The 224,937-nt window shown below is 63.5% G+C and carries 222 protein-coding genes, 1 tRNA gene and 4 pseudogenes (2 of these 227 cut by a window edge); 93 read left to right on the forward strand and 134 right to left on the reverse strand.

Annotated elements, in window-relative coordinates:
- Positions 1 to 193, forward strand: the 3' portion of a protein-coding gene (locus LCM4577_RS22720; RefSeq protein ID WP_071073549.1) for a PepSY domain-containing protein. The gene continues 65 nt to the left of window position 1, outside the view; the window shows 193 of its 258 coding nt (coding positions 66-258); its start codon lies off the left edge, out of view; it ends in the stop codon at positions 191 to 193.
- A gap of 186 nt (positions 194 to 379) precedes the next feature.
- Entirely contained in the window at positions 380 to 859 is a 480-nt protein-coding gene (locus LCM4577_RS22725; protein WP_371410066.1) for a hypothetical protein, read from the forward strand.
- A gap of 61 nt (positions 860 to 920) precedes the next feature.
- Here the strand turns inward: LCM4577_RS22725 and LCM4577_RS22730 are convergent, their stop codons facing one another.
- Together LCM4577_RS22730 and LCM4577_RS22735 are read right to left on the reverse strand one after the other, a co-directional pair.
- Positions 921 to 2,807 (reverse strand): murein L,D-transpeptidase, encoded by a 1,887-nt coding sequence (locus tag LCM4577_RS22730; RefSeq protein ID WP_071073551.1) that lies wholly within the window; start codon positions 2,805 to 2,807, stop codon positions 921 to 923.
- A 219-nt stretch (positions 2,808 to 3,026) separates the two neighbouring features.
- A complete protein-coding gene (locus tag LCM4577_RS22735) occupies positions 3,027 to 3,773 on the reverse strand; it encodes a 3-oxoacyl-ACP reductase family protein (RefSeq protein WP_071073552.1) in 747 nt (248 codons plus the stop codon).
- A 112-nt stretch (positions 3,774 to 3,885) separates the two neighbouring features.
- Between LCM4577_RS22735 and LCM4577_RS22740 the strand changes: the two genes are divergently transcribed.
- The 3 genes from LCM4577_RS22740 (at position 3,886) to plsY (LCM4577_RS22750) (ending at position 5,688) form a co-directional block, all read left to right on the forward strand.
- Positions 3,886 to 4,497, forward strand: a complete 612-nt coding sequence (locus tag LCM4577_RS22740; RefSeq protein ID WP_041011715.1) for a TetR/AcrR family transcriptional regulator — start codon at positions 3,886 to 3,888, stop codon at positions 4,495 to 4,497.
- A gap of 72 nt (positions 4,498 to 4,569) precedes the next feature.
- Positions 4,570 to 4,971, forward strand: coding sequence for a rhodanese-like domain-containing protein (locus LCM4577_RS22745; protein ID WP_040982805.1), 402 nt, complete (start codon positions 4,570 to 4,572; stop codon positions 4,969 to 4,971).
- A gap of 33 nt (positions 4,972 to 5,004) precedes the next feature.
- Positions 5,005 to 5,688, forward strand: coding sequence for a glycerol-3-phosphate 1-O-acyltransferase PlsY (gene plsY, locus LCM4577_RS22750; RefSeq protein ID WP_071073554.1), 684 nt, complete (start codon positions 5,005 to 5,007; stop codon positions 5,686 to 5,688).
- On the opposite strand, the gene LCM4577_RS22755 is transcribed toward plsY (LCM4577_RS22750), so the two are convergent.
- The gene (locus LCM4577_RS22755) at positions 5,685 to 6,593 is read right to left on the reverse strand and encodes an alpha/beta hydrolase (protein WP_041011717.1); all 909 of its coding nucleotides are present in this window, start codon (positions 6,591 to 6,593) and stop codon (positions 5,685 to 5,687) included. The two genes, plsY (LCM4577_RS22750) and LCM4577_RS22755, sit on opposite strands and share 4 nt — an antisense overlap.
- Positions 6,594 to 6,640: 47 nt before the next feature.
- Here LCM4577_RS22755 and LCM4577_RS22760 point away from each other — a divergent pair, with 47 nt between their 5' ends.
- A complete protein-coding gene (locus LCM4577_RS22760) occupies positions 6,641 to 7,093 on the forward strand; it encodes a MarR family winged helix-turn-helix transcriptional regulator (RefSeq protein WP_040982799.1) in 453 nt (150 codons plus the stop codon).
- Between the two features lie 12 nt (positions 7,094 to 7,105).
- Here LCM4577_RS22760 and LCM4577_RS22765 read toward each other — a convergent pair whose 3' ends face one another.
- Entirely contained in the window at positions 7,106 to 7,717 is a 612-nt protein-coding gene (locus tag LCM4577_RS22765; RefSeq protein ID WP_071073556.1) for a pyridoxamine 5'-phosphate oxidase family protein, read from the reverse strand.
- 84 nt (positions 7,718 to 7,801) lie between these two features.
- A complete protein-coding gene (locus LCM4577_RS22770; protein ID WP_071073558.1) occupies positions 7,802 to 8,155 on the reverse strand; it encodes a gamma-butyrobetaine hydroxylase-like domain-containing protein in 354 nt (117 codons plus the stop codon).
- 252 nt (positions 8,156 to 8,407) lie between these two features.
- On the opposite strand from LCM4577_RS22770, the gene moaA reads away from it, so the two are divergent.
- The 10 genes from moaA (at position 8,408) to LCM4577_RS22820 (ending at position 16,135) form a co-directional block, all read left to right on the forward strand.
- On the forward strand, positions 8,408 to 9,403 hold the full coding sequence (gene moaA, locus LCM4577_RS22775; protein ID WP_071073560.1) for a GTP 3',8-cyclase MoaA: 996 nt from the start codon (positions 8,408 to 8,410) through the stop codon (positions 9,401 to 9,403).
- Between the two features lie 53 nt (positions 9,404 to 9,456).
- Positions 9,457 to 9,963 carry a hypothetical protein gene (locus LCM4577_RS22780; RefSeq protein WP_071029885.1) on the forward strand — a complete coding sequence of 169 codons (507 nt, stop codon included), beginning with the start codon at positions 9,457 to 9,459 and terminating at the stop codon, positions 9,961 to 9,963.
- 87 nt (positions 9,964 to 10,050) lie between these two features.
- Positions 10,051 to 10,407, forward strand: a complete 357-nt coding sequence (locus LCM4577_RS22785) for a hypothetical protein (RefSeq protein WP_041006631.1) — start codon at positions 10,051 to 10,053, stop codon at positions 10,405 to 10,407.
- Positions 10,408 to 10,530: 123 nt separating this feature from the next.
- Positions 10,531 to 11,451, forward strand: coding sequence for a DMT family transporter (locus tag LCM4577_RS22790; protein WP_071073561.1), 921 nt, complete (start codon positions 10,531 to 10,533; stop codon positions 11,449 to 11,451).
- A gap of 4 nt (positions 11,452 to 11,455) precedes the next feature.
- On the forward strand, positions 11,456 to 12,088 hold the full coding sequence (gene mobA / locus LCM4577_RS22795) for a molybdenum cofactor guanylyltransferase MobA (RefSeq protein WP_071029878.1): 633 nt from the start codon (positions 11,456 to 11,458) through the stop codon (positions 12,086 to 12,088).
- Positions 12,085 to 12,600, forward strand: a complete 516-nt coding sequence (gene mobB, locus LCM4577_RS22800; RefSeq protein WP_040982783.1) for a molybdopterin-guanine dinucleotide biosynthesis protein B — start codon at positions 12,085 to 12,087, stop codon at positions 12,598 to 12,600. The genes mobA and mobB overlap by 4 nt, the downstream gene beginning before the upstream one ends.
- A 151-nt stretch (positions 12,601 to 12,751) precedes the next feature.
- The gene (locus LCM4577_RS22805; protein ID WP_071073563.1) at positions 12,752 to 13,537 is read left to right on the forward strand and encodes an ABC transporter substrate-binding protein; all 786 of its coding nucleotides are present in this window, start codon (positions 12,752 to 12,754) and stop codon (positions 13,535 to 13,537) included.
- A gap of 77 nt (positions 13,538 to 13,614) precedes the next feature.
- Positions 13,615 to 14,331, forward strand: a complete 717-nt coding sequence (locus LCM4577_RS22810) for an ABC transporter permease (RefSeq protein ID WP_040982779.1) — start codon at positions 13,615 to 13,617, stop codon at positions 14,329 to 14,331.
- Positions 14,328 to 15,152, forward strand: a complete 825-nt coding sequence (locus tag LCM4577_RS22815) for an ABC transporter permease (protein ID WP_071073565.1) — start codon at positions 14,328 to 14,330, stop codon at positions 15,150 to 15,152. Before LCM4577_RS22810 ends, LCM4577_RS22815 begins: the two co-directional genes overlap by 4 nt.
- Before the next feature lie 113 nt (positions 15,153 to 15,265).
- Positions 15,266 to 16,135, forward strand: coding sequence for an NAD(P)-dependent oxidoreductase (locus LCM4577_RS22820; protein WP_071029872.1), 870 nt, complete (start codon positions 15,266 to 15,268; stop codon positions 16,133 to 16,135).
- On the opposite strand, the gene LCM4577_RS22825 is transcribed toward LCM4577_RS22820, so the two are convergent.
- Positions 16,132 to 16,317 carry a hypothetical protein gene (locus tag LCM4577_RS22825; RefSeq protein WP_244508415.1) on the reverse strand — a complete coding sequence of 62 codons (186 nt, stop codon included), beginning with the start codon at positions 16,315 to 16,317 and terminating at the stop codon, positions 16,132 to 16,134. The genes LCM4577_RS22820 and LCM4577_RS22825 overlap by 4 nt on opposite strands.
- Here LCM4577_RS22825 and LCM4577_RS22830 point away from each other — a divergent pair.
- The 3 genes and pseudogenes from LCM4577_RS22830 to LCM4577_RS22840 all read left to right on the forward strand — a co-directional run bounded on the left by LCM4577_RS22830 (position 16,228) and on the right by LCM4577_RS22840 (position 18,021).
- Positions 16,228 to 16,846 (forward strand): annotated as a pseudogene (locus tag LCM4577_RS22830) (DNA alkylation repair protein). The gene LCM4577_RS22825 and the pseudogene LCM4577_RS22830 overlap by 90 nt on opposite strands.
- The gene (locus LCM4577_RS22835; RefSeq protein WP_083354814.1) at positions 16,806 to 17,384 is read left to right on the forward strand and encodes a GNAT family N-acetyltransferase; all 579 of its coding nucleotides are present in this window, start codon (positions 16,806 to 16,808) and stop codon (positions 17,382 to 17,384) included. Before LCM4577_RS22830 ends, LCM4577_RS22835 begins: the two are co-directional and overlap by 41 nt.
- A 64-nt stretch (positions 17,385 to 17,448) precedes the next feature.
- Positions 17,449 to 18,021, forward strand: coding sequence for a DUF3299 domain-containing protein (locus LCM4577_RS22840; protein ID WP_071073567.1), 573 nt, complete (start codon positions 17,449 to 17,451; stop codon positions 18,019 to 18,021).
- 21 nt (positions 18,022 to 18,042) lie between these two features.
- Here the strand turns inward: LCM4577_RS22840 and LCM4577_RS22845 are convergent, their stop codons facing one another.
- The 4 genes from LCM4577_RS22845 to LCM4577_RS22860 form a co-directional block, all read right to left on the reverse strand.
- Positions 18,043 to 18,534 (reverse strand): Lrp/AsnC family transcriptional regulator, encoded by a 492-nt coding sequence (locus LCM4577_RS22845; RefSeq protein WP_006205209.1) that lies wholly within the window; start codon positions 18,532 to 18,534, stop codon positions 18,043 to 18,045.
- A gap of 107 nt (positions 18,535 to 18,641) precedes the next feature.
- Entirely contained in the window at positions 18,642 to 19,259 is a 618-nt protein-coding gene (locus tag LCM4577_RS22850; RefSeq protein ID WP_071073568.1) for a uracil-DNA glycosylase family protein, read from the reverse strand.
- A gap of 28 nt (positions 19,260 to 19,287) precedes the next feature.
- Positions 19,288 to 19,899: a glutathione S-transferase gene (locus LCM4577_RS22855; protein ID WP_071030125.1), complete on the reverse strand. Its 612-nt coding sequence runs from the start codon at positions 19,897 to 19,899 to the stop codon at positions 19,288 to 19,290.
- Positions 19,900 to 19,946: 47 nt separating this feature from the next.
- On the reverse strand, positions 19,947 to 20,570 hold the full coding sequence (locus LCM4577_RS22860) for a thermonuclease family protein (protein ID WP_071029864.1): 624 nt from the start codon (positions 20,568 to 20,570) through the stop codon (positions 19,947 to 19,949).
- 76 nt (positions 20,571 to 20,646) lie between these two features.
- On the opposite strand from LCM4577_RS22860, the gene LCM4577_RS22865 reads away from it, so the two are divergent.
- Complete coding sequence (locus LCM4577_RS22865) at positions 20,647 to 22,173, forward strand: HAMP domain-containing sensor histidine kinase (RefSeq protein ID WP_071073571.1); 1,527 nt, start codon at positions 20,647 to 20,649, stop codon at positions 22,171 to 22,173.
- Positions 22,174 to 22,251: 78 nt separating this feature from the next.
- On the opposite strand, the gene LCM4577_RS22870 is transcribed toward LCM4577_RS22865, so the two are convergent.
- Complete coding sequence (locus LCM4577_RS22870) at positions 22,252 to 23,247, reverse strand: nicotinate-nucleotide--dimethylbenzimidazole phosphoribosyltransferase (protein ID WP_071073572.1); 996 nt, start codon at positions 23,245 to 23,247, stop codon at positions 22,252 to 22,254.
- A gap of 165 nt (positions 23,248 to 23,412) precedes the next feature.
- On the opposite strand from LCM4577_RS22870, the gene LCM4577_RS22875 reads away from it, so the two are divergent.
- The gene (locus LCM4577_RS22875; RefSeq protein ID WP_071029858.1) at positions 23,413 to 23,643 is read left to right on the forward strand and encodes a DUF1289 domain-containing protein; all 231 of its coding nucleotides are present in this window, start codon (positions 23,413 to 23,415) and stop codon (positions 23,641 to 23,643) included.
- Between the two features lie 10 nt (positions 23,644 to 23,653).
- Positions 23,654 to 24,358, forward strand: a complete 705-nt coding sequence (locus LCM4577_RS22880) for a TIGR02281 family clan AA aspartic protease (RefSeq protein WP_071073573.1) — start codon at positions 23,654 to 23,656, stop codon at positions 24,356 to 24,358.
- 9 nt (positions 24,359 to 24,367) lie between these two features.
- Here the strand turns inward: LCM4577_RS22880 and dusA are convergent, their stop codons facing one another.
- From dusA to LCM4577_RS22905, 5 genes are all read right to left on the reverse strand, one after another.
- Positions 24,368 to 25,366 carry a tRNA dihydrouridine(20/20a) synthase DusA gene (dusA, locus tag LCM4577_RS22885; RefSeq protein WP_071073574.1) on the reverse strand — a complete coding sequence of 333 codons (999 nt, stop codon included), beginning with the start codon at positions 25,364 to 25,366 and terminating at the stop codon, positions 24,368 to 24,370.
- A 189-nt stretch (positions 25,367 to 25,555) separates the two neighbouring features.
- The gene (locus LCM4577_RS22890; RefSeq protein ID WP_071073575.1) at positions 25,556 to 26,761 is read right to left on the reverse strand and encodes a pilus assembly protein TadG-related protein; all 1,206 of its coding nucleotides are present in this window, start codon (positions 26,759 to 26,761) and stop codon (positions 25,556 to 25,558) included.
- Between the two features lie 52 nt (positions 26,762 to 26,813).
- Positions 26,814 to 27,239, reverse strand: coding sequence for a hypothetical protein (locus tag LCM4577_RS22895; RefSeq protein WP_131803203.1), 426 nt, complete (start codon positions 27,237 to 27,239; stop codon positions 26,814 to 26,816).
- Between the two features lie 669 nt (positions 27,240 to 27,908).
- The gene (locus LCM4577_RS22900; RefSeq protein WP_131803202.1) at positions 27,909 to 29,033 is read right to left on the reverse strand and encodes a hypothetical protein; all 1,125 of its coding nucleotides are present in this window, start codon (positions 29,031 to 29,033) and stop codon (positions 27,909 to 27,911) included.
- 8 nt (positions 29,034 to 29,041) lie between these two features.
- Positions 29,042 to 31,216 (reverse strand): acetate--CoA ligase family protein, encoded by a 2,175-nt coding sequence (locus tag LCM4577_RS22905; protein ID WP_131803503.1) that lies wholly within the window; start codon positions 31,214 to 31,216, stop codon positions 29,042 to 29,044.
- Positions 31,217 to 31,723: 507 nt separating this feature from the next.
- Between LCM4577_RS22905 and LCM4577_RS22910 the strand changes: the two genes are divergently transcribed.
- The 3 genes from LCM4577_RS22910 to LCM4577_RS22920 all read left to right on the forward strand — a co-directional run bounded on the left by LCM4577_RS22910 (position 31,724) and on the right by LCM4577_RS22920 (position 36,265).
- On the forward strand, positions 31,724 to 33,238 hold the full coding sequence (locus LCM4577_RS22910; RefSeq protein WP_131803200.1) for a hypothetical protein: 1,515 nt from the start codon (positions 31,724 to 31,726) through the stop codon (positions 33,236 to 33,238).
- A gap of 91 nt (positions 33,239 to 33,329) precedes the next feature.
- Positions 33,330 to 34,937 (forward strand): type I secretion system permease/ATPase, encoded by a 1,608-nt coding sequence (locus tag LCM4577_RS22915; RefSeq protein WP_157900494.1) that lies wholly within the window; start codon positions 33,330 to 33,332, stop codon positions 34,935 to 34,937.
- The gene (locus LCM4577_RS22920; RefSeq protein WP_083354816.1) at positions 34,934 to 36,265 is read left to right on the forward strand and encodes an HlyD family type I secretion periplasmic adaptor subunit; all 1,332 of its coding nucleotides are present in this window, start codon (positions 34,934 to 34,936) and stop codon (positions 36,263 to 36,265) included. The genes LCM4577_RS22915 and LCM4577_RS22920 overlap by 4 nt, the downstream gene beginning before the upstream one ends.
- Before the next feature lie 165 nt (positions 36,266 to 36,430).
- Here the strand turns inward: LCM4577_RS22920 and LCM4577_RS22925 are convergent, their stop codons facing one another.
- Positions 36,431 to 36,733, reverse strand: a complete 303-nt coding sequence (locus LCM4577_RS22925; protein WP_040987705.1) for a DUF982 domain-containing protein — start codon at positions 36,731 to 36,733, stop codon at positions 36,431 to 36,433.
- A 302-nt stretch (positions 36,734 to 37,035) separates the two neighbouring features.
- On the opposite strand from LCM4577_RS22925, the gene LCM4577_RS22930 reads away from it, so the two are divergent.
- On the forward strand, positions 37,036 to 38,493 hold the full coding sequence (locus LCM4577_RS22930) for an NCS1 family nucleobase:cation symporter-1 (protein ID WP_071029836.1): 1,458 nt from the start codon (positions 37,036 to 37,038) through the stop codon (positions 38,491 to 38,493).
- Positions 38,494 to 38,558: 65 nt separating this feature from the next.
- On the opposite strand, the gene LCM4577_RS22935 is transcribed toward LCM4577_RS22930, so the two are convergent.
- The 5 genes from LCM4577_RS22935 to tpiA all read right to left on the reverse strand — a co-directional run bounded on the left by LCM4577_RS22935 (position 38,559) and on the right by tpiA (position 43,775).
- Positions 38,559 to 39,104 (reverse strand): DUF1697 domain-containing protein, encoded by a 546-nt coding sequence (locus LCM4577_RS22935; RefSeq protein WP_071073581.1) that lies wholly within the window; start codon positions 39,102 to 39,104, stop codon positions 38,559 to 38,561.
- Entirely contained in the window at positions 39,104 to 40,741 is a 1,638-nt protein-coding gene (locus LCM4577_RS22940; RefSeq protein ID WP_116390137.1) for a CTP synthase, read from the reverse strand. Before LCM4577_RS22940 ends, LCM4577_RS22935 begins: the two co-directional genes overlap by 1 nt.
- A gap of 150 nt (positions 40,742 to 40,891) precedes the next feature.
- Positions 40,892 to 42,019, reverse strand: a complete 1,128-nt coding sequence (locus LCM4577_RS22945) for a L,D-transpeptidase (protein ID WP_041000817.1) — start codon at positions 42,017 to 42,019, stop codon at positions 40,892 to 40,894.
- 213 nt (positions 42,020 to 42,232) lie between these two features.
- Entirely contained in the window at positions 42,233 to 42,742 is a 510-nt protein-coding gene (gene secG / locus LCM4577_RS22950; protein ID WP_071073584.1) for a preprotein translocase subunit SecG, read from the reverse strand.
- Between the two features lie 265 nt (positions 42,743 to 43,007).
- Positions 43,008 to 43,775 (reverse strand): triose-phosphate isomerase, encoded by a 768-nt coding sequence (gene tpiA / locus LCM4577_RS22955; RefSeq protein ID WP_040987288.1) that lies wholly within the window; start codon positions 43,773 to 43,775, stop codon positions 43,008 to 43,010.
- Positions 43,776 to 43,918: 143 nt separating this feature from the next.
- On the opposite strand from tpiA, the gene LCM4577_RS22960 reads away from it, so the two are divergent.
- From LCM4577_RS22960 to lexA, 6 genes are all read left to right on the forward strand, one after another.
- Complete coding sequence (locus LCM4577_RS22960; RefSeq protein ID WP_071073586.1) at positions 43,919 to 45,814, forward strand: peptidyl-prolyl cis-trans isomerase; 1,896 nt, start codon at positions 43,919 to 43,921, stop codon at positions 45,812 to 45,814.
- Positions 45,811 to 46,821 (forward strand): anthranilate phosphoribosyltransferase, encoded by a 1,011-nt coding sequence (gene trpD, locus LCM4577_RS22965; RefSeq protein ID WP_071073588.1) that lies wholly within the window; start codon positions 45,811 to 45,813, stop codon positions 46,819 to 46,821. The genes LCM4577_RS22960 and trpD overlap by 4 nt, the downstream gene beginning before the upstream one ends.
- A gap of 4 nt (positions 46,822 to 46,825) precedes the next feature.
- Positions 46,826 to 47,638: an indole-3-glycerol phosphate synthase TrpC gene (gene trpC / locus LCM4577_RS22970; protein WP_071029823.1), complete on the forward strand. Its 813-nt coding sequence runs from the start codon at positions 46,826 to 46,828 to the stop codon at positions 47,636 to 47,638.
- A gap of 1 nt (position 47,639) precedes the next feature.
- Positions 47,640 to 48,116 carry a cyclic pyranopterin monophosphate synthase MoaC gene (moaC, locus tag LCM4577_RS22975; RefSeq protein WP_040987280.1) on the forward strand — a complete coding sequence of 159 codons (477 nt, stop codon included), beginning with the start codon at positions 47,640 to 47,642 and terminating at the stop codon, positions 48,114 to 48,116.
- Entirely contained in the window at positions 48,116 to 49,321 is a 1,206-nt protein-coding gene (gene glp / locus LCM4577_RS22980) for a gephyrin-like molybdotransferase Glp (protein WP_071029821.1), read from the forward strand. Before moaC ends, glp begins: the two co-directional genes overlap by 1 nt.
- Positions 49,322 to 49,437: 116 nt before the next feature.
- The gene (gene lexA, locus LCM4577_RS22985; RefSeq protein ID WP_041000542.1) at positions 49,438 to 50,178 is read left to right on the forward strand and encodes a transcriptional repressor LexA; all 741 of its coding nucleotides are present in this window, start codon (positions 49,438 to 49,440) and stop codon (positions 50,176 to 50,178) included.
- On the opposite strand, the gene LCM4577_RS22990 is transcribed toward lexA, so the two are convergent.
- The gene (locus LCM4577_RS22990; protein ID WP_071073590.1) at positions 50,172 to 52,631 is read right to left on the reverse strand and encodes a ComEC/Rec2 family competence protein; all 2,460 of its coding nucleotides are present in this window, start codon (positions 52,629 to 52,631) and stop codon (positions 50,172 to 50,174) included. The two genes, lexA and LCM4577_RS22990, sit on opposite strands and share 7 nt — an antisense overlap.
- 102 nt (positions 52,632 to 52,733) lie before the next feature.
- Here LCM4577_RS22990 and gltX (LCM4577_RS22995) point away from each other — a divergent pair, with 102 nt between their 5' ends.
- Both gltX (LCM4577_RS22995) and gltA read left to right on the forward strand, forming a co-directional pair.
- Positions 52,734 to 54,158 (forward strand): glutamate--tRNA ligase, encoded by a 1,425-nt coding sequence (gene gltX, locus LCM4577_RS22995; protein ID WP_071029817.1) that lies wholly within the window; start codon positions 52,734 to 52,736, stop codon positions 54,156 to 54,158.
- Positions 54,159 to 54,341: 183 nt separating this feature from the next.
- Positions 54,342 to 55,670, forward strand: a complete 1,329-nt coding sequence (gltA, locus tag LCM4577_RS23000; protein WP_071073592.1) for a citrate synthase — start codon at positions 54,342 to 54,344, stop codon at positions 55,668 to 55,670.
- 61 nt (positions 55,671 to 55,731) lie between these two features.
- On the opposite strand, the gene lpxB is transcribed toward gltA, so the two are convergent.
- The 13 genes from lpxB to LCM4577_RS23065 all read right to left on the reverse strand — a co-directional run bounded on the left by lpxB (position 55,732) and on the right by LCM4577_RS23065 (position 68,892).
- The gene (lpxB, locus tag LCM4577_RS23005; RefSeq protein WP_071073594.1) at positions 55,732 to 56,913 is read right to left on the reverse strand and encodes a lipid-A-disaccharide synthase; all 1,182 of its coding nucleotides are present in this window, start codon (positions 56,911 to 56,913) and stop codon (positions 55,732 to 55,734) included.
- Positions 56,903 to 57,826, reverse strand: a complete 924-nt coding sequence (locus LCM4577_RS23010; RefSeq protein ID WP_371410070.1) for an LpxI family protein — start codon at positions 57,824 to 57,826, stop codon at positions 56,903 to 56,905. The genes lpxB and LCM4577_RS23010 overlap by 11 nt, the downstream gene beginning before the upstream one ends.
- Positions 57,807 to 58,649, reverse strand: a complete 843-nt coding sequence (gene lpxA / locus LCM4577_RS23015; protein WP_071073596.1) for an acyl-ACP--UDP-N-acetylglucosamine O-acyltransferase — start codon at positions 58,647 to 58,649, stop codon at positions 57,807 to 57,809. The genes LCM4577_RS23010 and lpxA overlap by 20 nt, the downstream gene beginning before the upstream one ends.
- A gap of 15 nt (positions 58,650 to 58,664) precedes the next feature.
- The gene (fabZ, locus tag LCM4577_RS23020; protein WP_040987270.1) at positions 58,665 to 59,126 is read right to left on the reverse strand and encodes a 3-hydroxyacyl-ACP dehydratase FabZ; all 462 of its coding nucleotides are present in this window, start codon (positions 59,124 to 59,126) and stop codon (positions 58,665 to 58,667) included.
- Entirely contained in the window at positions 59,119 to 60,174 is a 1,056-nt protein-coding gene (gene lpxD, locus LCM4577_RS23025) for a UDP-3-O-(3-hydroxymyristoyl)glucosamine N-acyltransferase (RefSeq protein ID WP_071029809.1), read from the reverse strand. Before lpxD ends, fabZ begins: the two co-directional genes overlap by 8 nt.
- Positions 60,175 to 60,252: 78 nt before the next feature.
- The gene (gene bamA, locus LCM4577_RS23030; protein WP_071029807.1) at positions 60,253 to 62,622 is read right to left on the reverse strand and encodes an outer membrane protein assembly factor BamA; all 2,370 of its coding nucleotides are present in this window, start codon (positions 62,620 to 62,622) and stop codon (positions 60,253 to 60,255) included.
- A 218-nt stretch (positions 62,623 to 62,840) separates the two neighbouring features.
- On the reverse strand, positions 62,841 to 63,983 hold the full coding sequence (gene rseP, locus LCM4577_RS23035; RefSeq protein ID WP_071029805.1) for an RIP metalloprotease RseP: 1,143 nt from the start codon (positions 63,981 to 63,983) through the stop codon (positions 62,841 to 62,843).
- Between the two features lie 104 nt (positions 63,984 to 64,087).
- Positions 64,088 to 64,903 (reverse strand): phosphatidate cytidylyltransferase, encoded by an 816-nt coding sequence (locus tag LCM4577_RS23040; RefSeq protein WP_071029803.1) that lies wholly within the window; start codon positions 64,901 to 64,903, stop codon positions 64,088 to 64,090.
- Positions 64,904 to 64,915: 12 nt separating this feature from the next.
- Positions 64,916 to 65,635, reverse strand: a complete 720-nt coding sequence (locus tag LCM4577_RS23045; protein WP_083354817.1) for an isoprenyl transferase — start codon at positions 65,633 to 65,635, stop codon at positions 64,916 to 64,918.
- A gap of 30 nt (positions 65,636 to 65,665) precedes the next feature.
- Positions 65,666 to 66,220 (reverse strand): ribosome recycling factor, encoded by a 555-nt coding sequence (gene frr, locus LCM4577_RS23050; RefSeq protein ID WP_082048627.1) that lies wholly within the window; start codon positions 66,218 to 66,220, stop codon positions 65,666 to 65,668.
- 91 nt (positions 66,221 to 66,311) lie between these two features.
- Positions 66,312 to 67,034: a UMP kinase gene (gene pyrH, locus LCM4577_RS23055; RefSeq protein ID WP_040987265.1), complete on the reverse strand. Its 723-nt coding sequence runs from the start codon at positions 67,032 to 67,034 to the stop codon at positions 66,312 to 66,314.
- A 185-nt stretch (positions 67,035 to 67,219) separates the two neighbouring features.
- A complete protein-coding gene (locus LCM4577_RS23060) occupies positions 67,220 to 68,329 on the reverse strand; it encodes an aldo/keto reductase (RefSeq protein WP_071073598.1) in 1,110 nt (369 codons plus the stop codon).
- Between the two features lie 35 nt (positions 68,330 to 68,364).
- On the reverse strand, positions 68,365 to 68,892 hold the full coding sequence (locus LCM4577_RS23065) for a nuclear transport factor 2 family protein (RefSeq protein ID WP_071029801.1): 528 nt from the start codon (positions 68,890 to 68,892) through the stop codon (positions 68,365 to 68,367).
- Positions 68,893 to 69,006: 114 nt separating this feature from the next.
- Between LCM4577_RS23065 and LCM4577_RS23070 the strand changes: the two genes are divergently transcribed.
- Positions 69,007 to 69,933, forward strand: coding sequence for a LysR family transcriptional regulator (locus tag LCM4577_RS23070; protein ID WP_071073600.1), 927 nt, complete (start codon positions 69,007 to 69,009; stop codon positions 69,931 to 69,933).
- A 53-nt stretch (positions 69,934 to 69,986) separates the two neighbouring features.
- Here LCM4577_RS23070 and tsf read toward each other — a convergent pair whose 3' ends face one another.
- The 4 genes from tsf to LCM4577_RS23090 all read right to left on the reverse strand — a co-directional run bounded on the left by tsf (position 69,987) and on the right by LCM4577_RS23090 (position 73,200).
- Positions 69,987 to 70,907: a translation elongation factor Ts gene (gene tsf / locus LCM4577_RS23075; protein ID WP_041000561.1), complete on the reverse strand. Its 921-nt coding sequence runs from the start codon at positions 70,905 to 70,907 to the stop codon at positions 69,987 to 69,989.
- Between the two features lie 119 nt (positions 70,908 to 71,026).
- A complete protein-coding gene (gene rpsB, locus LCM4577_RS23080; RefSeq protein WP_041000562.1) occupies positions 71,027 to 71,806 on the reverse strand; it encodes a 30S ribosomal protein S2 in 780 nt (259 codons plus the stop codon).
- A 202-nt stretch (positions 71,807 to 72,008) separates the two neighbouring features.
- Positions 72,009 to 72,287, reverse strand: a complete 279-nt coding sequence (locus LCM4577_RS23085; RefSeq protein WP_040987257.1) for a DUF4031 domain-containing protein — start codon at positions 72,285 to 72,287, stop codon at positions 72,009 to 72,011.
- An 82-nt stretch (positions 72,288 to 72,369) separates the two neighbouring features.
- Positions 72,370 to 73,200, reverse strand: coding sequence for a cell envelope integrity EipB family protein (locus LCM4577_RS23090; RefSeq protein ID WP_071029793.1), 831 nt, complete (start codon positions 73,198 to 73,200; stop codon positions 72,370 to 72,372).
- Between the two features lie 139 nt (positions 73,201 to 73,339).
- Here LCM4577_RS23090 and LCM4577_RS23095 point away from each other — a divergent pair, with 139 nt between their 5' ends.
- Genes LCM4577_RS23095 through LCM4577_RS23105 form a run of 3 tightly spaced genes read left to right on the forward strand, consistent with a single transcriptional unit; the run spans position 73,340 to position 75,809 of the window.
- Positions 73,340 to 73,804: a RidA family protein gene (locus LCM4577_RS23095; RefSeq protein ID WP_071073602.1), complete on the forward strand. Its 465-nt coding sequence runs from the start codon at positions 73,340 to 73,342 to the stop codon at positions 73,802 to 73,804.
- Between the two features lie 8 nt (positions 73,805 to 73,812).
- On the forward strand, positions 73,813 to 74,541 hold the full coding sequence (locus LCM4577_RS23100; protein ID WP_071073604.1) for a glycerophosphodiester phosphodiesterase: 729 nt from the start codon (positions 73,813 to 73,815) through the stop codon (positions 74,539 to 74,541).
- A gap of 53 nt (positions 74,542 to 74,594) precedes the next feature.
- Positions 74,595 to 75,809: a GNAT family N-acetyltransferase gene (locus tag LCM4577_RS23105; RefSeq protein WP_071029785.1), complete on the forward strand. Its 1,215-nt coding sequence runs from the start codon at positions 74,595 to 74,597 to the stop codon at positions 75,807 to 75,809.
- 22 nt (positions 75,810 to 75,831) lie between these two features.
- On the opposite strand, the gene LCM4577_RS23110 is transcribed toward LCM4577_RS23105, so the two are convergent.
- On the reverse strand, positions 75,832 to 75,996 hold the full coding sequence (locus tag LCM4577_RS23110) for a cytochrome oxidase subunit III (RefSeq protein WP_116390151.1): 165 nt from the start codon (positions 75,994 to 75,996) through the stop codon (positions 75,832 to 75,834).
- Positions 75,997 to 76,288: 292 nt separating this feature from the next.
- Between LCM4577_RS23110 and LCM4577_RS23115 the strand changes: the two genes are divergently transcribed.
- The gene (locus LCM4577_RS23115) at positions 76,289 to 77,962 is read left to right on the forward strand and encodes a sulfatase-like hydrolase/transferase (protein ID WP_083354818.1); all 1,674 of its coding nucleotides are present in this window, start codon (positions 76,289 to 76,291) and stop codon (positions 77,960 to 77,962) included.
- 64 nt (positions 77,963 to 78,026) lie between these two features.
- A complete protein-coding gene (locus LCM4577_RS23120) occupies positions 78,027 to 78,455 on the forward strand; it encodes an HIT family protein (RefSeq protein ID WP_071029780.1) in 429 nt (142 codons plus the stop codon).
- Between the two features lie 24 nt (positions 78,456 to 78,479).
- Here LCM4577_RS23120 and LCM4577_RS23125 read toward each other — a convergent pair whose 3' ends face one another.
- From LCM4577_RS23125 to LCM4577_RS23140, 4 genes are all read right to left on the reverse strand, one after another.
- A complete protein-coding gene (locus LCM4577_RS23125; protein WP_071029778.1) occupies positions 78,480 to 79,097 on the reverse strand; it encodes a chloramphenicol phosphotransferase CPT family protein in 618 nt (205 codons plus the stop codon).
- Positions 79,098 to 79,159: 62 nt separating this feature from the next.
- Entirely contained in the window at positions 79,160 to 81,625 is a 2,466-nt protein-coding gene (gene clpA / locus LCM4577_RS23130) for an ATP-dependent Clp protease ATP-binding subunit ClpA (RefSeq protein WP_040987241.1), read from the reverse strand.
- A gap of 6 nt (positions 81,626 to 81,631) precedes the next feature.
- Complete coding sequence (clpS, locus tag LCM4577_RS23135) at positions 81,632 to 81,958, reverse strand: ATP-dependent Clp protease adapter ClpS (RefSeq protein ID WP_041000825.1); 327 nt, start codon at positions 81,956 to 81,958, stop codon at positions 81,632 to 81,634.
- A 277-nt stretch (positions 81,959 to 82,235) separates the two neighbouring features.
- Positions 82,236 to 82,565 carry a phasin family protein gene (locus LCM4577_RS23140; RefSeq protein WP_040972326.1) on the reverse strand — a complete coding sequence of 110 codons (330 nt, stop codon included), beginning with the start codon at positions 82,563 to 82,565 and terminating at the stop codon, positions 82,236 to 82,238.
- Between the two features lie 288 nt (positions 82,566 to 82,853).
- On the opposite strand from LCM4577_RS23140, the gene LCM4577_RS23145 reads away from it, so the two are divergent.
- Positions 82,854 to 84,269: a D-alanyl-D-alanine carboxypeptidase family protein gene (locus LCM4577_RS23145; protein WP_071073610.1), complete on the forward strand. Its 1,416-nt coding sequence runs from the start codon at positions 82,854 to 82,856 to the stop codon at positions 84,267 to 84,269.
- A gap of 43 nt (positions 84,270 to 84,312) precedes the next feature.
- Here the strand turns inward: LCM4577_RS23145 and LCM4577_RS23150 are convergent, their stop codons facing one another.
- The 3 genes from LCM4577_RS23150 to LCM4577_RS23160 form a co-directional block, all read right to left on the reverse strand.
- Positions 84,313 to 85,011 (reverse strand): molecular chaperone DnaJ, encoded by a 699-nt coding sequence (locus LCM4577_RS23150; RefSeq protein WP_040987237.1) that lies wholly within the window; start codon positions 85,009 to 85,011, stop codon positions 84,313 to 84,315.
- Between the two features lie 217 nt (positions 85,012 to 85,228).
- Entirely contained in the window at positions 85,229 to 85,666 is a 438-nt protein-coding gene (locus LCM4577_RS23155; protein ID WP_040987235.1) for a DUF1489 family protein, read from the reverse strand.
- 84 nt (positions 85,667 to 85,750) lie between these two features.
- Positions 85,751 to 87,154 carry an L-serine ammonia-lyase gene (locus LCM4577_RS23160; protein WP_041000578.1) on the reverse strand — a complete coding sequence of 468 codons (1,404 nt, stop codon included), beginning with the start codon at positions 87,152 to 87,154 and terminating at the stop codon, positions 85,751 to 85,753.
- Between the two features lie 180 nt (positions 87,155 to 87,334).
- Between LCM4577_RS23160 and LCM4577_RS23165 the strand changes: the two genes are divergently transcribed.
- The gene (locus LCM4577_RS23165) at positions 87,335 to 88,054 is read left to right on the forward strand and encodes a DUF599 domain-containing protein (RefSeq protein WP_041007072.1); all 720 of its coding nucleotides are present in this window, start codon (positions 87,335 to 87,337) and stop codon (positions 88,052 to 88,054) included.
- On the opposite strand, the gene LCM4577_RS23170 is transcribed toward LCM4577_RS23165, so the two are convergent.
- From LCM4577_RS23170 to LCM4577_RS23190, 5 genes are all read right to left on the reverse strand, one after another.
- Positions 88,027 to 88,824 (reverse strand): YdcF family protein, encoded by a 798-nt coding sequence (locus tag LCM4577_RS23170; protein ID WP_071073612.1) that lies wholly within the window; start codon positions 88,822 to 88,824, stop codon positions 88,027 to 88,029. The two genes, LCM4577_RS23165 and LCM4577_RS23170, sit on opposite strands and share 28 nt — an antisense overlap.
- Positions 88,825 to 88,854: 30 nt before the next feature.
- Positions 88,855 to 90,420: an amidase gene (locus LCM4577_RS23175; protein WP_071029762.1), complete on the reverse strand. Its 1,566-nt coding sequence runs from the start codon at positions 90,418 to 90,420 to the stop codon at positions 88,855 to 88,857.
- On the reverse strand, positions 90,420 to 90,878 hold the full coding sequence (locus LCM4577_RS23180; RefSeq protein WP_040987225.1) for a GNAT family N-acetyltransferase: 459 nt from the start codon (positions 90,876 to 90,878) through the stop codon (positions 90,420 to 90,422). The genes LCM4577_RS23175 and LCM4577_RS23180 overlap by 1 nt, the downstream gene beginning before the upstream one ends.
- A 3-nt stretch (positions 90,879 to 90,881) precedes the next feature.
- Positions 90,882 to 91,169 (reverse strand): Asp-tRNA(Asn)/Glu-tRNA(Gln) amidotransferase subunit GatC, encoded by a 288-nt coding sequence (gene gatC, locus LCM4577_RS23185; RefSeq protein WP_040987223.1) that lies wholly within the window; start codon positions 91,167 to 91,169, stop codon positions 90,882 to 90,884.
- Positions 91,170 to 91,281: 112 nt separating this feature from the next.
- The gene (locus tag LCM4577_RS23190) at positions 91,282 to 91,989 is read right to left on the reverse strand and encodes a metal-dependent hydrolase (RefSeq protein ID WP_071029758.1); all 708 of its coding nucleotides are present in this window, start codon (positions 91,987 to 91,989) and stop codon (positions 91,282 to 91,284) included.
- Positions 91,990 to 92,108: 119 nt separating this feature from the next.
- Between LCM4577_RS23190 and ruvX the strand changes: the two genes are divergently transcribed.
- Positions 92,109 to 92,591, forward strand: a complete 483-nt coding sequence (ruvX, locus tag LCM4577_RS23195) for a Holliday junction resolvase RuvX (RefSeq protein WP_071029756.1) — start codon at positions 92,109 to 92,111, stop codon at positions 92,589 to 92,591.
- On the opposite strand, the gene LCM4577_RS23200 is transcribed toward ruvX, so the two are convergent.
- The 3 genes from LCM4577_RS23200 to LCM4577_RS23210 form a co-directional block, all read right to left on the reverse strand.
- A complete protein-coding gene (locus LCM4577_RS23200; protein ID WP_071029754.1) occupies positions 92,533 to 92,874 on the reverse strand; it encodes a DUF6105 family protein in 342 nt (113 codons plus the stop codon). The two genes, ruvX and LCM4577_RS23200, sit on opposite strands and share 59 nt — an antisense overlap.
- Entirely contained in the window at positions 92,874 to 93,422 is a 549-nt protein-coding gene (locus tag LCM4577_RS23205) for a hypothetical protein (protein WP_371410067.1), read from the reverse strand. The genes LCM4577_RS23200 and LCM4577_RS23205 overlap by 1 nt, the downstream gene beginning before the upstream one ends.
- 213 nt (positions 93,423 to 93,635) lie before the next feature.
- The gene (locus tag LCM4577_RS23210) at positions 93,636 to 95,264 is read right to left on the reverse strand and encodes a DNA alkylation response protein (RefSeq protein ID WP_041000828.1); all 1,629 of its coding nucleotides are present in this window, start codon (positions 95,262 to 95,264) and stop codon (positions 93,636 to 93,638) included.
- A 218-nt stretch (positions 95,265 to 95,482) separates the two neighbouring features.
- On the opposite strand from LCM4577_RS23210, the gene LCM4577_RS23215 reads away from it, so the two are divergent.
- The 4 genes from LCM4577_RS23215 (at position 95,483) to dprA (ending at position 99,638) form a co-directional block, all read left to right on the forward strand.
- On the forward strand, positions 95,483 to 96,463 hold the full coding sequence (locus LCM4577_RS23215) for an aspartate carbamoyltransferase catalytic subunit (RefSeq protein ID WP_071073615.1): 981 nt from the start codon (positions 95,483 to 95,485) through the stop codon (positions 96,461 to 96,463).
- Complete coding sequence (locus LCM4577_RS23220; RefSeq protein ID WP_071073617.1) at positions 96,460 to 97,746, forward strand: dihydroorotase; 1,287 nt, start codon at positions 96,460 to 96,462, stop codon at positions 97,744 to 97,746. The genes LCM4577_RS23215 and LCM4577_RS23220 overlap by 4 nt, the downstream gene beginning before the upstream one ends.
- A gap of 186 nt (positions 97,747 to 97,932) precedes the next feature.
- Positions 97,933 to 98,514 carry a glycerol-3-phosphate 1-O-acyltransferase PlsY gene (gene plsY / locus LCM4577_RS23225; RefSeq protein ID WP_116390138.1) on the forward strand — a complete coding sequence of 194 codons (582 nt, stop codon included), beginning with the start codon at positions 97,933 to 97,935 and terminating at the stop codon, positions 98,512 to 98,514.
- Complete coding sequence (gene dprA / locus LCM4577_RS23230) at positions 98,511 to 99,638, forward strand: DNA-processing protein DprA (protein ID WP_071073620.1); 1,128 nt, start codon at positions 98,511 to 98,513, stop codon at positions 99,636 to 99,638. Before plsY (LCM4577_RS23225) ends, dprA begins: the two co-directional genes overlap by 4 nt.
- Positions 99,639 to 99,670: 32 nt before the next feature.
- On the opposite strand, the gene LCM4577_RS23235 is transcribed toward dprA, so the two are convergent.
- From LCM4577_RS23235 to LCM4577_RS23245, 3 genes are all read right to left on the reverse strand, one after another.
- Positions 99,671 to 100,813 carry a hypothetical protein gene (locus tag LCM4577_RS23235; protein ID WP_071029744.1) on the reverse strand — a complete coding sequence of 381 codons (1,143 nt, stop codon included), beginning with the start codon at positions 100,811 to 100,813 and terminating at the stop codon, positions 99,671 to 99,673.
- A gap of 412 nt (positions 100,814 to 101,225) precedes the next feature.
- Positions 101,226 to 102,137, reverse strand: a complete 912-nt coding sequence (locus tag LCM4577_RS23240) for a DUF535 family protein (protein ID WP_071073622.1) — start codon at positions 102,135 to 102,137, stop codon at positions 101,226 to 101,228.
- A gap of 276 nt (positions 102,138 to 102,413) precedes the next feature.
- Positions 102,414 to 102,489, reverse strand: a tRNA-Lys gene (locus LCM4577_RS23245).
- 303 nt (positions 102,490 to 102,792) lie between these two features.
- Here LCM4577_RS23245 and LCM4577_RS23250 point away from each other — a divergent pair.
- Positions 102,793 to 103,245: a BA14K family protein gene (locus tag LCM4577_RS23250; RefSeq protein WP_071073624.1), complete on the forward strand. Its 453-nt coding sequence runs from the start codon at positions 102,793 to 102,795 to the stop codon at positions 103,243 to 103,245.
- A gap of 91 nt (positions 103,246 to 103,336) precedes the next feature.
- On the opposite strand, the gene LCM4577_RS23255 is transcribed toward LCM4577_RS23250, so the two are convergent.
- The 17 genes from LCM4577_RS23255 to LCM4577_RS23335 all read right to left on the reverse strand — a co-directional run bounded on the left by LCM4577_RS23255 (position 103,337) and on the right by LCM4577_RS23335 (position 120,476).
- Positions 103,337 to 103,813: a DUF6882 domain-containing protein gene (locus LCM4577_RS23255; protein WP_041000603.1), complete on the reverse strand. Its 477-nt coding sequence runs from the start codon at positions 103,811 to 103,813 to the stop codon at positions 103,337 to 103,339.
- Positions 103,814 to 103,839: 26 nt separating this feature from the next.
- Positions 103,840 to 105,333 carry a glycerol kinase GlpK gene (gene glpK, locus LCM4577_RS23260; protein WP_071073626.1) on the reverse strand — a complete coding sequence of 498 codons (1,494 nt, stop codon included), beginning with the start codon at positions 105,331 to 105,333 and terminating at the stop codon, positions 103,840 to 103,842.
- Between the two features lie 90 nt (positions 105,334 to 105,423).
- A complete protein-coding gene (locus LCM4577_RS23265) occupies positions 105,424 to 107,151 on the reverse strand; it encodes an ABC transporter substrate-binding protein (RefSeq protein ID WP_040987198.1) in 1,728 nt (575 codons plus the stop codon).
- 77 nt (positions 107,152 to 107,228) lie between these two features.
- Complete coding sequence (locus LCM4577_RS23270; protein WP_040987196.1) at positions 107,229 to 107,516, reverse strand: DUF2160 domain-containing protein; 288 nt, start codon at positions 107,514 to 107,516, stop codon at positions 107,229 to 107,231.
- Between the two features lie 2 nt (positions 107,517 to 107,518).
- A complete protein-coding gene (locus LCM4577_RS23275) occupies positions 107,519 to 108,427 on the reverse strand; it encodes a carbohydrate ABC transporter permease (protein ID WP_116390139.1) in 909 nt (302 codons plus the stop codon).
- 1 nt (position 108,428) lies between these two features.
- Positions 108,429 to 109,295 carry a carbohydrate ABC transporter permease gene (locus LCM4577_RS23280; RefSeq protein WP_040987194.1) on the reverse strand — a complete coding sequence of 289 codons (867 nt, stop codon included), beginning with the start codon at positions 109,293 to 109,295 and terminating at the stop codon, positions 108,429 to 108,431.
- Positions 109,296 to 110,363 (reverse strand): ABC transporter ATP-binding protein, encoded by a 1,068-nt coding sequence (locus tag LCM4577_RS23285; protein WP_071073628.1) that lies wholly within the window; start codon positions 110,361 to 110,363, stop codon positions 109,296 to 109,298.
- Between the two features lie 10 nt (positions 110,364 to 110,373).
- Positions 110,374 to 111,453: an ABC transporter ATP-binding protein gene (locus LCM4577_RS23290; RefSeq protein ID WP_071073630.1), complete on the reverse strand. Its 1,080-nt coding sequence runs from the start codon at positions 111,451 to 111,453 to the stop codon at positions 110,374 to 110,376.
- Between the two features lie 39 nt (positions 111,454 to 111,492).
- Complete coding sequence (glpD, locus tag LCM4577_RS23295; RefSeq protein WP_071073632.1) at positions 111,493 to 113,019, reverse strand: glycerol-3-phosphate dehydrogenase; 1,527 nt, start codon at positions 113,017 to 113,019, stop codon at positions 111,493 to 111,495.
- 126 nt (positions 113,020 to 113,145) lie between these two features.
- A complete protein-coding gene (locus LCM4577_RS23300; RefSeq protein WP_040987185.1) occupies positions 113,146 to 113,913 on the reverse strand; it encodes a DeoR/GlpR family DNA-binding transcription regulator in 768 nt (255 codons plus the stop codon).
- Positions 113,914 to 114,038: 125 nt separating this feature from the next.
- The gene (locus LCM4577_RS23305) at positions 114,039 to 115,451 is read right to left on the reverse strand and encodes an aspartate aminotransferase family protein (RefSeq protein ID WP_071073634.1); all 1,413 of its coding nucleotides are present in this window, start codon (positions 115,449 to 115,451) and stop codon (positions 114,039 to 114,041) included.
- Positions 115,452 to 115,544: 93 nt separating this feature from the next.
- Positions 115,545 to 116,276 carry a peptidase gene (locus tag LCM4577_RS23310; protein WP_071073636.1) on the reverse strand — a complete coding sequence of 244 codons (732 nt, stop codon included), beginning with the start codon at positions 116,274 to 116,276 and terminating at the stop codon, positions 115,545 to 115,547.
- A gap of 134 nt (positions 116,277 to 116,410) precedes the next feature.
- Positions 116,411 to 117,205: a transglutaminase family protein gene (locus tag LCM4577_RS23315; protein ID WP_041000617.1), complete on the reverse strand. Its 795-nt coding sequence runs from the start codon at positions 117,203 to 117,205 to the stop codon at positions 116,411 to 116,413.
- Between the two features lie 21 nt (positions 117,206 to 117,226).
- Positions 117,227 to 118,168: an alpha-E domain-containing protein gene (locus LCM4577_RS23320; RefSeq protein ID WP_040987177.1), complete on the reverse strand. Its 942-nt coding sequence runs from the start codon at positions 118,166 to 118,168 to the stop codon at positions 117,227 to 117,229.
- A 123-nt stretch (positions 118,169 to 118,291) separates the two neighbouring features.
- The gene (locus LCM4577_RS23325; protein WP_338012045.1) at positions 118,292 to 118,627 is read right to left on the reverse strand and encodes a four helix bundle protein; all 336 of its coding nucleotides are present in this window, start codon (positions 118,625 to 118,627) and stop codon (positions 118,292 to 118,294) included.
- 29 nt (positions 118,628 to 118,656) lie between these two features.
- Entirely contained in the window at positions 118,657 to 120,069 is a 1,413-nt protein-coding gene (locus LCM4577_RS23330) for a circularly permuted type 2 ATP-grasp protein (RefSeq protein WP_041000621.1), read from the reverse strand.
- Between the two features lie 170 nt (positions 120,070 to 120,239).
- A complete protein-coding gene (locus LCM4577_RS23335) occupies positions 120,240 to 120,476 on the reverse strand; it encodes an Lrp/AsnC family transcriptional regulator (RefSeq protein ID WP_027166286.1) in 237 nt (78 codons plus the stop codon).
- 320 nt (positions 120,477 to 120,796) lie between these two features.
- Here LCM4577_RS23335 and LCM4577_RS23340 point away from each other — a divergent pair, with 320 nt between their 5' ends.
- Complete coding sequence (locus tag LCM4577_RS23340; RefSeq protein ID WP_041000623.1) at positions 120,797 to 121,216, forward strand: DUF4864 domain-containing protein; 420 nt, start codon at positions 120,797 to 120,799, stop codon at positions 121,214 to 121,216.
- A 49-nt stretch (positions 121,217 to 121,265) separates the two neighbouring features.
- Here the strand turns inward: LCM4577_RS23340 and LCM4577_RS23345 are convergent, their stop codons facing one another.
- The 8 genes from LCM4577_RS23345 to coaD form a co-directional block, all read right to left on the reverse strand.
- Positions 121,266 to 122,636, reverse strand: a complete 1,371-nt coding sequence (locus LCM4577_RS23345) for a hypothetical protein (protein ID WP_071073638.1) — start codon at positions 122,634 to 122,636, stop codon at positions 121,266 to 121,268.
- 199 nt (positions 122,637 to 122,835) lie between these two features.
- Positions 122,836 to 123,966 carry a tRNA guanosine(34) transglycosylase Tgt gene (tgt, locus tag LCM4577_RS23350; protein ID WP_071073640.1) on the reverse strand — a complete coding sequence of 377 codons (1,131 nt, stop codon included), beginning with the start codon at positions 123,964 to 123,966 and terminating at the stop codon, positions 122,836 to 122,838.
- Positions 123,959 to 124,228 carry a hypothetical protein gene (locus LCM4577_RS23355; RefSeq protein WP_071073641.1) on the reverse strand — a complete coding sequence of 90 codons (270 nt, stop codon included), beginning with the start codon at positions 124,226 to 124,228 and terminating at the stop codon, positions 123,959 to 123,961. Before LCM4577_RS23355 ends, tgt begins: the two co-directional genes overlap by 8 nt.
- Entirely contained in the window at positions 124,218 to 125,306 is a 1,089-nt protein-coding gene (gene queA / locus LCM4577_RS23360) for a tRNA preQ1(34) S-adenosylmethionine ribosyltransferase-isomerase QueA (protein WP_071073643.1), read from the reverse strand. Before queA ends, LCM4577_RS23355 begins: the two co-directional genes overlap by 11 nt.
- A complete protein-coding gene (locus LCM4577_RS23365) occupies positions 125,306 to 125,755 on the reverse strand; it encodes a DMT family transporter (protein WP_071073645.1) in 450 nt (149 codons plus the stop codon). Before LCM4577_RS23365 ends, queA begins: the two co-directional genes overlap by 1 nt.
- 10 nt (positions 125,756 to 125,765) lie before the next feature.
- The gene (locus tag LCM4577_RS23370) at positions 125,766 to 126,278 is read right to left on the reverse strand and encodes a peptidylprolyl isomerase (RefSeq protein ID WP_040987166.1); all 513 of its coding nucleotides are present in this window, start codon (positions 126,276 to 126,278) and stop codon (positions 125,766 to 125,768) included.
- A gap of 30 nt (positions 126,279 to 126,308) precedes the next feature.
- Positions 126,309 to 126,914 carry a peptidylprolyl isomerase gene (locus LCM4577_RS23375; protein ID WP_071073647.1) on the reverse strand — a complete coding sequence of 202 codons (606 nt, stop codon included), beginning with the start codon at positions 126,912 to 126,914 and terminating at the stop codon, positions 126,309 to 126,311.
- A gap of 18 nt (positions 126,915 to 126,932) precedes the next feature.
- On the reverse strand, positions 126,933 to 127,433 hold the full coding sequence (gene coaD / locus LCM4577_RS23380; RefSeq protein ID WP_071073648.1) for a pantetheine-phosphate adenylyltransferase: 501 nt from the start codon (positions 127,431 to 127,433) through the stop codon (positions 126,933 to 126,935).
- Positions 127,434 to 127,641: 208 nt separating this feature from the next.
- Between coaD and LCM4577_RS23385 the strand changes: the two genes are divergently transcribed.
- Complete coding sequence (locus tag LCM4577_RS23385; protein ID WP_095765297.1) at positions 127,642 to 127,794, forward strand: hypothetical protein; 153 nt, start codon at positions 127,642 to 127,644, stop codon at positions 127,792 to 127,794.
- A 50-nt stretch (positions 127,795 to 127,844) separates the two neighbouring features.
- On the opposite strand, the gene gyrA is transcribed toward LCM4577_RS23385, so the two are convergent.
- The gene (gyrA, locus tag LCM4577_RS23390) at positions 127,845 to 130,631 is read right to left on the reverse strand and encodes a DNA gyrase subunit A (protein ID WP_071073650.1); all 2,787 of its coding nucleotides are present in this window, start codon (positions 130,629 to 130,631) and stop codon (positions 127,845 to 127,847) included.
- Between the two features lie 224 nt (positions 130,632 to 130,855).
- Between gyrA and LCM4577_RS23395 the strand changes: the two genes are divergently transcribed.
- Both LCM4577_RS23395 and LCM4577_RS23400 read left to right on the forward strand, forming a co-directional pair.
- Entirely contained in the window at positions 130,856 to 132,532 is a 1,677-nt protein-coding gene (locus LCM4577_RS23395; RefSeq protein ID WP_371410068.1) for a SulP family inorganic anion transporter, read from the forward strand.
- Positions 132,529 to 133,152 (forward strand): ParB-like protein, encoded by a 624-nt coding sequence (locus tag LCM4577_RS23400; protein WP_040987161.1) that lies wholly within the window; start codon positions 132,529 to 132,531, stop codon positions 133,150 to 133,152. Before LCM4577_RS23395 ends, LCM4577_RS23400 begins: the two co-directional genes overlap by 4 nt.
- Before the next feature lie 8 nt (positions 133,153 to 133,160).
- Here the strand turns inward: LCM4577_RS23400 and LCM4577_RS23405 are convergent, their stop codons facing one another.
- Positions 133,161 to 133,991 (reverse strand): AraC family transcriptional regulator, encoded by an 831-nt coding sequence (locus LCM4577_RS23405; protein WP_071073653.1) that lies wholly within the window; start codon positions 133,989 to 133,991, stop codon positions 133,161 to 133,163.
- 84 nt (positions 133,992 to 134,075) lie between these two features.
- Between LCM4577_RS23405 and LCM4577_RS23410 the strand changes: the two genes are divergently transcribed.
- The 3 genes from LCM4577_RS23410 to LCM4577_RS23420 all read left to right on the forward strand — a co-directional run bounded on the left by LCM4577_RS23410 (position 134,076) and on the right by LCM4577_RS23420 (position 135,739).
- Positions 134,076 to 134,606, forward strand: a complete 531-nt coding sequence (locus LCM4577_RS23410; RefSeq protein WP_071073655.1) for a hypothetical protein — start codon at positions 134,076 to 134,078, stop codon at positions 134,604 to 134,606.
- 32 nt (positions 134,607 to 134,638) lie between these two features.
- Positions 134,639 to 135,016: a VOC family protein gene (locus tag LCM4577_RS23415; RefSeq protein WP_041000639.1), complete on the forward strand. Its 378-nt coding sequence runs from the start codon at positions 134,639 to 134,641 to the stop codon at positions 135,014 to 135,016.
- Between the two features lie 93 nt (positions 135,017 to 135,109).
- The gene (locus LCM4577_RS23420; protein WP_071073657.1) at positions 135,110 to 135,739 is read left to right on the forward strand and encodes a MarC family protein; all 630 of its coding nucleotides are present in this window, start codon (positions 135,110 to 135,112) and stop codon (positions 135,737 to 135,739) included.
- 37 nt (positions 135,740 to 135,776) lie between these two features.
- Here the strand turns inward: LCM4577_RS23420 and LCM4577_RS23425 are convergent, their stop codons facing one another.
- The 3 genes from LCM4577_RS23425 to LCM4577_RS23435 are packed head-to-tail and all read right to left on the reverse strand — an operon-like array spanning position 135,777 to position 137,188.
- Positions 135,777 to 136,202 carry an OsmC family protein gene (locus LCM4577_RS23425; protein ID WP_071073659.1) on the reverse strand — a complete coding sequence of 142 codons (426 nt, stop codon included), beginning with the start codon at positions 136,200 to 136,202 and terminating at the stop codon, positions 135,777 to 135,779.
- Between the two features lie 32 nt (positions 136,203 to 136,234).
- Positions 136,235 to 136,633: a DUF2306 domain-containing protein gene (locus tag LCM4577_RS23430; RefSeq protein ID WP_071030110.1), complete on the reverse strand. Its 399-nt coding sequence runs from the start codon at positions 136,631 to 136,633 to the stop codon at positions 136,235 to 136,237.
- Positions 136,634 to 136,666: 33 nt separating this feature from the next.
- Positions 136,667 to 137,188 carry a single-stranded DNA-binding protein gene (locus LCM4577_RS23435; protein ID WP_071073661.1) on the reverse strand — a complete coding sequence of 174 codons (522 nt, stop codon included), beginning with the start codon at positions 137,186 to 137,188 and terminating at the stop codon, positions 136,667 to 136,669.
- A gap of 237 nt (positions 137,189 to 137,425) precedes the next feature.
- Here LCM4577_RS23435 and LCM4577_RS23440 point away from each other — a divergent pair, with 237 nt between their 5' ends.
- The 9 genes from LCM4577_RS23440 (at position 137,426) to LCM4577_RS23480 (ending at position 146,142) form a co-directional block, all read left to right on the forward strand.
- Complete coding sequence (locus LCM4577_RS23440) at positions 137,426 to 137,740, forward strand: helix-turn-helix transcriptional regulator (protein ID WP_040987153.1); 315 nt, start codon at positions 137,426 to 137,428, stop codon at positions 137,738 to 137,740.
- On the forward strand, positions 137,737 to 138,213 hold the full coding sequence (locus LCM4577_RS23445; protein WP_071073663.1) for an SRPBCC domain-containing protein: 477 nt from the start codon (positions 137,737 to 137,739) through the stop codon (positions 138,211 to 138,213). Before LCM4577_RS23440 ends, LCM4577_RS23445 begins: the two co-directional genes overlap by 4 nt.
- A 25-nt stretch (positions 138,214 to 138,238) precedes the next feature.
- On the forward strand, positions 138,239 to 138,841 hold the full coding sequence (locus tag LCM4577_RS23450; RefSeq protein WP_040987151.1) for an ATP-dependent Clp protease proteolytic subunit: 603 nt from the start codon (positions 138,239 to 138,241) through the stop codon (positions 138,839 to 138,841).
- Positions 138,842 to 138,917: 76 nt separating this feature from the next.
- Positions 138,918 to 139,199, forward strand: coding sequence for a hypothetical protein (locus LCM4577_RS23455; protein WP_083354825.1), 282 nt, complete (start codon positions 138,918 to 138,920; stop codon positions 139,197 to 139,199).
- Between the two features lie 1,072 nt (positions 139,200 to 140,271).
- Entirely contained in the window at positions 140,272 to 143,193 is a 2,922-nt protein-coding gene (gene uvrA, locus LCM4577_RS23460; RefSeq protein WP_040987149.1) for an excinuclease ABC subunit UvrA, read from the forward strand.
- A complete protein-coding gene (locus LCM4577_RS23465) occupies positions 143,193 to 143,603 on the forward strand; it encodes a DUF302 domain-containing protein (protein ID WP_198540185.1) in 411 nt (136 codons plus the stop codon). Before uvrA ends, LCM4577_RS23465 begins: the two co-directional genes overlap by 1 nt.
- Positions 143,600 to 144,061: a GNAT family N-acetyltransferase gene (locus LCM4577_RS23470; RefSeq protein ID WP_071029678.1), complete on the forward strand. Its 462-nt coding sequence runs from the start codon at positions 143,600 to 143,602 to the stop codon at positions 144,059 to 144,061. Before LCM4577_RS23465 ends, LCM4577_RS23470 begins: the two co-directional genes overlap by 4 nt.
- 16 nt (positions 144,062 to 144,077) lie before the next feature.
- Positions 144,078 to 144,884, forward strand: a complete 807-nt coding sequence (locus LCM4577_RS23475) for a DUF72 domain-containing protein (protein ID WP_071073665.1) — start codon at positions 144,078 to 144,080, stop codon at positions 144,882 to 144,884.
- A 112-nt stretch (positions 144,885 to 144,996) separates the two neighbouring features.
- Positions 144,997 to 146,142 carry a diguanylate cyclase gene (locus LCM4577_RS23480; protein WP_071073767.1) on the forward strand — a complete coding sequence of 382 codons (1,146 nt, stop codon included), beginning with the start codon at positions 144,997 to 144,999 and terminating at the stop codon, positions 146,140 to 146,142.
- 23 nt (positions 146,143 to 146,165) lie between these two features.
- Here the strand turns inward: LCM4577_RS23480 and LCM4577_RS23485 are convergent, their stop codons facing one another.
- The 6 genes from LCM4577_RS23485 to urtA form a co-directional block, all read right to left on the reverse strand.
- Complete coding sequence (locus tag LCM4577_RS23485) at positions 146,166 to 146,342, reverse strand: hypothetical protein (protein WP_164772243.1); 177 nt, start codon at positions 146,340 to 146,342, stop codon at positions 146,166 to 146,168.
- Between the two features lie 312 nt (positions 146,343 to 146,654).
- The gene (urtE, locus tag LCM4577_RS23490; protein ID WP_041000655.1) at positions 146,655 to 147,350 is read right to left on the reverse strand and encodes an urea ABC transporter ATP-binding subunit UrtE; all 696 of its coding nucleotides are present in this window, start codon (positions 147,348 to 147,350) and stop codon (positions 146,655 to 146,657) included.
- A gap of 71 nt (positions 147,351 to 147,421) precedes the next feature.
- Positions 147,422 to 148,168: an urea ABC transporter ATP-binding protein UrtD gene (gene urtD / locus LCM4577_RS23495; protein WP_041000657.1), complete on the reverse strand. Its 747-nt coding sequence runs from the start codon at positions 148,166 to 148,168 to the stop codon at positions 147,422 to 147,424.
- Positions 148,169 to 148,174: 6 nt separating this feature from the next.
- Complete coding sequence (gene urtC / locus LCM4577_RS23500) at positions 148,175 to 149,398, reverse strand: urea ABC transporter permease subunit UrtC (RefSeq protein WP_071073667.1); 1,224 nt, start codon at positions 149,396 to 149,398, stop codon at positions 148,175 to 148,177.
- Entirely contained in the window at positions 149,395 to 151,011 is a 1,617-nt protein-coding gene (urtB, locus tag LCM4577_RS23505; RefSeq protein WP_071073669.1) for an urea ABC transporter permease subunit UrtB, read from the reverse strand. Before urtB ends, urtC begins: the two co-directional genes overlap by 4 nt.
- Positions 151,012 to 151,206: 195 nt before the next feature.
- Positions 151,207 to 152,517, reverse strand: coding sequence for an urea ABC transporter substrate-binding protein (urtA, locus tag LCM4577_RS23510; RefSeq protein ID WP_071073671.1), 1,311 nt, complete (start codon positions 152,515 to 152,517; stop codon positions 151,207 to 151,209).
- A 307-nt stretch (positions 152,518 to 152,824) separates the two neighbouring features.
- Between urtA and LCM4577_RS23515 the strand changes: the two genes are divergently transcribed.
- Positions 152,825 to 153,214 (forward strand): hypothetical protein, encoded by a 390-nt coding sequence (locus tag LCM4577_RS23515; RefSeq protein ID WP_071030104.1) that lies wholly within the window; start codon positions 152,825 to 152,827, stop codon positions 153,212 to 153,214.
- A 66-nt stretch (positions 153,215 to 153,280) separates the two neighbouring features.
- Here the strand turns inward: LCM4577_RS23515 and LCM4577_RS23520 are convergent, their stop codons facing one another.
- The 3 genes from LCM4577_RS23520 to LCM4577_RS23530 all read right to left on the reverse strand — a co-directional run bounded on the left by LCM4577_RS23520 (position 153,281) and on the right by LCM4577_RS23530 (position 155,982).
- Positions 153,281 to 154,852 carry a GMC family oxidoreductase gene (locus LCM4577_RS23520; RefSeq protein ID WP_071073674.1) on the reverse strand — a complete coding sequence of 524 codons (1,572 nt, stop codon included), beginning with the start codon at positions 154,850 to 154,852 and terminating at the stop codon, positions 153,281 to 153,283.
- Positions 154,853 to 154,959: 107 nt separating this feature from the next.
- A complete protein-coding gene (locus LCM4577_RS23525; RefSeq protein ID WP_041000668.1) occupies positions 154,960 to 155,508 on the reverse strand; it encodes a twin-arginine translocation pathway signal in 549 nt (182 codons plus the stop codon).
- Positions 155,509 to 155,586: 78 nt separating this feature from the next.
- The gene (locus LCM4577_RS23530) at positions 155,587 to 155,982 is read right to left on the reverse strand and encodes a VOC family protein (protein WP_040987135.1); all 396 of its coding nucleotides are present in this window, start codon (positions 155,980 to 155,982) and stop codon (positions 155,587 to 155,589) included.
- Between LCM4577_RS23530 and LCM4577_RS23535 the strand changes: the two genes are divergently transcribed.
- Both LCM4577_RS23535 and LCM4577_RS23540 read left to right on the forward strand, forming a co-directional pair.
- Positions 155,960 to 156,163 (forward strand): hypothetical protein, encoded by a 204-nt coding sequence (locus LCM4577_RS23535; RefSeq protein WP_041000670.1) that lies wholly within the window; start codon positions 155,960 to 155,962, stop codon positions 156,161 to 156,163. The genes LCM4577_RS23530 and LCM4577_RS23535 overlap by 23 nt on opposite strands.
- Before the next feature lie 57 nt (positions 156,164 to 156,220).
- Positions 156,221 to 156,526 (forward strand): ribbon-helix-helix domain-containing protein, encoded by a 306-nt coding sequence (locus LCM4577_RS23540; protein WP_040987133.1) that lies wholly within the window; start codon positions 156,221 to 156,223, stop codon positions 156,524 to 156,526.
- Here LCM4577_RS23540 and LCM4577_RS23545 read toward each other — a convergent pair.
- Positions 156,523 to 157,233, reverse strand: coding sequence for a purine-nucleoside phosphorylase (locus LCM4577_RS23545; protein WP_071073676.1), 711 nt, complete (start codon positions 157,231 to 157,233; stop codon positions 156,523 to 156,525). The two genes, LCM4577_RS23540 and LCM4577_RS23545, sit on opposite strands and share 4 nt — an antisense overlap.
- A gap of 107 nt (positions 157,234 to 157,340) precedes the next feature.
- Complete coding sequence (gene cckA, locus LCM4577_RS23550; protein ID WP_071073677.1) at positions 157,341 to 159,923, reverse strand: cell cycle histidine kinase CckA; 2,583 nt, start codon at positions 159,921 to 159,923, stop codon at positions 157,341 to 157,343.
- 208 nt (positions 159,924 to 160,131) lie between these two features.
- On the opposite strand from cckA, the gene LCM4577_RS23555 reads away from it, so the two are divergent.
- Positions 160,132 to 160,857 carry a flagellar biosynthetic protein FliO gene (locus LCM4577_RS23555; RefSeq protein WP_071029656.1) on the forward strand — a complete coding sequence of 242 codons (726 nt, stop codon included), beginning with the start codon at positions 160,132 to 160,134 and terminating at the stop codon, positions 160,855 to 160,857.
- 107 nt (positions 160,858 to 160,964) lie between these two features.
- Here the strand turns inward: LCM4577_RS23555 and dksA are convergent, their stop codons facing one another.
- Positions 160,965 to 161,381, reverse strand: a complete 417-nt coding sequence (gene dksA / locus LCM4577_RS23560; RefSeq protein WP_040972254.1) for an RNA polymerase-binding protein DksA — start codon at positions 161,379 to 161,381, stop codon at positions 160,965 to 160,967.
- Positions 161,382 to 161,627: 246 nt separating this feature from the next.
- Between dksA and LCM4577_RS23565 the strand changes: the two genes are divergently transcribed.
- The 4 genes from LCM4577_RS23565 to LCM4577_RS23580 all read left to right on the forward strand — a co-directional run bounded on the left by LCM4577_RS23565 (position 161,628) and on the right by LCM4577_RS23580 (position 165,514).
- The gene (locus LCM4577_RS23565) at positions 161,628 to 162,131 is read left to right on the forward strand and encodes a histidine phosphatase family protein (protein WP_040981125.1); all 504 of its coding nucleotides are present in this window, start codon (positions 161,628 to 161,630) and stop codon (positions 162,129 to 162,131) included.
- 63 nt (positions 162,132 to 162,194) lie between these two features.
- The gene (locus tag LCM4577_RS23570) at positions 162,195 to 163,667 is read left to right on the forward strand and encodes a YcjX family protein (RefSeq protein WP_071073679.1); all 1,473 of its coding nucleotides are present in this window, start codon (positions 162,195 to 162,197) and stop codon (positions 163,665 to 163,667) included.
- Positions 163,664 to 164,746 carry a YcjF family protein gene (locus LCM4577_RS23575; protein ID WP_071029647.1) on the forward strand — a complete coding sequence of 361 codons (1,083 nt, stop codon included), beginning with the start codon at positions 163,664 to 163,666 and terminating at the stop codon, positions 164,744 to 164,746. Before LCM4577_RS23570 ends, LCM4577_RS23575 begins: the two co-directional genes overlap by 4 nt.
- Before the next feature lie 213 nt (positions 164,747 to 164,959).
- Positions 164,960 to 165,514 carry a hypothetical protein gene (locus LCM4577_RS23580; protein ID WP_071073681.1) on the forward strand — a complete coding sequence of 185 codons (555 nt, stop codon included), beginning with the start codon at positions 164,960 to 164,962 and terminating at the stop codon, positions 165,512 to 165,514.
- Between the two features lie 46 nt (positions 165,515 to 165,560).
- Here the strand turns inward: LCM4577_RS23580 and LCM4577_RS23585 are convergent, their stop codons facing one another.
- The 7 genes from LCM4577_RS23585 to LCM4577_RS23615 form a co-directional block, all read right to left on the reverse strand.
- Entirely contained in the window at positions 165,561 to 166,550 is a 990-nt protein-coding gene (locus tag LCM4577_RS23585) for an ABC transporter ATP-binding protein (protein ID WP_071073769.1), read from the reverse strand.
- Between the two features lie 8 nt (positions 166,551 to 166,558).
- Positions 166,559 to 167,518, reverse strand: coding sequence for an ABC transporter ATP-binding protein (locus LCM4577_RS23590; protein WP_071073683.1), 960 nt, complete (start codon positions 167,516 to 167,518; stop codon positions 166,559 to 166,561).
- Complete coding sequence (locus LCM4577_RS23595) at positions 167,515 to 168,486, reverse strand: ABC transporter permease (protein ID WP_040981135.1); 972 nt, start codon at positions 168,484 to 168,486, stop codon at positions 167,515 to 167,517. Before LCM4577_RS23595 ends, LCM4577_RS23590 begins: the two co-directional genes overlap by 4 nt.
- Complete coding sequence (locus tag LCM4577_RS23600) at positions 168,486 to 169,481, reverse strand: ABC transporter permease (RefSeq protein ID WP_071073771.1); 996 nt, start codon at positions 169,479 to 169,481, stop codon at positions 168,486 to 168,488. Before LCM4577_RS23600 ends, LCM4577_RS23595 begins: the two co-directional genes overlap by 1 nt.
- Before the next feature lie 76 nt (positions 169,482 to 169,557).
- Positions 169,558 to 171,219, reverse strand: a complete 1,662-nt coding sequence (locus LCM4577_RS23605; RefSeq protein ID WP_071073685.1) for an ABC transporter substrate-binding protein — start codon at positions 171,217 to 171,219, stop codon at positions 169,558 to 169,560.
- A gap of 15 nt (positions 171,220 to 171,234) precedes the next feature.
- Positions 171,235 to 172,140 (reverse strand): proline iminopeptidase-family hydrolase, encoded by a 906-nt coding sequence (locus tag LCM4577_RS23610; RefSeq protein WP_071073687.1) that lies wholly within the window; start codon positions 172,138 to 172,140, stop codon positions 171,235 to 171,237.
- 39 nt (positions 172,141 to 172,179) lie between these two features.
- Positions 172,180 to 173,694 carry a leucyl aminopeptidase gene (locus LCM4577_RS23615; RefSeq protein ID WP_071073689.1) on the reverse strand — a complete coding sequence of 505 codons (1,515 nt, stop codon included), beginning with the start codon at positions 173,692 to 173,694 and terminating at the stop codon, positions 172,180 to 172,182.
- Positions 173,695 to 173,954: 260 nt separating this feature from the next.
- Here LCM4577_RS23615 and LCM4577_RS23620 point away from each other — a divergent pair, with 260 nt between their 5' ends.
- Positions 173,955 to 174,857, forward strand: coding sequence for a LysR substrate-binding domain-containing protein (locus LCM4577_RS23620; protein WP_071073691.1), 903 nt, complete (start codon positions 173,955 to 173,957; stop codon positions 174,855 to 174,857).
- A gap of 93 nt (positions 174,858 to 174,950) precedes the next feature.
- Here LCM4577_RS23620 and LCM4577_RS23625 read toward each other — a convergent pair whose 3' ends face one another.
- Positions 174,951 to 175,217, reverse strand: a complete 267-nt coding sequence (locus LCM4577_RS23625) for a hypothetical protein (RefSeq protein ID WP_040982305.1) — start codon at positions 175,215 to 175,217, stop codon at positions 174,951 to 174,953.
- A 276-nt stretch (positions 175,218 to 175,493) separates the two neighbouring features.
- On the opposite strand from LCM4577_RS23625, the gene LCM4577_RS23630 reads away from it, so the two are divergent.
- Both LCM4577_RS23630 and LCM4577_RS23635 read left to right on the forward strand, forming a co-directional pair.
- Positions 175,494 to 177,329 carry a monovalent cation:proton antiporter-2 (CPA2) family protein gene (locus LCM4577_RS23630; RefSeq protein WP_071073694.1) on the forward strand — a complete coding sequence of 612 codons (1,836 nt, stop codon included), beginning with the start codon at positions 175,494 to 175,496 and terminating at the stop codon, positions 177,327 to 177,329.
- A gap of 10 nt (positions 177,330 to 177,339) precedes the next feature.
- Positions 177,340 to 177,888 carry a DUF924 family protein gene (locus tag LCM4577_RS23635; RefSeq protein WP_071029630.1) on the forward strand — a complete coding sequence of 183 codons (549 nt, stop codon included), beginning with the start codon at positions 177,340 to 177,342 and terminating at the stop codon, positions 177,886 to 177,888.
- Positions 177,889 to 177,957: 69 nt separating this feature from the next.
- Here LCM4577_RS23635 and folK read toward each other — a convergent pair whose 3' ends face one another.
- From folK to folP, 3 genes are read right to left on the reverse strand one after another with little or no spacing between them, the layout of a single operon-like run.
- Positions 177,958 to 178,470, reverse strand: a complete 513-nt coding sequence (folK, locus tag LCM4577_RS23640) for a 2-amino-4-hydroxy-6-hydroxymethyldihydropteridine diphosphokinase (RefSeq protein WP_040981149.1) — start codon at positions 178,468 to 178,470, stop codon at positions 177,958 to 177,960.
- The gene (gene folB / locus LCM4577_RS23645; RefSeq protein WP_040981151.1) at positions 178,454 to 178,813 is read right to left on the reverse strand and encodes a dihydroneopterin aldolase; all 360 of its coding nucleotides are present in this window, start codon (positions 178,811 to 178,813) and stop codon (positions 178,454 to 178,456) included. The genes folK and folB overlap by 17 nt, the downstream gene beginning before the upstream one ends.
- A gap of 2 nt (positions 178,814 to 178,815) precedes the next feature.
- Positions 178,816 to 179,670, reverse strand: a complete 855-nt coding sequence (gene folP / locus LCM4577_RS23650) for a dihydropteroate synthase (RefSeq protein WP_071073696.1) — start codon at positions 179,668 to 179,670, stop codon at positions 178,816 to 178,818.
- 84 nt (positions 179,671 to 179,754) lie between these two features.
- On the opposite strand from folP, the gene LCM4577_RS23655 reads away from it, so the two are divergent.
- On the forward strand, positions 179,755 to 180,375 hold the full coding sequence (locus tag LCM4577_RS23655; RefSeq protein WP_083354824.1) for a DUF922 domain-containing Zn-dependent protease: 621 nt from the start codon (positions 179,755 to 179,757) through the stop codon (positions 180,373 to 180,375).
- Between the two features lie 205 nt (positions 180,376 to 180,580).
- A complete protein-coding gene (locus LCM4577_RS23660; protein WP_071073698.1) occupies positions 180,581 to 182,065 on the forward strand; it encodes an MDR family MFS transporter in 1,485 nt (494 codons plus the stop codon).
- Positions 182,066 to 182,070: 5 nt separating this feature from the next.
- Here the strand turns inward: LCM4577_RS23660 and LCM4577_RS23665 are convergent, their stop codons facing one another.
- The 3 genes from LCM4577_RS23665 to LCM4577_RS23675 form a co-directional block, all read right to left on the reverse strand.
- Positions 182,071 to 183,102, reverse strand: a complete 1,032-nt coding sequence (locus LCM4577_RS23665; protein WP_071073699.1) for an NAD(P)/FAD-dependent oxidoreductase — start codon at positions 183,100 to 183,102, stop codon at positions 182,071 to 182,073.
- A gap of 91 nt (positions 183,103 to 183,193) precedes the next feature.
- On the reverse strand, positions 183,194 to 183,514 hold the full coding sequence (locus tag LCM4577_RS23670; protein WP_041006959.1) for a 2Fe-2S iron-sulfur cluster-binding protein: 321 nt from the start codon (positions 183,512 to 183,514) through the stop codon (positions 183,194 to 183,196).
- Positions 183,515 to 183,614: 100 nt separating this feature from the next.
- Positions 183,615 to 183,911 carry an Hpt domain-containing protein gene (locus tag LCM4577_RS23675; RefSeq protein WP_371410069.1) on the reverse strand — a complete coding sequence of 99 codons (297 nt, stop codon included), beginning with the start codon at positions 183,909 to 183,911 and terminating at the stop codon, positions 183,615 to 183,617.
- Between the two features lie 373 nt (positions 183,912 to 184,284).
- Here LCM4577_RS23675 and LCM4577_RS23680 point away from each other — a divergent pair, with 373 nt between their 5' ends.
- Positions 184,285 to 190,692: a kinesin gene (locus LCM4577_RS23680; protein WP_071073703.1), complete on the forward strand. Its 6,408-nt coding sequence runs from the start codon at positions 184,285 to 184,287 to the stop codon at positions 190,690 to 190,692.
- A gap of 87 nt (positions 190,693 to 190,779) precedes the next feature.
- On the opposite strand, the gene LCM4577_RS23685 is transcribed toward LCM4577_RS23680, so the two are convergent.
- The 4 genes from LCM4577_RS23685 to LCM4577_RS23700 are packed head-to-tail and all read right to left on the reverse strand — an operon-like array spanning position 190,780 to position 194,860.
- A complete protein-coding gene (locus LCM4577_RS23685) occupies positions 190,780 to 191,433 on the reverse strand; it encodes an ABC-type transport auxiliary lipoprotein family protein (RefSeq protein ID WP_244508410.1) in 654 nt (217 codons plus the stop codon).
- 37 nt (positions 191,434 to 191,470) lie between these two features.
- On the reverse strand, positions 191,471 to 192,844 hold the full coding sequence (locus tag LCM4577_RS23690; RefSeq protein WP_040981169.1) for an MlaD family protein: 1,374 nt from the start codon (positions 192,842 to 192,844) through the stop codon (positions 191,471 to 191,473).
- 14 nt (positions 192,845 to 192,858) lie between these two features.
- Positions 192,859 to 193,671 carry an ABC transporter ATP-binding protein gene (locus tag LCM4577_RS23695; protein WP_071029606.1) on the reverse strand — a complete coding sequence of 271 codons (813 nt, stop codon included), beginning with the start codon at positions 193,669 to 193,671 and terminating at the stop codon, positions 192,859 to 192,861.
- A 1-nt stretch (position 193,672) separates the two neighbouring features.
- Positions 193,673 to 194,860 carry an ABC transporter permease gene (locus tag LCM4577_RS23700; RefSeq protein WP_071073707.1) on the reverse strand — a complete coding sequence of 396 codons (1,188 nt, stop codon included), beginning with the start codon at positions 194,858 to 194,860 and terminating at the stop codon, positions 193,673 to 193,675.
- A gap of 77 nt (positions 194,861 to 194,937) precedes the next feature.
- Between LCM4577_RS23700 and dgcA the strand changes: the two genes are divergently transcribed.
- Positions 194,938 to 195,921, forward strand: a complete 984-nt coding sequence (dgcA, locus tag LCM4577_RS23705; protein ID WP_071029602.1) for an N-acetyl-D-Glu racemase DgcA — start codon at positions 194,938 to 194,940, stop codon at positions 195,919 to 195,921.
- Here dgcA and LCM4577_RS23710 read toward each other — a convergent pair.
- Both LCM4577_RS23710 and LCM4577_RS23715 read right to left on the reverse strand, forming a co-directional pair.
- Positions 195,892 to 197,106, reverse strand: a complete 1,215-nt coding sequence (locus LCM4577_RS23710; protein ID WP_071073775.1) for an MFS transporter — start codon at positions 197,104 to 197,106, stop codon at positions 195,892 to 195,894. The two genes, dgcA and LCM4577_RS23710, sit on opposite strands and share 30 nt — an antisense overlap.
- A 188-nt stretch (positions 197,107 to 197,294) precedes the next feature.
- On the reverse strand, positions 197,295 to 198,125 hold the full coding sequence (locus tag LCM4577_RS23715) for a UDP-2,3-diacylglucosamine diphosphatase (protein ID WP_116390141.1): 831 nt from the start codon (positions 198,123 to 198,125) through the stop codon (positions 197,295 to 197,297).
- 122 nt (positions 198,126 to 198,247) lie between these two features.
- On the opposite strand from LCM4577_RS23715, the gene LCM4577_RS23720 reads away from it, so the two are divergent.
- The 3 genes from LCM4577_RS23720 (at position 198,248) to LCM4577_RS23730 (ending at position 202,821) form a co-directional block, all read left to right on the forward strand.
- Positions 198,248 to 199,027 (forward strand): SDR family oxidoreductase, encoded by a 780-nt coding sequence (locus LCM4577_RS23720; protein ID WP_071029598.1) that lies wholly within the window; start codon positions 198,248 to 198,250, stop codon positions 199,025 to 199,027.
- Positions 199,028 to 199,177: 150 nt separating this feature from the next.
- Positions 199,178 to 201,502 carry an NADP-dependent malic enzyme gene (locus LCM4577_RS23725; RefSeq protein ID WP_071073709.1) on the forward strand — a complete coding sequence of 775 codons (2,325 nt, stop codon included), beginning with the start codon at positions 199,178 to 199,180 and terminating at the stop codon, positions 201,500 to 201,502.
- Between the two features lie 89 nt (positions 201,503 to 201,591).
- Positions 201,592 to 202,821, forward strand: a complete 1,230-nt coding sequence (locus LCM4577_RS23730; protein ID WP_071073711.1) for a DUF2865 domain-containing protein — start codon at positions 201,592 to 201,594, stop codon at positions 202,819 to 202,821.
- Here the strand turns inward: LCM4577_RS23730 and gltX (LCM4577_RS23735) are convergent.
- Positions 202,739 to 204,112, reverse strand: coding sequence for a glutamate--tRNA ligase (gltX, locus tag LCM4577_RS23735; RefSeq protein WP_071073712.1), 1,374 nt, complete (start codon positions 204,110 to 204,112; stop codon positions 202,739 to 202,741). The genes LCM4577_RS23730 and gltX (LCM4577_RS23735) overlap by 83 nt on opposite strands.
- Positions 204,113 to 204,823: 711 nt before the next feature.
- Here gltX (LCM4577_RS23735) and LCM4577_RS23740 point away from each other — a divergent pair.
- From LCM4577_RS23740 to LCM4577_RS23755, 4 genes and pseudogenes are all read left to right on the forward strand, one after another.
- On the forward strand, positions 204,824 to 208,600 hold the full coding sequence (locus LCM4577_RS23740) for a vitamin B12-dependent ribonucleotide reductase (protein ID WP_071073714.1): 3,777 nt from the start codon (positions 204,824 to 204,826) through the stop codon (positions 208,598 to 208,600).
- A 90-nt stretch (positions 208,601 to 208,690) separates the two neighbouring features.
- Complete coding sequence (locus LCM4577_RS23745) at positions 208,691 to 208,900, forward strand: helix-turn-helix domain-containing protein (protein WP_371410071.1); 210 nt, start codon at positions 208,691 to 208,693, stop codon at positions 208,898 to 208,900.
- A gap of 2 nt (positions 208,901 to 208,902) precedes the next feature.
- Positions 208,903 to 209,631: an ImmA/IrrE family metallo-endopeptidase gene (locus LCM4577_RS23750; RefSeq protein ID WP_131803506.1), complete on the forward strand. Its 729-nt coding sequence runs from the start codon at positions 208,903 to 208,905 to the stop codon at positions 209,629 to 209,631.
- Between the two features lie 44 nt (positions 209,632 to 209,675).
- A pseudogene (locus tag LCM4577_RS23755) lies at positions 209,676 to 210,048 on the forward strand (VOC family protein).
- Between the two features lie 231 nt (positions 210,049 to 210,279).
- Here the strand turns inward: LCM4577_RS23755 and LCM4577_RS23760 are convergent.
- The 4 genes and pseudogenes from LCM4577_RS23760 to LCM4577_RS23775 all read right to left on the reverse strand — a co-directional run.
- Positions 210,280 to 211,143 (reverse strand): annotated as a pseudogene (locus LCM4577_RS23760) (GH25 family lysozyme); the annotation flags it as partial.
- Positions 211,144 to 211,262: 119 nt separating this feature from the next.
- Positions 211,263 to 211,401: pseudogene (locus LCM4577_RS23765) on the reverse strand (muramidase); the annotation flags it as partial.
- A gap of 149 nt (positions 211,402 to 211,550) precedes the next feature.
- The gene (locus tag LCM4577_RS23770) at positions 211,551 to 212,336 is read right to left on the reverse strand and encodes a phosphodiester glycosidase family protein (protein ID WP_071073720.1); all 786 of its coding nucleotides are present in this window, start codon (positions 212,334 to 212,336) and stop codon (positions 211,551 to 211,553) included.
- A 190-nt stretch (positions 212,337 to 212,526) separates the two neighbouring features.
- On the reverse strand, positions 212,527 to 213,399 hold the full coding sequence (locus tag LCM4577_RS23775; protein ID WP_040981195.1) for an undecaprenyl-diphosphate phosphatase: 873 nt from the start codon (positions 213,397 to 213,399) through the stop codon (positions 212,527 to 212,529).
- 204 nt (positions 213,400 to 213,603) lie between these two features.
- Between LCM4577_RS23775 and LCM4577_RS23780 the strand changes: the two genes are divergently transcribed.
- Positions 213,604 to 214,533, forward strand: coding sequence for a hypothetical protein (locus LCM4577_RS23780; RefSeq protein WP_071073722.1), 930 nt, complete (start codon positions 213,604 to 213,606; stop codon positions 214,531 to 214,533).
- Between the two features lie 57 nt (positions 214,534 to 214,590).
- Here LCM4577_RS23780 and LCM4577_RS23785 read toward each other — a convergent pair whose 3' ends face one another.
- The 3 genes from LCM4577_RS23785 to LCM4577_RS23795 form a co-directional block, all read right to left on the reverse strand.
- A complete protein-coding gene (locus LCM4577_RS23785; RefSeq protein WP_041008661.1) occupies positions 214,591 to 214,803 on the reverse strand; it encodes a hypothetical protein in 213 nt (70 codons plus the stop codon).
- A gap of 127 nt (positions 214,804 to 214,930) precedes the next feature.
- Positions 214,931 to 215,326 (reverse strand): GFA family protein, encoded by a 396-nt coding sequence (locus tag LCM4577_RS23790; RefSeq protein WP_040981201.1) that lies wholly within the window; start codon positions 215,324 to 215,326, stop codon positions 214,931 to 214,933.
- Between the two features lie 118 nt (positions 215,327 to 215,444).
- The gene (locus LCM4577_RS23795) at positions 215,445 to 215,693 is read right to left on the reverse strand and encodes a ParB N-terminal domain-containing protein (RefSeq protein WP_071073724.1); all 249 of its coding nucleotides are present in this window, start codon (positions 215,691 to 215,693) and stop codon (positions 215,445 to 215,447) included.
- A 144-nt stretch (positions 215,694 to 215,837) separates the two neighbouring features.
- Here LCM4577_RS23795 and LCM4577_RS23800 point away from each other — a divergent pair, with 144 nt between their 5' ends.
- The 4 genes from LCM4577_RS23800 to LCM4577_RS23815 are packed head-to-tail and all read left to right on the forward strand — an operon-like array spanning position 215,838 to position 220,402.
- The gene (locus LCM4577_RS23800; protein WP_041000751.1) at positions 215,838 to 217,478 is read left to right on the forward strand and encodes a N,N-dimethylformamidase beta subunit family domain-containing protein; all 1,641 of its coding nucleotides are present in this window, start codon (positions 215,838 to 215,840) and stop codon (positions 217,476 to 217,478) included.
- A 2-nt stretch (positions 217,479 to 217,480) separates the two neighbouring features.
- Positions 217,481 to 218,863 carry an aspartate aminotransferase family protein gene (locus tag LCM4577_RS23805; RefSeq protein WP_071073726.1) on the forward strand — a complete coding sequence of 461 codons (1,383 nt, stop codon included), beginning with the start codon at positions 217,481 to 217,483 and terminating at the stop codon, positions 218,861 to 218,863.
- A gap of 13 nt (positions 218,864 to 218,876) precedes the next feature.
- Positions 218,877 to 219,371 carry a GNAT family N-acetyltransferase gene (locus LCM4577_RS23810; protein WP_071036091.1) on the forward strand — a complete coding sequence of 165 codons (495 nt, stop codon included), beginning with the start codon at positions 218,877 to 218,879 and terminating at the stop codon, positions 219,369 to 219,371.
- 2 nt (positions 219,372 to 219,373) lie between these two features.
- Complete coding sequence (locus LCM4577_RS23815) at positions 219,374 to 220,402, forward strand: histone deacetylase family protein (RefSeq protein ID WP_071036092.1); 1,029 nt, start codon at positions 219,374 to 219,376, stop codon at positions 220,400 to 220,402.
- Here LCM4577_RS23815 and LCM4577_RS23820 read toward each other — a convergent pair.
- The 4 genes from LCM4577_RS23820 to LCM4577_RS23835 form a co-directional block, all read right to left on the reverse strand.
- A complete protein-coding gene (locus tag LCM4577_RS23820) occupies positions 220,399 to 221,664 on the reverse strand; it encodes a cysteine desulfurase-like protein (RefSeq protein ID WP_071073728.1) in 1,266 nt (421 codons plus the stop codon). The genes LCM4577_RS23815 and LCM4577_RS23820 overlap by 4 nt on opposite strands.
- A 35-nt stretch (positions 221,665 to 221,699) precedes the next feature.
- Entirely contained in the window at positions 221,700 to 222,767 is a 1,068-nt protein-coding gene (locus LCM4577_RS23825; RefSeq protein ID WP_071073730.1) for an aldo/keto reductase, read from the reverse strand.
- Positions 222,768 to 222,886: 119 nt separating this feature from the next.
- Positions 222,887 to 223,345, reverse strand: a complete 459-nt coding sequence (locus LCM4577_RS23830) for a hypothetical protein (protein ID WP_082037062.1) — start codon at positions 223,343 to 223,345, stop codon at positions 222,887 to 222,889.
- A 91-nt stretch (positions 223,346 to 223,436) separates the two neighbouring features.
- Complete coding sequence (locus LCM4577_RS23835) at positions 223,437 to 223,655, reverse strand: hypothetical protein (RefSeq protein ID WP_131803326.1); 219 nt, start codon at positions 223,653 to 223,655, stop codon at positions 223,437 to 223,439.
- A gap of 76 nt (positions 223,656 to 223,731) precedes the next feature.
- On the opposite strand from LCM4577_RS23835, the gene LCM4577_RS23840 reads away from it, so the two are divergent.
- The gene (locus LCM4577_RS23840; RefSeq protein ID WP_082037063.1) at positions 223,732 to 223,896 is read left to right on the forward strand and encodes a DUF1127 domain-containing protein; all 165 of its coding nucleotides are present in this window, start codon (positions 223,732 to 223,734) and stop codon (positions 223,894 to 223,896) included.
- A 60-nt stretch (positions 223,897 to 223,956) separates the two neighbouring features.
- Here the strand turns inward: LCM4577_RS23840 and LCM4577_RS23845 are convergent, their stop codons facing one another.
- Positions 223,957 to 224,463: a DUF1993 family protein gene (locus tag LCM4577_RS23845; protein WP_071073732.1), complete on the reverse strand. Its 507-nt coding sequence runs from the start codon at positions 224,461 to 224,463 to the stop codon at positions 223,957 to 223,959.
- A 142-nt stretch (positions 224,464 to 224,605) separates the two neighbouring features.
- Between LCM4577_RS23845 and LCM4577_RS23850 the strand changes: the two genes are divergently transcribed.
- A protein-coding gene (locus LCM4577_RS23850; protein WP_071073734.1) for a DUF1176 domain-containing protein crosses the window boundary here: on the forward strand, positions 224,606 to 224,937 show its 5' portion. 718 nt of this gene lie beyond the right edge of the window; the window shows 332 of its 1,050 coding nt (coding positions 1-332); the start codon lies at positions 224,606 to 224,608; the stop codon falls past the right edge of the window.

The following is a 224,937-nucleotide window of genomic DNA, read 5'->3' on the forward strand; positions in this document are numbered from 1 at the left end:
GGACGACAAGGCACTACCCCCGCAGAATGCCAAGAAACTCTCGGAGATCGTCGCCAAGGTCGAGCGCCGCACCGACTTCCGCTATGTGAAGGAGGTCGATTGGGATAGCGATGGCTACACCATCACCTACTACACCACGGACAAGGCCAAGGTCCAAATCACCTACGACCCCGTGACCGGCGAACCAAAATAGGCTGCCTCGCCGTCCGCCAAGCCTGCCAAAGCATTTAAGCCGTTGCCCGCCGGTGTCCCACCTCCGTGCTTTGGCGCTTAACACTCCTTTGCCGCACGAAAACCCGGCGCGACCGACCACACTTGCATCGATAAAACTTTGGTGGCTGACTGCCCGCCGTGATTGCGGGCACGGGGGTGCATGGCAATGATCGGCTACGTCCTGAAACGCATCCTGATGGTGCTTGTCGGCTATCTGGTCGCTGTGCTCGTCGGATTGATCGCCGTGGTGGTGATCTACGCCATACTGAGTTCGCTACCCAACGCGCCAGCTTATTTCGGGCTTATGGAATTCACGCCGGTCGCCGTGCTGGTGGTGCCGCCGCTCGGTATGTTCGTCTATTTCCTGACGATCATCCTGACGGGTATGCAGACGCTGGTCTTTGCCTTGATCGCCGAGTTCTTCTCGCTGCGAAGTTTCTGGCTGCATATGGTCTTCGGCGCCGGCGCCGCGGCTGCCGGTTTCATGCTGATCTGGCCCGATGCCGCCGATGACCCGGAACGCTGGGCCGACATGGGCATCGTCGCCGGCGCCGGCCTGGTGGCCGGCCTGATCTACTGGCTGATCGCCGGGCGCGACGCCGGCTTCCGCCGGCCGTTGATCAAAGCAATTCCAGGAAAAGTGTGAAGCGGTCAGGCTCGGCGTTTTCGCCGTGGCCGCCCGTCCGGAATTGCTTGAGAGTAAAAGCTCAGCTTGACGGCGTACGCACCGCTTCGGTCGCGTCCAGCGCCTGCATCAGCTTGGAATCGCGGTCATAGACATCGTCGAAATACTCGACCTTGCCCGACATGTCCGGCCATGCGGTGAAATAGGCGACATAGACCGGGATGACCCGCGTGACATTCTCGGTCGAATGGCCATGCTTCAGCTTCTCGGCGATGTCGTCGACCGTGGTGCCGAGCACAGCGGCGGCCATGCCGCGCGGATCCTGCAACCGGACGCAGCCATGGCTGAGCGCGCGCATGTCGCGCGCGAAGAACGACTTCTGCGGCGTGTCGTGCATGTAGATGGCATGCTTGTTGGGGAAGAGAATCTTCAATTCGCCCAAGGCATTGGCCTCGCTCGGCTGCTGACGCACGCTGAACGGAATGTTAGCGCCATAGGCACCCCAATCGACCGCCGCCGACGGGATGCGCTTGCCGCGCGAATCCGTCACTTCATAGCCGGCGCGATCGAGATAGCCCGGATCGCTGCGCAGCCTTGGCAGCATCTCATTGACGATGATCGACTGCGGCACGCCCCAATAGGGATGGAAGTCGACCTGCTTGATCTGGTTGTAGAAGAAGGCGGTCTGGTTGGTGACCCGGCCGATGACCGCGCGGGTCTTCAGCTTCTCCTCGCCATTGTCGATATAACTGGCGGTGAAGGCGGGCTGGTTGATGAAGACGCGCGGGCTGCCGAGATCCGACGGCATCCAGCGCAGTTCCTCGAGCGCCACCTTGACCTTCTCGATCTTGTCGGCCTTCGACGTGCCGGCCAGCGAAGCCACCGTGCGCGGGCCGATGACGCCATCGCCCTTCATGCCGGCGCGCTGCTGCACGGCCTTGATCACCGGCACCAGCTCGGGATCGTAGAACTCGCTCTTGCCCAGCCTGACGAGCACCTCGCCGTAATTGCCACCCATCTCATCGTCGAGATTGCGCGAAATCAGCGTCAACAACTTCGGCAATTCGGGGCTGCTCTCGCCAGGCTTAAGCAGCAACTTCGGATCGACGACAATCTCGTTTTCCTCGCTGGCCTCGAGCGCCTCCAACTCGACTCGCAGCGCCTGGTATTCGGCATTCTGCGGATGCCGCGATTCCAGATAGGTGCGGACTTCCTGAGTATGCGCCAGCGTCTTCAGCGCGCCTTCCAGATCGAAGGACTTGGCCGGGAAGTCGTAGTAACCGGTCATCCGGTTGGGATCGACGCGGCCGCTCTGGGCGTCTTGCGCATAGCGCAGCACGCGCGCCGACAGCGCCATCTCGAAGCGCACCAGTTCCTTGGTCCGCTCTTCCGGTGTGGCGGAAGTCGCGGCCGCTGGAACGTCGACCGAATAGTCGGCCGGCGTCAGGCCGTAGCTTGCCGCCTCGCCCAGGACGCGCACCGCATCCTGCGCCCGGCTGTTAGGGGCATTGTCGCTCACCCAGATGAAATCCGGATTGGCCGAATAATAAGCGACCAGCGCCTTGGCGATATCCGGCTCGGCAAACAGCTCGTAGTCGCTCAAGCCTGCGACGGCATCACGGAAGCTGTTGCTCGTCACCGAAGGGACAAAGGCGGCGTCCTGCGCGGTCGCCGGTTGCGGCGCCGGCAGCAGCGATTTGAAATCGACCCGCACGAGCTTGTCGGCCCGGTAGGTGTTATAGCTCGGGCTGCTGATTCTGACGCCGCCACCGCCCTCTCCGGCGGGCGCTGCTGGCCGTATCTTGCGTGGCTTCGGCGGCGGCGGAAATTCGCCTTGCGGGTTGTGCCGGATGCCGCCGCCGAACAGCATGTCGAACAGCCCTTGCGCACTTGCCGGCTGCTGCCCGAGGGCAAGCGTCGCCGCGACCGCGATCGGCAGGACGGCTTTTTTGTTCCCGAGGATTTTCATGCTTCACCCGCACCGGTTGAAACCGGTTCCCGTTCTGCGCCGCTAGACGGTCCCGCCCTCCGCATGGCGGATGTATGACGCGACTATACCGATTCATACTGATTTCGTTAAGCTTCCATAAATTTCCGGAACCGTGTTGCAGAACGGTTTCACATCATCGTGAGACCCAGAGCGGCGATTGCTCCAGGCCCCACGTGTTCACAAAGCTGTCGAAAACAATCAGGCGTTGGCGCCGCCATCGATGGTCAGCGATGCCCCCGTGACGAAGCGTCCTTCAGGGCTCGCCAACCAGGCCACCATTCCCGCGATCTCCTCGGCCTCGCCGAAGCGCGGCGTCGCCATCTTCCGGCGCTGGTGCTCCGCATGTGGCCCGTTGGCGGGATTCATGTCGGTGTCGGTGGAGCCCGGATGAACAATGTTGGCGGTGATGCCGCGCGAACCGAGGTCGCGCGCCAAAGCCTTCGTCAGTCCGATCAGCGCCGCCTTGCTGGTCGAATAGGCGCTGAGGCCCGTATCCGTCACGCGCTCGGCCAGATTGCTGCCGATCGAGATGATCCTGCCGCCATCCGCCATATGCCGCGCGGCGACCTTGGAGGCGACGAAAGGCGCTCTCAGGTTGACCTCCATGCTCTCGTCGAAATCGGCGAGCGACAAGACGTCGATCGGCGCGGCGCGCCAGATGCCGGCGCTGTTGACCAGGATGTCGAGTCGCCCGAACGCATCCATCGCCCGATCGACGGCGCTTTCGATCGCCTGGGCATCGCGCCCGTCGGCCTTGATGGCGATAGCGCGCCCACCGGCCGCCTCGATCTCGTCGACCACGATACGTGCCTGCGCCTCGCCGTTCACATAGGTCAAGGCGACGCTCGCGCCGTCACGTGCGAGTCTTTTCGCGATGGCCGCGCCGATGCCTCGGCTGCCGCCCGTTACCAATGCGGCCTTGCCGCGCAACTGGTTTGAAGGCATCGATTTCTCCTTTATGTAATGATCGATACATAAATAGCTGCCAAGCTTGCCGGATGCCGTCAAGCGAATTATGTATCGATCAACACAGAAAAGATTCCAACAGAAAGACACCATGTCGGAAAGAGGCCGCCCGCGCAGCTTTGATCGAGCGTCCGCCTTGCGTCGGGCCATGGAGGTTTTCTGGGCCAAGGGCTATGAGGGCGCATCGCTCAGCGACCTGACCGCGGCGATGGGGATCAATTCGCCCAGCCTGTACGCCGCCTTCGGCAGCAAGGAAGCGCTTTTCCTCGAGGCGACCGATCTCTACACGCGCAGCGAAGGCACCGATATCTGGTCGACGCTGGAAGAAGCCCCGACCGCGCGGCTCGCGATCGAGGGTTTCTTAACCCAGACCGCCCGGGCCTATTCACAGACCGACCGACCGCAAGGTTGCCTCATCGCGCTCGGAGCCCTGCATCAGGATTCGACGCAAGGGCTGATCTGCCAGGATCTGCGCCGCCGCCGGGCCGAAAATCAGACCGCGCTTGAGAGACGTCTGGAGCGGGCGGCGGCTGAAGGCGAGCTGCCTGCCGACTTCGACTGCCAGGCCGCGGCCACCTTCTTCGCCACTGTACAGCATGGCATGTCGATCCAGGCGCGAGACGGCGCAACCCATGCCGCCCTCATGGCGACCGTTGCCGGAGCCATGGCGGCGTGGACGACGATGGCCGGGGCCAACACCTGACCCCGTGACAAACGCCAGGCTTTGTGATCGAAATTTCGGCGGCCGCCGCAAGCGCGGCCGGGAGGATTTGCCGTGAAGAAAGGTTATCGCCAGCTTCTCGACGAGGCGAATGCCGAGATCGAGGTCGTGTCGCCGGAGGAGGCCGCGGGGCTGCTGGAGGATGACGCGACGATCTTCGTCGATCTGCGCGATCCGCGCGAGGTCGAGCGCGACGGCAAGATTCCCGGTGCCAAGCATGTGACGCGCGGCATGCTGGAATTCTGGATCGATCCCGAAAGCCCCTATCACAAGCCGTTCTTCGCCAGCGGCAAGACCTTCGTCTTCTTCTGCGCCGGCGGCTGGCGCTCGGCTTTAGCCACCAAGACGGCGCAGGACATGGGCCTGACGCCGGTCAAGCACATTCTCGGCGGTTACACCGCCTGGAAGGCGGCCGGCCTGCCCGTGGAGCCGGGGCAGAAAAAGAAGGCTGACTGATTACAGTCTTCCGCAACACTTGGAATCGACCCGATGGTTTTCTGGATAGCGAGCGCAGTTGGATTGGCGGTCGCCTATCTCCTCGGTTCGACGCCCTCCGGCTATCTGGCCGGCAGACTGCTCAAGGGCATCGACATACGCGAGCATGGCTCTAGATCGACCGGCGCGACCAATGTGCTCAGAACCTTGGGCAAATGGCCTGCGCTGGCGGTGCTGCTGGTCGATGTGCTGAAAGGCGCGGCGGCGATCGTCTTTGTTCGCTGGTTTTATCCGTGGTTTTACGCGATATCGTCCGCCACGCCGCCGACGGCGCTTGAACTGCAAATCTGGGTGCCTTGGGCCGTATGCCTGGCCGGACTTGCCGTATTGCTCGGGCATGGCCGGTCGATCTGGCTAAATTTCACGGGCGGAAAATCCGCAGCGACAGGATTGGGCGTGCTGCTGGCAATGTCCTGGCCTGTAGGACTGGGCGCTGCGGCTACATTTGTGGCCTCGCTCGCTCTTTTCCGGATCGTTTCCCTCAGCTCGATGCTGGCGGCACTGAYGGCTGTCGCGCTGGTCTGCGGGCTGGAGCAGCCATTGCCCTATCGCTTGCTGGTGATCGCGGGCAGCCTCTATGTGATCCTGCGCCATCGCGCCAACATCCAGCGGCTGCTGGCCGGAACGGAGCCCCGCCTAGGTCATGGCAGCCCGGGACAGGGCGCGGCACGGCCCTAGTGCAAGGTCGCTTCCTGCTGCTCCGCCACGAACCCCACCGCGCGCGCGACGACATCCCTGTCGGCGAGGATGCGGCGGTGGCCAAGCCCGTCGGCCCAGTGCAGGTGGACATGCTTGCCGGCGCCCGCGTAACGCTTCGCATGGTCGGCATGAACTTCGCGATCGTCCGGCGCGTGAATGATCAGCGTCGGCACCGGCGCCTCCGCAAGCTGGCGATCGCCGGTGAACTCGCTGAGCGGCCGCCCGGAAAGGTGCTTCACCCTGTCCGCCATGGCGACGCGGGAACGCGGCCCGACATTCATCATGTCGCTGAAATCGTCGAAGATCGCAGGCAGGGAACTCGGCGCGGCAATCAGCACGAGCTTCTGCGCCTTGAGCGGCGGCATGCCCTTGACCGACGCCGCAACCGCATTGGCGGCGATCGCGCCGCCGAAGGAGTGGCCGACTATCGCCGCAAAGGGACCGAACCATTCGCCTGCGACGCGCGCCGCGTCCACCGCGTTCACCATGTTGAGGTGGCGGCCGAGCGAGTGGCCATGTCCGGGCAGGTCGAGCGAGACGACCTTGTAGCCGGCGCCGCGAAACCCTTCGATCAAGGCACGCATATATTCGGTGCGCGAGCGCCAGCCATGGATGACGAGCACGGTGCCGCGCGCCTCCCTGCCCGGCTCCGGGCGGAATTCGTGCACGGCGACACAGTCCGTCCTGGTCTTCAGCCGGTGATGGCGCGCCTCGGCCATGAAAGCTGAGGCCCGCTCGACAGCCCGCCGTTCGCCGTCGCTCAAGGCCTTGACGCTTGGTGTGCGGCAAAACAATTCGAACGCGGCGCGGCCGCTAAGACGCGGCGCAACATGCTCGGCCGCGCCGAAAACGCCCCGGATGACCTTCATTCCAAATGATGCCATATTGGCAGTCCATCCATTCGTTCAAGCATGAACATAATAGTTCAAACATGAACATTAAGCAAGAGCTGCCCTGGGATAATCCGCGCTTTCGCAACTGGGTTGCGGTGGCGCGCGCCTGCCATGTGCTGGAGCGCACGCTGGCGGTGAAGCTCGCCCCGCTCGACCTCAAGCCGGCGCAGCTCGACGTGCTGATGAACCTCTACCGCCACCCCGGCATGTCGCAGCACGACCTCGCCCGCAAGCTCCTGGTCGGCCGCTCCAACGTCACCATGCTGTTGCCGCAGCTCGAGACGCGCGGGCTGGTGCGGCGCGAGGGCGACGAGAAGGACAAGCGGGTGCTGCGGCTCAACCTCACCGAGGCGGGCGAGGCCCTGCTGATGAAGGCGCTGAAGGTTCACATGGCGCTGATCGAGAAGGCGATGAGCCAGTCGACGCCGGAACAATGCGACATGATCGGCGAGCAGATGCGCAAGATCGCCGACGTGCTGAAGGAAGCCTGAGCCGGCTTCCAATCACCACATCGTCTTCTTCGCTCTCTCCGGCCATTCCTGGTCGTACTTCTGGCCGTCGATATTCTTGCGGCTGGTGACCTCGAGGATCTGGCCGGGCGTCGGCAGCGACTTCGGGTCGACATGCCTGGCCGGGTTCCAGAGGTCCGAGCGCACGATGGCGCGGGCGCACTGGAAATAGACCGTGTCGACATCGATGACAGTGACCGAGCGGGCCGGCTTGCCGTCAACCATGAAGGACGCGCAAAGCCCGGCATCGGTCGTGATATGCGCGCGGCCGTTGATGCGCAGCGTGGTGCCGGAGCCCGGCACCAGGAACAGCATCCCGACGCGCGGATCGCGAATGATGTTCTTCAGCGAATCGGCGCGGTTGTTGCCGCGCCTGTCCGGCATCATCAGCGTCTTGTCGTCGACGATGCGCACGAAGCCGGCGAGATCGCCGCGCGGCGAGCAGTCGAGCCCCTCGGGCCCGCTTGTCGCCAGYGCCACGAAGGGCGAGGCCTCGATGAAGGCGGCATATTCGGGAATCACATGGTCGAGTTCCTTGACGACCGAAGCTTCGCCCGGCAGCCCGTAGAGGGCCTCGAGCTGTTCGACGGATGTGATGCGCGACATCTTCTTCGCCTCCTGACTTTTTGCCGGCGCTACGCCATGTCCATGACGCCTTGACGACAGCTGACATTGGATTGCGATGCCAGGCTAACGGTCCCGGCTCAGCCCCTTCTCGGCCAACTCGGCAAGATAGGCGTTCCAACGCTCGTCCTTTTCGTGGCCGAGCGTATGCAGATAGTTCCAGGTGAAGATGCCGGTGTCGTGGAAATCGTCGAAGGTGATGCGCACCGCATAATTGCCGATCGGCTCGATCTTGAGGATCGCGACATTGCGCTTGCCGGGGACCGTCACCCGCTGCTCCGGCGAATGGCCCTGCACCTCCGCCGATGGCGAGGCAACACGCAGGAGCTCCGCCGGCAATTCGAAGGGTTGGTGGCCGGGAAAGGTCACGGTCAAGAGCTTGCGGTCCTTCGAGACCCTTAGTTCCTTCGGCGCGGTCATGGCTGGTCCTGTCTAGAGACGGAGCATGATGTCGTCCGAAAACCGCTTCACACTTTTCGGCATCATGCTCTGGTTGCGCCCTTCCCTACGCCGCTTCACGCGATCCGAAAAGGATCATTAGGAAGCAGCCGACACGCGATGTCGGTAGGGGAATGTTACCAAAGATCAAGACCTTCTATCTTGAATGCGGCACTGGATCGTATCACATAGCCGTATATAACGACGCCGCTCAGGCCACGGGAAACGCTTGCAATGGACATGATCGACCCCTTCGGTCGCACCGTCAGCTATCTGCGCGTATCGGTCACCGACCGCTGCGACTTTCGCTGCACCTATTGCATGGCCGAGGACATGACCTTCCTGCCGAAGAAGGATCTGCTGTCGCTGGAAGAGCTTGACCGGCTCTGCACCGTTTTCATCGAGAAGGGCGTGAAGAAGCTCAGGCTGACCGGCGGGGAGCCGCTGGTGCGCAAGAACATCATGCATCTGGTGCGCCAGCTGTCGCGGCATCTGGCGAGCGGCGCGCTGGACGAATTGACGCTGACCACCAAYGGCTCGCAGCTGTCACGCTTTGCCGCCGAGCTCGCCGATTGCGGCGTCAAACGCATCAATGTCTCGCTCGATACGTTGGATGCCGAAAAATTCCACCAGATCACGCGCTGGGGCAATCTCGGCAAGGTTATGGAAGGCATCGACGCCGCGCAGAAGGCGGGGCTGAAGATCAAGCTCAATGCGGTCGCGCTGCGCGACTTCAACGACGCCGAGGTCCCCGAGATGATGCGCTGGGCGCATGGCCGCGGCATGGACCTCACCCTCATCGAGACCATGCCGATGGGCGAGATCGACGCCGATCGCACCGACCAGTATCTGCCGTTGTCGCTGCTGCGCGCCTCGCTTGAGCGCCAGTTCACGCTCTCCGACATCCCTTACAAGACCGGCGGCCCTGCCCGTTATGTCCATGTCTCGGAGACCGGCGGCCGGCTCGGCTTCATCACGCCGATGACGCATAATTTCTGCGAAAGCTGCAACCGCGTGCGGCTGACCTGCACCGGCACGCTCTATATGTGCCTCGGCCAGGAGGACGCCGCGGATCTCAGGGCACCGTTGCGCGCCTCCGAAGGCAACGAGCTGCTCGACGCGGCCATCGACGAGGCCATCGGCCGCAAGCCCAAGGGCCATGATTTCATCATCGACCGCCGCACCAGCCGTCCTTCGGTGTCGCGGCATATGAGCGTCACCGGCGGCTGATTTTTTCCACGATTTGGTGCAGGATCACCTTTGGTCATCGACCGGGGGGTATCATGCAGCATCTTCGTCGCATCGGCTTGTTTTCCGCACTCCTGTTCTTTCCGACGAACTTGACGACAACGGCGCTGGCCAAGCCGTTCACCTATGTCAACGCGCGGTTCGGCACCGTGTGCACTTTCCCGGACCAGATTTTCAGTAAGCGCATGCCCGAGCCGGAAAACGGCGACGGCCTTGAATGGCAAAGCGCCGACGGCGCCAGTGTGGCCTGTTACGGCGGCTACAATGCACTCGACGACACGCCCAAGAGCCTCGTCGAGAACGAAAAAGCCAGCCCGGGGCCAGGGGAAAAAGTCACTTACTCCAAGACCGGTAAGAACTGGGCGGTCCTGTCGGGTACGAAGGGCGACAAGATCTTCTACCGGCGGTCCGTGTTCGGCAAGGAGGACGTCATCCACAGCGTCTCCATCGAGTATCCCGCGGCGCTCAAGGCGAAATACGACCCGCTGGTCGGCGCCATTGCCGGCAGCCTGCACGAGGCCTCCGGGGCACACTCGAAATAAACCCTCCACGCCATCCTCCGCTCGATTTACCGCCGGCCTTTTCCGGCCTAGCCTTCGAGCGCGATTTTCGCTCTAGGGGGAGTGCACATGCGCACATTCATGCTTTCACTCGCAATGCTTGGGATTGCTTCCATGCCGGCCGCGGCTCAGTCGATCGGCGGCACCTACACCGTCGCCGGCACCAATTTCGACGGCTCCAAATATGGCGGCGAGGCAACGATCACGCTGACCAGCGACACGACCTGCACGATCCACTGGGAGACCGGCGGCTCGACCTCGGACGGCATCTGCATGCGTAACGACAATGCGTTTTCCGCCGGCTACGCGATGGGCAAGGAAGTCGGCCTCGTCGTCTACAAGATCGAGAAGGACGGCTCCCTGCACGGGCTATGGACCATCGCCGGCCAGAACGGCAACGGCACCGAAGTGCTGACGCCGAAGTAAGTCTTCGGGACTTCGGCAAATCGATCTCATGGGCCGCGCGGAAATTCGTGGCCCATTTCTTTTGGCGTTGCTGTTTCCGCCGGCCTGCTACAGGTTCGGTCCAAATAGAATCCGGAAACGCCTTTGCCCCTCTCGCCAAATCTGCGCGGCGCGCTGTTCATGATCGTGGCCATGGTCGGCTTCACCTTGAACGACGCGATCACCAAACTCTCCTCCGAGTCGATGAACATGGCGCAGGTCATGCTGGTGCGCGGCGTCTTTGCGACCCTCTTCGTCGGCCTGCTCGCCTGGCGGCGCGGCGCGCTTGCCAATCCGGCCGCGATGCTGCAGCCGATGGTGGCCATGCGTGTCGCCGGCGAGGCCGGCGCCACGGTGTCGTTCCTGATCGCGCTTGCGCATCTGCCGATCGGCAATGTCTCCGCCGTCATGCAGGCGCTGCCGCTGGCGGTTACCATGGGCGCGGCCCTGGTGTTCGACGAAGGAGTCGGCTGGCGACGCTGGACCGCGATTGCCGCCGGCTTCGTCGGCGTGTTGATCATCGTACGGCCGGGTTTCGAAGGGTTCAGCGTCTATTCACTGGTTGCACTGGCCAGCGTCGCCTGCTGCGCGGTGCGCGACCTCTCCACCAAGCGCATTCCGGAATCGATCCCGACGCTTCTGGTGTCGACGGCGACCGCGCTCGCCATGACCGTGCTGGGCGCGCTGCTCTTGTCGCCGATGGGCGGTTGGACGCCGATGAGCGGCCGGGCGACCGCGCTTCTGGCGCTCGCGGCGGTGCTGGTGCTCATCGGCTATCAGTTCATCATCATGGCGATGCGCTCGGGCGACATCTCCTTCATCGCGCCTTTCCGCTACACCGCCCTGCTCTGGTCGATCCTGCTCGGCCTCGTCATTTTCGGCGACGTCCCCGACCCGCCCATGATCGCCGGCGCCGCCATCATCATCGGCTCGGGCCTCTATGCGCTCTACCGCGAGCGCGTCGTCGGCAGACAGCAACCTGCCGCTGAAAGCGCTGGACCCGGCATGGCGCCGGATGGCATATAGGCCGATGGACCGAAATGTCGCGGGGATCATTCTGGCGGGAGGCCAGTCGCGCCGGATGGGCGGCGGCGACAAGCCATTGCTTCCATTGGGCAAAGCCAGGCTGATCGATCATGTCGCGGCGCGATTGAAGCCACAGATCGCGACCGTGGCGCTCAATGCGAACGGCGATCCGGCGCGATTTGCCGCCATGGGCCTGCCGGTGATCGAAGACACGGTCCCCGGCCATGCCGGACCACTGGCAGGCGTCCTCGCCGGCCTCGAATGGGCGGCGAAGCAACCAGGCTGTCTTTGGCTGATGAGCGCCGCCGGCGACACGCCGTTCTTCCCCGACGACCTCGTCGAGCGCCTCGCCGCCGCAGCCCGCGATCGGCCTGGCGCGATCGCCGTCGCCAGTTCGGACGGCAGATGGCATCCGACCTTCGCGCTCTGGCCGCTCGGCCTGCGCGACGCCTTGCGTCATTTCCTGGTCGACGAGGACAACCGGCGGGTTTCGGCCTTCATGGAGCGCCAGGGCCATGTCGAGGTGGAGTTCCCCATGATCGCGGCCGGCAACCAGAAGATCGACCCGTTCTTCAACGTCAACACACCGGACGACCTTGCGGCGGCGGAACGTCTGTTGCAAATCCTCAGGCTATGAGACGCGTATTCGGCATCACCGGCTGGAAGAACTCCGGCAAGACGACCCTGACGGAAAAGCTCGTCACCGAGCTGGTGGCGCGCGGCTGGACGGTTTCGACGGTGAAGCACGCCCACCATGACTTCGACATCGACAAGCCGGGCGCCGACTCTTTCCGCCATCGGCAGGCGGGCGCCACGGAGGTTGCCATCGTTTCCGGCCGGCGCTGGGCGCTGATGCACGAATTGCGGAGCGAGGACGAACCGACGCTGGACGACATCCTGGCGCGGCTGTCGCCCTCGGACATCGTGCTGGTCGAAGGCTACAAGCGCGAAGCGCACAAGAAGATCGAGGCAAGGCGGCTCGAAGCCAAGGATCGGACGCCGCTGTCGGCGAACGATCCCAACATCGTCGCGGTCGCCGCCGACTTTACAGTCGAAGGCGAAGACCTGCCGGTTTTCGACCTCGACGACACCAAATCGATAGCCGACTTTGTCGAGCGCAGCACAGGTCTCGTTGCTCGAACCAAGTAACGCAACGGCACATCCTGATTGTCGTTTGCCGTTGATTTGCAGTTGCTTTTTTCTTGGAAAGAGTGGGAGTATCCGCCCCAGCGGGCGGTAAAGAAGCTCCGCCCACAAGAGCCGCACGGGACAGCGGCCATGACAATATGAGAGGATTATCATGCGTATTGCACTGCGTATCGCGCTTGCCGCTTCGGCCGCGCTGCTGACACTTGGCGTCGCCCAGGCTCAGGAAAAGACCCTGAGGATCGGCACCGAAGGCGCGTACCCGCCCTTCAACAACCTGACCTCGGACGGCCAACTGGTCGGCTTCGACATCGATATCGCCAAGGCTCTTTGCGACGAGATGAAGGTGAAGTGCACCTTTGTCGCGCAGGACTGGGACGGCATCATCCCGGCGCTCCAAGCCGGCAAGTTCGACGCCATCGTCGCCTCGATGTCGATCACGCCCGAGCGCCAGGAAAAGGTCGACTTCACCCACAAATATTACAACACCCCCTCGGCCATCGCCGTGCCGAAGGATTCGCCGCTCAAGGGCGTGACCAAGGAAGACCTCGCCGGCAAGAACATCGGCGTCGCCACCACGACCACGCACTACAACTACGCTTCCAAGACCTACACGGACAGCACCATCAAGGGCTATCCGAGCAGCCCAGAGGAGCAAGCCGACCTCGCCAATGGCCGTCTCGATGCCATCGAGGACGACATCGTCGTGCTGCAGCAATGGCTGGATTCGCCGGACGGCGCCTGCTGCAAGATCCTCGGCCAGCCCTCGCCGCAGCCGGTCGAAATCTTCGGACCGGGCGCCGGCATTGCCGTGCGCAAGGGCGAGACCGATCTGGTCAACAAGCTGAATGCCGCGATCGACGCCATCCGCAAGAACGGAAAATACAAGGAAATCAACGACAAGTACTTCAAGTTCGACGTCTACGGCGCCGAATCCTGATAAGTTAGCCAGGGCGGTGAGGCATCCCTCGCCGCCCTTCTCTTCTCCCGGGATCGCCACGGAGACACGACCCGTCAATGCCGGCCCAAAGCATTTGGACGCTTCTCAGCTGGGGACCGGACGGCTGGAGTGACGACATTGCGTCTGGCGTTCTGGTCACCATTGCACTGGCGCTCGCCACATTGCCGATCGGCCTGGTGATCGGGTTCTTCGTCGCTTTCGCCAAGCAGCACGAAGAGCCGTCGCTCAGGCTCGCCGGCAACATCTACACCACGGTCTTTCGCGGCCTGCCCGAACTGGTGACGCTGTTCCTGTTTTTTTTCGGCATGCCGCTTCTGTTGCAGTATGTCGTGCGGCTGTTCAATCCGGATGCCACCATCGACGTCAACAGCTTCGTCGCCGGCATGATCGTGCTGGCGCTGATCTTCTCCTCCTACGCCAGCGAGGTCTTCCTCTCCGCGTTCCGCGCCATTCCGAAAGGCCAATATGAGGGAGGCTACGCCATTGGCCTGTCGAAATGGCAGACGATGCGGCTGGTGATCCTGCCGCAGCTGATACGCATCGCTTTTCCGGGTCTCGAGAATTGCTGGCTGAGCCTGCTCAAGGACACTTCGCTGGTCTCAGTGGTCAACCTCGCCGAGACATTGCGCCAGTCCGGCGTCGCGGCGCGCGTCACCAAGCATTCCTTCCTGTTCTACAGCGTCGCGGCGCTGATCTTCCTGGCGCTGGCCGTCCTGTCGTCGATCGCCACGAGCTACATCCTGCGCTACCTCGGGCGGAGGGAAGCGCGATGAGCGTCAGCCAGGCTATCGCCATCGACAAGCCGCCGCCGCAAGCGCGCGGCTGGCCGCGAGCCCGCATCCTCGGCTATGCGCTGGTCGGCATCTGGATTCTCTTCGGCGCCGGCATCGTGGCCTACCTGGTCTACGCCTGGAATCCCGAGTTCTTCGCCAGATACGCGCCGGCCTATCTTCAAGGCTTGGGAACCACCCTGTCGCTGGTGGCGATCTCCATGGTCCTCGGCGCCATCCTGTCGCTTCCGGTCGCCTATGGCCGCATGTCCAAGGACCCGATCCTGTCCGGGCTTGCCTATTGCTACGTCTATTTCTTCCGCGGCACGCCGCTGCTCGTGCAGACCTACCTGGTCTATTACGGCATCGGCTCGTTCCGGCCGGAGCTTGAGACGGTCGGGCTGTGGTGGTTTTTCCGTGAAGCCTTCTATTGCGGCGTCTTTGCTTTTTCGCTCAACACCGCCGCCTACCAGGCGGAAATCCTGCGCGGCGCCATCGAAAGTGTGCCGCGCGGCCAATGGGAAGGTGCGGCCTCGCTCGGCCTGCACAAATTGCAGACGTTGCGCAAGGTGGTGCTGCCGCAGGCGATCATCGTCGCGCTCAGGCCCTACGGCAACGAGCTCATCCTGATGATCAAGGCCTCGGCGATCGTCGCCATCATCACCGTCTACGATCTGATGGGCAACGCCAAGCTCGCCTACGCGAAATCCTTCGACATCCAGGCCTATATCTGGGTGGCGATCGTCTATCTGGTGATGGYCGAGATCCTGCGCCACGGCGTCGAATGGATCGAGCGCCGGATCACCGTCCATTTGCATCGCTAGATCAAACCGTTCAGGCCTGCACCAGTCGATGCGGCGCTGCGTGCCTTGACGAATTTTTCGCATGGCCTAGACCTTCGGCCACTGGAAACCGTGTTTTGTTGGAAGGCAGGCTTATGGCATCGGTTGCATTTCTCGGTCTTGGCGTCATGGGCTATCCGATGGCCGGGCACCTCAGGAACAAGGGCGGGCATGACGTCACCGTCTATAACCGCACCAAGGCAAAGGCCGAGCAGTGGGTGGCCCAGCATGGCGGCAAACTGGCGCTGACGCCGGCAGAGGCTGCCGAGGGCAAGGACTTCGTCTTCTCCTGCGTCGGCAATGACGATGATCTGCGTTCGGTGACGACCGGCCCGAACGGCGCCTTCGCGGCCATGAAGAAGGGTTCCGTCTTCATCGACAACACCACCGCCTCGGCCGAGGTGGCGCGCGAGCTTGACGAAGCGGCGCGCCAGGCGGGCTTCTCCTTTCTCGACGCGCCGGTGTCCGGCGGCCAGGCCGGCGCCGAGAACGGCGTGCTGACCGTCATGGTCGGCGGCGATGAGGCCGCCTTTGACAAGGCGCGGCCCGTCATTGACGCCTACGCCCGCATGATCGGCCTGATGGGCTCGACCGGCGCCGGCCAGCTGACGAAAATGATCAACCAGATCGCCATTGCCGGCCTCGTCCAGGGACTGGCCGAGGGCATTCATTTCGGCAAGAAGGCAGGCCTCGATATCGAGAAGGTGGTCGAGGTGATCTCGAAGGGGGCAGCCGGCTCCTGGCAGATGGAAAACCGCCACAAAACGATGAATGCCGGCAAATATGATTTCGGCTTCGCCGTCGACTGGATGCGCAAGGACCTCGGCATCTGCCTGGCGGAGGCCAACCGCAACGGCGCCAAGCTGCCGGTGACCGCGCTGATCGACCAGTTCTACAAGGATGTGCAGGACATGGGCGGCAAGCGCTGGGACACGTCCTCGCTGCTGGCGCGCCTGGAGCGCTAGGCGTCGCAATGCCCCTGCCCGATCCGACCTGGAGCGCCGACGACATCGTCGCTCATCTGCGCTCGATCGGTGTGGCGGAAAACCTGACCGGCATGGCGCGCTTCGGCATCAACACCGCGACCGCGCTTGGCATCGGCAATTCCGAATTGCGGCCGCTGGCGCGCAAGGTCAGGAAGAACCATGAACGCGCTGCTGCTGTGGAAGAGCGGCATTCGCGAGGCGCGGCTGATGGCCGCCTTCACGGGCGAGCCGAAGAAGCTCGACATCGGTCAATGCCGGCGCTGGGCCGCCGATTTCGACAGCTGGGAGATCGTCGACACTGTCGCCGACCTGTTCGCCGAAACGCCGTTCTGGCGCGAACTGGTCGACGAGTTCGCCGAAGACGACCGCGAATTCGTCCGCCGCACCGCCTTTGCCATGCTTGCCTGGAGCGCGGTGCATCTCAAGAAGGAACCGGACGCGACCTTCCTTGCCTATCTGCTGCTGATCGAGAAACATGCCGGCGACCCGCGTAATTTCGTCCGCAAGGCGGTGAATTGGGCGCTGCGGCAGATCGGCAAGCGGTCGATGAGCCTGCACGCCCCTGCCCTTGCGCTGGCGGAAAAACTGGCGGCATCGTCGGACAGGACGGCGCGCTGGATCGGCAAGGATGCGGTGAAGGAACTGACGGATGCCAAACAGCTCGCAAGGCTCGCAGCCGCAAAAACCTGACCTTTCCGGCCTCCGTTTTGTCGAGGTGACGCAAGAAACGCGCGGTCGTTTCGAATCGCTGTTCGAGCAGCCCGGCGCTCCGAAATATTGCTGGTGCATGGCCTGGCGCCATTCCAGCCGCGAGCACATTGAGAACGACGAGAAGAAACGCATGATGATGGCGCTGATCGATGCCGACACTCCCGTGGGCATCCTCGCCGAGTTGGACGGGGGACCGGTCGGCTGGTGCTCGGTCGCGCCGCGCGAAACCTACCGAAGACTTTCAAAGCAGCAGGACGACTCCGAGACCGGCATCTGGTCGATCGTCTGCTTCTACGTGCCGAGGGCCTTGCGCGGCGGCGGGCTGGCTTCCGCCTTGCTCGATGCGGCGATCGACCATGCCTTCGCCAAAGGCGCGCACATCGTCGAGGCCTATCCCGTCCACGAGGCAGCACCCAGCTATCGCTTCATGGGTTTTCGCGACATGTTCGTCGCGCGAGGCTTCCAAGAGACCGGAACCGCCGGCACGCGCCGGCATGTCATGCGGCTGAACCGTTGAGCCCTGACCGGTCACGATGCTTTTACTCGATTCCGCAAATCCACTCGCGGAGGATGGAGCGACCATGAACAAGCGTTTCAGATCATGCGCGACGTTGGCGGCGGTGCTCCTGCTCGTTGCCTCGGGAACCCATGCCTCGGCCGATGTCGCGCATATCTTCTGGAAGGATCTCCGTCCGGCCACGCAAGCGATAGCCGAGGACGCGAACCTGCCGATGATCGCGGCAAAACTGCCCGACCACGGCGAGACCTTGTCGTTCGATCTGCGGGACAAGACGATACAACTAGCCGGCTATGCACTGCCGGTCGACCGCGAGGGTGACCTCGTCTACCAATTCCTGCTGGTGCCGTGGACCGGCGCCTGCAGCCATATGCCGACGCCGCCGCCGAACCAGATCGTGCTGGTGACGCCGGCGCATCCCTACAAGATGAAAGAGGCTTATGAGCCGGTCGCCGCCACCGGCGTGCTGCAGCCCGGCATGGAGAAAAGCCAGCTCTTCATCCTCGACGGCGTCTCGATCGTCCAGTCCGGATACACCGTGCGCAAGGCCGAGGTGACGAGCGTCGACAGCGTGCCGGACGCGGTCACGCTGCCGGTCAACTCGCCGTGGAATTTCCTCAACAAAAAGAAGAATTAAGGCCGGTCGGCGCAACCAGTGTCATGCCGCGTTCGCGCCCGATTCCTTGTCCAGCACCATGTAGTCGAGCGGGATTTCCGTCGTGTACTTGATCTGCTCCATGGCGAAGGACGACGAGACGTCGCGGATCTCGATCTTGGCGATCAGCCGCTTATAGAATGCATCGTAGGCGGCGATATCGGGCACCACCACGCGCAGCAGGTAATCGACGTCGCCGCTCATGCGGTAGAACTCGACCACCTCAGGGAATTCCTGGATCACCTCGGAGAAGCGCCGCAGCCATTCATGGCTGTGCGAATTGGTGCGGATCGACACGAAGACGGTGACGCGCACATTGACCTTCTCATGGTCGAGGATGGCGACGCGCCGCTTGATGACCCCCTCCTCCTCGAGCTTTTGGATGCGCCGCCAGCACGGCGTGGTCGACAAGCCGACTTTCTTGGCGACATCGGCGACCGCGAGCGTCGCGTCCTCCTGCAGGAGGCGGAGAATTTTTCTGTCGAGGCGATCCATGGGAAGCTCCAGGGGAATAGTTTCGCCATAATCCCTTTTATCGAGGCCTTTAACAAGAAAGAAATTCTGCCAAAGGCACGAAAAGCGAGTGATATCTTGCAGAATGCCTAATCGATGCGATAGCGGATTTCCGATCTCAGGAAGGGCAGCAAATCCATTTCAAACCAGGGATTCTTCTTCAGCCAGCCGGTGTTTCGCCATGACGGATGCGGCAGCGGCAGCACTCTCGGAATGGACGGTCCATCCCATATGGCGCGCCAGTTCCTGACCGTCTCGGTCAGCGACGGCAGGCGTGTCGTGCCCATATGCCATGCCTGCGCATAACCACCGATGGTCAGCACCAGGTCGATCTGGGGCATCAGCGCCATCAGGTCCGAGCGCCAGGCGGGCGCGCATTCGCGGCGCGGCGGCAGGTCGCCGCCCTTGGCGTCCTGGCCGGGAAAGCAAAAGCCCATCGGCACGATGGCGAACTTTTCCGTGTCGTAGAATTCCTGCGCGCTGACGCCGAGCCAGTTTCTCAGCCGGTCCCCCGAGGCATCGGTGAACGGCATGCCCGACAGATGCACCTTGGTGCCCGGCGCCTGGCCGGCAAGCAGGATCCGCGCCGTCGAGGACGGCTGCAGCACCGGCCGCGGCTCATGCGGCAAAGGCTGGCCACGGGGCTCATCGATGCAAATACGACAGGCCCGCACCCTTTCGGTAAGGCGCTCCAGCGCTTGGCTCATATCGGGCGGATTATCCAATTTCGGTCGCTCAGGCCGTCGCGCTCGGCCGGCTTGTAAGCGCCGCGTACCAGCGCAGCACGTTCGTGCATTCCTCCGGCACCTTGATGCGGGCCGGTTTCATGAAATCGATGGCGATCATGCCGGTGATGTCGGCGACCGAATAGGCGTCGCCGGCGGCGAATTCGCGCTCCGCCAATTCATGGTCGAGCAGATGCAGGAATTCGATCGCTTTCGGCTTGTTGGCCTCGCCCCATTCCGGAATTTGCGGCACCTCCCATTCCTTCATCGCCGGATGGATATGCCGGAACGCCGCGGCGACGCTGGCCATCAGGTTCAGTTCCATGCGCCTTTGCCACATCTCGACTTTTGCCCTGCCGAGCGCGCCCGTGCCGAACAGCGCGGGCTCGGGATGGAGCTCCTCGAAATAGCGGCAGATGGCGATCGATTCGGTGATGATGGTGCCGTCGTCGAGCTCGAGCACCGGCAGGCGCCGCAGCGGATTGCGCCCAGCCACCTCTTCGCCGCGATGTTCCAGCGCGCCCATGTCGACGGGCACCAGCGGCACCGTCAGCCCCTTCTCGGCAAGGAAGACGCGCACGCGTCGGGGATTGGGCGCGCGGCCACCGTCGAACAGCTTCATTCGAACCTCCAGCTTCTCCACCGGATCATAGGGCGCGGGTCCGCCCATCACCAGAAGCGAACAAATTCGCGCAACGCATCGCCGAACGAGGCCAGCATGCCATGCTTTCTCTCGACCGGCGCGTCATGATGGCTGTCGCGCCATTGCTGCGGCTCCTCGAAAGCGCCTGCCCAGATGCCAACCTTGGCCGCTCTCGCCACCGCTTCCTCGGTTTCGAAGCCGCCGAAGGCAACCGCCCATCCGGCCTGCACCTGGGCCTTGTTCAGGTCGGTGTCGCCCGCCCTGCAATCTCCGAGCAGGCGGCCGTAGCGGTCGCGCTGCCAGCCGCTGCAGGAAACCGGCCTGCCGGCGATCAGGCGCACCAGCGACTGCCGCGCCAGCTTGCCGCAGGGATAGTCAGCGCCGGCCTTCTGGCAGGTCTGCTGATATTCCGGAGCGTCGATGCCGCGCATGCGGATGCGTTCGCTCCCGAGCGTGATCGAATCGCCGTCATTGACGATTGCCGTACCTTGCTCCTTGCGTGTCTCGAAGCGATCGAGCCGCGCCGCCACCAGGATGAGCAACCCGAGCAAGAGGAAGGCCAGCCCATAGTCCAGCAGCTTGCGCCCGAGGCTGCGCGGCGGGCTCGCCGCGTAGCGTCGGCGCGGTCCTCGCGGCCCGAAACAGCTCATATGGCAAACAGTCTCTTAATCATTCGAACGTAGCTTAACGAACTGACAGTCGCTGCGCGCAGAAATTGAAGTCTGTATGCCTTTGCAACGCTCGAACACAGCGGATAAATTTATTGTGGACCGCCGTAAACCGCACCGCAACAGCGATGTGGCGCGCGCGGTGCGCAAGACGCGCGACCGCCTTTCGCAGCAGGCGGGCAGCCTCGACTTCGACCGTGAACTGCTGAAGCTGCATGCGCGCACCATGGTGGTCAGCGCGATCGCGATTCCCCTGCTCGTGCTCGCGGTGGCGGCGACAGGCCGGCTGGCGGGCATGGACGGCCCAATCACCATCTGGGCATTGTCGACGCTGCTTTGCTACACGATCGTCGCTTTCATGGCGCGTCGTGTGGAGCGGACCGAAGCGGCCGAACTCGACCCGGTGCAGACGCGCCGCGACTTCCTGATCGGCCATTTCCTGTGCGGCCTTGGCTGGGCATGGTTTGCCTGGATCGGTTGCGACACATGCCAGATCGACCAGTTCCATGTGGCCAAGGCCATGGTGATCCTGGTCGCGATGGCGATGACGGCTGTCTTGGCCTCCTCGCTTGGTGGCGCCCTGTTCGCGACTTTCGCCATTCCCGTTGCCGTTTATGTCTACACCATCATGCGTCTGTGGACGCCGATCGAAGCCACGATGGCGGCACTGCTCATCGCGGCGCTTCCGTTCTTCGGTTACGTCGCGCGCCACCTCAACCGGGCGTCGCTGATGGTGCTGTCCTTCCGTTCGGAGAAGGACGCGCTGATCGCCGAAGTCGAGACGGCGAAATCAATGTCGGACGAGGCAAGGCGGCGCGCCGAGGACGCCAATCTGGCGAAATCGCGTTTTCTCGCCTCGATGAGCCACGAGCTCAGGACGCCGCTCAACGCCATCCTTGGCTTCTCCGAAGTGATGGCCAATGAAGTGCTGGGTCCGATGAACAATCCGACCTATCGCGATTATGCCCATGACGTGCACGAGTCCGGACAGCACCTGCTCGACCTGATCAACGAGATCCTCGACCTGTCGCGCATCGAGGCCGGCCGCTACCAGCTCAACGAGGAACCGGTCATGCTGGTGACCATCGTCGAAGATTGCTGTCACATGATGGAGCTGCGCGCCCGTAACAAGGACATCCGCATCATCCAGGAGTTCGAGGAGACCTTGCCGCGCCTCTTCGCCGACGAGCGCGCCGTCCGGCAGATTACCCTCAACCTTCTGTCCAATTCGATCAAGTTCACCCCATCCGGCGGCGAAGTGCGCGTGCGCGTCGGCTGGACCGCCGGCGGCGGCCAGTACATTGCAGTCAAGGACAACGGCCCGGGCATACCGGAGGAGGAAATCCCGGTGGTGCTTTCCGCTTTCGGCCAAGGCTCGATCGCCATCAAGAGCGCCGAACAGGGCACCGGCCTCGGCCTGCCGATCGTGCAGGGGCTGCTCGCCATGCATGGCGGCACGTTCGAGCTTCATTCCAAGCTACGCGAAGGCACCGAGGCGATCGCCATCTTCCCGCTGAGCCGGGTGATGGAGGAATTGCCGGCCTTGCCGACCAAGGCTGTCGCGGCGACACGTGGACGCCGGTAGGGCAATTCCAGGAGAAGTGTGAGCTGTTTCCGTCCGGAATTGCGTAAAAACAAAGAGATAGTGCGGCTCTTGGAACCTTTAACGGCGGATAGCCACCGCCATGCCCGAACTCGTCAACGCCGCGGCCTTGACGATACCGGCGGCCAGAGCGRCCCCTACCCCTTCGCCATGGCCGATGCCGAAATCGAGCAGCGGCCGCAATCCGAGCTGTTCGGCCACCTTGGCATGGCCGGGCTCGGGCGAGAGGCTGGCGAGCAGGCAGTGATCGAGCGTGCCTGGGTTGGCCGCATGCAGGGCAGCGGCCGCCGCCGTCGCTACGAATCCGTCGAGCAGCACGGGAATCTTTTCCATGCGTGCCGCGAGAATGGCGCCGCAGATCGCCGCGAACTCGCGTCCGCCGACCCGGCGCAAGGCCTCGAGCGGATCGCTCAGACCCGGGCCATGGAATGCCAGCGCCCGATCGACGACCTCGGCCTTGCGCGCGATCATCATTGCATCGGCGCCCGCTCCGGGGCCGACCCAGTCGGCCCCCTCGCCGCCGAACAGCGCTGCGCAAAGCGCGGCGGCGATCGTCGAATTGCCGACTCCGAGATCGCCCAGGCACAGAAGATCGGCGCCGCCCGCGACCGCCTCCATGCCGAAGGCCATGGTCGCGGCGCAGCCGCGTTCATCGAGCGCATCCTCCTCGGTGATGTCGCCCGTGGGAATATCCAACGCGAGGTCGAAGACCTTCAGGCCGAGATCGTTGGCGATGCAGACCTGGTTGATCGCAGCCCCGCCGGCAGCGCAGAGCTCGACCTCGTTGGCGGTCGCCGCCACCGGCCGCGGCGAGATGCCGTGCCTGACCGCGCCGTGATTGCCGGCGAAGATCGCCATCAGCGGCCGATTGATCGCCGGCGGTGCGCGCCCGCTCCAGGTGGCAGTCCAGGCCGCGATGTCCTCGATTCGTCCCAGCGATCCTTTCGGCTTGTCCGCCTTGGCGAACAGTGCCCGGACGCGGCCGCCCGCCGCGTCATCGGCCAGCGGCAGCGCCGCGAGGAGGCTTCGGAAATCGTCGAAGGGCTGAGCAGGCATTTATGTCGGTCGCGGTTGGTTGCGAAAATCGCAAGCGGCATAGCCGCCTTCTCCCGCCGGCACAACCGCCTGACGATGCCGCGAACGCGTCGCCTTGCGACGCATCGCGGAGGGCTTGCATTGCTCCGGCGGTTGCACCATGTGGAATAAAGCCAAGAGAACAGCATGACCGCCATCGAATCCCCCTGCATCCTGGTCTGTTCGATCGATATGAAAACCGGGTTCTGCTTCGGTTGCGGCCGCACGCGCGACGAGATTTCCGGCTGGCTGACGATGACCCCCGAAACGCGCCGGGCGGTGATGGCCGAACTGCCGGCACGGCTCGACACGGTCGAGCGGCGGCCGCGCCGCGAGACAAGGCGTGCCCGCATGGCGCGCGAGCGCGGCGTTTTGTGAGAAGAAACCGATGAATCGGCTGTTCTGGATTGTCATGGCGGTGATCGGCGCCGGGGTCGTGCTGCTCATGCTCAACAATTCGGCCGGCCACACCTTCGGCATGAACAACAACGATTTCAGCCGGCTGATCTGGGTCGGCGTGCTGGTGATGGTGATCGGCGCGAGCCTGCTCCGCTCGGGCCGGCCGCTGGGCGACATGGCGCGCAATATCGGCGTCTGGGCCGCGCTGATCCTCGTGCTGATCGCCGGCTACCAGTATCGCTACGAGTTGCAGGACGTCGCAAGCCGCGTGACCGCCGGCCTTGTCCCGGGCAGTCCGCTGGCGCTCGGCGTGGAGAATGGCCGCCCGACCGTCACGCTCGACAAGGCCGACAACGGCCATTTCGAGGCCCGCATCCTGGTCAACGGCACCCCGGTGCGGGCCGTGGTCGACACCGGCGCGACCAGCACGGTGCTGACGTCCGAAGATGCCCAGGCCGCGGGGTTCAACCCGGCGGCGCTCAGCTACAGCGTGGATGTCTCCACCGCCAACGGCATGGCGCGCGCGGCGACGGTCAGGACCGACGAGGTGGCCATCGGCGGCATCGTGCGCAAGGACATGTCTGTGATGGTCGCCGCGCCCGGCATGCTGGACCAGAGCCTGCTCGGCATGAACTTCATCGGCTCCTTGTCGGGTTTCGACGTGCGCGGCGACCGCATGATTTTGCGGGATTAATCGATCGAGTCAGGCTGCCTCGGCCTCCGCCGCCGCAAAATCGATCGCAGTGAACGCAGTCCTCAAAACCTCAGGCCCGGCACCTGGTTTGTTCGCGTCGGTGGAAAGAATCTGCCGGAAGCGGCGCGCGCCGGGGAGACCGTGGAACAGTCCGACCATATGGCGGGTGATGTGGCCGAGCCGTCCCCCCTTCTCGATATGGCGCGCGGCATAGCCGGCCATGGCGTCGATCAGCGCCGGATAGTCGAAGGCGGCGGCCGCCTCGCCGTAGAAAGCGGCATCGACCCCGGTGAGGATCCCCGGCGTATGGTAGGCGGCGCGGCCGAGCATCACGCCGTCGACATGGGAAAGATGCACCGACGCCTCGCCGAGTGATTGGATACCGCCATTGATGCCGATGAATTCATTCGGCTTCCTGGCCTTCAGCCGGTAGACGCGCGGATAGTCGAGCGGTGGGATGTCGCGATTCTCCTTGGGGCTCAGCCCCTCCAGCCAAGCCTTGCGGGCATGCACCCAGAGCGCATCGGCGCCGGCGGCGAGCACGCCGTCGGCGAGCGTGTCGAGGGCGGGCTCCGGGTCCTGATCGTCGACGCCGATGCGGCATTTGACCGTGACGGGGATCTTCACGGAAGCCTTCATCGCCGCGACGCATTCGGCGACCAGAGCCGGCGTCTTCATCAGGCAGGCGCCGAACGTCCCCGACTGGACGCGGTCGGACGGGCAGCCGACATTGAGGTTGATCTCGTCGTAACCGAAGGCCTCGCCGATCCGCGCCGCCTCGGCAAGTTTTGCCGGATCCGATCCGCCAAGCTGCAATGCCACCGGATGCTCGACATTGTCGAATCCGAGCAGTCGCTCGCGCGCGCCATGGATGACCGCATCCGCCACCACCATCTCGGTGTAGAGCAGAGCCCGACGCGTCAACTGGCGATGGAAGAACCGGCAATGCCGGTCTGTCCAATCCATCATAGGTGCTATGGCGATTCTAAGGTTCGGGTATTTCTTCATTCTTTTGTAGCTGAACGGTTGGATCCCGTGCGTCTCGGTTTTTCGTCACGACACAATGCTCATGGAGCACATACGCACGATCCTACCCTATCAGTTAAATTTGGCGTTTCGATAGCCTTGTTCAGCGCCGGACCAAGCACCCAAGACACGTAAGAAGACGTTTGGCGGGCAATCCTGTTTGGCCTACGGTTATCGAAGCAGTACCACGGCCGCATTCGGGAAACCCTTGGCGGCAAAAGGTCGGTCGGCATCTATGCTCAGGCTGGAATCGCCGCTGTAGAGTATTTGCCACGCGACAACCCATCCAGATTTTACGATCGTCTTTAGATCATGCGTTCCCTTCATCCGAAGGCGATGATGCGGCAGGTAAATAGTTCCGTTTACCGAATAATTCTTATTCCCTGAGAACGATATGGTCGCAATCCTATCCGACTTTTCGCGAGAACCGAATATCGCAAGCCCTGAATAGACCCCGTCCTTAGGCGCGGAAAGTCGCACTGAACCGTTCCCTGGCGATTGAATGATGCTGGAGCCCGCATCGAGGAAGAGGGTAACACCATTCCCCTTCAAATTCGCGTCGCTGCCGATGCCGACGACCGCGTTGTGGAAGTAGTAAATTCCTGGGGAAAAGGTTGCGTTTCCGTCAAAGCTGATACTCCCGCAGAAGGTGCGGCCGGCGGGCATTGAAACATCGGCAAGCGCCTCATTGTTGTAGTCACAACCGGTCGGAAGAACTGGCTCCGGTATTTCGATAAGCGGATCTGCGAGTTGGGGCTGGTTCGGAATTGGCTTAACGCTGTAGCCACCCCCCTGATAGCCGCCCGCGACCGAGATCTTGCTTGCGGCAATTTTTCCCCCGCCAACGTGCCTCAGCGCGGTCGTGCTGGAAGAGTTCACTTGAATGCCGCAGTTTTGAGCCGATACTCCACCGGCCCCTGTCACCGTCAAAGCTCCGCTGGATTCTGGGTCAAGGGCATAGACACAATAATCCGGAGCGGTTTTTCGCGCCATCGCTTTGACGTGAAGGTCTATTGTCTGAATCCCAGCGAGACCCATAAAAAACGTCGGCATTCTGGCCGAGATCTCAACGTTCGCCTCTCTCAGAGCACTATCAGTCTTTGTGATATCGGCATCGACGATGAGGTTGGTCGCAAAGTCCCCGTTAGCAAGCGCCCAGTCCTTCGCTGACTTGACGGCGTCTTCGTTTTCCCGGTCGGATTCAACAGCAGTAAGCGCTGCCGTGTCGGCTATCTCCTGCAATCTGGATTTCCAGAAAATGGCGTTGGTGAGGTCGACGCTCAACCCCAAGACCAACCCGAGTGGCACCGCCAACAGTGCGGCCGCTACTGCTAAATTTCCGCGTTCATTACGCAATAGCTTGGCAAGCCTGCGCATCGAAATCACTTTCTCGGGATAACAATTAGCACGCCTAGCTTTAAGTAGGGCGCTACTTTAACCCGAAAGCTTGGTCGACCTGGTCCGATTGCAGCATATCGATGGACGAATGTCCCACACCGGGAAGAATCAATAACCGCCAGTTCAAGGGCCAGCCATTAGCCGTCGCGACGGCTTGCGCTAGCTCAAACGTGAATTCCCCCCGCTCCAAGCGCGTGGCGCCCTGACGCAATGCGGCCGCGCTTACACCTAGGTCAGTTTCGCCCGTATCCTCTTCTCCGAGATAAATTGTCAGAGGGAGCGCCAGATAGGCTTTCAACTCTTGTGTGGCCTGATCCGTAGTGTACACGCAACCTGAGGGCAGACATCCCAACCCGTATGCGACCGCTTCCGACAGGGAGGGCAATACGTACGTGGATGGATTGGCTACCACAATCCTTTTGGCATCCGCCAAGGCAAATGCCGCGACGCGAGACATGAATTGTGCACCGGCCGAGTGTCCGAAAAGGTAATATCTCGCCGTCGGCAATCCTTCTCGCTTCCGCGCCCACGCCACGAGGCCCTTAATATACCAGACTGTCCATCGGTCCCGAGGTTGAATGGAGCCGTCGTGCACAATGCCACCTAGCTGGTAGCTCCAGGTGGGAAATCGCTCCTGGTCAAAAAGCGGCGCCATTACAATCATACAATTTCGGTCAGCTAACGGCTCTGCATAGTCTCTATATGACGAGGCCGTCCTATTGAGGCCATGAAAAACAAATAAAATTGACGGGTTGCTGCAGTATTTCGGATGGTATGTATATATAGTGAACTTTGTTCCATTGATGGTTACCGATGTCGAGCCRTCGCCGACTTTCCAAGCACTGGCCGAACTCGAATACACTAGACCGCAAGCCAAAATGGCTGCAGCTGCGAGACGCATCGGGAAACGCATCAGCCGCTCCTAAAGCTAAAGCTACATGAAAGATATAAGACATTAGCTAATGCTAAACAAATCGAATCCGCTGGTGCGGTAAAGAGTTGGTTTCGCATGGACCCCTGGGACCGAGCCGACGCCCCTCCTTGGTCGGCGCCGGTTCAATTACCTTGATTGATGCGCCCGGGCGACGGCACAAATCACGCCAGATCTCAGACGCTTTGAGATCGGTCAGGCCACGGCAGTGGTTCCGTTGGGTCGGGCGTCCGCATTGCCAAGGCGGCCAGCCTCGAAGCCCATTCTTCTGGCGCAACTCTCCGCGATGAGCCGGCATACGTTGACGGGTCGGCCATACATCGGGAAGAGATGCAGTCCAAGATCAGGGAGGGTATTGGCCTCAATCACGATGTAATTTTGAGGATCTGCTTTGCTGGTGTGGTCCCGAGATAATATGTCGACGCCGCCGACATGAAGGCCGGGAATAGCGCGCGCAACTCGCTCCGCGATACGTTTCATGCTAGGGTGAACTAGGTCGGTGATCCCCCTTGTTTCACCGCCGGTTGACGCATTGCTCTTCCAGTCGATCACGACAGTTTGCCCTTTAGCAGGGATAGAATCCAAGTCAAACCCTTGCGAAGCGAGTATAAGTCTCCTGTAGTCATCTACGAAAATTGGCCGCTTCCCTAGATGCGGGTTGTTCGCGCGAAGTTCGTTCTTAGCATCGATGAGCTGCCTTACGGTCCCCTTTCCATTGCCAAGCACTGTGGGTGGAACACGCATAGCAACAGCAATGCACTGGGAGTCGACGACCAGATACCGTGCCTCGTCTCCCTGAGCAAAATACTTCTCCACGAGGATACGTCGACCGGTGCGCCGCAACGCAGCGTCCCATGCTGCTTCAAAGGTCGCGGGGGTCACATTGACGGAAACACCGCTACCTTTTCTCCCATCGAACGGCTTCAAAACCGCATTTCCGAATTCGGAGACTTTTTCGCGTGCAGCTTCCTTGTTGGATATTTTGAAGGTTCTGCCTTCGGCAAAGCTGACTCCAGCCCGCCTGAATATCGCTCGTGACAGCCTTTTGTCTTTCAGCATGTGATACGCCGTAACAGCAGTAAAGCTGGTGTCGCCTTCGCGAAGGATGCATTTCTCGCCCTCTGCAGAGACGATTAGCAGCGGCCCTAACGTCTTAGTGCGAAACCCAAGCTTTATAAATTCGGAAGACATAAGTTTTCTACTGTTGAATTCCTCGGCATTCTCGTAGTTGTTGAGGACGTTTACACGATTCAGCATCGCTTCAATCTCCGGCAAAAGTATTGCATTTTTACCGCTTTGATGTTGGCTTCCACTAGCCAACAGCCTCTCTAGCTATTGGCTAGATCTGCCCCCATTTCTTGCTGGCTTGGAGCCGGCGCCGCCCGCACATCCATATCGCCAAACCAGCCATTTCTTTCGGCCAAACACGACACCGCCATTGCATGCATCTCAGCCCTAATCAGTGGCGGACGCGCAAGGCACCTGGACGGAATCGATTCCGTCGCCAGTTCTTCCGAGGCCGAAGCAAGAAACATCCTTGCTCCTGACCCATCGGAGCTCCATCTCATGAACAGCGCCAGCCCGCCGCCTTGAAGATGCCTGCGCAGATCAGGATCGAGATCGGTGCCGGCGCTGACTAGTATCAGCTTAGGAGGCGGCAGTGCCGACAGGGCTCGACGAGATACGATATCTTCCCTGTCAACGATGAAATATCCCCGGCTGACTCGTTGCAGCACCTTGCCAAAGAGATCGTCAAGTATCTCGCCATTCTCCGCGCTCGATGGTGTCACGGAAACCGCATGGCAAACGCCCAGCCCGAGACCTTTTGCCCAAATTCGTTCCGGCGAGGCAGCGTAAATCAGAGCCTCCAAGAACGGATCTCTAGCCAGCATTGGCGGAGTGGGTCGCTGGCCGAGTTCCTGGGGGACACCATCGATGTATGCTCCTCTCTTGGAGAGGAGGCCGGTTCTTCGCCCTTCGGCCTGAAGGCGCCGGTTGATAGCTTGCGCCACCATGCTCGTGTGAAGATCGCCCACAACGAGCAATGTTGCGACTGCCGATGATTCCGGAGCCTTGTACAAGTTTGCAAGAATCAGCTCGCTAACGTCTCTCGACGAGCCGCCTCGCGGCGAAAGATGAAATTCGATGCCCGGGCGTGCATTCACCTCAAGTACGGCGCATCCAACCTCCTTATGGGAGATCGCAATATCGGGCATGATCAGGTCGATCCCGGCGATGCTAAGGCCAAACGCCCTGGCAATGCGTTCACACAGCTGCTGATTTTCCGGGTGAACTTCGTCCGTAACGTCTACGGGCACACCTCCCCGGGCCAAGTGACCGGTGGGACGTAGGATCACGCGCTTTCCGTCAGCGGGGACAGACTCCAATGAGAGCCGGTGCTGCCGGATGTGCCGCAGAAGCTCATCGTCTATCTCCACGCGAGACAGCTGTCGGCCGTCACGGTCGGGTTCCCCGTTCAACTCTTCTATAAGGTTGCGTAAGGTTTTTTCGCCGTCGCCAATTACTTCGGGCGGGCGACATATGACCGCCGCGACAAGGCGATAATCGACGACCGTTGCACGATACTCCGATCCCGCCACATATTGCTCCACCAGCACTCCACTATTTTCCGTGTGCTTTCTATTTCGCAGCGCGTATGCCCTCTCAAACGCCTCTTCGACCGCAAGCCGTCCCCGTAGCTTGACCGACACGCCTCGCCCTTGATTTGCCTGGGCCGGTTTAACTACTACGCTCTTGCCTAGCTGCTTGGCCGCCGAAACCGCCTCGGCCTTTGTGCGAACCGTTATCTGCCGGGGAACTGTCATCCCGGCTTGAGCCAGTAATCTGTTGCTCAGCCTCTTGTCCAAAGCCGTCTTCGCTGAAGCGAACGAGGTCGAACCGGAGATCGTCGAGAATAATTGCTTCTGGTGCTTGCCGTGCCCAAGGCGAAGATGGTTGCGGGCGACGAACTCGAACGGAATGCACTTTCTCTTGGCCGCAGCCACCAACACTGCGGTGGAATTTGAAAGCCGCCGCTTCTTGGCTCTTTCCAGGTTCGTATTTTGTGCAAGGGTATAGTTCTCAGTAGGATTCCCTCCTCGGGCGGCCTCGCTGATCGCGTCAACGACGGCCAATGCGGCCGCGCGCGACATTTGGGGATCGTCCGTCTCCCACACGACAGAAAAGGACAGCGGGGCTGCATCACCCACCACGGCCGCTGTAGGGGATGAATAGAAGTTCATCTCCCGGCACAGTTCCCGATCGGCGAATTGAATCGCGTCCGCGATGTATTGCGCAACTGGCGTGTCCTGCGGGCACTTGGGAAACAGACTGGAGAGTGCCGAGCGCGCCTCCGGAATGAAATCGCAAACGCGAGCCTTCACAGACGGCGATATCTCCAACGCAAGCTTAATCACCGTATTTACGCTGTAGACGTTTGTCCCCAACAACGTTCGGAGCCCGACCACCGCGATCGGATTCGGTTTTTGAAGAAGAGTTTCCACGACGCCGTTGCCCCCAACGCTAAGTACTCGATACTCAAACGAGATCCGCCAACCGTGCGGCTGAGCTTTCCCCTTTCTTCGCACCGCACCAATATATATTTTTCGTTCTCAGAACGAAGATGACTCTCGTCACGGTCGATTCTGACTTCCGACAGGTATCTCGCCTCCCCTTGATATTATTATCAAATCGCTAATTTAAGAGGCGAAACATGGGACTAAGGTCCGATTCTAAAGTCCCCTGCAGGTCCCATTGCATGCAATTACCGGTTATATTATGGTTATCTAATGGTAAAAAGCACAAAAGAAAGGGGAAGTCAAAGGGAACGTCATAAATAAAAAACAGATAAAAACTTAAATATCTAAGTGTAACTGAGTTCAGTTGGGGGAGTTGTTATGCCGATTTCAAGGATACAACGCGGGCGCATGAAAAGGGCCAAGCGCGCTTTTTCCACGCGCAGAGTCGCGGCGTCGCACATGCGGACGCTGATTACAGGCCCAATACAGCCCATGGCAGGCGATCTCGTGCTGGCGCGTGTCGATGAGCTTGGCAATCACAGCAGATTGGAGCTTATCGGCGGAAGAAAGGCCATTATGTTTCCCGGCGACGAGATCATTGTCTGCTACGGAAACAGATATGCCCCCGACCAATTCGAAGCAGTGATCGGTCCGGATTTAGGCCCGTGCGACCTAGTGGCTGGAGGGGGGATCGCGGCGCAGGAGCTTTCGAGACATGATCGAATGGCGCCGCCGACAAAGATTACGCCAATCGGGCTGGTCGGGGACAAGTTTGGTCGCCGGCTGAATGTCTGGGATTATAAGGTAAGCTCAGACGATCTCCGTCCTTCGCTACCCATTGTTCTGTCGCTCGGCACATCGATGAACGCCGGGAAAACCCTGACGGCGACATCGTTGGTCAGAGGCTTCAAGAAAGCGGGGCTGAAGGTTGCGGCGATGAAGATTACCGGTACCGGGTCCGGCGGCGACATGTGGATCGTCCGGGACGCCGGGGCGGACATGGTTCTGGATTTCACCGACGCGGGTTTTGCAACGACTTATCTGGCTTCAGTGGAGTTGATCGAGAAAGGCGCCTTCCGCCTGTTGAACCATGCAACCGAAAACGGATGTGATGTTGCGGTCATCGAGATCGCCGACGGATTGCAGCAAAGGGAAACATCGGAACTCATCTGGGCCGAGTCGCTGCGGAGTATGGCTCTTGGGACGATCTTCGCGTCGTACGATGCCATGGGAGCAAAATGCGGCGTCGATAGCCTTCGCGCCGCCGGCCACAACGTGCTTGCCATCAGCGGACGAATTGGTCGATCTCCGCTCGCTGTGAGAGAAGCGGAGGAAGCCACCGGACTGCACGTCTACTCTCCATGGGAGATCCAGGAAGGAGCGCTCAACCCCGTCATGAGGGCTCGCGCTTCTGCGAAGCTCGCCAATGGCCAGAGCAACAATCCCTTTTTCCGCCGCATCGCAGAATCCGCGGATGGATTGGCCCCGGACAATCACAGTGCACAGGCCTCCCAATTGCGCATTGAATTTTTAGGGAAGGTTGCGCAAGGGCTCGTTGCGGCTGAGTTTGCTATGCTCACCCAGGCCTCTGCCGATGGCAATAGGTTTGCCTCGTGGCCAACTCCCTACGGGAACATCACCCTCACGCTACCTAAGCTGTCATCACGGATCGCCATCCCCGTCTTTATCTCGGCTCACGCTCCCGTGGAGATGGTAGAGGCCGCGGTGCTGGCCAAAACCCGCGCCGCGCTAAAGTCGTCTTTGTCCAACCTTGTTCAAGCGCTCGGTTGCTCTGCTCTGGCCGACGACCAAATGGAAGCGCTTGTAAAGGACATTTGGCCGATGCTTGAGAGGGATCGCAGGAGCGAACCCGGAAATCAGAAATTGCCCAACGCCATGGGGCAACCGATCTCAGCCGACGCGCCGGATGAGCCGGACGCCGCAATCATGAACTTCTCAGGAGCTTTCAGCGACACTGAACACCGCAACGTAATCGGGCGAGCATAACCAGCGGTGATCGATGAGCATACGAAGTAAGAGATTCAGTCCTCCTCTGAGCGAGATGTGGCGACGGTCAAGGGCGGGCCTCGCTGCTGTCGTGATTTTCGGTATCTTTATCAATCTGCTCCGTTTCTCAGGCCCACTGTATCTCATACAGATCTTCGATCGTGTCATTTCGAGCCGCAGCATCGAAACCCTTGTTGTCCTAACTGCCGCGGCTTTGTTCGCGCTTGTCACGGGCGCTGCGCTTGAAACTGTCCGTCGACGGATGCTCTCGCGATGGAGTGTTTGGATAGAGCATCAGTTGACCACTCAATCCGTGAGAGCCGGATTGACTGCCGGTGTCGCTAACCCGCCGGTTCTGGCGAACATCGAGAAGGTGTCCAGCTTCGTCGAGCGCGGACTTGCGCCCTGGATGGATGTGGTCTGGGCCCCGATTTTCCTATTGTGTGTATACTTCATCCATCCGGTTCTCTGCATGATCGCTTCGGCTGGCATTGCCTTGCTGATAGGCCTGAGCGTGCTCAAGGACAAGCTGACGCGAGAACCCCGTCAGGCGGAACGTGATGCTGCCAGGCAGGCCAAGGAAGTCCTGGCGTCAGCAGATAGGCACAAGGACGTGGTTGGCGCCTTTGCGATGGCTGACGCAATCGCCGGTCGCTGGGGTAAAAACAAGATAGACGGCTTTCTCCAGCGGGATCGGCTGAACGCTAGGGGGGTGAGCATCGACTCCGCCATCCGCGTTTTGGGCCGCGCCTTTTACATCGTGCTCCTGGCGTCCGGCATCTGGTTGTTTCTGAACAACCATGCCACGCTCGGGGGGTTGTTCGCAGGCCGCCTTGTTGCCAACTTTGCCTATAAGATGGTCGACAAGGCGGTTCGGGAATTCAGAAGCCTGCGAGAGGCGCGCGAGGGKTACTCGAAGATCAAGGCGGAGCTTGCCAAGCCGGCGAGTGAAATACCGAACCTGCTCCCTGGGACACCTGATGGCGCTTTGACTCTCGACGAAGTCTCGTTCAAGCACGGCGGCGCGCGTGGAGACTTGTTCCGGAAGCTGTCACTCTCCCTGGCACCAGGAGAGTTGCTGTTGGTGATGGGGCGAGCCGCAACCGGCAAGACGACGCTTTCGCGTCTTTTGATCGGGCTGCTCAGGCCGCGAACCGGACAAATCCGGTTGGGCGACATGAACGTCACGCGACTTCCAGATTACGTTAGGGCTGAGGTCATCGGCTATCTGCCCCAGCACATCGAACTGTTCGAAGGAACCGTTGCGCAGAACATTGCCCGGTTTCAGCAGACCAGCATGGATGACGTGGTTTCCGCAGCGAAGATAGCGGGCATTCACGAATCCATTCTCCGGTTAAGCCAAGGGTATGACACCCTTCTTGACGACTCCGTCGGGCTATCCGGTAGCGAAAGGAAGCGACTAGCCCTTGCGAGAGCTTTCTTTCGTTCGCCGAGATTGATCGTGCTTGATGAGCCTTTCGCGAATTTGGACAGCTCTTCTAGGAGAAACCTTGAAGCGGCCGTGAAGTTTATGAAGGACTCCGGATGCTCGATAGTTGTCACCATGTCCGGGCGTTCCAAGCGATTTATCGGAATGATCGACAAATCGCTAATCTTAGGCGGCCAGAAGCCGGAGTTCACCGATCACAGCGAAAGGCCGGTGCGCCCCAGCAAACCTGAGTTACGGAGCGTCAAGTGAAAGGATCGCTGGACCTCCGTAACAAAGACTCGGATATTCCGCCAACAGAGGATCCTGGGCCGTTCGGCAAACGCTTGGTTACCTCGGGTTTTGCAATAATCGCAGCCTTCTCCGCCGTCGCAGGGACGTGGCTGGTTGCGGCGCCAATCCAAGGCGCAGTCTTGGCACCTGGTGTGGTGGATGTGGCGTCGAACGTGAAAACCATTCAGCACCTTGAGGGAGGGATCATTTCCGAAATCTTGGTCAAAGAGGGCGACCGGGTATCGGCAGGTCAAGCTTTGATAAGATTGCAGGGCACCGCTTCGACGGCCGCAGCGAACGAAATCAGCGCCCAATGGTATGAGGCCAAGGCTACCGAGGCGCGGCTGGTCGCGGAAAGAGATGGAAAAGACACCATCGAAATCCCGCCGGACCTAAAGCAGGCCGGCAAACAGGCAGCGGATGCAATCACCGGACAAGAGAGTATTTTTCGCTCTCGGCAGGCCCTTTTGCGCGAAAGTCTCTCGGTGCTGCAGCAGATAATTGTCAGCCTGCAGAAGGAAATGGAGGGTTACGAAGGTCAAGTAGCCGCTGCGACCCAGAAGCTCAAAGTCATCGAGGACCAGCTTAGCGATGTCCGGGCGCTGTACGAGAAGAAGCTGATTGTAAGGACGCGCCTCACAGATTTGGAGACAGAGCAGGCGGATGTAAGCGGAGCCCTCAGCGGTTATGTTGCATCAATCGGCGTCGCCAAACAAAAGATGGAGGAGACAAAATTTAAGATCGCTGAACTTAAAGCGTCTACAGCAACCGATATCGTCGAACAGCTCGGGCTGACTCGCGCCAAGATATACGAATCGGCTCAAAAGATGGCGGCTGCCAATGACGTGCTGACCCGGACCGAAATCCGAGCACCCATTGGTGGAACCGTGGTAGGACTGAAGGTGCATACCATTGGTGGGGTGATAGCCGCTGGCGATCCACTGATGGATATCGTTCCTTTGAATGATAGTTTTGTTGTGCTGGCAAACGTCGATCCGTTGGATGTCGACCAAGTGACTGCGGGCTTGCACGCTACAATTTGGCTTAGCGCCGTGAGCAAGCGCTATCAGCAGCCGATGAGCGGCGATATCCAAACCCTCTCAGCCGACCGGCTGATAGATTCTCGGACGGGGCAAGCTTACTATTCGGCTCGAATTGTCCTGACACCAGAGTCCTTGAAGGCGATGCCTGTGGCGTTGCAAGCCGGGATGAGCACACAGGTAATGATCAACACTGGCACAAGATCAGCCTGGGAGTACCTCAGCGCTCCCGTCTATGCTGCGATGGGTCGTGCCCTTCGTGAATGACGGTGTGGAAGGGACGGAGCATCGAGCACCACGTAGTGTCCATAAGCAAGCGAGCAAGCAACGCGAAGCCTCTCCAGCGAAGGCAAAGGAGTGCAGGCGCGACTGTGGACCGCGCCGATCGTGCGCTTCTGGCGGTAGCAATCGGGAAGCCGCCCGATTGCTATGCTACCGCCTCAAGGCGTAGACATTGTCCATCGGCGCGCCACCCAGCGGCAGCGCCATGTCGTCGTCAAGGAGTCGGGTGATGCGGGCAAAGCCGACAAAGGCTTTCCGCGCTTCCTCGGCCGACATCTTGCCCGACATAGCCGCCGCGCAGCAATTCAGCGCGCATTGGTAAACCGGGCCGCGCCGTCCCGTAGGCCATTTCCGCAGGAACACCATCGCCTCGGAGACGCTATCGACTTCCTCCACAGGGTATCCCTGCCCACGCGCAATTCGCACTGGGGTAAAGAAATGCAAGCGATCCATGATTATCCTCCCGGTCGGCCGCAGAGCGGTCGAACCCCACTAAACGCACGTCTCGCCGGTCGGTTCCAAACAAATTTGATTGCCGATGGAAAAAATCTGGAACCGTCAGGCTGCGGCATGCGGGAAAACATCTGACGACTCGGGCTCGCAGCAGGCCTGAGCCATCGGATAACGGCGATTCTCGTTGAATATCTTTAAGGCGAAAGCCGGCAAATGGATTGCTTGCCGGTTCCCCGGCGTCAGGCTTAACCTCTCCGATCAAACGCGTGAGGGCGCGTTTTGCAAAAAGGGGAATACTCGCAATGACCATTCAAGGCGCCTCGCCCGACCTCTACAACGAGGATCTGGCTCCCGCAACGGTCAGGAACTGGGGACCGTTTTCGATCTTCAACGTCTGGACCTCGGACGTCCACAGCCTCTGGGGCTACTACCTGGCGGCCAGCCTGTTTCTGTTCTGCGGCGGCTTCGTCAACTTCATCATCGCTATCGGCATCGGCTCGCTGATCATCTACGGCCTGATGAACCTGGTCGGCTATGCCGGCGTGAAGACCGGCGTGCCCTACCCGGTGCTTGCCCGCGCTTCCTTCGGCATCTGGGGCGCCAACGTCCCGGCTCTGGTGCGTGCCGTCGTCGCCTGCTTCTGGTACGGCGCCCAGACGGCCGCCGCATCAGGCGCGATCGTCGCGCTGCTGACGCGCCTGCAATGGTTCGACGAGTTCAACAAGAGCTCGCATATGCTTGGCCATTCCACCCTGGAGGTGATCTGCTTCGTCGTCATCTGGGCGCTGCAGCTGCTGATCATCCAGAAGGGCATGGAAACCGTGCGCCGCTTCCAGGATTGGGCCGGCCCGGCCGTCTGGATCATGATGCTGATCCTGGCCATCTATCTTTGCGTGAAGTCCGGCACTTTCGCCTTCACCAGCGACATCCCGATGGATGTGCTGCTGGACAAGACCAAGGACGCCGGCGTGCCGGGCGAGCCCGGGTCCTGGACCGCCCTGTTCGCGGTGGCGGCGATCTGGGTCACCTACTTCTCGGCGCTCTATCTCAACTTCTGCGATTTCGCCCGCTACGCGCCGGACAATGCGGCACTGCGCAAGGGCAACATCTGGGGCCTGCCCGTCAACCTCATCCTGTTCTCGCTGGTCGCCGGCGTCACCACGATCGCCGCTTACGACGTCTACCATGAGGTGCTGCTCCATCCCGACCAGATCTCGGCCAAGTTCGACAGCTGGTTCCTCGCCGCGCTTGCCGCGCTGACCTTCGCGGTGGCGACGCTCGGCATCAACGTCGTGGCGAATTTCGTCTCGCCGGCCTTCGACTTCTCCAACGTCTTCCCGCGCCAGATCGACTTCAAGAAGGGCGGCTACATCGCAGCCCTTATCGCACTTGTGCTCTATCCGTTCGCGCCATGGGAAGGCAGCGCCGCTTCCTTCGTCAACATCATCGGCGCGACGATGGGACCGATCTTCGGCGTGATGATGGTCGACTATTATCTGATCCGCAAAAGCGAGGTCGACGTCCAAGCGCTCTACCGGGAGGACGGCGAGTTCCGTTTCCAGAGCGGCTGGCATGTCAACGCCTTCATCGCCGCCGGCATCGGCGCAATCTTCTCCTCGCTCCTGCCCAACTTCACCAACTGGCTGCCGTCCTGGTGGGGCGTTTATGGCTGGTTCTTCGGCGTGGCCATCGCGGGCGCCGTCTACTACGTCCTGCGCACAATGGCGCTCGGCGCCGGGGCGAAGATGGCGAAGGCCTGAAAGTGAGGCAGTAGGAACTAGGCAGTAGGCAATAGAAGGCTTGCCTACTGCCTACTGCCTACTGCCTACTGCCTACTGCCTACCATCTCCGCCAGACGCCGCACCGTGTTCCAGTTGCGCGACGTGCCGACGCCGAAGCGCTTGTGATTGGCGGCGGCCAGCRGTCGCGAGCCCGGCCGCTCGCGCGAGAAGACAAGCCAGATATCGCCATCGACCCAAAGCACTCTCTCATCGTCAGCGGCATGGGCCTGGAGCGCTTCAACGGCATCCGCCGGCACCGGCTCGCGCATCACGCGTACCGCGACCTGATCGGCCGTAGCGGCGGATTCGCCGGGAAACGGATTGGCGGCGGCGAGCTTCAGCCAGTCATCGGCGCCGCGCACGATGATGTCGACATGGCGGCCGAAGGTCTTTTCGAAGGCCCGTTCCAGCCGCTGCTCGAGCTTTGAGATTTCGCCCGCCCGCGCCTCGAACACCAGATTGCCGGTCGCGACCAGTGTGCGGACGTTTTTCAGCCCCTGTTCCTCGGCCATGGCCTTGAGGTCGGCCATAACCACGCGCCGCCCCTCGCCCAGGATGATGCTATAGAGCAGCGCGACGTAAGTCTGCATCAAACCAGGCGCGACTGGTCCACCGCCGCCGAGATAAAGCTGGCGAACAGCGGATGCGGGTCGAGCGGCCGGCTCTTCAACTCGGGGTGATATTGCACGCCGATGAACCAGGGATGGTCGGGATACTCGACCGTCTCCGGCAGCACGCCGTCGGGCGACATTCCGGCAAACACCAGGCCGCAATCCTCGAGCCGCTGCTTGTAATCGATGTTGACCTCGTAGCGATGCCGGTGGCGCTCGGAAATCTGCGTGTCGCCATAGATGTCCGCAATCTTCGAGCCCTTGGCGAGTTCGGCCTGGTAGGCGCCGAGCCGCATCGTGCCGCCGAGATCGCCGGTGGCTCTGCGCTTCTCGAGCATATTGCCCTTAAGCCACTCGGTCATGAGGCCGACGACCGGCTCATCGGTCGGGCCGAATTCGGTCGACGACGCATGGTCGACGCCGGCCAGCGAGCGGGCCGCCTCGATGCAGGCCATCTGCATGCCGAAGCAGATGCCGAAGTAAGGCACCTTGCGCTCGCGCGCGAACTTCGCCGCCAGGATCTTGCCTTCCGAACCGCGCTCGCCGAAACCGCCGGGAACGAGGATGCCGTGCACCTTCTCCAGCCACGGCGCCGGATCTTCCTTCTCGAAGATCTCGCTTTCGATCCAGTCGAGCTTGACCTTGACCCGGTTGGCGAGGCCACCGTGCGAAAGCGCCTCGATCAGCGATTTGTAGGCATCCTTGAGGCCAGTGTATTTGCCGACGACGGCGATCGTCACTTCGCCTTCCGGATTGTGGATGCGCTTGGAAAGCGCCTGCCAGGGTTCCATGCGCGGCTTCGGCGCCGGGTCGATGCCGAAAGCGGCGAGCACTTCCGAATCGAGCCCTTCCTGGTGATAGGCCATCGGCACGTCGTAGATATGCGGCACGTCGAGCGCCTGGATGACGGCGCTTTCGCGCACGTTGCAGAACAGCGACAGCTTGCGGCGCTCTTCCTTCGGGATCGGCCGGTCGGCGCGCACCAGAAGGATGTCGGGCGCGATGCCGATGCCGCGCAGTTCCTTGACCGAATGCTGGGTCGGCTTGGTCTTCAATTCGCCGGCCGTCGGGATGTAGGGCATCAGCGTCAGATGCACATAGACCGCGTTGTTGCGCGGCAGATCGTTGCCGAGCTGGCGGATCGCCTCCAGGAACGGCATCGCCTCGATATCGCCGACCGTGYCGCCGATCTCGCACAGCACGAAGTCGTAATCGTCATTGCCGTCGAGAACGAAATGCTTGATCTCGTCGGTGACGTGCGGGATCACCTGCACGGTCGCGCCGAGATAGTCGCCGCGCCGCTCGCGCTCGATGATGTTCTTGTAGATGCGGCCGGTGGTGATGTTGTCCTGCTGGTTGGCGGAACGGCCGGTGAAGCGCTCGTAGTGGCCGAGATCGAGATCGGTCTCGGCGCCGTCGTCGGTGACGAACACTTCGCCATGCTGGTAAGGCGACATCGTTCCGGGGTCGACATTGAGATAAGGATCGAGCTTCTTGATCCGCGCGCGATAGCCTCGCGCCTGCAGGAGAGCCCCAAGAGCTGCTGCGGCGATGCCTTTTCCGAGTGAGGAAACCACGCCGCCTGTGATGAATACATATCGCGCCATGGGAGTCATCGCTTAACGCGGCCTGATTGATTCCGCCAGAGAAAAAACCGCCGCGAAGGCTTTTTCCCAAAATGGCGCCGGCGCCTGAGATCGGCGTTTTCACTATTCAAAACAAAAGGGCCGGCGGTGCCGGCCCTTTCGGCAGTTTGATGGAATTCGTTAGATAATAACGACCTTGGTACCGATCTTGACGCGGCTGTAGAGGTCCATGACGTGCTCGTTGATCATGCGGAAGCAGCCGTTGGAGGCGCTGGTTCCGATCGACTGGGGAGCAATCGTGCCGTGGATGCGCAGATGCGTGTCCTTCTTGCCGTCATAGAGGTAGATGGCGCGCGCGCCGAGCGGATTCTCGCCGCCGCCGGGCATGCCGTCCTTGTACTGGCCATAATGCTTCGGCTCGCGCTTCTGCATGTCGAGCGTCGGGATCCAGCGCGGCCATTCCTGCTTGTCGCCGACAGCCACCGTGCCCTTGAACTGCAGGCCTTCGCGGCCGACAGCGATGGCATAGCGGCGGGCGGTGGAAAACGACTCGACGAGGTAGAGGCGGCGCGCGCTGGTGTCGATGACGATGGTGCCCGGCTCATAGCCGGTGAAGGTGACGTCCTGCGGCACGAATTCCGGCTTCACCTTGAAGGGCCGCTTGGCGTCCTTCTTGGCCAGCGCCGAATCCAGCGCACGGGTTTCCGGCAGATAGTTGATGGAGGTCGCCGCCTGGGCGCCGCCGAAGAGGCCGGCAAACAGCCCACCGCTGCTCGTCTGCTTCTGGCCGGGGGTTTCGCTGCGCAACTCGCCATTGTTGCCCGTGGCCGTGATGTTCATTGCCTCGGCCGGGATCGGCTCGGCGGTCTGGATCGGCGCAACCGGTGTCAGCGGCTCGATCACCTTGATGGTCTTCTTCTTGGCCGACTTGGCGTCGGCGACTTCAGCCGGAGCGGTCGCGCCACCGTTCTTCTTGGCCAGCCATTCCTGGCGCGCGGCGTCCGCCTTGGCCTTGGCTGCTTCGCGCATCGCCATCTTGCGAGCCTCGAGCGCCTTCTGCTTGGCGGCTTCCTTGTCGGCCGCGATCTTCGCCTCGAGCTTGCTGATCTGCGCAAGATCGTCCGAGGTCGGGTTTTTCTTCTTCTTGAGAAGCCTCAGCTGCGATGCGTCGCTCTTGGCGGCGACAGGAATTGCGTCGGTCTTCTCAACCGACGGGGAAGTGGCCAGATTTGCCGGTCCGGCAAAGGCCGCGGAACCCATGCCGAGGACGGCACAGAATCCCAGGAGGATGAAGCTGCGAAGCTGCATGGCGAAGATCCGATTGTTCAAAGCAAGTTGCCCACGGCGTCGCCCGGCGCCCCCCAAGGACGCCGAATAGTGCCGCGCGCAACCTATAATCGATTAGCCGTCATCGCCTCAAGCTGAGGCAGGCGCTACGCCCGGTTGAATCTTCGTGATCGGGCGCGCATTTGCCGCGACTGTGTTCAAAGAACAACAGATCGCGGCCCGGTGCTTGTGCGGCTATTGGTTCGGAACCTGCGGGGTGACAGGCAGAGTGACGCCATTGTTTGCCGGCGGCGTGGCCGGATTCGCGGGCGCCGGAGCGGGCGTCGCTGCCGGGGCCGGCGCGGTCGCGCCATTGGCGAGCGGCGTGGTGGTTGTCGCGCCGCCAGACGGAGCCGCGGGAGCCGTGCCGGCCGGAGCCGCGGGCTTGGAGGTGCMTACCGGTCCATTGGAACCCGGCAGTTGGTTGAGCACGCCGTTGCCCTGGCTGGACGTCGCCGGACGATCGAGAATGTCGATCGGCTTCTCGCCGTAGCGGGCAAGGATCGACAGCGCTAGCGAGGTTACGAAGAAGGCCGCCGCCAGGATTGCGGTGGCGCGGGTCAGCGCGTTGGCGGCGCCGCGCGCCGTCATGAAGCCGGAACCGCCGCCGATGCCCAGGCCGCCGCCTTCGGAGCGCTGCAGCAGCACCACGCCGACAAGCGCGAGCACGACCATAAGGTGGATGACGATCAGTACGGTTTCCATAATTCATCCTGGCGAGGCCTTGCGCTGCCGCGCATACGACCGGTGTTTTGGAGGCGGCTCCTTACAATGCTTTGGCGGCATTTCCAAGCCCGTGGCCGGGAATATGGGAAGCAATGGGGCCAATACAACGATTTATGCCGCGCGAGCCTGGCAGACGGCCTCCAAAGCATGTCTCCCGAAAGTGGGAACCGGTTTCGGGACAAAGACATGCGCAAGATCAAAAAACCAAAGCGCATGGAGCGAATCTGAAAGATCGCGACGTGCTTTAGGAGATGTTCATGTAGGCTTCCGCGATAGCCAGGAAGTCGGCAGCCTTCAGGCTGGCGCCGCCGACCAGGGCGCCGTCGACATTCTCGACGCCGAGCAGCTCCACCGCATTGGAAGGCTTGACCGAGCCGCCGTAAAGAATACGCATCCTGGCCGCGGCATCACCGAGCAACCCGGTCAGCTTGCCACGGATATGCGCGTGCGCCTCGGCGACGTCGGCCGCGGTCGGGGTCAGGCCGGTGCCGATCGCCCAGACCGGTTCATAGGCGATGATGCTGTTCGCCGCGGTCGCGCTGGTCGGAACCGACCCTTCGAGCTGGCGCGACAGGACATCGAGCGTGGCGCCCGCCTCGCGCTCGGCGCGCGTCTCTCCGATGCAGATGATGGCCACCAGCCCTGCCCGCCAGGCGGCCGATGCCTTGGCATGGACCGTCGCATCGTTGTCGCCGAACAGTTCGCGACGCTCCGAATGGCCGACGATCACGTGGCTTGCGCCGGCATCCTTGAGCATCTCCGCCGATATCTCGCCGGTGAAGGCCCCGCTCTCCTTGGGATGGCAATCTTCTCCGCCGGCCCGCACCGGCGTGCGCGACAGGATCTCGGCGGCGCGCTGCAGCAAGGTCGCCGGCACGCACACCAGGGCTTCGGTCTCAGCGTCGAGTCCGCTCATGAACCCGTTGCCGATCGACCGCAGCTCGTTGAGCGAGGCGCTGGTGCCGTTCATTTTCCAGTTGCCGGCGACAAGCGGGCGGATTCCAGGGGTCATGGGGCGTGTTCTCCGAGCGACATTAAGCAGCGCCCTCACTACCAAAATCAGGTCACAAAGCAATCGACAGTGGACCGGAAGGGCGCTATTGCGCTTGTTTCAGACTCGGCGCATGCGAAAATGCGCAAAAATCGGAAGTATGTATGCTTGGTATATTGAGAAGCGCGGCGGGCACCTGGGTCGCGAAGGCGTTGCTGTCCTTGCTGGTGATCAGTTTCGCCGCTTGGGGCATCACCACCCGCATGGTGGGTGGCGTTCTGGGCGGCCATCACGCGGTGATCACCGCCGGCGGCACCGAGGTCTCGATCAACGAGTACCGCCTCGCTTATGACCGCCAGCTCAGCCTTCTGTCGCAGCAATATGGCCAGCGCATCACCCAGGAGCAGGCCAAGCTGCTCGGCGTCGACAACCAGGTGCTGGCCCAGCTTGTTTCAGGCGCCGTGCTCGACGAGCAGGCGCGCAAGCTCGGGCTCGGCCTATCCAAGGACAGGCTGGCCGACCTGACGCGTGAGGATCCGGCTTTCAAGGGCCCCAGCGGCCAGTTCGATCGCCGGACCTTCGAATATCTCCTGCGCCAGCTCGGCATGCGGCCCGAGGACTATCTCAAGAACCGCGCGCAGGTGGCTGTGCGTCAGCAGATCGTCGAGGCGATCTCCGACGGCCTGAAGGTGCCGCAGACCTTCCTGAAGGCGGTCTCTCTCTATCGCGGCGAGGATCGCACGATCGACTATCTCGTGCTGCCGAAGACGCTGGTGCAGCCGATCGAGGCGCCGTCCGACAGCGCCATCAACGCCTATTTCGATGCCAACAAGAAGACCTATGCCGCGCCGGAATACCGCAAATTCTCCTATGCCCGGCTGGAGCCGCAGGACATCGCGGATCCGTCCGCGGTGACCGACAGCCAGGTCAGCGAGGACTACAACAAGAATATCGCGCGCTACACGACGCCCGAGATGCGCACCATCGAGCAGCTGGTGTTCAAGACACCGGATGCGGCCAAGGCGGCTTTGGATTCGCTGAAGGCGGGCGCCACGTTCGATAAGCTCATCACCGCCGAGGGCAAGACGCCGGCCGACACGCTGCTGGGCACGCTGTCGAAGGACAAGATCGCCGACAAGGCGGTCGCCGATGCGGCCTTCTCGCTCAATGCCAATGAGGTCAGCCAGGTCGTCCAGGGCGCTTTCGGTCCCGTGCTCTTGCGCGTCACCGAGATCAAGCCGCAAGTGGTGAAGCCGCTTTCGGAAGTGTCCGCCCAGATCCGCAAGGACCTGGCGCTCGGCGAAGCAAGCCGCATCCTGCTCGACGTCCATGACAGCTATGAGGACACCCGCGCCTCGGGCGCCTCGCTTGCCCAGGCCGCCGAGAAGCTGAAGCTCAAGGTCGTCACCATCGACGCCATCGACCGTACCGGCCAGCGGCCGGACGGCACGATCGTCAACGACCTGCCGGAATCGGCCGCGCTGATCAAGTCGGTGTTCGCGGCAGAGCCCAACACCGAGAACGAGGGCCTGACCACCGCGGACAACGGCTTTGTCTTCTACGAGGTGCAGTCGGTCACGCCGGCGCGCGACCGCACGCTGGATGAAGTCCGCAAGAAGGTCGTGGCCGACTGGACGGAGGCCGAGACGGACAAGCGGCTCGACGCGAAGGCCAAGGAGCTGGAGAAGCGCCTCAAGGCCGGCACCACGCTCGACGTCATCGCCGGCGAGCTCAAGCTCGACAAACAGACCAAGCGCGGCCTGAAGCGCGAAGCCGACGATGCCGATTTCGGCAAGGAGGGTGCGGCGGCGATGTTCGGCGTCGGCGAAGGCGGTACCGGTTTGATCCCCTCGCCCACCGGCGACGGCCAGATCCTGTTCAAGGTCGCCGAGGTCTTCGAGCCGGCAGGCGCCGACGGCAGCACGGTGCCGGACGACGCGCAGAAATCCTTCGGCGCCGGCATGTCAGACGACCTGCTCGACCAGCTGGTGGCGCAGCTGCAATCGCAATATGACGTTCGCATCGATCCGAACGCCGTTTCGCAAGCACAGACACGATGAGCGCTCTGAAAACACACATAGCCAAGGTCGCCACCGGCACCGCGCTTTCCTTCGAGGAAGCACGCGAGGCGTTCGACATCATCATGTCGGGCGATGCGACGCCCGGCCAGATCGGCGGCTTCCTGATGGCGCTGCGCGTGCGCGGCGAGACCGTGAGCGAAATATCCGGCGCGGTGGCGACGATGCGCGCCAAGATGCTGCGCGTCGAGGCGCCGCACGGCGCCATCGACATCGTCGGCACCGGCGGCGACAATTCGCACTCGGTCAACATCTCGACCGCTTCGGCCTTCGTCATCGCCGCCGCCGGCGTGCCGGTCGCCAAGCATGGCAATCGCGGCCTGTCCTCGCTGACCGGCTCCGCCGACGTGCTGACGGCGCTGGGCGTCAAGATCGACATCTCGCCCGAAATGATCGGCCGCTGCATCCACGAGGCCGGTGTCGGCTTCATGTTCGCGCCGGCGCATCATCCGGCGATGAAGCATGTCGGGCCGACTCGCGTCGAGCTCGGCACCCGCACCATCTTCAACCTGCTCGGACCGCTGTCGAATCCCGCCGGCGTCAGCCGCCAGATGGTCGGCGTTTTCCTGCCGGAATGGATCATGCCGGTGGCCGAGACTTTGAAGGCGCTGGGCGCCGAGCACGCCTGGGTCGTCCATGGCGACGGCTATGATGAGATCACCACCACGGGCGAGACCCAGGTGGCGGAGCTTGCCGGCGGCGAGATCCGCAGCTTTACCCTGACGCCGGAAGCCGCCGGGTTGAAGCGGCACACCAGGGAAGAGCTGCGCGGCGGCGATGCGGCCTACAACGCCAAGGAGTTACGCGATATGCTGGGCGGAGCGCCCGGCGCTTATCGCGATACGGTGCTGATGAATGCCGGCGCCGGGTTGGTCGTGGCCGGCAAGGTGACGACTTTGGCCGACGGCATCGCGGCGGCGGCGCAAGCGATCGACAGCGGCCGCGCGCTTGGCGTGCTGGACAAGCTTGTCGAGATTTCGAACGGATAAGGCCTTGTCGGATATCCTGCGCAAGATCGAAGCCTACAAGCGCGACGAGATCGCCGCGGCGAAAGCGAAGGTACCGTTCGCCGAGATCAAGGCGCGGGCAAAGGATGCCGGTGCGACGCGCGGCTTCCTCGCGGCGCTCGACGCCAAGCGCCGGGCCGGCAACTTCGCGCTGATCGCCGAGATCAAGAAGGCCAGCCCTTCCAAAGGCCTGATCCGCGCCGATTTCGATCCGCCGGCGCTCGCCGGGGCTTATCAGAAAGGTGGCGCAGCCTGTCTTTCGGTGCTGACCGATGCTCCGTCCTTTCAGGGCGCGCCGGAATTCCTGACGGCGGCGCGGGCAGCGGTACGCTTGCCGGCCCTGCGCAAGGATTTCCTGTTCGATCCCTACCAGGTCTACGAAGCGCGCGCCTGGGGCGCCGACGCGATCCTGATCATCATGGCGAGCGTCGACGACACGCTGGCCAGGGACCTCGAAGCGACCGCCTTCGAGCTCGGCATGGACGCTCTGATCGAGGTGCATGACGAGGCTGAAATGGAGCGTGCGCTAAAATTGTCGTCGCGGCTGATCGGCATCAACAACCGCAATCTGCGGACCTTCGAGACCAGCCTTGAGACTTCCGAACGGTTGGCGCCGATGGTGCCGGCGAACCGGCTGCTGGTCGGCGAAAGCGGCATCTTCACGCATCAGGATTGCCGCCGGCTGGAGAAGAGCAAGATCGGCACCTTCCTGGTCGGCGAGAGCCTGATGCGACAGGCCGATGTGGCCGCGGCAACCGAGCTTCTGCTGACGGGCAAGGCAGCGGCCGAGGCCGTCTGATATGGCCCTCACCCATCTCGGCGCCAAGGGCGAAGCCAACATGGTCGATGTCGGCGACAAGGCCGAGACGACGCGCACGGCGATCGCCGAAGGCGTTGTCTCCATGCAACCTGAAACGCTGGAGATGATTCTTGCTGGCGACGCCAAGAAAGGCGACGTGCTGGGCACAGCGCGTATCGCCGGCATCATGGCCGCGAAGAAGACGCATGAGCTGATCCCGCTTTGCCATCCGCTGCTTCTCACCAAAGTGGCCGTCGAGATCGAGCCGGACCGCACGCTGCCCGGCCTCAGGGTCACCGCGCTCGCCCGTGTCACCGGCAAGACCGGCGTGGAGATGGAGGCGCTGACCGCCGCCTCGGTCGCTTGCCTCACCATTTACGACATGGCCAAGGCGGCGGACCGCGGCATGGTGATTTCCGGTATCCGGCTGGTCGAGAAGACCGGCGGCAAGTCGGGCGATTACAAGGTGGATGCCTGATGGCTTTGGTTCCGGTCGCCGAAGCGCTCGAACGCCTGCTCGATGGCGCAGCACCTTTGCCGGGCGAAAGCATTCCGCTGGCGGATGCAGCCGCGCGGGTCCTGGCGGAACCGGTCGTGGCGCTGCGCACGCAGCCGCCCTTCAACGCCTCCGCCATGGACGGCTACGCCGCGCGCGCCGCCGACGTCGCTTCGGCGCCGGCGCAACTCGAAGTCATAGGCACGGCGCCTGCCGGCCGCGGCTTTTCCGGGACCGTCGGCGAAGGCCAGGCCGTGCGCATCTTCACCGGCGCGCCGCTGCCTGAAGGCGCCGACACCATCGTCATTCAGGAAAACGTCCGCGATCGCGGCAATGGCAGGATCGAGGTCACGGAACCGACCGCGAAAGCACGCAACGTACGCCGCCGCGGGCTCGACTTCGGTGAGGGCGACGTGCTGCTCGAAAAGGGCCGCGTGCTCGATGCGGCAGCCCTTTCGCTGGCCGCCTCGGCCAACCATCCCGCCCTGAATGTCGTACGCCGGCCGCTGGTCGCAATCATCGCCACCGGCGATGAACTGCTGCCCCCGGGCAGCGCGCTCGGCCCCGATCAGATCATTTCGTCGAATGCATATGGCGTCGCCGCCGCCGCCCAGTCGGTCGGCGCACGTGCGCTCGATCTCGGCATCGCCGCCGACCGCAAGGAGGCGATCGCCGCGTTGGTCAGGAAAGCGGTCGAGGCGAATGCCGATGTCATCGTCACGCTCGGCGGCGCCTCCGTCGGCGACCACGACCTGATCCATGACGTGCTGACCGGCGAAGGCATGCAGCTCGACTTCTGGAAGATCGCCATGCGCCCCGGCAAACCTCTGATGTTCGGCCGGCTTGGCAATGTCCGCTGCATCGGCCTGCCCGGCAACCCGGTGGCCAGCATCGTCTGCTCGCAGCTTTTCCTGAAGCCTCTGCTTGCCCGGCTCGGCGGCCGCGACCACAGGCAGGACGTGCGGGTGGCCCGGCTGGGCGCCGCGATGCAGGCCAACGACCTCAGGCAGGACTATGTGCGCGCCGTCGTGCGCGAGGACGCCGGCACGCTGATTGCGACTCCCTTCAGCATCCAGGACTCCTCGATGCTCAGAATGCTCGCCGACGCCAACGGCCTGATCGTGCGCGAGCCTTTCGCGCCGGCAGCCGAAACCGGCGCCGAATGCAGCGTTCTGATGTTACGCTAAACAAAACGTCAACAAATTCACTAAACTTTAAACGGTTGCGGAACACAACTGGAACAGATAGTGTTTGTTCTGGGTTTGTTTTTCTGATTCTGGTTTCAGAACCCGTGGGGGCCGCCATGCTGACGCGCAAACAACATGAACTTCTGATGTTCATCCACGAAAGGCTGAAGGAAAGCGGGATTCCGCCGTCTTTCGACGAGATGAAGGAAGCGCTCGACCTCGCCTCCAAGTCCGGCATCCACCGGCTGATCACGGCGCTGGAGGAACGCGGCTTCATTCGCCGGCTACCGAACCGGGCGCGAGCGCTGGAAGTGTTGCGGCTGCCCGACTCGATCGCCCCCGGCCTCAATGCAGCGAAGAAGTTTTCGCCGAGCGTCATCCAGGGAAGCCTGGGTCAGAACAATCTCAACCGTCAGATCAAGCCGGCTGCGCCATCGCGCGCCCCGACGCCAAGCAATGACGACGATGCCGGGTCCGCCGTATCCATTCCGGTGATGGGCCGCATCGCCGCCGGCGTGCCGATCGACGCCATCCAGCACCAGACGCATTCGATCACAGTGCCGCCGGACATGATCGCCGGCGGCGAGCATTACGCGCTGGAGGTCAAGGGCGACTCGATGATAGAAGCCGGCATCTTCGACGGCGACACCGTCATCATCCGCAACGCCAACACGGCAAGCCCGGGCGAGATCGTGGTCGCGCTGGTCGATGACGAGGAAGCGACGCTCAAGCGCTTCCGCCGCAAGGGCGCCTCGATCGCGTTGGAGGCCGCCAACCCGGCCTACGAGACCCGCATCTTCGGGCCGGACCGGGTCAAGGTGCAGGGCAAGCTTGTTGGGTTGATCCGCCGCTACTGATCCGGTTGCGAAGGTTTCGCATCCGCCCGCTCAGGCTTTTGATAAGGCGGCAGTCCTCTCGCCTCGCGAGTATATTTCCGCTGCTCGTGCCAGGGCCGATATGGCTCTTCCACAGCATAGCGGACGGCCGGCCGCGCGGTTGCCGATTGCGGATCGAAGAAGACGGCGGCGCTGCCGTCGCGCGCCAGCTGCCGCTTGGTGACGACAAGCACGCGCGGATCGTAGCAAGGATTGTAGGCGGTGGCGTCGTTGATGACGATGAGATCAGCGAAGCCGCAGGCAGGCCGGGCACTGTCGCGGTTTTCAGCGAGTGCGACGATGGCGCCGGATGGATGCCGGCCGATGCAGAGATCACCCGTACAGTAGAACGGCGAGCCGGGCGGCAGGTCGACGGGATCGGCGATGTCCAGCGCATCTTTGGCAAACGTCTCCGGCGGCACGATTGTCTCGGCTTTCAGCGCCCGTTTCCAGTTGTCGGTGGTGAACTCGTTGGAACGTTCGCGATTGACGGCAAGCTCGCCGCCGCCGATCGGCATCGCCACCAGATGCGCGTCCTCGGAAATGAGTACATCCGGCGTGCGGACATGCGGAATGGCCAGCAGCGCGGCGAGCGCAAAGGGAACGGCGGCAAGCCTCAGCCAGGTGGTGGCCATCGTCGCGATCACCAGCGCGACCGTCGCCAGCAGCACCGACTGGATCGAGATCAGCCCGACGGCGTCGACCGGTGAGCGCTCGGAGATCCACGACGAAATGGCGATCATCGCCGTCAGCCCCTTGCCCATGACAAAGAGGAACGGACCGTCGAAGCCGAAGGGCATGGCCAGTGCGCTCAGCACGGCGAACGGCATGACGATCAGCGAGACGATCGGCATGACCGCCAGGTTGGCGAGCAGGCTGAGCGGCGACACGCGCTGGAAATGCCAGATCGCAAACAGTAATGTCGCGCTGCCCGCGATGAGCGACGTCACGGCGGCGCCACCCACACCGACCGCCAGTTTTCGCGACAGGAACCCGAGCAACGAACGTTTTGCCGGCGGCGCGGTCGTTTTGCCGGCGCGATAGTCGGCAAAGCCGGCATAGGCGCCGACCAGGGCGGCGGTGGCGGCGAAGGACATCTGGAAGCTCGGGCCGACCACTTCGTGCGGCGAGACGAGGATCACCGCGATTGCCGAGATCGCCAGGTTGCGCATGGTGAGCGCCGCGCGGTCGAAGAGCACGGCGGCGAGCATCACGGCGAGCATAATGAAGCTTCGCTCGGCCGCCACCACGATGCCGGAGATCACGAGGTATGCCGCGATCGAGATGAGCGCGATCCCGGCGGCATATTTCTTCACCGGCCGGCGCGACGAGAAATCGGGAAACAGCGCGAAGGCGCCGCGCAAAAGCACCATGATCGTGCCGGCGACCAGCGCCATGTGCAGGCCGGAGATCGAGATGATGTGGTAGATGCCGGTGCGCCGCATCGACTCGTTGATTGCTTCCGGAATGCCGGCGCGCACGCCGACGATCAGCGCCGCCGCGATCTCGCCCTCGGATCCGCCGATGCTGCTCCTGATGTGATCGGCGATCCCTTCGCGCGCGTTTTCGACTGCCGATGCGACGCGCGCGCCAAAGGGCGCCTCCACTGGCGCAATCAGCTTCGGATCGCCCAGGAAAAACCCGCTGCCGCCGATGCCGGCAAAGTAGCTGTCGAAGGAAAAATCGTAGCTGTCCGGCCGAACCGGCCCGGTCGGCGGCAGCAACTTGGCATAGCCCGTCAGCATCGACCCCGCCGTCATGCCGGGCGGGATCCTGCGCGCCGACAGCCTGACGCGGTCCGGCGCGTAGCGCAGCTTCGGATGCTCCGTCGAAATCATATCGATGGTCAACCGGACACGGCCGTTGGCCATCGCCTCGGCGGTGACGAGGCGGCCCGTCAGCCGTGTCTGGATTTCGGACCCGAGCATCGGGGTCGCCATCCGCCAGGTCTCCACCTTGGCCGCCAGAAAGCCGAGCGCGCAGAAAAACGATGCCATGAAGACAAGATGCGTTCTCTGCCAGGAGCGCGATGCCGCCGCGCAGACAGCCATCAGAGCCACCGCCGCAAGCGGCCTGTAGAGATCCGGCTCGGTGCTCAGCGAAAAGTAATAGATCACGCCGGCGGCCAGGAACACCGGCACCAGCAGGAAGCCGACGCCGCGGTCGAGCTCGGTGGCGGCAGCGACCGCAACGCTTCGGCGCAGCGCAGGAAGCGAAACGCGGCCAAGCTGTTTGCGGATCCTGCCGACGGTGGCTGTTGGCAAGGCTGGCTGCAGCGCACCGCCACCGGGCGGCGGTCGTTCGGCGGGTGGACGGAGTTCCGGAAGCGAAAGCGGCGCTTCTGCGGTGGGCTCGGCACGGGCAAACATCAGGCGCTCGCTGACGCCAGCTGTCGTTTCCCCGCCCTCCTCCGCACCCCGGCCACGCCCAGCCATCGGGTCTGCCCCTTGCGCCCCAGACCGCCTATGGTACATGAACGCCGGTCGCGTGGAAGTCTGCGCGAAACATGCATTTTTCAGTGCTTCTTCGAGAGTTCCATGTCCGACAAGGTCGTCACCCGTTTTGCCCCCTCGCCCACCGGCTACCTGCACATTGGCGGGGCGCGCACGGCGCTGTTCAACTGGCTCTATGCCAAGCACACTGGCGGCACGATGCTTTTGCGTATCGAGGACACCGATCGCGAGCGCTCCACCGAAGCCGCCACGGCCGCCATTCTCGACGGACTGACCTGGCTTGGCCTTTCCTGGGATGGCGACGCCGTCTCACAGTTCGAGCGCGCGCCGCGCCATCGCGAGGTGGCCGAGGAGCTCGTGCGCATGGGCAAGGCCTATTACAGCTATGAGACACCCGCGGAGCTGGAGGCGATGCGCGAGGCAGCTAGAGCCAAAGGCCTGCCGCCGCGGTACAACGGCCAGTGGCGCGACCGCGATCCCTCCGAGGCGCCGGCCGGCGTCAAGGGCGCCATCCGCATCAAGGCACCGACCGAAGGCGAGACGGTCGTGCAGGACCGCGTGCAGGGCGAGGTGCGCTTTCCCAACAAGGATCTCGACGACTTCATCATCCTGCGTTCGGACGGCAACCCGACCTATATGCACGCCGTCGTCGTCGACGATCACGACATGGGCGTCACGCATATTATCCGCGGCGACGATCACCTGACCAACGCCGCGCGCCAGACGGTGATCTACAACGCCATGGGCTGGGCGGTGCCGTCGATGTCGCACATCCCGCTGATCCATGGCGCGGACGGCGCCAAGCTGTCGAAGCGCCACGGCGCGCTCGGCGTCGAGGCCTATCGCGCCATGGGCTATCTGCCCGAGGCCCTGCTCAACTATCTGGCGCGACTTGGCTGGAGCCATGGCGATGACGAGGTGATGTCGATCAAGGACATGATCGCCTGGTTCGACATCGGCGACGTCAACAAGGGCGCTGCCCGCTTCGACTTCGCCAAGCTCGAGGCGCTGAATGGCGTCCATATGCGCAAGATGGACGACCAGGCGTTGTTCGACATCTTCGTCGCCACCCTGCCCTATCTCGAAGGCGGCCCGGCGCTTGCCGCGAAGCTCGATGACAAGCGCAAGGCGCAACTGCTTGCCGCCATGCCCGGCCTCAAGGAGCGGGCCAAGACCCTGGTCGAGCTGGTCGACGGCGCGGGTTTCCTGTTCGCCGAGCGGCCCTTGCCGCTCGACGAGAAGGCGGCGGGCTTGCTCAACGCGGATGCGCGCGCGATTCTGCGCGGCGCGCATGGCGCATTGTCTTCCATAGAGGGCGACTGGAGCGCCGCTTCGGCGGAGGCTTCGATCCGCGAGTTCGCGCAGGCGGGCGGATACAAGCTCGGCGCTGTGGCCCAGCCGCTCAGAGCCGCGCTGACCGGCCGCAGCACCTCGCCCGGCGTGTTCGACGTGCTGGCCGTTCTGGGCCGCCAGGAAAGCCTGGCTCGCATCGGAGATCAAATCGATTAGGAGCGAACTGGCCCAAGAAGATTGGCATTGAAAGGTGTGTTTCGCAGTGCAACATTAGGCCTTGGCCCAATCTGGCACGCACCTCCTAAAATGCGATTGGCAAGTTCGCGCATTCCGGTGATTTCGACGTGTCGTTTGCAGGAATTGCCTTGCCGGCATGAGGAAACATAAAGGAGTTTGGGAATGAGCGAAGCTGCGACAAAACTGGAACCGGGCGGCAAGGCGCACGAGTCGACCGCCAGGCTCGAACTCGCCGGCAAGACGCATGAATTCAAGGTGCGAAGCGGGTCGACCGGGCCTGACGTCATCGACATCGGCGCGCTCTACAGCACTACCGGCGCCTTCACCTACGACCCCGGCTTCACGTCGACGGCAAGCTGCGAGTCGGCGATCACCTTCATCGACGGCGATGCCGGCATCCTGCTGCATCGCGGCTATCCGATCGACCAGCTCGCCGAGCATGGCGACTTTCTCGAGGTCTGCTACCTGCTGCTCTACGGTGAATTGCCGACCAAGGCGCAGAAGGAGGATTTCGACTATCGCGTGACGCGCCACACCATGGTGCACGAGCAGATGTCGCGCTTCTTCACCGGCTTCCRCCGCGACGCGCATCCGATGGCCGTGATGTGCGGCGTGGTCGGCGCGCTGTCGGCCTTCTATCACGACTCAACCGATATCTCGGATCCCTACCAGCGCATGGTCGCCTCGATGCGCCTGATCGCCAAGATGCCGACCATTGCGGCGATGGCCTACAAGTACCATATCGGCCAGCCCTTCATTTACCCGAAGAACGAGCTGAACTTCGCGGCCAATTTCCTGCACATGTGCTTTGCCGTGCCGTGCGAGGAGTACAAGATCAATCCGGTGCTGGCGCGCGCGATGGAGCGCATCTTCATCCTGCACGCCGACCACGAGCAGAACGCCTCGACCTCGACGGTTCGCCTCGCCGGCTCTTCCGGAGCCAACCCCTTCGCCTGCATCGCCGCCGGCATCGCCTGCCTGTGGGGTCCGGCGCATGGCGGCGCCAACGAAGCGGCGCTGAACATGCTGGGCGAGATCGGCCACGTCGATCACATTCCGGAGTTCATCGCCCGCGCCAAGGACAAGAACGACCCGTTCCGGCTGATGGGCTTCGGCCATCGCGTCTACAAGAACTACGATCCTCGCGCCAAGATCATGCAGAAGACCGCGCATGAGGTGCTGGGCGAGCTCGGCATCAAGGACGATCCGCTGCTCGACATCGCGATGGAGCTGGAGAAGATCGCGCTGACCGACGAATACTTCATCGCCAAGAAGCTTTATCCGAATGTCGATTTCTATTCCGGCATCACGCTGAAGGCGCTCGGCTTCCCCACCACCATGTTCACCGTGCTGTTCGCGGTCGCGCGTACCGTCGGCTGGATCGCCCAGTGGAAGGAAATGATCGAGGACCCGCACCAGAAGATCGGCCGCCCGCGCCAGCTCTATACCGGCGCCACGGAACGCGATTACGTGCCGATTGCGAAGCGTTGAGTGAGTAGTGAAAAGGTCAGTAGTGAGTAGTGAGCTATCGCTCCAAACTACTCACTACTGACTACTCCCTATTCGCTCTCTTGATGCACCCCATCACCACTTCCGCGGCGATCTCGCCCGAGGGCCGCTCGGTCGCCATGCGCCGGGCGATCTCCGCGAAGCCCGCCTTTTGCCAGGCGCGCATGCCGGTATCGRCGAACAGCGCTTCCAGCTGCCTGGCGAGATTTTCCGGACGGACATACTGGTCATAAAACTCTGGAACCAGCGCGCGGTCGGAAATGAGGTTGGGCAGCAGCGCCGACCATGTCGTCACCATATGCTGTAGGAGCTGGCGCGCGATCGGGTCGAGCTTGTAGCAGGACACCATCGGAACGCCGGCAAGCGCCAACTCGAGCGAAACCGTTCCAGACGCGATCAACGCCGCATCGGCCTTGCCGAAGGCCTGCCATTTGCGCTCCGGCTCGGTGATGATTTCCGGCTTGTCATCCCAACTGGCAACAGAGGCCTTCACCAGCTCCGCGACATGCGGCACCGTCGGTAAGAGCAGGCGCAGGCTATGGCCGCGTTGGCGAAGCGCCGACATCGCCTTGCCGAAGGGCTCCATCAGCCGGCGGACCTCGCCGCGGCGCGAGCCGGGCAGCACCAGCACCGTCTTGACGCGGTCGGCGGCGAGATCGCGCGGCTGGCTCTGCGCCTTGGCGGCGCCAAGCACGCCCGGATCCCGCGTCAGCCGGTGACCGACATAAGTGCCCGGCGGTCCGCCGAGACGGGCAAGCGCCTTCACCTCGAACGRCAGGATGCACAGGATATGGTCGACATACGGCTTCATGGCCACCGCCCTGCCCGGCCGCCAGGCCCATACGCTCGGGCAGACATAGTGGACGATCGGGATGCCTGGTGCTGCCGCGCGAACCTTCTTCGCGACACGCAGTGAAAAGTCCGGACTGTCGATGGTGACGAGGCAATCGGGCCGCTCGGCTGCGATCGCCGCCGCCGTCTGGCCGATCCGGCGCATCAGCCGTGGCAGGTCACGCAGCACCGCGCTGAAGCCCATCAGCGCGATCTCGCTGCCGTCGAAAAGCGGCGTCAGCCCCAGCTGCTGCAGATGCCGGCCGCCGATGCCGACAAGCTGAACCTTGCGGCCGGCCGTGCGCTCCAGCGCCCGCACGATGTCGGCGCCAAGCAGATCGCCGGATTCCTCCCCGGCGACGATAGCGAGCTTGAGCGGCCTGTCAGCGACCATTAGCCGGCTCCTCATCGGCCAACTCCGTTGCCGGCAGGCCGACGATGAACAAGCCAAGCGTATTGGCGCGCGCCAGCGTCTCCGGGCCTTCGAGAATAAGCGAGCGGCCAGCTTCCAGCGCGATGCCGGCCAGTCCGGCGGCATGCGCGGCCTCGACCGTCTGCGGGCCGATGGAGGGCAGGTCCGCACGCAGTTCCTGACCGGGCTTGGCGCATTTGACAAGGACGCCGCGCGTCTTGCCGGCGAGCCTGCCGTGGCCGCGCAATTCCCTTGTCCGCTCGAGCAGCGCCGCGGTGCCCTCCACCCCCTCGAGCGCTATCGCCCGCCCGCCTATCGCGATCGCCGCCTGTCCGATATCCAGGGCGCCGATGGCCTTGGCCGCCGCGCGGCCGGCCTTGATGTCGCGCCAATCCGATTGCCTTGGCGCCGTGACCGTCAGCGTGCCCTTGCCGGCGGCAAGTTCCGGCACGACCTCATGCGCACCGATGACCGTGATGCCGCGCTTCTCCAATCCACGCGTGATCACTTTCAAAAGCCCGTCGTCGCCGCGCGCCAGCGCCATGACCACGGAAGGGATTATCGCCAGCAGGCCAAGGGTCGGACGTATCCTGGCCAACCGTGGCCTGCGCCGGATCTCGCCGGCCAGAACCAGATGGCTGATATCCCGGCGTTTCAGCAACGGAACCAGGGAGCCGACATCTTCCAGCGCGAGCGTCGCCTGCTCGTACCCCGCAAAGTCCGCCTCGCGATCGACCTCGCCTTCGGCCATGATGATGAAAGGCGAATGTCCCTGCCGTGCAAGGCCCTCCGCTACCTCGACCGGCAGGCTGCCGCCACCGGCGATGATGCCGACCTTGGAGCCGGGCGTGAGCAAAAGCCGCGTCTCGGCGGGCTCAGCCCTCGTCATCGCCATCATTGTCGTCGCCGTCACCGCCCTTCAGCGGCGGCATGGCATAGTGCCGCTTGCCGCCGCTGGCGATGAAGTCGATCATCTTCATGGCGGCAGGAGACGAGGAGGCGAATTCCGCCCTGGCGAGCTCGATATTCTCGGCGACGCTGCGGGAACGGTCGAAAATCGTCCGGTAAACCTTGCGCAGCAGATAAATCTCCGAGCGCGGCAGGCCGGAACGCTTGAGCCCGATGATGTTCAGGCCACGCAGCTTGGCGCGATTGCCGGCGGCGATCGCGTAGGGAATGATGTCACCGACCACCGCCGAGCAACCGCCGATGAAGGCGTTGTCGCCGACGCGCACGAACTGGTGAACGGCGGTCAGGCCACCGATATAGACGTTGTCGCCGATCTCGCAGTGGCCGCCGAGCGTCGCGCCATTGGCGAAGGTGGCGTTCTTGCCGACGACGCAATCGTGAGCGATGTGGGCATAGGCGAGGAAATTGCCATTGTCGCCGACAGTCGTTTCGCCACGGCTGGAATCCGTGCCGACATGCATGGTGACGCCTTCGCGGATGGTGCAGTTCTCACCGACGACGAGCGTGGTGCGCCCGCCCTTGTGCTTGGTGTTCTGCGGCGGCGCGCCGAGCGTCGCCATCGGATAGACCTTCGTGCCTGCTCCGATGGTCGTGGCCCCCATCACCGACACATGGCTGACCAGTTCGACGCGGTCGGCGAGAATTGCGTCGGCGCTGACATGGCAGAAGGGTCCGATGCGGACGCCTTTGCCGAGCCGGGCCCCTTCTTCGACGACCGAGGAAGGATGAATGGATATCTCGACTTTCATAAGCATTTCGAACCGTTAGCCGGTAACCATCATGGCCGAAACCTCGGCTTCGGCGGCCTTCGCGCCATCGACCATCGCCTCGCAGGCGAATTTCAGCAGATTGCCGCGCTTCTTGATCTTCTTGACATGGATCCTGAGCTGATCGCCCGGAACCACCGGTTTGCGGAACTTCGCGTTGTCGATGGTCATGAAATAAACCAGCGAGGGTTTTTCCGTATTGAGGCTGCGAATGCAGATCGCGCCCGCGGTCTGGGCCATGGCCTCGATGATGAGCACGCCGGGCATGACCGGCTGCTGGGGAAAATGGCCCTGGAAATGCGGCTCGTTGATGGTCACGTTCTTGATGCCGACGGCGGAGTCGTCRCCGTCGATATCGACGATGCGATCGATCAGCAGGAACGGATAGCGGTGCGGCAGGAGCTTCATGAGCCCCATGATGTCGACCGCTTCGAGTGTCGTTGCCACCATGTCAGCCATTTCCGTCGCCTTGCTTGCGCGTCCTGGCCATCTTGCGCAGCATCGCTATCTCGCGCATGGCTTCCGCCATGGGCTGCGCCGGGTAACCTCCCCAGACCTCGCCTGCCGGCACGTTGTTCATGAATCCGCTTCTCGCAGCAAGCTTGGCTCCCGGCCCGATGGTCAAATGATCGGCGAGGCCGACACCGCCACCCATGGTGACGTTGTCGCCGACAACGACGGAACCGGAAATACCCGAAAGCCCGGCTATAATGCAATTGCGGCCGATGCGAACATTGTGGGCGATCTGCACCAGATTGTCGATCTTGGTGCCTTGGCCGATGATTGTGTCGGACATCGCGCCGCGGTCGACGGTCGAATTGGAGCCGATCTCGACATCGTCCTGGATGATGACGCGGCCGATCTGCGGCACCCGTTCAGGCCCTTTGGCGCCGCCGACGAAGCCGAAACCATCCTGGCCGATCCGTGCGCCGCCATGGATGATGACGCGATTGCCGACAAGCGCATATTGAATGCTGGCGCCGGGGCCGATGAAGCCGTCGCGGCCGATCTGGCAGGAGCGGCCGACAACGGCGTGGGGCGCTACGACCGTGCCGCTGCCGACGGACACGCCGGGGCCGATCACCGCGCCGGCCTCCACGATCGCCCCGTCCTCGATATGCGCGGATGGATCGATAAACGCATGCGCCGATATGCCGGTTTCTCCGGTCATTGGCGCCGGCGTGGCGGCTTGCGGAAACAACAGGCGTCCGACCATGGCGAAAGCCTGTTGCGGACGTGGATGCATGAGCACGGCGATGCCCGGCGGCGCCTTGCCGGCAAAATCGGCGGGGCACAGAACCGCGGCCGCCCTGAGCGACGGCATAAGCGCGAAATTGCGCTTGCCGTCGACAAAGACGAGCGCGCCGTCGCCACCCTCATTTGCTGGAGCCAGCGCCTCGATGGCAATTTCGGCCTGCGCGGAATCGAGCAGGCTGGCGCCGGTCAGATTCGCGACCTCGCCAGCTGTATACCGGCGTGAAGGCGCGAAGAACACCGGATCGGTCATTCCAGAAGCAATATCCAGCTGGGTCGGATCAGTCCACTCCGGGCCGTCAACCGGCCCGGAACGATCGCAACCACGACATCAGAAGCGGGTCGCGATACCGAAGTTGAATTCCTGCGTTTTGTCGGTCGGCTCTTTCTTGACCGGGATCGCGTAGTCGATGCGGATCGGGCCGAACGGCGAAGCCCACATCAGACCGACACCGACCGAGGCCCGTAGCTTCATGCCCACAGACGACTGATCGACCAGGCTCGGATCAAGCTTGTTGCCATAAAGGGTTGCCGCATCGGCAAATACCGCACCGCGCAAGCCGAAGCTCTCCGGAATGACTGGAAGCGGGAACTGGGCCTCCGCCGAAGCATTGAAATAGGTCGTACCACCGAGATGATCGCCTGCCCCGTTGCTGTCTACTGGACCGATACCGCCGTATTCGAAACCGCGGATCATGCGGTCATTGCTCTGGAAGTGATCAAAGATGCGCAGATCACCATTGCCGTAGCCAGCAATGTAACCGGCGCCGCCCGAAACGAGACCGACAAGGTCAAGCTGCTCCGACAAGGTCTCATAGACGCTCGCTCGCCCAGTCACCTTCACCCACTTGGCATCGCCGCCGAGGCCGGCAAATTCGGTGGTACCGGTGATGTAGAGACCCTCATGCGGGTTCTTCATGTCGTCGATCGTGTTGTAGACAAGGCCCAGGCTGACCGATGACTTCAGCCAAGGGCTTTCTGCGATACCAGCTTGAATTGCGTCCGAAACATCACACTTCGCAGGGTCTAGCGAACCGTCAGTCAAGCAATGGTCTGGGTAGTCATACTTTTCCTGCGAGATGTTATACGCCAGCTGCGTTGAAACGCTGTCCGTGATCGGCAGGCCGAAGCGAATAGTCGCGCCGGTGGTGTCCGTGTCGTAGTGATCGTATTCGCGGGTCGACTTGTAGATATCGAAGCCTGCCGCGATGCGCCGGCCGAGGAAGTAAGGCTCGGTGAAGGACAGGGCGAAGTCGCGCGAATGCTTGCCGCCGCCGGCCGACAGCTTGATGTACTGGCCGCGGCCGAGGAAGTTGCGCTCCGTGATCGAGCCCTCGATCGAGGGTCCGGGCGTGTCGCCGCCGGTCGAATAGCCGGCGCCGACCGAGAACTCGCCGGTCGACTTCTCGACCACATTGACCACCAGCACGACCTGGTCGGGCGCCGAGCCAGGAACGGTCGAAATTTCGACGGACTGGAAGTAGTCAAGGTTTTCCAGCCGCTTCTTCGCGCGCTGGATGAGAACCTGGTTGAAGGCGTCGCCCTCGCTGACATCGAATTCGCGGCGGATGACATAGTCGCGCGTGCGGTCGTTGCCGCGGATTTCGATGCGCTCGATATAGGCCTTGGTGCCCTGGTCGATGGTGTAGACGACCGAGATGGTGTGGTTCTCGAAGTTGCGGTCGCCGCGCGGCGTCACCTGGGCGAAGGCATAGCCCGAGCCCGCGACCTTCTCGGTCAACGCGACGATCGAATCCTCGACGTCCTTGGCGTTGTAGACGTCGCCCTTATGGGTTTCGACGACCGATTGCAGCGCCTTCGAATCGACTTCGGGAATGGTGCTTTCCACGCTGACGTCGCCGAACGTGTAGCGGTCGCCTTCCTGCACGGTGATGGTGACCGTGTATTTGTTGGTGGTGTCGTCAAGCTCGCCGACGGCGGAAACGACCTGGAAGTCGGCATAGCCGTGATTGTAGTAGAAGCGGCGCAGCAGCTCCTGGTCGGCGCGCAGCTTGTCCTCGTCGTAGACGTCGTCGCGCAGCACGAAGGACAGCCAGGACGAGCGCTTGGTGTTGATGACGTCCGACAGGCGGCGGCTGGAATAGGCGTGGTTGCCGACGAAATTGATCGCCGCGATCTGGGTGCGGCCGCCTTCGTTGATGTTGAAGACCACGTTCACGCGGTTGTCGCCGAGATCCATGATCTGGGTGGTCACGGCGGCGTCGTCACGGCCAATGCGCTTATAGGCCGTCTTGACCGCCTCGACATCGGCGTCGAGCGCCTGCTGCGAGAAGGTCGCGCGCGGCTTCAGCTGGATAGCGGCCTGCAGCGCGTTGTCCTTCAGCTTCTTGTTGCCCTGGAACAGGACCTGGTTGACGACCTTGTATTCGGAAACCTTGACGACCAGGCTCGAACCGACCTGGTTGATCTGGACGTCCGAGAACAGCCCGGTGCCGAACAGCGCCTTGACGGCGTCGTCGATATCGGAACTGGAGAAAGGCTTGCCCGGCTTGATCGAGATGTAATTGCGGATGGTCTCGGCGTCGACGCGCTGGTTGCCGCTGACCTCGACCCGCGAAATGACCGCGGCCTCGGCCACGGATGTGGCGGCCAACTGCACTGCGAGCGCGCCTGGCACGACCAGAGCGGCGGACAAAGCCGCCGCGGAAGCGGCGCTCAGAAACTTGGATGCTGCCTTCATCGGGCTTTTGTACCTTTTTCTCGTAGTCCCCACGGCGAGAAAACCGGACGTGCGGTATTTTCCCTTACCGTATTAACCGGATTTTCCCTACACGCAAGGCTCCCGGTTAATTTGTATTTACTTAACCGTACCGCGTGGCTTTCGCGTCACGCATATCCCCACGCATGGTAAACGGCATCTCAATATGACCGGCGCTGAAGCCAAATTTCTTCATGATTTCAGCACCCAAACAGATCGTTCCAAAACACGAAGCCCATGAATCCGAGCACCAGGAACAGCCCGGTTCGATAGGCCATCTCCATCATCCGCTCCGAAACCGGCCGCCTTATGACGGCCTCCACGCCGTAGAACAACAGGTGGCCGCCGTCGAGAGGGGGAATCGGCAGGAGATTGAGAAATCCTATTCCGACTGACAGAAATGCAACAAGCTGCACCAGCCATTCGAAGCCGAGCTTTGCTGCCTGGCCCGACATCTTCGCGATCTTGATCGGACCGCCCAACTGGCATTTGTCCTCGCGTCCGAGCGCAAAGCGCTGCAGGAACTGGCCGGTGCGTTCGATCACATGCCCGGTTTCCTCGACCGCCGCTGCCAAGGCGCCGGCCGGTGTGTAGGAAATCAGGCGTGGCTGGCCGAGCTCGGCATTGTTGACGACGCCGATCACCGCGACTTTGACCTTGTTGCCCAGCGCATCCTGCTGCTCCATGGGCTCCGGGGTCGCCGTGACGTCGATTTCCTTGCCGTCACGCAGCATGGTGAAGGTGATGGCGTCGCCTGCCCGGCCCGAAACCAGCCGCTGCACATCGGCGAAGGTCTCCACCTTGGAGCCGTCGACTTTGACGAATCGGTCGCCTGGCTGGATTCCGGCTTTCTGCGCAGGGCTGCCGGCGGTGACTTCGGCCACCGTCGGCTCCAAGACCGGGCGGCCATAGAGGGAAAACAGCACCGCGAACACAGCGATCGTCAGCAGGAAATTGAACAGCGGCCCCGCGACGACGGTAGCGGCGCGCTTCCAGATGGGTTGCGTGTGAAAGGCGACCTCGCGCTCGGCGTCCGTCAGCGATTCGAGCTCTTCCGTGCTCGGCTGGCTCGACGTCGCATTCATGTCGCCGACGAATTTGACGTAGCCGCCCAGCGGAATGGCGCAAAGTTTCCAGCGCGTGCCGTGGCGATCGTTGAATCCGAAAAGCTCGGGGCCGAAGCCGATGGAAAAAGCCTTCACGCCGATGCCGCACCAGCGGCCGATCAGGTAGTGACCCATCTCGTGGACGAACACGACCACGGTCAGCACGAACAGAAACGGCACGAGCGTGCCAAGGACGAAGCCTTGTGTGCTGAAGACCGCGTGAAAGATGTCGTTCAAGTCATGCCCTCAAATTCGCCCACGCGCGACATTCCACCGCGACTGTGGCATCAATCCGGGCGAATCCGTGGCGTGCGCCATTTTTCGCCTTACTGCTGCGTCGTTCAGTTCGGAAACAGCCCCAGTGCCGGATGCTCGGCGCCCGCCGCGATCCAGCCCATGACGTACAGCGCGAACGCGGCCGCGACAAGCCCATCCACCCTGTCCATGACGCCGCCATGGCCGGGAATGAGATTGCTGGAATCCTTGGCGCCGTGCCGGCGCTTGACCCAGGATTCGAACAGGTCGCCGATCTGCGAAACGATCGAAAGCGCCAGCGCGACGAGGCCGAGCTGGACGAGATTGCCGGCGCCGGCCGCGATTGCGAGCAAAACTCCGGCGATAACGCCGCCGGCCGCGCCGCCCAGTGCGCCGCTCTGCGTCTTGCCGGGCGAGATCGACGGCGCGAGCTTCGGGCCACCGACGGCGCGGCCGACGAAATAGGCCGCTATGTCGGTCGCCCAGACCACTGCGAACAGGAAGAGAATCGCAATCAGCCCGGAATGATTGTCGTCACGGAGATAGGCGAGTGAAAAGCCGGACAGCGCCGCGTAGGCCACCCCGGAGGCGTCCCAGGGCGCTGCCCCCTTGATCCGGGCGGCGATGGCCGCGACCGCCACAAGGATCGCGACAAGGAAAAGCAGCCACAAGGCCGGCAGGCCGGCGATCAGCGCGCCGATGAAGATCAGAATCAGTGCCTCGGGCAGGAAGCCGAGAGCCGCGCCGTTGCCGGGGCGGGCCATGCGCGTCCATTCATAGAAGATCAGCGCCGCGATTGCCCCGCAGAACACCCGGAACGGCAATCCGCCGAGCCAGGTGAGCGCAAGCGTCAGAGCCGCCATCACGATTGCCGAGATGACGCGCTGCTGAAGGTTGCTCATGCGCGGCGTCGCCTAAAGCGCGACATCGCGGGCGGCGAGCCCGCCGAAGCGTCGTTCACGGCCGGCAAAGTCGCGCAAGGCGTCTGCCAGATGCTCGCGACTGAAATCCGGCCAATAGCAAGGCAGGAAGACGAGCTCGCTATAGGCGGCCTGCCAGAGAAGGAAATTCGACAGCCTGAGCTCGCCGCTGGTCCGGATCACCAGTTCGGGATCGGGAATGCCCTTTGTGTCGAGCGACGCGGTAAAACTTTCCGCCGTGATCGCCTCGCTCGCCATGTCGCCGCGCGCGACCGCATCCGCCAGCTTGCGCGCCGTGCGCACGATCTCGTCGCGGCCGCCATAGTTGAAGGCGATCACCAGCGTCAGCGCCTCGTTGCCGGCGGTCAGCGATTCGGCCTCCTGCAGCAGGCCCCGGATGTCGGGCTGCAGCCCCTCCTTGTCGCCGATCACCCTCACCCGCAYCCCGTTCTGATGCAGTTCGGCAAGATCGCGGCGGATGAACAGCTTCAAAAGTCCCATGAGGTCGCTGACCTCGGATTTCGGCCGCGACCAGTTCTCCGACGAAAAGGCGTAGACAGTCAGATAGGAGATGCCGAGCTCGGGCGCGGCGCGGACCGTCTTGCGCAAGGCCTCGACCCCGGCGCGGTGCCCGGCAAGCCGCGGCAGACCGCGCGCCTTGGCCCAGCGTCCGTTTCCATCCATGATGATCGCGACATGCGCGGGCGTTGCCATAGTCTCGCTTTCGAGCCGGAAAACCCGACCCTAAACCTGCATGATTTCAGCTTCCTTATCGGAAAGCAGGTGATCGATGGTGCTGATCATCTCGTCGGTCAGCTTCTGGACCTGGTCGGACCGCTTGCGCTGGTCGTCCTCGCCGATGGTGCCATCCTTCTCGGCCTTCTTGAGGAAATCCATGCCGTCGCGGCGGACATGGCGCACCGCGACGCGCGCGTTCTCGGCGTAACCATGCGAGATCTTGACCAGTTCCTTGCGGCGCTGCTCGTTGAGCTCGGGTAGCGGGATCCTCAGCGTGGTGCCGTCGACGATCGGGTTGAAGCCCAGATTGGCTTCGCGGATGGCGCGGTCGACCGCGCTGACCATCGACTTGTCCCAGACCGACACCGAAATCATCCGCGGCTCCGGCACCGAGACGTTGGCGACCTGGTTGATCGGCATCGCCGTGCCGTAGGCCTGCACCTGGACGGCGTCGAGCAGGTTGCTGGAGGCCCGGCCGGTGCGCAGCGAAGCGAGGTCGTGCTTGAAGGCGGCGATCGCCCCGTCCATGCGTCGCTTCAGGTCTTCGTACTCGCCACTCATGATCATCTCCTCGACCCGTTCGCCGGGTTTCACTGTTTCTATCGTTATTCGGTTCGCGGTTCCGCAGTCGTTTGACGGATCCTGGCGCCTGTTACTTGTCCGTGACGACCGTGCAATGGCCGCCGCCCCTCAGAATATCGCCGAAACCACCTTTTTCGTGGATCGAATAGACGATTATCGGAATGTTGTTTTCGCGCGCAAGTGCAATCGCTGCCGTATCCATGATCGCAAGCCCGCGTTTGATGACTTCGGCGTGGCTGATGCGGTCGAAGCGGACCGCGTTCGGGTCCTTCTTGGGATCGGCCGAATAGACGCCGTCGACCTGCGTGCCCTTGAACAGCGCATCGGCGCCGATCTCGGCGGCGCGAAGAGCCGCGGCCGAATCGGTGGTGAAGAACGGATTGCCGGTGCCGCCGGCGAAGATGACTACCTTGCCCTGGTTCATATAGGCGGTCGCCTGGCGCTGCGAAAAACTCTCGCAAAGCTCCGGCATGGCGATCGCCGAAAGCACGACGGCGTCGACGCCGATCTTGTTCAGCGAAGTGCGCAGCGCCAGCGAATTGATGACAGTGGCAAGCATGCCCATGTGATCGCCGGTGACGCGATCGCCGCCCTTCGAGGCGACGGCCACGCCGCGAAAGATGTTGCCGCCGCCGATGACGACGCCGACTTCGACGCCCAGCGCGCGCGCCTCGGCAATGTCGGCGGCGATGCGGTCGACCACCGAGACATCGATGCCGAAATGCTGCTCGCCCATCAACGCTTCGCCGGACGCTTTCAGCACGACACGTCGATAGAGGGGCTTCACCGTCATCTCATTCCTCGAAATCTCGGCGCGGCAAATTTGGAGGCAAAACCGCCCCCGCTTCATCCGGCGATGCTGTCATGACGGGTTGACCCGATACACGAAGGGCGCGGCGATGTCACGCCGCGCCCTCGTGCAAATTTCCAGGCTTTTTCGGACCGGTAGCCGCCTTCTGATCAGTTGCCGTCTTTTGATCAGCTGCTCGAGATGCTGACCGCTTCGCCCTCGATCATGACCGCAGGCGAATAACCGGCCGGCTTGTCGCCGGTCACCGCGCCACCGGTCACCCGGACCTGGATCTCGGGTCCGAAATAGGAATGCGGGAACGGCGCCGGCGTGGCGCTGACCTTTTCCAGCCGCGCGCGAAGCTCTGCGGGAATCGAAAAATCGAGGGCGCCAAGATTATCCTCGAGCTGGTTGAGCTTCGTCGCCCCAAGGATCACGGAAGCGATGCCGGGTTGCGTCGCCACCCAGTTGAGCGCGACCTGCGCCATGCTGCGGCCAAGCTCGGCCGCCACCTTCTCAAGTTCCGCCACGATCGCCCAGTTGCGGTCGCTGAACTTCTGGAAGCCGGGATGCGTGGTGTTGCGGAAACCGTCGAGCCTACCGGCATTTCCGGCTTGCGTCGGCCTGTATTTGCCGCTGAGCAGGCCGCTGGCCAAAGGACTCCAAACCATGATGCCCGTGCCATGACGGGTGGCGAAAGGCACATATTCATGTTCGATGGCGCGCTCGGCGAGCGAATATTCGAGCTGCAGCGCCGAGACCAGCTCGTAGCCGCGCAGTTCGGCGATCGCCTGGGCGCGGCCGGCATACCAGGCCGGCACGTCGGAGAGGCCGATATGGCGCACCTTGCCGGCGCGAACGAGGTCGTCCAGCGTGCGCAGCACCTCCTCGGCCGGGGTGATCCTGTCCCAGACGTGCAGAAGATAAAGGTCGATATAGTCGGTGCCGAGCCGCTTCAGCGAAGCCTCGACCGCCCGCATGATGTTCTTGCGGCCATTGCCGCCGGTGTTGGGATTGCCCGGTTCCGAATTGAAGGTGAACTTGGTGGCGATGACCGCCTTGTCGCGCAAGCCGCGCTCGGCGACGAATTCGCCAAGCCAGGTCTCAGCCGTGCCGCCCGTGTAAAGGTCGGCCGTGTCGAAGAAATTGCCGCCCGCTTCGACATAGGCGTCGAACATCGCGCGGGCGGTGTCCCTGTCCGCGCCCCAGCCCCACTCGGTGCCGAAGGTCATGGTGCCGAGAGCCAGCCGGCTGACGCGCAGGCCGCTGTTGCCAAGCGTGTAATAGGTCATGGTCATGGTGGTCTTCCAATTCTGAACTGATTTGCTGCCGGTCACTGGCCGGGGGTTGCCTTGACCCAGGGATTGCCGCGCTCATGCGTCATGCGGAATGTGAAGCCGTCGACCTTCCAGCCGGCAGCCGAGCGCGTCAGGTGGTGCTCGTACGTGCCCCAGACTTCCCAGAGCGGATCGCCATTGCCTTCCATCCGGTTCCAGGCATAGCCGTTGGAACGGACGGTCGCGGCGTCGGCTTCGAGCGCGACCTGATGGTTGGTGCGCAGATGCAGGCTGGTCTTGCTGCCCTTGAGGTTGCCCGCCCAGGCGCCGATCAGGTCGTCGGACGCGATGTTCGCCGCAGGCTGCCCGGATAGGCTGCTGAAATCGGCGGTGACGCGGTCCGCGAAATAGCTGCGCGCCAGCGTCCAGTCCTGCGCATCCACCGCCCGGTCGATAGCGTCGGCGATGCGGATGACGGCGCGCTCGTCGGCAAGCGCCTGCCAGCCGGCCGGTTCGGCGCCGCCGGCATCGACCGGCGCCAGCGCGATGCCCGCGGCAAAGGTTACATGTCTCAACGCGTTCATTTCGTCTCTCCTTGAGCATCAGCCCGCCGCCGATGTGTTGACGACAATATGAGCTGGTCCGGAAGCATCGATAAGATTGCATTGTTCGCAAAGACTGTGCGATACCATTCATGAATGGATCGCGATCTGCTTACACATTTGCCGGTCATTGTCGCTGTGGCGCGCCGCGGCGGTTTCGCGCTTGCCGCGGCCGAGCTCGGCATGAGCCCGTCTGCCGTCAGCCATGCGGTGCGGTTGGTGGAAGAGCGCATCGGCCAGCCGCTGTTTGCCCGCACGACGCGCAGCGTCTCGCTGACGGAAGCCGGCAAAGCGCTGGTGGAGACGGCGGCCCCTGCCCTGCAGGACATTGCCGAGCGGATGGACCGCATCCGCGGCGTCAAGGGAAGGCCGGCCGGCCTGCTCAGGATCAACGCCTCCAACATAGCGATCCCCCTGGCGGTGACGCCGGTGGTCGCTGCCATGGCCGAACGCTATCCCGAGGTGACGGTGGAGATCGTCGCCGACCAGGGGCTTATCGATATCGTCGGCGAAGGCTTTGACGCCGGCATCCGGCTGGGTGAAATGATCGCGCAGGACATGGTCACCGTCAGGATGACGCCGCCGTTCAAGGCCGTGATCGTCGCCTCTCCCGCCTACGTAGGAAAGCATGGCCGTCCGCGCGCCGTGGCCGGTCTCGCCAACCACAACTGCATCGGCTACCGGCTGGTCCGGTCCGGTGCGCTCTACCGCTGGGACCTGAACGACAACGGCAAGGATGTCGTCGTCGAAACGCGCGGCACGGCCATCGTCACGGATTCGCTTGGCGCCATCGATCTGGCGCTGGCCGGCGTCGGGCTCGCCTACGTCTTCGAGCCGCTGGTGCGCGCCGACCTTGCCGCCGGCCGCCTCGTCCAGATCCTGCCGCAGACGGCGATCGAGGAACCCGGCCTTTTCCTTTACTTCCCGCGCCGCGCGTCGATGGCGCCGAAGCTCAGGGCCTTTATCGACACCGCACAAGAAATCGGCCGGGCATCCATGCGGACACCCGGCCGAGTTGCCTGAGCTCGTGAACTCTTCACCTCAAGGGAAACGCTGCGCGCTCCCCCGGATCAGAGCTATTTCTTGACCGCGGCCGCGACTTCCGCCGCGAAATCGGTCGTTTCCTTCTCGATGCCCTCGCCCAGCGCGTAGCGCAGGTAGGCGACGATCTTCGCCGGGGCGCCGATCTCCTTCTCCGCATCCTTCAGAGCCTTCTCCACGGTGATGTCGGGATTGAGCACGAAGGCCTGCTTCAAAAGCACGACCTCTTCATAGAACTTGCGCAGGCGGCCCTCGACCATCTTCTCGATGATGGCTTCCGGCTTGCCGGACTGGCGAGCCTGGTCGGAGAAGATCGCCTTCTCGCGCTCGACCAGCGCGGGGTCGACTTCCTCGGCGGTCAGCGCGACCGGGTTGCTGGCGGCGACATGCATCGCCACCTGGCGTGCAAAGGCGTTGGCCGCATGCTCGTTGCCGGTGGTCTCGATCGCCACCAGCACGCCGAGCTTGCCGAGGCCGTCGGCAACCGCGTTGTGGACATAGGTGGCCACCACACCATGCGGCACGGTGAGCTTGGCCGAACGGCGGAAGCCCATGTTCTCGCCGATTGTGCCGACAGCATCCTTGATGGTGTCGGTAACTGACTTGTCGGAGCCCGGATACTTGGCGGCGGCGACGGCCTCGGTCGTGCCGTAGGCCAGCGCGACCTTGGCTACGTTGGCGACGATTTCCTGGAAGGCCGCATTGCGGGCGACGAAGTCGGTCTCGGAGTTGACTTCGACGACAGCGGCTTCACGCACGCCGGCATCGACGCCGATCAGGCCTTCCGCCGCGGTGCGGCCGGCCTTCTTGTCTGCCTTGGAGATGCCCTTCTTGCGCAGCCAGTCGACGGCCGCTTCCATGTCGCCGTTGGTTTCGTTCAACGCCGCCTTGCAGTCCATCATGCCCGCGCCGGTCAAGTCGCGGAGTTCTTTGACCTGTGCAGCCGAAATCGTCATTGTCGCCTCTTTGTTTCAAATGCGCCGACGCACCATCGAATCTCGATGATGCGCCCGGCAAAAGCGCTTTAGCGCGCCAACTTATTGGAAAGATGAAGGCCGGAACCGGCCTTGGCTTTTCAAGCTTCCGGAGCTTCAGTGGCCGGGGCGTCGAGCGCCGGTTCGACCGGAGCCTCGGCGGACGCGCCGATATCCATGCCGAGCGCGCCCTGCTGGCGGGCGATGCCGTCGATGGCCGCCTTGGCGATCAGGTCGCAATAGAGCTGGATGGCGCGGGCCGCGTCATCATTGCCGGGAATCGGGAAGTCGATCTTGTCCGGGTCGCAGTTCGAATCGATGATGGCCACGACCGGGATGCCGAGGCGCTTGGCCTCGAGGATGGCGATCGCTTCCTTGTTGGTGTCGATGACGAACATCAGGTCCGGCGTCGAGCCCATGTCCTTGATGCCGCCGAGAGCCTTATTGAGCTTCTCGCGTTCGCGGTCGAGGTTCAGGCGCTCCTTCTTGGTGAGGCCCTGGGCCTCGCCGGCGAGCGTCTCATCGAGCTTGCGCAAGCGCTGGATCGAGTTCGAGATCGTCTTCCAGTTGGTGAGCATGCCGCCCAGCCAGCGCGAGTTGACATAGTACTGGGCCGAACGCTGCGCTGCGTCGGCGACGATGTCGGACGCCTGGCGCTTGGTGCCGACGAACAGCACGCGGCCGCCCTTGGCGACGGTGTCGGACACCTGCTTCAGCGCCTGGTGCAGCAGCGGCACCGTCTGCGACAGGTCGATGATGTGGATGTTGTTGCGGGCGCCATAGATGTAAGGCGCCATCTTCGGGTTCCAGCGGTGGGTCTGGTGGCCGAAGTGAACACCAGCTTCCAAAAGCTGGCGCATGCTGAAATCTGGCAGAGCCATTCTTGAGTTCCTTTCCGGTTGGCCTCCACGGACACAGGCATTTCGGACGGGATGTCCTGATGCCACCGGAGGTCTCAGCCGGATTTCTCCCGGGCAGACACCAAAGTCCGTGTGTGGAATGAGCGCGCATATAGAGGGGAAGTCCCATAAACGCAAGCCAGGCGCCGGAAAACGCCCGGACCTGCGGCGATCCGCCCAATTCTCAGCGTTTTACTTTGCCGTTCGGCACCCTGACGCGGCGAAAGATCGCGACGATTTCCTCGCGGCTGCATTCGATCGCGCCGAGCCGGACCGCCCGGTCGCGCTCGAAGCCGGTGATATCGTAATGCGGTGCCGACGTTTTGGGCGGCCCTTGATAGGAGGAAAGCTTGAGGCCCAGCTCGGTGGCGAAACGATGCAGCTCATCCGTGTCGTCGGCAAGCAGGTGGCACCAGCGGTGGCCGGCCCATTTCCAGATCGCCGCATCGACATAGACCGCCATCAGGCCCGCCGCATTTGGTAAGCCTCACACATGGCGTTCGAGAGCCAAGCCTGCAATCCGGATCGGCTGTCGTCGGAAACCGCTATTTCGAAGCGGGACAAGGCTTGGTCTGGTCGAACAGCGACAGGTTCACCAGCTTGCCGGTCATCGAGAAGTCGCCATAGTCCATGACGAGGTCGCGGGTGATGCCGTTCTCGTGCAGCTTGAAGCTGATCCGGTATTCCGGCACCTCCTCGCCGCTTTTGTCGGTGTCGTCGAAATAGGCGATGTCGACCGGCCAGTATTTGTCGGAGGCGAGCTTGGCCAGCGCCGGCGCTTCCGGATCCGTCTTGTCGGATTCAGCCTTCTTGCCGACGATGACGGTGGTGGTCATCACCTTGTTGGCGTCCTCGGAGCCGTCGAACAGGTTGGTCTGGTAGAAATTCTCGCCCTTCTCGGCCTTGCCGATCAGTTCGACCAGATGCTGGGTCGGAAACTGCGTGGCGGCGAGCTCGAGGCTGCTCTTCTCCGGCTTGTCGATATCGACCTTGAGGCCCTTCGCTTCCCTGGTGGCCGTGCCTTTGACCTCCTTGTCGAGGTTCTGGTCGACAAAGGATTTCGTCACGAAGGAAAAGGTCTTGCCTTCGGCGTCCTCGAAAGTGGTCGTCTGCTGGTCGGTCAGCCTGGTGTTGTCGTTGGTGACGATCTGGGTGACGAAGCGGAACTTGACCGTGTAGCCTTCGCAGGCGGAGCCGTTGAACTCGTAGACCATGCGGCCGGTGATGCCGGTTATGCCTGACCGGTCGGAGGCCTTGTTGAGCGTCAGATCGTAGACGGCGCGATGCGCCTGCAGCGCAGGCACCGCAAAGGCCGGCGCCATCGGGAATGCGGCCGAAAGACAGGCGGCGGCAAGAAAAAGGCGCGTTGCGCGCATGCGTTGCTCCGATCGTCGCGGCTGGGGGGCAGGCCGCAGGGAAAGATGGTCCAGCTTAAAAAAAGTCGTGGCGGAAGCGAGGCAAAAATAGCAATTTCGGCCCGGCCAACGCGGCGTCTTCCAGCAATAGGGAAAACCAATGAGCGAAACAATCGAAAAGCGGCTAAGCGATCTTGGCGTCACCATCCCGGCCGCCGCCGCGCCCGCCGCCAACTACGTGCCCTATTGCCGTACCGGCAACACGCTGTTCACCGCCGGCCAGTTGCCGTTGAAGGACGGCAAGCTGCAGGCAAGCGGGCTGCTTGGCCGCGACATCGACACCGCCGGCGGCAAGGAAGGCGCGAAATTCTGCGCCATCAACATCCTGGCGCAGGCCAAGGCGGCCCTTGGCGATCTCGAAAAGATCCGCCGCCTGGTCAAGATCACCGTCTTCGTGGCTTCGGCGCCGGACTTCGTCGAACAGCATCTGGTCGCCAACGGCGCCTCCGACTTCCTGGTCGCCGCGCTCGGCGAGCGCGGCAGGCACGCCCGCTCCGCCGTCGGCACCGCCTCGCTGCCGCTCAACGCCGCGGTCGAGATCGAAGCGATCTTCGAAGTCGAGTGAGGTTCACGATGACCGACCTTTCCTGGCTGATCGCGCGGCCTGTCGCGCATCGCGGCCTTCACGACATGAACAAGACCCGCTGGGAGAACACGCTGTCGGCTTTCGCCGCGGCGGCCGAGCGCGGCTACGCCATCGAATGCGACGTGCATATCTCGTCCGACGGCGTCCCGGTCATCATCCATGACGGCGACCTGAAACGGCTGACCGGCCAGGACGGGTTCGTCTGGCAGCGCACCGCGGCCGAGCTGGCGACGCTCAGGGTCGGCGGCACGAAGGATCATGTGCCGACGCTCAAGGAAGCGCTCGACCTGATCGACGGCCGCGTGCCGCTGGTGGTCGAGCTGAAAGGCGTTCCCGGCCATGATGCGGGGCTGGTGGCGAGCGTCGGCCGGCTGCTCAAGCGCTACAAGGGCAAGGTGGCGATCATGTCGTTCGATCACTGGCTGATCCGCGACTTCGCCAAGGATGCGCCGGGCATCCCCGGCGGGCTGACCGCCTATGGCAGGGACAACCAGTTGATCGAAGCGCATTTCGCCATGCTCGCGCACGACCTCGCCTTCACCTCCTACGCCGCCGGCGACCTGCCCAACCCCTTCGTCAGCTTCGTGCGCGAAAAGCTCAAGATGCCTGTCATCACCTGGACCGTGCATGACCAGCCGGCGGTCGACCTCACCTTCAAATATGCCGACCAGATGACGTTCGAGGGCTTCGAGCCGGATCTGGTCAAGGTCGCCTGAGGAATGCCCAAAACGTGACTTGTAGCCACCTTGAGGACGCTTAAATAAGCCGCATGGATCAAGGCGACGATGACGATGGACGGGCAGCGAACGCGGATTATGCGATCCGCGTGGCGGCGGGCATCGGCGCTTTCACCTGCGAGGAATGGGACGGCTTTGGCGGAACCACGCGCGGCGACAAAGAAAACGGCTATAACCCGCTGGTTTCCTTCGCTTTTCTAAGCGCCTTGGAAGACTCCGGCTGCGCTGTCCGGCGCACCGGCTGGCAGGGCCATCACCTGCGACTGGAAACGGCGCAAGGCAGGCTTCTCGGCACCGTCCCTTGTTATCTGAAGTCGCACAGCCAGGGCGAATATGTCTTCGACCATGGCTGGTCGGACGCCTTCGAGCGCGCCGGCGGGCGCTACTATCCCAAGCTGCAATGCTCGGTGCCGTTCACACCGGTCACCGGCCCTCGCCTGTTGGTCAGCAAAGGCGAGAATGAAGGTGCCGTGAAGGCCGGCCTCGCCGAAGGCCTGAAACTCGTGACCGACAAGCTCGGCGTCTCTTCCGCGCATGTCACCTTCGCCACCGAGCCCGATGTCGCGACGCTGGAAGCGGCCGGCTTTCTTCACCGCACCGACCAGCAGTTCCACTTCTTCAACGACGGCTTTTCGACCTATGACGACTTCCTCGCCACGCTCGCCTCGCGCAAGCGCAAGGCGATGAAGAAGGAGCGCCGCGAGGCGCTGGTCGACGGCATCTCAATCGACTGGCTGACCGGCAAGGACATCACCGAAAGCGCCTGGGACGATTTCTTCACCTTCTACATGGATACCGGCGGCCGCAAATGGGGCCGGCCCTATCTCAACCGGCAGTTCTTCTCGCTGATCGGCGAGCGCATGGCCGACGACATTCTTCTGGTGATGGCAAAGCGCAACGGCCGCTACATCGCCGGCGCCATCAACTTCATCGGTTCCGACGCGCTCTACGGCCGCAACTGGGGCTGCATCGAGGACCATCCCTTCCTGCATTTCGAGGTCTGCTACCATCAGGCGATCGATTTCGCCATCGAGCGCAAGCTCAAGGTGGTGGAGGCCGGCGCGCAGGGCGAGCATAAGCTGGCGCGCGGCTACCGGCCGGTGACCATGCATTCGGCGCATTACATTTCGCATCCCGGTCTGCGCAATGCCGTCGCCGACTATCTCAGGCGCGAGCGGCGCGAGGTCGAACGCATGGGCGAATATCTCGAAGAGCACACGCCCTTCCGCAAGGACCTGGAGGAATAGGAGGAGCCGTCGGGTCTGGCGGTCAGTGCGGCTTTCCGGCGGCGATCGGAACCAGGAACGAAAAGCAGGCGACCAGGAACAACACGGCGCCGGCGAGCGCCAGCAAATCACCCGCTCGCCATGCCGCGGCGATGAAAAACAGCGCCGACACGATGAACAGCAGCCAACCGGCGACGACCCACTTCATGATTGCTCCGTTCGCGAGCAATTCCAGGAAAAGTGTGAGCGGTTTTCCGTCCGGAATTGCGTGAAAACAAAAGAGAGAGCGTTTCGCCGTTTCTGTGAAACGGCGAAACGCTCGAGATCACCGCATCAGACGACAAATACCGGCTCTCTTGCAATAGCAGGGCGTGCCGTCGAAAGCTGGGTTTAATATTGGCCAAGCAACAAAGCCGGCTCAACGCCTACCGTTTACCGGATTGGTGGAATCCGCTAAGTCATCCCCAGGGGTATTGGTGCGCACGCACCGCGGGGTTGGCATGCTGTCTTTGGCATCTTGGGGCGTCGGGCAATGGCTCGGTGTGGCGGGGCTCGTGGCCGCGCTGCTGTTGACTGTCCGGCTCGAAGGCAAGCCGGGAACATGGCCTATCGGCTTTTCCACCTTCTTTCTTCTGTTTGCTTTCCTGCATCTGCTTTTTCCGGGCGCGGTCGTCGCGCTCTGGATGACGCTCATGCTGACGGCCATCATCGGCATCGCCTCGAAGCTGAAATATCGCTATCTCGGCTTCAATCTCCTGGCCGGAGATCTCTATCATCTGGCCGCGAGCAGCTGGCGCAGCGTCTTTGTCGACAACGCCCGCATGGCGATCCCTGCCCTCTTCGGCGGGGCGGCGATCGTTGCAGTCGGCATGCTTATCGACATGACCCTGGTGGAACAGGCGACGCCGCTCTCGCTGCGTCTTGCATTGTTCGTCGCGGCGGTCCTGATCTATATCGCAGTCTACCGGCTGAGCGGCGGAGCGCCCCGTTTCCGCTTCGACCTGCTCACCAGGGATCGCGCGCATCTTTCCGCCTTCGTGGCGTCATGGCTCGGCGCGGGGCCTTCGCGACGGCCGGGCTTCGTCGACATCACTCCCGATCCGCTGCCGCTTTTGCCGCCTGTGCCGGCAAAGCGGGAGAACGGCGAGGTTCGGCCGCACATCTTCATGATCCTGCATGAATCGACCTTCGATCCCAGACATCACGGTGTGCCGATCGACCGCTCTTTCGAACAGTTCTTCTCACCCGCGAACGGTCTGTCAGGGGCTCTGCATGTCGATGTTTTCGGCGGCAGCACGCTGCAGACCGAATTTTCGGTGCTGACCGGCCTGTCCTCGCTTTCCTTTGGAAACGACAGCCGTTTCGTCTTTCATCTGCTCGCCGGGCGGGTGCGCCACTCGCTGCCCTCGGTGCTTTCAGGCATGGGCTATCATGTGTCGCATGTGAGCTGCGACCGTCCCAACTTCGTCAATTGCGATCGTTTCTATAAATCGATCGGGTTCGAGGAGGTCACCTATGCCCCGACCTTGCCGCCGCCCTTCGATCTTGAACGCTGGCGTCGGGAACGTCATGACGAACAGCTTTACAGCCATGCACTGGGCCGGATTGCGGACCGCTTGGAAAACGAGAAGCCCTGTTTCCTCTCGATAATGACGCTGATGAATCACGGCGATCATCGTCGCCGCATTTTTCCTCCCGAGCTTCGGGCCGATGTCCGCCGTGAAGCCGTCGCGCTGACAGGCGATGAGAATTACGGCGAATACGCCGTGCGACTGGCTGAGAGCGTCGAGGCCTATGCCGCGTTTCGCGAGAAACTCGAAACCGCGCTGAAGGGCCGGCCTGCCATCATCGTGCGTTACGGCGATCACCAGCCCTCATTCACGGCCGCCCTCACCGGCCTGCCACCTTCCGACAGGGCCTTGCACAAGACCTTCTATGCGATCGAGTCGATCAACGGCGCGTTGCCCGGCGATCTGGTCGCTCCGGCCATGCTCGACGCGGCATTCCTGTCGACATTGACCATGTCCGCCGCGTGTCTGCCGCTCGACCCGGTATTCGCGACCAGGACGGCCCTTCTGGCGGATTGTGCAGCGCCCTATTTCGCGAGCGAGTCTGTGCGCAAGAAACGCTTCCACCGGGCTCTTGTCGAAGCCGGCATGGTCGATCTCGCCTGAACGCCTTGCCGCCCATTGGCGCCTTCGCTACACCGGACGGCGAATGCAATTGGGAGTGTCACCCATGGCCGAAGCCTATGATCCCGGCAACATCTTCGCGAAAATCCTGCGCGGCGAGATTCCCTCGCACCGCGTCTATGAGGACGACGCGGTCGTCGCCTTCATGGATGTGATGCCGCAAGGCACGGGGCACACGCTGGTGGTGCCCAAGGCGCCGTCGCGCAACATGCTCGACGCCGATCCGGCAACGTTCGGACCATTGTTTGGCGTCGTGCAGAAAGTTGCGGTCGCGGTGAAAAAGGCCTTCAAGGCCGACGGCGTCACCATCATGCAGTTCAACGAGCCGGCTTCCGGCCAAACCGTCTACCATCTCCATGTCCACGTCATCCCGCGTTTCGAGGGTGTACCCTTGAAGCCGCATTCCGGCGAGATGGAGAAGCCGGAGGTCCTGGCCGAGAACGCCGGCAAGATCCGGGCGGCATTGGGACGCTGAACTCCCCGGGGCTCAGCCGTAGGCCTACTTGCCCGCGAGGATCTGGAAGGCTGTCGGCTCTGGCCCGTCGATAAGGCGCTGCCGGATCTTCGCGGCGCAGGCTTCCGGGCTCACCGCCGACGTGTCGACTTCGAGATCGTAGACACCAGGCTTGTGCACCTCCTCCTGCCACAGGCGGACGGGCAGCGGCATAGGATCGTCGTCCGTCCCGATGACATAGGGCGTACCAGCCCCGCTTGCGGCGCGCCTCCGCAAAATCACGTCGATCGGACAGCGGATGCCGACGAACAGCACCGGCAGGCCGGCCAGGCGCCGGGCACATTCGGGAAGGACGTTCAGCGGTCGGGAATAGGCATCGTGGTGGCCGACATCGACGACGACATTGAGCCCCAGCCGGCTATGGGCCGCGATTGCGTCGTAAAGCGCCGCGTAGAGCAGCGGCACGAAAGCCTCGATGTCCGGGCGTTCGCCGCCGGGACGCAGGCCGATCCCCGGACGCAGCCGCGGCGGCGTGACATGGACGCAGGCGTCGACGCCGAGGGCCATCCAGACGCCCTCGAATGTTTCCTGGATCGCCGCCGCGATGCTCGACTTTCCCGAACGCGGCGCGCCGTTGAGGATGATGATCTGTCCGGCTTCCAAGCGGTGCTCCCTTCAACGACAAAGGCCCCGTTTCCGGGGCCTTTATTTCAAGCGAGCGCTTGTCAGCCCTTGCGCGGCAGTTGCGGCACAAGGCTGCGCTTGTTGCCGTCCTTGCCCTTCGGCTCCGGCTTCTGCGCCACGGCCTTCTTGGCTGCCGGCTTCTTGGCCACCGCCTTTTTCGGCTTCGGCGCGTCTTCCGGCTCTTCCTTCTTCGGTTGCACCGGCGACTCGTCGGCGAGCGACTCGAGCTTCAGGCCGGACTCGCCGGTTTCCTTCTTCTCGACGGTGACGCGCACCGTGCCGCCCTTCTTGAGCTTGCCGAACAGCACTTCGTCGGCCAGAGGCTTCTTGATGTGCTCCTGGATGACGCGGCCAAGCGGACGCGCGCCCATGCGCTCGTCATAGCCCTTGTCGGCCAGCCAGGCGATCGCATCCGGCGACAGGTCGAAGGTGACGCCACGCTCGGAGAGCTGCGCTTCCAGCTGCATGACGAACTTCTGCACCACCTGATGGATCACCGGCACCGGCAGCGAGCCGAACGGGATGATAGCGTCCAGACGGTTGCGGAACTCCGGCGTGAACAGCCGGTTTATCGCCTCGACATCGTCGCCCTCGCGCTTGGTCGAGCCGAAGCCGATCGCCGCGCGCTGTGCATCCGAGGCGCCTGCATTGGTGGTCATGATCAGGATCACATTGCGGAAGTCGATCTGCTTGCCGTTGTGGTCGGTCAGCTTGCCATGATCCATCACCTGCAACAGGATGTTGAACAGGTCCGGATGCGCCTTCTCGACCTCATCGAGCAGCAGCACGCAATGCGGATGCTGGTCGACGCCGTCGGTCAGAAGACCGCCCTGGTCGAATCCGACATAGCCGGGAGGCGCGCCGATCAACCGCGAGACGGTGTGGCGTTCCATATATTCCGACATGTCGAAGCGGATCAGCTCGACGCCGAGCGAGGCGGCAAGCTGCTTGGCCACTTCCGTCTTGCCGACGCCGGTCGGGCCTGAGAACAGGTAGGAGCCGATCGGCTTCTCCGGTTCGCGCAGGCCGGCGCGCGCCAGCTTGATCGCCGAGGTCAGCGCGGTGATCGCGGTGTCCTGGCCGTAGACGACGCGCTTCAGCTCGACATCGAGGCCTTGCAGCACCTTCTCGTCGTCGGCCGAGACCGTCTTCGGCGGGATGCGCGCCATGGTGGCGATCGTCGCCTCGATCTCCCTGATGCCGATCGTCTTCTTGCGCTTGGCCTCGGGCACCAGCATCTGCGAGGCGCCGGTCTCGTCGATCACGTCGATCGCCTTGTCCGGCAGCTTGCGGTCGCTGATGTAACGGGCCGACAGCTCGACCGAAGCCTTGATGGCTTCGCTCGTGTAGCGAACCTTGTGGAACTCCTCGAAGTAGGGCTTCAGGCCCTTCATGATCTCGATGGCGTCCTCGACGGTCGGCTCGTTGACGTCGATCTTCTGGAAGCGCCGCACCAAAGCACGATCCTTCTCGAAGAACTGGCGGAACTCCTTATAGGTGGTCGAGCCGATGCAGCGGATGGCGCCGGACGAGAGCGCCGGCTTCAGAAGGTTCGATGCATCCATGGCGCCGCCCGAAGTGGCGCCCGCCCCGATCACTGTGTGGATCTCGTCGATGAACAGCACCGCGCCCGGATAGTCCTCGAGTTCCTTCACGACCTGCTTCAGCCGCTCCTCGAAGTCGCCGCGATAGCGGGTGCCGGCCAAGAGCGTGCCCATGTCGAGCGCGAAGATGGTGGCGTCCTGCAGCACTTCCGGCACGTCGCCTTCGACGATGCGCTTGGCCAGCCCTTCGGCGATCGCCGTCTTGCCGACACCCGGGTCGCCGACATAGAGCGGGTTGTTCTTGGAACGGCGGCACAGCACCTGGATGGTGCGGTTGATCTCACTGTCGCGGCCGATCAGCGGGTCGATCTTGCCGGCCCGCGCCTTGTTGTTGAGGTTGACGCAGTAGGCCGTCAGCGCGTCCTGCTGCTTCTTCTTGCCACCCTCTTCCTGCGGCTCGGCGCCGTTCTGGCCGCCCTGCTCGTCCTCGGCACCGCGCGGCGTGCGCGATTCCGAAGCGCCGGGACGCTTGGCGATGCCATGCGAGATGTAGTTGACCGCGTCGTAGCGGGTCATCTGCTGTTCCTGCAGGAAATAGGCGGCGTGGCTCTCGCGCTCGGCGAAGATAGCGACGAGCACATTGGCGCCGGACACTTCCTCGCGGCCGGACGACTGCACATGGATCACGGCGCGCTGGATGACGCGCTGGAAGCCGGCCGTCGGCTTCGAATCCTCGTCGTAACCGGTGACGAGGTTGTCGAGCTCGGTGTCGATATAGGTGAGAACGGTGTGCTTGAGCTCGTCGAGATCGACGTTGCAGGCGCGCATGACGGCGGCCGCCTCGGTGTCGTCGATCAACGCGAGCAGCAGATGTTCGAGCGTCGCATACTCATGATGCCGCTCGTTGGCGAATGTCAGCGCCTGATGTAGCGCCTTTTCCAGGCCTTGGGAGAAAGCCGGCATGTTACCTCACTTCTTCTCCATCACGCATTGCAGCGGATGCTGATTCTGTCGGGCGAAATCCATGACCTGGGACACTTTGGTCTCGGCCACCTCGAATGTGTAGACGCCGCACTCGCCCACTCCATGATTGTGAACATGAAGCATGATGCGCGTGGCGGCTTCGCGGTCCTTTTGGAAAAACCGTTCCAGGACGTGAACGACGAACTCCATCGGAGTGTAATCGTCGTTCAGGATGAGGACCCGGTAGAGGCTGGGCTTCTTGGTCTTGGTTTTGGTGCGCGTGATGACAGCGGTGCCGCGACCGGGATCGTTGCGGTCTCCGTCACCTTGCATTCGCACCACGTCCACCGTGGCAGTCAAACCGATCGTCACGCAGTCCAGCCTTTTCGAATCCTCATGCGAGTTCAACATGTAGGTTCTCGATGGACGATTTTAAGCCCTTCTGTTTAGCTGACAATATGGCTAGGTGGGCAAACCTCAGCGAATTTCTCAATCGTGAATGCGGCAAGGTGCGTTGGGTTGCGATCGCGCATGAAAAAACCCGGTCGCGTTTCCGCGACCGGGTCCTTTTTGCAGGCCGGCTGACCGTATCGGCAGTGATCGGGCGAAATTACTTCGCCTTGGCGACCACCGATTCGAACGGCTTGTAGGCTTCCTTGGCGAGCTCGGCATAGAGATTGCCGATCTTGCTGGCCTCGGCCACGAAGCTCTCATAGCTCTGCTTGGCGTAATCGGTCTGGATCTCGATGGCCTTCTCGATCGACTTGGCCGAGAACAGCTTCTCGAAGGCGGCGCTGCCGGCCTCGAAGCTCTTCTTGGTGTATTCGCCGGCCTCGGTGGCGATCGCCTGCGCGCCCTTGGTGAGCGAGGCAAAGCTCTTCAGCCCGGTGTCGGCAAACTCCTTGCCGTATTTCGTGAAGTCCTCATAGGTCTGGGTCATTTCATACTTCCCTTTGGTTGAAACGCCCTTTTGGCCCCGGGCGCCCTTGTGCAATGCACCTCAATATATTGTGCGATGCACAAAAGTCAAGAATCCCTTGGCGCGCAGGGGCTCCAGCGCCGGTGGCCGGTAAAATTCGATTAAAGAGAAGCTCGATTTGCCGAAAAATGGTGAACGCGGCGGTTACCATAAACGGATTGGTAACGCTGAGCGCGATAGCTTGGCCGGAAGCGAGGCAGGCACTCCCTTAGCCGCCTCCGGGGCAACGAAAATTCAGGGTAAATAACGGTGCGTCAGGCGTTGTCGGGCTTCGTCTCCAAATCTTCATTCTCCTTCAAGGCGATCATGGTTGCCGCGCTCGCGGTGACGATTGTCGCCGCCGATGTCGCGTCGGCTCTTGCCGCGAAGTCTGCGGCCATCGTGGTCGATGCCAAGACCGGCAAGGTGCTCTATTCCGCCGACGCCAACGGCCGCCGCTATCCGGCATCGCTCACCAAGATGATGACGCTCTACCTCACCTTCGAGGCGCTGGCGAAGGGCAGGATCAGCAAGAACACGCCGGTGCCGTATTCGGCGCATGCCGCGTCCGAGCCGCCGACCAAGCTCGGCGTGCGCGCCGGTGGCTCGGTTCCGGTCGAGACCGCGATCCTGTCGATGGTGACGAAATCGGCCAACGACTCGGCCACCGCGCTCGGCGAGTTGCTCGGCGGCAGCGAGGACAATTTCGCCCGCATGATGACGGCCAAGGCGCGCCAGCTCGGCATGAACGGCACCGTCTTCCGCAATGCCAACGGCCTGCCCGATCCGGGTCAGTTCACCACGGCGCACGACATGGCGATGCTCGGCATCGCGCTGCGCGAGCACTTCCCGCAATATTATGGCTATTTCTCGCAGCGCTCGTTCCTGTATGGCCGCCAGCGCATCAACGGCCATAACCGTCTGCTTGGCCGCATCAAGGGCGTCGACGGCATCAAGACCGGCTATACCCGCGCCTCGGGCTACAATCTCGTCTCCTCCGTCGCCGACGGCGACCGCCGCCTCGTCGCTGTGGTGATGGGCGGCGCTTCCGGCCGCAGCCGCGACAACCAGATGGCCGCGCTGATCACCACCTATCTGCCGCGCGCCTCGACGCGCGGTGGCGGTGATCTCATCGCCAAGGGCAACGACAATCCGATCAAGACGCTGGCCAAGGTCTTCTTGCCCAAGCATGACGCGCCGACGCCGGACGCCAAGCCGGCAACGGATGACACCGTCGTTGCTTCAGCCGATGACGTCCAGGACGATACCCAGCAGGTCGCGGAAGAGACCAAGCCGGTGCTCAAGGCCCGGAAGGTCAAGACGGTCGCGATAGCAGCCATGGCGCCGGCTCCCAAATCCGAGGACACCAGCGTTGCCGCCTATGCCGAGCCGGCGCCTGCCGCGCCTGCGATCGATCCGGTCAAGACGTCGTCGGTGCCGTCCGGCTGGGTGGTTCAGGTTGCCTCTTCGCCCACGAAGTCAGGCGCTCAGAGCCTGCTCGATCAGACCGCCAAGCAGGCGCCGAAGATCCTGGCCGACGCCTCCGGCTTCACCGTCGCTTTCGACAAGGACGGCACCACCTACTACCGCGCGCGCTTCGGCGGCTTCGACTCGAAGAGTGCCGCCTGGAAGGCCTGCGATGCGCTGAAACGCAAGAAAATCTCGTGCTACGCCGTCGAGCAGTAGGCGGTTGTCGAAATCTCCCGGAAGGTACCGGCGTCGAAGGAGACTAATCGTGATTGGAGAGCAAGACGTCCTTGGCTTCATTGATCCGCGCCGCCAGGACAGACGTACCGCCGACATCGGCGTTCAGGCGCTGCATCAGGCGGCGGTGCGCCTTGCGGATATCCGCCGCGGCAGCCCCCGCTTCAAGACCAAGGACCTTGTAGGCCTCCTCCTTAGTCATGGCGCCCGCACCTGGCGCAACACCCAGCCCTTCGCCACCGTGCGGCTGCGCGTCCTTGCGCCAGACGGGAAAACGGCCGTCAAGATACGTCTCTAAAAGCTGGCGGCTCTCCAGATCGGGGCTGAGCTCGCCATGAAGCTGGCGCAAGTCCGTCAGCCCCATGGCTCCAAGCATCTTGCCTTCATAACGCCCGGCCAGAACAAGACCTTCGAGCTTGCCGCTGTCATGGTCGAGGTCCATTTCGAGAGCGGCGGTGCGCACCGTCGAGTGTTTGGACGCCGCGGCCCTTGCCGCCGGCCGCCTCGTTCGTATCCAGCCGACCCAGGCCAGTGCCGCGAGCAAAAGCAATCCGCCGATAAGGCTGCGGCCGAAGATCAGCATGGGCGCGCCGACCAGCCCAAGGAAGGCCGGCCCAAGCGATCTCAGACTGTCGGCCATCCTTGCCGCGTCCGCGCGCACAAAGAGCAACGCAGCGCCGAAAAGCACCACGAGCACCGCTGCCAAAGCGAGGATCACACCCATCGATTAGCACCGCCATAGAGATGACCGAGCATGGGAATAGGATGGGACCAAGGTCTGGCGCTTGCAAGTCCCACATCGGGTGAGCCGAAGGGCCAGCGGCGGGACACCCGCAAAGCACGCAGAGCAATTCCAGGAAAAGTGTGAGCGGTTTTCCGTCCGGAATTGCGAAAACAAACGGATAGGGCGGTTCGCCGTTTCCGTGAAACGGTGAAACGCGCTAGAGCAGACCGAGTTCGGCGAGTTCCAGCCTGAGCTTCGGCGGCATCTCGGCGAGTGCCGCCCTGCCTTTGCCGAGATCGGCCGGAGCATCGGCGGGCTTGAGGTAGCGCCAGCCCTGGAAGGCGCGCCGAGGCTGCCAGTCCGTCCGCACGACTTCGGGATCGAGCACCAGATGGCAGCGGCCGATGCCTTCATCGTCGGTAAAGGGCCTGATCTCTGTGATCAGCTGCCGGCACTGTACGCTGCCCTTGATCACCCAGTAAAGCGAGCCGCCATCGGTGATCTCCGCGCCGCGCGTCGGCACCATGCGGGTGGTGTGCCAATGCTCGGCCGGCTCGCCGGCGCGGCGCCGCTCGTCGAGGCGGAAGGCGATCCACTCTTCGAGATCCTCGACGCTGTCGCAGCCGACGCACAATTTGATGAGATTGAGTGACATGGCCCAAGATTTAGCCGCAAGGGTCGGCGCGTCAACGCCTTGAGCGACTTCTCCACAGGGCCAGTCCGGGGTCCTCGTGAGACCTCAGCACTCCACCACGTTCACCGCCAACCCGCCGAGGCTGGTTTCCTTGTATTTCTCGTTCATGTCGAGGCCGGTCTGGCGCATGGTCTCGATCGCGGCGTCGAGCGGCACGAAATGCGTGCCGTCGCCCTTGATGGCCAAGGACGCGGCAGTCACGGCCTTCACCGCGCCCAGCGCGTTGCGCTCGATGCAGGGCACCTGCACCAGGCCGCCGACCGGATCGCAGGTCATGCCGAGATGATGCTCGAGCGCGATCTCGGCTGCGTTCTCCACTTGCTCGGGCGTGCCGCCCATGACCGCGCAAAGTCCGGCGGCCGCCATTGCCGAAGCGGACCCCACCTCGCCCTGGCAGCCGACTTCGGCGCCCGAAATCGAGGCGTTCGATTTGATGATGCCGCCGACGGCGGCGGCCGTCAGCAGGAAGTCGCGGATGCTCGGCTGGTCGGCCTCGGGATGGAAATGCAGCCAGTAGCGCAGCACCGCCGGCAGCGTGCCGGCAGCACCATTGGTCGGCGCGGTCACCACGCGCCCGCCGGCGGCATTCTCTTCGTTGACCGCCATGGCGTAGATCGACAGCCAGTCATTGGCGAGCAAGGGATTGGGCCGGTTCTGCTGCCACTGTTCCTGGAGCTTGTCGTGCAATTGCCGCGCACGGCGGCGCACCTTCAGCCCACCCGGCATGATGCCGTCCTGTGACAGGCCCCGGTCGATGCAGCCCTTCATGGCGGCCCAGATCGCGTCGAGGCCGGCATCGAGCTCCTCGCGCGCCATGTGCTTTTCCTCATTGGCGCGCTTCATCTCGGCGATGGAGAGCCCGCTCTTTGCCGCCATCGCCAGCATCTCGACGGCATTCTTGAACGGGTACGGCACCTTCTTGCCCTCGGTCGTCACCGAGCCCTTGGCCTTCATGCGCTGCAGCTCTTCCTCGGAAACGACGAAGCCGCCGCCGATCGAATAATAGATGCGCTTGAGCAGCAGCCGGTCGGATGCGTCATAGGCATAGAAGGCCATGCCGTTGGCGTGGCCGGTCAGCGGCGTCTTTCGGTCGAGCACGAGGTCTTTGGCGGGATCGAAGCGATAAGTCGGGTGCCCGGGCGGTGAAATCCGCTTCTCCGCGCCGATGCGGGCAACGATGCCGTCGGCCTCGTCGGGGTCGACCGTCTGCGGCGTCTGGCCGGCCAGGCCGAGGATGACAGCGCGGTCCGAGCCATGGCCGATGCCGGTATAGGCGAGCGAGCCATGCAGGCTGGCGCCGATGCGGTCTACTTTCACACCCGCCGGCCTCGGCCAGTCGCCGGCCAGGATCTCGTCGAGGAAACGGCGCGCGGCCGTCATCGGTCCCATCGTGTGCGAGCTCGACGGGCCGATGCCGATCTTGAACAGGTCGAAAACCGAAAGGAACACGGGACCGTTGTCTCCTGGAGGCCGATCAAGACTTACATATAGGAATTCCCGCGATGTTTCCGATGTTTTGCGTGGCGCGGCGCGGCGGCTGCCGACCTTGTTTGCTCCGCCAGCGACATCGCAATATCGGCGCCTCGAGGGCCCGTCGAAGCGTCGGCCCGGCCCGTGCTACAAGAGCGCATGGGCGACTCACTCCACCTTTCAATGGCAGATTTGGCGGCTTTGGCCTTTTTCCTGGTGGTCTGGGTGCTGCACACGCTCGCCTCCGACGGCAGGCTGATCAGCCGCGTCTCGCTGACGACCGCCATGAACGCCCAGCGCGAGGCCTGGATGCGCAACATGGCCGAGCGCGAGATCCGCATCGTCGACACCGCCATCATGGGCGGCCTGCAGCAAGGCACCGCCTTCTTTGCCTCATCTTCCCTGATCGCGCTCGGTGGCTGCTTTGCCCTGCTCGGCGCCTCCGACCGCGTGCTTCAGGTTCTGGCCGACCTGCCCTTCGGCGCGGCTTCGTCGCGTGAAGCCTTCCAGACCAAGGTGTTCGGCCTGGTGCTGATTCTCGCCTTCGCCTTCTTCAAGTTCGGCTGGGCCTACAGGCTGTTCAACTATTGCTCGATCCTGATCGGCGCGGTGCCGACACCGCATGGCCCGGCTTCACGCAACCCGGTCAGCGAAACGGCGGTGTGGCGGGCGACGCGCATGAACGTGCTCGCCGGCAAGCACTTCAACTCCGGCCTGCGCGCCGTCTTCTTCTCGATCGGCTATCTCGGCTGGTTCGTCGACCCGATCGTCTTCGTGATGTCGACCCTGGTGCTCCTGGCGGTACTGGTGCGCCGCCAGTTCTTCTCGGCGGCGCGGCAGGCCGTGCTCGGTCAGCCGCCTGGTCCGGGAAAGAACTGATCGATCTTGCCGGAGAGCCGGTAGGCGAAAAGCCCGATCCATTCCCGCACGGCAATGGTGGTTGCCTGCACCGAGTCGACCGGATTGTCGCGGTAGAAACCGACGCCTTCCTTGCCCGAGGTGCGGTAGTCGACCGGCCACGGGATGGTCGCAAAACCCGCCTTGTCGAACAGCGCCTTGGCGCGCGGCATGTGGAACGCTGACGTGACCAGCAGCCAGGTCTCGCCCGGTTTCGGCTCGACAAGCTTTCGCGAGAACACCGCGTTCTCATAGGTGTTGCGCGATTTGTCCTCGAGGATCAGGCGATCGGCTGAAACACCGAGCGCGCCGAGCAGCCGCGGCGCCGTGTCGGCATCGCCTTCGCCATCAAGAAAGAACGAACCTCTGCCGCCTGAGACGACGATCTTGGTCTGCGGGAAGCGCCTGGCGAGAATTGCCGTCTCGACCATGCGATCGCCGCTGGCGTTCAATTCATAGCCGCCGCGCGCCAGATTGATGGCGCCCTCCAAGCCGCCGCCGAGCACGATGATGCCGTCCACCTTTTCAGGCAATGGCGGCTTCGGAAAGCGTTTTTCCAGCGGCGTCAGCATCATCGCGCCGACCGACGTCCAGGCCGAAAGAACCAGGATCGCGATGCCGAGCATGCTGCCCGTCGCTGCCAGCCGGCGGCGCCGGAACAGCCCTGCCAGCAGGCCGGCGAGCAGCAGGAAGATCGCCAGGTTGATCGGTTGGCCGAAGAACCAGAAGACTTTCGACAATAAGTAGAACATCCCTCACCCTCTGTCAGATGAGGTATGAGCCTACCACCACTTTTCCGGCTGAAATTTGCCCGCCGCCTGCTCGATGACGTTGGCGGTCTGGAACAGCGTCTCCTCATCGAACGGGCGGCCGATCAGCTGCAGGCCGAGCGGCAGGCCCTTGCCGTCGAGGCCGGCCGGCACGGAAATGCCGGGAAGGCCGGCCATGTTCACCGTCACCGTGAAGATGTCGTTGAGATACATCTTGACCGGATCGGAGGCCATGTCCTCGTCGGCGATGCCGAAGGCGGCCGATGGGGTCGCCGGCGTCAGGATGACGTCGACGCCGGCGGCAAAGACATTCTCGAAGTCGCGCTTGATCAGCGTGCGCACCTTCTGCGCCTGCAGATAGTAGGCGTCGTAATAGCCGGCCGACAGCACATAGGTGCCGATCATGATGCGCCGCTTGACCTCGCGGCCGAAACCGGCGGCGCGGGTCTTCTCGTACATGTCGACGATGTCCTTGCCGGGCACGCGCAGGCCGTAGCGCACGCCATCATAGCGGGCGAGGTTCGACGAAGCCTCGGCAGGCGCCACGATATAATAAGCCGGCAAGGCGTATTTGGTATGCGGCAGCGAGATGTCGATGATCTCGGCGCCGGCATCCTTCAGCCAGGCGATGCCCCGCTGCCAGAGCGCCTCGATGTCTTGCGGCATGCCGTCGACGCGATACTCCTTCGGAATACCGACCTTCATGCCCTTGATCGGCTTGCCGATCGCCGCTTCATAGTCCGGCACCGGGCGGTCGACCGAGGTTGTGTCCTTCGGATCGACGGAGGCCATCGACTTCAGCAGGATCGCGGCGTCGCGCACGTCGCGCGCGATCGGCCCGGCTTGGTCGAGCGAGGAAGCGAAGGCGACGATGCCCCAGCGCGAGCAGCGACCGTAAGTCGGCTTGATGCCGACCGTGCCGGTGAACGCCGCAGGCTGGCGGATCGAGCCGCCGGTGTCCGTCGCGGTAGCGCCGGCGCAGAGGAAGGCGGCCACCGACGATGCCGATCCGCCCGACGAGCCGCCCGGCACCAGCTGGGCGTTATCCAAGGTCCGCGCCGTCTTCGTGCCGCCGGCTGAAACAAAGCCGCCATCGCCCTGATGCGTCGTCGGCATGACGACCGTATCGACACGCGAGCGCCGCCACGGATTGATCACCGGGCCGTAGTAGGAGGTCTCGTTCGACGAGCCCATGGCGAACTCGTCCATGTTGAGCTTGCCGAGCATGACGGCGCCGTCGGCCCACAGATTGCTGGTCACGGTCGATTCGTAACGCGGCTTGAAGCCGTCCAGCACGTGGCTGCAGGCCTGGGTATGGATGCCTTCGGTGGCGAACAGGTCCTTGATGCCGAGTGGAATGCCTTCCAGCGCGCCGCCCTCGCCCTTGGCGAGCTTGGCGTCGGAGCTCTTCGCCATGTCGCGCGCCTTGTCGGCGGTCACAGTCACATAGGCATTGAGCACGGGATTGGCGCGATCGATCGCCGCAAGATAGGCCTCGGTGATTTCGGCCGCGGTGATCTCCTTGCCGCGCAGCTTGGCGCGGGCCTCGGAAATGGTGAGATGTGTGAGATCGCTCATCAGGCAAGGCTCTTTTCGTAAAACACCGACCACTCGGAGTCGGGATAATCCAGCACCGGTCCGCAACGCGAGAATCCGGCGCGCTCATAGACGGTCCAGGCCGCGGGGTGCCGATCGCCGGTTTCGAGAACCAGGCGCCTCAGCCCTTCCTGCCGGGCAAGCGCCTCGACCCGTCCGACGATCTCGGCGCCGATCTTGCGGCCGCGATGCGAAGGCCGCGTGTACATGCGCTTGACCTCACCGACCGCCCCGTCATGGCGCTTGAGCGCGCCGCAGCCGACGGCCAGGCCGTTGTCGCGGGCGATGAACACCGTCGTATCCTTGCCCGCCATCTGCTCGACGGTCAGATGATAGCAGTGCTCGGGCGGCGTCAGTTCGAGCAACGCGGCATTGAGTTCGGCGACCAGCGCGCGCACGTCGTCCTGCAAAGGCGTCTCGACGGCGATCTCGACAGCCACGGCCTACTCCACCACCTTCGGAACGAGGAAAAAGTTCTCTTCCGTCGCCGGCGCATTGGCGACGATGTCGGCGGGCTTGTTGCCGTCGGTGACGACATCCTGGCGCTTCTTCATCTCCATCGGCGTGACCGAGGTCATCGGCTCGACACCAGAAACATCGACCTCGTTCAACTGTTCGACGAAGCCGAGGATGGCGTTCAGTTCGCCGGTCATGCGCTCGGCGTCCTCCTCGCTCACCGCGATACGGGCAAGGCGCGCGACGCGCTTCACGGTCTGAAGATCAACGGACATGTTCTATCGCCTCGGGAAAACCAGTGCGGGCTATAGCGGCGCGGCGTCTGCCGCGCAACATGCATGATGCCGGTCAGCTCAGTTGCGGTGCCCCCTGGCGATTGCAGGCGACTTAGATCGTGATCGCCTTGCCGATTTCCGGAAGCGCCACATTGACACCCGAGCCTTCCATGCCGGCGACGAACTTGTCGGCGGTCTGGTCGAGCATCGAGAAGGTGCGGAAGTGGCAGGGAACGACGGTCTCGAAGCCGAAGAAGCGGCGGCAGGCAAGGGCCGCCACCGCGCCACCCATGGTGAAGCGGTCGCCGATCGGCACAATGCCGATCTTCGGTTCGTGCAGTTCGTTGATCAGGCCCATATCGGAGAAGATGTCGGTGTCGCCCATGTGGTAGAGCGTCTTGTCCTCCGGGAAGTGCAGGACCAGTCCACCCGGGTTCCCCAGATAGGTGTTGGTGCCGCCTTCGCCGCCGAAAGAGGACGAGTGCAACGCCTGGACGAAGGTCGTGGTGAACGGTCCGCAATCGACGGTGCCGCCGATATTGCCGGGATTGATCTTGTCGCCGCTGACGCCTTGGCCGACGAGATACATGCAGATCTCGAAATTGGCGACCAGCATGGCGCCGCTTTTCTTCAGCACCTCGACCGCGCCGCTGACATGGTCGTTGTGGCCATGGGTCAGGAGAACATGCGTGACACCCTCCGCCGGGCCTTCCCAGCCCCCCGTCCAGGACGGATTGCCGACCAGATAGGGGTCGATGAGGATGGTGGCGTCCTTGGTCTCGACGCGGAATGCCGAATGTCCGTACCAGGTCAGTTTCATGAATGCTTTCCTCGATTTTTCCGTTGCCGAAGGATAGAACGCTGGCGGCAAATTGAAAGTAGCGCGGCGCGCCTTACCGTCAAAAGGATGTGTGACGCCTGGATATCAGAGGAAGCCGCTTGGGCATCATTTCAATCGAGGAACTGCCGGGGTGGCTTGCCGACGGCAAGACGCTCGCCGGGCTCGATCTCGGCGACAAGACGATCGGCGTGGCGGTCTCCGATCGCGGGCTGTCCTTCGCCCATCCGCGCCCCGTCATTCTGCGCAAGAAGTTCTCCCTCGATGCCGCCCAGCTGCTCGCTCAGCTCGAGAAGGACAATGTCGGCGCCGTCGTGCTCGGCCTCCCGGTCAACATGGACGGCTCGGAAGGGCCTCGTGCGCAGAAATCGCGCGCCTTCGTCCGCAACATGGCGCCGCTTTCCGACCTGCCTTTCGTGCTGTGGGACGAGCGGCTGTCGACGGTCGCGGCCGAGCGGACGCTGATCGAGATGGATTTCTCGCGCAAGAAGCGCGCCGGCAAGATCGATTCGGCGGCCGCCGCCTTTATTCTGCAGGGAGCGTTGGACCGGCTTCAGTCGCTCGGCCGAGCCGATCGGAGCTGATATCGCCCTGCCGCCGCTGCCTGATCCATTCGGCGATGTTGCGCCGGCGGCGGAAAGCCCAAAGGCCCATGAGCAGGAAAAAGTCGAAAACGCAGGTTCGCGCCACCATGCCCGGGATAATCGCCGGATCGATGCCCAGCATCTGGCCGTAGAGCTGGAAGACGAAATCGTGCAGCTGGCGGCTGAGCATCACATAACCGAAATTCATGTCGTTGAGCGACAGGAAGAACCATCCCCAGAAGACGGCCATCGGAGCAGCCCAGAGTGCGAACAGCGTGCGCATCAGCGGCTGCCTCCTGGCTTGYGTTCCGGACGGCCGGATATGCGGGAAAGCAGCGAACTGTGCGCGGCGCCCATCGCCATGCGCGAGGCGGCGCGAACATCGCCCTCTGGCAAATTCATTGCCGCGAAGGTGGAGCGGCGTTCAGCCAGCACGGCGATGTAGGAGGCAAGCAGCGCCGTCATCTGAATGGCGACGATCATGAACAGGCCGTCAATGCCTTGCGCCACACCGCCGATGAGGATCAGCGAAAGCAGGAACGATGCCGCGATGAAGGCGATCCGCGCCACGCTCTCGCCCGCGTCCGCCCTCGCCGCCGCGTTCAGCAGCGTTTCGACGAAGGCCCAGCAGAACAACACCGCGACGGTCAGGAGCGCGATCGAGAGCGGCGCCAGCAAGGCAACATTTTCAAGCTCGGGAAACCGGTTGGCCTGGACCGAGAGACCAAGCACGCCAAGCGCCGTCGCTATGCCGCGGCTGCCGTCCATGCAGATATAGGCAAGCAGGGCGAAAACCACCGCCCAATGCAAGGCCAGAACTGAGCTCAACACGTGCCGCATGCGCTTCCCGCTGGCGGAGCTCGGGGAGGCCATGGTTGACCGTTCCCTACTCCAGCAGACGGAGATTGGGCTTTGCAACGGTTCACCGCAATGGAAACCATTTGTTAAGGTTAACAGCTATCCACAGCTCGGCAATCCGCACTGGGCATCAAGCCGAAGAGCGGGAAGCGGTTTTCGGATCATGCTCTTTGGTTTAGAGCGGGATCAGGTCACCGGCGGATAGAGCGTGTCGATGATCATGCGCGCGTCGTGGCGCGAATCGAGCATGCCGTAGGTGGTGCGCCACTGGCCGCCCAGCCGCGTTTCGACGAAAGCGTCGGCGATGCGCCCTGCTCCCAGCCGGCGCAGCTCCGCCGCCGCGGCCGAAAGCGCGAGCTGTTCGGTGAGCAGGCGCGCCGAGCCCTGGTCGGTCGCGGCGACCTGCATGGCAGCCTTGAGCACGCCGATGGTGCCGCGCCCGCCGGTGCCGAGATCACGGTCGATGCCGGCCAGCACCTCCTCGAACAGGCCGGGCGCACGGCCGAGCACGCGCAGCACGTCGAGCGCCATGACATTGCCCGAGCCTTCCCAGATCGCGTTGACCGGCGCCTCGCGATAGTAGCGGGCGAGCGGCGCTTCCTCGACATAGCCGTTGCCGCCCAGGCACTCCATCGCTTCGTAAAGCAGCCCCGGCGCGATCTTGCAGACCCAGTATTTGACGACCGGCGTCATGGCGCGAGCGAAGGCCGCCTCGCCACGGTCGCTTGCCGCCTCGTCGAAGGAGCGCGCCAGCCTGAACGACAGCGCCGTGGCCGCGGCGACGTCGAGCGCCATATCTGCCAAAACCCGCTGCATCAGCGGCTGGTCGATCAGGTTCGAGCCGAACACCTGCCGATGGCGCGTGTGGTGGACGGCCTCGGCAAGCCCTGCCCGCATCAGCGCCGACGAAGCGACCGCGCAGTCGAGCCGGGTCAGCGTCACCATGTCCATGATTGTCTTGACGCCGGCGCCCGGGTCGCCGACCATCTCGCCGATGGCGTTGACGAACTCCACCTCAGACGAGGCGTTCGATCGGTTGCCGAGCTTGTCCTTCAGCCGCTGGAAGCGGAAGCCGTTGCCGGAACCGTCGCCCAGGATGCGCGGGACAAGGAAGCAGGACAGTCCCTCCGGAGCCTGGCCAAGCACCAGGAAGGCATCCGACATCGGCGCCGACATGAACCATTTGTGGCCGGTCAACCGGTAGAAGCCGCTTCCCGTTCGCTCGGCCCGGGTCGTATTGGCGCGCACATCCGTGCCGCCCTGCTTCTCGGTCATGCCCATGCCGAGCGTCAGCCCGGTCTTCTGCACCGGCGGCTTCTGCGTCTGGTCGTATTTGCGCGTCGTCACGCGCGGCGCCCATTCGCGGAAAAGCTTCGGGCTCGCCATCAGCGCCGCCAGCGAGGCGCTGGTCATAGTGATCGGACACAGATGCCCGGTCTCGAGTTCCGCGGTCAGATAGAAGCGCGCCGCCCGCACCTGATGGCGGCGGCCGATCTCGGCATCGCCGTTTTCCCACACGGAAGAATGCAGGCCGCCGGCAATCGAGCGACGCATCAGGGCGTGATAGGCCGGATGGTATTCGACCAGGTCGAGGCGCCGGCCCTGGCGGTCATGCGTCCGCAATTTCGGCGTATCGGTGTTGGCGAGGCGGGCAAGCTCCTGCGCCTCTTGTGTCATCACGAACCGGCCAAGCCCATCGAGATCCTTGCGCACGGGATCGGAAAAACGCTCGGCAAGCTGGATGAGCAGCGGATCGCCCCGCCATGCATTGCCGCCCGTCAACGGCGGCGGCTGGTTGATCACCTCGTCGGTCACGCCCAATCCTTCAGTTGCCCAATCCTTCAATTGGCCGAGAGGTTCTTAGCATTTCCAAGGCCRCGGTCGCGAATCCGAAGCCCCCAGCCTTATAGCCCAAGCCACGCCTTATAGCCCAAGCCACGGAAGGCGCGCGACGAAAATACCGGGGAGAACGCCCGCAATCCAAAGCTGGCGCTTGCGGCAGGCCGGACCGCACCCTATAGCAGCGCCTTGAGATGACCGACGCTTCGTCCCTGCCGCTCTTTCCCCACCGCCATCTTCTGGGCATCCGCGATCTTTCCCCCGCCGATATCGAGTTGTTGCTCGATCGGGCGGACCAGGCCGTGGCGATCTCACGGCAATCGGAAAAGAAGACTTCGACGCTGCGCGGCCGCACCCAGATCAACCTCTTCTATGAAGCCTCGACCCGCACGCAGTCGTCCTTCGAGCTGGCCGGCAAGCGTCTTGGCGCCGATGTCATGAACATGTCGGTGGCAAGCTCCTCGGTGAAGAAGGGCGAGACGCTGATCGATACGGCCATGACCCTCAACGCCATGCGCCCGGACATCCTGATCATCCGCCACCAGTCGGCGGGCGCGGCTGCCCTGCTCGCCCAGAAGGTCGGCTGCTCGGTGGTCAATGCCGGCGACGGCGCGCACGAGCATCCGACGCAGGCATTGCTCGACGCGCTGACCATCCGCCGCGCCAAGGGACCGCTCTCGAAGCTGATCGTGGCGATCTGCGGCGACATCCTGCATTCGCGCGTCGCCCGCTCCAACATCATGCTCTTGAACGCGCTCGGCGCGCAGGTGCGCGTCGTCGCGCCCTCGACATTGCTGCCGTCCGGCATCGACAGGATGGGCGTGATCGTCGCGCGCTCGATGGCCGAGGGGTTGAAGGACGCCGACGTGGTGATGATGCTGCGCCTGCAGCGCGAGCGCATGGAAGGCGCCTTCGTGCCGTCGATCCGCGAGTATTTCCGCTATTTCGGCCTCGATGCCGAGAAGCTGAAAGCCGCCAAGGACGATGCGCTGGTCATKCATCCCGGCCCGATGAACCGCGGCGTCGAGATTGCCTCCGAGATCGCCGACGGGCCGCAAAGCGTCATCCAGGAACAGGTGGAGATGGGGGTCGCCGTGCGCATGGCGGTGATGGAAGCGCTGCTTGACCCTCGTCGCAACAATGACGGCCGCAACCATGAGGGGCGCGGCGCATGAGCGTGACCGTCTTCAGCAAGGCGCACATCGTCGACCCGTCGCGCGGCGTGGACGAGATCGGCAGCGTCATCGTCGATGGCCGCAAGATCGTCGCGGCCGGGAAAGCCGCATTGAACCAGGGCGTGCCGGAAGGCGGCACCGTCGTCGACTGCGCCGGCAAGACGATCATTCCAGGCCTTGTCGACGCGCGCGTCTTCATCGGCGAACCCGGCGGCGAGCATCGCGAGACCATCGCTTCGGCAAGCGTGGCGGCGGCGGCCGGCGGCGTCACCTCCATCGTCATGATGCCCGACACCGATCCGGTGATCGACAACGTGGCGCTGGTCGAATTCGTGCTGCGCACCGCGCGCGACACTGCAAGCGTCAACATCTTTCCGGCGGCCGCGATCACCAAGGGCCTCGAAGGCCGCGAGATGACCGAGTTCGGCCTGCTGCGCGAGGCGGGCGCCGTCGCCTATACCGACGGCCGCCACACCATCGCCAATGCGCTGGTGATGCGCCGCGCGCTCACCTACGCCCGCGATTTCGGCGGCGTCATCGCGCATGAAACGCAGGACGCGAACCTCGCCTCGTCCGGCGTGATGAACGAAGGCCTCTACGCAAGCTGGCTCGGCCTGTCGGGTATTCCGCGCGAGGCGGAACTGATCCCGCTCGAGCGCGACCTGGCATTGGCGCGGCTGACCGGCGGGGCCTATCACGCGGCAAAAATCTCGTCCGCGATGGCGGCCGGCGCGGTGAACCGGGCCAAGACCGATGGCGCCAATGTCACGGCCGGCGTCGCCATCCACAATCTGTCGCTCAACGAGAACGATGTCGGCGAATACCGCACCTTCTTCCGGCTCAACCCGCCCTTGCGCGCCGAAGACGACCGGCTGGCGATGATCGAGGCGATCAAGGACGGCACGGTCGACATCWTCGTCTCCTCGCACGACCCGCAGGACGTCGACACCAAGCGCCTGCCCTTTGCCGATGCGGCCGCCGGCGCGATCGGGCTGGAGACGCTGCTTGGCGCGGCACTTCGGCTCTACCACAATGGCGATGTGCCGCTGCTCAGGCTGATCGAGACGCTGTCTACTGCGCCGGCGCGACTGTTCGGCCTGCCGGGTGGCACGCTGCAGCCGGGCGCGCCGGCCGATCTCGCGGTCGTCGATCTCGACGAACCGTGGATCGTCAGCGAAAGCGGACTGCGCTCGCGTTCGAAGAACACCTGCTTCGAAGGCGCGCGCCTGCAGGGCAAAGTCTTGCAGACGATGGTCGCGGGCCGAACAGTGTTTTCAGTATAGCCCATCCATTGCTTTGAGCTCTGCCGGACCCTGTTCGCACAGAGTTGCTTGGCGAACCCTCCCGACTCTACCATTATGACCAGCTGTTGCCCAAGCAGCGCCAGCTCTTGCAAACTATGGTTGCATAAAGCAGATTGTATCAATCTTAAGGCGAGCACCTGGAGCGACAGGAGTATGGGGGAGACAATGGGTTACGCGATTTCGCTCGTCCTCGGCTATCTGCTCGGCTCGATTCCGTTCGGGCTCCTGATTACCCGCGCGGCCGGCCTCGGCGACGTCCGCAAGATCGGCTCGGGCAATATCGGCGCCACCAATGTGCTGAGGACAGGCAACAAGGGCCTTGCTGCCGCGACGCTGCTGCTCGATGCGCTGAAGGGCACGGCGGCGGCGCTGATCGCCGGGCATTTCTCGCTGGACTTCGGACTGTTGGCCGGCTTCGGCGCCTTCCTCGGCCATCTCTTCCCCGTCTGGCTCGGCTTCAAGGGCGGCAAGGGCGTCGCAACCTATCTGGGCGTGCTGCTCGGCTTAGCCTGGCAAGGCATGCTCGTCTTCGCCGTCGTCTGGCTCGCGATGGCCTTCTTGTTCCGCTATTCCTCGCTGGCCGCATTGGCGGCCGCGGTGGTCGTGCCGATCGCGCTCTATTTCATGAGCACGCCGCAGATCGCCGGCCTGTTTGCGCTGATGAGCCTGATCGTCTTCATCAAGCACCGCGCCAACATCTCGCGGCTGCTGGCCGGCACCGAAGGCAAGATCGGGGCGAAGGGATGAGCGCCCCGGCCGCCGGCCCGCGCCTCAGCGACCGGCAGCGGCTTGCCTGGCTTCGCCTGATCCGCACGCCCAATGTCGGCCCGGCTTCGTTTCGCGAGCTGATCAACCGCTTCGGCTCGGCAGAAGCCGCGCTTGAAATGCTGCCCGAGCTGACGATCTCCGGCGGCGCCAATCGCATCGTGCGCATCCCCTCCATCGCCGAGGCCGAAGCCGAGCTGGACGCCGCCCGGCGCGCCGGCGCCCGCTTCGTCGGCATCGGCGAGGCCGATTATCCGCCCTTGCTGAAAACCCTGGACAATCCGCCGCCGCTGCTGGCGGTGAAAGGCGAAGGCTCGGTCTTCCGGTTGCCGGCGGTGGCGATCGTCGGCGCCCGCAATGCCTCGCTGGCCGGCATCAAGATGGCGCGTCTGCTGGCGGCAGACCTCGGCCGCGAAGGCTACGCCATCGTTTCCGGCCTGGCGCGCGGCATCGACACGGCCGCACACAAAGGCAGCGTTTCGACCGGCACCATCGGCGTGCTGGCCGGCGGGCTCGATGTCCCCTACCCGCCCGAGAATGCCGGCCTGTGCGACGAGATCGCCGATCGCGGTGGCGCCATCGTTTCGGAAATGCCCTTCGCCTGGCAGCCGCGCGCCCAGGATTTTCCGCGTCGCAACCGCCTGGTCGCCGGCATGGCGCTTGGACTGGTGGTGGTCGAGGCAGCGCAACGCTCCGGATCTCTGATCAGCGCGCGCCTCGCCAATGAGATGGGCCGGCTGGTCTTCGCCGTGCCGGGCTCGCCGCTCGATCCGCGCGCCGCCGGCTGCAACGCGCTGCTCAAGGACGGCGTCACGCTAGTCACCGAAGCCGCCGACGTGCTCGGCGCGCTGGCGCCGCTTGCCGGCGTCCGTCGCCCGCTGACCACGCCACTTGCCGAGGCGCCCGACATATCCGCCATGTCGCCACCCGGCGAAAACGACCGCGCCGATGTGCTGGAAGCGCTTGGCCCCACGCCGATCGCGGTGGACGACATTATCCGCCACACGGGCATGAGTGCGGCGCAGATATCGATGGTGCTGCTGGAACTCGACCTCGCGGGACGGCTGGAGCGTCACGCCGGCGGGAATGTGTCGCTGATCGCGTGACCTGCGGCCTTCAGTTCCGGATTTCAGTCCTCCTACCGGAACAAATATTTCGACACTTCCGGATTGCCGCGGCGCCACATCACATTGTCGAGGAAGTAGTGGTGCACATTGATGAAGACCAGCACGATGAAGAAGAACAGCGACGAACCGAGCACCTGCTTGTCGTAGGGGACCAGGGCGGTCAACATGAACGGGATCAGCCAGAAGCCGAGATAGCCGAGGGCGGCGCCTCCGATGATGAATCCCCACACCCGCAGCTTATAGCGAGGGCCGAGGACGGATAGGATTTTCGGCTCCGGATCCCGCGCCGCATCCAGGACGTCACGCTCGACATTGGTCTGATAGCGCCACACCACGGCCAGATATTGCAGCGAGTGCAGCGCCGGCACCACAAGCAGCCAGAGCGGGTTTATCCTGGCGATCAGGATCCAGAGATAGAGGGACGCGACATAGGCAACGATGCCATTATATGGCAGGCCGCCGCCATTTTTTCGCCAACGGCTGGCCAGCATCAGGAGCGTAGCCGCTGTGGATGCGACGGCCGCCGCCAAGACAATGTCGGTGATCCATGAAGGCGCGGCGAAGGTGTAATACTGGAGCCCGTAATACTGTCCCGCTGTCACCGCCGTGTTGGTCTGCAGCCAGGCCAGGATCCACACCGCATAGCTGTTGACGAGCAGCACCTTCTTGTCCCGGTTGTCGAAGAATTTCCGTTTCAGCACGGCATCGACCATCAGCATGCCGTAGCCCTGCTTGACGTAGTGCCAGCCGACGAAGAAGAACATTGCGTTGGCCGCGAAGCCGAGCAGCCGCGTGTTTGACGTCGCCGCGCCATAGGCGAAGAACAGGGCCATGATCGCCGGAACGATGACGCCGGCGAAAATGTAGCGAAGCTGCAGGCTTCGGTCGTAGCCGTCGCCACGCGCCTTCCGGCCGAAATTGCGGTAGAAGATCTGGTAGGAATGGGCGAAATGCGGGTAGTTCACCAGATAGGCCACGACGACCATCGTCGCGGCTAACGAGCCTTCGTATTCATGCGGCACGAAGAACAACGCCGGCAGGATCAGAAACGCGCTGCCGCCGAGCATCAGGAAATCGGCGACCGGGCCGAACAGATATCTGCCGGGCGGCGCCGCTTTACGGGCCGTGGTCTCTACCGAAAGGTCAAGTGCCATTCTGGAGCCTCCCTCGGAGGCCCGAGTTTAGCCATGACCCTGTCCAGGGACAAGTTTGCCGGTGGCCGGCTCTCATTGTCTTGGGGAAAGTCACGCCTCAGGGTAAGGAAGCCCTAGCGATCTTCATCAGCCGCTTTCTGGCTTCTGCCACGCGCTTCTGTTCCGACCGTATGCGGCTGCACAGCGCAAGGTTGATCCCTACGCCACAGTCCTCGTCCAGCATTTCCTTCGCGTGATTGAGAGAAGTCTCCGCGCGCTTTACGCTCTGCCTGGCCCTGGCCAGTTCCAAATTCAGTACGTCCACTGTATCCGCATCCCGAATTGCGGTCCCTTCGAGAGGGAAACAGTCGTACATAACTTTTTGTTCCGATTACCACGGGCATCAAGCTGGCCGGCAATGACGCAAGCGCGGTTATTTCCGAAGCAGAGGCTGGATTGACGCCTTCACCTGGTCGGTAATTTGATCCTCCAGACGCCATCGCCGGCRCACCCGTGCCCGTTTGTTGGGCTTGTACTCGGTAAGCTCGCGCTGCGCCTTGGCGGTGGGCATGGCGAACATCGAGGGGTCCGTCCGGTGCCCTCCGGACTCCATCCAGAAACCGTCATAGTCGGCGGAGATGCGACGGCGCAAACTGGGGTCGGTTGCAAAGACGTGACCCGCATTCGAGACCGCAAAGAGGCCGGAAAGATTTAGAAACCGGGCAAGCGCCTGCGCCACGAGAAGAAGCAGCGTTTTCGGTCGCATTCCCTCCATGGCGTTCGTCAGGATGCGGGCTTCCTCGAGGCCTTGCGCTCCGGCCGAAACACTCTTGAGCACGCCGATCCAAAGGACCTCGCCCGCTCCCTCGATCTGCAGCAGCGACCTGTCCACGATTGCCAATCCCATTTCGGTGACCGGCCGTCGATCCAGGCAAAGGATGAGGCGCCATTCCGCCTCCCTGTAGAGGCCGCCCTGGCCGCCCAGTTCCACCGTGACTTTCCCTGCCCGGGTTATGACGGCGAACAATTCCAGACCGCCAGTGTGGCTCTCGACCACCGCCGCATCGCTTAGCAAACGGGCCGCCGCCATGTAGTGACCGACCAGGGCCACGGCGCGTTTGCCGCGCTTCAGCCCCACGGTCAGGTAGGGACGGACAACCTTGAGTGGAACCTCCGGATAATGATCGAGGATTGGAGCGAAGGGCTCGGCGCCAAGCTTCAGCCTGACATCGGCGATATCGCGGCGATACAGCCAACGAAGGGCGGCCCACTTGACCGTGTGAACCCACTCGTTGAGCCTGCGACGGAAAGCGGAAGGCGCTCGCCTGCCTCGACGTGACGACACCGCTGCCCCATAATTCTATTCGGCGCGACACCGCTCCTCTGGTGATCGCCGACGGCAAGACTTCAAGGACGGCCAGGTCCGTTCATCCGAGCCATTTCTGTTGCCCAACAAGCCCGATGCCCGAACCGGGCCACCAGCCTGCCCTATCGCGAACCGCGCACCCAAGGCAATTTACAAAAATGTAAAGCGCCGACCGAGCGGCGACGTGATGTTGTGGAGGCGGTTGGACTTGCGGCAATTCGGCAGATGTGGCCGGGCTGTTCGAGCGGTCGTTTTTGGTGAGCGCGATGGGATTCGAACCCATGACCTACTGATTAAAAGTCAGTTGCTCTACCGGCTGAGCTACGCGCTCCCGCGGGCTCAAAACGCCGCCCTCGAAATTGCGCGGAACATAGGGAGAGTGCTGCGGCCGGTCAACCGGAAAAAGATGGGCTTCCAAGGCGGATTTTTTGAATGGATTCGAAGGGGCGCCGGGGGCGTTTGCGAACGGCTTTCGATGTCTGCGCCAATGGCGCGGGTCCGCATTGCTTCAGAAATCCCCGCAATAACAATGGGCCGATGCTGGAACGATAGGCGTCCGTTGGAATGGGAACCATTGCAACCTCGACCCGTTTCGCAAAACAGGGACATCCATCAACCATCGAGGAGAAGATTAATGAACAAGATCGCATCGGGACTGCTGGCAGCCGCTCTCTCGACGTCGTTCGTCGCGGCGGAGATGGTGCCGGTCAACGCTCAGCCAAACTATGTGCCGCAACCCCAGGCCCTGTCGGATGTCCAGACCGTGCAGTATCGGGATTGGAGAAGGCATCGCGGCTTCAATCGCGATTTCTCGCGTCGTGGTGACGCTGTCTACTGGAACGGCCATCGCGGCTATCGTGAATATCGCCGCGGCTATCGCCGGCATGGCGACCATTGGTTCCCGCTGGCTGCTTTCGCCACGGGCGCGCTGATCACCGGCGCCATCGTCAACAGCGAGAACAACCGCGTCTATCGCGGCAACTCGCATGTCCAGTGGTGCTACGACCGCTATCGCTCCTACCGCGCCTCGGACAACACCTTCCAGCCGAACAGCGGTCCGCGTCGGCAGTGCGTGTCGCCCTATTGACGGCCTCCAGTCAGTACCCAGGGTCGTTGACTGAGCCCGTGCCTCGAGAGGCACGGGCTCTCTCGTTTTGATCAGCGAAACGGCCAAGCGGTCAGTTTGCCCATCTGACACTTTTGAAAACCAGATACAGCGCTCCGCCTTCACCCCGCGGAGAGCGGTAAGCGCCAAGCGCATTGCAAACCCGAACCATCGCCGCCGTGAGTTCCCAGCCGAGAGCTTCCAGGTCGCCGCCCGTATCGTCCACATAGGCCCGGGCCAAATTGTCTATGGCTTTTTCCTCGCCGAAGGCCCGAACCAGTTTCGCGTCGCCGAGAAGATTGCCAGGCAGGTTCGAATTGGCCCAAGCCCAGAGCCAATTGCCGGCCTTGGCGCTGGTGGAGCCCGCAATCTGGATTTCCGAAACGACCTTGACGCCGCTCTGGTCGGAAAACACCAGCTTTCCGGCCGTCAAGTCGTAGTCATAACGCGACCAGCTGCCGAGGCGGAAATCCTTCGCCAGGCGAGCGTTCTTGGCGGTGAGCTGTTCAAAGGCCTCATCGCGCCAAGCAGGATACCAATCCGGCTGCATTTCCCCTCGCCCGGTCCCGTAAATCGCTATCGCACGCTCAGCGTTCTGCGCACCGCATCGCGCCATCCGGCGAGCTTCGCCGCGCGCGTTGCGGCGTCCATCTGCGGCTTGAAGCGCCGCTCCAGCGCCCAGCTCTTGGCGAATTCCTTCGCTTTCAGCCAGACACCCGCCTTCGACCCGGCAAGCCAGGCGGCGCCCAGCGCGGTCGTTTCCAGAATTGTCGGACGGTCGACCGGTGCGTCGAGAATGTCGGCTAGCCGCTGCATGGTCCAGTCGGACGCCACCATGCCGCCGTCGACGCGAAGCACCGTCTTGGCCGAGGCGCCTTTCCAGTCCTTGCGCATCGCATCGAGCAGGTCGCGCGTCTGGAAGGCGACCGATTCAAGTGCAGCGCGTGCAAACTCCGCCGGACCTGAATTGCGCGTCAGGCCGAAGATCGCGCCGCGCGCATCCGCGTCCCAATGCGGCGCGCCAAGACCGACGAAGGCCGGCACCAGATAGACTTGTTGCGCCGGATCGGCGGTCGCCGCCAGCGCACCGCTTTGTTCGGCCTTGCCGATCACCTTGATACCATCGCGCAGCCACTGCACGGCGGCGCCCGCGATGAAGATCGAACCCTCCAGCGCATACGTGGTCTTGCCGTTCAGCCTGTAGGCGATCGTGGTGAGCAACCGGTTCCTCGAGCGCACCAGGTCCGTGCCGGTGTTGAGCAGCGCAAAGCAGCCGGTGCCGTAGGTCGACTTCATCATGCCCGGCTCGAAGCAGGCCTGGCCGATCGTCGCCGCATGCTGGTCGCCGGCGACGCCGAGTATTGGCATCTCGGCGCCGAAGAGGCTCTTTTCCGTGGCGCCGAAATCGTCGGCGCAATCCTTCACCTCAGGCAGGATCGCCGCCGGTATGTTCAGGATCGAGAGCAGCTCGTCGTCCCAGACATTCTTCTCGATGTTGTAGACCAAAGTGCGCGAGGCGTTGGTGGCATCGGTGGCGTGCACTTGGCCGCCGGTCAGCCGCCAGATCAGGAAACTGTCGATGGTGCCGGCGAGCAATTCACCCTTCTCGGCGCGCTTCCTCGCACCCTTCACCTTGTCCAGCATCCAGGCGATCTTGGTGCCGGAGAAATAGGGGTCGAGCAGCAGACCGGTCTTCTTCGTGAATTTTTTTTCCAGCCCCTGCTTCTTCAACTTCCGGCAGAGCGGCGCGGTGCGGCGATCCTGCCAGRCGATCGCATTGTGGATCGGCTTGCCGGTCGCCCTGTCCCAGACCACGACCGTCTCGCGCTGGTTGGTGATGCCGATCGCYGCGACATCCGATGCCGCGCGGCCGGCCGCTTTCAGCGCCGCCTTCACCGTCGCGACGACGCTCGCCCAGATGTCTTCCGGATCGTGCTCGACCCAACCGGAGGCGGGATAGTGCTGGGCAAATTCCTGCTGGCCGGTGCCGGCGACCTTCATCTTGTCGTCGAACAGGATCGCCCGGGTCGATGTCGTTCCCTGGTCGATCGCCAGCACAAAACCGCTCATTCCGTTTCCTCCACTCTCATGCAACAGGGGAGACGGCCAAGCCGCCTCCCCTGCATTTCCTACACAGGTCCGCAGGCCTGCGTCATCCAGTTACTTCTGCCAGCTCTTCACCAGCTCGTCGTAATTGACGGTGATCGGCTTTTCCTTCTCGTTCTCGATCTTCAGCTGAGGCGCGAGATTGCCTTTCTTGACCGCGTCGGCGTTCCAGTAGGCGAGGTCATGCTCTTCGGCCATCTTCGGGCCGATATCGCCCTGGACGCCCGACTTCTCGATGCGGCTCATGACCTTTTCCTGTTCGGCGCAGAGCGAGTCCATTGCTTCCTGCGCGCTCTTGGCGCCCGACGAAGCATCGCCGATCGCCTGCCACCAGAGCTGCGCCAGCTTCGGATAGTCAGGCACGTTGGTCCCGGTCGGCGACCACTGCACGCGGGCCGGCGAGCGGTAGAACTCGATCAGACCGCCGAGCTTCGGCGCGCGCTCGGTAAAGCTCTTGTCGTGGATCGTGCTCTCGCGGATGAAGGTCAGGCCGACATGGCTCTTCTTCACGTCGACGGTTTTCGAGGTGACGAACTGCGCATAGAGCCAGGCGGCCTTGGCGCGGTCGGTCGGCGTCGACTTCATCAGCGTCCAGGAACCCACGTCCTGGTAGCCGAGCTTCATGCCGTCCTTCCAGTAGACGCCGTGCGGCGACGGGGCCATGCGCCATTTCGGCGTGCCGTCGTCGTTCATCACGGCCTTGGCGCCGGCGTCGACCATCGAAGCGGTGAAGGCGGTGTACCAGAATATCTGCTGGGCAACCGCGCCCTGCGCCGGAACCGGGCCGGATTCAGAGAAGGTCATGCCCTGCGCTTCGGCGGGAGCGTAGGCCTTCAGCCAGTCGAGATATTTCTGGATCGAGTAGACGGCCGCCGGGCCGTTGGTGTCGCCGCCGCGCGCGGTGCAGGAACCGACAGGACGCGAATTCTCATCGACCTTGATGCCCCACTCGTCGACCGGCAGGCCATTCGGAATGCCCTTGTCGCCATTGCCGGCCATGGAGAGCCACGCATCGGTGAACCGCCAGCCGAGCGACGGGTCCTTCTTGCCGTAGTCCATGTGGCCATAGACCTTCTTGCCGTCGATCTCGCGGCCGGTGAAGAACTCGGCGATGTCCTCATAGGCCGACCAGTTGACCGGAACGCCGAGGTCGTAGCCGTATTTGGCCTTGAAGTCGGCCTTGTTCTTCTCGTCGTTGAACCAGTCGTAGCGGAACCAGTAGAGGTTCGCGAACTGCTGGTCGGGAAGCTGGTAGAGCTTCTTGTCGGGCGCCGTCGTGAACGACGTGCCGATGAAGTCCTTCAGGTCGAGGTTCGGATTGGTGACGTCCTTGCCGTCGCCCGCCATCCAGTCGGTCAGGTTGCGCACCTGCTGGTAGCGCCAGTGCGTGCCGATGAGGTCGGAGTCGTTGACCCAGCCGTCATAGAGGTTCTGTCCCGTCTGCATCTGCGTCTGGATCTTCTCGACGACATCGCCTTCCTGGATCGTGTCGTGCGTCAGCTTGATGCCGGTAATCGCGGAGAAGGCCGGCGCCAGCACTTGCGATTCATAGGAATGGGTGGCGATGGTTTCCGAAACGACCTTGATCTCCATGCCGGCGAACGGCTTCGCGGCATCGATGAACCACTGCATTTCCTTTTCCTGATCGGCGCGCGAAAGCGTCGAAAGGTCGCCTATCTCCTTGTCGAGAAAGGCTTTTGCCTCGTCCATACCGGCATAGGCATTGCCCGCCCCGAGCAATAGGACAAGGGCGGTCGTGGATGTTAGAAATTGCCGTCGCATGTGTCTCCTCCAGTCTTAGGTTTAAAGTGCGATCCGGGGCGGCCGCCAGCACGCGGCCGCTCCGTCTGTTTCTCCCTCTATACGTATCGGAACACGCCAATGGCGTAGACCACGGAGAGAGCGAGAGCCCACCACAGGTTGGGTCCTATCAGACCCAGCCAAGCGAGATGGATGAAGGCGCTGCCGAGCAGCGAAAGGAAAAGGCGGTCGCCGCGCGTCGTCTCGAAGCGCAGCACGCCGACGCGCGGATTGCCGCCGGGCGAGACATATTCCCAGACGCCCATGCCGCAGAGCATCAGCGCAATGACGATGAAGAAGGCCGCCGTCGGCCAGGTCCACGCCATCCACGAAAAGTCGAGGTTCATGGTCAGACCCTTCCCAGGGCGAAGCCCTTGGCGATGTAATTGCGCACGAACCAGATGACCAAGGCGCCGGGGATCAGCGTCAGCACGCCGGCGGCGGCGAGCAGGCCCCAGTCCATGCCGGCGGCAGAGACAGTACGGGTCATGGTGGCGGCGATCGGCTTGGCGTCGGTCGTGGTCAGCGTGCGCGCGATCAGGAGCTCCACCCAGGAGAACATGAAGCAGAAGAAGCAGGCGACGCCGATGCCGCTCGCGATCAGCGGCATGAATATCTTCACGAAGAAGCGCGGGAACGAATAGCCGTCGATATAGGCGGTCTCGTCGATCTCCTTCGGCACGCCGGACATGAAGCCTTCGAGGATCCACACCGCCAGCGGCACGTTGAACAGGCAATGCGCCAGCGCCACGGCGATATGGGTGTCGATGAGACCGAAGGCCGAATAGAGCTGGAAGAACGGCAGCGCGAACACCGCCGGCGGCGCCATGCGGTTGGTGAGCAGCCAGAAGAACAAATGCTTGTCGCCGAGGAAGCGGTAGCGCGAGAAGGCGTAGGCCGCCGGCAGCGCCACGGCGACCGAGATCACCATGTTCATCACCACATAGGTGATCGAGTTGATGTAGCCCGAGTACCAGGAGGCATCTGTGAAGATGGTGCGGTAGTTCGCCAATGTCGGATTGTGCGGGAACAGCGTCATCGACGACACGATCTCCGCATTGGTCTTGAAGCTCATATTGATGAGCCAGTAGATCGGCAGGAGCAGCACGACGATATAGAGCGTCGGCACGATCCACCACCAGCGCGATTCCTCGCCGCGGCGGCGCATCAGCTTGGCCACCTCGTCCTGCGACAGCGTGCTGCCCACCTCGGTGACCGTCGTTTCGCTCACGCGCGTCGTCTCGTTGGCGCCCACCATCTCAGCGCTCCGCGTCGTAGTTGGTCATCACGGTGTAGAATACCCACGACAACAACAGGATGATCAGGAAGTAGACCAGCGACATGGCCGCCGCCGGACCGAGATCGAATTGGCCGAGCGCCGTCTTGACGAGGTCGATCGACAGGAAGGTCGTCGAATTGCCGGGGCCACCGCCGGTGACGACGAAGGGCTCGGTATAGATCATGAAGCTATCCATGAAGCGCAACAGCACGGCGATCAGAAGCACGCGCTGCATCTTCGGCAACTGGATGTAGCGGAAGACCGCCCAGCGCGACGCGCCATCGATCTTGGCCGCCTGGTAGAACGCGTCTGGAATGGAGACCAGCCCGGCATAGCAGAGCAGCACGACCAGGCTGGTCCAGTGCCAGACATCCATGACGATGACGGTGACCCAGGCGTCGAACGGGTCCTGGACATAGTTGTAGTCGACGCCGAGCGCGTTGACGTAATAGCCGAGCAGGCCGATGTCGTTGCGCCCGAACACCTGCCAGATCGTGCCGACGACATTCCACGGGATGAGCAGCGGCAGCGCCATCAGCACCAGGCAGACCGGCACACCCCAGCCCTTCTTCGGCATGTTGAGCGCRATGAAGATGCCGAGCGGCACCTCGATCGCCAGGATGATGAAGGAGAAGATCAGGTTGCGCACCATCGCTTCCCAGAAGCGGTCGGAGGCGAGCAGCTCTTCGAACCATTCGGTGCCGGCCCAGAAGAAGACGTTGTTGCCGAACGTGTCCTGCACCGAATAGTTGACGACGGTCATCAGCGGGATGACGGCCGAGAACGCCACCAGCACCAGCACCGGCAGGACGAGAAACCAGGCCTTGTTGTTCCAGGTCTTGTCCATCTACGCCCCCATCTCGACACGCCAGGAATCGGCATAGATGTTGATGCCGGCAGGATCGAAGCGGACCTTCGGATCGGCCGGCACTTCGTCGTCCTCGCCGATCACCGCGGCAATTTCCCTGCCCTCCAGATTGGCGCGCACGACCTTGTGGCGGCCGACATCCTCGACCTTGCTGACCCGCACCGCCATGCCTTCACGGCCGAGCCGCACATATTCGGGACGGATGCCGAGCTCGACGGCGCCGCTCTCGGCTTTGGGCACGCCCGGAAGCTCGATGCGTTGCGCGCCGAGCGTCGCCGTCCTGCCATCGAGCGACACCGGTAGCACGTTCATGCCCGGCGAGCCGATGAAATAGCCGACGAAGGTATGGCGCGGCCGCTCGAAGAGCTCGGCAGGCGTGCCGATCTGGACGATCTCGCCGTCATACATGACCACGACACGGTCGGCGAAAGTCAGCGCTTCGGTCTGGTCGTGCGTGACATAGACCATGGTGTAGCCGAAGCGGCGGTGCAGTTGCTTCAACTGCGAGCGCAGCACCCATTTCATATGCGGGTCGATCACCGTCAGCGGCTCGTCGAACAGGATGGCGTTGACGTCGGAGCGCACCAGACCGCGCCCAAGCGAGATCTTCTGCTTCTGGTCGGCGGTGAGCCCGCGCGCCTTCTTCTTCGCCAGCGAAGCGAGATCGATCATGTCGAGCGTCTCGCGCACCTTGCGATCGACATCGGCTTCGGGCACGCGGCGGTTGCGCAGCGGGAAGGCCAGATTGTCGTAGACGGTCATGGTGTCGTAGATGACCGGGAACTGGAACACCTGCGCGATGTTGCGCTCCTGCGTCGACAGATTGGTCACGTCCCGGCCGTTGAACAGCAACCGGCCATGCGAGGGATGCAGCAGGCCCGAAATGATGTTGAGCAAGGTGGTCTTGCCGCAGCCCGAGGGCCCGAGCAGCGCATAGGCGCCGCCATCCTCGAAGGTGTGATGCACTTCCTTCAGCGCGAAATCCGAATCCTTCCGCGGGTTGGGCAGGTAGGAGTGGCGGATATGGTTGACCTCGATGCGCGCCATCGCTTGCTCCTTAGGCCGCGAGCTTCGACGCCGTCACGGCGCGGCCGTTCTGGTCGAAAACCATGAGATGGCGCGGGTCGATGAACACCTCGACCTCGTCGTCCGTCTCGAAATCGAGAATGCCATGCGCAAGCATCACCCAGCGCGCATCGGCGAAATCGAGATGGACGAAGCTCTCCGAGCCGGTGATCTCGGTGATGGTGACCTTGGCCCGCACCGGCACGGCGCTGGCGTTCGGCCGCTCCAGCGACAGATGATGCGGCTGGAATCCGATCGTGTAACTGGCGTCGGCAATGCCGGCGAGCTCTGGCGGCACCGGCAGCTTGACACCGCCTTCGAGCAGGAAGTCCGCGCCCTTCTTGGAGAGCACGATGGTGTTGAGCGGCGGATCGGCGAAGGTCCGTGCCGTCACCAGGTCGACAGGCTTGCGGAACACGTCGACGGTCGGACCGAATTGCGTGACGCGGCCTTCCGAGAGCGTCGCCGTATTGCCGCCGAGCAACAGCGCTTCGTGCGGCTCGGTGGTGGCGTAGACGAAGATGGTGCCGGCGGCGGCGAAGATCTTCGGCAATTCGGCGCGCAATTCCTCGCGCAGCTTGTAGTCGAGATTGGCCAAAGGCTCGTCGAGCAGCACCAGGCTGGCGTTCTTGACGATTGCGCGGGCAAGCGCGGTGCGCTGCTGCTGTCCTCCGGACAGGTTGAGCGGCGTGCGGTCGAGATAAGGCGTCAGCTTCAAGAGCGCCGCCGCGTTGCGCACTTCCTTGTCGATCTTGGCCTGCTCGACGCCGGCGACCCGCAGCGGCGAAGCGATGTTCTCGTAGACGGTCATCGCCGGGTAATTGATGAACTGCTGGTACACCATGGCGACGTTGCGCTTCTGCACCTTCTGTCCGGTGACGTCCTTGCCATCGAACCAGACCGAGCCGGACGTCGGCGCGTCGAGGCCCGCCATCAGCCGCATCAGGCTGGTCTTGCCGGAGAGTGTCGGCCCGAGGAGCACGTTCAGCGAGCCGTGCTGAAGCGTCAGCGACACGTCGCGGATATGCTCCTGCGCGCCCACCGTCTTCGTCACGTTCCTCAGTTCCAGCATCACGCCTCCTCCCAGACCTTGCGCATCAGCGGTCGATCCTCATTCGGCTGCCGCGACGTGACGGTTGCTCAGTCCGCGCATGAATTCTTCCAGTGCCGCCGCCTGCTCGCGGCTGAAATGCAGGCCACGCTTGGTGCGGCGCCACAGCACGTCCTCGGCGGTGACCGCCCATTCGTTGTCGACCAGGTAGCGCACCTCGGCCTCGAAAAGGTCAGCGCCGAAATTGCGGCCGAGATCGGCATTCGACTTGGCGAGCCCGAGCAGCTTTTGCGCGCGCGTGCCGTAAAGCCGGGTCAACCGGCGCGCCAGCCGCTGGTCGAGAAACGGATAGGCGCTCTTCAGCCTGGCGACCTGGGCATCGAAACCGGTCGCGGGGAAATCGCCGCCGGGCAGCGGCGCATCATGCGTCCACGGCTTGCCGCGCTTGCCGAGAAACCCTTCGATCTTCTCCAGCATCGATTCCGCCAGCCGGCGGAACGTCGTGATCTTGCCGCCGAAGGCGTTGACGAGCGGAGCAACGCCCTCCCCGCCATCGGYCTTGAGCACATAGTCGCGCGTCGCTTCCTGGGCCTTCGACGCGCCGTCATCGTAGAGCGGGCGCACGGCGGAATAGGTCCAGACGATGTCGGAGCGCTTGACGGGCTGTGCAAAATACTCGCTCGCCGCGGCGCACAGATAGTCGATCTCGGCATCGGAGATCTTCACGTCATGCGGATCGCCAGGATAGTCGCGGTCGGTGGTGCCGATCAGCGTGAATTCTTCCTCGTAGGGAATGGCGAAGATGATGCGGCCATCCTTGTTCTGGAAGAAATAGGCGCGCGGATCGTCGAACTTCTTGGCGACGACGATGTGGCTGCCTTGCACGAGACGGACATTGTGGACCTCGTTCTGGCCGACGGCGGCCGAAAGCACGTGATCGACCCAGGGTCCGGCGGCGTTGACGAGAAGCMGCGCGCGCACTTCCTCGGTCTCACCGGTCAGCACGTTCTGCACCTTGATGGTCCAGGTCGAACCGTCGCGTCGCGCGCTGACGACCTTGGTGCGGGTGCGAATGACGGCGCCCCGGTCGGCGGCGTCACGCGCATTCAGCGCCACCAGGCGCGCGTCATTGACCCAGCCGTCCGAATATTCGAACGCCTTGCGGAACAACGGCTTCAGCGGCTTGCCGGCCGGATCGCTCGCCATATCCAGCGTCTTCGTCGCCGGCAAGAGTTTGCGCCCGCCGATATGATCGTAAAGGAACAGCCCGAGCCGGATCAGCCAGGCGGGCCTCAGGCCCTTGGCGTAAGGCAGCACGAAGCGCATCGGCCAGATGATGTGCGGCGCGTTCTTCCACAGCACTTCGCGTTCCATCAGCGCTTCGCGCACCAGCCGGAACTCGTAGAATTCGAGATAGCGCAGTCCGCCATGGATGAGCTTGGTCGAGCCGGAGGACGTCCCGCTCGCCAGATCGTTCATTTCCGCGAGGTAAACTGAAAATCCGCGGCCAACGGCGTCGCGGGCGATACCGCAGCCATTGATGCCGCCGCCGATGACGAAAATGTCATGGATCGGAATTGCGTCCAAGGAGTCCTCCAACGATTTCGCATTGCACCATTTTTGTGTTTTACGAAACCGTGTCGGAATTATTTCGAACTCAAACCGAATGTCAAACGAAATATCACAGCTGCGTGAAACAGCCTTGATGCGCCGCTATTCGAGCGCCGTCTCGATCAATCGGACTTCGGTCTCCTCGCAAATCCGGCGAATCGAGGGGATGTCGCAACGATCGGTGATGAAGGTATTCACCTGCGAAAGGTGGCCGATCCGGACTGGCGCCGTGCGCTCGAATTTGGTTCGGTCGGAGACCAGGATGACATGACGCGCGTTGGCGATGATGGCCTGCGCCACCTTCACTTCCCGAAAATCGAAATCGAGCAGCGCGCCGTCATGATCGATCGCCGAGGCACCGATGACCGCGTAATCGACTTTGAACTGGCGGATGAAATCGACGGCCGCTTCGCCGACAACGCCGCCGTCGGAGCCGCGCACCACACCGCCCGCGATCACCACCTCGATCGTAGGATATATGCGCATCCTATTGGCAACATTGATGTTATTGGTGATGACCATTAGCCCGCTATGGTCGAGCAGCGCCTTGCTGACAGCCTCGGTGGTGGTGCCGATGTTGATGAACAGCGAGGCATTGTCTGGGATTAGCCGCGCCGCCGCGCTGCCGATCGCCTCCTTCTCGTCGGCGGCGATCTTACGGCGCGCCTCATATTCCATGTTCTCGATGCCGGACGGGAACAGTGCGCCGCCATGAATGCGGGTTAGCAGGCGCTGGTCGCACAGATCGTTGAGGTCCTTGCGGATGGTCTGCGGAGTCACATTGAAATGCGTCGCCAGATCCTCGACCAGAACCCGGCCATGGTCCTTCGCCATCTGGATGATTTCGGCATGGCGTGGCGAAAGAAACATCCGGCGTCCTCCATTTTCGTTTTTCTGGTTTATATCGGAAAACGAAAGCGAAGAAAAGGCATAAGCCGGCTAACGAAAATCACCTGATTGCAAAAGGTAAACCGGCGCCGAATGCGTCTGCCGGCTCAGGATAAGCGCCGCGCAATCTCGACTATGACGTCGAACGCAGCGTCGACATCGGCYGCCGTCGATTCGAACTGTCCCGCCTGAAAGCGGATCGCCACGCGCCCGTCGACCCGCGTTTGCGTCAGGTAGATGCGGCCATCGTTGTTGATGGCGTCGACCAGCCGCAGATTGTGCTCGTCCGGATCGGCACCCGAAGGCGCCTGGTGCCGGAACGAGAACAGCGAAAGCATCGGTTCGCTGACGAGCGCGAAATCGGCTTCCTTGGCAAGCCGCGTGGCCAGTCCTTCGCTCCAGGCGACGTGGTTGCGGATCATGGTGCGCAAGCCTTCGAGGCCATGGGCCCGCAGCAGGAACCAGAGTTTGAGCGCGCGGAAGCGGCGCCCGAGCGGCACCGACCATTCCGAATAGTTGATGATGCCGTCATGGCCGCGGGTCTTCAGATAATCCGGCTTGATCGCCAGCGTGCGCACCAGGTCTTCCGGCTGGCGCACGAACTGGATCGAGCAATCGAACTGCGCGCCGAGCCATTTGTGCGGATTGAAGACAATGGAATCGGCGCCTTCGACGCCTGCCCAGAAATGCCTGTATTCCGGGCAGATCATCGCCGACCCGGCCCAGGCGGCGTCGACATGCAGATAGAGCCTGTGCCGCTTCGCGACCGCGGCCACCGCCGCGATGTCATCGGTCCCGCCGGTGCTGGTGCCGCCGACGCAGGCGATGATGCCCGCAGGCAGCAGTCCCGCTTCGCGATCGGCGACGATCGCGGCCTCCAGCGCAGCCGTATCCATGGCACGAAAACGTCCTGAGACCGGGATGCGAACGAGGTTATCCTCGCCGATGCCGGAGACCCAGATGGCGCGATCGATCGAGGTGTGGACCTGGTCGGAGGAATAGACGCGCAGCTTGCTTTGCCCGGCCAGACCCTTTTTGTTGCCCTGCCAATCGAGCGCCCGCTCGCGCATGGTCAAAACCGCCGCAAGCGTCGCCGACGAGGCCGAATCCTGGATGACGCCGGAAAAGCCTTCGGGCAGGCCGAGCGCCTGGCGCATCCAGTCGACGATGCGCGTCTCGAGTTCTGTCGCCGCCGGCGAGGTCTGCCACAGCATGCATTGTGCGGCCATCGCTGAGACCAGATATTCCGCCACGACCGAAACCGGCGCCGCATTGGCCGGAAAATAGGYGAAGAAGCGCGGATGCTGCCAATGCGTCATGCCCGGCACGATCTTTTCTTCGAAATCCGCGAAGATCTTTTCCATCGACTCCGGCGATTCGGGTGGCGAGGCCTCGATGCTTCTGAAAATCTCGCCCGGCGCGATTGCCGGCCGGACCGGGCGGTCGCGCAGGCCGGCGCGGTAATCGACGCCCCAATCGGCCGCCCGCCTCGACCAGTCGCGGAATTCCTCGTTGTCCATATTTTCCTCCCAGCAGCCGTCGAAGGCACGGCCGATTGAGCCGGATTTGATTAACAGGTTAAATATGATGAAGCAACGGCGGGACTGGAACCCCTACCCCGGAAAATCCGGCAGATTTGAAAAAGCGATTTTCAGCGCGTTGGACCAGCCGTCCGAAATGGTGCGGTAGTAAGGATCGTCCTGGCCGATCCGCCGGTTCAGGCCCACTCTGAGCGCATCCTGCTCCAGGAACAGCAGATCGAGAGGCAGCCCGACAGAAAGGTTGGATTTCAGCGTCGAGTCGAACGACACCAGAAGCAGCTTCACCGTTTCGGCCAGGCTCATTGTCCGGTCATAGGCCCGGATGATGATCGGCTTGCCGTATTTCGTCTCGCCGATCTGGAAGAACGGCGTGTCATCGGTCGACTCGATGAAATTGCCTTCCGGGTAGATCATGAACAGCCGCGGCGGGCTGCCCTTGATCTGGCCGCCGAGAATGAAGGAGGCATTGAAGTAGGAATCCGCCTTGTCGCCGTTCGGCGAGGCATGCTCGATCACTTCCTTGACCGTATCGCCGACCAGCCGCACCGTCTGGTACATGGACGGGGTTCCGAGCAGCTTCGGATGACGATCGCTGACGGCCTTGTTGCGTTCGTCGAGCAGGCTGACCACCGCCTGCGTGGTGGCAAGGTTGCCCGCAGACATCAGCACGATGACGCGCTCGCCGGGCTCTTCCCACACATGCATCTTCTTGAAGGTCGAGATCGAATCCATGCCGGCATTGGTGCGCGTGTCCGACATGAACACGAGCCCGCGATCGATCTTGAGGCCGACGCAATAGGTCATGGTCGCTCTTCTGCCAAAGCAATTCCACGAAAAGCGTGTAGCAGTTTTCTGCCCGGAATTGCGTGAAAACAAAGAGATAGAGCGGTTCGGCGATTCTATCAAACGCTGAACCGCTCCAGCGATTCCAGCGCAGATTACTGCTCTACCGTGACGGTGACGGCAAGCTTCTCTTGCGCCTGCCCCAAGAGTATCCCCGATACCGGCGAGGCGTCACGATAGTCGCGCCCCGTCGCCACCCGCACATAGCGCTCGTCGGGTGAGATACCGTTCGCCGGGTCGAAGGCAACCCATCCGAGCCCAACGACATAGGCCTCGGCCCAGGCATGGCTGGCGGCCTGCTCCACGTCCGCGTCCATCATCAGGTAGCCACTGACATAGCGGGCGGGAAAACCAAGCGTGCCGGCCGCGGCGATGAAGATATGGCTGTGGTCCTGGCAGACTCCGGATTTCAGCGCCAGCGCCTCTTCGGCCGGTGTCACGACGCTGGTCGTGCCCGGCCTGTAGGCGACGCGTTCGCGGATCGCGCCCATCAGCGTGTGCAGCCGCTCGATCTCCGTCCCCTGCCCGACCGCGCCGGCCAATGCGCGTATGCCCTCGCCGGCAGTGGTGAGCGGCGTCTGTTGTGCGAACAGCCAGAGCGGCGCAAAGCCCTGATGCGGGCCCGTCACGCCTGCCGTGTCATGCGTGGTCACGTCGCCCGTGGCCTCGACGGTGATCGAGTTTTGGCCGCTCTCGGCGCTCACCAGCCGGGTGTCGTTGCCGAAATGGTCGGTGAAGCGCACCTCCTCGCGCGCGCCTTCCACCCTGATCGCCCAGGAGCCGACGGTCTGCGTGCGCCCGCTGGAAGGCAGCAGGCGCAGCCGCTGCAGCAGATACTGCACCGGCTGATCGTAGCGGTACTCGGTGCGATGGGTGATCTTGAGCCGCATAGCGCTCGCCCTCGGCTGTGCTCAATAGAACCGATAGTCCTGGGCGATCTCGTCGCCCAGCCTGGTGTTGTCGCGAATGAACTCGGCCAGGAACTCGTGCAAGCCGTGATCGAATATGTCCTTGATCGACCCTCTCTTGAGCAGCGCCTGGATCTTCTCGGCCGTGGCATGGCAGGCATGGCGCTCGCCATAATCGTCGGCAAGGAATTTCAAATGCTCGCCGAGGAAGCGGTAGCAGAAGGTCAGCGAGCGCGGCATGCGCACATTGAGGATCAGATAGTCGGCGATATTGGTTGGCTTATAGTCGGCTTCATAAACCCAGCGATAGGAGCGGTGCGCCGACACCGAGCGCAGGATGGATTCCCACTGATAGTTGTCCAGCGTCGAGCCGACCCAGGACAGCGAAGGTAGGAGCACATAATATTTCACGTCGAGGATGCGCGCGGTGTTGTCGGCGCGCTCGACATAGGTGCCGAGCTGCGAGAAATCGAAGATCTCGTTGCGCAGCATCGTGCCGTAGAAGGAACCGCGGATCAGCGCCGTCTCGCGCTTGATGGCGTCGAGCACCGTCGGCAGGTCGCGCTCGTCGATCGGCCTCGCCAGCATGCGCTTCAGCGACATCCACGCTTCGTTGATGCTTTCCCACGTCTCGCGCGTCAGTGCCGTGCGCACCATGCGGGCATTGTTGCGCGCCGTCTCGATCGACGACATCGTGCTCGACGGGTTCGAGGTATCGCGCAGCAGGAAGTCGGAGACGTTTGCGGCGGTGTAGTCCTGGTATTTCTGGCTGAAGGCGATGTCCGAGCCGGCGCTGAGCAGCACCGAGTTCCACTCTTCGGATGCGTCCTGGGTGCGCGTCAGCGCCATGCGCAGGCCGGCATCGACAAGGCGCGCCATGTTTTCGGCCCGCTCGATATAGCGGTTCATCCAGTAGAGACCGTTGGCGGTGCGGCCGAGAAGCATTTCAGCTTGCTCCAGTGTCGAGCGAATAGCGAATAGCGAGTAGCGAGTAGGGGAAAAAGGACTTCATGACTTTTGTTGCAGGCTCCTGATCATCGAACGCAGCATTTTCCCGATCTCATCAGTTTAGCCAAGCAAGTTGGCGACCTCCGCTTCGACCATCAATCCTACCTCCCCACACAGGATGAGATGTGTTTCCAATTCTTTCAGCGAGCCCTGCGCCGTACGAAGAAATTGAATAAAGACTCCTGTACTTTCTCGTCCATGACCTTCGGCAACGTTCGCGGCGATGGAAGCTGCCGAGCGTCGTATCTGAGAGGTCATCCCGTACGCTTCGCTGTTTGGAAAAGCTTTCGTGGCCGAGTAGCAATTCACCGCCAACCTCAAGGCCGCCTTCCAAACGATCAGATCTCTGTAGGAATTGATTGCCGTCGTATTCCCCCCTTTTTCCCTATTCCCTATTCCCTATTCGCTACTCGCTATTCGCTCTTTCAATCATCCAACACCCATGTATCTTTCGTCCCTCCGCCTTGCGAAGAGTTGACCACGAGCGAGCCTTCCTTAAGCGCGACACGCGTCAGGCCGCCCGGCACGATCTGGATACGGTCGGAGACCAGCACATACGGCCTCAGGTCGACATGGCGTGGCGACAGGCCCTTTTCGGTCAGGATCGGGCAGGTCGACAGCGCCAGCGTCGGCTGGGCGATGTAGTTCGAGGGCTTCGCCTGCAGCTTCTTGGCGAACGCCTCGCATTCCTTCTTGGTCGCCGCCGGGCCGACCAGCATGCCGTAGCCGCCGGAGCCGTGCACCTCCTTGATCACCAGCTCGCTTATGTGCTCCAGCACATATTTGAGGCTGTCCGGCTCCGAGCAGCGCCAGGTCGGGATGTTGCCGAGGATCGCCTTGCGGCCGGTGTAGAACTCGACGATCTCGGGCATATAGGAATAGATCGCCTTGTCGTCGGCGATGCCGGTGCCGGGCGCATTGGCGATGGTGATGTTGCCGGCGCGATAGACATCCATGATGCCCGGCACGCCGAGCGCGGAGTCCGGCCGGAACGTCAGCGGATCGAGGAAGGCGTCATCGACGCGCCGGTAGAGCACGTCGATCTGCTTGTAGCCTTCGGTCGTGCGCATCGCGACATGGCCGTCGACGACGCGCAGATCCTGCCCTTCGACGAGTTGCACGCCCATCTGGTCGGCGAGGAAGGCATGCTCGAAATAGGCTGAGTTGTAGGAACCCGGCGTCAGCACGGCGATGGTCGGCGTGCCTTTAGCGCTTTGCGGCCGCACGGCGGCGAGCGACTGGCGCAGCAGCTGCGGGTAGTTCTCGACCGGCCGCACCTTGATCTTCTGGAACAGCTCCGGAAAGAGCTGCATCATCGTTTCGCGGTTCTCCAGCATGTAGGAGACGCCGGACGGCGTGCGGGCATTGTCCTCCAGCACATAGAACTCGTTCTCCGAAATGCGCACGATGTCGACGCCGATGATGTGCGTATAGACGCCGGCCGGCGGCCTGACGCCGATCATCTCGGGCAGGAAGGCCTCGTTCCGGGCGATCAGATCCTTTGGCACCCGCCCGGCGCGCAGAATCTCCTGGCGGTGGTAGATGTCGTCGAGGAAGGCGTTCAGCGCCTGCACGCGCTGTTCGATGCCTTGCGTCAGCCGCCGCCATTCCTGGCCGGAGAGGATGCGCGGGACGATGTCGAAAGGGATCAGCCGTTCGGAAGCTTCCTGCTCGCCATAGACGGCGAAGGTGATGCCGGTCTTGCGGAAGACGCGCTCGGCGTCCTGCATTTTCTGGGTGAGYCTGGCCGGGTCCTGCTCCTTCAGCCAGCGATCGTAAGCCTCATAAGGTCTTCTCAATCCGGAGACTTCCGGAAGCATTTCGTCGAACGCTGCCAATCGCGTACTCCCCTCTGAAGGCCATTTCACTGGCCCCGCCGGAGAAAATCAAGCGCAATCGGTGATTTAGGAAGCGTTGACGGCCACTCTATGCAAATTGCCTAAAATCAAGGCACGGACCGCAAGGCCAGGTCAGCTCCTGCTTTCCGACAGGGCATCCTCAAGGCCCGTCAGAACGCCCGGAAGGTCACGATGGTGAAGGTGTCCTTGATGCCGGGGAGAATCTGCACCCGCTCGTTGACGAAATGGCCGACGTCTTCCTCATCGTCGACATAGAATTTGGCGAGCAGGTCGTAATTGCCGGCGGTCGAGTAGATCTCGGAGGCGATCTCGGCGTCGGCGAGCGCGCTGGCGACCTCATAGGCCTTGCCCAGATCGCATTTAATCTGCACGAAAAATGCCTTCATTGCCCGGTCCTGCCAGCCTCGGAGCAATTCCAGGAAAAGTGCCTGGCGGTTTTCCGTCCGGAATTGCGTCAAAACAAACAGTTGGAACGGGTCGGCGATTCCCAGGAGCGGATCCGTTCCAACGAATAAGCGGCCCTTGTGGCAGACTGCCGCCCGGCTTTCAAGCATCAGGCGGCCTGCGCCCTGGCGACTGCTTGCCGCAATTGCGCAATCGTGGACATCGGCGCCGGCAAGAAATCTTCCGAACATCGTGAAACCGCGGCACCCCGCGCAGCGTATGTTAGGATGTTCCTCGCAACGCGAATTCCCGGAGGCACGCCATGCGCCGCGCTTTGTTCGCACTCACCCTCGTTCCGATATTTCTTGCGTCCATGGCCTTCGCCGGCGACGCCGAGATCAAGGCCGCGCAGACCGTCATCGACAGCCAGTTGAAGGCCTTTATCGCCAATGACGGCGCCACCGCCTACAGTTTCGCCGCGCCGAATGTGAAGCAGATCTTCCCGACGGTCGACACCTTCATGAACATGGTGACGAACGGCTACGCGCCGGTGCGCAAACCCCAGTCCTATTCCTTCGGCAGGGTCGAGCAGACCGCGCCCGGTTCAATTGTCCAGCAGGTGCTGATCGTCGGACCCGACGGAAAGGACTATGAAGCCGTCTATACGTTGCAGCAGCAGCCCGACGGCAGTTTCAAGATCACCGGCTGCAGCCTGCGCGCCTCGACTTCGGTCAGTACCTGAGCAATCGAGGAAAAGTGCGCGATGCCTGGAATTTTGACTGGGCCCGCACTCAATCCCGCCGCTGATACAGGGTCCAGCCCAGGCCTGAAAGACCCCAACTCGTCGAGGCATCGACACGCTCATAGGCCGACATGCAATCCGGCACGGCGTCGACATGTTGCGGTTGCCGATCGATGGCGCCTTCGAGGATCAGCCAGGGCGGACGTTCGTCACATATTTTGTCCTTCGCGACAAACGATGCCTGGCGCCCCAGGCGTTTGGCGAAATAGTCGACGATCATGACGGTCCGGAATTCCTGGTTGGTGGCGTAGTCAGCCGCGCCGTCACGCGTCATTTTGTCGACCATCGTGGCGTAGGATCCCCGTCCATATTCGTAGAATGGCAGCAGAAGCGTCGTCGTGCCGGCAAGGATTGCCACCATTGCAGCCGCGGCCAACACTCGATACTTGCCCCCAGCCGCGAAACCACGCCCAAGCAACTCGCCTGCCCACAGCAACATCAATGTTGCCGGAACGAGGAAATAACGCTGAAATTCGGCATTGGGCAGTCGTGCCATTGCCATGACGATGGGCAGCCCCACGATCCCGATCAGATAGAGGCTGGCCCGCCGGTCGCGCCATATGGCGGCGCAGACGCAAACGAGGCCGCATGCGGCGGCAATGCAGACCCAGTCCCCGAGCCAATCCGGCACGCCGAACAGATAGCGGATCATTCCGCCATAGCCCTGCGCGAAGGCCTGAAGCGAGAATGGCAAGGCGCCGCCGATCCTGAAGCCAAACAGCACTCTGCCAATGAGCATGCAGGCGGCGAGCGGCAGGACGGCCAGGAAGGCGGGCGCGAAAATCTGGCCGAGCTCGACATTGACCCGATCGAACCTGCCGGTGCGTCGCCAGATGAGCCAGGCGGTCCAGGCTACCAGGACAGCCACGGTTTCCACCATGATGAGGTGAGACAGAAAGCCGAGGAGGACGATCACTCCGAATGCGATGCCCGAACCCCGTTTGTCGAGCCTGCGTTCCAGGAGCACGACGGCAAGAAGCGTGAACAACACCAGGCCGGCATAGCCTCTCGCTTCCGAGCCGTAGTGAACCATCGGATAGCTRACGGCGAACAGCAGGCTTGTGGCGACAGCGGCCCACCGGCCGCGAGCAGCAGCCCCGGCGGCAACGATAGCGCCGACACCAAGCGCTATCGATAGCCCACGCTGAAGCAATGTCGAAGCATCAGGGCCAATCAGGTACAGGTAGATCGAATTGAGGAAATGATTGTTGTCGTGATTTATGCGCCAGAATATCTGGTCGATCGAGGTGAGCGGTTCAAGCAGCACCAAGCTCCAGATCTCGTCCATCCAGAGATCGCCACGCGCGCCGAGCAGCCGCAGGACGAGGCCGGCCATCCCGATGGCGGCGACAGCCAGCAATACCGCTCCTGTCCACTGTTGGACGGCAGCAACGGGCTCAGAAGCGCCGCTCTTGCGGTTGGCTTGTGCCCCGCCTGACGCTGCGGCTTGTCCAGAGATGAGCAAGGTCCCCGCCTTTGCCTGATATCATCCTGGCAATCTGTATAGTCGCAGTCGTTTCAAAATAGTTCGCACATGCTCAGCGGGGGCCTGCAGCCGCTCAGCGGGCCGGAATATCGCCCCTCGCCCAGCCTTCGGTGATCCCCGCGGCGCGCTCTTCGAAGGCCCCCGCCTCTATAGCCGCGCGGATGTCCTGCATCAGCTTCTGATAGTAGGACAGATTGTTCCAGGTCAGCAGCATGGCGCCGAGCGCTTCCTGCGAGCGCACCAGGTGGTGCAGATAGGCGCGCGAATAATCACGCGCCGCCGGGCAGTCGCTTTCTTCGTCCAGCGGTCGCGGATCGTCGGCATGGCGGGCATTCCTGAGATTGACCTTGCCGCGCCGCGTATAGGCAAGGCCATGGCGGCCGGCGCGCGTCGGCATCACGCAGTCGAACATGTCGATGCCGCGCGCAACCGATTTCAATATATCGTCCGGTGTGCCGACGCCCATCAGGTAGCGCGGCCTGTCGGCCGGCAGCTCCGGACAGGTGATGTCGAGCATCTCCAGCATCACCGCTTGCGGCTCGCCGACCGCCAGCCCGCCGACGGCATAGCCTTTCAGGTCCATCGCCTTCAGCGCCTGCGCCGAGCGCAGGCGCATCGCCGCGCTGTCGCCGCCCTGGACGATACCGAACATCGCCTTGCCCGGCTGGTCGCCGAACGCCGCCTTGCACCGCTCGGCCCAACGCAGCGACAATTCCATGGCGCGCTCGATCTCCTTGGGCTTGGCCGGAAGCGCGGTGCATTCGTCGAGCTGCATCTGAATGTCGGAATCGAGCAGTCCCTGGATCTCGATCGACCGCTCGGGCGACATCTCGTAAGGCGCGCCGTCGATATGCGAGCGGAAGGTGACGCCCTTTTCGGTCAGTTTCCTGAGCTTCGACAGCGACATGACCTGGAAGCCGCCGCTGTCGGTCAGGATCGGATATGGCCAGCGGGCGAACTCGTGCAGGCCGCCGAGCCTGGCCACGCGCTCGGCACCGGGCCGCAGCATCAGATGGTAGGTGTTGCCGAGGATGATGTCGGCGCCGACGCCGCGCACCTGGTCCATATACATGGCCTTGACGGTGCCGCCGGTGCCAACCGGCATGAAGGCCGGTGTGCGGATCTCGCCGCGCGGCATCGAGACGAGACCGCGCCGTGCCTTGCCGTCGGTAGCAAGCACCTTGAAGGAAAAAGTCTCAGCCATTGAATTCCTTGTCGTGCACCGGCGCCTCGGGTGCCTGCTCGTCGAGCGATTGCCGGTAGCGAATGCAGCCGCGCATGAATTTCGGCCAGGGCGGCACGGCGATCGACGGTTCGGTCTTTTCCGGCAAAAGGCCCCAGAGCTCGGGATGATGCCAGCACAGATCGTGCCCGCTCGTATCGCGATGCGCGCGGATGCCGGCGCGCAGCTTCTTCACTTCCGCGATCAGCCCATCGCGGTCCATTTTCTCGAGGTCATCGTCCATCGCTCGTCTCCGCCCGGTAAAGCAGGCTGGCGTCGCCATAGGAATAGAACCTGTACCGGTTCTCGATGGCATGCGCATAGGCCGAGCGCATTGTCTCAAGCCCGCTGAAGGCCGAGACCAGCATGAACAGCGTCGAGCGCGGCAGATGGAAATTGGTCATCAGCATGTCGGCCGTGCGGAACCGGTAGCCGGGCGTGATGAAGATGTCGGTGGGTCCGGACCAAGGCTCGATCCTGCCGTCGTCGCGCGCGGCACTTTCCAAAAGCCGCAGCGATGTCGTGCCGACGCAGATGATCCGCCCTCCCCGCGCCCTGGCCGCGTTGAGCGCCGCCGCCGTCTCCGCGCTAACCGAGCCGGTCTCGGCATGCATCTTGTGATCGGCCGTGTCGTCGGCCTTCACCGGCAGGAAGGTTCCGGCGCCGACATGCAGCGTGACGAAGCGGCGCTCGACACCCCTGGCGTCGAGCGCGGCAAACAGCTCCGGCGTGAAATGCAGGCCCGCGGTAGGGGCTGCGACGGCGCCCTCTTCCCTGGCGTAGATGGTCTGGTAATCGGCGCGATCGCGCTCGTCATCGTCGCGCTTCGAGGCGATGTAAGGGGGCAGCGGAATATGGCCGACCGCATGCAGCGCCTCGTCGAGGAATGGCCCGGAAAGATCGAAGCCGAGCAGCGCCTCGCCCGCCTCGCCCTTTTCGAGCACCGTCGCATCGAGCTGGCCGAGGAAGCAGGAATTCTGGTCATGGCCGAAATGGATGCGGTCGCCGGCGGCGATGCGTTTTCCCGGCCGCATGAAGGCCTGCCAGCGGTCCGGCGCCACGCGCATATGCAGCGTCGCCTCGACCTGCGCCACCGCCTCGCCGCGCTTGCGCATGCCTTTGAGCTGCGCCGGAATGACCTTGGTGTCATTGAACACCAGCACGTCGCCTTGGCGAAGCAGCGACGGCAGATCGGAGACGATGCGGTCCTGCAATGGTTCGCCCGGCTTGACGATCAGCAGCCTGGCGCTGTGGCGCGGCTCTGCCGGGCGAAGCGCGATGCGCTCCTCCGGCAGGTCGAAGTCGAACAGGTCGACTCGCATCAGTAGAGCCGGATGAGCAGCGCCCCGGCAAGCAAGAGCACGGCGCCGGCGACACGGCCAAGCGAGATTTCGCGCACCGCCACGCCCAGGAAACCGGCGCGGTCGATCAGCATGCCGGCGATCAGCTGACCGGCGACCAGGAAGGCCATCAGCGCGGCARCGCCGATGCGCGGCGTCAGGATCGTCGACAGTGTCACATAGAAGCCGCCGAGCATGCCGCCGGCAATGAACAGCCAGGGCGCCGGCGCTTTCCAGTCGAGCGAGATGCCCTGCAGCTTCACCACCGAGACCGCGATGATGCCAAGCACGATGGCTCCGGACAGGAAGGAGAACGCGGCGGCGGCCACTGGAAGGCCGAGGCCCTTTGCCAATTGCGAATTGATCGGCGCCTGGATGGCGATGAAGGCGCCGGACAGGATTCCGAGCAGGGACCAGACAGCGCCCATCATCGTACCGCCCTTACTTGACGTCGGCCGCAACCTTCAGCGACACGATCTTGTCGGGGTCCTGCACCGGCTCGCCGCGCTTGATCTTGTCGACATTCTCCATGCCTTCGATGACCTGGCCCCACACTGTGTACTGGCGGTTGAGGAAGGCGGCGTCGTCGAAGCAGATGAAGAACTGCGAGTTAGCCGAGTTCGGGTTCTGGGCCCTGGCCATAGAGCAGGCGCCGCGGCCGTGATTGGCGTTGGAGAACTCGGCCTTGAGGTCCGGCTTGTCGGAACCGCCCATGCCCGCGCGCGACGGCGCATAGGTCGGCTTCGAGGAGTTGCCGAACTTGACGTCGCCGGTCTGCGCCATGAAGCCGTCGATGACGCGGTGGAACACCACGCCGTCATAAGCGCCTTCACGCGCCAGCTCCTTGATGCGGGCGACGTGCCCGGGCGCCAGCTCGGGATACATCTCGATGACGACCTGGCCCTTGGTCGTCTCCATGATGAGCGCGTTCTCGCGATCCTTGATCTCAGCCATGTCAGAAAATCCTTTTGAAAATTGAGGGAATTATTTGCCGTCGGCGGCGATGCGAACCTTGATCATGCGGTCGGGATCGGTGACCGTGCCGTTATCGGCCTCGTCGCCTTTCTTGATCTTGTCGACGAGCTCCATGCCGCTCTCCACCTTGCCGACGATGGTGTACTGGCCGTCGAGGTTCGGCGCCGGCGCGAACATGATGAAGAATTGCGAGTTCGCCGAATTCGGGTCCTGCGAGCGGGCCATGCCGACAACGCCGCGCGTGAACTGCTCGCTCTGCGAGAACTCGGCCGGCAGGTCGGGAAGATCGGAACCGCCGGTGCCGACGGCTTGCGGATCGAACCCCTTCTTCATGTTGCCGAACTTGACGTCGCCGGTCTGCGCCATGAAGCCGTCGATGACGCGGTGGAAGGCGACATTGTCATAGGCGCCATCGCRCACCAGCTTCTTGATCTGCGCGACATGCTTGGGCGCCAGATCGGGGCGCAACGCAATGGTCACGTCGCCGTCCTTGAGCGTGATGATCATGGTGTTTTCCTTGTCGGCGGCGAAGGCCGGCCCGGATGCCGAGAAAAGGGATGCCGCCAAAAGGCCGGCAAGCACGACAAGGAACGAAGCGAGCTTCTTCAGCTGCATGAGGATCTCCGGGAAAGCCTATCTGGTGAACTTGGCGTTGAGCGCGCCGGCGACGGCCGCYGGCACGAATGGGCGGATTTCGCCGCCCATCGAGGCAATCTGGCGCACGAGTGTGGCGGTAATGGTGCGCACCGAGGGGCTGGCGGGGAGAAAAACCGTCTGCAATTCCGGCGCCATCGTCTCGTTCATGCCGGCCATCTGCATTTCGTAGTCGAGGTCGGTGCCGTCGCGCAGGCCCCGGATCATGATCGAAGCGCCATGCTTGCGGGCCGCGTCGATGACCAGCCCATCGAAGGAAACGACCTTGATGCGGCCGCTGTCCTTGCCGAACTCGGCCTTGGTCGCGGCCTCGATCAGCTCCACGCGTTCCTCGAAGGAAAACAAAGGTTTCTTGCCCGGATGGATGCCGATCGCAGCATAGACGGTATCGGCCACAGCCAGCGAGGCTTTCAGCACGTCGAGATGGCCGTTGGTCAGCGGGTCGAAGGAGCCGGCGTAAAGGGCGGTGCGTTCGGTCATGGCAGGCTTCTAGAGCAATTCCAGGAAAAGTGTGAGCGGTTTTCCGTGCGGAACTGCGCAAAAAATCCGCGTTTGAACCTTTTCGGCGCTATGAACGACAGATGAATGTGACGATCACGAACGTTTCACGCAACGTTCACTAGGTTGCCGCTTCAAGGGATGAAACCAAATCCCCATGTCATCGTTGTAAGCCCAGGAGAACACGCAAATGCTGATCTACATGCTTGCCACCGCAATGACCATCGTGATGCTGATCGCGACTGCATTCGGGTTGCACCAGGAAGCAGCGCGGGTGCGCGTCAAGGCCAACACCAAGCGGCTCGATGGTTTCGCTCATCGCAACGTCTACCGTCGCCATTGACCCACCATCACCGCACCGGCCCGGAGGGCCGGTGAAGCCTAAGCCGAGACTTATTCGCCCTCGCCCGTATCGTCCGCGCCAGTCTCGCTCGAAGACACATCTTCCGCCTCCTCGTCAGACTGCGGCTCCGAAATCCGCTCGACCGACACAACCTTCTCGCCTTCGGCCGTGTTGAAGATCGTCACGCCCTTGGTGGCGCGGCTGGCGAAGCGTATGCCGTTGACCGGCACCCGGATGACCGTGCCGCCGTCCGAAACCAGCATGATCTGATCGTCATCGCCGACCGGGAAGGTCGCGACAAGGCGGCCGATCTCGGCCGTCTTGGAAACGTCGGTGGCGCGAATGCCCTTGCCCCCGCGACCGATCATGCGGAAATCGTAGGACGACGAGCGCTTGCCATAGCCATATTCGGTCACCGTCAGCACGAGTTGCTCATGCGCCTTGAGGAACTCGTAACGCTCGTCGGAAAGCTCGGCTTCCTCGCCGACCTCCTCATTGGTGAGCGCAATCTCCTCTTCCTCGCCGGCTCCGCCGGCGGCAAGTCGGCGCTCGGCCGCCGCGCGCTTCAGATAGGCGGCGCGCTCGGCGGGTGACGCATCGACATGCTCGATGATCGACATCGAGATGATGCGGTCGGTCTCGGCCATGCTTATGCCGCGCACGCCGACGGAATTGCGGCTCTGGAAGACGCGCACGTCGGAGACCGGGAAACGGATGCACTGGCCGGAATTCGCCGTCAGGAGCACGTCGTCATTGTCGGTGCAGGTCTCGACGCCGAGGATCTCGTCGCCCTCTTCCTCCAGCTTCATGGCGATCTTGCCATTGCGGTTGACCTGGATGAAGTCGCTGAGCTTGTTGCGGCGCACGGTGCCGCGCGTGGTCGCGAACATCACGTCGAGCTCGCCCCAGCTGGTCTCGTCCTCCGGCAGCGGCATGATCGTGGTGATGCGCTCGCCCTGCTCGAGCGGCAGCATGTTGATCAGCGCCTTGCCGCGCGATTGCGGGTTGCCGATCGGCAGCCGCCAGACCTTTTCCTTGTAGACGATGCCGCGCGAGGAGAAGAACAGCACCGGCGTGTGCGTGTTGGCCACGAACAGCCTTGTGACGAAATCCTCTTCCTTGGTCGACATGCCGGAGCGGCCCTTGCCGCCGCGGCGCTGCGCCCGGTAGAGCGACAGCGGCACGCGCTTGATGTAGCCGGAATGGCTGACGGTGACGACCATGTCCTCGCGCTGGATCAGGTCCTCGTCTTCCATGTCCGCACCGCCCTCGGAGAGCTCGGTGCGGCGCGGGGTGCCGAATTCGTCGCGGACCGCGATGAGCTCGTCCTTGACGATCTGCTGTATGCGTGCGCGCGACGACAAAATATCAAGGAAATCAACGATCTCGGCGCCGATCTTGTTCAACTCGTCGGCGATCTCGTCGCGGCCCAGCGCGGTCAGGCGCTGCAGGCGCAGGTCGAGGATGGCGCGCGCCTGTTCCTCGGAGAGGTTGTAGGTGCCGTCCTCGTTGATGCGGTGACGCGGATCGTCGATCAGCTTGATCAGCGGCGCGACGTCGTGCGACGGCCAGCGCCGTTCCATCAACTGCTCGCGCGCCGTCTGCGGATCGGGCGCGGTGCGGATGAGCTTGATCACCTCGTCGATGTTGGCGACGGCAATCGCCAAGCCGACAAGGACGTGCGCCCGCTCGCGCGCCTTGCGCAACAGGTATTTCGTGCGGCGGCTGATCACCTCCTCGCGGAAACCGACGAAGGCTTTCAGCATGTCGATCAGCGTCATCACTTCCGGCTTGCCGCCGTTGAGCGCCACCATATTGGCGCCGAACGAGGTCTGCAGCGGCGTGAAGCGGTAGAGCTGGTTGAGGATGACGTCGGCGACGGCCTCGCGCTTAAGTTCGATGACGACCCTGTAGCCCTGGCGGTCGCTCTCGTCGCGGATGTCGGAGATGCCGTCGATGCGCTTCTCGCGCACCAGCTCGGCCATCTTCTCGATCATCGCCGCCTTGTTCACCTGATAGGGGATCTCGGTGACGACGATGGATTCGCGGTCGTTGCCGCGCCTTTCGATCTCGACGCGGCCGCGCATGACGATCGAGCCACGGCCGGTGGAATAGGCGCTGTAGATGCCGGAGCGCCCTAACACGATACCACCGGTCGGGAAATCCGGGCCCGGCACGATCTCCATCAGCGCCGGCAGGTCGATCGCCGGATTGTCGATGATCGCCATCGCTCCGTTGCACACTTCGGCGAGGTTGTGCGGCGGAATGTTGGTGGCCATGCCGACGGCGATACCACCCGAACCATTGACCAGAAGGTTCGGGAAGCGCGCCGGCAGTACCTTGGGCTCTTGTTCGGCGCCGTCATAATTGTCCTGGAAATCGACCGTTTCCTTGTCGATATCCTCCAGAAGCTCGTGCGCGACCTTGGTGAGCCGCGACTCGGTGTAGCGCATGGCCGCGGGCGGATCGGCGTCGATGGAGCCGAAATTGCCCTGTCCGTCGATCAGCGGCACGCGCAGCGACCAGTCCTGCGCCATGCGCACCAGCGCGTCGTAGATCGAGGCGTCGCCATGCGGATGGTATTTACCCATCACGTCGCCGACGATGCGCGACGATTTCACATGCTTGCGGTTCCAGTGGTAACCGCCTTCCTGCATGGCGTAGAGAATGCGCCGGTGCACCGGCTTCAGGCCGTCGCGCACGTCGGGCAGCGCACGGCTGACGATCACGCTCATGGCGTAATCGAGATAGGAGCGCTGCATCTCCTCGATGATCGAAATCGGCTCGATGCCGGTGGGGCCGCCGTCCGGCCCGCGCGGTGTCTTCTGGTCGGTCAAATCAGGTCACAATCCAGTCGGGAATCACTGCATGCTTATATAGGAAGCCTCGCCGAAACTCCAATGTCGGCCAGACTTTTCCAGAGACAATTTCGATGGTAATTTCAAATGGATACCGCTGATTGCGACGATATGGCCACGGTCGTTTTCGCCGCCATGCGGCAAGGTCGGTCATGGATCGGGCAAAAACCGCAAGTGCTGTGAACCTGGCCCTGTGGCCACCCTTGCGGGCCCTGAGTGGCTGGAGTGTCAAGGACCTCAACGGCGATCTGACGGCAGGCGTTACGCTGGCCGCGATCGCCATTCCCGAGCAGATGGCGACGGCGCGCCTTGGCGGTTTCGCGCCGGAGATCGGCTTCTTCACCTTCGTCGCCGGCTCCGTCGCCTTCGCGCTGCTCGGCGCCAACCGCCAGCTGTCGGCGGGGGCGGATTCGACGATCACGCCCTTGTTCGTTGGCGGGCTGGCGCTGATCGCCACCTCCGGCTCGCCGCATTATCTGGCGCTGGCGGCCATGCTGGCGCTGATGGTGGGGCTGCTGGTGGCGCTCAGCGGCATTTTCCGCCTCGGCTGGATTGCTGATCTCCTGTCCGTGCCGGTCACGACCGGCTTCCTCGCCGGCATCTCGGTTCACATCATGGTCTCGCAGCTGCCTGGATTGCTCGGCCTGCCGTCGCAAAGCGGCGAAACCCTGCGACGCGTCGGCGAGATCGCCGCTAACATCCATCTCACCAACCTCTGGAGCCTGGCGCTCGGTCTAGGCGTCTTCGCGATTGTCCTCGTCGCCGAGCGCGTCAGCGCGCGCATACCCGCGGCGCTGATCGGCATGGTGCTGGCAACGCTTGCCGTCATCACGCTGGGCCTTAAGAATCGCGGCGTCGAGGTGCTCGGCGCCTTGCCGAACGGGTTTCCGACGCCCGGATTGCCGCTGGTCAGCTTCGAGGACGCGCGGGCTCTCGTCCCGCTCGCGCTGCTGATCGCCATCGTCGTCATGGTGCAGACGGCAGCGACCAGCCGCTCCTTCCCGCCGCGGGACGGCGAAGCGCTCGACGTCAACCGCGACTTCGTCGGCGTCGGCGCGGGCAGCATCCTGTCCGGCCTGTTCGGTGCCTTTGCCGTCAACGCCAGCCCGCCTCGCACGGCCATCGTCGCGCAGACCGGCGGCCGCTCGCAGCTTTCGGGCCTGATTGCGGCAGCAATCGTTCTGGCGCTTGGCGCATTCGGCGGCCGCTTGCTCGCCGATGTGCCGCAGGCGGCGCTGGCCGGCGTGCTGATGTATGTGGCCCAGCGCATCCTGCGCTGGAGGGTGGCCGCAAACGTCTACCGCCAGGCGCCGGTCGAGTTCGCGCTGATCCTGATCACCATGGTCGCCATCGTCGTTCTGCCGATCGAAACCGGCGTCGCGATCGGCATCGGCCTGTCGTTGCTGCACGGCATCTGGGGCTCGACGCGCACGGAGCCTATCGAGCTGGCGCAGGTGCCGGGCACGTCGGTCTGGTGGCCGCCGAGCGGTTCCAGCGCGGGCGAGCAGCGCTCCGGCGTGCTCGTGGCGGCGTTCCAGGCGCCGCTTTCCTTCGTCAACGCCGACCGGTTCAAGCGCGGCTTGAGCGACCTGATCGACGCCAGCGAGGACGTGCAGTTGGTGGTGCTGGAAGCCAGCAACATCGTCGAGATCGACTATACCGCCGCCCAGGCGCTGATCGACACCATCCGCCATTGTCGCGACAAAGGCGCGGTCTTTGCTATCGCCCGCATGGAATCGCTGCGCGCCCAGGCAGCGCTCAAGCGGTTCGGCATCGCCGAGATCGTCGGCGCTGAGCGCATTTTCCACAGCGTCGACGCGGCGATCAAGAAACTTGGTCCGGGCAAACCACAGCTCAAGAAACAGGACAGCCTGCCATGATCGACCCCCGAGTGCCCATTGTCACTCCGGTCCCCGTCGAAGACCTAAGGCCGACGCAGATCACGGTCGGCATGCGTGAGGTTGCGTTGAAGCGCCAGATGATCCGGGCGCAGGACGCAAAGAAGAAAACCGGCGTCTTTCTGGGCAGACACATGGTGCCGGTGGTGCTCGGTCCCAAAAATCGCAACTACGTCACCGATCACCACCATCTCGCCCGCGCCCTGCTCGAGGAAGGCGTCAAGGATGTGCTGGTGACCGTGATCAGCGACCTGTCCGCGCTCGACAAGGACGCCTTTTTCTTCGTTCTGGACAATCGCGGCTGGATGCACCCCTTCGACGAGAACGGTCGGCGCCGCGATTACTCGGCCATTCCAAAGACCATCGGCGAGCTGGTCGATGATCCTTACCGGAGCATGGCGGGCGAGCTGCGCCGTCAGGGCGGCTACGCCAAGGACACGACGCCGTTCAGCGAATTCATCTGGGCGGATTTCCTGCGCCGGCGGATCGATAAGGATGCGGTTGCGAAGAACTTCGACAAGGCGATGAAGCAGGCACTGGTTCTGGCCAAAGGCAAGGATGCGGATTACCTGCCCGGCTGGTGCGGTCCGACGGACGATTGAGTGCAAACCTATCCGGCGCCGGTCCGCTTGGCCCGGTACGCGCCGGGCGCCTCCCCCATTTCGCGCCGGAACCGGCGGTTGAAAGTCGACAGATCGTTGAAGCCAGTATCGAAGGCGATCGTCGAGATCGCGGCGTTCGACGCGCGCAGGCGCACCGCGGCGCGGTGCATCCTCGTCCTCAGCACGAACTGATAGGGCGTCATGCCGGCGACGTGCCGGAAAATGCGCAGGAAATGATATGGGCTGGTCGCCGCGCCGTCGGCGAGCTCGGTCAGCGACAAGGGTCGATCGGCGTTGAGCTCGATCAGCCGCACCGCTTCGGCAACGCGTTTCTGGTCGCGGCGGCTGGGCGTCCGGGCGGGTTTGGAAGAACCGGTCGCGGCCTCAACCACCGCGCCGGCCATGCGCAGGCCGAGTTCCTCGAATGCGTCGCCGTCGCCCGTTTCTCGCGCCGCTTCCGCCTCGGCGAGCAGAGGCGCCAGCGCCGGCAAGGGCGGCAGACGCGGATCGGCGAAACCGAGCCGTTTCACACCCGGCAAGTCGGCCAGGACGCGCTCCAGATAGGCCGGCGAGAAATGGAAGGAGAGGCAGCGGTCGCCAGCGCCGTGCTCATGTCCGCATTCGTAGCAGGCGCCGGGATTTCCGAGCAGGATGGCGCCCGGCGCCAGCATCGCCGTGCCCTGGCGCGTGCGATAGCGGAACGCGCCCCTGGTCACCGCGGCGACGCAGAATCCGCGATGCTCTTCCTCGAATGGCCTGTCGCCGGCGGCCGCCGTGCAAACCACGTCGGACACCTGCCAGCCGGGCCCTGAAGCCAGAGTTTTCTGCGCGGTCGTCATGCCCGAAGATAGCAATTTTTCCCAAGCGACGAACCCTGCCGTGCCCCTATTGCTCGCCCTCTCCTGACAAACGAGGCAGCAACAATGACCGATTCCTTTGCCGAAGCCCTGCACAGCGACGGGCCCAAACCGGACCTCGCCGAAAAGCTGAAGCTCTACGGCCGCTTCATCGGCGCCTGGACATTCGACGCCACCCGCATCCTCGAGGACAGCACAAGGCTCACCGGGCGCGGCGAGGTGCATTTCGGCTGGGTTCTGGAAGGCAGGGCCGTGCAGGACGTCTGGATCCTGCCCGCCCGAGACGCCAGCTCCTCCCCGTCGCTCGGGCCATGGACCTTCTATGGCACGACATTGCGCGTCTACGATCCCACCGCCGATGCCTGGCACATCTTCTGGAGCGATCCGCGCAACCAGTATTACAGCCGACAGCTCGGCCGCGCCGAGGGCGACACGATCGTCCAGATCGGCGCCGACGGCACCGGTGCCTCGGTGCGCTGGAGCTTTTCGCGCATCACCGAAAACTCATTCCGCTGGCTCGGCGAGCGTTCGCAGGACAGCGGCTCGACCTGGCGGATGGAGGTCGAATTCCTGGCCCGTCGCGCGACTCCAGCCTGAGCGATCAACCAATTGTAATCATGGAGGAACCAATGCTCGACCATGTCTCGATCGGCGTCCGTGACGCCAATGCTTCGAAACGCTTCTATGACGCAGCGTTGAAGCCGCTCGGCTATTCCTGTCTCAGCCAGTCGCCCGGCTCGCTCGGCTACGGCGCCCAAGCGGTCCAGCTTTGGGTGAATGACGCCGGCCGGCCGGTTCCGGCCGAAGCGGAGTCCGGCCTGCATTTCTGTTTCTCCGCGCCGACACGCGCCAGCGTCGACGCCTTCCACGCGGCAGCATTGCGAGAAGGCGGCAAGGACAACGGCCAGCCCGGGCTCCGAACGGCCTATGGAGACAACTACTACGCCGCCTTCGTCATCGACCCGGATGGCTATCGCCTGGAGGCCTATTGCGGCAGGCCCGAATAGCCGGCTGATTTACCTTCCCGCCTGTTTCCAGCGCCCGGGCTTTGCTCTACCAATTGCGGAGCCTGGGCCTCGCCCGGCGGGAGGGGACCAGCGATGCCGAGTTTCGACAGCCTGTTCAACGCCTTCGTCACCATCCTGGTGACCATCGACCCGCCGGGACTGGCGCCGCTTTTCCTCGCCGTGACGCGCGGCATGAACCGCGAGGAGCGCCAGCAGGTCTCGGTGCGCGCCTCGGTGATCGGCTTCCTGGTGATGGCGCTGTTTGCGATTGCCGGCGCCTCGATCCTGTCGGTGTTCGGCATCACGCTGCCGGYCTTTCGGGTGGCCGGCGGCTTTCTGCTCTTCTTCATCGCCTTCGAAATGGTGTTCGAGCGCCGCCAGGACCGCAAGGAGAAGATCGGCGACGTCGYCATCACCAGGGACATGATCCACAACATCGCCGCCTTCCCGCTGGCGATCCCGCTGATCGCTGGCCCCGGCGCGATTTCGGCGACGGTGCTGTTGTCGGGCCATTTCGAAGGCTTTGCCGCCCAGGCGGCGCTGGTCGGCATCATCTTCCTCTGCCTCGTCATCACCTATCTGGTGTTCGTGCTGTCGGAACGCATCGACCGCATCCTCGGCCAGACCGGCCGCTCGATCCTGACGCGCCTGCTCGGCGTCATCCTGGCGGCCTTGGCGGTGCAATTCGTGGCCGACGGCGTCCGAGCGCTGATGGCCGCTTGAGCGACACCCCTACTGCCTACTGCCTACTGCCTACTGCCTACTTGGCCCCCGTCTCGACCACCTCGAAATCATGCGTGAGCGTCGCCGTCTTCGCCGTCATCGCGCTGGCCGAGCAGTATTTCTCGATCGACAGGTCGATCGCGCGCTTGACCTTGTCATGCGAGAGCGCGCGGCCCTTGACGATGAAATGCATGTGGATGCGGGTGAACACTTTGGGGTCGGTCTCGGCCCGGTCGGCGTCGAGCTCGACCACGCAATCCTCGACCGCCTCGCGGCCTTTCTCGAGGATGTGGACGACGTCAAAGGCCGAGCAGCCGCCGGTGCCGATCAGCACCAACTCCATCGGGCTCGGCCCCGGCGTCTTGCCATCCGCCCCATGCGCGGTGCCAAGCACGACCTTGTGGCCGCTGCCGGACTCACCGACAAAGGTGCGTTCCTCAACCCATTTGACGCGTGCTTTCAGTTTAATCTTCCTTGAGAAATTCCCGTCCGCACCTACTGGCCGAACACGACGGCATGCATGATCCGGCCAGGCAGTAGCGTGAAGATGCCGGCGCCGACCAGCGCGAACAGATAGAGTTTTATCATGGCGCCGCGATGCGCGGCCACCTTATGCGTATGCGCATACCACGTCGCCAGCGGCACGGTGACCAACACCAGGATCGACAACAGATGGATCGGACTGAACGGCCCGACGAGCCGGATCTGCTGGATCCAGAAGCTGGATATGGCGATGATCAGCATCAGCGCCGCCCAGGCATAACCCAGCGCGCGGTGGCGCACAGTCCCCTTCGGCAGCGCCAATTGGGCGCCGCCGATGGCTAAAGCGGCGAAGGCCGCGAAGGCATGCCATGGGACGGGAGGCGGCGCCGACAGAAGCGGTCCGAGCGACATCGCGCCTTCCTTCAAATGCCCGTTTCGAGACGCTTAGAACGGGATCTCGTCGTCCAGCTCGCGCGACGAGCCGCCGCCACCGCCGCCTCTGGAACCGCCGCCACCACGGCTGAAACCTTCGTTCGGGCCGGACTGGCCGAAATCGGAGCCGCGGCTGCTGCCGCCGCCGGTATAATTGCCGACCTGGCCGCCGCCACCCTCGCCGCGCGCGTCGAGCATCTGTAGCTCGCCGCGGAATTTCTGCAGCACGATCTCGGTCGTGTAGCGGTCGTTGCCGGTCTGGTCCTGCCATTTGCGGGTCTGCAGCTGGCCCTCGACATAGACCTTCATGCCCTTCTTCAAATACTGCTCGGCCACCTTGGCGAGCTGGTCGTTGAAGATCACGACATTATGCCACTCGGTCTTTTCCTTACGCTCGCCCGAGTTCTTGTCGCGCCAGCTTTCCGACGTGGCGACGCGGATGTTGACGACCGGATCGCCGGAATTCAGGCGGCGGATTTCAGGGTCCGCCCCGAGATTGCCGACCAGAATGACCTTGTTGACGCTACCCGCCATCTTACTTCTCCGCGCTCATCCGAAACAAATTTTAAGTCGCTCACCTTACAGCCTTGGGGTCGCCCATGCCCGCAAAGGCTGGCTTTTCCCACAAGGTTTTTGTTCTCTTTTCGTTCTAGTTGGAACCGTCCTTTCTGTCAAGGAATGTCAGCAAAGGCGGCGCCTGAACGTGTATCTCGATATGGCGATCAAATAGAAGCTTGCCAAATCGATAAGTATCGACTTATGCTTTTATCCATGATCGAGGCAGAGATTTTCCGGGCGCTTGCCGACCCGACGCGCCGCGCCGTTTACGAGCGGCTGACCGCCAGCGAGATGAGCGTGAGCGAGCTGCGCGCCGGCATGAGCGTGTCGCAGCCGGCGGTCTCGCAGCATCTTGCCGTGCTGCGCAGCGCTGGCCTGGTGGTCGAGCGGCGCGCCGGCCGCAACGCCTATTACCGCGCCGATCCGCAAGGGCTCGACCCCCTGCTCGGCTGGATCGAGCGCTACCGCGCCTTCTGGCCGGAACGCATCGAGAAGTTGAAGACGGTTCTGAAAGGAATGGACCAATGACGGCAACCGAAAMCCCGACGGTCGACGAGGCGCCGCTCAGCTTCGAATGCGACCTTCCCGATCCGCCGGAAAAAGTCTGGCGGGCACTGACCGAGCCGGAACTGCTCGCCGCCTGGCTGATGCCGAACGACATCAAGGCGGAAGCAGGCAGCCGCTTCGCCTTCGCCGGACCGGATGCGCCGATCGAATGCGAGGTGCTCGAGGCCGAGCCCGGCAGGCTGCTGCGCTACTCCTGGCGCGAGCGGCCCGGCGCGAAGGATGCGGACCAGTTCCCCGCCTTCGACAGCATCGTCACTTTCACGCTTGCCGGCACCGCCTCGGGCGGCACGCATCTCCGCATCGTGCATGACGGCTTCGCGCCGGCCGCGCAGCCGCTCGTCGCTGTTTCCGGCGCCGGCTGCGGGGTTTCGCTTTATGCGCGCAAGAACCCGACCGCCGCCAATGCGCCCTCAATGATGCTGCGCGCGGCCTGATCGATAGAAACAGAGGAAACCCGTCATGAGCATTGCCAATCTTGTGCCGATGGTCATCGAGCAATCGAGCCGCGGCGAGCGCTCCTTCGATATTTTTTCGCGGTTGCTGCGCGAGCGCATCGTCTTCATCAACGGCGAGATCAACGACAACGTCTCGGCGCTGGTTTGCGCCCAGCTTCTGTCGCTTGAATCGGACAATCCCGACAAGGAGATCTCGCTCTACATCAACTCGCCCGGCGGCATGGTGACCAGCGGCTTCGCCATCTACGACACCATGCAATACATCTCCTGCCCGGTGTCGACGGTGTGCATGGGCTTTGCCGCCTCGATGGGCTCCTTCCTGTTGATGGCAGGCTCGCCGGGGCGCCGTATCGCCCTGCCCAACACCAGGATCGTGCTGCATCAGCCGCTCGGCGGCTTCCAGGGCCAGGCCTCCGACATCCAGCGCCACGCCGAGGACATCGTGCGCACCAAGCAGCATATGACCGAGCTCTACGCCAAGCATTGCGGCCGCACCTATGAGGAGGTCGAGCGCACACTCGACCGCGACTATTTCATGAGCGCCGCGGAAGCCAAGGACTGGGGTCTCGTCGACCACGTCTACGACACGCGCAAGAAAGCGGCCTGACGTCGCGGGCCAGGCGCGCGGCAATTTGATCGCCGCGCGTCTGGCATCGCTCCAGCCGCGTCCCTATAGTCCGCGTATGATCGGATCCGTTCAGCCCAGACATGTGTGCCCTATCCTCGCCGCGCTTGCCGCCGCGCTGATGGCCGGCACCGCGCTTGCCGACGACAGCTCGACGCAGACATTGCCAGGTGTCAGCGACGACTACCGCATCGCCAAGCCGGCGCCGCAGTCGGAGCCGGATGACGCCCAGCCCGCCGGCAACGACGGTTCGTTCAAGATCGGCAACACCGATGTCAGGATCGGCGGCAGCATAACGATCGACATGGCGACGGGCGGCATGAAGCTGCCGAACCGCTGATCGTCCTGCCACGGGAATTTGTCGGATGGGCCGGTGCTTGTCCGCACCATCGGCGAACGTGGCGATTGGCCGAGGCGCCTCTCAGTTCGTCATTTTAGGGCGGAGCAAGGAGCGAAGCGACGCGCGCAGACCATAGAATCCATTCCGTGACATAGAAGCGATGCAGCGATACAGAACTAATTCGGCGCTGTGCTGGAGCCTTTATTCTGCACTGTAGTACCCATCATGAATATCACGGCATGGGGTCTGCGCTCCGCTTCGCGTCGCTCCGCCCTAGAATGACGACGTTGCGAAGGCTCCGGCCAACTGCGAACCTATCATGACCGCAAAAAATGTAAGCCCCATCCCTGCTTTGCAGACGGATGGGGCTTCATGGATCTGAAATCCAACTTTAGCCGGGAGTGGACTGCCGGCGTTCTGTTTCGGATGCAACGCGGCATTCAGCCGACGATCCGACTATCGTCTCTGATTGTAGGGAATCGGCAAGTCACGGTTTGTCGGGCTGGCGTTTCAAGTCTGCCCTGGCACTTATGCCCGCCGCGGCTCCATCTCCGTGTGGAGCCTCAAGGGACTGTCCGGTGGCGTCATGCTCCGCTCCTGGGTCCGTTGCGACAATGTCGTTCGAAGCGCAAATCGCTATCGCCTGCGGCGTCTCGCAGGCCGCCTGTTGGGCGGCGAGGCCATCGAAAGACGGCCGGCTTCGTTGACGGTTTTGAGACTGCTCCCCTGGGTCCGCGACGTCAACCGTCGATAGCCGGTTACCGAAAAATGTGATCGGCAGGAGGTTACGTACGGGTAAGCCGAGTGGCCCTGTGGATCAATGGGACGGGATCGGCGGCACTTGTCTCCACGGCGCCTGGCGCGATTGTTTCCACAGCGCTTTGTCAGGAGCGTGTTCGGCCTTTGTTCTTTCCGCTTGCCCGCTCGCGCGAAAGGCGGTTAAACCCAAGATAGGCTTCTTCCGTCGAGATTGTGGCGTCTCTCGACGCGGCGGCAAAACAACCTACATATAGGATGGCCGGGACGAACCCGCCCAATCCAGCAAATTCCAGATCTGAGGCGGCGACCGGCGATGGCCGACCAAAAATACCTTTCCATTCGCGGGGCGCGCGAACACAATCTCAAGAACGTCGATCTCGACCTGCCGCGTGACAGCCTGATCGTCATGACGGGGCTGTCCGGCTCCGGCAAGTCGTCGCTCGCTTTCGACACCATCTATGCCGAGGGCCAGCGCCGTTACGTCGAAAGCCTGTCGGCCTATGCGCGGCAGTTCCTCGAGATGATGCAGAAACCGGACGTCGACCAGATCGACGGCCTGTCGCCCGCCATCTCGATCGAGCAGAAGACCACCTCGCGCAACCCGCGCTCAACGGTCGGCACCGTCACCGAAATCTACGACTATATGCGCCTGCTTTTCGCGCGCGTCGGCATCCCCTATTCGCCGGCGACAGGCCTGCCGATCGAGAGCCAGACCGTCAGCCAGATGGTCGACCGCGTGCTGGCGCTGGAGGAAGGCACACGTCTCTATCTGCTGGCGCCGATCGTGCGCGGCCGCAAGGGCGAATACCGCAAGGAACTGCTGGAGCTGCAGAAGAAGGGGTTCCAGCGCGTCAAGGTCGACGGCGTCTTCTACGAGATCGCCGACGTGCCGGCGCTGGACAAGAAGTACAAGCACGACATCGACGTGGTCGTCGACCGCATCGTCGTGCGCGGCGATCTGGCGACCAGGCTCGCGGACTCGATGGAGACCGCGCTGAAGCTCGCCGACGGACTGGCCGTGGCCGAGTTCGCCGACCGGCCGCTCGACGCCAGCCTGACCGGCGAGGATTCGGTCAACAAGTCGAAGAACGAGACGCATGAGCGCATCCTGTTCTCGGAAAAGTTTGCGTGCCCGGTCTCCGGCTTCACCATTCCCGAGATCGAACCCAGGCTGTTCTCCTTCAACAACCCGTTCGGCGCCTGCCCGACTTGCGATGGCCTCGGCAGCCAGCGCGCCATCGATCCCAACCTCGTGGTGCCGGACGAGAACGTCTCGCTGCGCGACGGCGCCATCAGCCCGTGGGCGAAGTCGACCTCGCCCTATTACGCGCAGACGCTTGAGGCGCTGGGCAAGGCCTATGGCTTCAAGCTCGGCGACAAGTTCAAGGATTTGAGCGCCGCGGCTAAAGAAGCCGTGCTGCACGGCACCGGCGAGCGCGAGATCACCTTCCAGTATGACGACGGCCTGCGCTCCTATAAGACCACCAAGACGTTCGAGGGCGTCATCCCCAATCTCGACCGGCGCTGGAAGGAAACGGAATCGGCCTGGATGCGCGAGGAGATCGAGCGCTTCATGTCGGCCACCCCCTGCCCCGCCTGCAACGGCTATCGCCTGAAGCCGGAAGCGCTGGCAGTGAAGATCGCCGGCAAGCACATCGGCGAGGTCACCGAGCTGTCGATCCGCAAGGCCGACCAATGGTTCACCGACCTGCCGGCGCAGCTCAACGAGAAGCAGAACGAGATCGCGGTGCGCGTGCTCAAGGAGATCCGCGAGCGGCTGCGCTTCTTGAACGATGTCGGCCTCGACTATCTGACGCTGTCGCGCAATTCCGGCACGCTGTCGGGCGGCGAGAGCCAGCGCATCCGGCTCGCCTCGCAGATCGGCTCGGGCCTCACCGGCGTGCTCTATGTGCTGGACGAGCCGTCGATCGGCCTGCACCAGCGCGACAATGCGCGCCTTCTCGATACGCTCAAGCACCTGCGCGACATCGGCAACACGGTGATCGTCGTCGAGCATGACGAGGATGCCATCCTGCATGCCGACTATGTCGTCGACATCGGCCCCGCCGCCGGCATCCATGGCGGCCGCATCATCGCGCAGGGCACGCCGCAGCAGATCATGGCCACGCCCGCCTCGATCACCGGCAAGTACCTGTCGGGCGAGCTCGAAGTGACGACGCCGGAAGTGCGCCGCGAAGCCAAGAAGAACCGGCGCATCAAGGTCGTCGGCGCGCGCGGCAACAATCTGAAGAACGTCACGGCCGAGATCCCGCTCGGCACCTTCACCTGCGTCACCGGCGTGTCCGGCGGCGGCAAGTCGACCTTCCTGATCGAGACGCTGTTCAAGGCGGCCTCGCGCCGCATCATGGGCTCGCGCGAGCATCCGGCCGAGCATGACCGCATCGAGGGGCTGGAATTCCTCGACAAGGTCATCGACATCGATCAGTCGCCGATCGGCCGCACGCCGCGCTCCAACCCGGCGACCTATACCGGGGCCTTCACGCCGATCCGCGACTGGTTCGCCGGCTTGCCGGAAGCGAAGGCGCGCGGCTATCAGCCGGGCCGCTTCTCCTTCAACGTCAAGGGCGGCCGCTGCGAGGCCTGCCAGGGCGACGGCGTCATCAAGATCGAGATGCACTTCCTGCCCGACGTCTACGTCACCTGCGACGTCTGCCACGGCAAGCGCTACAACCGCGAGACGCTCGACGTGCTGTTCAAGGGCAAGTCGATCGCCGACGTGCTCGACATGACGGTCGAGGAAGGCGTCGACTTCTTCTCGGCTGTGCCCGGCGTGCGCGACAAGCTGGAGACGCTGAAGCAGGTCGGCCTCGGCTATATCCATATCGGCCAGCAGGCGACGACGTTGTCGGGCGGCGAGGCGCAGCGGATAAAACTCGCCAAGGAACTGTCGCGCAAGGCGACCGGCAAGACGCTCTACATTCTCGACGAGCCGACCACCGGCCTGCATTTCCACGACGTCGCCAAGCTGCTCGAAGTGCTGCACGAGCTGGTCGACCAGGGCAACACGGTGGTGGTCATCGAGCACAATCTCGAGGTGATCAAGACCGCCGACTGGGTGCTTGATCTCGGCCCAGAAGGCGGCGACGGCGGCGGCGAGCTGGTTGCGTCCGGCACCCCGGAAGCGATCGTGCGCGAGAAGCGCAGCTACACCGGCCAGTTCCTGAAGGAGCTTCTGGAGCGGCGCCCCGGAGGCAAACGCGAAGCGGCCGAGTGATGGCAGGACACGGCCTGATCTCCGTCGAAAGCCGCTTCCGCGTCGGTGAAACCATCGACCGGCTGGTCGAGACGGTCACCAGCGCGGGATTACGCGTCTTCGCGCGCATCGACCATGCTGCCGGTGCGCATGAGATCGGCGCGCCGTTGCGGCCAACCGAATTGCTGATCTTCGGCCATCCGAAGGGCGGCACGCCGTTGATGCAGGACCATCAGCTTGCCGGCATCGACCTGCCGATCAAGGCGCTGGCCTGGGAAGACGAACAAGGCAAGGTCTGGCTGTCCTACAACGACGCGCGGTGGCTAGCAGAGCGCCATAGCCTCGGCGACACCAGCCGCGATGCCGTCGCGGCGATTGCCGCCGGCCTGAAGAAGGTTGTCGCGGCCGCTGCCGGGGTGGACCAATCATGAGATTGGCCCGCCCCGACGATCTCGTCGCCGTCGTCGCGCTGACTGCGGATGCCTATGCGCCGTACACACCCATCTTCGGTGGGCCGCCGGTCCCTGTCACCGAGGATTACGCGCCGCGGATCGAGCGCAGCGAGGTCTGGCTGCTGGAAGAAGGATCGGAACTAGCCGGATTGATCGTCCTCGAACGTCATCCCGACCACGCCATGATCTTCAGCGTCGCGGTCGCACCGGCTTTCCAGGGCAGGAAGCTCGGCATCAAATTGCTCGACTTCGCCGACGAGCAGGCGCGGTCGTGGGGCGTGCCGGAGGTGCGGCTCTACACCAATTCGCGCATGGAGCGGAACATAGCGCTCTATGCAGCCTACGGCTATCGCGAAACGGGTCGCCGCGCCAATCCATACCGGCCGGGATGGACCCTGGTGGACATGGTGAAGCCGGTCGACCTAACCGCATTTTGAACGGAGGAGGAAGACGATGACTGCCCAAGGAAAAATCCGCTCCGGCATGGGCGGCTGGACTTTCGAGCCCTGGGATACCTCCTTCTATCCGGAGAAGCTCGCCAAGGCCAAGCAGCTGCACTACGCCAGCCGGCAGGTGCCGAGCATCGAGGTTAACGGCACCTATTATTCCAGCTTCAAGGAACCGACTTTCGTCAAATGGGCCAACGACGCGCCGGACGATTTCGTCTTCTCGCTCAAGGGCAACCGCTTCGTTACCAACCGTCGCGTGCTCGGCGAGGCCGGCGAATCGATGATGCGCTTCCTCGGCTCCGGCGTCGCCGCGCTCGGCGAGAAGCTCGGGCCGATCCTGTGGCAGTTCGCGCCGACCAAGAAATTCGACGCCGACGATTTCGAAGCGTTCCTGAAGCTTCTGCCCGAAAAGCAGGACGGCGTGCCTCTGCGCCACGCGCTGGAAGTGCGCCATGACAGCTTCATCGTGCCGGAATTCCCGGCGCTTGCGCGCAAATACAAGGCCGCGATCGTCTATGCCGACCATGCGAAATATCCGGCGATCGCCGACGTCACCGGCGACTTCGTCTACGCACGCCTGCAGACCGGCAGCGACGACAACCCCGACTGCTACACGCCGAAAGGCCTCGACGAATGGGCGGCGCGGGTGAAGACCTGGGCGGAGGGCAAGCAGCCCGCCGACCTGCCGCGCGCCGACCCTAAGACCGATGCGCCGGTCAAGCCGCGCGACGTGTTCGCCTACTTCATCACCGAAGGCAAGGTGCGCGCCCCGTTCGGCGCCATGGCGCTGATGAAGCGGGTCGCGAACTGACAAGGGCAAACCCCGCAATCTTCGCGGCGATCGTAACGTAATCGATACTTCCTTGCTGCACTAATGGACCTACGTCAGGTTGCAGAAGCCCGGCGCCGGCAAGGACGCGTGCATGCTGCTCGACTACAATTCATTGCTTCTGGCCGTCGGCTTCTCCGCCGCTTGCCTCAGCCTCACCCTGTTCGGAACCTGGATGGCCGCCCGTTCCGACAAGTTCCTTTTGACCTGGGCAGTCAGCGTGCTGGTCGTGGTGTGCGAAGTCTTTGCCTACGACGCCTATATCGCAAGGCCCGGAACGGCGCTCGGCGTGCTGACGCTGGCGCTGCTCCTGCTCGGCTTCTCCGTCATGCTGGGCGCCGCCCACCAATTCAGGACCAGGCGCTCGCCTTTGCCGCTGATCGCGCTCGGCGCCGGCACTTCCTATGCTCTCGCGCTCCCGCCCATGGCCCATGGCTATGACGGACTGGCCTTCATGCTGGAAAACGCCTTGGCAGCCCTGCTCCTGTTCGGAACCGCCTATGAATATTGGCGGGGCCGCGCGGAAGCGCCCGTCCATCTCATCGGCGTGGCGCTGCTTTACTCGCTGACCGCGGCGTCCTTCGTGCTGTGCGCGGCCGTGCTGGCATGGGACGGCAAGCTCGTCCTCGGCCATGCGCCGAGCAACTGGGCGGAGGATCTGAGCCTCGTCATCGTCATCGCCTCCATGACCGGCATCGGCGCATTGTCGCTGGCGCTCAACCAGGGGCGGCACGCCCGCCATCATCAGCGCGAGGCGCAGACCGACGCCTTGACCGGCTTGCTCAACCGCCGCGCTTTGTTCGACCTGCACGGCAAGGCACCGGTCAGCGCTTTCACGGCGGTGGTGGTGTTCGACCTCGACGGCTTCAAGGCGATCAACGATCAGTTCGGCCACGCCGCCGGCGACGAGGTGCTGAAGGTCTTTGCCCAGGTGCTCTCCGCCGACCTGCGTCCGAATGACTCCGTCGCCCGCATGGGCGGCGAGGAATTCGCCATGGTGCTGAGGCGCACCTTGCCCGAGACGGCCGAGGCGACGGCCGAACGTGTCAGGGCCGCCTTCGCCGCGCGTACCGTCGAGACGGAGACCGGGCCGTTGCGCTGTACGGTCAGCGCCGGCTTCGCCTTCGGCAGCAGCGATGGCATGAGCTTCGACAAGGTCCTCAGCGCCGCCGACAAGGCGCTCTATGCCGCCAAACGCGGCGGCCGCAACCGCGTGCTCGACTTCCGCCGTGCCGGGTGACCTTTACGGCCCCGCGCTCGCCCTCAGTGGTGGGCGATCACTTCGTTGAAGGCGTCGAGATCGACGTAGAAGACCTTGGTCATTTCGCCCAGCAGATCGTCCTCGTCATAGCCCTGCGACATCAGGATGTTGATCGCCGTCATGATATCGTCGCGATCGGTGAGGCGCCGCTTCTGATAGTCCTCGACAAAACGTTCCATCGCCGTCCCCTGGCACGAATCTTTTGGACGCGTTGACCGACAATCACTGCAGGGAAAGCTAGGCAGGCTTGCTTGCGTGGAACTTGCGGGCGGTGTCCGCGCGCCTTCCCCTTCATTCGCGACTGATACGGAAAGCGGCCGACTCACCAAGGCCAAGAAAAGACTAGCATGTGGTATTGAGCACGCCAGAGCGCTCAACAACTTCGTCATCCTTCGGCGCAACGACGCGAAATGGAGCGAAGACCCAAGGATCCATTCCGTTACTTCCGAGCGTCATTTACGGTGTAGAGTTTGGAATGGCGACGACCCAGGCTACACTGTCAGGAACTTGCGCACATCCGCCCTATCGAGGTCTTCCGCCGGACCCGTATGCACGATCTGGCCGCGATCCATGATGTTGACCTCGTCGGCAAGCTCGCGGCAGAAGTCGAGATACTGCTCGACCAGCAGCACCGCGATCCCCGCCTGGTCGCGCAAATAGCGGATGGCGCGGCCGATATCCTTGATGATCGAGGGCTGGATGCCTTCGGTCGGCTCGTCGAGCACCAGGAGCTTCGGCCGCATCACCAGCGCCCGCCCGATGGCGAGCTGCTGCTGCTGACCGCCGGACAGGTCGCCGCCGCGGCGGCCGAGCATCTGCTTGAGCACCGGGAACAGCTCGAAGACATGGGCAGGGATATTGCGGTCTGCGCGCCGCAAAGGCGCGAAGCCGGATTCCAGGTTCTCGCGCACCGTGAGCAGGGGGAAAACCTCCCTGCCCTGCGGCACGAATGCGATGCCCGACCGGGCGCGATCATACGCCGCGCTCCGGTCGAGCGCCTTCCCCTCGAAGGCAACGCTTCCGCTCGTCAGCCGGTGGTGGCCGACGATGGATCTCATCAAACTGGTCTTGCCGACGCCATTGCGGCCGAGCACGCAGGTGATCTTGCCGGCGCCCGCCTTCAGCGAAACGCCGCGCAGCGCCTGGGCGGCGCCGTAATGCAGCGTGGCGTTGGAGACTTCGAGCATGGTCAGCCTCTCCTCCAGCGCTTCAGGAAAGAGAAATCGAAACGGTAGAACGGAACACGCCAGACCATGCTTCACCGCCCCAGATAGACTTCGACGACGCGCTCGTCCGCCGAGACGAAATCGAGCGTGCCTTCCGACAGCACCGAGCCTTCATGCAGGCAGGTGACCTTGACGCCGAGCTCGCGCACGAAATGCATGTCATGCTCGACGACGACCACCGAATGGTCGCGGGCGATGTCCTTGAGCAGGCGCGCGGTCTCCTCGGTCTCGGCATCGGTCATGCCGGCGACTGGCTCGTCGACAAGCAAAAGCTTCGGGTCCTGCGCCAAGAGCATGCCGATCTCCAGCCATTGCTTCTGGCCGTGGCTGAGATTGGCGGCGAGCTCGTCGCGCTTGTCGCCGAGACGGATGACGCCGAGGATGTCGTCGATGCGCCGCGTCTCGGCCGCCGAGCGGCGATGGAACAGCGCCGGGAAAATCGAGCGCGGGCCTTTCAGCGCCAGCATCAGATTGTCCTCGACGCTGTGGCTCTCGAAGACCGTGGGCTTCTGGAATTTGCGGCCGATGCCCATCATGGCGATCTCGGCCTCGTCATGCCGGGTGAGATCCACCTGGCCGTCGAAGAACACCTCGCCTTCGTCCGGCCGTGTCTTGCCGGTGACGATGTCCATCATCGTTGTCTTGCCGGCGCCGTTGGGGCCGATGATCGCGCGCATCTCGCCTTTGTCGAGCACCAGCGACAGGTTGTTGATGGCGCGAAAACCGTCGAAGGAAACCGAGACGCCGTCGAGATAGAGGATGGTGTTCGATTTGCTCATGATCGTTCACTCCGCCGGCTGCGGTTCGGCGCCGGCAGCGGACCAGGCGCCCGGTGTCCTCGCCGCCGAGCGCACGATCTTCGGCTCCGGCGCGTCAGGATCGACCCCGGCCTCGGCGCCAAGCGAAGCCGCGCGCAGCGCCTTGGCCTGGCTGCGCCAGCCGTCCCACATGCCGACGATGCCCTTGGGCAAAAGCAGCGTGACCGCGACGAACAGTCCGCCCAGCGCGAACAGCCAGAATTCCGGCAGCACGCCGGTGAACCAGGATTTGCCGGCATTGACCAGCAGCGCGCCGAGGATCGGGCCGACGATGGTGCCGCGCCCGCCGACGGCGGTCCAGATCACCACCTCGATCGAGTTGGCCGGATCGAATTCGCCCGGATTGATGATGCCGACCTGCGGCACGTAGAGCGCGCCGGCGATGCCGGCCATGATTGCCGAGACGGTGAAGGCGAACAGCTTGACGTTCTCGGCCCGCCAGCCGAGGAAGCGGGTTCGGCTCTCGGCATCGCGCACCGCCATCAGCAGCTTGCCGTATTTGGAGCGCACGATCGCGGCGGTGACGAAGACGGCCAGCGCCAGAGTGACGGCGCTGGCGGCGAACAGCGCCGAGCGCGTCGCGTCGGCCTGCACGTTGAAGCCCAGAATATCCTTGAAGTCGGTCAGGCCGTTGTTGCCGCCGAATCCCATGTCGTTGCGGAAGAAGGCGAGCAGCAGCGCATAGGTCATCGCCTGGGTGATGATCGAGAGATACACGCCGGTGACGCGGCTACGGAAGGCGAACCAGCCGAAGACGAAGGCGAGCAGGCCCGGCACCGCAAGCACCATGAGCGCCGCAAACCAGAAATGATCGAAGCCGTACCAGAACCAGGGCAGCTCCTTGTAGTTCAGGAACACCATGAAATCAGGCAGGATCGGATTGCCGTAGACGCCGCGCGAGCCGATCTGGCGCATCAGATACATGCCCATCGCATAGCCACCGAGCGCGAAGAAGGCGCCGTGGCCAAGCGAAAGGATGCCGCAATAGCCCCAGACGAGATCGAGCGCGAGCGCGAGCAGCGCGTAGCACAGATATTTGCCGACCAGCGCCACGATGTAGGGCGGGATATAGAAGCCGCTTTGCGGCGACACCGCGAGGTTGAGCAGCGGCACGATGATGGCGGCTGCCAGCAAAGCGAGGATGGTGACGGCGATCCGGCGGTCGGCCGAAAAGAAGCGCTGCGCGATCATGCTTCCACCGCCCTGCCCTTCAGCGCGAATAGGCCGCGCGGGCGTTTCTGGATGAACAGGATGATCAGCACGAGCACGACGATCTTGCCGAGCACCGCGCCGGCATAGGGCTCGAGGAACTTGTTGACGATGCCGAGCGAGAAGGCGCCGACCAGCGTGCCCCACAGATTGCCGACGCCGCCGAAGACAACGACCATGAAACTGTCGATGATGTAGCCGCGGCCGAGATTGGGCGAGACATTGTCGATCTGGCTGAGCGCCACGCCGGCGATGCCTGCGATGCCGGAGCCGAGCGCGAAGGTCAGCGCGTCGACCCAAGGCGTCCTGATGCCCATCGAGGCGGCCATGCGCCGGTTGGCGGTGACGGCGCGCATCTGCAGCCCCCAGGGCGTGCGCTTCATGACGTAGAGCAGCACCACGAACACGGCGAGCGCGAACACCAGGATCCACAGCCGGTTCCAGGTGATGGCGAGCTGGCCGACATCGAAGGATCCCGACATCCATGACGGGTTGCCGACCTCCTGGTTGGTCGGTCCGAAGATGGTGCGCACCGCCTGCTGCAGGATCAGCGAGACGCCCCAGGTGGCCAGAAGCGTCTCCAGCGGTCGGCCATAGAGGAAGCGAATGATGCCGCGCTCGATCGCCAGCCCAACCAGCCCCGCCACAAGGAAGGCGAGCGGCAGAGCGATCACCAGCGACCAGTCGAACAGGCCGGGAAACGAGGTGCGGATCACCTGCTGGACGACGAAGGTGGTATAGGCGCCGAGCATCACCATCTCGCCATGCGCCATGTTGATGACGCCCATGACGCCGAAGGTGATGGCAAGCCCGATCGCCGCGAGCAGCAGCACCGATCCCAGCGAAATGCCGTACCAGATGTTCTGGCCGGCATCCCACAGCGCCAGCGTCGAATTGATGCTGCCGATGGCAGCCGTTGCCGCATCTTTGACCGATCCCTGCGAACTCGCCTCGACCGAGGTCAGCAGCGACAGCGCATCGCGATCGCCGCGCGCCGCAATAACCGAGATCGCCGCCAGCTTGTCGGCTTCCGGCTTATCGGAAACCAGCACCGACGCCGCGCGAGCCTGCTCGAACAGCGTCTTCACCGCTGGTTCCGTCTCTGCCGCTATCGCGGCGTCGAGCGGCTCGATATTCGCTGCATCGGGCGTCTTGAACATCGTCATCGCCGCGGCAAGGCGCACGCTTGCATCCTTGGCGCGCAAGGTCAGCGTGCCCAGCGCGTCACGGATCGTGCGGCGCAGACCATTGTTGACCTTGATCTTTGTCAAATCGGCCTTGGCGGCATCGGCCACCTTCTCGCCGCTCAGCGGATCGAGCAATTCGATGCCGTCTCCCGCTTCCTTGCCGACGAAGACCTGGGAGTCGCTCTTGCGGATGTAGAGATTGCCGTCGGCCAGCGCCGAGAGCGGGCGCTCGACGGCCGGATCGCCGCTGGCAGTCAGCTCGCGCACGACGGCCTCCGTGGCCGAGAAACCGCTGGCGGCCGCGAATTTGGCGATCGTCGCGCGCAGGTCGGCCTCGGCCGCCTTCGACGGCAACAAGCTCGCCATCGTCAGCAGAAACATCAGACCAATTGCGCGCAGCAGCAGCATTGTCGTCTTCAAGCGGCTTTCTCAAGCAATTCCGGGAAAAGYGCGAAGCGGTTTTCCGTCCGAAATTGCGCAAACCAGGTTTCGGTGACCTTGCCCGGGCGGGTCGAAGAACCTGCCCGGGCAGTTGTCCCGGATCGTGGGGCCACTCCGCGATCCAAGAGACCTTGGAAGCCTGGATCTAGGTCCAGGCCGGGATCAGTTGGTGCCCTTGCCGCCGCACTTCCCCGTCTTGACGTTGAAGTTGCCGCAACTGAGCGGCGCCCGCCAATCGGAGATCAGGTCCTTGGAGTCCGGCAGGTAGTCCGACCACTCGTCGCCCATGACGAGGCCGGGCGTCTGCGAGACGGTCTCGAACTGGCCATCGGCCTGGATCTCGCCGATCAGCACCGGCTTGGTGATGTGGTGGTTCGGCATCATCGTCGAATAGCCGCCGGTCAGGTTCGGCACCGAAACGCCGACCATGGCGTCGATGACCTTGTCCGGGTCGGTGGTGYCGGCCTTCTCGACCGCCTTCACCCACATGTTGAAGCCGATGTAATGGGCTTCCATCGGGTCGTTGGTGGTGCGCTTGTCGTTCTTGATGAACTTGTGCCAGTCGTCGATGAACTTCTTGTTCGCCGGCGTGTCGACGCTTTCAAAGTAGTTCCAGGCGGCGAGATGGCCGACCAGCGGCCCGGTGTCGAGACCGGCGAGTTCCTCCTCACCGACCGAGAAGGCCATGACCGGGATGTCTTCGGCCTTGATGCCCTGGTTGCCGAGTTCCTTGTAGAAGGGCACGTTGGCGTCGCCGTTGACGGTCGAGACCACGGCCGTCTTCTTGCCGGCCGAGCCGAATTTCTTGATCGCCGAGACCTCGGTCTGCCAGTCGGAGAAGCCGAATGGCGTGTAGTTGACCATGATGTCTTCCGCCGGCACGCCCTTCGCCTTCAAATAGGCCTCGAGGATCTTGTTGGTCGTCCGCGGATAGACATAGTCGGTGCCCTCGAGCACCCAGCGCTTCACCGAGCCGCCATCGGCGCTCATCAGATAGTCGACGGCCGGAATGGCCTGCTGGTTCGGGGCAGCGCCGGTGTAGAAGACGTTGCGCTCGCTCTCCTCGCCCTCATACTGGACGGGATAGAACAGGATGTTGTCGAGTTCCGAGAACACCGGCAGCACCGATTTGCGCGACACCGAGGTCCAGCAGCCGAACACAGCCGCGACCTTGTCCTTGGAAATCAGCTCGCGCGCCTTCTCCGCGAACAGCGGCCAGTTGGATGCCGGATCGACGACCACGGCTTCCAGTTTCTTGCCGAGCAGGCCGCCCTTGGCGTTTTGTTCATCGATCAGCATCAGCATGACGTCTTTCAGCGTCGTCTCCGAAATCGCCATGGTCCCCGACAGCGAATGGAGGATGCCGACCTTGATCGTGTCCTCAGCCGCCCTGGCGGAAGCAGACGCCAGCAGACCGGCCGCGACGACGCCCGCCGACAGGATTTTTGTTATTTTCGCGAAGTTACCCCTCATATGACACACTCCCAAGCGTGATTGTTTGCATCGCAATATTAGCGGTGCAAGCGACGTGCCAGACGGGAATGCGCTCAACGAAATTTCGGGATAACGAAGCGATTACAACCGGTTATCCGGCAGCCGGGAAACTTTTCGCATCCGCTGCGATGCAGCGGACTGAGAAAAGTTTACGCAACACTGCCTAGATTTTACCCAAATGGTAAAAATGCCCAAACTTTCATCATACCGGCAAAAGCAGCCTGATCAGCCCTGTTGCGGGCCCATGGCAAAATGGGGCAAGGTCGCCGCGCAAACGAGCAACGTCATGGCCCTGCGCACGATCCTGACCTTCCTGCTTCTGATGTCCGCCGCCGGCGGCGCGCGCGCCGATTTTGCCGACGGCAAGCTGCCGGACGGCGCCTATCACTGCGAGGTCTACCTGCTCGGCCTGTTCCTTGACCTCGGCGTGATCACCATCAAGGGCAGCCTCTATAGCGGTCCGGTAACCTTCGGCGCACCGCCGCCGCCTTACAATTACCAGATGAACCCCAATGGCGAGATCACCTGGCTTGGTCCGCTCGGCGGCTACACAAGCGGCGGCAATTCGATCTCAATGACCCAGGCGACGCTGGACGACCCGAGCGGCCCCTCCTTCGACATCATCATGAAGCAGCAGGACGGCGCCTTCACGGCCTCGACCTGCACCAGAAGATAGCCCGCAGGTTCACATAAAAAAGGCGCGGAACCCTCACGGGTCCCGCGCCAGCAGGCAGTCGGGAGGTCAAATAGTTTTGGCCGACATTTGCGCGGCGATGTAGTCGGCCTGGCGGATCGCCAGCGTCACGATGGTCAACGTCGGATTTTCCGCGGCGCCGGTGGTGAACTGGCTGCCGTCGGAAACGAACAGGTTCTTGATGTCGTGCGACTGGCCGTGCTTGTTGACGACGCCGTCCTCCGGCTTCTCGCTCATCCGGTTGGTGCCGAGATTATGGGTCGAGGGATAAGGCGGCGTCGGGAAGGTCCTGGTCGCGCCGACCGCGGCATAGAGCGCCTGGCCTTGGCTGTAGGCATGGTTGCGCATGGCCTCGTCGTTGGGATGGTCGTCGAAATGGACGTCGGCGATCGGCATGCCGTGCTCGTCCTTCTCATTCTTGTGCAGCGTGATGCGGTTCTCCTCGCGCGGCATGTCCTCGCCGACGATCCACAGGCCCGCCATATGGTCATAATGGTCGAGCGCCGTGGTGAAAGAACGGCCCCAGCCGCCCGGGTTCAGGAAGGCCGCCATGAACGGCAGGCCGAGCGACAGCGTCTCCATCTCATAGCCGCCGACGAAGCCGCGCGACGGATCGTGGCGCGCCTCGTCGCGGATGATGCCGGCCATGGTGGTGCCGCGATACATGTGCACCGGCTTGTCGAAGATGGCATAGACCGAGCCGGTGGTGTGGCGCATGTAGTTCTTGCCCACCTGTCCCGACGAGTTGGCAAGCCCGTGCGGGAATTTTGACGATTCCGAATTGAGCAACAGGCGCGGGCTCTCGATCGAATTGCCGGCGACCGCGACGATGCGGGCCTTCTGCTCCTGCAGCTTGCCGTCCTTGTCGGCATAGACGACGCCGGTCACCTTGCCTGAAGCGTCATGGTTGATCTTGATCGCCATCGAGTTCGGCCGCACCTCCAGATGTCCGGTCGCCTCGCCCTTCGGGATCTCGGTGTAGAGCGTCGACCATTTGGCGCCCCATTTGCAGCCCTGGAAGCAGAAGCCGGTCTGCTGGCAGGAATTGCGGTCGTCGCGCTCGACCGAATTGATGGCCATGTTGCCGGTGTGGCATTCCTTGTAGCCGAGCTTGTCGGCGCCGGCCTTGAGCACCTTGAAATTGTTGTTGCCCGGCAGCCGCGGCCAGTTGTTGGTGCCGRTCACACCCATCTTGGCCTCGGCCTTGGCGTAATAGGGCTCCATCTCGGCCAGCGTCACCGGCCAGTCGAGAAGGTTCGCGCCCTTGACSTTGCCGTAAGTCGTGGCCGCCTTGAACTCATGCTCCTGGAAGCGCAGCGAGGCGCCCGCCCAATGCGTTGTCGAGCCGCCGACCGACTTGACGATCCAGGCCGGCAGGTTCGGGAAATCCTTGGCGACGCGCCAGTCGCCCGAGGTGGTCCGCTTGTCCTTCCAGGCGAGCTGGGCGAAAGAATCCCACTCGTCGTTGATGAAGTCCTCGTATTCGTGGCGGGCGCCCGCCTCGAGGATGACGACGTCGATGCCTTTCTGCGCGAGCTCGTTGCCGAGCGTGCCGCCGCCCGCGCCTGAGCCGATGATGACGACCACGCCGTCATTGTTGAGATCAAATGAAGCTGCCATGGTTTCCTCCCATGAAATCTGTCGAAAAGCGGTTCAGGAGCAATTCCAGGAAAAGTGCGTAGCGGTTTTCCGTCCGGAATTGCGCAAAAACAAAGACTTAGAGCGGCCTACAGCCACTCGATGTCGTTGAAGCCGCGCGCGATGTAGCCGCCCTTGGAATAGGACTCGCCCTCGTAGCCGAAGATCGGCCATACCTCCTTCTGGTTGTAGAGGCTGACGACAAGCCCGCCGCGAACCGCTTGGAAGAACGGCGTCTTCTCGATACCGGTGAGAAGCGCCACTCGCTGCTCCTCCCAGCCAAGCCCGCGATAGCCGCCCTTGCCGGCCTTCTTGTCGAGCTCGGCGATACCCTTCTCGATCAGCTCCTTGTGCGCCGGGTCCTTGGCCGCCGTCTCGTCATGGCCCTTGACGGCAATGGCGTAGTATTTGTCCGGCACCTGATCGTGCGGGTAGATGTCGCGCGCCACCTGGATCAGCGTCGCCATCGTCTCGGGCTTCAGCGCCGAGGTTTCGAGACCCCATGCGTGTTCGGGGCTGATGACCGCGCTGCCGGAGATGATGAGCAGCGCGCCCGCGCCGCCGCGCTTCAGAAGCTCGCGCCGCGAAAGCCCAATCTTCCTCTCATCGACAGCTTTCTTCTCGTAGACTGTGACCATGATTTCCTCCCTACTTGCTGTTCGCACCCCCGCGGGAGTGCCGTTGCTGGCGCCGCGCCTCTCCGCGGCAGATGTCCCCTATTGGAAGCGTCCTCCCCGCTGCAGGACCTCGATCTTGTAGCCGTCGGGATCCTCGATGAAGAAGAAGCGGGCGATCCGCGCCCCGTCGTGGTTGAACTCGACGATCTTCTTCGGGTTGAGACCGAGCGCGCCGATCCGGTCGTGCTCGCTGTCGAGATCGGCGACCGAGACGGCGAGATGGCCGTAGCCGTCGCCGAGTGCATAGGGCTCCGTGCGCCCCTTGTTCACGGTCAGCTCCACCTCGAAAGGCGAACTCTCATTGCTGAGATAGACGAGCGTGAAGGTCTCGAAATCGAGCCGCTGCGCAACCTCGAGGCCGAACGCCTTGTTGTAGAAATCGACGGACCGCGCCTCGTCGAGAACCCTGATCATGGAATGGATCGTCTTCGCCAAATCGGACTCCGTGAGCTCTTCTGCTTTCGAAGCCGATTATGCGCGCCGGCGAAAAATGGTGGTGGCAGCCGATTACCACGTGTGCGGCTTGAAAATGGGTAGTCTCGCCGCGCGTAAGGACGAAAGTCTGATTGCCGTCGGYGGCTATCGGATCGAAAATGACAAGCGCAGGCAGTGTTAAAAAGAGGCGCCAGCCAACTCAATCGGCGCCCAAGACAAACAACAACGGGAGGTACCGATGTGCAGAGTCTTTGCCGGACAGGATCCGGAAGGCTACCGGCAGATCAACAGGTCGATCCGCATCGACGGCCATTCGACCAGCATCCAGCTCGAGGCGACATTCTGGGGTCTGCTTGACGAGATCGCCGAGAGCCAGGGACTGACGACCCCGAAATTCATCTCGAAGCTCTACGACGAGGCAATCGAGATCAACGGCCAGATCCCGAACTTCGCCTCCATGCTGCGTACGACCTGCGCGCTCTATCTGCGCGGCCACCGGCCCAACGCCGAGGACCAGGCTGCATTGAAGCGGGAAGCTGCCTAGCTGCTCTCGGCCGCGACTTCGAGCGCCAGCCGGGTCATATCGGTGAAGAGAGCCTGACGCTCCGAATAATCGGTCAGCTCGTCGGTGACGATATGATCCACCACGGTGAGCAGCGACAGCGCCCGCGCGCAGAACTGCGCCGCGATCCGATAGAGCGCGCTGGTCTCCATATCGACCGCCAGCGCTCCGAGCGCCCTCGGCTCGTCGAACCGCGCCCGGCCGCCAGGATGGTGGAACACGTCGCTGCAGATCGTCAGTCCGGCGCTGCAGGCGATACCGAGGTCGGCTGCGCGTCGCAGCGCCAGCGCATGCAGCGCCGGGTCCGGTCCCGCCGGCTGGTACAGCCCGAACACCTGCCCGCTGATTGGGCCCTCGGCCCGCACCTCGCTGGAAATGACCATACCGCGCAGGGGCGCCGCTTCCGACAAGCCGCCGCATGTGCCGGTGCGTATCAGCGTTTTGACGCCATGATAATCGAGCAGTTCGTGGGTGTAGATCAGGAAGGACGAGACGCCGATGCCGGTCGTCTGGATACTGACCGGTTTGCCGCGGAACCGGCCGGTGAAACCCAGTGCGCCTCTTCGGCGATTCACGCAGCGGGGCGCTTCGAGAAACCTCTCCGCCATCCACTGCGCGCGCTCGGGATCACCCGGCAACAGCACCGTTTCCGCATAGTCCCCCCGGCCCGCCTCGATATGCGGCGTCACGCGCTACCATCCCCATAATGGACCCATCCGGCCGCCATCATGACAGGGTGGCCGCAATGCGCAAGCGCTGGCTTACTTAAAGCAATTCCAGGAAACCGCTGAACGTTCTAGGATTCCAGAACGTCCTTGACGATCGTCGCCAGCTGCTTGAGCGAGAACGGCTTCGGCAGGAAGCCGAAATGCGCATCCGCCGGCAGGTTCTTGGCGAAGGCGTCCTCGGCATAGCCCGAAACGAACACGAATTTGATGTCCGGCTGACGCTTGCGCAGCTCGCCGAGCAATGTCGGTCCGTCCATCTCCGGCATCACCACGTCCGACACGACGATGTCGACCTTGCCGCCGAGCGCCTCGAACACTTCCAGCGCCTCGACGCCGGACGACGCCTCGTGCACGGTGTAGCCGCGCGAGGTCAGCGCCCGCACGCCGCCCATGCGCACCGCGTCCTCGTCCTCGACCAGAAGCACCGTGGCCGAGCCGGAAAGGTCTTTCGCGGTGTCGGCCGGCTTCGCCGGGACTGTCGCTGCGGCTGGCGCTTCGCCGGGTTCGGCCTGCTTCTTCATCTCGGCGATGTGGCGCGGCAGGAAGATGCGGAACACCGTGCCCTTACCGACTTCGGAATCGCAGAAGATGAAGCCGCCGGTCTGCTTGATGATGCCGTAGACCATGGACAGGCCGAGGCCGGTGCCCTTGCCCACTTCCTTGGTCGTGAAGAACGGCTCGAAGATCTTCTTCAGCACGTCGGGCGCGATGCCGCTGCCGGTATCCTCGACGTCGACGAGCACATAATCGGCCGGCGTCAGTTCGCGATAGGCGAAGGATCTGCACTCTTCCGCCCTGATGTTGCGGGTGCGCACGGTGAGGTCGCCGCCGCTCGGCATGGCGTCACGCGCATTGACGGCGAGATTGACCACCACCTGCTCGAACTGGCCGATATCGACCTTGACCGGCCAGAGGTCGCGGCCGTGGTCGATCTTGAGCTTGATATCGTTGCCGACAAGGCGAGCCAACAGCATCCTGAGGTCGGCCAGAACGTCAGTCAGGTTGAGCACCTCCGGCCGCAGCGTCTGCTTGCGCGAGAAGGCCAGCAATTGCCGCACGAGCGATGCCGCCCGGTTGGCGTTCTGCTTGATGTTCATGATGTCGGGGAAGGACGGGTCCGACGGCCGGTGGTTGGTCAAGAGAAGGTCGGACGCCATGATGATGGCGGTCAGCACATTGTTGAAGTCGTGCGCGATACCGCCGGCGAGCTGCCCGACCGCCTGCATCTTCTGGCTCTGCGCCATCTGGCCCTCGAGCGCCTTCTGCTCGGTGGTCTCGACCGCATAGACGATGGCCGATTCCTCGGCGCCTTCGCCGCCTGCGCTGTCGGCCACGGCGTTGACGTAGAAGCGGATATGCCGCTCCTCATTGCCGGGCAGCACGGAGTCGATCGGCTCGATATTGGCCTGCCGCTGCCGGGCCTTCTCGAACGCGGCGGCGAAGGCCGGCCGGTCGCGTTCGTGAACGATGGTCTCGAAGCGAACTCGCCGATCGACGGCGTCGCGGTCGACCACGGATGAAAACAACTGCAGGAACGGCGCGTTGGTGCGCAGGATGCGACCGCTCGCATCGACGCCGGCAATGGCCATCGGCGTCGAGTTGAAAAAGCGGGTGAAGCGAACCTCGGAGGCCCTGAGTTCCGCGGAAGCGTCCTCGCCCTGGGTGCGGTTGAGCACGATCGTGCGGGTCGGGCCGTTCAAGCCTTCGCGGCTTGCCGAAACCCGGTGCATGAAGCGCACCGGCAGCGCCTGGCCGCTCATGGTGGTGAGATCGAGGTCAATAACGGCGTTGCGCGTCGTGCCCGGGTCGGCCTTGACCGAACGCACAAGCGCCATGCCGTCGCCGGCGATGATTTCCGGCAGCGTGATGGCGCCCGGCGTGAAGGAGGCAAGGTCGATGCCGAGCCATTCGGCGAGCGTGGCGTTGATATAGGTGACGCGGCCTTCCTGATCGGCCGAGAAGAACCCCGCCGGCGCATGGTCGAGATGGTCGATGGCTTTCTGCAGGTCGAGGAAGAAACGTTCCTGCTCCGCCCGTTCCTGCGAGATGTCGGCGAGCTGCCAGGCCAGCATCGGCAGCCTTTGCCCGGGCATGCTGAAGGCGCGGGCGCGCGCCCGATACCAGCGCGCGCCGGGCTCGGCGCCCGGCTTGATCGACTGCGCCAGCCGGAACTCGCCGTCGCCCGCCTGGCCGTCGCGCAGGCCCGACGCCAGCCGGTAGATTGTCATCGAGGCCTCGGGAACATCCGACAACAGCCCTTCGACGGTCTTGAGGTCGGTGGCCGAGGCGGCGCCCGTCATGTCGGCATAGGCACGGTTGGCGTAGACGACGCGGCCCTTGGTGTCGGTGACCAGCAGGCCCTGCGACATGGAGTCGACAAAAGCTTTCGACAGTTCGTCGCCGGTCGACCGCGGCGCGATCTGCACGAAGCCGATCGCGGTCGCGAACAGGAAGCCGACGCCGATCATGGCGAGCACGCCGAGCATGCCGAGCAGGAAAGGATCGCCGAGCCGCTCGCGGAATAGCCCGAAGACGATCGCGGCGCCGGTCAAGACGACGATGAAGACGATGAGCCTGGTAACGGCGCCCGGACGCGTGTTCTGGTCGACGATCGGTACCGGATAGAAATCGCCGCGCGCTTCCTTGGCCATGTTCCCCCTGCTCGTGATTCCGGTGTCCGATGGGCGCGGACGGTCGGTTGAATCACATTCTCCTGTAACGGAAAAGGCCCCGGCGGCAAATGTCCGATAAAATCAACGATTCATGTTTCAAACTGTTCACGATCGGTGATGTGAACTTGCGGCGGGCCGCCGCCGCGGTCTAGTGTCGCCTCACTCGAAAAGGCGATTGGGTGCACCGATGCTGCAGTGGCTGGATAGCGTGGCGGGTCCGGGTTACGTCGCTGCAATCCTGTGGACGTTCGCGGCGCTCATTTTGCTTGTCGTCGTCCTGCTCGTCATCAAGGTGGTTCGCAACCTGACGTTCGGCACCTTCGTGGCCGGCGGCAGGAACCGCAAGACGCGCCTTGCGGTCATGGACGCCACCGCCGTCGACAGCCATCGCCGCCTGGTGCTGGTGCGCCGCGACGACATCGAGCACCTGATCCTGATCGGCGGGCCGACCGATGTCGTGGTCGAACGCGATATCCGGCTCGCAGCGCCTCGCCGCCCGGCGCTGACCGGCGACAGCGGCCAGCCGGCAACCGCGGCGCCGCGCCCGCGCGCGCCGCAGCCGGCACCTCCGCCCGCACCCGCCCCCGTTAGGCAACCGCCGCCTGCCGCCCAGCCAGCCGCCGCAGCACGTCCGCGCGCCCCCGCGCCCGCGCCCGCGGCGCCCAATCCGGCGGTGCCGAGCCAGCCGACGGCGAAGGTCATGCCGTTGTCGGGCTACGGGACGACCAACGGCGCCACCAGATACACGCCGCCGCCCTCGAACGATTCGATCGATGACACGTTGATGCACGAACTCGAAACCTCTCTCGACGAGACGCACGCCCAGCCGGCGGCAAGCAAACCCGCGCCAAAGCCTTCCCTCGATGAGGAGATGACCAAGCTGCTTGGCGAGTTGGGCAACCACAAGCGCTGACCTGACGGCAGCTTGCCAGTAGGCGAGCGGCCCGCGCCTCGGCCTAGGAAACGAAAATGGCCGGAAATCCGGCCATTTTCTGCGTTTTATTACTTATTCGGCTCGCGTCAGTCGTCGCGATAAACCTTCTCGCGGCGCTCATGGCGTTCCTGCGCCTCGATCGACAACGTCGCGATCGGACGCGCATCCAGCCGCTTCAGCGCGATCGGCTCCCCGGTTTCCTCGCAATAGCCGTAGGTGCCTTCGTCTATGCGCTGGAGCGCCGAGTCGATCTTCGAGATGAGCTTGCGCTGGCGGTCGCGGGCGCGCAGTTCGATGGCGCGGTCGGTTTCGGAGGAGGCGCGATCGGCCAGATCGGGGTGGTTGGCGTTTTCCTGCTGCAGGATTTCGAGGGTCTCGCGCGCTTCGCGCAGAATGTCGTTCTTCCAAGTGATAAGCTTTTGACGGAAGTACGATTTTTGCCGTTCGTTCATGAACGGCTCGTCTTCGGAGGGTACGTAATCGGCGGTAACGATGTCGTTCATTCGACTCACCCAACAACCCCAAAATTTGGCGCCTATATATTCGGGGACAAGAGCCTGCACAAGCGCTATCGGCGAGAGTTTCACGCAATTGTTAGTCTCACATGGGTGGCTCCAGCGGCGACGTTGTTTCGACGGCAGAAAACGAATTCGCGCATGATTCGTTGCAGTCGCTGGCATCGGCCATTGTGCAGGACATCGTTCTGGTGACTAATCGCGCTTCGATCCGAAGCGCCATGGGGGTTCCGGTTGAGCAGGCTTTATCTGTTGCGGCATGCCAAGGCCGGCTGGGCGCTGCCCGGTGTGCGCGATTTCGATCGCCCGCTCGACCAGTCCGGCATGGCCGATGCCGAAACGATGGGAGAAGCCATGCGGGCCCGCAACTATGTGCCAGACGTCACGCTTTGCTCCAACGCCAAGCGGGCAAGGCAGACGCTGGAGGGCCTGGCAGGGCGCACCGACACCGGCCGGGTCCTGTTCTTCGACACGCTCTACAGCGAGGATGCGGCCGGCTATCTCGACATTATCCGGAAAAATGGCGGCGCCGACCAGCTTCTGGTGATCGGCCACAACCCCATGACCGAGGACCTGGCCATGGCGGTGTCGGGCGACGGCGATGAAGCGGCGCGCGGCATGATGAACCACGGTTTTCCGACCTCCGGCCTCGCCGTGGTGCGCTTTCCCGGCAATCTTGCGGAGGCGGCGCAAGGCAGCGGCTATCTTGAAGCCTTTCTCACGCCCGCCGACCTTTGAGGCCATTTCAAACGCGCGACCCAAGGCCTATATCGGGCGCGGACGCCCAACCAGAGGCCTGATTTGGCATCATCGCTCACCAATTTCACCGACGAGGCAAGGATTGCGCTCGACACGCTGTCGGGCCGCGCCGCCGGGCTCTTCTCTCCGTCATTGCGTCTTGGCGTCACCGGGCTCTCCCGCGCCGGTAAGACCGTCTTCATCTCCGCCCTCGTCCACAATCTCATCCATGGCGGACGCCTGCCGCTGTTCGAAGCGCAGAAATCCGGCCGCATCGCCCGCGCCTTCCTCGAGGAGCAGCCGGACGACGCCGTTCCGCGTTTCCAGTACGAGGACCATGTCGCGGCTTTGGTGAACGACCGCGTCTGGCCGGACTCGACGCGCGCCATCTCCGAGCTCAGGCTCACCATCGAATATGAGTCGGCTTCCGGCTGGAACCGGTTGTTTTCCGCCGGAAAGCTGTCCATCGATATCGTCGACTATCCCGGCGAATGGTTGCTTGACCTGCCGCTGCTCGGCAAATCCTTCGCCGATTTTTCGCGCGAGGCGGTCGAGCTGGCCGCCCTGCCCGTCCGTTCCGACCTGTCTCAGGCCTGGCGCGAGCTGGCTTCCACCGTCAATCCCGATGCCGACGCCGACGAGATGACGGCGCGCCGTCTCGCCGAGAGCTTCGCCGCCTATCTCAAGGCCTGCAAGCTCGACGACCGCGCGCTGTCGACGCTGCCGCCCGGCCGTTTCCTGATGCCGGGCGATCTCGAAGGTTCTCCGGCGCTCACCTTCGCGCCGCTGATGACATTGGCGCAGGGCCGGCCGCCCTCCGGATCGCTGCAGGCGATGATGGAGCGCCGCTACGAGGCCTATAAGACGCATGTCGTCAAACCGTTCTTTCGCGAGCACATCACCCGCCTCGACCGGCAGATCGTGCTGATCGACGCCATGCAGGCGCTCAATGCCGGCCCGGCCGCCATGGCCGATCTGGAGCGCGCCGTTACCGAGATCCTGTCCTGTTTCCGGCCCGGACGCGGCAATTTCCTCACCGACTTCTTCTCGCGCCGCATCGACCGCATCCTGGTCGCCGCGACCAAGGCGGACCATCTGCATCATGAAAGCCACGACCGGCTGCAGGCGATCGTGCGCCGGCTGACCGACCGGGCCCTGGCGCGGGCGAATTTCAGCGGCGCCGCCGTCGATGTCGTTGCCATGGCCGCGGTCCGCTCGACACGCGAAGGCACGGTGAAACAGGGCCGCGAGACGCTGCCGGTGATCATCGGCACCCCGCTGAAGGGCGAGAAGATCAACGGCGAGACATTCGACGGAAAGACCGAAACCGCCATATTCCCGGGCGATTTGCCGGAAAAGGTGGATGCGGTGTTCGATTCCTCCGGATCGCCGCCGGACAGCACAGAGCCGGCGATCCGCTTCGTGCGCTTCCGCCCGCCGAAGCTCGAACGCACCGCCGAAGGCGTCACGCTGTCCCTGCCGCATATCCGGCTCGACCGCGCGTTGCAGTTCCTGATCGGAGATCATCTGGCATGACCGCGCCCCGCAAACCGGCGGCTTTCCGCATCGAGCCCGAGACCGCGGCTCCGCCGCATCCGCAGCGAAATCGCGGCGCCGAGGAGCAACCGATGCGCCGGCCGCGCGCGGCCAGGGCGGATGTCACGACGGTCATTCCCTCCGAAATCGACGTTTTCGACGAACCGGACATCGAGGCTGCAATCCCGCCGCCGGCGACGGCGCCAAGAAAGTCTTCGCTGCTGGCGCGGCTGTTCCTCGGAGCCCTCAGCGTGCTCGTCTCGCTGGCGGTCGGCCTGTGGGCCGACCAGCTGATCCGCGATCTGTTCGCGCGCGCCGAATGGCTCGGCTGGTTGGCAGCCGGCATGGCGGCGATCGCGCTGCTCTCCTTGCTCGTCATCCTGATCCGCGAATTCCTCGCCATCGCCCGCCTTGCCGAAGTCGAAAAGATGCAGAAGCGGGCTCTTGACGCCGTGGCGCGTGACGATCCCAAGGCAGCGCGCGCCCTGGTTGACGAGCTTTCGGCCTTCGTCGCGGCAAAACCCGAGACCGCCGCCGGTCGGCGTTCGCTCGCCGAATTGCGCGGCGAGATCATCGACGGCGCCAATCTGGTGCGGCTGGCCGAGACCGAAATCCTGTCGCCCCTCGATGCGCGCGCCAAGGTCATGATTCTAGAAGCCGCAAAGCGCGTCTCCCTCATAACGGCGGTCAGCCCCCGCGCGCTGGTCGACATCGCCTATGTCGTGTTCGAGGCCGGGCGCCTGATCCGGCGGCTCTCCGAACTCTACGGCGGCCGTCCGGGCACGCTCGGTTTCTTCCGGCTGGCGCGCGGCGTGCTCGCRCATCTGGCGGTGACAGGCTCGATCGCGGTCGGCGACAGTTTCGTTCAGCAGATCGTTGGCCATGGGCTTGCCGCGAAACTCTCGGCGAAACTCGGCGAAGGCGTGGTCAACGGCATGATGACGGCGCGCATCGGCATCGCGGCGATGGAAACGGCCCGCCCCTTGCCGTTCATCGCCGTGAAGCGCCCCGGCCTCGGCGACTTCCTCTCGGCGCTGACCTCGTTCGCGGCGCGAAAGGACGGTCAAGCGGAAGGATAGGGTAAACGTGAAAACCGCCGCCAGAGCCGGATGATTTCAGGTCGAATCGACCTGAAATCTGAATCCGGCTCTGAGTCAAAGAAGTGGAGCATGATGTCGTCCGAAAACCGCTTCACACTTTTCGGCATCATGCTCCAGTGACGAAGCATTAACCAATCTTCGCCATGGTCGGTCAGGTTCCAAGAACAGACTCTGTCGTGCCGGGTGTCGTCCATGAGAAGCGTAATCTTGTCCTGCGTGCTGCCTGCGACGGTTGCGATTGCCGCGCCGCTCGGATTGGTCGAAAAGGCTTTTGGCGCAGAACCGGACAAGCAGTTCTTCCGCTCCGTCGAAGGCAGATGGGTAGGCCCCGGCGAGATCATCGCCGGCAAGTACAAGGGCACCAAATTCACCTGCGATTTCAACGGATCGACGCCTGCCAGCAAGCTCGGCATGACGCTTGACGGCGGCTGCAGGGTCGGCGTGTTCACGCAAAAGATGTCGGCCAGCGTCGAGCGCAAGGGCCGCGACGGTTACAGGGGCACCTTCATGGGCGGCTCGACCGAAAGCGGAATGGACATTGTCGGCGRCAATGTCGTCGATGCCCAGAAGGTCGTCTTCACGATCAACCGCAAGCAGTTGAACGGCGTCATGCAGGCGCGTGTGCCCGACGGCAATTCGATGACCGTGACGGTGGCCGTGCGCGTCAACGATCAGCTAGTGCCGGTGATCGGCATGAGCCTCAAGCGGATCGACTCCGTCGAAGTCGGCGCCATCGCCAAGAACTGATCCGTCGCGGCCCCGGCAGCCGCGCCCCACTCGCAAAGAAGACGGTTCAGGTCAAAGTCGGGAAATGGCAGGCCACTTTGCGGCCTGCACGGTATTCCTTCAGTTCCGGCCGCTCGGAACGGCAGCGATCCGCCGCGATCGGGCATCGGGGATGGAAACGGCATCCGGACGGCGGCTTGAGAGGACTCGGCACGTCGCCGGTGAGGATGATGCGCTTGCGCGTGCCCGTGGGCGTCGTTTCGACGACAGGAACGGCCGAGATCAGCGCCTGGCTGTAAGGATGGGCCGGTGTGGCAAACACCTCTTCCGCCGGTCCTTCCTCGACGATCGAGCCGAGATACATGACGGCGATGCGGGTCGAGACCTGGCGCACGACGGAAAGGTCGTGAGCGATGAAGATATAGGTGAGCTTCAGCTTCTCCTGCAGGTCGGCGAGCAGGTTGACGATCTGGGCCTGCACCGACACGTCGAGCGCGGAGACGGGCTCGTCCAGCACGACAAGGTCGGGGTTCAACGCGATCGCCCGCGCGATACCGACGCGCTGGCGCTGGCCGCCCGAGAATTCGTGCGGATAGCGCATCACATGGTCCGGCAGCAGTCCGACCAGTTCGAACAGCTCCGCCACCCGCGCGGCGATCTCTTTGGCCGAAAGCTTGCCGTGGATGCGGAGCGGCTCGGCGACGAGATCGCCGACGCGCCGCCGCGGATTGAGCGAGGCCGATGGATCCTGGAAGACCATCTGCAGGCGCCGCCGCAGCGGCCTGAGCTCGGACAGCGACTTCGAGGTGATGTCGTCGCCCTCGAACAGAAGCTTGCCGTCGGTGATGTCGTAGAGCCGCACTAGGCAGCGCGCCAGCGTGGACTTGCCGCATCCGGATTCGCCCACGAGGCCTACCGTCTCGCCGCGCCGCACGGTGAGCGACACGTTGTCCACCGCATGGACGGTCCGCCTGCCCTCCGCGGAAAAACGAGTGCCGATCGAAAACCGTTTTGCCAGCGAGCGCGTCTCGAGGATCGGTCGGTCGGCGTCAATCATTGCTTCGCTCATGCCTGTGCCACCCGAAAACACGCGGCGGCATGCGGGCCGCTGCCGAGACCCGGCCTGCCCGCTTCGCAAGGCTCGTAACGGACCGGACAGCGCGGACCGAAGGCGCAGCCTTGCGGCAGCCGCAGCAGCGATGGCGGTGAACCGGGGATGGCCGGCAGGCGGCGCGGTTTCTGGCCGGTCAGCGGCGGGATCGAGCCGAGCAGCGCGCGCGTATAAGGGTGCCGCGGATCGGAAAACAGCTCCGTGCGGGTGCCGCGCTCCACCACGCGGCCGGCATACATGACCATAACGCGGTCGGCGAGCTCGGAGACGACGCCCATGTCGTGCGTGATGAAGACCACGGCCGACTTATGCTTCGCCCGCAGTTTGCGCACGAGGTCGAGGATGCCGGCCTGCACCGTCACGTCGAGCGCGGTGGTCGGCTCGTCCGCCACCAGCAGCGCCGGATCGCAGGACAAGGCCATCGCGATCACCGCCCGCTGCCGCATGCCGCCGGAAAGCTGGTGCGGATAGCGCGACATGGCCTCGTGCGGATTGGGGAAGTTCACCTCCGCCAGCAGCTCTTCGACGCGCTCCATCGCCTTGGCCTTGCTGATGCCGCGATGCGCGCGGATCTGTTCGGCGATCTGCCAGCCGATCGTGTAGACCGGCGTCAGCGCCGTCATCGGGTCCTGGAAGATCATCGCGATCTCGTTGCCGCGCAGGCGCCTGAGCTCGCGCGCCGGCAAGCCCACCAGCTCACGACCCTTGTAGAGGATCGAGCCTTCGATGGTGGCGTTCGGATCGGTGATAAGCCCCATGACGGCCAGCAGCGACACCGTCTTGCCCGAACCGGATTCGCCGACGACGCCAAGGATCTCGCTTTCCTCGAGATCGAAGGAAACGCCGTCGATGGCCCGCACCGGCCCGTCATGGGTGCGGAAGGACACTTTGAGATCGCGCACCGACAATATCATGATGCCCTCAGGCGCGGATCGAGGAGGATGTAGACGAAATCCACCACCGCGTTGGCGATGACCACGAACATCGACGCATACATGACCGTCGCCATGATCATCGGCAGATCGAGGTTCTGCAGCGCATCATAAGTGAGCTTGCCGATGCCGTGYAGGCCGAACACGACCTCGGTGAGCAAGGCCGAGCCGCCGACCAGCGCGCCGAAGTCGAGACCGAACAGGGTGACGAAGGCGATGAGCGAGGTGCGCAGYGCATGGCGGAACAGGATGCGGGTCTCCGACAGGCCCTTGGCGCGGGCGGTGCGGATATAATCTTCCTGCATGGATTCGATGATAGCCGCGCGCAGCACGCGCCCGTAGATGCCGATATAGAGGATGGCCAGCGTGATCCATGGGATGACCAGCGTGAGAAACCAGCCCTTGGGATCGTCGGAAAAGTTCTTGTAGCCGAGCGGCGGCACCCAGGAGAACGCCCAGCTGTCGTGGTAGCGGCTCTGGGTGATCAGGTTCATCACCTCGCCCAGCCAGTAGACCGGCATGGAAATGCCGAGCAGGCCCAGCGCCATCAGGAGCTTGTCCAGCCAACTGTCGCGGGTGGCCGCCGCGACGATGCCGATGATGATCGAGACGACCACCCACAGGACCGCGGCCCCGAACACCAGCGAAAGCGTGACGGGGATCGAATCCATGACGGCCGGCACCACCTTCCAGCCGCGATTGACGAAGGAGGTCAGGTCGCCGGTGACGAAGATCTTCTCCATCATGCGCGTGTATTGCACATAGAGCGGCTGGTCGAAGCCGAAGCTGTGGCGTACCGCCGCCAGCACCTCCGGCGAGGCGTTGCGGCCGGCGATGCGCGCGGCGGGGTCGGCGCCAGGCGTGGCGAAGAAGATGAGGAAGACGATGACCGAGATGCCGAACATCACGAACAGCATCTGACCGAAACGGCGAAGGATGGCGTAAAGCATCAGTCGCGCCCCAGCCTGACCTTGGAGCGCGGGTCGAGCGCATCGCGAAGACCGTCGCCGAAGACATTGAGCGCCATGACGGAAACGGCGATCGCCAGGCCGGGCACCAGCGCCACCAGCGGCCGCGTGTAGAGCAGCGCCTGGCCGTCCTGGATGATCGTGCCCCAGCTCGCGGCCGGCGGCTGCACGCCGATCGACAGGAAGGAGAGCGCCGATTCCGTTAGCATGTTCAGCGCCATCATCAGCGGCACGAAGACGATGAGCGTGGTGGTGATGTTGGGCAGGATGTCGCGCAGCAGGATGCGCCAGCCCGGCACGCCGAGATTGACCGCGGCGAGCACGAACTCACTGTGGCGCAGCGCCAGGACCTGCCCGCGGATCGGCCGCGCGACATAGGGTATATAGACGATGCCTATGATGATGATCGGCAGCCATAGGCTGCCCGATTGGATCTCGATCGGCCCGATCGCGATGCCTTGCGCGATGGTAACGATGGAAAGCGAGATTGCCAGCAGATAGATCGGGAATGCCCAAAGCACGTCCAGCAGGCGCGACAGCACCGTGTCGGTGATGCCGCCGAAATAGCCGGCGATCAGTCCCGCCAGCGTGCCGAAGATCAGCGTGAAGATGGTCGCGGCGCCGGCGATCAGCAGCGAGTTGAGCCCGCCATAGAGCAACCTCGCCATGACGTCCCGCCCCTGGCTGTCGGCGCCGAGGAAGTAGTTGCCGAGCCGCCAGGTCGGACCGATCGGCGTGTAGCCAAGTCCCAGTCCCTCGGTCGACTGTTCCATCACCGGAACGTCGGCGCCGTCGATCTGGATGACGGCGTCGAGCGTCGAGGCGAACGGATCCGTACCCGCCCATTTCGCGTAGATCGGCGCGCTGAAACAGGCGAGAACGATGATGAGGAACACGGCCAAGGACGCCATGGCGGCCCTGTCCGTTGCCAGCTTCGCAAACGCGACGGCCCAAGGCCCTCGCGTCTTGCGCGGCATGGCGGCGACTTGGCTGGACACGATGTGCTTCCGCGGTTCGTTACTGCACTCAGGGCCCCTTACTGCACCCAGGCCCCTACTGCACCCAGGATTGGGTGATAATCCAGTTGAACTGCGGGTTGAACTTGAAATTGCCGACGCGCTTGCTGACGAAATCAAGCCGCTTCGGCGTGAACAGACCGACCGCCGGCGCCTTGTCTGTGACCTGCTTGTCGATCGCGGCCCACAATTTGTCGGCCGCCTTCTGGTCGGTCACGCCAAGGTCCAGCGCCTTCTGCATCTCAGCATCGATGTCCTTGTCGCAGAAGCCGGAGATGTTGATCGAGGCGTCCGAGCCTTCGCGGAAGGATGCGCAGCTGAACAGGATGTTCAGGAAGTCCGACGCCGCGGGGTAGTCCTTGTACCATTGGGTGACGGACATCTGCACTTTGTTGTTGGTGTTCTGGATATAGGTGAACTGCAGGTTGGACGAGATCGGCTTGACGTCGGCGACATAGCCGATGGTGGTCAGCACGCTCTGCAGATAGACGCCGATCGACCGCGAGATGGCGGTATCCTCGACGATGATGGTCACCTTCTGGCCCTTGGTGCCCGATTCCTCGACCAGCTGCTTGGCCTTGTCGACATCCGGAGCCGACCATTTGGCGCCAGGGTTCTTGGTGAAGGGGCAATAGTCCTCATGTCCGGGGAAGTCCGGCGGCAGGACCTGACAGACCGGCGAGGCCAGCACCTTGCCGCCGAACAGCTTGACCAGCGTGTTGCGGTCGACGGCGTAAGCGACGGCCTGGCGGGCCTTTTCATTGTCGAATGGAGCCATGCGGGTGTTCAGCGGCGCGTACCACCAGRCCGAAAGCGGCGAGATGTGCAGCTGGTCCATGGACTTGCTGCCGAGTTCGCCAAGGCGGTCGCTGGGCAGCGCGTCGAACATCCAGTCCGCCTCGCCGTTCTGGATGGCCGTCACGGCCGCCTCCTCCGACAGGCCGAAATCATACTGCACGACATCCGGATAGCCGTCCGGCTGAGCTTCCTCGCTCCACTGCTTGAAATTGGGGTTGCGGGAAACGGTCATGCCCTTGTTGGGGTCGAAGGCCGAGATCATGTAGGGGCCGGTGCTGGGGATCGGCTTGGAGCCCATATCCTCCGTCGGCGTGTCCGCCGGCAGGATCACGGCATGCGGCAAGGCAAGCTTGTAGAGGATTTCGGCGTCCGGCTTGGTGAGATTGAGGGTGATCGTGCCGGCCGCCTCGTCGGCGACGACACCGCCTTCCAGCGTGCAGCTCTTGGTGTCGGCCAGGCATTTGTCGGCGCCGACGATGCCGGCATAGAAGGTACCCGAGGTCGGCCCGGAGACCTTGAAGATGCGCTGGAAGGAAGCGACGACGTCCTTCACGCCGAGGTCCTGGCCGTTGGAGAACTTGATGCCCTGGCGCAGCTTGAAGGTGAAGGTCTTGCCGTCATTGCTGACCGTGGGCAGCGCCTCGGCCAGGTCGGGAACGATGCTGAAGCCCTCGACGCCCTCGGCCTTGCGGAAGGCGACCAGGCCGTCATAGATCGGCTGGTACATCTGCCAGCCCTGGTCGGTGTAGTTGATGTGCGGATCGAGGGTGCCGGCAGCCGATCGGGCAAGCAGGCGGATGGTGCCGCCACGGTGTTCCTTGAGATATTCGGCCTGCGCCGGAGCGAGCCATGAGCTGGCCAGCAATGAAGCGGCCGACGCCGCCAAAAGCAGTTTCTTCATGTCGTCATTCCCCTTTCAGTTGTCGTTTTCGTCCAGGAAGTCTCCCACCACCCGCATGCAGAGGTCCTGCTCCTCGACATGCGGCATGTGGCTTGAATGCTCGAATATCTGCCAGCGCGATCCCTTGATGCCGTCCTTGAAGGGTTGCACGGTCGCTGGCGTGGCTTCGTCGTAACGGCCGGAGATGAGAAGTGTGGGAACCTCGATGGCCGGCAGGCGGTCGATGACGCTCCAGCTCTTCAGCGTGCCGATGACGTGGAACTCGTTCGGGCCGTTCATCACATTGTAGACGGTCGGATTGCGCACGATCTGGGCGAAAGTCTCCGTCACCTCGGGCGGAAACGGCACGACCCGGCAGACATGCCGTTCGTAGAACCGCATCGTCGCTTCCTGATAGGCCGGATCGTCCGTTGTGCCGGCCTGTTCGTGCTTCGTCAGCGTCTCCTGCACGTCCCTGGGCAGATCGGCGCGCAGCCGATTGGCCTCCTCGACCCAAAGCTTCATGGAAGCCGGCGAGTTGGCGATGGTCAGCGACTTCAGGCCCTTCGGCCGGGTCACGCCATATTCGGCGCCCAGCATGCCGCCCCAGCTCTGCCCGAGCACATGGAAGCCGCCGCGGATGCCGAGATGATCGACGAGGTTTTCCAGCTCATCGATGAACAGCTGGGGCGTCCAGAAATCGGCGCCCTTTTCCGGCAACAAGGTGGAATTGCCGCAGCCCAATTGGTCGTAGTGGATGACGGCGCGGCCGCCTCGGGCAAGAAGCTTGTAGGCGTCGACGTAGTTGTGCGCGGCGCCCGGCCCGCCATGCAGGATGACCACCGGAGCCTTGCCGGCATCGAGCTCGCCGCTGATCCGATACCAGGTTTCGTAGGCGCCGAAGCCGGCCCACCCTTCCTTGCTGACGATCTCGGACGACATCCCGGCTCCCTGTGTGGTTGAAGACATTCTCGTTGTCGCTTAGTTCGCCGCCCGGCCGGACTGCACCCACTCTTCCAGCATCTGCACGCCGAAGGCCGTGGCGCCCTCGCGGCCCAGAGGCCGGTCCTTGTCGGCCAGTTCCTTGCCGGCGATGTCGAGATGCACCCAGGGACGGTCTTCGGTGAAATTGCGCAGGAAGGCGGCGGCATAGGGCGCGTCGCCGTCTTCCATGTCCTTGGCGTGGTGCCGGATATCGGCGAAGGGCGATTGCAGGCCCTCGTCATAGGCCCGGTCGAGCGGCAGTTGCCAGAACCGCTCGCCGACCTTCTCGCCGGCCGCGATCATGCGCGAGGCGATGGTGTCGTCGGTGCTGAACAGACCGGCGAAGACCGAGCCCAGGCCGCGCATCACCGAATAGGTCAGCGTGGCCAGATCGACGATCACCGACGGGTTGAAGCGCGAAGCGGCGTAATAGAGGCAGTCGGCCAGGATGAGGCGCCCTTCCGCATCCGTGTCGAACACCTCCACGGTCTGCCCCGACGCGGTCGTGATGATGTCGCGCGGCTTGAGCGCGGTGCCCGACGGCATGTTCTCGGCAATGCCGAGCACGCCGACGGCATGCACCGGGCTGCCTTGCCGGGCGAGCGCGATCAACAGGCCGACCACGGCGGCGGCGCCGCCCATGTCGGCCTTCATGTCGAACATCTGCTCGCCGCGCTTGATGCACAGGCCGCCGGTGTCGAAGCAGACGCCCTTGCCGACGAAAGCCAGCGGCTGCGCGGGAGCGCCCTTGCCGCGATAGCGCAGGACGGCGACTCGCGGCGGTCGCGCCGAACCGGAGCCGACGGCCAGGATCGCATTCATGCCGAGCTCCTTCAGCCGCGCCGCGTCGAGGATCTCGACATCGATGCCGGCCTCGCGCAGCGGCTCCAGGTGATCGTGGAAATTGTCGGGGTGGAGATGGTTCGGCGGCAGGTTGACCAGGGTGCGCGCATATTCGACGCCGTCAGCGATGGCGTTGATCCGCGCCAGCGCCGCTTTCAGCTCCGGACCGGCCGCGCCGATCATCTGTACGCGCAAAGTGCGGTCGGCGCCTGCCCCCTGACGCCGGTTTCGCATGTCGAAACGATAGCGCCGCAACCGCATGCCGAGCGCAACCCGCGCCAGGATTTCCGCTGCCGGAAGCTCGACACCCGCGAGCGGGTCCAGCACGAGGGTAGCCGCGCATTCGCCCTTGCCTTCCAGATGCGCGGCAAGCAAACCGCCGGCGCGCGCCAGGGAAAGCGTGGTCACGGCCTCGGCCCTGCCCAAAGCCAGCACCACCACGCGACGGACGGACATGGCCTTGGGAGCGATGACGTCGACGCAGGCGCCGGATTGTTCAAGAACGGCCGGGTCGGAACACGCGCGGGACAAGATCCCGTCCATTTCGGCATCGAGCGCCGCTGCCCGTGGGCCAAAACCGTTTTGAGCGGCTTGCAGGATCACGACGACCGAGGTTTCCGCGGAAATCTCGTCCGCCGTCTCGAAGACCGGCGCCGGCGACTGAGGCATAAAGCTCGTTCTCCCATTCCAGGGGCGCCCCCGCCGAGGCTTAACTCGCGTCATACGCAAAGCTTCGCCGGCCAACGGCGGAAACCGGTATCCCGGTCTCCGCCGCTGACGGAACGGCATCGGAGTGCCCAAATAATCGTTTTCGGATGGCGACTTAGTCGCTCTTGCCTTTTGGGTATCCCTGAACCGGCCAGGCGATCAAACGCCAATTTCGCCCAAGTCGATTGACAAAAACTCAACTGACATTTCATGATCGGCCAATGGCCCTGCCCTCGCTCAATGGCATGCGCGCTTTCGAGGCCGCCGCGCGTCTCGGCAGCATCAAGGATGCAGCGGAAGAGCTGCATCTGACGCCCTCGGCCGTCAGCCGCCACATCCGCGCGCTTGAAAGGAACCTCGGCCAGGACCTGTTCGAACGCGGTTTTCGCCAGATCACCCCGACAATCAGGGGCTCATACTACGCGCGCTCTCTTTCGGAGGCATTCGAGGCAATCTGGCGCGCCACCGACGATGTCAGCTTCGTCGACGGGCCGTGGCACGGCAGGAYCCAGCGTGTAAGAGTGCTCTGCGTGCCGACCGTCCTGAACCTCTGGCTGGCGGACCGGTTGCCGAATTTCCGGCGACTGCATCCATCCGTGGACCTGGAGATCTCGACGTCGGGCAAGCGYGCCAACTTCGATTTGGCGATTGTCGACGAGTTCGTCTACAAGGCCGGTCCCGCGTTGACGCTGCTGATCCCGCTCCTGCTGACGCCGGTATGCGCACCGTCGCTGCTGGAAGGTCCGGTGCCGCTGCGCTCCCCCGCCGATCTGGTCWACCATCACCTGATCCACGAATGCGAGACCATGCGGTGGAAGCGGTGGCTGGAGCAGGAGGGCGTTCTCGACACCACGCCTAAATCCAGCACGACACTCGATGACTGCACCTTGATCATGCGCGAGGTGATAAACGGCGCGGGGATCGCCCTGGCCGACACCATAATGGCCCAGGACCTTCTGCAGCAAGGCAGGCTTGTCGCCCCCTTCAGCGCCCGCCACGCCTATCCCGCCGGCATCTACCTGCACCAGCGCCGCAGCATCGGAAACAAGCCGGGCACCGGCCTGTTCCAGGACTGGCTGCTCGCCGAGATCGCCGACCACAAGCGGACCATGGGTATCGCGTAGCGTATCTCGGAAAGACGTGCCGACCGAAGCGCCGCGTAAGAAAAAAGGCGGCGGCCGACCGGCCACCGCCTTCATATTTGTCGACGGCTGCGCTCAACCCTTGATGGTGGCGGTCAGCTCGTCATAGGCCTTGCAGGCTTCGTCGAGCGTCGTCGCGCCCTGATACTTGGTCGTCACAGCCTGCACCTTGGCGGTCAGATCGGCCGCCTTGCTCGGGTCCTTGGTGATGGCTTCCTGGAGGGCGGCAGCCATGTCCTGCGCCTTCTTGGCGGCGATTTCCTGCGTGCATTCCGGCCCCTTGGAGCAAGCCGAACCGGCCAACGCCGCAACACCGACGGCAACGAGCAAAAACTTCTTCATGTCAATTTTCTCCTCAAAAAAGGCAGCCGCCCATCGCGGCTGCCTCCACTGGCCGAAGCCCAAAGGCCAGAGCCAAGCGTGCCATAACCTCTGATTGTGGCGGCGCGCAACGACCGGGCTGTGTCAACTTGTGTAACACGGTTGCAACAGCCGTTTGCCGCGAAGCCTATCGCTTCGTATCCTGGTGGATGCCCCTGCTCTTCCAGCCAGTCTCCGCGCCCTTGCCTCCCGCTCCCAGGGCATGCAAGGAGTGGGTCAAGCAACGGGATGACAGGCATGGCAGCTGAAGCGTCGAGCAGCGATCTGGTGCAGGTGGTGGCGCTGCTCGCCGCTGGCGTCGTCGCCGTGCCGATCTTTAAGCGCATGGGGCTCGGCTCGATCCTCGGCTATCTCGCCGCCGGCGTCGTCATCGGCCCGTTCGGCCTGCGCATCTTTTCCGAATCGGAAGCGATCCTCCATGTCGCCGAGCTCGGCGTCGTCATGTTCCTGTTCATCATCGGCCTGGAGATGCAGCCCTCGCGGCTCTGGGGGCTGCGGCGCGAGATCTTTGGACTGGGCGCCTTGCAGGTGGGCGTCTGCGCGGTGCTTCTGACCCTGGTCGGACTGGCCGGCGGCTTTCCGATCGCGCAGTCCTTCGTCGCCGGCGCCGGCTTCGTGCTGACCTCGACGGCGATCGTCATGCAGTTGCTGGAGGAGCGCGGCGAGATCGCCACGCCGAAAGGCCAGCGCATCGTCTCCATCCTGCTGCTCGAAGACCTGATGATCGTGCCGCTGCTCGCGCTGGTGGCGTTCCTCGCGCCTGGCGGCGCCGAGACCAGTTTTTCGCAGCGGCTGACCGAAGTCGGCATCGGTATCGCCGCCATCGTCGGTCTGGTCGTGGCCGGCCGTTACCTGCTCAATCCGCTCTTCCGCATCCTGGCCGATGCCCGCGCCCGCGAGGTCATGACCGCCGCCGCGCTGCTGGTGGTGCTGGGATCGGCGCTCGCCATGCAACTCTCCGGCCTGTCGATGGCGATGGGCGCCTTCCTCGCCGGCGTGCTCCTGTCGGAATCGACCTTCCGCCACCAGCTCGAAGCCGATATCGAGCCGTTCCGCGGCATCCTGCTCGGCCTGTTCTTCCTCGCCGTCGGCATGTCGCTCGACCTCGGCGTTGTCGCCCAGAACTGGCAGCTCGTCGCCATTTATGTCGTCGCCTACATGGTCATGAAAGCGGTCGGCATCTACGCCGTCGCGCGCATTCTGAAGAGCGGCCACCGCGAGGCGCTCGAACGCGCCGTCTTCATGGCGCAGGGCGGCGAGTTCGCCTTCGTGCTCTATTCTTCCGCCGCCGCGGTCGGCATCATCGACGGCCAGGCCAATGCCACGCTGACCGCCATTGTCATCATCTCCATGGTGCTGACGCCCTTGGCCATCGTGGCGCTGCGCTACCTCACCCCGCGCGACGAGCAGTCGCTCGACGGCGTCGACATCGCCGAGGGCCTCACCGGCAGCGTGCTCATCATCGGCTTCGGCCGCTTCGGCCAGATAGCCAGCCAGCCGCTTCTGCTGCGCGGGCTGGATGTCTCGATCATCGACAACGAGGTGGAGATGATCCAGGCGGCTGCCGATTTCGGCTTCAAGGTCTATTACGGCGACGGCACGCGGCTGGACATCCTGCATGCGGCCGGCGCCGGGCGCGCCCGCGCGGTGCTGATCTGCGTCGACAAGCCGGACGCCGCCGTGCGCATCGCGCAACTGATCAAGGCGGAATTCCCTCTGGTCACCATACTGGCGCGCGCCTTCGACCGCGGCACGGCGCTGCAGCTCATTCGGGCCGGCGTCGACTACCAATTGCGTGAGACCTTCGAATCGGCGCTCGTCTTCGGCGGCTCGGCGCTGGAGGCGCTGGGCGTCGATCCCGAGGAAGTCGCCGAGGTCATCGAGGACGTGCGCCGCCGCGACACCGCCCGCTTCGAAACCCAGCTTGCCGAGGGCATCCGCGCCGGCCAGCGTTTCCTCAAGGGCAATATCGGCACGCCGATCCCAACGCCGCTCACCCAGCCGCGCCGCGCCGGCCGGGCGCTGAACCAGGAGACCGCCGTCGTGCTGAACCAGGYAGAAACAAAGAACTGAAGGACAAGGCATGGCAGAACTCGATCCGCGAGCGCCTTCGGTCACCAAATTCTGGCGCGATGCCGGCGAGGACGCCTGGTTCGAGAAGAGCGACGCCTTCGACGCGGATTTCCGCAACCGGTTCCTGGAGTTGCATTACGCCGCCGCGCGGCGCGAATGCGACGACTGGAACGCGCATGCCGAAGGCTCGCTGGCGCTGATGATCCTTCTCGATCAGTTCCCACGCAACTGCTTCCGCGGCAGCGGCCACATGTATGCCACTGACCCACTCGCCCGGTACTTCGCCGACAGGGCGATCGCCGCCGGTCAGGACCTGGAACTGGACGAGCAGCTTCGCGTCTTCCTCTATTTGCCCTTCGAGCATTCCGAATCGCTGGCGGACCAGCAACGGTCGGCCGAGCTGACGGCCGCCAGGGCGCCCGACTATCTGAAATACGCCGAGGAGCACCTGGAGATCGTCCAACGCTTCGGACGCTTCCCGCACCGCAACTTGATGCTTGGCCGCGCGACGACCGCCGAGGAACAAGCTTTCCTGGACGGCGGCGGTTTTTCCGGCTGACCAGCCGGCTTGGAGCAATTCCAGGAAAAGTGTGAGCGGTTTTCCGTCCGGAATTGCGACAATCCAAAATCAGCCGAGCCACCATTCGCGGCCCGACGGCAGCCGCTCGATGCCGGACGTGTCGACGGCTCCGAGCCGTTCCGACACGCTCCTGCCGCCAACCGAAAGCGCGGGCGCGATCTCGGCCAGCGGCGCCAGCACGAAGGCGCGTTCCAGCATGCGCGGATGCGGCACTTCGAGACCGGTCTCGTGGATCACCCGGTCGCCGAACACCAGTATGTCGATGTCGATCAGCCGCGGCCCCCAGCGCTCCTCGCGCACGCGCTTCAGCCGCTTCTCGACGTCGAGGCAAAGGTCGAGCAGCGCGCGTGGCGAAAGCGCCGTCTCGATCGCGGCGGCGGCGTTGAGGAAATCGGGCTGGTCGAGCTTGCCCCAGGGCGGCGTGCGGTAGAGCGAGGAGACGGCGGTGACGCGCGTCGCGTCGTCGCCGTCCAGCATGCGCAATGCCGCGCCCATGGACTTCGCCGGGTCGCCGAGATTGCCGCCGAGGCTGAGGTAGACGGCGCTATTCCGGCCAGACAACGCTCACCTCGACATGATCGAGCACGCCCGGCACCGGGGCGTTCGGCTTGCGCACGGTGATCGCGGCTTTCCTGATCTGCGAGAACCGCGCCGTCAGCGCTTTCGCGACCTCCAGCGCCAGCGCCTCGATCAGGAAGCGGCGATGTCCGGTCACGATCTCCTCGATGACCGAGAAGGCGACGCCGTAATTGACGGTATCCTCGATGGAATCCTCCGTCAGCGGCCGGCTGGGCTCAACCGTCAGTTCGGCATCGACATAGAAACGCTGGCCAAGCGTCTCCTCCTCGTCAAGCACGCCGTGGCGGGCGAAGAAGGCGCAGTTCTTCATGCGGATGACGTACATGATCAGTGTCCGGGAGGAAGCTCGGTTTCGCGGGCAAGCATAGCATCGGTCACCGCCAGCGCGTCCACGTTGATTGCGACATCGTGGACGCGAAACAGGTCGGCTCCTTTCAAGCGCAGGATGACGCTGGTGGCCGCCGTGCCGGCCGCCCGATCGCCAGCCTCGCGCCCCGTCGCGCTGCCGATGAAGCGCTTGCGCGAGGTCCCCGCCATCAGCGGATAGCCGAGCGCCTGAAGCTCGGAGAACCGCGCCATCAGGTCGAGGTTTTCCTCCGCCGTCTCCTTGGCGAAGCCGAAGCCGGCGTCGAGCACGATCTGGCTGTCGGTGACCTTGCCGGCACGCGCGATCTCCAGCGATCTGCGCAGGAACAGGAACTGGTCCTCGATCACGTCAGGCAGCTTCTGCCGTTCGCGCCCGGTATGCATGATGACGAGCCCGGCGCCGGTCTCGGCCGCGACGCGCGCTATGCCGGGCTCGCGCTGCAACCCCCAGACATCGTTGACGATATGGGCGCCGGCGGCGACCGCCCGCCGCGCCGTGTCCTCGCGGTAGGTGTCGACCGAGATCAGCGCCTCGCCGGAAGCCGCGAGCGCGGCGATGACCGGCAGCACGCGGCCCTGCTCTTCTTCAGCGGTGATCGGAGCAAAACCAGGTCGGGTCGATTCCCCGCCGACATCGATGACGGCGGCGCCCTCTTTCACCATGCGGCGCGCCTGCTCCAGCGCCTTCTCGGGCGCGATGAACAGGCCGCCGTCGGAAAAACTGTCCGGGGTCACGTTGAGGATGCCGACGACGACGGCCTTCGGACCGAGGTCGAGATAGCGTCCATGCGCCAGCTGCCATCGCCTTGTCGTCATTGTCCATCAACCATGCGTGATCCGCGCGAAATCAATTCCGTTGCGCTGGCGACGGCCCTAAAGCAAGGTGCGTGAAGAGGCAATATGATGAACCGATCCCTGCTCTGCGCCCTGATGCTCGCATTGACCGCCATGCCGGCGGGCGCGGCCAATCTGGTGAAGACCTACAGCTATTTCAGCGTCGGCGGCCGCACGCTCGACGATATCCAGAACCAACTGTCGAGAAACGGCCCCGAAGTGAAGAGCACCGGCTCGCGGCATCCGGGCGCCACGCAGATGGCCTTCACCACCCGCATCAGCTACGCGCAGAGCGCGGAATCCTGCCGCATCGCCGACGCGGCCGTCACCGTGAAGGTCAAGGTGATCCTCCCCGAATGGCGGCGTCCGCGCAAAGCCRATCCCGACGTCAGGCTGTTCTGGGACACGCTGTCGGCCGACATCAAGCGGCATGAGGAGCGCCATGTCGAGATCGCCAAGAACCATGCGCGCCTGCTCGAGGATGCGCTGAAATCCATCCCTGCGCAAAAGACATGCGAGGAGGCAAAGGCCAAGGCCGCGGCGGTCCAGGCAGCCGAGCTCGCCAGGCACGATCAGGACCAGGTGCGCTTCGACCGCGTCGAAAGCGTCAATTTCGAAAACCGCATCCTCCGACTGATGCGTTACCGGATGGAGCGCGTCGAAGCCGGGCAACTGCCGCCGCCTTGACCTGAGGCAAGCCGCATCCGAGGCCAATTTCGCCCAAGCATGGTGCCAGACCGGGAAAACTTTCGAAGGGCGGTCGAAATCGGACTATATCGAACGACATATAGCGGGGTCGAACACTCGAACCRCCATCCACGATGAGAAATGAAGGCGCGACCGGCCGGAGCCGTTTTGGCGCACTGAGCATCAGCCTTTGAAAGAATGACGCATGGACCAGACCGTCGAGAAACAGGCGATGGCGCCGAAAGCCGCGCCGATGATGAGCGAGAGCGAGAAGAATACCATCATCGCCGGCGTGCTGTTGTCGATGCTTTTGGCGGCGCTTGACCAGACCATCGTCGCCCCCGCCCTGCCGACGATCGCGCGCGCGCTCGGCCATGCCGAGTATCTGCCATGGATCGTCACCGGCTATCTTCTGACCGCGACGGCTGTGGCGCCGCTCTACGGCAAGATCTCCGATGTCTATGGACGCCGGCCGGTCATCCACGCCGGCATCCTCATCTTCCTGCTCGGGTCGCTGGTCAGCGCGCTCGCGCCCAACATGCTGGTGCTGGTCATCGGCCGCGCCATCCAGGGCGCCGGCGGCGGCGGTCTCTTCGCGCTGGCCCAGACGGTCATCGGCGATCTCGTGCCGCCGCGCGAGCGCGCCCGCTACGCGGCCTGGATATCCGGCACCTGGGCGGTGGCCAGCGTCGCAGGTCCTCTGCTTGGTGGCGTCTTTGCCGAACATCTGCACTGGTCGTTGATCTTCTGGATCAACCTGCCGATCGGCTTCCTGGCCATGGCTATCGTCAACAATCCGCTGAAGAAGCTGCCGATCGCGGCTAAGCATCACCGCATCGACGGTTTGGGGGCGGTGCTCCTGGTCATCGCCACCGCGCTGCTGCTCCTGGCGCTCAGTTGGGGCGGCAGCACCTATCCCTGGTTCTCAGGCGAGATTCTCGGGCTCGTGGCCTGCTCGGCCRTGTTCTGGTTCTTCTTCGCGCTGAGGCTGCTGAGAGCGGCCGAGCCTTTGGTCTCGCTCGAAGTGTTGGGCAACCCGATCGTGCTCGCCGGCACGCTGTCGATGTTCCTGCTGCAGGCCGCCAACATCGGCGCGTCGGTCTACCTGCCAGTCTATCTGCAATCGGTCGTCGGGCTTTCGGTGAGCGAATCCGGCACGGCGATGCTCGGCCTCTTGCTCGGCACAGTCGCCGGCGCCGCCTTCAGCGGCCGCATGATCCCGCACTTCGTCCACTACAAGCGCATCGCCATGATCGGCCTCGGCCTGGCGATCGTCTGCATAGGCCTGCTCAGTGCCATTGCGGGACACGCCTCGCTGCTCGAAGTCGAAATCCTGACCACGCTGATCGGCCTGGGCAGCGGCACGACCTTTCCGGTCAGCACCGTCTCGGTCCAGAACGCGGTCGACCGCGCGCATCTCGGTGTCGCGACGGGCGTGCTGACCTTCCTGCGCACGCTGGGCGGCGCGCTCGGCGTCGCCATGCTCGGCGCCGTTGCGCTGGGTTTTGGCCTGCCCTTGGCCGCCGAAGGCTCGCAGACGCACATCCAGCTGACATCGGCAATGCCGTTCGTGATGATCTTCCTTACCGCCGGTATCACGCTCGTGCTGGCGCTGATCACGCTGGCCGTGATGCCTGAAAAGGAATTGCGCGGCCACGACGAGAACGCGGCGCCCGTGCTCGCGGAATGACTTTTTCAGTCGTGGACGCCGAGCTTCTTCTGCAGACTGGTCGACGAGGTCGTGTACTGGAAGACGATGCGCTCGCCCGGGCTGATGACGCGCTTGGCCGCCTGCGCCATCAGCGCCACCTCATGGAAACCTGACAGGATCAGCTTCAGCTTGCCGGGATACCAGTTGATGTCGCCCACCGCAAATATCCCAGGGATCGACGTCTGGAACTTCTCGGTGTCGACCGGGATCAGGTTCTCGTGAAGGTTGAGGCCCCATTCGGCGATCGGCCCGAGCTTCATGGTGAGGCCGAAGAACGGCAGCATGCGGGTGCACGGCACGTCGACGTCGCCGTCCGGACCGCCCTTGATGGTCGCCGATGACAGCTGGCCGGCGGCGCCGGCGAGGCCGCTGACCTGGCCGACGAGAAATTGCAGCTGCTTCATCTCCTGCATGGCATACATCTTGTTGACGCTGTCGGGCGCCGCCCTGAATTCCGGGCGGCGATGGACCAGCGTCACGCTTTTGGCGATCGGCTGCAGGTTGAGCGTCCAGTCGAGCGCCGAATCGCCGCCACCGACGATGACGAGGTCGTGCCCGCGAAAATCCTCCATGCGCCGGACGGAATAGAAGACGCTCTTGCCCTCATAGTCCTCGATGCCGGGAATGGGCGGGCGCTTGGGCTGGAACGAGCCGCCGCCGGCGGCGATCACCACCACCTTGGCCTCGAACACCTCGCCTTCATCCGTGGCGACGCGGAAACTGCCGTCCTCGAGCTTTTCAAGGCTCGAAACCATGCGGTTGAAGGTGAACTCCGGCTTGAACGAATGGATCTGCTCCATCAGCTTGTCGACGAGGCCCTGGGCCGAAATCATGGGCCAGCCCGGAATGTCGTAGATCGGCTTTTCCGGGTAGAGCTCTGCGCATTGCCCGCCGGGACGGTCGAGAATGTCGATGAGGTGGCATTTCATGTCGAGCAGCCCGAGCTCGAACACGGCGAACAGGCCGACCGGCCCCGCCCCGACAATGAGAACGTCCGTCTTGATCGTATCGGTCATGCGCTGCGCCCCATTGGGAAATGGTGCGAGACTGCATGAGCTATCGCCTGCTGCCAAGCAGCCAGCGCGAAAGAAAATTGGAAAGTCGGCTTCAGCCTTGCCGTTCAGGCACCCTAACGATCAGGCCGTCCAGCGCCTCGCGCACCTTGATCTGGCAGGAGAGGCGCGAATTCGGCCGGACGTCATAGGCGAAGTCCAGCATGTCCTCTTCCATCGCCTCCGGCTCGCCGACCTCGGCCGTCCAGGCCTCATCGACATAGACATGGCAGGTCGCGCAGGCACAGGCGCCGCCGCATTCGGCTTCGATGCCAGGCACCGCGTTGCGGATCGCGTTTTCCATCACCGTCGAGCCGTTTTCGGCGTCCACGTCAAATCGGGTCCCGTCATGGGCGATGTAAGTCAGCTTGGTCATTAAAGTCACCTGAGGAGTCGCAGCCGAGATAATCACTCCGCCGGACAAGTCAACTGCGGCGCGAAAGCGCCACGAAATGACGTTTTTCAAAAAGTTAATGCTAGCGGCTGATGCCAGCGATGAAATCCCGCACTTCCTCGATCAGCGTGCCGAGCYGCTTGAGCGCGCGGACATCTTCCGGCTGCTTTTCGATGATCGCCGCGCATTCGGCCACCGCAAAGGYGCCGATGCCGCGCGCCGAGCCCTTCAAGCCATGCGCCAGAAGCACCCGCTGCCGCATGTCGGCGTCGGCGATCTGGTCGCGGACGCTGAGCGACTGATGCACGAACAGCGCCAGCACCTCCCGTTCGAGGTCGCGGTCGCCCATTGTCTGACGCGCCAGATGACCGAGATCCACAGGCCGGGTTCCGACGGTTCCGGAGGCATCTCCCCCCGGCATGGAAAACGCAATACCAGTTTCGCCACGCATACGCACTCCAACTCCATCAAGCGGGCAGACGGGCCCGAGAAAATAGGCGACTCCGGTCGCCAAGGGGTTAACGATTGCAGGGGAAAAATGTTGTCACGGAGGCGGCCGGATCACGCTTCCGTTAACCTTATATTTAAAGTTTTACGTATCGCCGGGAATGCATGTTTTCTTTACCCCTGTGTGTCATTACGATACGAAGGTCCATTTTTCAGCCTCCTGCTCGGGATAGACAAGCCAGAATCGGGCCAGAATCAGGCCAAAATCATAAGTCCCGCGGCAGCTAGTACAGGGTAGCGAAGGCATGGCTAAGAAACCAACGACGACCAAGTCTCTCGACAGCGACGTAGCCGCGGAACTGGAAAAGGCGCTCGACCTTGACCTTGCCGGCGACGAAGGCGGCCTCGATATGGCGGCGTCGATGGAGGACCTCGAAGCGCAGATCTCGGCGGCAGCCGACGAGCTGGCGCGCGAGGGCCGTAGCCAGAGGGCGGAGCCGGCAAACAACCCCCAGCCTGCTAGCCCCCAGACTGCCAAGGCCCCCGCGCCCAAGCCGGCCGAACTGCGCCCGGTCGAGCCGCGCAACGGGCAGCCGTCCGGCTTTACGCCTCCCGCAGGCTTCACGCCCGCCAATGACGACCGCCAGAAGGACTACAAGACGCTGCTGCACAGCCTCAACCGGCGTGCGTCGAGCACCGTCTACTGGGTGATCGCCTTTATCTCGCTGGCCTGGATCGCCGGCGCCGGCGGCCTGGCCAATCTTCTGTTCGGCCCCGACATCTGGAAGATCCGCACCTTCGACCAGTTCTTCGCCCGCCCCGAGCTGATCGGCCTGGCGGTTGCCGCGATCGTTCCGGTCATCCTGTTCTGGGCATTCGCCGCCATGATTCGGCGTGCGCAGGAAATGCGCATCGCCGCGCAATCCATGACCGAGGTCGCCTTCCGCCTGGCGGAGCCGGAAAACCTCGCCCAGGACCGCGTCATGATGATCGGCCAGGCCGTTCGCCGCGAGGTGGCGGCGATGGGCGAAGGCATCGAGCGGACGCTCGCCCGCGCCGTGGAGCTCGAAACGCTCGTCCACGGCGAAGTCAGCCAGCTCGAACGCTCCTATTCCGAGAACGAGGCTCGCATCCGTTCGCTGGTCGATGGTCTGGGCAGCGAGCGCGAGGCGGTCGTCACGCATGCCGAGCGCGTGCGCGCCTCGATTGCCAGCGCTCACGAGACGCTGCGCGACGAGATCGGCTCGGCCAGCGACATCATCCGCGACTCGATCCTCAACGCCTCGACCAAGCTGTCGATGACGATCAACAATTCCGGCGACACGCTGATCGATCGCATCAATGAGAGCTCGACGTCGATCTTCGATTCCGTCGAATCGCGCCTGGACAGCATCACCGACCGTCTTTCGACCTCCGGCGAAGCCTTCGCCAGCCTGCTCGATACCCGCATCGCCAAGCTGACCGACACCACGGACGGCCTGACCCGCTCGCTGACCGACTTGCTCGACGACCGCACCAATGGCATGGTCTCGCTGCTCGGCGGCGCGGCGCGCACGCTGAATTCGGAATTCGAAGCGAGCCTCAGCGGCATCGAGCGCACGCTGGCCGAACGCGGTCAGGCGCTGATCAGCGAATTCCAGACCCGCGCCGAGGCGCTCGACACCGGCACGCAGAAGCTCAACGCCGCCCTCGAAGCGCGCGCCCGTCAGATCAACGAGACGATGGTGGAGCGCGCGAAGGAGATCGCCCACGCCTTTGCCGAGAGCAAGGACACGCTGTCGGCGATGATCGATCAGGGCAAGACCCAGATCGGCGCCGATATGGCCGATATCATCTCGTCGACCTCCTCCATGCTCGAAGCCCGCGCCACCGACTTTGCCGGCCGCATGGAAGCGGCCCGGCATGTGGTGTCGCGTTCCTTCGATTCCGACATCCAGCGGCTGGCCGATGCCCGTGTCGGCATCGAGGAAGCCGTCGAAAACCACAGCCGCGCGCTTTCCGAGAGCCGCGAACGCATGGCCGCCGCCATGCAGGAGGACCTGGCGAAATTCGCCGAAGGGCGCGCGGCGATCGATGCCGCCGTCACCAACCAGGTGCAGAAGCTGGCCGAAGGCCGCGGCCTGATCTCACGAGCGCTGGAAGAAGACCTGCGCAAGGTGAACGAATCGCGTGCCGCCATCGATGCATCGCTCGGCAGCCATCTGGAGCAGATTGAGGAAGGCCGTAACCGCCTGTCCCAGGCCTTGAACGAAGACTCCGGCAGACTCGTCCAAGCTCGTACGATGATTGACGAAATGGTCGCCGGTCATGTCGGGAAACTGGCTGAGGGCCGCAACATCCTGGCGCGCGCCCTGGAAGCCGATCTCGGCAAGCTGCAGGACAGCCGCGCCTCGATCGACGGCCTGGTCGCCGGGCAGGTCGAGAAGATCGCCGAGGGCCGCGCCGTGCTCGCCAAGGCGCTCGAAACCGACATCATCGGCATCAGGAACCTGATCGAGACCCACTCGACCAAGCTCGCCGAGGACCGCGGCGAACTCAGCCGCGCGCTTGAAGGCGATCTGAGCGGCATTCGCGGCCTGATCGACAGCCACGCCGGCAAGCTTGCCGAGGACCGCAGCCTGCTGTCGCAGACGCTGGAAGCCGACCTTGCCAAGCTCGCCGAAAGCCGCGCCTCGATCGACGGACTGGTCGCCGGCCAGGTCGAGAAGCTCGCCGAAGGCCGCGACATCCTCAAGCGCGCGCTGGAAGCCGACCTCAACACCATCAAGGGTGCCATTGCGGGACATTCGGACAAGGTGTTGGAGGATCGCGCCCAGCTGTCGAAGGCGCTCGAAGCCGACCTGCAGGCCGTCAGCGGCGCCATCGCCGATCACCAGGACAGGCTCGCGCAGGATCGCTCGACCTTGTCGAAGGCCCTGCAGGATGACCTCCAGACTGTAAGCGGCGCCATCGCCGACCATCAGAACAGGCTCGTTCAGGACCGTTCGGTGCTGTCGAAGTCGCTCGAGGACGATCTCGCCAAGCTGGCGGAGAGCCGCTCCAGCATCGACGGGCTGGTCGCCGGCCAGGTCGAGAAGCTTGCCGAGGGCCGCGACATCCTCAAGCGCGCGCTGGAGGCCGACCTCAACACGATCCAAGGCGCGATCGTCGATCATTCGCAGAAGATCACCGACCACCGCGCCGAGCTTTCGCGTGCGCTCGATGCCGATATGGCCAGCGCCAGCGGCCTCATGCAGACCCATGCCGACCAGCTGTCGCAGAACCGCGCGACGCTGTCCAAGGCGCTGGAGGACGATCTCGCCAAACTTGCCGAGAGCCGCGCCGGCATCGACAGCCTGGTGTCCGGCCAGGTCGAGAAGCTCGCGGAAGGCCGCGACATCCTCAAGCGAGCGCTGGAGGCCGACCTTGCCAAGTTGGCCGAAAGCCGCGCCTCGATCGATGGCCTCGTCGCCGGCCAGGTCGAAAAGCTCGCCGAAGGCCGGGACATCCTCACGCGTGCCCTTGAAGCCGACCTTGCCAAGCTGGCCGAAAGCCGCGCCGGCATCGACGGGCTGGTCGCCGGCCAGGTCGAAAAACTCGCCGAAGGCCGCGACGTGCTCAGCCGCGCCCTCGAGGCCGATCTCGCCAAGCTGGCCGAAAGCCGCTCCGGCATCGACGGCCTCGTCGCCGGCCAGGTGGAAAAGCTCGCCGAAGGCCGCGATATCCTCAGGCGCGCCCTTGAAGCCGACCTTCAGAAGCTGACCGAAAGCCGCTCCGAGATCGACGACATCATCGCCGGCCATGTCGGCAAGCTGTCCGAAGGCCGCAACATGCTCGCCAAGGCCCTGGAGGACGATCTCGCCAAGCTCGGCGATGCGCGCAAGGACGTCGATCGTTCGGTTTCCGGGCATATCGACCAGATCGCCGCCAGGAGCAGCGACATCTCGGCGGCGATTGCCGCCGACGTCGAGAAGATCGAGCAGGCTTTCAGCCGGCAAACCGGTATCATCGAGGAGCGCGCCGGCACCATGGAGCGTGCGCTGTCGACCGGTGTCGACAATGTCCGCGGCGTGCTGGAAAAGACCGCGGTGTTCGTGGCGGGCGCGCTCCGCGACAAGGTCATGGAAGTCACCAGCGCCCTGCATGAGCAGGCCGGTGCCGCTTTCAGCGACGCCGATCGCAAGATCGCCGAACGCGCTGAGCAGACCTCCGCTGCGCTGCTTGCCAGGGCCGAGGACATCGCCCAGGCCTTCGAGGCGGCCGACCGCCGTCTGCACGAGCGCGCCCAGGACACGTCCAACATGCTGATGGCGCGCGCCGACGATGCTTCGAACGCGCTCATGGCGCGCGCCGAAGAAACCGCCGACAAGCTGTCCACGCGCGCCAGCGAGATCGCCAACACCTTCGACACGGCCGACCAGAAGCTGGTTGCCCGTGCCGTCGAGACGGCCCAGTCGCTTGCCGCGCGTGCCGGCGACATCCTGCGCAATTTCGAGGGCGCCGACGAGCGGCTGTCGATGCGCATCACCGAATCGGCCGAAGCGCTGGCCGCCCGCGCCAGCGATCTCGGCCGCATCTTCGACGCCGCGGACCAGCACCTGATCTCGCGCATTGCTGAAGGCTCGGAGGCATTGTCGTCACGGGCGTCCGAAATTGCCCGCATCTTCGACGATGCAGACAGCCGCCTGGTGTCGCGCATCGCCTCGAGCACCTCGACCATCGGCGAGCATGCCGACACGATCGTCGGCGCCTTCGCCGCCACCGAACAGCGTGTCGCCGACCGCGCCCGCCAGACCGGCCAGGAGCTTGCCGTGCATGCCCGCGAGATCGAGCAGGCGCTGGCCGGCGCCGACGAGCGGCTTGCCGCAAGTGCCGCGGCTGCCGCTTCCCGCGTCGAGGACCAGGTCGCGAGCGTGGAAAGCCGCCTCGCCCACACTGCCGAGACCATGGGCCAGAAGCTCAACGAGCAGGTCTCCAGCGCCGAAGCCCAGCTCATCTCGCGCGCCAACGTCATCGCCGAGACCTTCACGGCGGTCGGCCAGCATATCGGCCAGAGCACCAACGAGGCCGCCAAGACCATCGGCGCCAACACCCGCGAGCTCAACACCATGCTGGCGGCGCGTTCGGCCGAGATGGCGAAGATCCTCGACGAGACGGCCAAGCCGCTGGTCGAGCGTTTCGCCCAGGGCGGTTCCGAACTGCAGCGCAGCATGGAAGAGGTCACCGAAAGGGCGGCCGAGAAGCTACGCAGCGAGAATACGAACCTCGTCAACGCGCTGGCCAGCCGCACCGCCGAGACGCTTTCGGCCGTCGAAGGCGCTCGCTCCTCGCTTTCCGACAGCGTGGCCGATCTCATCGGCCGCATGACGACCTCCAGCGCGCAGCTCGGCCAGCTGATCGAGCAGGCTGCCGTCAATCTCGGCCAGGTCGAGGAACGGCTCTCGGGCAGCACGCAGAGCTTCGCCACGACCACGGAGAAGGCCGCCCAGACCTTCGCCAGCTCGGCGCGTCTGGTCGATTCCAACACGACGCGGCTCACCGACCTGTCCTCGGCGACGCTGCGCGAGGTGGCCTCGATCGCGACCAAGTTCGACGAGCACAGCCGGCTGCTCTCCAGCGCCTCGAACCTGCTCAGCTCCGCGCAGAGCAATCTCGAGCACACGCTGGAGCGTCAGTCCTCGCTGGAAGACCTCGCCGTCGGCCTGGTCAAGAAGTCGGAAGACCTCGAGAAAGTGATGCGTTCCTTCGAAAGCCTCGTCGGCCAGACGATGCAGACCGCGGAGGGGCGCACGATGGAGTCGGCGGAAAAGATCCGCACCGCCATCGCCGAGGTTGTCGATTCGGYGACGCGCCGCTTTGCCGACGCGACCGAGGAGATGCGGCGCACCGCGGGCTCCATCAAGAGCGAGCTGGATCTCACCCGAGCCGAGCTGAAGAAGGGCGTCATCGAGATGCCGGAAGAGRCCAAGGAATCGACCTCGGCCATTCGTCGCGCCGTCGCCGAGCAGATCAACGCGCTCAAGGAACTGTCGGATATCGTTGCGAAATCCGGCCGCAGCGGCTCAAGCGAACAGGGCGAGCCGCGCGGACTGCGCCCTGCTCCGCAGGCGCCGGCCCGCGCCGCCGAGCCGCCGCTGCGCCGCCCGCCGGCGCCTCAGCCGCAGCCGCAACCCACGGCGCGCGCTCCGCAGGCGCCGCTCGCCGAGACCACGTTGCGCGGCACGCTCGACCTGGAGCGTCCCGCCGAAGCGCCGCGCCGGGAGAACGGCAAGACGCCGCAGGGCGGCTGGGTGCGCGACCTGCTGACCAACGCCTCGCGCGAGGAAGAACTGCGGCCGGCAGCGCCGGCGGAAGCGCCGCGCGCGACGCCCGCACAGCGCTCGCCGCTGCAGGTGATGGAGTCGCTCAACTCGCTCTCCGTCGACATCGCGCGGGCCATCGACCATGACGCGTCGATCGAGCTCTGGAACCGCTACCGGCGCGGCGAGCGCGACGTGTTCACGCGCCGCCTCTATACGCTGAAGGGCCAGCAGACCTTCGACGAGATCCGCCGCAAGTATCAGGCCGAGGCGGAATTCCGCGCCGCGGTCGACCGCTACTGCGAGGATTTCGAGAAGCTGCTCAAGGATGTCTCGCGCAACGACCGCGACAACATCATGGCGCAGACCTATCTGACGTCCGACACCGGCAAGGTCTACACCATGCTGGCCCACGCCAGCGGCCGGCTGCACTGACGCCGCCAAGCAGAACCGGAACTGAAAAAGGCGGGTCTCGACCCGCCTTTTTCACGCCGTAATTTGATTGCCGGCTTGGCCAGCGCCTCAGATCGTCTGGTCCGTCCAGTGGACGATGTCCTTCGCCGCCTGGCCGAAGGCGCTGTCCAGCGCGCCGACATAAGCCGCATTGCCGCTGCCGGAGACCGGCGCGCTCGCGGTGAAGCTCTTCGAGGCGCGTACCTCGCCGTTGCGGTCGTTGAGGATGCGCACGAACAGATCGACGTCGGCATGCTCGCCGCCATCGACGCGCACCTCGAAGGAACGCACCTCGACGATGATCTGGTAGTCGATCGCCAGCCCCTCGCCCGGCTTGCCGACGCCGGCAAAGCTGCCGGAGCGCTGGAAGGTTTCGGCTAGCCTCGCCTGCACGATCAGCGGCAGCCGGTCGGCCCATTGCGCGCCCTTCAGGAACTGGATCGAGCTGTCGGAAGGCCTGATGACGATGTTCTGGCTATCGAGCGCCTTGAGCGCCGATGGCTGGGCTATCAGGATCTGGCGACGGCTGTGGGCACGCACGTCGACCGACGGCGCGGACAATTCGAACGTGTCGAGCGGCGCCGGGTTGCCGCCCAGGGCCGCGCAGCCGGCAAGCGAAAGCACCAGCAACGCCGCCGCGGATGATCTGAAACTCCCCGCTACCACCCTGACCGACTTCACGCGCGATCCCCGTTGTCCCCGGATCCTACGATCAACCCGCATTTGCGGTTCATTTTCTTGGCGGTCGCGGCGGCCGAAGTCAACGCCGTGCCCTTCCATCGAACTGCCGGACCTCGCCGTCGCCGCCGGACAGGATGCGCTGCGGATTGCGGCTGAGGTCGGTCACCGCCTCCTCGATGCGGTTGATCGAGCGGCGGCTGTCCTGCACCAGCGCCTCGACGTTCTGCAGACCCTGGCCGGAGAAGCGCGACAGGTTGTCGACGATGGTGCCGAGGCGGGAGTTCAGCGTGTCGGCCACCTGCTTGAAGGATTTCAACGTCGCCCTGGCATCGGCCATCACGCCGTTGGCCTCACCGGAGCCAAGGAGATTGTCGACCTTGGCCAGGATGCCGTCGACGCGCACCGAGGCGTCGTTGAGGCGCTGCGCAAGCTGGCGGGCATTCTTGATCGTGTCATTGATGTCGTCGGAGCGGTTGGCGATCTTGTCGGTGACCTTGGCGATGTCGGAAGCCGCCTTGTCGGCGCTGACACTGGCCTTCTGGATGTTGGCCAAAGCGGCCTTGACGTCGGCCGGATCGATGCCGTCGAGCACGCCGTTGACTTTGGCCAGTGTCCCTTGCGTCTGCTTGGCGAAATCGTTGATCGAGCCGACCGCCGTGTTGACGTTGCCGATGACGGTGTCGAACTGCTTCGAGGTCTCCTTCAGGTTCGCCGTCACCGTGTCGACATTGGCCACGATGCTTTTGATCTGGTCCTTGTCGACGGAATTAAGCAGGCCTTCGGCGGCCTTCAGCGTGCTGTCGAGCCGGCCCGAGACATTCTTCAATTGATCCGAAAGCGAGCTCACCGCCGTCAGGAACTTGTCGATGCCGTCGGAATTCTTGGCCAGCGCGTCCGAGAAGGTCTCGACATTCTTGACCGTCTGCGTCAGCGGGCCGCGAACGTCCTTGGTGAAGCCTTCGAGCTCGCTCAGCACCTTGTCGGCGCGCGTGAAAATGTTCTGCGCCGTCTGCAGAAGATTGGTGACCGCCGACGGGTTGGCGGTTATCTCTGGGATCCTGCCCTCTTTCTCCGCCTCGTCGAGCAGCTTCGCTTCCTTGGGGTCGGCGCCGCGGAGCTCGATATTGGCCTGGCCAGTCAAGCCAGCCAGGCCGATATCGGCCTGTGTCGACTTGGTGATGGGCGTCATGCGGTCGATCTCGGTGTCGGCGATGGCCACCGTCGGATTGTCGACGTCGATATAGACCCGTTTGACGTCACCGACCTTGACGCCGTTGAACAGCACGAAGCTGCCGCGGCCGAGGCCTGAGGCCGAACCTGGAATGCGCACGCGCAGCATTGTCGTTTCGCCTCTGTCGCCGATCGCCGCGGTCCAATAGACGAAGGCGAAAGCCGCCAGGATCGCTCCCAGCGTGAAGATGCCGACAATAACGTAGTTGGCTCTTGTTTCCATCGACCCACTTATGGCTATGCGCGCGCCGCAAGATCAAGTTGCCGGGCGCGTTTTCCGCGGAAATAGGATTTCACCCACGGCTCCTCGCTCTTCAGCATGTCGTCGATCGTGCCTTCGACCAGCACCCGCTTCTTTCCGAGCACCGCGACGTGGTCGCAGGCGGTGAACAGCGTGTCGAGATCGTGCGTGACCATGTAGACGGTCAGATCCATCGTGTCGCGCAGCTTGACGACAAGCTCGTCGAATTCGGCCGCGCTGATCGGATCGAGCCCCGATGTCGGCTCGTCGAGAAAGACGATGTCGGGGTCGAGCGCCAAGGCGCGCGCCAGCGCGGCGCGCTTGATCATGCCGCCGGACAGCTCGGAGGGAAATTTCTGTGCGGCGTCGGCCGGCAATCCGACCAGCTCGATCTTGAGCATGGCGAGTTCGTCCATCAGCGCCCTGGGCAGGTCGAGATATTCGCGCATCGGCACCTGCACGTTTTCCAGCACGGTCAGCGCCGAAAACAGCGCGCCATGCTGGAAAAGGACGCCGAGCCGCATGTCGATGCGTAAACGGTCTGCGTCGCTTGCCTTGTCGACGTCGACGCCGAACAGTTTGATCGTCCCCGATTGCTTCGGCATCAGTCCCAATATCGTGCGCAACAGCACCGATTTGCCGGCGCCCGAAGCGCCGACGAAGCCGAGGATTTCCCCACGCTTGATGTCGAGCGAAAGCTTGTCGAGGATCAGCTTGTCGTCGATGGCGACGGTGACGTCGCGCACCGAAAGCACGATTTCATCGTCATGCGCGTCCTGCGCTGCTGTGGCGCCGTTGCCGTCCGCCATCTCAGAACCCGATCGCTGCGTAGAACATGGCGAAAAGCCCGTCGAGGATGATGACGACGAAGATCGACTTCACCACCGACGCGGTCACGTGGAGGCCGAGCGATTCAGCGCTTCCGCCGACTTTCATGCCCTCGACCGATGCGATGATGCCGATGATCAGGGCCATGAACGGCGCCTTGATCAGGCCGGCGAAGATGGTGCTGAGATCGATGGCCACGCGCAGCCTGTCGATGAACGCTGCCGGCGGAATGTCGGAATAGAGCCAGGCAGCGACGATGCCGCCGGCAAGGGCCGCGAAATTGGCGATGATGGTGAGGCAAGGCAGCCCGATCACCAGCGCGACGAGTCGCGGAAAGACCAGCACGCCGATCGGGTTGAGGCCGATCACCTTCAGCGCGTCGACCTCCTCGCGCATCTTCATCGAGCCGATCTCGGCGGTGATGGCGCTGCCCGAACGTCCCGCGAGCATGATCGCCGTCATCAGCACGCCGAGCTCGCGCAGGATGAGCACGCCGACAAGGTCGACGACGAAGATGTTGGCGCCGAAATAGCTGAGCTGGTAGGCGCCCTGCTGGGCGACGATGGCGCCGACGATCGCCGACATCAGCACCACCACCGGTATGGCGCCGACGCCCATGCGATCGATCTGGTTGAAGATCGCGGCGGGATTGACCGCGTGACCGCGTCCGAGCTTCATCTGCGCGCCGCGGATCGTGGCGCCGAGGATGTTCATCGAGGCCAGGAAGTCGTCGCGCATCTCGTAGACGCGGCGGCCGACCAATTCCAGAGCGCGCAGGATGATGTTGGGCGGGCCGGCCGATCCCGATTCGGGCTCGCGCCGCACCGCGTCGCCGACAGCGCCAAGCAGGATCGAGGCGATCTCGCTCTGGCCCTGCAAATGGACCTCGACGCCTTTCTTCTCGAAGGCGCTGGCCAGCCTGTCGATCAGCCAGGCGCCGGCGGTGTCCATCTTCTCGATGTGGGAGAGATCAAGCATCAGCTGTTTCGCGCCGCTTCTCTGCTCGATCTTGCGCATGTCGGCATCGACCGCCGCGACGGTGCGCGTCGTCCACACGCCGGAAAAGGCGCAGCCGAGCACACCACCTTCCTCGCCCACGGCAACGCGCGGCCGGTGCTCGGCGTCCTTGGCGGCCTCGCCGCTTGCGTCGCGTTTGCGGATGGTCAACATGGCGTCCTGTTTAGCGTGACGGGACTGGCGTGTCGATTTGCCGGCAGACCGGTGTCGCACAGCCGGAGAAGAAAATTATGGTGCGTGTCATTTCGGTCGAAATGGAGCGATTCCCGATCGCCGGCACCTTCACCATCTCACGCGGATCCAAAACCGAGGCCGAAGTCATCACCGTAACGATCACCGACAAGGGACGTTCCGGTCGCGGCGAGTGCGTGCCTTACAAGCGCTACGGCGAGACCATGGAGGGGGTGCGCGCGGCCATCGAAGCCATGCGCGATCCCATCATCGCCGGCATCGACCGGACCGCTCTGCTCGCGGCCATGCCGGCGGGCGCCGCGCGAAACGCCATCGATTGCGCGCTTTGGGACCTGGAAGCCAAGCTGACCGGCACGCCGGTGGCGGCGGCGATCGGCATCCTTCCGACCAGGCCGCTGGAGACCGCCTACACGCTGTCGCTCGCCGAGCCGGAAGCCATGGCGGCGCAGGCGCGCGCCAATGCCGCGCGGCCCTTGCTCAAGGTCAAGATCGGCGGCGACAACGACATGGCGAGAATCCGCGCCGTAACCGAGGCCGCTCCCGAAAGCCGCATCATCCTCGATGCCAATGAGGGCTGGACGCATGAAAATGTCGAGGCGAACCTTGCCTTCGCCGCGCAGCATGGCATCGCGCTCGTCGAGCAGCCGCTGCCGGCCGGCAAGGACGAGATCCTGCGCCGGATCGCGCATCCGGTGCCGGTCTGCGCCGATGAAAGCGTGCATGCGGCGAAGGACCTCGACGCGCTGGTCGGTCTCTACGACGCCGTCAACATCAAGCTCGACAAGTCCGGCGGCCTGACGGAGGCGCTGAAATTGCGCAACCGAGCCCGCGACCTGGGCTTCGGCATCATGGTGGGTTGCATGGTCGGCACCTCGCTCGCCATGGCGCCGGCGGTGCTCCTGGCGCAGGGCGCCGACTTCGTCGACCTCGACGGTCCGCTGCTGCTTGCGCATGATCGCGAGCCTGGCCTCGTCTACCGGGGATCGCTCGTTTCACCCCCTGACAGGGTGCTTTGGGGCTGAGCGGGAAGCGAGGCCTATCAGCACCACGCCGACGATCGCGATCGGGATCATCGCCCAGAAACCGTCGACGCCCAGGCGGTCGTAGAGCGGGCCGGACGCGAGCGTCACCGCCGCCATGAAGAAGCCGTTGAAGAAATAGGCGATGCCTTGCGCAGCACCCGTGCGCTCCTCGGAAACCGTCTCGCCGATCATCTTCTGCAGGCCGATCAACACCATCGCCACCGAAACCGAATGCAGCGACTGGACAAGGAAGAAGCCCGCGACGCCAAGCCCAAGCGGCCAGACCAGTGGAAAGGCGATCCAGCGCACGATCGAGCCGATACCGGCGATCACCATCACCCTGACCACCGAGGTGGAAGCAAAAATACGGTTGAAAAACAGGAACATGCAGACTTCGGACACCACGCCCCAGGCCCATAGCAGGCCAACGACGGAATCGCCGATGCCGATCGACTTCCAGTAGATCGACACGAAGCCGTAGAGGAAGGCGTGGCTGGCGGTGATGATGCCGACGCCGAGCGTGAAATAGAGGAAATATGCGTTGAAGAGGCTCGGCGCCTTATGCTGGATCTCGGTGGCTGACAGCGGCGAGGCCTTGCGAGGCCGCCCCATGCGCGGCGCCCATAGCCCTGCGGCCAGAGCCGCGCCGATTGCTATGAAGATGATGACCGGAACGGCCTGCGGACCCGTGGCCGAAAGGATGAAGCCGCCCACGACATTGGCGCCAAGATAGGAGATCGAGCCCCATTTTCGCATGGCGGTGTAATTGGAGCCGAAGCGCCGCACGCCCGATAGCGCCAGCGAATCGGCCATCGGCGAATGCGGCGTCCAGACGATCGTCAGCAAAAGCGACACGGCAAGCACGATGGCGTAGGTGGCCGGCAGGAAATAGCCCGCGGAGACGACCATCGAGGCCGCCACCAGTACGATGTAGACATTGGCGCGGTCTTTCGCCCGGTCGGCAAGCGCCGTCAGCATCGGCGTCGTCACCACGCGCAGGAACATCGGCGCAGCCAGGATGACGGCGATCTGCTCGGCATGAAAGCCTTTCGACTGCAGCCAGAGCGGAAAATAAGGCAGATGCGTGCCCTGCGACACGAACAAGGTCGCGAAGATCAGGCTCATGCGCAGTTCGAAATGGCAGGGCTTGACGAGTTGCTCGGGCGACAGGGGCGGCAGCGACATGAATCGATCCAATTACGCTGCAATCGACAGCCTGCAACGCGTCTCGATCCCTAACATGCGGCAAAGCGCGGCGGAACTGTCTGGACCAATCGATCAAGGGCAAAGCTGTTGACGAACGAGGCTCGGGAGCGCGGCCCGCTCAATGTCAACGCAACGAAAGGGTCAGGCTGAACCGGGGGCGGCGGCGTTCAGGCCGCTTGAGCCGCCCTGCCCTTGAGATCGACGAGGTCGACCGGCACCAGCACATCCTTGCCGGTCGAAGATTCGGGCAGCACATGCGCCCAGGTCAGGATCTCCATGCGGCCGTCGAAGTGCTCGACCACCGCCGTGCAGCTTTCCACCCAGTCGCCGGTGTTGATGTACTGCACATCGCCATAGCTTTCGATGGCGGCGTGATGGATGTGGCCGCAGATCACGCCGTCGACATGCGAGCGCCGCGCTTCTTCCGAAAGCACCGTCTGGAACGAACCGATGAAGTTCACAGCCTTCTTCACCTTGACCTTGGCCCAGGACGAGAACGACCAGTAAGGCAAGCCGAGCAGGTGACGCAGCTTGGTCACCACCCGGTTGATCAGCATCGCCGTGTCATAGGCATAGTCGCCGAGATAGGCGAGCCAGCRCTGGTTGTGCACCACCGTATCGAACTGGTCGCCATGGATGACCAGCAGGCGCCGGCCGGCCGCGGTCTCGTGGATGGCGCGGTCGGCGACGACGATGCCGCCGAAATGCACGCCCTGGAACTGGCGGGCGAATTCGTCGTGATTGCCGGCGATATAGGTGATCGAAGCGCCCTTGCGCGCCTTGCGCAGCAGCTTTTGCACCACGTCGTTGTGGCTCTGCGGCCAGTGCCAGCTGCGCCGCAGCCGCCAGCCGTCGACGATATCGCCGACCAGATAGATGATCTCGGCATCGTGATAGCGCAGGAAATCGATCAGGAAATCGGCCTTGGCCGCTTTCGAGCCGAGATGCACGTCGGAAATGAACAGGGCGCGGAAGGTGCGGGGCTCTGGGTTTGACATCACGATTTACCCTTTGCTTTCGCGTGCCTATGCCCCGATTCATGCAACAACCGTATGACGGTTGCGGTTGGTCCAGCCCAGGCGCTAGCTTGGCACCGGCAAAGCACCAGGAGAAAATCACCATGGATCTCGGCATTCGCGGCAAGAAGGCCATCGTCTGCGCCTCGAGCAAGGGACTTGGAAAAGGCTGCGCCATGGCGCTGGCCGAGGCGGGCGTCGACCTCGTCGTCAACGGGCGCAACGCCGAGCTTCTGGCTAGGACCGCTGCTGAAATTCGCGAAAAATTCGGCGTCAAGGTGATCGAGGTCGCCGGCGACGTGTCGAAGCCCGAGGTGCAGAAGGCGCTGCTTGCCGCCTGCCCTGATCCCGATATCCTGGTCAACAACAATGGCGGCCCGCCGCTGCGCGATTTCCGCGAGCTCGACCGCGCCAAGATCCTCGAGGGCGTGACGCAGAACATGGTGACGCCGATCGAGCTGATCCAGGCGATGATCGACGGCATGGCTAAGCGCGGCTTCGGCCGCATCGTCAACATCACCTCGCTGTCGGTCTATGTGCCGATCCCCGGCCTCGACCTGTCGTCCGGCGCGCGTGCCGGACTGACCTCGTTCCTCGCCGGCGTGGCGCGCACGGTGATCGACCGCAACGTCACCATCAACAGCCTGCTGCCCGGCAAGCTCGACACCGACCGGTTGCGCGGCCCGCATGAGGCAGGCACGCAAGAAGATCCGGCCGCGGCCGCCGCGCGCAAGGCCCGTATTAGCGCCGACGTGCCGGCGAAACGTCTCGGCACGCCGGAGGAATTCGGCCAGATCTGCGCCTTCCTCTGCTCGGTCCATGCCGGCTACCTCACCGGCCAGAACATCCCGGTCGACGGCGGCCTTTACGTCAGCGCCTTCTGAGCATCGCCTGAGGCTCTCCAGCCAACCAGCTGGAATCGGTAGATTATTTGCGCTCCGGCATTGTGAAGCCGGAGCCTGCGATTTGCGGTCGCGAAAAATCGCGGGCGCATGCTAAAAGGCTCCAAACCAGCATCGCAGGGAGGGGCCGCAATGGACGGCGAGAACAAGAAACCGGCCCGGTCGGACCTCGACGAGGCCGCCCTCTTCTTCCACAAGCACCCGAAGCCGGGAAAGCTCGAGATCCAGGCGACGAAGCCGCTCGGCAACCAGCGCGACCTGGCGCTCGCCTATTCACCGGGCGTCGCCGCGCCCTGCCTCGAGATCCGCGATGATCCGGCGACCGCCGCCGACTACACCGCCCGCGCCAATCTCGTCGGCGTCGTCTCCAACGGCTCCGCGGTCCTCGGACTCGGCAATATCGGCCCGCTCGCCTCCAAGCCAGTGATGGAAGGCAAGGCGGTGCTGTTCAAGAAATTCGCCGGCATCGACGTCTTCGACATCGAGATCGACGCGCCCGGGATCGAGCGCATGGTCGAGACGGTGGCCGCGCTCGAGCCGACTTTCGGCGGTATCAACCTCGAGGACATCAAGGCGCCGGAATGTTTCGAGGTCGAAGAGGCGCTCAAGGCCCGCATGGGCATTCCGGTCTTCCACGACGACCAGCATGGCACGGCGATCATCGTCGCCGCCGCTGTGCTCAACGGGCTGGAACTGGCCGGCAAGGCGATTTCCAACATCAAGATCGTCACCTCGGGCGCGGGTGCGGCAGCACTTGCCTGCCTCAACCTTCTGGTCTCGCTCGGCGCCAGGGTGGAAAACATCTGGGTCACCGACCGTTTCGGCGTCGCCTACAGGGGCCGCGTCGAGGAGATGGATCGCTGGAAAGACCCTTATGTGAAGGACACCGAGGCGCGCACGCTGGCCGATGTCATTCCCGGCGCCGACGTTTTCCTCGGCCTCTCCGCCGCCGGCGTGCTGAAGCCGGAGCTCCTGCAGCACATGGCGCCGAAACCGCTGATCCTGGCTTTGGCCAACCCCAATCCGGAGATCATGCCGGAAGTGGCGCGCGCCGCGCGCCCGGACGCCATGATCTGCACCGGCCGCTCGGATTTTCCCAATCAAGTCAACAACGTGCTCTGTTTCCCTTACATCTTCCGCGGCGCGCTGGACTGCGGCGCCAGCGCCATCAACGAGGAGATGAAGATGGCGGCGGTCAGGGCGATCGCCGCCCTTGCCCGCGAGGAGCCTTCCGATGTCGCGGCACGCGCCTATTCCGGCGAGACGCCGATATTCGGTCCCGATTTCCTGATCCCCTCGCCCTTCGATCCGCGCCTGATCCTGCGCATCGCGCCGGCGGTGGCGAAGGCTGCCTGCGACACCGGCGTCGCGACGCGGCCGATCGCCGACTTCGCCGCCTATATCGACAAGCTCAACCGCTTCGTCTTCCGCTCCGGCCTGGTGATGAAGCCGGTGTTCTCCTCGGCCAAGACATCGAGCACCAAGCGCGTCATCTATGCCGACGGCGAGGACGAGCGCGTGCTGCGCGCAGCACAAGTGGTGCTGGAGGAAGGCATTGCCGAACCGACCCTGATCGGCCGCCCGCATGTGGTGGAGGTGCGCCTGAAGCGTTACGGCCTGCGCATCCGGCCGGGCGTCGATTTCGCCCTGATCAATCCAGAGGATGATCCGCGCTACCGCCACTATGTCGACCTTTTGATCGAGCTTGCCGGCCGGCGCGGCGTGACGACGGAAGCCGCCCGCACCATGGTGCGCACCAACAATACGGTGATCGCGGCGCTCGCGCTGAGGCGTGGCGACGCGGATGCAATGATATGCGGGCTCGAAGGTCGCTTCGAGCGGCATTTGCGCAATGTCTCGCTGATCATAGGGCCGCGCGCCGGCGTCAAGGATCGCGATCTGTCGACGCTCTCCATGTTGATTTCGCAGCGGGGCATCGTCTTTCTCACCGATACCTATGTCTCCATCGATCCAACGGCGGAGGAGATCGCCGAGATGACAGTTCTGGCGGCGGAGGAGATCAGGCGTTTCGGCCTGGAGCCCAAGGCCGCCCTGCTCTCGTTTTCGGATTTCGGTTCGCGTGACGCGCCGAGCGCCTTCAAGATGCGGCAGGCCGCCGCGATCCTGGCGCGCATCGCGCCCGACCTTGAATGCGACGGCGAGATGCATGCCGATACAGCACTTTCGCAACATCTGCGCCAGCGCGTCTATCCGCATTCCAGGTTGAAGGGCGAAGCCAATCTGCTGGTCTTCCCGAACCTCGATTCGGCCAACATCACACTGACGGCGCTGGGCGCCATGATGGATGCGCTGCATGTCGGACCGATCCTGCTCGGCACCGACAAGCCCGCGCATATATTGACGCCGTCGGTGACCTCGCGCGGCGTCGTCAACATGACCGCGCTGGCCGTGGTCGAGGCCGCGCACAAGGCGCAGGCGCTTGTCGATCTGAATTGAGGCGGCGCACCAAGCACCGGTGCAGACTAGGGAACAGTTAACCACGAACGCGGTAGTTTCCGGCCAAGGGCAATCGGGATTCCAGGCGGATGAAGGGGTTGAAGCTGATGCATCTTGCGGCGCTGCTTGCAGCGCTTGCAGGTTCAGCTCTCGCCGTCACGCAATCCCAGGCGGCTTCTCGCATATGCAGGCAACTCGAAGCCGAGCTCGCCGCGGCACGCGGCGGTGGCGGGGGGCCCGGCATCGTGCGCAAATATGACGATGCCATCCAGCGCCAGCGCGAGCAACTGGCCAAGGCCCGCGGCCGGGCAAGCGACGCCAATTGCGGCTTCACGCTGTTTTCGCGCAATGTCAGCCAATGCGCGGCGATCAACGCCTCGATCGAGCGGATGAACGCCAATCTCGACACGTTGCAGGCCAAGCGCGAGCGACTATCCGCCGGCGGCGGCACGCGGCGCGACCGCAGCCGCATCCTGGCGGCGCTCGATGCCAATGGCTGCCGCGGCGACGAGCCCCCGCTCCGCCGGGCGCCGCTTCAGGAGGAGGCTTCCCGCGACAATGGCGGCGGCAATCTGTTCGAGCAGCTTTTCGGGCGCCAGGACCAGCAGCTCGAAACGCCCGATGCCCCTGACATGCCGGACGCGGCGGACGTACCTGCCGATGATCCCAGCGTGCGCAATATCCGCCGCATCATCAACCAGCCGGACGGCATGGACCTGCCCAGGTTGGGCGGCGGGTTCCGCACCATGTGCGTGCGCACCTGCGACGGCTATTTCTTCCCGATGTCCAACGCCGCCTCCGTCGGCGATTTCGAGCGCGACCAGAAGAACTGCGAATCGAGCTGCCCCGGCACCGAGATGCAGGTCTTCTATTCGCGCGGAATGGACGACGATTCGGGATCGATGACCTCCTCGGTCACCGGGCAACCCTACAGCGAGCTGCCGACCGCCTATCTCTACAAGCAGGCCAATTACTCGCGCCCGCCGAGTTGCGGGTGCAACGCCCAGGCCGGCAATTTCACGATCATCGGCGGTAACCCGCCCAATCCCGAACAGTCGCAACCGGACGGCGGGGCAGCGCCCTTCATTCCCGTACCGGCGGCCAAGCCCGATCCGGGCGCCGATCCCGAGACGCTCGCCAATGCCGAAGGCGGGCTCGACCTGGACGCGATCAAGCGGCTGACCACCAAGGTACCGGTGTCGCCGGTCTCGGCGCTGCCGCCGGATCAGCGCAAGGTCAGGGTCGTCGGGCCAGCGTTCCTTCCCGACCCATCAGCGGCAATAGATCTGAAAGCTCCGGCCCCGAAGTCCGCCCGGTAAGCGCCAGCCGCAGCGGCATGAACAACGGCTTGCCCTTGCGCCCCGTGGCTTCCCTGATCTTGCCGGTCCAGTCCTTCCAGACCGTGCCGTTCCACGGCTCCTCCGGCAGCAGCTCGAACGCCTGATTGAGGAAGTCGCGGTCCTCGCCGGAAAAGTCGGCCGGCTCCTGCGGACCCTCGTTCAGGATGCGCCACCAGGCGACCGCGTCCGACAGGCGGTCGAGATTGCCGCGCACCGCCAGCCAGAACGGCTCGGCCTTGTCGCCGGAAATGCCCAGCACCATCAGCCGGTCGCGCGCTTCCTCGAACGGCATATGATGCATCAGCGTGCGGTTGAGCACGAAGAGCTCGTCCGGGTCGAATTTCGAGGCCGACTTGGAGGTCGCCGCCGGGTCGAAATGGCCGGCAAGCTCGTTGAGGTCGTGCGCGGCGGTGACATTCTCCGATGTGCCGACGAGCACGGCCAGCGAGGCGACCGCCATCGGCTCGATGCCGTCCTCGCGCAGGCTTTCGATGGACAGCGCGCCGGTGCGCTTCGACAGCCCCTCACCCGACACGGTGGTGAGCAGGTTATGGTGGCCGAAGATCGGCGGCTCGGCGCCGAGCGCCTTGAAGATGGCGATCTGCACGCCGGTGTTGGTGACATGGTCGTCGCCGCGGATGATGTGGCTTACGCCCATCTCGATATCGTCGACCACCGAAGGCAGCGTGTAGAGATAGGTGCCGTCCTCGCGCACCAGGACGGGGTCCGACAGCGAGGCGAGATCGACGGTCTCCTCGCCACGCACAAGGTCGTTCCAATGCACCTCGGTGCGCTCCGGCTGCAGCGGATCGCTGGTGAAGTTGGGCAGCAGGAAGCGCCAGTGCGGTTTGCGTCCGTCCGACTGGTATTCGGCCACCTGCTCCGGCGTCAGCGTCAGCGCCTCGCGGCCATAGACAGGCGGCAGGCCGCGCGTGCGGCGCACCTTGCGGCGCAGGTCGAGCTCTTCCGGCGTCTCGTAGCAGGCATAGAGCACGCGAGCCGCCTTCAGCCGCTCGACCGCCGCGTCATAGATCTCGAAGCGGCGCGACTGGTACTCGGTGACGTCCGGGAAGATGCCCAGCCAATGCAGGTCATAAAGAATGGAATCGGCATATTCCTGCTTCGAGCGGGCGATATCGGTGTCGTCGAAGCGCTGGATGAAACGACCCTTGTTGTTCATGGCGAAAAGCCAGTTGAACAGCGCGGTGCGCGCATTGCCGATATGGATGCGGCCGGTCGGCGATGGAGCAAAACGTACGGTAACTGTCATGAGCGGGGCGTAGCGGATGCTTTTGGTGTTGACAAGGCGCGCCCCCGCGCGAACGCAACAGATAGTGCAAGCCAGCTAAAATGAAAAGCCGCTGCCCGACACGGCTTCCTGGCGGCCTGACAAACGGCGTCAAGTGCCTGCAAACCCGGGCTTGTTATGTCCCCGTTATCCACATGTGTGACACACAAGATGTTGGGGTCACAAAAGCTACAAAAACGAATCCTTGACGGGTCGGAACGAGTCGCTTTTTATGGGCCATGCGCTCCTGTTGCGGGCGTGACCGGAGAGTTTAGAGGCCGGTCTTTTTTCCCGGATTTTGTGCGTTTTGCCCACATTTCCGCCCGTTCACGAGGCCGGCGGAAGCGTTGGGATCTTTATGGCTTGGGTGGGCGAAAGGGAGAATTGTCGGCCTGGAAAAAATGATCTGTTAACACTATATTTAGCGTTTGCAGGCAGGCTGGACCCTAGATAGTGTGAACCTCCCTCTTCCGAGGGAATCGACCAAAGTTTCAGTTGAGGGACCCGCGGGGGTCGGCCTGCAGCCCGGGCAAATGTCCGGCCAGGTGTTTTGCTGTCTGCATGGCGGCGCCCGCGACGAGGAGAATGCCGGCGTCACCGCGATGCCGGCAAACGGCGGACCGTGCTTTTCGCCATGTGGGGCAGAAATCCCCGGGGAAAAGCGCTATATATAGAGACAAAGGGACCGGACCAATGCGCATCGAGCGTCGCTTCACCAAGCCAGAGCAATCAGCCTATGCGGAGATCGAATTCCGCAAGGCTTTGTCGGAGATCAAGAATCCCGACGGCTCGGTGGTGTTCCGCCTCGACAACATCGATGTGCCGGCGCAATTCAGCCAGGTCGCGGCCGATATCCTGGCCCAGAAATATTTCCGCAAGGCCGGCGTGCCGGCGCGCCTGAAGAAGGTCGAGGAGAACGACGTCCCCTCCTTCCTGTGGCGCTCGGTTGCCGACGAGGCCGAGCTCGCCAAGCTGCCCGAGGCCGAGCGCTATGGTTCGGAGACCGACGCCCGCCAGGTCTTCGATCGCCTCTCCGGCACCTGGACCTATTGGGGCTGGAAGGGCGGCTATTTCAAATCCGAGGAAGACGCGCGCGCCTTCCGCGACGAGCTTGCCTATATGCTCGCCACCCAGCGCGTCGCGCCGAACTCGCCGCAATGGTTCAACACCGGCCTGCACTGGGCCTATGGCATCGACGGCCCGAGCCAGGGCCACTTCTATGTCGACCCCTTCACCGGCAAGCTGACCAAGTCGAAGTCGGCTTACGAGCACCCGCAGCCGCATGCCTGCTTCATCCAGAGCGTGCAGGACGACCTCGTCAACGAGGGCGGCATCATGGACCTGTGGGTGCGCGAGGCGCGCCTGTTCAAATACGGCTCCGGCACCGGCTCGAACTTCTCGATGCTGCGCGGCGAAGGCGAGAAGCTTTCCGGCGGCGGCCGCTCGTCCGGCCTGATGAGCTTCCTCAAGATCGGCGACCGCGCGGCCGGCGCCATCAAGTCGGGCGGCACGACGCGCCGCGCGGCAAAAATGGTCATCGTCGACGCCGACCATCCCGACATCGAGCAATTCATCGACTGGAAGGTCAATGAGGAGCAGAAGGTCGCCTCGCTGGTGACCGGCTCGAAGATCGTCAAGAAGCACCTCGAAGCCATCATGAAGGCCTGCGTCAATTGCGAAGGCGATGGCGACGACTGCTTCGACCCGGCGCTGAACACCGCGCTGAAGCGCGAGATCAAGGCGGCCAAGAAGGACGCCGTGCCGGAGAACTACATCTACCGCGTCATCCAGTTCGCCCGTCAGGGCTACACCTCGATGTCGTTCAAGACCTACGACACCGACTGGGATTCCGACGCCTACCTCACCGTCTCCGGCCAGAACTCCAACAACTCGGTGTCGCTGAAGGACAATTTCCTGCGCGCCGTGGAGACCGATGGCGACTGGCAGCTCACCGCCCGCAAGGACGGCAAGGTGCTGAAGACGCTGAAGGCGCGCGACCTGTGGGAAAAGATCGGCTACGCCGCCTGGGCGTCGGCCGACCCGGGCCTGCACTTCAACACGACGATGAACGACTGGCACACCTGCGCGTCGGCCGGTGCGATCCGGGCCTCCAACCCGTGCTCGGAATACATGTTCCTCGACGACACGGCCTGCAACCTCGCCTCGATCAACCTCCTGCCCTACCGCAAGGAAGACGGCACGATCGACATCGCCGCTTACGAGCACACCGTGCGGCTATGGACCGTCGTGCTCGAGATCTCGGTGATGATGGCGCAGTTCCCATCCAAGGAGATCGCCAAGCTCTCCTACGACTACCGCACGCTCGGCCTCGGCTACGCCAATATCGGCGGCCTCTTGATGACCTCGGGCATTCCCTACGACTCCGACGAGGGCCGCGCGATCTGCGCCGCGCTCACCGCGATCATGACCGGCGTCGCCTACTCGACCTCGGCCGAGATGGCTTCCGAACTCGGCGCCTTCCCGGACTATGATCGCAACGCCCAGAACATGCTGCGCGTCATGCGCAACCATCGCCGCGCCGCCTATGGCGACAAGGACGGCTACGAGAAGCTTGCCGTCAACCCGGTGCCGCTGGTCGCTGCCGACCTGAAGCAGCAGGCGCTGGCCGAGCATGCCCGCGCCGCCTGGGACCGCGCCATCGAGCTCGGCGAGGAGCATGGCTACCGCAACGCGCAGGCGACCGTGATCGCGCCGACCGGCACGATCGGCCTCGTCATGGACTGCGACACCACCGGCATCGAGCCCGACTTCGCCCTGGTGAAGTTCAAGAAGCTCGCCGGCGGCGGCTATTTCAAGATCATCAACCGCGCCGTGCCGGAGGCGCTGAGGACGCTTGGCTATTCCGAAAGCCAGATCGCCGAGATCGAGGCCTATGCCGTCGGCCACGGCAACCTCAACCAGGCGCCCGGCATCAACCCGTCCTCGCTGAAGGCCAAGGGCTTCACCGACGAGAAGATCGCGGCACTGAACGCGGCGCTGAAGTCGGCCTTCGACATCAAGTTCGTGTTCAACCAGTGGACGCTGGGCGCCGACTGGGTGAAGGAGACGCTCGGCTTCACCGACGAGCAGCTCTCAGACGTTTCCTTCGAGATGCTGCCGGCGCTGGGCTTCTCCAGGAAGGACATCGACGCCGCCAACATCCATGTCTGCGGTGCCATGACGCTCGAAGGCGCGCCCTTCCTCAAGGCCGAACACCTGCCGGTGTTCGACTGCGCCAGCCCGTGCGGCAAGATCGGCAAGCGTTCGCTGTCGATCAACAGCCACATCCTGATGATGGCGGCGGCGCAACCCTTCATCTCGGGCGCCATCTCCAAAACCATCAACATGCCGAACGAGGCGACGGTCGAGGACGCCAAGAACGCCTATATGCTGTCCTGGAAGCTGGCGCTGAAGGCGAACGCGCTCTATCGCGACGGCTCGAAACTGTCGCAGCCGCTCAACGCCTCGCTGCTCGCCGATGACGACGGGGATGAGGACGAGGCGGTCGAGCAGTTCATCGCCGCGCCCGCCGCGCAGCGCGCCGTGCAGGTGACGGAAAAGATCGTCGAGCGTGTGGTGGAACGCCTCTACCGCGACCGCGAGAAGTTGCCGAACCGCCGCAAGGGCTACACGCAGAAGGCCGTCGTCGGCGGCCACAAGGTGTATCTCAGGACCGGCGAGTTCGACGACGGCCGCCTGGGCGAGATCTTCATCGACATGCACAAGGAAGGTGCTGCCTTCCGCGCGATGATGAACAACTTCGCCATCGCGATCTCGCTCGGCCTGCAGTACGGCGTGCCGCTCGACGAATATGTCGAGGCCTTCACCTTCACCAAGTTCGAGCCGGCCGGCATGGTGCAGGGCAACGACGCGATCAAGAACGCCACGTCGATCCTCGACTACGTGTTCCGCGAGCTGGCCGTCTCCTATCTCGGCCGCCACGACCTCGCCCATGTCGACCAGTCGGACTTCGACAAGACGGCGCTCGGCCGCGGCATCACCGAAGGCAAAGCGACGCCCTTCTCCAAGGGCCTCTATCGCGGCGCCTCGCCGGTGAAGCTGGTGAGCGGCATCGGCAGCGAGCCGAAGGGCTTTGGCGGCTCAACGTCGACGCCGGCCCCTGCCCGCGCGGCGCCGACCGCCTTCGCCGGCTCCAACGTGCTGGCGCTGAAGCCGGCCAGCGACGAGGCGCTCGCCTACAAGCGCGACTATGAGGAGCGCGCCCGGGAACTGGCCGAGGACATGGTGGAAGAAGAAGCTGAGGCCGCCGGCGGCGCCGAGGCTCTGTTCACCGACGCCGCCGCCAACGAGGCGGCCGAAGCGAAGAAGCTCGCCGCGACAAGGCGCCAGCAGTCGCTGCTCCAGGGCTACACCGGCAACGAATGCTCCGAGTGCCACAACTTCACCATGGTGCGGAACGGCACCTGCGAGAAGTGCGACACCTGTGGTTCGACGAGCGGGTGCAGCTGATCGACCCCAATGAATACTCCGCTTAGCTCGGATCCCTATCGCCTCACGCCCTTCGGACGTCTTTGCTCCGAAGGGCGCAGTGCGATGACTATGACAAGGCCCGAGCTAGCGAAGTTAGTAGGGACATCCCCCCTCGACATATCTCGTATCGAGCGCGGAGAAAAATCGCCGCCAGCCCACTATGTGCTCTTGGTGATGGACATACTTGAGCTCGACAAGACTGAAGTCGAGTTAGCGCTCGCAGAGCAGGATCCGACCTACAAAATCACCCGTGTTACCCAGCCCCGATATGGTGCTTAACAATGGACGATGTATTTATTAGCAGAGGTGCTTCGGCCAACAAAATTCGCATATTGGCCGAATGGGTCCGAAAAGAACTTTCAAACTCAAACAAAGGGACGTTTGATATAATTCGTTTTATTGAGATTGACCTACCAAAGCTATTTCCAGGGTTATATGTTCACATCGAGTCGGATAATAAGATGGGAAGCGCGCGGGCATTCGTCTCCGAGGATCCGCTGGGAATAGTCGTCTCAGATAGCATTTACGAAGGCGCGTCTAACGGATGCATGTTTTCGGCGGAAATAATCATGCACGAGGTTGGGCACCTTTTGCTGCATCATCGATACGCAGCGCTTGGGCTAAACAGTGCTGCAGAACCTTATCAGCAGAGAGTCGAGGGAGCAGGTTTCGCTCACAGCGCTGAATGGCAAGCCACCATGTTTGCGCTCTGCTTTCTTTACCCGTTCTCAGAGTTCAAGAAGTTCACCGGAGTGGGGGAACTTGCGAAATCAAGTAGGCTGACACATGGCCAAGCAAATCGTGTTCTCAACCACATTAAGAGGCTAAGAGTTCGACAGAACTACTCCGATACGGTGTTAGACAGGAGTTGGCTCAAGGGGGTCACGGAATCATTCCCGAAGATCCAAAAGGCTCGCCCATCCAAACTGAGGTCACAACTCTTGCTGTTTTTTGGGGACACAAGGCGAGCCCGCAACGTGCGTCGACTTGAGGTTGGCTTGCTGGCTTGAAAAATCGTTGCGGTCGGCTCATCTGAGCGTCCGCGATATTCGTCATGATCGACCACATCACCATCGAAGTCGGCGACCTCGCCAAGAGCAAGCTCTTCTATGAGAGAGCCTTTGCGCCCCTGGGCTACAGCTTGTCCTTCGGCAAGGAGAGCGTGTTCTGGGCCTTCGATGTCGGCAAAGGCTGCCTGTTCGAGATCCAGCGGACGGGCGAGACGCCGCCGCTCACCCATCTGCATGTCGCCTTCCGGGTGAAGAGCAAGGCCGAGGTCGACGCGTTCTACCGCGCGGCGCTCGAAGCGGGCGCAGCGGACAATGGCGCGCCCGGGGCCGCGCCCGGACTATGCCGAGCATTACTACGCCTGCTTCGTGCTCGATCCCGACGGCTACAACATCGAGGCGATGATCAACGAGGGGTGATGTGCCGACGCCCCCTCCAAATTCGTCATTCCAGGGCGGAGCAAGGAGCGAAGCGACGCGCGAAGACCCTGGAATCCATGCCGTGATATGAACGCGTTGCAGCGGTCCAGAATTCTGCGCCGTTGCACGCTACGACAAAGGTCACGGCATGGATACTCGGGTCAAGCCCGAGTATGACGACGGCGCATTGCGAGGCGTCCGCTCATCTCCCTTGGGGAGAAGGAGAAGCGCCTAATCCGCGTCGGCCACCATCTGCCCGCCGCCGCCCAGCCAGGCGCGCCATTGGCGCTCGTCGCCGTGGAAGACGTTGAGGTCGATGCGGCCGCTTACGCCATGCGACAGCCCGGAGCCCGAATACTGCCAGAACAGCCATTTGCGGCCGGGATAGACCTTTGACGGATGCGCCGCCACGGCGCGCAGCCAGAACGGGTAATCCAAGAAGGCCCCGCGCAGGTTGTCGCGATAGAAGTCGGGGCTGGTGTAGATGATCGGACGCTGGCCGTAATGGCGCTCCAGCTTGTCCATGAACACCTGCATCTTCTCCAGCACCTTGTCGCGCGATGGCCTGCGCTTGCAGGAGGATTCGCCGTTCCACTCGACGTCGATGACCGGCGGCAGCGCGCCGTCGACCTTCGGCACGTTGCGGATGAACCAGTCGGCCTGCTCGCCGGCCGTGCGGCACCAGTAGAAGAAATGATAGGCGCCGCGCTTCAGCCCGGCGGCATCGGCGTTGCGCCAATTCTTCATGAACATTGGGTCGAGATGGTCGCCGCCGTCGGTCGCCTTGATATAGGCGAAGTTGGCGCCCTGGGCGCGAAGCTTTTCCCAGTTGATGTTGCCCTGCCAGCGCGAGACGTCGACGCCATGCACGGCGAGATGCCGCGGCGAGGAGCGGCCGAAATTGATCGGCTTGGCATCGCGGAACGCATAGCGGGTGACCGGGCTGGCGAGCATGGCGGGCGCGGCGCGCGACAGCCGCTTCGGCGGCGAGACGAGCGCTGCCTCCTGCACCGGCGGCTCGACGCTGTCCGGCAGATCGGTCGCCGGGAAGTTCACCGTCTCCTCCTCGGCGAGGCCGAAGGGGCGCGAATTCTCGTCGTCAGCGCCCGCGTTACCTTCGTCAAGCAGCGGCGCCGGCGGCGTGATGCGCGCCATGCCCGACATCGACGCGGTCTCGACGGTCTTTTCCCTTACGGCGGTCTTCACGCCTTTCGACACCGGCGCGCTCGGCCGCACGACCGAGCTCGTCGTCTCGTTGGACGGCAACTGCAAGGCATCGACGCCCGACGTGGACGAGCAGCCGCCAAGGCAAAGCGCTGCGAGCACGAAACTGACGACGCCAAAAATCCGCATCTTTGACCTGTACGCGAGACAAAACAGACCGAAGGCAGGAACAACGCCGCCGGAAACCCCATTCCTAATGAGAAATTACCAACAAAGTTTGAATCAAAATTTACCTTTGGCGCGATCGGATGATTCGAGATGACGCCGAAGACGGTCGGCTACCGCCTGAACACGCCGATCATCGGCCCGAGATTCCAGAAATCGTCGTTGCGGCCGATCCCGGGCGCATAAAGGCTCGAGATCGAGCCGTCGAGGAAGAGCGCATTCGGGCAGCCGAGCTCGTCGCGGAACAGCCGCGCGAATTCGTGGAAGGTCACGACGTCGTCGGAGATCGCGAAGACCGCGACGCCGTCGGCGCGCACGCCCACGCCGTCGCGGATCTTGCGCGAGGTGCCGTTTGCCTGAAATTTCGGATGCAGCTTGCCGTCGATGACCAGCATCGGTCCGGACTGCGTTGCGTAGTCCACGCGCGGCGGACGCTTCAGGTAATCCCTGGTCGCGCGAACGCCGGCCTTGCCGGCGCTGAGATAAAAGATGCCGTTCGGCTGCATGGAGAAATTGCCGGTTCCCGATCCGGTCCTCGCCGGCGTGACCTGCTCGCCGTGTTCGACATAGAGCCCGACCGGCGCGAGGTTCGGATGATACATGCCGGCATTGATGCCGAAGAGCATGGTGCGCCCCGTCGCCTGCTGTGCGCTGCGCAGATTGTGCAGAGACCGGTAGAGCTCGCCGTCCTTGTCTTTCCAGAACAGTTCGATGGAAAAATGCTTCGGATCGGTCTCGCAGACCAGGTAGGTCGCGTTCTCGAAGGTCTGGTTGCGGCAGGGCGGCAGCGCCGCCAGCCACTGGCCAAGGCCCATGCCCGCGCCGACCGCGGCAGGCACCGCCGATTTCACCAGCGTTGCCAGCAAAGGCACCGATTGCAGCAGCGTCACTAGATCCATCAGAGCCCCGAAGAAATAGCGGATGGCGTGGCGGCCTCCAGGCCAGGCAGGGTGTGTCGAGATTCAGGTCAGGCCGAGCCGAAAATGGTGGCTTTCGAGAACCGGAGCGGAGCGTACTTAAGTACGTGAGCACCGGAAGCGCAGGAAGCCGCCATTTGCAGGCCGGGCCTCACCTGAATATCGACACACCCTAGGTGAGCCAGCCGGTGGCGACGCCGATCAGCAGCACCACGCCGAGCAGACCGCGATAGATGACGAACGGCCAGGCGGAGAAGCGTTCGAGCACCCGCATCAGTCCCCAAATGGCGAAGAAGGCTGAGATCGAGGCGACGACGAGGCCGACAGCCAGGATCGACCAGCCATGCGCGTCGAGATGCACCTTGTGCAGTTCATAGAGCTCCTTGAGGCCGGCCAGCGCGATGGCCGGCAAGCCGAGCAGGAAGGACAGGCGCGCCGCCTCCGGCCGGGCAAAGCCCAGCCCCATCGCCGCCGTCAGCGTCGAGCCCGAGCGCGAGACGCCGGGAATAAGCGCGCCGACCTGGGCGATGCCCACCAGCAGCGCGTCGAGGATCGATGCCTGGCGCAGCATGAGCTTGTGGCTGGCGAAAATCTCGGCGAGCGCCAAGAGGATGGCCATGGCGATGCAGGCCCAGCCGATGACTGCGAGCCCGCGCAGCGGCGAATTGCAGGCGTTGAGCACGCCGGAAAGCGCAAGGCCCGCAATGACGATCGGGACGGTGGCAAGCACGATGCTGATCGCGAGGCGGAAATAACGGTCACCGAAATCGCGGCGCGAGATCGCCGAGATCGATCCGAACAGCACGTCCCTGACGTCGCTCCAGAAATAGCTGACCACCGCCGCCAGCGCCGCCAGTTGCATTGCGGCGGAGAAGGCCGAGCCTGGGTCCTGCCAGCCGAGCACGGCCGGCACGATGCGCATATGCGCGGTCGACGAGATCGGCAGCAATTCGGTGATGCCTTGCACGATGCCCAGAAATGCCACCTTGGCATAACCCAGGCCGACAAAGCCGGTATCCAACCCTTGAGTGCAGACGTCGGTCATCTCAATCCTTTTCCCGACGCCCCGGCCCCTGCCGAGGCAAAAGTGAATCGTCATTCGAAAGCCCTGGAAGACAGGCTTAGCCTCACGATAGCGTGATTCCAACTCACGGATTTGTAAGGTGCCGCTAATCCTGCTTGACAACCTTCGGCACCATATTATCATCCACTAATCTTACACTGTAAGGTGTATCGCAGGAGGATAGTCATGTCGACCGCCGCCCTCGCGGAATTGGAGCCGGTCACGCCGCCGGAAACGCATGTCCCTGAAATCGCAATCGAGGAGGTGTCGCGCGATTTCAGCCGCGCCATCGAGCGCGCCGAAGTGGCGGCCTGGCTCGACCTCTACGAAGCGGCGCCCACCGACTTCGCCGCGCGGCAAGGGCTGTCGATCGCGAGCGAGGGCGATCTGGTCTGGACCACCTGCACGACGATCCCGTTCATCCATTTCAACTGCGTGAAGAATATCGGTGTCGACGGTCCGGCGACGGAAGAACAGGTCGACGCGCTGCTCGCGCGCTACCGTGATGCCGGTATCACGCGGCCGTGGTTCTATACCAACCCGCATGTCGAACCGGCGCGGCTGCGATGCTGGCTGGAAGCGCGCGGCCTGCAGCATCAGGGCGGTTGGGAGCGCATCTATCGCGACGCGACGCCGCTGCCGGACAAACCACTTTTCCCGGGTGACCCGCTGATCCCGGTAGACGATCTGGTGGTCGAGCAGGTCACGCCCAGGACAGCTTCGCAATGGGCTTCCTTCATCGATGCCAAATACAGGCTCCCCACCTCGCCCTGGCTCATGGCGCTTGTCGGCCGCAAGGGCTGGCGTCACTACATGCTGAAACGCAGGGGTGCGGTCGCCGCCGTGCGCTCGCTCTTCATCTCAGACGGCACCGCCTGGAGCGGCATCGATGCGCCGGTGCCCGGCATCATGGCGCCGAGCTTCGATCTTGACGCCATGCTTGGCGAAAGGCTGGTTCGCGACGGCATCGCCGCCGGCGCAAAACTTTTTGTCGCCGACATCGAGGCGCCGCGCCCCGACCGCGACGGACCGGCCTATCGCAACTACGACCGGCTCGGCTTCAAGCTCGCCTATTTGCGCAATCATTACAGCTACCTGCCCGCGCATTCGAGTTGATCGGCAGCTGTTGTCCCTGCGCAATTCCGGCGGGAAACTGACATTTTGTGGGCCGCCTCAGCGGTAGAGCCATTGCTTCAGGCAGCTTCTTGCCACCACATGCGCCGGCGGCACCGAAGCCTGGTCGATGCGGGAATCATCGCCAGCCCTGTCGCGCGCCTTCTCCAGAAGCAGGCGGATCTCGGCCGGACGCACCCGGTCGCGTTCCATCACGAGCTGGATCATCGGGTCGTTCAAAAGCTCGTCCAGGGTGTTGATGCTCTCGCTCATCCGTCGCCTCCTCGATGCCGGCCCGCACCGCTTTAAATAGGCAGCAATGATGGCTCGCCAATGACGCTTTGCCGGCTATGTCGTGAATCGAAGATGAAATTTTTGTGCAGGCCTGCGTCGCAATGACTCAGGCCGGCGGCGCGCCTTCATATTGCGGCAGGCCATCGTCGAGCATCACCCAGGGCTGCTTCGAGGCGGTCCAGAAATGCATGTCGGGCTTGAACAGCGACGGGTCGTCGAGCGACCCCGACGTGACGCCGAGAATGCCCCGGGAGTCGCGCCGTGAGAACAGCGTGGTGCCGCAGGCCGGGCAGAAGCCGCGCTTGAGGTCCGGCGTGGAATTGATTGTCGCCACCGGGCCTTCGATGGTCACGTCGTCGATACGGAACAGAAGTCGCGCATTGAAGGCGGCGCCRATCGCTCTCTGGCAGATCCGGCAATGGCAGACCCGTTCGTTGACCGGTTCGACTTCGGCCTTGTAGCGCACCGCGCCGCACAGGCATCCGCCCTCATATTTTGCCATGGCAAGCTTCCTGTTCGTGAACTATCGGCACGCTCTAGCCGCCGGCGCGGCAGCGTCAATCAAAAAGCATTGATGGGACGCGATCGGTAACGGTGATGAAGCGGCCGGACGCTCAGGATCAGTGGCGCTTGGCCTGCACGAGATAGGCGTCGATCGTGGTTTCGCCGAGCCACTTGGCGGYTTCGAGCCGGTGCAGCCCCTCAACTAGGATGTGGCGCTTGCCGTCGTGCCGCACCTGGATCGGCGTCTTCATGCCATTCTCGAGGATATCCTCGGCAAGATGGCGCACGGTCTCGGGATGCAGCGTCTTGCGACGCGCCGTCGGCACGTAGATGTCGTCGACCTTGACCTTTTGTACCCGCAGCATGTCGACTCCCCGGCACTGAACGTCGCCTTCCCATGAAATAGTCTGTTTGCCGGATATGGCCAAGCGCGCGCTGGCCCGATGCTTTCCATTTGACGCTCGGCCGGCCAATGGTCTCAATGACGGCCTCGTGATCTCAGGTGTTCCTTGACGCAACTGCCCACCGAATTTCCCGACTTCGGACTGACGCCCGAGCAGCGCCGCGAAGCGGTGCGCGGCCACTATTACGAATGGCCGGGAATGGATGGCTCCGGCGGTGAGATCTGGTGTTACAGCGACCGGTTTTCCTATCATCCGGGCGAGACGGTGACGCTTTTCGTCAGCGCGACGGCGCCGCAATTCAGCCTTGCCGTCATCCGCGACGGCAACAGCGAAACCAAGGTCTTCGAGGGAGCTGGCCTGTCGGCGCGCTGGCAGGATACGCCCGACCAATGCTCGGTCGAAGGCTGCGGCTGGGAGGCTTCGTTCGAATTCCGCATCGGCGACGACTGGCCGTCCGGCGCCTATCGCGTCACGCTTCTTGCCGACGGCCGCGACGGCAATCCGATCCGCAGCCACCATCTTTTCATCGTAGCGCCCTTGCCCGGTCGCAAGCCAGGCCGCCTGCTGCAGGTCGCCGCCACCGGCACCTGGACCGCCTACAACACCTGGGGCGGCTCGAATCATTATCAGGGCATCACCGGCCCGAACCGCGACCAATATGCCACGACGGTATCGACGCAGCGCCCCTGGTGCCGCGGCTTCGTCGTGCTGCCCCAGGACGCGCCGCGCGTGCCGCTGGACGTCGCGGTGCCGCCGAAGACCGTGCCGCGCTATCCGCATATGGAGTGGGCCTTCGCCACTGGCCATTCGAAGAAATACGCCTCTTCGGGCTGGGCGAGCTACGACAGCCATTTCTTCCGCTTCGCCGAGCGCGCCGGTTATGCGATTGATCTCGCCAGTCAGCACGAGCTCCATTTCTCGCCCAACATCCTCGATGGCTATGATTGCGTCGTCTTCGTCGGGCACGATGAATACTGGACCTGGGAGATGCGCGACGCCGTCGACAATTACGTCGAGCGCGGCGGACATGCGGCGCGCTTCGCCGGCAATTTCATGTGGCAGACGAGGCTGGAAGACGAAGGCCGCCGCCAGGTCTGCTACAAATACAAGGCGCGCGCGGAGGACCCCGCCTATCGCGGCGGCAACGTCACCCGCGCCACCAACTCCTGGGAGGCGCCCGAGATCGGCCGCCCGGGCAGCGCCACCTTCGGCCTCAACGCCACCAGGGGCGTCTATGCCGGCTGGGGCGGCTGCGCGCCGCGCGGCGTGCGCGGCTTTCCGGTCTACCGTCCGGAGCACTGGGCCTTCGCCGGCACCGGCATCTATTATGGCGACCTGCTCGGTGCCGACAGCCATGTCTATGGCTATGAGGTCGACGGCCTGGATTTTGAAATCCGTGGCGGCCTGCCCTACCCGACTGAAACCAGCGGCGCGCCGGATGGCCTGCAGGTGCTGGCCGTCGGCATGGCGAGCCAGGTCGAGGAAAGCGCCGACATTCCGATCGAGGATCAGTTCCTCACCGACGAGGACGGCCGCTTCACCGCCGAGACGCTTTTCGGCGAGGCGAGCGACGCCAATCTCGAAAAGGTCAAGCGCGGCAACGGCATGATCGTCAATTTCCCGCGCGGCAAGGGTGAGGTCTTCCACGCCGGAAGCTGCGAATGGGTCGCCGGCCTGCTAAGGCAGGACGCGATGGTCGAACGCGTGACCAAGAATGTTCTCGACCGCTATCTTGGAAAGTCCTGACAATGCCGAAGTCCCAAGCCAAGCCCTCGCCCGAAATCGAAGCGCGGCCGCCGTCGCATCTATTCTATCTGTCGAGCCTGCGCCGGCCACTCGTCGACCGCGCCGAGGGCATCTATTTCTGGACCAAGGACGGCCGCCGCTTCATCGACGGCTCGAGTGGGCCGATGGTCGCCAATATCGGCCACTCCAACCGTAACGTCCTCGACGCCATGAAGCGGCAGATGGACAAAACCACCTTCGCCTACCGGCTGCATTTCGAGAACGAGCCGGCCGAGGAGCTCGCGCGGGAGCTTGCCGGCAAGCTGCCTGAAGGCATGGACCGCATCTTCTTCGTCTCCGGCGGCTCGGAAGCGACCGAGTCCTGCATCAAGCTCGCCCGGCAATGGGCGGTCGCCACCGGCCAGCCCAAGCGCTGGAAGGTGATCACCCGCTTCCCTTCCTATCATGGCGGCACGCTCGGCTCACTTTCCATCACCGGCGATGACGCGCTGGCCGAGACCTTCACCCCGATGATGAAGGTGATGCCGACCGTGCCGGCGCCGACGGCCTGGCGCGACCGCGATAACCTGTCGATGGAACAGCGCGGCCTCCGCTATGCCGACATGCTGGAGGAAAAGATCCAGTCCGAAGGCCCGGAAAGCGTTCTGGCCTTCATCATGGAGCCGGTCGGCGGCGCCGCAACGGCTGCGCTCGTCGCGCCCGACAGCTATTATCCGCGCATCCGCGAAATCTGCGACCGCTACGGCATCCTTCTGATTCATGACGAGGTAATGAGCGGGGCCGGCAGGACAGGCAAATTTCTCGGCGGCGACCACTGGAATTGCAGGCCGGACATCGTCGCGCTCTCGAAGGGGCTGGGCTCGGGCTATGCGCCGCTCGGAGCGCTGGCCGCGCCGATGCGGCTGGTCGAGCCGCTGCTTGCCTCGGGCGGCTTCCAGCACGGCCACACCTATGCCGGCAATCCGCTGGCCTGCGCCGCGGGCCTTGCCGTGCTTGGCGAGATGGACCGGCTCGATCTCATCGCCAACGCAGCCGCCATGGGCGACGTGCTGATGGCGGAGTTGAAGGGCTTGCAAAAGCGCTTCCCCTTCATCGCCGACGTGCGCGGCAAGGGCTTGCTCACCGGCGCCGAAATGGTCGCCGATCCGGAGACATTGAAGCCGATCGATCCGGCCCTGAAGGCAACACAGCGCCTGCTCGACCACGCCTATGCGCGCGGCCTCATCATCTATGGCCGCAAGGTCAAGGGCGGCGTCGACGGCGACAATTTCATGGTGGCGCCGCCGATGATCATCACCAGAGAGCAGATCGGCGAGATGATCTCCATCATCGGCGATTCGCTGGAGGCGCTGGCGCAGGAACTCGACCTGCCGATGGAAGGGTGATGAAGGTGTTTTGATGCCGGCACCGGTCACCCTCCGCCCCGGTCGCATCGACGACGTCGAAACCATCCACGGCGCCCTGCTGCGCCTCGGCACCCATATCGGCGCGCATCAGGAAATCACCTCGACGCCCGACGACCTTCGTCGCTACGGCTTCGGCGAAAGGCCCGCCTTCTCGACCCTGATCGCCGAGATCGGCGGCGAATTCGCCGGGCTTTGCCTGCATTTTCCGATCTTCTCGACCTGGATGGGCCGACCGGGCGTCTATGTGCAGGACCTTTACGTCGAGGATCGCTTCCGCGGCCGCCGGGTGGGCGAAAGGCTGCTGCGGCGCGTCGCGAAAGAGTGCCGCGCGACGGGCGGCGCCTATCTGAGGCTCTCCGTCGACACCGACAACGAAACCGCCAAGGCCTTCTATGAGAAACTGGGCATCGGCTGGTCGAGTTACGAGCAGGTGCAGAAGATCGTCGGCGACGCTTTTTTCGCCTTTGCCGACACGCCGGAGGAATGACGATGAAAGCCTTCTATGCCGAGGAACAGAAACGCCATGATCCCAAGGCTTTCCTCTCCAGCGGCGCGCCGCAGCCGAACCCGGAAAAGCCGGAGCGGATCGAAAGATTGTTAGCCGGCGCAAGATTGGCAGGATTGACGGTCGAACGCCCGAGGAATCATGGGCTTGGTCCGGTCGCGGCGGTGCATACGCCTGAATATCTCGACTTCCTCGAGCACATTTTCACGCGCTGGCAGCGCATCGAAGGCGCATCGGCGGAGGTGATCCCGAACATCCACCCGATCGCCCGCAACGGCTCCTATCCGGCCACGGCGGTCGGCCAGGCCGGCTACCACATGGCCGACACCGCCTGCCCAATCTCGGCCGAGACCTGGAACAGCGCGTTGTGGAGCGCCTGGAGCGCGGTGGAAGCCGCCGAAGCGGTGATGGCCGGCGCGCCGTCGGCCTATGCGCTCTGCCGCCCGCCGGGCCATCACGCCTTCGCCGATGTCGCCGGCGGCTTCTGCTTCATCAACAATTCGGCCGTCGCGGCTCAGGTTCTCCGCAAGAATTCCGCCCGCGTCGCCATCCTCGATGTCGACCTGCACCACGGCAACGGCACGCAAGGCATCTTCTATGCCCGTCCCGATGTGCTGACCGTCTCGCTGCACGCCGATCCGGTGCGCTTCTATCCGTTCTTCTGGGGACATGCCGACGAGCGCGGCGAAGGTCCCGGCCTCGGCTACAATCTCAACTTGCCGCTGCCGCGCAAATCCGGCGACACGGCCTTTCTCGAAGCGCTGGCGACGGCCTTCCAGCGCATCCGCGCCTTCGCGCCGGAAGCGCTTGTGGTGGCGCTCGGCCTCGACGCTTTCGAGGGCGATCCGTTCGGTGGCCTGTCGGTGACGACGCCGGGCTTCTCGCGCATCGGCGAGGCGATAGCCGGGCTCGACCTGCCGACGGTCATCGTCCAGGAAGGCGGCTATCTCTGCGATGCGCTCGGCGACAACCTCACAGCCTTCCTGACCGGTTTCGGCGGCAAGAAAGACTAGCGCTGCTGCCTCAGCATCGCGATCACGCGATGCGCGCTTTCCAGCGTCTCTCCGATCTCGGCAGCCGTGTTGTAATGCGCGATGCCGATGCGCACGACGCCCTGCTCGGCCGGAATGCCGAGTTGGTGGACGACCTCCCACGCATAATTGTGGCCTGACCAGACAAAGATGTTCTCGGCATTCATCTGCCGCACGATCGTTTCCGGCTCGATGCCCTCGACGGTGAAGGAAATGGTCGGCACCCGCTCGGCGAGACGCTCCGGATCGGTGATGCCGTGGATGACCAGGCCCTCGATGTCGGACAGGCCCTCGATCAATTGCCGGGCAAGCGTGTTCTCGTAGGCGATCGAAACCTCGAACGCCTTGGCGATACGCTGCCGGCGTGAGCCGCCCTCGCCGGCGGCAGCGCCGATATCTGCGAAATAGTCGATTGCCGCCGTCAGCCCGGCCATCAGCTCGATCTGCGGCGTGCCAAGCTCGAACCGCTCGGGCAGGACGTTCGAAGAGCAGCGGCATTTGTACGGTTTCAGCGCGTCGATGACATCGCGGCGGCCCCACAATATGCCCATATGCGGCCCGAAGAATTTATAGGCCGAGCAGATGAGGAAGTCGCAGCCAAGTTCCTGCACGTCGATCAGCCCATGCGGCGCGAACTGCACGGCATCGACATAGACCAGCGCGCCGGCTTGTTTAGCTGCCGCCGTCAGCGCCTTCACCCGGTTGATCGAGCCGGTGAGGTTGGAGGCATAGTTCAGCGCGACGAGGCGCGTCTTGTCCGAAAGCAGCGCCTTGAGCGCTGTCTCCTCCACCTGCCAGCTCCGCTCGTCGAACGGCAGGAAGCGCACGACAAGGCCGAGATCCTCGGCGAGCTGCAACCAGGGCGAGACATTGCCTTCATGGTCCATGCGCGTGACGATGATTTCATCGCCGGGATTCATCGTGCGGCCAAGCGTGCGCGACATGTGATAGGTCAGCGTCGTCATGTTGGCGCCGATGACGATCTCCTCGGCACTCGCAGCATTGAGGAAATCGGCCATCGCGGCATGCGCCCCATCGACCGCCTTTTGGGCCGCAAGCGTGGTCTCAAAGAACCCACCCAGGTTCGCGTTGGTCGAGAGCAGGCAGCGCGACACCGCGTCGRCCACCGTCAGCGGCACCTGCGTGCCGGCGGGATTATCGAGATAGATGCGCCGGCGCCCTTTATCGGTCAGCGAGAGCGCCGGAAACTTGCCGCGCACGGCCTCGATCGGAAAATCTGCCATCTTCTCCACCCCTTTGTTTTGCAAACGATTCCCGCTCAAGGGCACGGATTGCCGACACGCTGGTGGATGGCATCGACCGCCTTCTGCATCTCTTCCGTCCAGGTGACGTCGACCGAGGACAGCGCCATCTCGAGCTGCGCGATGGTGGTCGCGCCGACGATATTCGCGGTCACGAACGGCCGGCTCRCCACATAGGCGTTGGCGAAGAGCGCCGGCTCCATGTCGAAGGAACGCGCCAGCTCGGTGTATTGAAGCAGCACTTCCGCCGCATTCGACGTCTCGTAGCGCTGGCCGCGGTTGAAGAGCTGCGAGCGCGAACCCTGCGGCCGCGCGCCATGATCGTATTTGCCGGTGAGATAGCCCTGCGCCAGCGGCGAATAGGGAAGAAACGCGATCTCCTCGCGCTCGCAAACCTCGGCGAGGTTCACCTCGAACGTGCGGTTGACGAGGTTGTAGGCGTTCTGCAGCGAGGCGACGCGTGGACCCGTGCCCTTCTCGGCTTCGAAGACGAAGCGCATGACGCCCCAGGAGCTTTCGTTCGACAGGCCGAGATGGCGGATCTTTCCGGCCTTCACCAGTTCATCGAAGACGGCGAGCGTTTCGGCGATCGGCGTCTCGTCTCCCGGAGCACCTGCCGCATCCGCGCGCCGCGCCACCGCTCCCACGCGCGTCGGATTCGAGCCCCACGGAATATCCCGGTCCGGCCAGTGGATCTGATAGAGGTCGATGTAGTCGGTGCCGAGCTTGGCCAGCGATTTCTCGACAGCGTCGAAAATGTCGGCGCGCACCAGCTTCGACGGACGATCGCCGCGGAACCACGCGTTGGCCGTGCGGCCGACGACCTTGGAGGCAAGGATGACCTTGTCGCGGTTGCGATTGGCCTTCATCCAGCTGCCGATGGTCTTCTCGGTCCGTCCTTGCGTCTCCGCCTTGGGCGGGATCGGGTAAAGCTCGGCCGTGTCGATGAAATTCACGCCGCGCGAGAACGCCAGATCCATCTGGGCGTGGCCCTCGGCCTCGGTGTTCTGCTGACCCCAGGTCATCGAGCCGAGGCAGATTTGCGAAACAAGGAGGTCGGTCCGACCGAGGCGGCGTTTATGCATGGGGGTTCTCCGGCGGGAGGTCTTGCGCGGGCTGCGCGGGGAGGAAATTCAAGCATAAAGCACAGGCCGCGGCTTCTCCAAGCCCCTGCGGCCATCGACTTTTTAAGGATTCAGCGCGGCTACCGACGTGTTGCCGCCAAAGCCCGCCGCTTGGCCTCGTCGATCAGCATGTTGGCCACCTGCATGCGGATCATGGCGCGCTGGCGCAGATGCGGCGCGACCCGGTCCGGATGGTTGGCGAAGGCGAAGTTGCGGCGGATGCGGCCGAAATCGGCGTTCTTGGCCGGACGGTCGAGGCCGAGCTCGCCGGCGATCGCTTCGGGATCGATCGGCGGCAGCTTCTCCTCAGGCCGGTGTTCTTCGCCGGCCAGCGTCAGTTTCGCCTGGTCGAGCAGTGCCGCGAACTCAGCCGCAAGGTCGGCGCCCGACTCGCGATATTCGGCGGCGACACTCTCGCCGGCAACCTTGATGCGGCCGGAATGCAGCTCATCGGCCACGGACAGATAGTCGAAGGGAATAGATGGCCGGGCGCCCTGCTCCTCGCCTTTCTCCGAGGCGACGATCAGGTCGTCGAGCAACGAAGCGAAATCGAGCTTGGTCCCGGTACCGATCTCAGCCTCCCCTGTGATGACGGCATGCGTTGATGCCGCCGAACATAGGGCGCTGTCGTTAAAAATGAATGCTGGCGACACTGACAATTGGCGGCTTTGCGCTCGGAAAGACGGGAAAAAGCCGGACTGCATTTTCTGGCAGCCCGGCAGGGTCGCCAGGAGTGGCGAGGAAAAAGCCGGCCATGAGCCGGCACCGGTCCCTACGATCGAGCCCACCGGAAAGTTTCACGGAAAAATCGATTGTGGCGGAAAAAATTTCATCCGGCATGGCAGCCATGCAATTGCTGCACTGCACAATCTTAGCAAATCACCTATATCGTGATGTCGGGAGGACCAACAGGGGCAATTGAGTCATGGGGTTCTTCACTGAAATGTTCGCTCGGCCGAGGCCGCAGGAACACCAGCGTTACCGTGCGGCGCTCGCGCTTCTGAACGCGATGAGCAATGCCGACCGCGCCGATATCGGCATCAAGCCTGCGGATTTTCCGCGCATCGCGCGTGAAATGTCGATCCGCTGAGGCCGCGCTGAACCAAAGAGGTTTCCCGGGATGCCGGGAAACCTCCAACCGGTTCAAAAGTCAGCGATTTCCGAGGAAAGTCTGCTTGCCGAGCGGCACGCCATTGTGGCGCAGGATGTCGTAGGCCGTGGTAACGTGGAAGTAGAAATTCGGCGTCGCCACGTTGAGCAGGTACTGCAGGCCGGGCAGCGTGGTCTCGCGACCGCCAAGCCTCAATTCGATCGTCCTGTCTTCCGATCCTTCCAGATCGGCCGCCGTAAACGTCGCCAGATGATCAAGCGTCTTGGCGATTCGGGCCTGCAGCTCGGCGAAGCTCGCTTCATTGTCCTCGTATCTCGGCACCTCGCGGCCGGCCAGCCGCGACGGCGCGCCCTTGGCATGGTCGGTGGCGGTCTGGACCTGCCTGGTCAGCGCGAACATGTCGGGCGCCAGCCGCGCGGTGAGGAACACCTGCGGATCGATCTTGCGCTCGCCGGCATTCTGCTCCGCCGCGGTCAGGACGCTGGCTAGCGCCTTCAGCCTGGCGGCAAACACGCCGACCGATATGTCGTACATGGAAATGGTCACGGGCAATCTCCCCATGCGGCCCCAGCGCCGCGGGCCGTGACCTAGCGCCTCCCGCCACGATTCTTCAAGCGGCCCTGCCCATGGCGTCACCACGCCGCCGCAATCGCCATGGTAGTATTTTCGTTACCGAGCGGAGGATTCGATGAAAAGAGCCGTTTTCGCAGCGACCGTCTTTTTTTCAGTGGCCGGCTTCACGCAATCGGCGCTCGCGGCGGATGCGCCCTATATCGATGACCGGTCAAGCGCCGATGCGGTCGTCCGTTCGCTCTACAGCGCCATCAATCGCCACGAATTCGCCCGCGCCTGGGGCTATTTCGGCGACACGAAGCCGGCAAAGGACTTCAACGCCTTCGTCAAGGGTTATGACGGCACCGACAGCGTTGAAGTCAAGACTGGCGCCGTGTCGAACGAAGGGGCGGCCGGCAGCATCTATTACAGCGTCCCGGTCGCCATTCAGGCAACCGACAAGAAGGG

Origin of the sequence: Mesorhizobium sp. LCM 4577 (genome assembly GCF_001854795.2) — a bacterium.
GTDB lineage: Bacteria > Pseudomonadota > Alphaproteobacteria > Rhizobiales > Rhizobiaceae > Mesorhizobium > Mesorhizobium plurifarium.

Bases quoted from the DNA above. Each gene is read 5' to 3' on its own strand.
- LCM4577_RS22725 (WP_371410066.1), top strand. From the start codon at position 380: ATGATCGGCTACGTCCTGAAACGCATCCTGATGGTGCTTGTCGGCTAT.
- LCM4577_RS22730 (WP_071073551.1), bottom strand. From the start codon at position 2,807: ATGAAAATCCTCGGGAACAAAAAAGCCGTCCTGCCGATCGCGGTCGCG.
- LCM4577_RS22735 (WP_071073552.1), bottom strand. From the start codon at position 3,773: ATGCCTTCAAACCAGTTGCGCGGCAAGGCCGCATTGGTAACGGGCGGC.
- LCM4577_RS22740 (WP_041011715.1), top strand. From the start codon at position 3,886: ATGTCGGAAAGAGGCCGCCCGCGCAGCTTTGATCGAGCGTCCGCCTTG.
- LCM4577_RS22755 (WP_041011717.1), bottom strand. From the start codon at position 6,593: ATGGCATCATTTGGAATGAAGGTCATCCGGGGCGTTTTCGGCGCGGCC.
- LCM4577_RS22760 (WP_040982799.1), top strand. From the start codon at position 6,641: ATGAACATTAAGCAAGAGCTGCCCTGGGATAATCCGCGCTTTCGCAAC.
- LCM4577_RS22770 (WP_071073558.1), bottom strand. From the start codon at position 8,155: ATGACCGCGCCGAAGGAACTAAGGGTCTCGAAGGACCGCAAGCTCTTG.
- LCM4577_RS22780 (WP_071029885.1), top strand. From the start codon at position 9,457: ATGCAGCATCTTCGTCGCATCGGCTTGTTTTCCGCACTCCTGTTCTTT.
- LCM4577_RS22785 (WP_041006631.1), top strand. From the start codon at position 10,051: ATGCGCACATTCATGCTTTCACTCGCAATGCTTGGGATTGCTTCCATG.
- mobA (WP_071029878.1), top strand. From the start codon at position 11,456: ATGGACCGAAATGTCGCGGGGATCATTCTGGCGGGAGGCCAGTCGCGC.
- mobB (WP_040982783.1), top strand. From the start codon at position 12,085: ATGAGACGCGTATTCGGCATCACCGGCTGGAAGAACTCCGGCAAGACG.
- LCM4577_RS22805 (WP_071073563.1), top strand. From the start codon at position 12,752: ATGCGTATTGCACTGCGTATCGCGCTTGCCGCTTCGGCCGCGCTGCTG.
- LCM4577_RS22810 (WP_040982779.1), top strand. From the start codon at position 13,615: ATGCCGGCCCAAAGCATTTGGACGCTTCTCAGCTGGGGACCGGACGGC.
- LCM4577_RS22820 (WP_071029872.1), top strand. From the start codon at position 15,266: ATGGCATCGGTTGCATTTCTCGGTCTTGGCGTCATGGGCTATCCGATG.
- LCM4577_RS22825 (WP_244508415.1), bottom strand. From the start codon at position 16,317: ATGGTTCTTCCTGACCTTGCGCGCCAGCGGCCGCAATTCGGAATTGCC.
- LCM4577_RS22835 (WP_083354814.1), top strand. From the start codon at position 16,806: ATGCCAAACAGCTCGCAAGGCTCGCAGCCGCAAAAACCTGACCTTTCC.
- LCM4577_RS22840 (WP_071073567.1), top strand. From the start codon at position 17,449: ATGAACAAGCGTTTCAGATCATGCGCGACGTTGGCGGCGGTGCTCCTG.
- LCM4577_RS22845 (WP_006205209.1), bottom strand. From the start codon at position 18,534: ATGGATCGCCTCGACAGAAAAATTCTCCGCCTCCTGCAGGAGGACGCG.
- LCM4577_RS22850 (WP_071073568.1), bottom strand. From the start codon at position 19,259: ATGAGCCAAGCGCTGGAGCGCCTTACCGAAAGGGTGCGGGCCTGTCGT.
- LCM4577_RS22855 (WP_071030125.1), bottom strand. From the start codon at position 19,899: ATGAAGCTGTTCGACGGTGGCCGCGCGCCCAATCCCCGACGCGTGCGC.
- LCM4577_RS22860 (WP_071029864.1), bottom strand. From the start codon at position 20,570: ATGAGCTGTTTCGGGCCGCGAGGACCGCGCCGACGCTACGCGGCGAGC.
- LCM4577_RS22865 (WP_071073571.1), top strand. From the start codon at position 20,647: ATGCCTTTGCAACGCTCGAACACAGCGGATAAATTTATTGTGGACCGC.
- LCM4577_RS22875 (WP_071029858.1), top strand. From the start codon at position 23,413: ATGACCGCCATCGAATCCCCCTGCATCCTGGTCTGTTCGATCGATATG.
- LCM4577_RS22880 (WP_071073573.1), top strand. From the start codon at position 23,654: ATGAATCGGCTGTTCTGGATTGTCATGGCGGTGATCGGCGCCGGGGTC.
- dusA (WP_071073574.1), bottom strand. From the start codon at position 25,366: ATGAAGAAATACCCGAACCTTAGAATCGCCATAGCACCTATGATGGAT.
- LCM4577_RS22890 (WP_071073575.1), bottom strand. From the start codon at position 26,761: ATGCGCAGGCTTGCCAAGCTATTGCGTAATGAACGCGGAAATTTAGCA.
- LCM4577_RS22895 (WP_131803203.1), bottom strand. From the start codon at position 27,239: ATGTCTCGCGTCGCGGCATTTGCCTTGGCGGATGCCAAAAGGATTGTG.
- LCM4577_RS22910 (WP_131803200.1), top strand. From the start codon at position 31,724: ATGGCAGGCGATCTCGTGCTGGCGCGTGTCGATGAGCTTGGCAATCAC.
- LCM4577_RS22925 (WP_040987705.1), bottom strand. From the start codon at position 36,733: ATGGATCGCTTGCATTTCTTTACCCCAGTGCGAATTGCGCGTGGGCAG.
- LCM4577_RS22930 (WP_071029836.1), top strand. From the start codon at position 37,036: ATGACCATTCAAGGCGCCTCGCCCGACCTCTACAACGAGGATCTGGCT.
- LCM4577_RS22945 (WP_041000817.1), bottom strand. From the start codon at position 42,019: ATGCAGCTTCGCAGCTTCATCCTCCTGGGATTCTGTGCCGTCCTCGGC.
- tpiA (WP_040987288.1), bottom strand. From the start codon at position 43,775: ATGACCCCTGGAATCCGCCCGCTTGTCGCCGGCAACTGGAAAATGAAC.
- LCM4577_RS22960 (WP_071073586.1), top strand. From the start codon at position 43,919: ATGCTTGGTATATTGAGAAGCGCGGCGGGCACCTGGGTCGCGAAGGCG.
- trpD (WP_071073588.1), top strand. From the start codon at position 45,811: ATGAGCGCTCTGAAAACACACATAGCCAAGGTCGCCACCGGCACCGCG.
- moaC (WP_040987280.1), top strand. From the start codon at position 47,640: ATGGCCCTCACCCATCTCGGCGCCAAGGGCGAAGCCAACATGGTCGAT.
- glp (WP_071029821.1), top strand. From the start codon at position 48,116: ATGGCTTTGGTTCCGGTCGCCGAAGCGCTCGAACGCCTGCTCGATGGC.
- lexA (WP_041000542.1), top strand. From the start codon at position 49,438: ATGCTGACGCGCAAACAACATGAACTTCTGATGTTCATCCACGAAAGG.
- LCM4577_RS22990 (WP_071073590.1), bottom strand. From the start codon at position 52,631: ATGGCTGGGCGTGGCCGGGGTGCGGAGGAGGGCGGGGAAACGACAGCT.
- gltX (WP_071029817.1), top strand. From the start codon at position 52,734: ATGTCCGACAAGGTCGTCACCCGTTTTGCCCCCTCGCCCACCGGCTAC.
- LCM4577_RS23010 (WP_371410070.1), bottom strand. From the start codon at position 57,826: ATGGCGATGACGAGGGCTGAGCCCGCCGAGACGCGGCTTTTGCTCACG.
- lpxA (WP_071073596.1), bottom strand. From the start codon at position 58,649: ATGAAAGTCGAGATATCCATTCATCCTTCCTCGGTCGTCGAAGAAGGG.
- lpxD (WP_071029809.1), bottom strand. From the start codon at position 60,174: ATGACCGATCCGGTGTTCTTCGCGCCTTCACGCCGGTATACAGCTGGC.
- bamA (WP_071029807.1), bottom strand. From the start codon at position 62,622: ATGAAGGCAGCATCCAAGTTTCTGAGCGCCGCTTCCGCGGCGGCTTTG.
- LCM4577_RS23040 (WP_071029803.1), bottom strand. From the start codon at position 64,903: ATGAGCAACCTTCAGCAGCGCGTCATCTCGGCAATCGTGATGGCGGCT.
- frr (WP_082048627.1), bottom strand. From the start codon at position 66,220: ATGAGTGGCGAGTACGAAGACCTGAAGCGACGCATGGACGGGGCGATC.
- pyrH (WP_040987265.1), bottom strand. From the start codon at position 67,034: ATGACGGTGAAGCCCCTCTATCGACGTGTCGTGCTGAAAGCGTCCGGC.
- LCM4577_RS23060 (WP_071073598.1), bottom strand. From the start codon at position 68,329: ATGACCATGACCTATTACACGCTTGGCAACAGCGGCCTGCGCGTCAGC.
- LCM4577_RS23065 (WP_071029801.1), bottom strand. From the start codon at position 68,892: ATGAACGCGTTGAGACATGTAACCTTTGCCGCGGGCATCGCGCTGGCG.
- LCM4577_RS23070 (WP_071073600.1), top strand. From the start codon at position 69,007: ATGGATCGCGATCTGCTTACACATTTGCCGGTCATTGTCGCTGTGGCG.
- tsf (WP_041000561.1), bottom strand. From the start codon at position 70,907: ATGACGATTTCGGCTGCACAGGTCAAAGAACTCCGCGACTTGACCGGC.
- rpsB (WP_041000562.1), bottom strand. From the start codon at position 71,806: ATGGCTCTGCCAGATTTCAGCATGCGCCAGCTTTTGGAAGCTGGTGTT.
- LCM4577_RS23085 (WP_040987257.1), bottom strand. From the start codon at position 72,287: ATGGCGGTCTATGTCGATGCGGCGATCTGGAAATGGGCCGGCCACCGC.
- LCM4577_RS23090 (WP_071029793.1), bottom strand. From the start codon at position 73,200: ATGCGCGCAACGCGCCTTTTTCTTGCCGCCGCCTGTCTTTCGGCCGCA.
- LCM4577_RS23095 (WP_071073602.1), top strand. From the start codon at position 73,340: ATGAGCGAAACAATCGAAAAGCGGCTAAGCGATCTTGGCGTCACCATC.
- LCM4577_RS23100 (WP_071073604.1), top strand. From the start codon at position 73,813: ATGACCGACCTTTCCTGGCTGATCGCGCGGCCTGTCGCGCATCGCGGC.
- LCM4577_RS23105 (WP_071029785.1), top strand. From the start codon at position 74,595: ATGGATCAAGGCGACGATGACGATGGACGGGCAGCGAACGCGGATTAT.
- LCM4577_RS23110 (WP_116390151.1), bottom strand. From the start codon at position 75,996: ATGAAGTGGGTCGTCGCCGGTTGGCTGCTGTTCATCGTGTCGGCGCTG.
- LCM4577_RS23115 (WP_083354818.1), top strand. From the start codon at position 76,289: ATGCTGTCTTTGGCATCTTGGGGCGTCGGGCAATGGCTCGGTGTGGCG.
- LCM4577_RS23120 (WP_071029780.1), top strand. From the start codon at position 78,027: ATGGCCGAAGCCTATGATCCCGGCAACATCTTCGCGAAAATCCTGCGC.
- clpA (WP_040987241.1), bottom strand. From the start codon at position 81,625: ATGCCGGCTTTCTCCCAAGGCCTGGAAAAGGCGCTACATCAGGCGCTG.
- clpS (WP_041000825.1), bottom strand. From the start codon at position 81,958: ATGCAAGGTGACGGAGACCGCAACGATCCCGGTCGCGGCACCGCTGTC.
- LCM4577_RS23140 (WP_040972326.1), bottom strand. From the start codon at position 82,565: ATGACCCAGACCTATGAGGACTTCACGAAATACGGCAAGGAGTTTGCC.
- LCM4577_RS23150 (WP_040987237.1), bottom strand. From the start codon at position 85,011: ATGGGTGTGATCCTCGCTTTGGCAGCGGTGCTCGTGGTGCTTTTCGGC.
- LCM4577_RS23155 (WP_040987235.1), bottom strand. From the start codon at position 85,666: ATGTCACTCAATCTCATCAAATTGTGCGTCGGCTGCGACAGCGTCGAG.
- LCM4577_RS23165 (WP_041007072.1), top strand. From the start codon at position 87,335: ATGGGCGACTCACTCCACCTTTCAATGGCAGATTTGGCGGCTTTGGCC.
- LCM4577_RS23170 (WP_071073612.1), bottom strand. From the start codon at position 88,824: ATGTTCTACTTATTGTCGAAAGTCTTCTGGTTCTTCGGCCAACCGATC.
- LCM4577_RS23175 (WP_071029762.1), bottom strand. From the start codon at position 90,420: ATGAGCGATCTCACACATCTCACCATTTCCGAGGCCCGCGCCAAGCTG.
- gatC (WP_040987223.1), bottom strand. From the start codon at position 91,169: ATGTCCGTTGATCTTCAGACCGTGAAGCGCGTCGCGCGCCTTGCCCGT.
- LCM4577_RS23190 (WP_071029758.1), bottom strand. From the start codon at position 91,989: ATGAAACTGACCTGGTACGGACATTCGGCATTCCGCGTCGAGACCAAG.
- LCM4577_RS23200 (WP_071029754.1), bottom strand. From the start codon at position 92,874: ATGCGCACGCTGTTCGCACTCTGGGCTGCTCCGATGGCCGTCTTCTGG.
- plsY (WP_116390138.1), top strand. From the start codon at position 97,933: ATGGGTTACGCGATTTCGCTCGTCCTCGGCTATCTGCTCGGCTCGATT.
- dprA (WP_071073620.1), top strand. From the start codon at position 98,511: ATGAGCGCCCCGGCCGCCGGCCCGCGCCTCAGCGACCGGCAGCGGCTT.
- LCM4577_RS23235 (WP_071029744.1), bottom strand. From the start codon at position 100,813: ATGGCACTTGACCTTTCGGTAGAGACCACGGCCCGTAAAGCGGCGCCG.
- LCM4577_RS23250 (WP_071073624.1), top strand. From the start codon at position 102,793: ATGAACAAGATCGCATCGGGACTGCTGGCAGCCGCTCTCTCGACGTCG.
- LCM4577_RS23255 (WP_041000603.1), bottom strand. From the start codon at position 103,813: ATGCAGCCGGATTGGTATCCTGCTTGGCGCGATGAGGCCTTTGAACAG.
- LCM4577_RS23265 (WP_040987198.1), bottom strand. From the start codon at position 107,151: ATGCGACGGCAATTTCTAACATCCACGACCGCCCTTGTCCTATTGCTC.
- LCM4577_RS23270 (WP_040987196.1), bottom strand. From the start codon at position 107,516: ATGAACCTCGACTTTTCGTGGATGGCGTGGACCTGGCCGACGGCGGCC.
- LCM4577_RS23275 (WP_116390139.1), bottom strand. From the start codon at position 108,427: ATGGTGGGCGCCAACGAGACGACGCGCGTGAGCGAAACGACGGTCACC.
- LCM4577_RS23285 (WP_071073628.1), bottom strand. From the start codon at position 110,363: ATGGCGCGCATCGAGGTCAACCATATCCGCCACTCCTACCTGCCCAAC.
- LCM4577_RS23290 (WP_071073630.1), bottom strand. From the start codon at position 111,453: ATGCTGGAACTGAGGAACGTGACGAAGACGGTGGGCGCGCAGGAGCAT.
- LCM4577_RS23300 (WP_040987185.1), bottom strand. From the start codon at position 113,913: ATGTTTCTTTCGCCACGCCATGCCGAAATCATCCAGATGGCGAAGGAC.
- LCM4577_RS23310 (WP_071073636.1), bottom strand. From the start codon at position 116,276: ATGACCTATTGCGTCGGCCTCAAGATCGATCGCGGGCTCGTGTTCATG.
- LCM4577_RS23315 (WP_041000617.1), bottom strand. From the start codon at position 117,205: ATGCGGCTCAAGATCACCCATCGCACCGAGTACCGCTACGATCAGCCG.
- LCM4577_RS23320 (WP_040987177.1), bottom strand. From the start codon at position 118,168: ATGCTTCTCGGCCGCACCGCCAACGGTCTCTACTGGATGAACCGCTAT.
- LCM4577_RS23335 (WP_027166286.1), bottom strand. From the start codon at position 120,476: ATGAAGGCATTTTTCGTGCAGATTAAATGCGATCTGGGCAAGGCCTAT.
- LCM4577_RS23340 (WP_041000623.1), top strand. From the start codon at position 120,797: ATGCGCCGCGCTTTGTTCGCACTCACCCTCGTTCCGATATTTCTTGCG.
- tgt (WP_071073640.1), bottom strand. From the start codon at position 123,966: ATGGCTGAGACTTTTTCCTTCAAGGTGCTTGCTACCGACGGCAAGGCA.
- LCM4577_RS23355 (WP_071073641.1), bottom strand. From the start codon at position 124,228: ATGGACGATGACCTCGAGAAAATGGACCGCGATGGGCTGATCGCGGAA.
- queA (WP_071073643.1), bottom strand. From the start codon at position 125,306: ATGCGAGTCGACCTGTTCGACTTCGACCTGCCGGAGGAGCGCATCGCG.
- LCM4577_RS23370 (WP_040987166.1), bottom strand. From the start codon at position 126,278: ATGGCTGAGATCAAGGATCGCGAGAACGCGCTCATCATGGAGACGACC.
- LCM4577_RS23385 (WP_095765297.1), top strand. From the start codon at position 127,642: ATGCTGATCTACATGCTTGCCACCGCAATGACCATCGTGATGCTGATC.
- LCM4577_RS23400 (WP_040987161.1), top strand. From the start codon at position 132,529: ATGATCGACCCCCGAGTGCCCATTGTCACTCCGGTCCCCGTCGAAGAC.
- LCM4577_RS23405 (WP_071073653.1), bottom strand. From the start codon at position 133,991: ATGACGACCGCGCAGAAAACTCTGGCTTCAGGGCCCGGCTGGCAGGTG.
- LCM4577_RS23410 (WP_071073655.1), top strand. From the start codon at position 134,076: ATGACCGATTCCTTTGCCGAAGCCCTGCACAGCGACGGGCCCAAACCG.
- LCM4577_RS23415 (WP_041000639.1), top strand. From the start codon at position 134,639: ATGCTCGACCATGTCTCGATCGGCGTCCGTGACGCCAATGCTTCGAAA.
- LCM4577_RS23430 (WP_071030110.1), bottom strand. From the start codon at position 136,633: ATGTCGCTCGGACCGCTTCTGTCGGCGCCGCCTCCCGTCCCATGGCAT.
- LCM4577_RS23435 (WP_071073661.1), bottom strand. From the start codon at position 137,188: ATGGCGGGTAGCGTCAACAAGGTCATTCTGGTCGGCAATCTCGGGGCG.
- LCM4577_RS23440 (WP_040987153.1), top strand. From the start codon at position 137,426: ATGATCGAGGCAGAGATTTTCCGGGCGCTTGCCGACCCGACGCGCCGC.
- LCM4577_RS23450 (WP_040987151.1), top strand. From the start codon at position 138,239: ATGAGCATTGCCAATCTTGTGCCGATGGTCATCGAGCAATCGAGCCGC.
- LCM4577_RS23455 (WP_083354825.1), top strand. From the start codon at position 138,918: ATGATCGGATCCGTTCAGCCCAGACATGTGTGCCCTATCCTCGCCGCG.
- uvrA (WP_040987149.1), top strand. From the start codon at position 140,272: ATGGCCGACCAAAAATACCTTTCCATTCGCGGGGCGCGCGAACACAAT.
- LCM4577_RS23465 (WP_198540185.1), top strand. From the start codon at position 143,193: ATGGCAGGACACGGCCTGATCTCCGTCGAAAGCCGCTTCCGCGTCGGT.
- LCM4577_RS23470 (WP_071029678.1), top strand. From the start codon at position 143,600: ATGAGATTGGCCCGCCCCGACGATCTCGTCGCCGTCGTCGCGCTGACT.
- LCM4577_RS23475 (WP_071073665.1), top strand. From the start codon at position 144,078: ATGACTGCCCAAGGAAAAATCCGCTCCGGCATGGGCGGCTGGACTTTC.
- LCM4577_RS23480 (WP_071073767.1), top strand. From the start codon at position 144,997: ATGCTGCTCGACTACAATTCATTGCTTCTGGCCGTCGGCTTCTCCGCC.
- LCM4577_RS23485 (WP_164772243.1), bottom strand. From the start codon at position 146,342: ATGGAACGTTTTGTCGAGGACTATCAGAAGCGGCGCCTCACCGATCGC.
- urtE (WP_041000655.1), bottom strand. From the start codon at position 147,350: ATGCTCGAAGTCTCCAACGCCACGCTGCATTACGGCGCCGCCCAGGCG.
- urtD (WP_041000657.1), bottom strand. From the start codon at position 148,168: ATGAGCAAATCGAACACCATCCTCTATCTCGACGGCGTCTCGGTTTCC.
- urtC (WP_071073667.1), bottom strand. From the start codon at position 149,398: ATGATCGCGCAGCGCTTCTTTTCGGCCGACCGCCGGATCGCCGTCACC.
- urtB (WP_071073669.1), bottom strand. From the start codon at position 151,011: ATGCTGCTGCTGCGCGCAATTGGTCTGATGTTTCTGCTGACGATGGCG.
- LCM4577_RS23515 (WP_071030104.1), top strand. From the start codon at position 152,825: ATGGCCCTGCGCACGATCCTGACCTTCCTGCTTCTGATGTCCGCCGCC.
- LCM4577_RS23525 (WP_041000668.1), bottom strand. From the start codon at position 155,508: ATGGTCACAGTCTACGAGAAGAAAGCTGTCGATGAGAGGAAGATTGGG.
- LCM4577_RS23540 (WP_040987133.1), top strand. From the start codon at position 156,221: ATGTGCAGAGTCTTTGCCGGACAGGATCCGGAAGGCTACCGGCAGATC.
- cckA (WP_071073677.1), bottom strand. From the start codon at position 159,923: ATGGCCAAGGAAGCGCGCGGCGATTTCTATCCGGTACCGATCGTCGAC.
- LCM4577_RS23555 (WP_071029656.1), top strand. From the start codon at position 160,132: ATGCTGCAGTGGCTGGATAGCGTGGCGGGTCCGGGTTACGTCGCTGCA.
- dksA (WP_040972254.1), bottom strand. From the start codon at position 161,381: ATGAACGACATCGTTACCGCCGATTACGTACCCTCCGAAGACGAGCCG.
- LCM4577_RS23585 (WP_071073769.1), bottom strand. From the start codon at position 166,550: ATGATTGACGCCGACCGACCGATCCTCGAGACGCGCTCGCTGGCAAAA.
- LCM4577_RS23590 (WP_071073683.1), bottom strand. From the start codon at position 167,518: ATGATATTGTCGGTGCGCGATCTCAAAGTGTCCTTCCGCACCCATGAC.
- LCM4577_RS23600 (WP_071073771.1), bottom strand. From the start codon at position 169,481: ATGCCGCGCAAGACGCGAGGGCCTTGGGCCGTCGCGTTTGCGAAGCTG.
- LCM4577_RS23610 (WP_071073687.1), bottom strand. From the start codon at position 172,140: ATGTCGTCCGAGATCGTCAGCAAGGAAGGGTGGGCCGGCTTCGGCGCC.
- LCM4577_RS23615 (WP_071073689.1), bottom strand. From the start codon at position 173,694: ATGCCTCAGTCGCCGGCGCCGGTCTTCGAGACGGCGGACGAGATTTCC.
- LCM4577_RS23625 (WP_040982305.1), bottom strand. From the start codon at position 175,217: ATGAAGAAGTTTTTGCTCGTTGCCGTCGGTGTTGCGGCGTTGGCCGGT.
- LCM4577_RS23635 (WP_071029630.1), top strand. From the start codon at position 177,340: ATGGCAGAACTCGATCCGCGAGCGCCTTCGGTCACCAAATTCTGGCGC.
- folB (WP_040981151.1), bottom strand. From the start codon at position 178,813: ATGTACGTCATCCGCATGAAGAACTGCGCCTTCTTCGCCCGCCACGGC.
- folP (WP_071073696.1), bottom strand. From the start codon at position 179,670: ATGACGACAAGGCGATGGCAGCTGGCGCATGGACGCTATCTCGACCTC.
- LCM4577_RS23665 (WP_071073699.1), bottom strand. From the start codon at position 183,102: ATGACCGATACGATCAAGACGGACGTTCTCATTGTCGGGGCGGGGCCG.
- LCM4577_RS23670 (WP_041006959.1), bottom strand. From the start codon at position 183,514: ATGACCAAGCTGACTTACATCGCCCATGACGGGACCCGATTTGACGTG.
- LCM4577_RS23685 (WP_244508410.1), bottom strand. From the start codon at position 191,433: ATGCGGGTTGATCGTAGGATCCGGGGACAACGGGGATCGCGCGTGAAG.
- LCM4577_RS23690 (WP_040981169.1), bottom strand. From the start codon at position 192,844: ATGGAAACAAGAGCCAACTACGTTATTGTCGGCATCTTCACGCTGGGA.
- LCM4577_RS23695 (WP_071029606.1), bottom strand. From the start codon at position 193,671: ATGGCGGACGGCAACGGCGCCACAGCAGCGCAGGACGCGCATGACGAT.
- LCM4577_RS23700 (WP_071073707.1), bottom strand. From the start codon at position 194,860: ATGTTGACCATCCGCAAACGCGACGCAAGCGGCGAGGCCGCCAAGGAC.
- dgcA (WP_071029602.1), top strand. From the start codon at position 194,938: ATGGTGCGTGTCATTTCGGTCGAAATGGAGCGATTCCCGATCGCCGGC.
- LCM4577_RS23710 (WP_071073775.1), bottom strand. From the start codon at position 197,106: ATGTCGCTGCCGCCCCTGTCGCCCGAGCAACTCGTCAAGCCCTGCCAT.
- LCM4577_RS23720 (WP_071029598.1), top strand. From the start codon at position 198,248: ATGGATCTCGGCATTCGCGGCAAGAAGGCCATCGTCTGCGCCTCGAGC.
- LCM4577_RS23725 (WP_071073709.1), top strand. From the start codon at position 199,178: ATGGACGGCGAGAACAAGAAACCGGCCCGGTCGGACCTCGACGAGGCC.
- LCM4577_RS23730 (WP_071073711.1), top strand. From the start codon at position 201,592: ATGAAGGGGTTGAAGCTGATGCATCTTGCGGCGCTGCTTGCAGCGCTT.
- gltX (WP_071073712.1), bottom strand. From the start codon at position 204,112: ATGACAGTTACCGTACGTTTTGCTCCATCGCCGACCGGCCGCATCCAT.
- LCM4577_RS23740 (WP_071073714.1), top strand. From the start codon at position 204,824: ATGCGCATCGAGCGTCGCTTCACCAAGCCAGAGCAATCAGCCTATGCG.
- LCM4577_RS23745 (WP_371410071.1), top strand. From the start codon at position 208,691: ATGACAAGGCCCGAGCTAGCGAAGTTAGTAGGGACATCCCCCCTCGAC.
- LCM4577_RS23750 (WP_131803506.1), top strand. From the start codon at position 208,903: ATGGACGATGTATTTATTAGCAGAGGTGCTTCGGCCAACAAAATTCGC.
- LCM4577_RS23770 (WP_071073720.1), bottom strand. From the start codon at position 212,336: ATGGATCTAGTGACGCTGCTGCAATCGGTGCCTTTGCTGGCAACGCTG.
- LCM4577_RS23775 (WP_040981195.1), bottom strand. From the start codon at position 213,399: ATGACCGACGTCTGCACTCAAGGGTTGGATACCGGCTTTGTCGGCCTG.
- LCM4577_RS23780 (WP_071073722.1), top strand. From the start codon at position 213,604: ATGTCGACCGCCGCCCTCGCGGAATTGGAGCCGGTCACGCCGCCGGAA.
- LCM4577_RS23785 (WP_041008661.1), bottom strand. From the start codon at position 214,803: ATGAGCGAGAGCATCAACACCCTGGACGAGCTTTTGAACGACCCGATG.
- LCM4577_RS23805 (WP_071073726.1), top strand. From the start codon at position 217,481: ATGCCGAAGTCCCAAGCCAAGCCCTCGCCCGAAATCGAAGCGCGGCCG.
- LCM4577_RS23810 (WP_071036091.1), top strand. From the start codon at position 218,877: ATGCCGGCACCGGTCACCCTCCGCCCCGGTCGCATCGACGACGTCGAA.
- LCM4577_RS23815 (WP_071036092.1), top strand. From the start codon at position 219,374: ATGAAAGCCTTCTATGCCGAGGAACAGAAACGCCATGATCCCAAGGCT.
- LCM4577_RS23835 (WP_131803326.1), bottom strand. From the start codon at position 223,655: ATGGCTGCCATGCCGGATGAAATTTTTTCCGCCACAATCGATTTTTCC.
- LCM4577_RS23840 (WP_082037063.1), top strand. From the start codon at position 223,732: ATGGGGTTCTTCACTGAAATGTTCGCTCGGCCGAGGCCGCAGGAACAC.